At 71.7% G+C, this 224578-nt stretch carries 212 protein-coding genes, 5 pseudogenes and 1 riboswitch (2 of these 218 cut by a window edge); of the genes and pseudogenes, 108 read left to right on the top strand and 109 right to left on the bottom strand.

From position 1 onward, the window contains the following. Positions 1-794, bottom strand: the 5' portion of a protein-coding gene (locus tag ACIPPS_RS06985; RefSeq protein ID WP_401427824.1) for an ABC transporter ATP-binding protein. The gene continues 1210 nt to the left of window position 1, outside the view; the window shows 794 of its 2004 coding nt (coding positions 1-794); the start codon lies at positions 792-794; the stop codon falls past the left edge of the window. A gap of 443 nt (positions 795-1237) precedes the next feature. Here ACIPPS_RS06985 and ACIPPS_RS06980 point away from each other — a divergent pair, with 443 nt between their 5' ends. Together ACIPPS_RS06980 and ACIPPS_RS06975 are read left to right on the top strand one after the other, a co-directional pair. Beyond that, a complete protein-coding gene (locus ACIPPS_RS06980; RefSeq protein WP_401427822.1) occupies positions 1238-2446 on the top strand; it encodes a 4-hydroxybenzoate 3-monooxygenase in 1209 nt (402 codons plus the stop codon). Positions 2447-2673: 227 nt separating this feature from the next. After that, positions 2674-4416, top strand: coding sequence for a methyltransferase (locus ACIPPS_RS06975; protein ID WP_401429500.1), 1743 nt, complete (start codon positions 2674-2676; stop codon positions 4414-4416). Between the two features lie 111 nt (positions 4417-4527). Here ACIPPS_RS06975 and mmsB read toward each other — a convergent pair whose 3' ends face one another. Genes mmsB through chvE form a run of 3 tightly spaced genes read right to left on the bottom strand, consistent with a single transcriptional unit; the run spans position 4528 to position 8503 of the window. Next, positions 4528-5769, bottom strand: a complete 1242-nt coding sequence (gene mmsB, locus ACIPPS_RS06970; RefSeq protein WP_401427820.1) for a multiple monosaccharide ABC transporter permease — start codon at positions 5767-5769, stop codon at positions 4528-4530. Then, positions 5766-7397 carry a multiple monosaccharide ABC transporter ATP-binding protein gene (gene mmsA / locus ACIPPS_RS06965; RefSeq protein WP_401427818.1) on the bottom strand — a complete coding sequence of 544 codons (1632 nt, stop codon included), beginning with the start codon at positions 7395-7397 and terminating at the stop codon, positions 5766-5768. The genes mmsB and mmsA overlap by 4 nt, the downstream gene beginning before the upstream one ends. Next, positions 7394-8503 (bottom strand): multiple monosaccharide ABC transporter substrate-binding protein, encoded by a 1110-nt coding sequence (chvE, locus tag ACIPPS_RS06960; protein WP_401427816.1) that lies wholly within the window; start codon positions 8501-8503, stop codon positions 7394-7396. The genes mmsA and chvE overlap by 4 nt, the downstream gene beginning before the upstream one ends. Before the next feature lie 776 nt (positions 8504-9279). Here chvE and araB point away from each other — a divergent pair. The 3 genes from araB to araD all read left to right on the top strand — a co-directional run bounded on the left by araB (position 9280) and on the right by araD (position 13329). Next, positions 9280-10986 (top strand): ribulokinase, encoded by a 1707-nt coding sequence (gene araB / locus ACIPPS_RS06955; RefSeq protein WP_401427814.1) that lies wholly within the window; start codon positions 9280-9282, stop codon positions 10984-10986. A gap of 91 nt (positions 10987-11077) precedes the next feature. Beyond that, positions 11078-12583, top strand: coding sequence for an L-arabinose isomerase (gene araA, locus ACIPPS_RS06950; protein WP_401427812.1), 1506 nt, complete (start codon positions 11078-11080; stop codon positions 12581-12583). A 32-nt stretch (positions 12584-12615) separates the two neighbouring features. Next, positions 12616-13329: an L-ribulose-5-phosphate 4-epimerase AraD gene (araD, locus tag ACIPPS_RS06945; RefSeq protein WP_401427809.1), complete on the top strand. Its 714-nt coding sequence runs from the start codon at positions 12616-12618 to the stop codon at positions 13327-13329. A 143-nt stretch (positions 13330-13472) separates the two neighbouring features. Here araD and ACIPPS_RS06940 read toward each other — a convergent pair whose 3' ends face one another. Together ACIPPS_RS06940 and ACIPPS_RS06935 are read right to left on the bottom strand one after the other, a co-directional pair. Continuing rightward, on the bottom strand, positions 13473-14867 hold the full coding sequence (locus tag ACIPPS_RS06940) for an AbfB domain-containing protein (RefSeq protein ID WP_401427807.1): 1395 nt from the start codon (positions 14865-14867) through the stop codon (positions 13473-13475). Positions 14868-15157: 290 nt separating this feature from the next. After that, on the bottom strand, positions 15158-16198 hold the full coding sequence (locus ACIPPS_RS06935; RefSeq protein WP_401427805.1) for a LacI family DNA-binding transcriptional regulator: 1041 nt from the start codon (positions 16196-16198) through the stop codon (positions 15158-15160). A 317-nt stretch (positions 16199-16515) separates the two neighbouring features. Between ACIPPS_RS06935 and ACIPPS_RS06930 the strand changes: the two genes are divergently transcribed. The 7 genes from ACIPPS_RS06930 to ACIPPS_RS06900 all read left to right on the top strand — a co-directional run bounded on the left by ACIPPS_RS06930 (position 16516) and on the right by ACIPPS_RS06900 (position 26016). Next, positions 16516-17463: an ABC transporter substrate-binding protein gene (locus ACIPPS_RS06930; RefSeq protein ID WP_401429498.1), complete on the top strand. Its 948-nt coding sequence runs from the start codon at positions 16516-16518 to the stop codon at positions 17461-17463. Between the two features lie 79 nt (positions 17464-17542). Then, positions 17543-19090 (top strand): sugar ABC transporter ATP-binding protein, encoded by a 1548-nt coding sequence (locus ACIPPS_RS06925; protein WP_401427803.1) that lies wholly within the window; start codon positions 17543-17545, stop codon positions 19088-19090. Next, positions 19087-20094 (top strand): ABC transporter permease, encoded by a 1008-nt coding sequence (locus ACIPPS_RS06920; RefSeq protein WP_401427801.1) that lies wholly within the window; start codon positions 19087-19089, stop codon positions 20092-20094. Before ACIPPS_RS06925 ends, ACIPPS_RS06920 begins: the two co-directional genes overlap by 4 nt. Continuing rightward, a complete protein-coding gene (yjfF, locus tag ACIPPS_RS06915; protein WP_401427799.1) occupies positions 20091-21074 on the top strand; it encodes a galactofuranose ABC transporter, permease protein YjfF in 984 nt (327 codons plus the stop codon). The genes ACIPPS_RS06920 and yjfF overlap by 4 nt, the downstream gene beginning before the upstream one ends. 83 nt (positions 21075-21157) lie before the next feature. After that, complete coding sequence (locus ACIPPS_RS06910; protein WP_401429496.1) at positions 21158-22573, top strand: family 43 glycosylhydrolase; 1416 nt, start codon at positions 21158-21160, stop codon at positions 22571-22573. 81 nt (positions 22574-22654) lie between these two features. After that, on the top strand, positions 22655-24097 hold the full coding sequence (locus tag ACIPPS_RS06905; RefSeq protein WP_401427797.1) for a family 43 glycosylhydrolase: 1443 nt from the start codon (positions 22655-22657) through the stop codon (positions 24095-24097). Between the two features lie 227 nt (positions 24098-24324). After that, the gene (locus ACIPPS_RS06900) at positions 24325-26016 is read left to right on the top strand and encodes a right-handed parallel beta-helix repeat-containing protein (RefSeq protein ID WP_401427795.1); all 1692 of its coding nucleotides are present in this window, start codon (positions 24325-24327) and stop codon (positions 26014-26016) included. 152 nt (positions 26017-26168) lie between these two features. Here ACIPPS_RS06900 and ACIPPS_RS06895 read toward each other — a convergent pair whose 3' ends face one another. The 7 genes from ACIPPS_RS06895 to ACIPPS_RS06865 form a co-directional block, all read right to left on the bottom strand. After that, positions 26169-27605: a UDP-glucose dehydrogenase family protein gene (locus ACIPPS_RS06895; protein WP_401427793.1), complete on the bottom strand. Its 1437-nt coding sequence runs from the start codon at positions 27603-27605 to the stop codon at positions 26169-26171. A gap of 42 nt (positions 27606-27647) precedes the next feature. Then, positions 27648-28670 (bottom strand): UDP-glucose 4-epimerase GalE, encoded by a 1023-nt coding sequence (gene galE / locus ACIPPS_RS06890; RefSeq protein WP_401427790.1) that lies wholly within the window; start codon positions 28668-28670, stop codon positions 27648-27650. Positions 28671-28704: 34 nt separating this feature from the next. After that, a complete protein-coding gene (locus ACIPPS_RS06885; RefSeq protein WP_401427787.1) occupies positions 28705-30594 on the bottom strand; it encodes a glycosyltransferase family 2 protein in 1890 nt (629 codons plus the stop codon). 108 nt (positions 30595-30702) lie between these two features. Continuing rightward, positions 30703-31797 (bottom strand): UDP-glucuronic acid decarboxylase family protein, encoded by a 1095-nt coding sequence (locus ACIPPS_RS06880; RefSeq protein WP_401427785.1) that lies wholly within the window; start codon positions 31795-31797, stop codon positions 30703-30705. A gap of 571 nt (positions 31798-32368) precedes the next feature. Beyond that, positions 32369-33682 carry a flavin monoamine oxidase family protein gene (locus ACIPPS_RS06875; protein ID WP_401427782.1) on the bottom strand — a complete coding sequence of 438 codons (1314 nt, stop codon included), beginning with the start codon at positions 33680-33682 and terminating at the stop codon, positions 32369-32371. Positions 33683-33860: 178 nt separating this feature from the next. Next, positions 33861-34004 (bottom strand): DUF6126 family protein, encoded by a 144-nt coding sequence (locus ACIPPS_RS06870; RefSeq protein WP_401427780.1) that lies wholly within the window; start codon positions 34002-34004, stop codon positions 33861-33863. 25 nt (positions 34005-34029) lie between these two features. Continuing rightward, complete coding sequence (locus tag ACIPPS_RS06865; RefSeq protein WP_401427778.1) at positions 34030-34170, bottom strand: hypothetical protein; 141 nt, start codon at positions 34168-34170, stop codon at positions 34030-34032. A gap of 257 nt (positions 34171-34427) precedes the next feature. On the opposite strand from ACIPPS_RS06865, the gene ACIPPS_RS06860 reads away from it, so the two are divergent. Beyond that, positions 34428-34988, top strand: coding sequence for a TetR/AcrR family transcriptional regulator (locus tag ACIPPS_RS06860; RefSeq protein ID WP_401427776.1), 561 nt, complete (start codon positions 34428-34430; stop codon positions 34986-34988). A gap of 60 nt (positions 34989-35048) precedes the next feature. Here the strand turns inward: ACIPPS_RS06860 and ACIPPS_RS06855 are convergent, their stop codons facing one another. From ACIPPS_RS06855 to ACIPPS_RS06825, 7 genes are all read right to left on the bottom strand, one after another. Continuing rightward, positions 35049-37223, bottom strand: a complete 2175-nt coding sequence (locus tag ACIPPS_RS06855; RefSeq protein WP_401427773.1) for a SpoIIE family protein phosphatase — start codon at positions 37221-37223, stop codon at positions 35049-35051. Positions 37224-37296: 73 nt separating this feature from the next. After that, positions 37297-38643 (bottom strand): NAD(P)/FAD-dependent oxidoreductase, encoded by a 1347-nt coding sequence (locus ACIPPS_RS06850; protein WP_401427771.1) that lies wholly within the window; start codon positions 38641-38643, stop codon positions 37297-37299. 141 nt (positions 38644-38784) lie between these two features. Beyond that, positions 38785-40332, bottom strand: a complete 1548-nt coding sequence (locus ACIPPS_RS06845) for a long-chain fatty acid--CoA ligase (RefSeq protein ID WP_401427768.1) — start codon at positions 40330-40332, stop codon at positions 38785-38787. Positions 40333-40450: 118 nt separating this feature from the next. Beyond that, positions 40451-41914 (bottom strand): aldehyde dehydrogenase family protein, encoded by a 1464-nt coding sequence (locus tag ACIPPS_RS06840; protein WP_401427766.1) that lies wholly within the window; start codon positions 41912-41914, stop codon positions 40451-40453. Between the two features lie 27 nt (positions 41915-41941). Next, positions 41942-43039 carry a Zn-dependent alcohol dehydrogenase gene (locus ACIPPS_RS06835; RefSeq protein WP_401427764.1) on the bottom strand — a complete coding sequence of 366 codons (1098 nt, stop codon included), beginning with the start codon at positions 43037-43039 and terminating at the stop codon, positions 41942-41944. 55 nt (positions 43040-43094) lie between these two features. After that, on the bottom strand, positions 43095-45425 hold the full coding sequence (locus ACIPPS_RS06830) for an AMP-binding protein (protein WP_401427761.1): 2331 nt from the start codon (positions 45423-45425) through the stop codon (positions 43095-43097). Between the two features lie 140 nt (positions 45426-45565). After that, positions 45566-46264 carry a transporter gene (locus ACIPPS_RS06825; RefSeq protein WP_401427758.1) on the bottom strand — a complete coding sequence of 233 codons (699 nt, stop codon included), beginning with the start codon at positions 46262-46264 and terminating at the stop codon, positions 45566-45568. Positions 46265-46452: 188 nt separating this feature from the next. On the opposite strand from ACIPPS_RS06825, the gene ACIPPS_RS06820 reads away from it, so the two are divergent. Next, positions 46453-47187 (top strand): TetR/AcrR family transcriptional regulator, encoded by a 735-nt coding sequence (locus ACIPPS_RS06820; protein ID WP_401427756.1) that lies wholly within the window; start codon positions 46453-46455, stop codon positions 47185-47187. A gap of 83 nt (positions 47188-47270) precedes the next feature. Here the strand turns inward: ACIPPS_RS06820 and ACIPPS_RS06815 are convergent, their stop codons facing one another. Genes ACIPPS_RS06815 through ACIPPS_RS06805 form a run of 3 tightly spaced genes read right to left on the bottom strand, consistent with a single transcriptional unit; the run spans position 47271 to position 50069 of the window. Continuing rightward, complete coding sequence (locus ACIPPS_RS06815; protein WP_401427753.1) at positions 47271-48044, bottom strand: gamma-glutamyl-gamma-aminobutyrate hydrolase family protein; 774 nt, start codon at positions 48042-48044, stop codon at positions 47271-47273. Further along, on the bottom strand, positions 48041-49411 hold the full coding sequence (locus ACIPPS_RS06810; RefSeq protein WP_401427751.1) for a glutamine synthetase family protein: 1371 nt from the start codon (positions 49409-49411) through the stop codon (positions 48041-48043). Before ACIPPS_RS06810 ends, ACIPPS_RS06815 begins: the two co-directional genes overlap by 4 nt. After that, positions 49404-50069 carry a hypothetical protein gene (locus ACIPPS_RS06805; RefSeq protein ID WP_401427749.1) on the bottom strand — a complete coding sequence of 222 codons (666 nt, stop codon included), beginning with the start codon at positions 50067-50069 and terminating at the stop codon, positions 49404-49406. The genes ACIPPS_RS06810 and ACIPPS_RS06805 overlap by 8 nt, the downstream gene beginning before the upstream one ends. 166 nt (positions 50070-50235) lie before the next feature. Here ACIPPS_RS06805 and ACIPPS_RS06800 point away from each other — a divergent pair, with 166 nt between their 5' ends. From ACIPPS_RS06800 to ACIPPS_RS06780, 5 genes are all read left to right on the top strand, one after another. Beyond that, positions 50236-51198 carry an alpha/beta hydrolase gene (locus tag ACIPPS_RS06800; RefSeq protein WP_401427747.1) on the top strand — a complete coding sequence of 321 codons (963 nt, stop codon included), beginning with the start codon at positions 50236-50238 and terminating at the stop codon, positions 51196-51198. A gap of 196 nt (positions 51199-51394) precedes the next feature. Beyond that, positions 51395-53059 (top strand): flavin-containing monooxygenase, encoded by a 1665-nt coding sequence (locus ACIPPS_RS06795; RefSeq protein WP_401427744.1) that lies wholly within the window; start codon positions 51395-51397, stop codon positions 53057-53059. Further along, complete coding sequence (locus tag ACIPPS_RS06790; RefSeq protein WP_401427741.1) at positions 53056-53436, top strand: hotdog domain-containing protein; 381 nt, start codon at positions 53056-53058, stop codon at positions 53434-53436. Before ACIPPS_RS06795 ends, ACIPPS_RS06790 begins: the two co-directional genes overlap by 4 nt. 72 nt (positions 53437-53508) lie before the next feature. Further along, positions 53509-53614, top strand: a riboswitch (ZMP/ZTP riboswitch). Between the two features lie 29 nt (positions 53615-53643). Then, positions 53644-54498 (top strand): bifunctional 5,10-methylenetetrahydrofolate dehydrogenase/5,10-methenyltetrahydrofolate cyclohydrolase, encoded by an 855-nt coding sequence (locus tag ACIPPS_RS06785; RefSeq protein WP_401427738.1) that lies wholly within the window; start codon positions 53644-53646, stop codon positions 54496-54498. 142 nt (positions 54499-54640) lie between these two features. After that, the gene (locus tag ACIPPS_RS06780) at positions 54641-55189 is read left to right on the top strand and encodes a hypothetical protein (RefSeq protein WP_401427736.1); all 549 of its coding nucleotides are present in this window, start codon (positions 54641-54643) and stop codon (positions 55187-55189) included. A gap of 26 nt (positions 55190-55215) precedes the next feature. Here ACIPPS_RS06780 and ACIPPS_RS06775 read toward each other — a convergent pair whose 3' ends face one another. Next, a complete protein-coding gene (locus ACIPPS_RS06775; RefSeq protein ID WP_401427734.1) occupies positions 55216-56571 on the bottom strand; it encodes an SWF or SNF family helicase in 1356 nt (451 codons plus the stop codon). A gap of 143 nt (positions 56572-56714) precedes the next feature. Further along, a pseudogene (locus ACIPPS_RS06770) lies at positions 56715-59861 on the bottom strand (DEAD/DEAH box helicase); the annotation flags it as partial. Between the two features lie 339 nt (positions 59862-60200). Between ACIPPS_RS06770 and ACIPPS_RS06765 the strand changes: the two are divergent. The 3 genes from ACIPPS_RS06765 to ACIPPS_RS06755 all read left to right on the top strand — a co-directional run bounded on the left by ACIPPS_RS06765 (position 60201) and on the right by ACIPPS_RS06755 (position 62255). After that, on the top strand, positions 60201-61403 hold the full coding sequence (locus ACIPPS_RS06765; protein ID WP_401427731.1) for a fatty acid desaturase family protein: 1203 nt from the start codon (positions 60201-60203) through the stop codon (positions 61401-61403). A 16-nt stretch (positions 61404-61419) separates the two neighbouring features. Next, positions 61420-61602 carry a hypothetical protein gene (locus tag ACIPPS_RS06760; RefSeq protein ID WP_401427729.1) on the top strand — a complete coding sequence of 61 codons (183 nt, stop codon included), beginning with the start codon at positions 61420-61422 and terminating at the stop codon, positions 61600-61602. Positions 61603-61709: 107 nt separating this feature from the next. Then, entirely contained in the window at positions 61710-62255 is a 546-nt protein-coding gene (locus ACIPPS_RS06755) for an MOSC domain-containing protein (RefSeq protein WP_401427726.1), read from the top strand. 10 nt (positions 62256-62265) lie between these two features. Here the strand turns inward: ACIPPS_RS06755 and ACIPPS_RS06750 are convergent, their stop codons facing one another. The 3 genes from ACIPPS_RS06750 to ACIPPS_RS06740 form a co-directional block, all read right to left on the bottom strand. Continuing rightward, positions 62266-63411 (bottom strand): hypothetical protein, encoded by a 1146-nt coding sequence (locus tag ACIPPS_RS06750; RefSeq protein WP_401427724.1) that lies wholly within the window; start codon positions 63409-63411, stop codon positions 62266-62268. Positions 63412-63511: 100 nt separating this feature from the next. Then, the gene (locus tag ACIPPS_RS06745) at positions 63512-63817 is read right to left on the bottom strand and encodes a hypothetical protein (RefSeq protein WP_401427722.1); all 306 of its coding nucleotides are present in this window, start codon (positions 63815-63817) and stop codon (positions 63512-63514) included. A 116-nt stretch (positions 63818-63933) separates the two neighbouring features. Next, entirely contained in the window at positions 63934-64536 is a 603-nt protein-coding gene (locus ACIPPS_RS06740) for a class I SAM-dependent methyltransferase (RefSeq protein ID WP_401427720.1), read from the bottom strand. Between the two features lie 151 nt (positions 64537-64687). Here ACIPPS_RS06740 and ACIPPS_RS06735 point away from each other — a divergent pair, with 151 nt between their 5' ends. The 5 genes from ACIPPS_RS06735 to ACIPPS_RS06715 all read left to right on the top strand — a co-directional run bounded on the left by ACIPPS_RS06735 (position 64688) and on the right by ACIPPS_RS06715 (position 70269). Further along, positions 64688-65623, top strand: a complete 936-nt coding sequence (locus ACIPPS_RS06735) for an MHYT domain-containing protein (protein WP_401427717.1) — start codon at positions 64688-64690, stop codon at positions 65621-65623. A gap of 311 nt (positions 65624-65934) precedes the next feature. After that, positions 65935-68811: a nitrate- and nitrite sensing domain-containing protein gene (locus ACIPPS_RS06730; RefSeq protein WP_401427714.1), complete on the top strand. Its 2877-nt coding sequence runs from the start codon at positions 65935-65937 to the stop codon at positions 68809-68811. Then, complete coding sequence (locus tag ACIPPS_RS06725; protein ID WP_401427711.1) at positions 68808-69242, top strand: roadblock/LC7 domain-containing protein; 435 nt, start codon at positions 68808-68810, stop codon at positions 69240-69242. Before ACIPPS_RS06730 ends, ACIPPS_RS06725 begins: the two co-directional genes overlap by 4 nt. A 12-nt stretch (positions 69243-69254) precedes the next feature. Further along, the gene (locus ACIPPS_RS06720) at positions 69255-69671 is read left to right on the top strand and encodes a DUF742 domain-containing protein (protein ID WP_401427709.1); all 417 of its coding nucleotides are present in this window, start codon (positions 69255-69257) and stop codon (positions 69669-69671) included. Then, the gene (locus tag ACIPPS_RS06715; RefSeq protein ID WP_315889912.1) at positions 69652-70269 is read left to right on the top strand and encodes an ATP/GTP-binding protein; all 618 of its coding nucleotides are present in this window, start codon (positions 69652-69654) and stop codon (positions 70267-70269) included. The genes ACIPPS_RS06720 and ACIPPS_RS06715 overlap by 20 nt, the downstream gene beginning before the upstream one ends. 77 nt (positions 70270-70346) lie before the next feature. Here ACIPPS_RS06715 and ACIPPS_RS06710 read toward each other — a convergent pair whose 3' ends face one another. Beyond that, positions 70347-70772: a PPOX class F420-dependent oxidoreductase gene (locus tag ACIPPS_RS06710; RefSeq protein ID WP_401427707.1), complete on the bottom strand. Its 426-nt coding sequence runs from the start codon at positions 70770-70772 to the stop codon at positions 70347-70349. Positions 70773-70928: 156 nt separating this feature from the next. Between ACIPPS_RS06710 and ACIPPS_RS06705 the strand changes: the two genes are divergently transcribed. From ACIPPS_RS06705 to ACIPPS_RS06695, 3 genes are all read left to right on the top strand, one after another. Next, positions 70929-71333 carry a roadblock/LC7 domain-containing protein gene (locus ACIPPS_RS06705; protein ID WP_401427705.1) on the top strand — a complete coding sequence of 135 codons (405 nt, stop codon included), beginning with the start codon at positions 70929-70931 and terminating at the stop codon, positions 71331-71333. 84 nt (positions 71334-71417) lie between these two features. After that, complete coding sequence (locus tag ACIPPS_RS06700) at positions 71418-72551, top strand: DUF6397 family protein (protein WP_401427702.1); 1134 nt, start codon at positions 71418-71420, stop codon at positions 72549-72551. A 188-nt stretch (positions 72552-72739) separates the two neighbouring features. Next, the gene (locus tag ACIPPS_RS06695; protein WP_401427699.1) at positions 72740-74287 is read left to right on the top strand and encodes an ATP-dependent DNA ligase; all 1548 of its coding nucleotides are present in this window, start codon (positions 72740-72742) and stop codon (positions 74285-74287) included. A gap of 9 nt (positions 74288-74296) precedes the next feature. Here the strand turns inward: ACIPPS_RS06695 and ACIPPS_RS06690 are convergent, their stop codons facing one another. After that, entirely contained in the window at positions 74297-74815 is a 519-nt protein-coding gene (locus ACIPPS_RS06690) for a DUF6328 family protein (RefSeq protein WP_401427696.1), read from the bottom strand. A gap of 139 nt (positions 74816-74954) precedes the next feature. Between ACIPPS_RS06690 and ACIPPS_RS06685 the strand changes: the two genes are divergently transcribed. From ACIPPS_RS06685 to ACIPPS_RS06660, 6 genes are all read left to right on the top strand, one after another. Next, entirely contained in the window at positions 74955-75332 is a 378-nt protein-coding gene (locus ACIPPS_RS06685; protein ID WP_401427694.1) for a hypothetical protein, read from the top strand. A 229-nt stretch (positions 75333-75561) separates the two neighbouring features. Further along, the gene (locus ACIPPS_RS06680) at positions 75562-76338 is read left to right on the top strand and encodes a polysaccharide deacetylase family protein (protein ID WP_401427692.1); all 777 of its coding nucleotides are present in this window, start codon (positions 75562-75564) and stop codon (positions 76336-76338) included. A 394-nt stretch (positions 76339-76732) separates the two neighbouring features. Next, positions 76733-77443, top strand: a complete 711-nt coding sequence (locus ACIPPS_RS06675; protein ID WP_401427690.1) for a hypothetical protein — start codon at positions 76733-76735, stop codon at positions 77441-77443. Next, on the top strand, positions 77440-77808 hold the full coding sequence (locus ACIPPS_RS06670; RefSeq protein ID WP_401427687.1) for a peptidase inhibitor family I36 protein: 369 nt from the start codon (positions 77440-77442) through the stop codon (positions 77806-77808). The genes ACIPPS_RS06675 and ACIPPS_RS06670 overlap by 4 nt, the downstream gene beginning before the upstream one ends. 95 nt (positions 77809-77903) lie before the next feature. Continuing rightward, positions 77904-79535: a helix-turn-helix domain-containing protein gene (locus ACIPPS_RS06665; protein WP_401427685.1), complete on the top strand. Its 1632-nt coding sequence runs from the start codon at positions 77904-77906 to the stop codon at positions 79533-79535. Further along, complete coding sequence (locus tag ACIPPS_RS06660) at positions 79536-80105, top strand: transcriptional regulator (protein ID WP_401427683.1); 570 nt, start codon at positions 79536-79538, stop codon at positions 80103-80105. 41 nt (positions 80106-80146) lie between these two features. On the opposite strand, the gene ACIPPS_RS06655 is transcribed toward ACIPPS_RS06660, so the two are convergent. Further along, positions 80147-80548, bottom strand: coding sequence for an SHOCT domain-containing protein (locus ACIPPS_RS06655; RefSeq protein ID WP_401427681.1), 402 nt, complete (start codon positions 80546-80548; stop codon positions 80147-80149). A gap of 168 nt (positions 80549-80716) precedes the next feature. Here ACIPPS_RS06655 and ACIPPS_RS06650 point away from each other — a divergent pair, with 168 nt between their 5' ends. Together ACIPPS_RS06650 and ACIPPS_RS06645 are read left to right on the top strand one after the other, a co-directional pair. Further along, positions 80717-81151: a DUF6325 family protein gene (locus ACIPPS_RS06650; RefSeq protein ID WP_401427679.1), complete on the top strand. Its 435-nt coding sequence runs from the start codon at positions 80717-80719 to the stop codon at positions 81149-81151. Between the two features lie 4 nt (positions 81152-81155). After that, positions 81156-81527, top strand: a complete 372-nt coding sequence (locus ACIPPS_RS06645) for an SHOCT domain-containing protein (RefSeq protein WP_401427677.1) — start codon at positions 81156-81158, stop codon at positions 81525-81527. Between the two features lie 128 nt (positions 81528-81655). On the opposite strand, the gene ACIPPS_RS06640 is transcribed toward ACIPPS_RS06645, so the two are convergent. Together ACIPPS_RS06640 and ACIPPS_RS06635 are read right to left on the bottom strand one after the other, a co-directional pair. Beyond that, positions 81656-82111: a peroxiredoxin gene (locus ACIPPS_RS06640; RefSeq protein ID WP_401427675.1), complete on the bottom strand. Its 456-nt coding sequence runs from the start codon at positions 82109-82111 to the stop codon at positions 81656-81658. 74 nt (positions 82112-82185) lie between these two features. Then, on the bottom strand, positions 82186-82773 hold the full coding sequence (locus tag ACIPPS_RS06635; RefSeq protein ID WP_401427672.1) for a PadR family transcriptional regulator: 588 nt from the start codon (positions 82771-82773) through the stop codon (positions 82186-82188). Positions 82774-82966: 193 nt separating this feature from the next. On the opposite strand from ACIPPS_RS06635, the gene ACIPPS_RS06630 reads away from it, so the two are divergent. Together ACIPPS_RS06630 and ACIPPS_RS06625 are read left to right on the top strand one after the other, a co-directional pair. Continuing rightward, positions 82967-83761, top strand: a complete 795-nt coding sequence (locus ACIPPS_RS06630; RefSeq protein WP_401427670.1) for an ArsR/SmtB family transcription factor — start codon at positions 82967-82969, stop codon at positions 83759-83761. 318 nt (positions 83762-84079) lie between these two features. Next, positions 84080-84403: a CU044_2847 family protein gene (locus tag ACIPPS_RS06625; RefSeq protein ID WP_401427668.1), complete on the top strand. Its 324-nt coding sequence runs from the start codon at positions 84080-84082 to the stop codon at positions 84401-84403. A 161-nt stretch (positions 84404-84564) separates the two neighbouring features. Here the strand turns inward: ACIPPS_RS06625 and ACIPPS_RS06620 are convergent, their stop codons facing one another. Next, positions 84565-87063: an ATP-dependent Clp protease ATP-binding subunit gene (locus ACIPPS_RS06620; protein WP_401427665.1), complete on the bottom strand. Its 2499-nt coding sequence runs from the start codon at positions 87061-87063 to the stop codon at positions 84565-84567. Between the two features lie 284 nt (positions 87064-87347). Next, positions 87348-88910, bottom strand: a complete 1563-nt coding sequence (locus ACIPPS_RS06615) for a poly(3-hydroxybutyrate) depolymerase (RefSeq protein ID WP_401427662.1) — start codon at positions 88908-88910, stop codon at positions 87348-87350. Between the two features lie 368 nt (positions 88911-89278). Here ACIPPS_RS06615 and ACIPPS_RS06610 point away from each other — a divergent pair, with 368 nt between their 5' ends. Further along, entirely contained in the window at positions 89279-89845 is a 567-nt protein-coding gene (locus tag ACIPPS_RS06610; protein ID WP_401429493.1) for a tetratricopeptide repeat protein, read from the top strand. 29 nt (positions 89846-89874) lie between these two features. Here the strand turns inward: ACIPPS_RS06610 and ACIPPS_RS06605 are convergent, their stop codons facing one another. Both ACIPPS_RS06605 and ACIPPS_RS06600 read right to left on the bottom strand, forming a co-directional pair. Continuing rightward, positions 89875-90192, bottom strand: coding sequence for a cupin (locus ACIPPS_RS06605; RefSeq protein ID WP_401427660.1), 318 nt, complete (start codon positions 90190-90192; stop codon positions 89875-89877). A gap of 101 nt (positions 90193-90293) precedes the next feature. Continuing rightward, on the bottom strand, positions 90294-91580 hold the full coding sequence (locus tag ACIPPS_RS06600; protein WP_401427657.1) for a M20 family metallopeptidase: 1287 nt from the start codon (positions 91578-91580) through the stop codon (positions 90294-90296). 164 nt (positions 91581-91744) lie between these two features. Here ACIPPS_RS06600 and ACIPPS_RS06595 point away from each other — a divergent pair, with 164 nt between their 5' ends. Both ACIPPS_RS06595 and ACIPPS_RS06590 read left to right on the top strand, forming a co-directional pair. Then, on the top strand, positions 91745-92086 hold the full coding sequence (locus ACIPPS_RS06595; protein WP_401427655.1) for a DUF5713 family protein: 342 nt from the start codon (positions 91745-91747) through the stop codon (positions 92084-92086). Positions 92087-92133: 47 nt separating this feature from the next. Beyond that, positions 92134-92865 carry an SDR family NAD(P)-dependent oxidoreductase gene (locus ACIPPS_RS06590; RefSeq protein ID WP_401427653.1) on the top strand — a complete coding sequence of 244 codons (732 nt, stop codon included), beginning with the start codon at positions 92134-92136 and terminating at the stop codon, positions 92863-92865. Positions 92866-92930: 65 nt separating this feature from the next. On the opposite strand, the gene ACIPPS_RS06585 is transcribed toward ACIPPS_RS06590, so the two are convergent. The 3 genes from ACIPPS_RS06585 to ACIPPS_RS06575 all read right to left on the bottom strand — a co-directional run bounded on the left by ACIPPS_RS06585 (position 92931) and on the right by ACIPPS_RS06575 (position 95921). After that, the gene (locus tag ACIPPS_RS06585) at positions 92931-94589 is read right to left on the bottom strand and encodes an acyl-CoA dehydrogenase family protein (RefSeq protein ID WP_401427651.1); all 1659 of its coding nucleotides are present in this window, start codon (positions 94587-94589) and stop codon (positions 92931-92933) included. Next, entirely contained in the window at positions 94573-95190 is a 618-nt protein-coding gene (locus ACIPPS_RS06580) for a TetR/AcrR family transcriptional regulator (protein WP_401427648.1), read from the bottom strand. The genes ACIPPS_RS06585 and ACIPPS_RS06580 overlap by 17 nt, the downstream gene beginning before the upstream one ends. Positions 95191-95336: 146 nt before the next feature. Beyond that, positions 95337-95921 (bottom strand): TMEM165/GDT1 family protein, encoded by a 585-nt coding sequence (locus ACIPPS_RS06575; protein WP_401427645.1) that lies wholly within the window; start codon positions 95919-95921, stop codon positions 95337-95339. 454 nt (positions 95922-96375) lie between these two features. Here ACIPPS_RS06575 and ACIPPS_RS06570 point away from each other — a divergent pair, with 454 nt between their 5' ends. After that, a complete protein-coding gene (locus tag ACIPPS_RS06570) occupies positions 96376-97479 on the top strand; it encodes a PP2C family protein-serine/threonine phosphatase (protein ID WP_401427643.1) in 1104 nt (367 codons plus the stop codon). 143 nt (positions 97480-97622) lie between these two features. Here the strand turns inward: ACIPPS_RS06570 and ACIPPS_RS06565 are convergent, their stop codons facing one another. Next, complete coding sequence (locus ACIPPS_RS06565) at positions 97623-98411, bottom strand: hypothetical protein (RefSeq protein WP_401427640.1); 789 nt, start codon at positions 98409-98411, stop codon at positions 97623-97625. Positions 98412-98648: 237 nt separating this feature from the next. After that, entirely contained in the window at positions 98649-99071 is a 423-nt protein-coding gene (locus ACIPPS_RS06560; protein WP_401427638.1) for a cupin domain-containing protein, read from the bottom strand. A 52-nt stretch (positions 99072-99123) separates the two neighbouring features. Between ACIPPS_RS06560 and ACIPPS_RS06555 the strand changes: the two genes are divergently transcribed. After that, positions 99124-100122 carry a GlxA family transcriptional regulator gene (locus tag ACIPPS_RS06555; RefSeq protein WP_401427635.1) on the top strand — a complete coding sequence of 333 codons (999 nt, stop codon included), beginning with the start codon at positions 99124-99126 and terminating at the stop codon, positions 100120-100122. Positions 100123-100238: 116 nt separating this feature from the next. Here the strand turns inward: ACIPPS_RS06555 and ACIPPS_RS06550 are convergent, their stop codons facing one another. Beyond that, positions 100239-100823 carry a nucleosidase gene (locus ACIPPS_RS06550; protein ID WP_401427633.1) on the bottom strand — a complete coding sequence of 195 codons (585 nt, stop codon included), beginning with the start codon at positions 100821-100823 and terminating at the stop codon, positions 100239-100241. A gap of 80 nt (positions 100824-100903) precedes the next feature. On the opposite strand from ACIPPS_RS06550, the gene ACIPPS_RS06545 reads away from it, so the two are divergent. Further along, a complete protein-coding gene (locus ACIPPS_RS06545; RefSeq protein ID WP_361956000.1) occupies positions 100904-101107 on the top strand; it encodes a cold-shock protein in 204 nt (67 codons plus the stop codon). Positions 101108-101179: 72 nt separating this feature from the next. Here the strand turns inward: ACIPPS_RS06545 and ACIPPS_RS06540 are convergent, their stop codons facing one another. The 3 genes from ACIPPS_RS06540 to ACIPPS_RS06530 form a co-directional block, all read right to left on the bottom strand. Then, positions 101180-101548 carry a hypothetical protein gene (locus ACIPPS_RS06540; protein ID WP_401427631.1) on the bottom strand — a complete coding sequence of 123 codons (369 nt, stop codon included), beginning with the start codon at positions 101546-101548 and terminating at the stop codon, positions 101180-101182. Between the two features lie 83 nt (positions 101549-101631). Continuing rightward, positions 101632-101841 carry a DNA-binding protein gene (locus tag ACIPPS_RS06535; protein WP_401427629.1) on the bottom strand — a complete coding sequence of 70 codons (210 nt, stop codon included), beginning with the start codon at positions 101839-101841 and terminating at the stop codon, positions 101632-101634. A 28-nt stretch (positions 101842-101869) separates the two neighbouring features. After that, the gene (locus ACIPPS_RS06530; RefSeq protein ID WP_401429491.1) at positions 101870-102175 is read right to left on the bottom strand and encodes a VWA domain-containing protein; all 306 of its coding nucleotides are present in this window, start codon (positions 102173-102175) and stop codon (positions 101870-101872) included. Between ACIPPS_RS06530 and ACIPPS_RS06525 the strand changes: the two are divergent. Further along, positions 102129-102383: pseudogene (locus tag ACIPPS_RS06525) on the top strand (VWA domain-containing protein); the annotation flags it as partial. The gene ACIPPS_RS06530 and the pseudogene ACIPPS_RS06525 sit on opposite strands and share 47 nt — an antisense overlap. Here ACIPPS_RS06525 and ACIPPS_RS06520 read toward each other — a convergent pair. Together ACIPPS_RS06520 and ACIPPS_RS06515 are read right to left on the bottom strand one after the other, a co-directional pair. Continuing rightward, positions 102379-103288: pseudogene (locus tag ACIPPS_RS06520) on the bottom strand (VWA domain-containing protein); the annotation flags it as partial. The pseudogenes ACIPPS_RS06525 and ACIPPS_RS06520 overlap by 5 nt on opposite strands. Further along, complete coding sequence (locus ACIPPS_RS06515; protein ID WP_401427626.1) at positions 103285-104163, bottom strand: AAA family ATPase; 879 nt, start codon at positions 104161-104163, stop codon at positions 103285-103287. The pseudogene ACIPPS_RS06520 and the gene ACIPPS_RS06515, both read right to left, overlap by 4 nt. 296 nt (positions 104164-104459) lie before the next feature. Here ACIPPS_RS06515 and ACIPPS_RS06510 point away from each other — a divergent pair, with 296 nt between their 5' ends. From ACIPPS_RS06510 to ACIPPS_RS06485, 6 genes are all read left to right on the top strand, one after another. Next, positions 104460-105659, top strand: a complete 1200-nt coding sequence (locus ACIPPS_RS06510; RefSeq protein ID WP_401427624.1) for a PP2C family protein-serine/threonine phosphatase — start codon at positions 104460-104462, stop codon at positions 105657-105659. 293 nt (positions 105660-105952) lie between these two features. Continuing rightward, positions 105953-106321: a luciferase family protein gene (locus tag ACIPPS_RS06505; RefSeq protein WP_401427622.1), complete on the top strand. Its 369-nt coding sequence runs from the start codon at positions 105953-105955 to the stop codon at positions 106319-106321. Between the two features lie 201 nt (positions 106322-106522). Then, positions 106523-107407, top strand: a complete 885-nt coding sequence (locus ACIPPS_RS06500; protein WP_401427619.1) for a YhjD/YihY/BrkB family envelope integrity protein — start codon at positions 106523-106525, stop codon at positions 107405-107407. 133 nt (positions 107408-107540) lie between these two features. After that, a complete protein-coding gene (locus ACIPPS_RS06495) occupies positions 107541-108041 on the top strand; it encodes an NUDIX domain-containing protein (protein ID WP_401427617.1) in 501 nt (166 codons plus the stop codon). A gap of 182 nt (positions 108042-108223) precedes the next feature. Beyond that, positions 108224-108442, top strand: coding sequence for a hypothetical protein (locus ACIPPS_RS06490; RefSeq protein WP_401427615.1), 219 nt, complete (start codon positions 108224-108226; stop codon positions 108440-108442). A 57-nt stretch (positions 108443-108499) separates the two neighbouring features. Then, the gene (locus ACIPPS_RS06485) at positions 108500-108997 is read left to right on the top strand and encodes a peptidylprolyl isomerase (protein ID WP_401427613.1); all 498 of its coding nucleotides are present in this window, start codon (positions 108500-108502) and stop codon (positions 108995-108997) included. 69 nt (positions 108998-109066) lie between these two features. Here the strand turns inward: ACIPPS_RS06485 and ACIPPS_RS06480 are convergent, their stop codons facing one another. Then, a complete protein-coding gene (locus ACIPPS_RS06480; RefSeq protein ID WP_401427610.1) occupies positions 109067-109321 on the bottom strand; it encodes a type B 50S ribosomal protein L31 in 255 nt (84 codons plus the stop codon). 145 nt (positions 109322-109466) lie between these two features. After that, positions 109467-111998 carry a SpoIIE family protein phosphatase gene (locus ACIPPS_RS06475; protein WP_401427608.1) on the bottom strand — a complete coding sequence of 844 codons (2532 nt, stop codon included), beginning with the start codon at positions 111996-111998 and terminating at the stop codon, positions 109467-109469. 75 nt (positions 111999-112073) lie between these two features. On the opposite strand from ACIPPS_RS06475, the gene ACIPPS_RS06470 reads away from it, so the two are divergent. From ACIPPS_RS06470 to ACIPPS_RS06460, 3 genes are all read left to right on the top strand, one after another. After that, positions 112074-112370 (top strand): hypothetical protein, encoded by a 297-nt coding sequence (locus ACIPPS_RS06470; RefSeq protein ID WP_401427606.1) that lies wholly within the window; start codon positions 112074-112076, stop codon positions 112368-112370. Positions 112371-112541: 171 nt separating this feature from the next. Continuing rightward, positions 112542-113051 (top strand): DinB family protein, encoded by a 510-nt coding sequence (locus ACIPPS_RS06465; RefSeq protein ID WP_401427604.1) that lies wholly within the window; start codon positions 112542-112544, stop codon positions 113049-113051. 58 nt (positions 113052-113109) lie between these two features. After that, positions 113110-113376: a hypothetical protein gene (locus ACIPPS_RS06460; protein ID WP_401427602.1), complete on the top strand. Its 267-nt coding sequence runs from the start codon at positions 113110-113112 to the stop codon at positions 113374-113376. Positions 113377-113462: 86 nt separating this feature from the next. Here ACIPPS_RS06460 and ACIPPS_RS06455 read toward each other — a convergent pair whose 3' ends face one another. Further along, positions 113463-113675, bottom strand: coding sequence for a DUF4287 domain-containing protein (locus ACIPPS_RS06455; protein WP_401427600.1), 213 nt, complete (start codon positions 113673-113675; stop codon positions 113463-113465). 267 nt (positions 113676-113942) lie between these two features. Next, positions 113943-115145 (bottom strand): xylose isomerase, encoded by a 1203-nt coding sequence (xylA, locus tag ACIPPS_RS06450; protein ID WP_401427598.1) that lies wholly within the window; start codon positions 115143-115145, stop codon positions 113943-113945. Between the two features lie 147 nt (positions 115146-115292). Between xylA and xylB the strand changes: the two genes are divergently transcribed. Beyond that, complete coding sequence (xylB, locus tag ACIPPS_RS06445; RefSeq protein WP_401427596.1) at positions 115293-116786, top strand: xylulokinase; 1494 nt, start codon at positions 115293-115295, stop codon at positions 116784-116786. A 70-nt stretch (positions 116787-116856) separates the two neighbouring features. On the opposite strand, the gene ACIPPS_RS06440 is transcribed toward xylB, so the two are convergent. Further along, positions 116857-117780 (bottom strand): universal stress protein, encoded by a 924-nt coding sequence (locus ACIPPS_RS06440; protein ID WP_401427594.1) that lies wholly within the window; start codon positions 117778-117780, stop codon positions 116857-116859. A 164-nt stretch (positions 117781-117944) separates the two neighbouring features. Between ACIPPS_RS06440 and ACIPPS_RS06435 the strand changes: the two genes are divergently transcribed. After that, positions 117945-118856 (top strand): carbohydrate kinase family protein, encoded by a 912-nt coding sequence (locus tag ACIPPS_RS06435; protein WP_401427591.1) that lies wholly within the window; start codon positions 117945-117947, stop codon positions 118854-118856. 74 nt (positions 118857-118930) lie between these two features. Then, on the top strand, positions 118931-119887 hold the full coding sequence (locus ACIPPS_RS06430; RefSeq protein ID WP_401427589.1) for a tellurite resistance/C4-dicarboxylate transporter family protein: 957 nt from the start codon (positions 118931-118933) through the stop codon (positions 119885-119887). 41 nt (positions 119888-119928) lie between these two features. Here the strand turns inward: ACIPPS_RS06430 and ACIPPS_RS06425 are convergent, their stop codons facing one another. Further along, positions 119929-121305, bottom strand: a complete 1377-nt coding sequence (locus tag ACIPPS_RS06425; RefSeq protein ID WP_401427587.1) for a serine hydrolase domain-containing protein — start codon at positions 121303-121305, stop codon at positions 119929-119931. A gap of 180 nt (positions 121306-121485) precedes the next feature. Here ACIPPS_RS06425 and corA point away from each other — a divergent pair, with 180 nt between their 5' ends. Beyond that, a complete protein-coding gene (corA, locus tag ACIPPS_RS06420; protein ID WP_401429488.1) occupies positions 121486-122571 on the top strand; it encodes a magnesium/cobalt transporter CorA in 1086 nt (361 codons plus the stop codon). Between the two features lie 39 nt (positions 122572-122610). Here the strand turns inward: corA and ACIPPS_RS06415 are convergent, their stop codons facing one another. Further along, positions 122611-123987, bottom strand: coding sequence for an NAD(P)/FAD-dependent oxidoreductase (locus tag ACIPPS_RS06415; protein WP_401427584.1), 1377 nt, complete (start codon positions 123985-123987; stop codon positions 122611-122613). A 178-nt stretch (positions 123988-124165) separates the two neighbouring features. Here ACIPPS_RS06415 and ACIPPS_RS06410 point away from each other — a divergent pair, with 178 nt between their 5' ends. From ACIPPS_RS06410 to ACIPPS_RS06380, 7 genes are all read left to right on the top strand, one after another. Then, the gene (locus ACIPPS_RS06410) at positions 124166-126631 is read left to right on the top strand and encodes a SpoIIE family protein phosphatase (RefSeq protein WP_401427581.1); all 2466 of its coding nucleotides are present in this window, start codon (positions 124166-124168) and stop codon (positions 126629-126631) included. 118 nt (positions 126632-126749) lie between these two features. Beyond that, positions 126750-128306, top strand: a complete 1557-nt coding sequence (locus ACIPPS_RS06405; RefSeq protein WP_401427578.1) for a carboxylesterase/lipase family protein — start codon at positions 126750-126752, stop codon at positions 128304-128306. A 7-nt stretch (positions 128307-128313) separates the two neighbouring features. Beyond that, the gene (locus ACIPPS_RS06400) at positions 128314-128658 is read left to right on the top strand and encodes a hypothetical protein (protein WP_401427576.1); all 345 of its coding nucleotides are present in this window, start codon (positions 128314-128316) and stop codon (positions 128656-128658) included. Between the two features lie 267 nt (positions 128659-128925). Further along, the gene (locus ACIPPS_RS06395; RefSeq protein WP_401427574.1) at positions 128926-129714 is read left to right on the top strand and encodes a L,D-transpeptidase family protein; all 789 of its coding nucleotides are present in this window, start codon (positions 128926-128928) and stop codon (positions 129712-129714) included. Next, a complete protein-coding gene (locus ACIPPS_RS06390) occupies positions 129711-129869 on the top strand; it encodes a hypothetical protein (protein WP_401427572.1) in 159 nt (52 codons plus the stop codon). Before ACIPPS_RS06395 ends, ACIPPS_RS06390 begins: the two co-directional genes overlap by 4 nt. 273 nt (positions 129870-130142) lie before the next feature. Then, complete coding sequence (locus ACIPPS_RS06385) at positions 130143-130853, top strand: tRNA-dependent cyclodipeptide synthase (RefSeq protein WP_401427569.1); 711 nt, start codon at positions 130143-130145, stop codon at positions 130851-130853. Further along, positions 130843-132027 (top strand): cytochrome P450, encoded by a 1185-nt coding sequence (locus ACIPPS_RS06380; protein WP_401427567.1) that lies wholly within the window; start codon positions 130843-130845, stop codon positions 132025-132027. The genes ACIPPS_RS06385 and ACIPPS_RS06380 overlap by 11 nt, the downstream gene beginning before the upstream one ends. A 167-nt stretch (positions 132028-132194) precedes the next feature. Here the strand turns inward: ACIPPS_RS06380 and ACIPPS_RS06375 are convergent, their stop codons facing one another. Next, entirely contained in the window at positions 132195-133181 is a 987-nt protein-coding gene (locus ACIPPS_RS06375) for an MBL fold metallo-hydrolase (RefSeq protein ID WP_401427565.1), read from the bottom strand. 76 nt (positions 133182-133257) lie between these two features. Further along, positions 133258-134058, bottom strand: a complete 801-nt coding sequence (locus ACIPPS_RS06370; protein ID WP_401427563.1) for a LysR substrate-binding domain-containing protein — start codon at positions 134056-134058, stop codon at positions 133258-133260. 58 nt (positions 134059-134116) lie between these two features. On the opposite strand from ACIPPS_RS06370, the gene ACIPPS_RS06365 reads away from it, so the two are divergent. Beyond that, entirely contained in the window at positions 134117-134521 is a 405-nt protein-coding gene (locus ACIPPS_RS06365; RefSeq protein ID WP_401427560.1) for a DUF5997 family protein, read from the top strand. Here ACIPPS_RS06365 and ACIPPS_RS06360 read toward each other — a convergent pair. From ACIPPS_RS06360 to ACIPPS_RS06345, 4 genes are all read right to left on the bottom strand, one after another. After that, on the bottom strand, positions 134469-135308 hold the full coding sequence (locus ACIPPS_RS06360) for an SGNH/GDSL hydrolase family protein (RefSeq protein ID WP_401427558.1): 840 nt from the start codon (positions 135306-135308) through the stop codon (positions 134469-134471). The genes ACIPPS_RS06365 and ACIPPS_RS06360 overlap by 53 nt on opposite strands. A 68-nt stretch (positions 135309-135376) precedes the next feature. Further along, complete coding sequence (locus ACIPPS_RS06355; RefSeq protein ID WP_401427556.1) at positions 135377-135964, bottom strand: NUDIX hydrolase; 588 nt, start codon at positions 135962-135964, stop codon at positions 135377-135379. Positions 135965-136022: 58 nt separating this feature from the next. After that, positions 136023-136280, bottom strand: a complete 258-nt coding sequence (locus ACIPPS_RS06350) for a DUF3817 domain-containing protein (RefSeq protein ID WP_401427554.1) — start codon at positions 136278-136280, stop codon at positions 136023-136025. 4 nt (positions 136281-136284) lie between these two features. Next, the gene (locus tag ACIPPS_RS06345) at positions 136285-136755 is read right to left on the bottom strand and encodes a hypothetical protein (RefSeq protein WP_401427552.1); all 471 of its coding nucleotides are present in this window, start codon (positions 136753-136755) and stop codon (positions 136285-136287) included. A gap of 83 nt (positions 136756-136838) precedes the next feature. Between ACIPPS_RS06345 and ACIPPS_RS06340 the strand changes: the two genes are divergently transcribed. After that, complete coding sequence (locus tag ACIPPS_RS06340) at positions 136839-137180, top strand: PadR family transcriptional regulator (RefSeq protein ID WP_401427550.1); 342 nt, start codon at positions 136839-136841, stop codon at positions 137178-137180. Then, positions 137177-137869, top strand: a complete 693-nt coding sequence (locus ACIPPS_RS06335; RefSeq protein WP_401427548.1) for a permease prefix domain 1-containing protein — start codon at positions 137177-137179, stop codon at positions 137867-137869. The genes ACIPPS_RS06340 and ACIPPS_RS06335 overlap by 4 nt, the downstream gene beginning before the upstream one ends. A gap of 3 nt (positions 137870-137872) precedes the next feature. On the opposite strand, the gene ACIPPS_RS06330 is transcribed toward ACIPPS_RS06335, so the two are convergent. Then, positions 137873-139210: a cytochrome P450 gene (locus tag ACIPPS_RS06330; RefSeq protein ID WP_401427546.1), complete on the bottom strand. Its 1338-nt coding sequence runs from the start codon at positions 139208-139210 to the stop codon at positions 137873-137875. Between the two features lie 175 nt (positions 139211-139385). Between ACIPPS_RS06330 and ACIPPS_RS06325 the strand changes: the two genes are divergently transcribed. The 5 genes from ACIPPS_RS06325 (at position 139386) to ACIPPS_RS06305 (ending at position 142197) form a co-directional block, all read left to right on the top strand. Continuing rightward, the gene (locus tag ACIPPS_RS06325; RefSeq protein ID WP_401427544.1) at positions 139386-139706 is read left to right on the top strand and encodes an isochorismatase family protein; all 321 of its coding nucleotides are present in this window, start codon (positions 139386-139388) and stop codon (positions 139704-139706) included. Positions 139707-139806: 100 nt separating this feature from the next. Next, positions 139807-140136: an ArsR/SmtB family transcription factor gene (locus ACIPPS_RS06320; RefSeq protein ID WP_401427542.1), complete on the top strand. Its 330-nt coding sequence runs from the start codon at positions 139807-139809 to the stop codon at positions 140134-140136. Continuing rightward, a complete protein-coding gene (locus tag ACIPPS_RS06315) occupies positions 140133-140585 on the top strand; it encodes a DUF5990 family protein (RefSeq protein ID WP_401427540.1) in 453 nt (150 codons plus the stop codon). Before ACIPPS_RS06320 ends, ACIPPS_RS06315 begins: the two co-directional genes overlap by 4 nt. Before the next feature lie 93 nt (positions 140586-140678). Then, positions 140679-141125: an SRPBCC family protein gene (locus ACIPPS_RS06310; RefSeq protein ID WP_401427537.1), complete on the top strand. Its 447-nt coding sequence runs from the start codon at positions 140679-140681 to the stop codon at positions 141123-141125. A 196-nt stretch (positions 141126-141321) separates the two neighbouring features. Further along, positions 141322-142197 carry an endo alpha-1,4 polygalactosaminidase gene (locus ACIPPS_RS06305; RefSeq protein ID WP_401427535.1) on the top strand — a complete coding sequence of 292 codons (876 nt, stop codon included), beginning with the start codon at positions 141322-141324 and terminating at the stop codon, positions 142195-142197. A 42-nt stretch (positions 142198-142239) separates the two neighbouring features. Here ACIPPS_RS06305 and ACIPPS_RS06300 read toward each other — a convergent pair whose 3' ends face one another. Further along, complete coding sequence (locus tag ACIPPS_RS06300) at positions 142240-142890, bottom strand: flavodoxin family protein (protein WP_401427533.1); 651 nt, start codon at positions 142888-142890, stop codon at positions 142240-142242. Positions 142891-142987: 97 nt separating this feature from the next. On the opposite strand from ACIPPS_RS06300, the gene ACIPPS_RS06295 reads away from it, so the two are divergent. Further along, positions 142988-143332: a MerR family transcriptional regulator gene (locus ACIPPS_RS06295; RefSeq protein ID WP_401427530.1), complete on the top strand. Its 345-nt coding sequence runs from the start codon at positions 142988-142990 to the stop codon at positions 143330-143332. Positions 143333-143387: 55 nt separating this feature from the next. On the opposite strand, the gene ACIPPS_RS06290 is transcribed toward ACIPPS_RS06295, so the two are convergent. Continuing rightward, positions 143388-144302: an AraC family transcriptional regulator gene (locus tag ACIPPS_RS06290; protein ID WP_401427527.1), complete on the bottom strand. Its 915-nt coding sequence runs from the start codon at positions 144300-144302 to the stop codon at positions 143388-143390. A 101-nt stretch (positions 144303-144403) separates the two neighbouring features. Between ACIPPS_RS06290 and ACIPPS_RS06285 the strand changes: the two are divergent. Further along, a pseudogene (locus ACIPPS_RS06285) lies at positions 144404-145317 on the top strand (MBL fold metallo-hydrolase). A 123-nt stretch (positions 145318-145440) separates the two neighbouring features. Here ACIPPS_RS06285 and ACIPPS_RS06280 read toward each other — a convergent pair. The 10 genes from ACIPPS_RS06280 to ACIPPS_RS06235 all read right to left on the bottom strand — a co-directional run bounded on the left by ACIPPS_RS06280 (position 145441) and on the right by ACIPPS_RS06235 (position 151979). Continuing rightward, a complete protein-coding gene (locus ACIPPS_RS06280) occupies positions 145441-146145 on the bottom strand; it encodes a transcriptional regulator (RefSeq protein WP_401427524.1) in 705 nt (234 codons plus the stop codon). Between the two features lie 61 nt (positions 146146-146206). Further along, entirely contained in the window at positions 146207-147631 is a 1425-nt protein-coding gene (locus tag ACIPPS_RS06275; protein WP_401427522.1) for a nucleobase:cation symporter-2 family protein, read from the bottom strand. Positions 147632-147943: 312 nt separating this feature from the next. Then, positions 147944-148282, bottom strand: coding sequence for a gas vesicle protein K (locus ACIPPS_RS06270; RefSeq protein WP_401427519.1), 339 nt, complete (start codon positions 148280-148282; stop codon positions 147944-147946). A 68-nt stretch (positions 148283-148350) separates the two neighbouring features. Further along, complete coding sequence (locus ACIPPS_RS06265) at positions 148351-148629, bottom strand: gas vesicle protein (protein ID WP_401427517.1); 279 nt, start codon at positions 148627-148629, stop codon at positions 148351-148353. Next, positions 148626-149582, bottom strand: a complete 957-nt coding sequence (locus tag ACIPPS_RS06260; protein WP_401427515.1) for a GvpL/GvpF family gas vesicle protein — start codon at positions 149580-149582, stop codon at positions 148626-148628. Before ACIPPS_RS06260 ends, ACIPPS_RS06265 begins: the two co-directional genes overlap by 4 nt. Continuing rightward, positions 149579-149992, bottom strand: coding sequence for a gas vesicle protein (locus ACIPPS_RS06255; RefSeq protein WP_401427513.1), 414 nt, complete (start codon positions 149990-149992; stop codon positions 149579-149581). The genes ACIPPS_RS06260 and ACIPPS_RS06255 overlap by 4 nt, the downstream gene beginning before the upstream one ends. A gap of 75 nt (positions 149993-150067) precedes the next feature. Further along, complete coding sequence (locus ACIPPS_RS06250; RefSeq protein ID WP_401427511.1) at positions 150068-150316, bottom strand: gas vesicle protein GvpG; 249 nt, start codon at positions 150314-150316, stop codon at positions 150068-150070. 62 nt (positions 150317-150378) lie between these two features. Further along, the gene (locus ACIPPS_RS06245; protein ID WP_401427509.1) at positions 150379-151095 is read right to left on the bottom strand and encodes a GvpL/GvpF family gas vesicle protein; all 717 of its coding nucleotides are present in this window, start codon (positions 151093-151095) and stop codon (positions 150379-150381) included. Positions 151096-151098: 3 nt separating this feature from the next. Further along, the gene (locus ACIPPS_RS06240) at positions 151099-151581 is read right to left on the bottom strand and encodes a gas vesicle structural protein GvpA (protein WP_401427507.1); all 483 of its coding nucleotides are present in this window, start codon (positions 151579-151581) and stop codon (positions 151099-151101) included. 26 nt (positions 151582-151607) lie between these two features. Further along, entirely contained in the window at positions 151608-151979 is a 372-nt protein-coding gene (locus ACIPPS_RS06235; RefSeq protein WP_401427505.1) for a gas vesicle protein, read from the bottom strand. 205 nt (positions 151980-152184) lie between these two features. Between ACIPPS_RS06235 and ACIPPS_RS06230 the strand changes: the two genes are divergently transcribed. Further along, positions 152185-153231, top strand: coding sequence for a histone H1-like repetitive region-containing protein (locus ACIPPS_RS06230; RefSeq protein WP_401427503.1), 1047 nt, complete (start codon positions 152185-152187; stop codon positions 153229-153231). Between the two features lie 3 nt (positions 153232-153234). Then, complete coding sequence (locus tag ACIPPS_RS06225; RefSeq protein WP_401427501.1) at positions 153235-154323, top strand: SRPBCC family protein; 1089 nt, start codon at positions 153235-153237, stop codon at positions 154321-154323. Between the two features lie 125 nt (positions 154324-154448). Here ACIPPS_RS06225 and ACIPPS_RS06220 read toward each other — a convergent pair whose 3' ends face one another. The 3 genes from ACIPPS_RS06220 to ACIPPS_RS06210 form a co-directional block, all read right to left on the bottom strand. Further along, a complete protein-coding gene (locus ACIPPS_RS06220; protein ID WP_401427499.1) occupies positions 154449-154622 on the bottom strand; it encodes a hypothetical protein in 174 nt (57 codons plus the stop codon). 145 nt (positions 154623-154767) lie between these two features. Continuing rightward, positions 154768-157848 carry a glycoside hydrolase family 3 protein gene (locus ACIPPS_RS06215; RefSeq protein WP_401427496.1) on the bottom strand — a complete coding sequence of 1027 codons (3081 nt, stop codon included), beginning with the start codon at positions 157846-157848 and terminating at the stop codon, positions 154768-154770. A gap of 207 nt (positions 157849-158055) precedes the next feature. After that, on the bottom strand, positions 158056-159039 hold the full coding sequence (locus ACIPPS_RS06210; RefSeq protein WP_401427494.1) for a LacI family DNA-binding transcriptional regulator: 984 nt from the start codon (positions 159037-159039) through the stop codon (positions 158056-158058). Positions 159040-159337: 298 nt separating this feature from the next. On the opposite strand from ACIPPS_RS06210, the gene ACIPPS_RS06205 reads away from it, so the two are divergent. Then, positions 159338-161263, top strand: a complete 1926-nt coding sequence (locus tag ACIPPS_RS06205; protein ID WP_401427492.1) for a ricin-type beta-trefoil lectin domain protein — start codon at positions 159338-159340, stop codon at positions 161261-161263. A gap of 129 nt (positions 161264-161392) precedes the next feature. Here the strand turns inward: ACIPPS_RS06205 and ACIPPS_RS06200 are convergent, their stop codons facing one another. Further along, positions 161393-162046 (bottom strand): Tat pathway signal sequence domain protein, encoded by a 654-nt coding sequence (locus ACIPPS_RS06200; protein WP_401427489.1) that lies wholly within the window; start codon positions 162044-162046, stop codon positions 161393-161395. A gap of 404 nt (positions 162047-162450) precedes the next feature. Here ACIPPS_RS06200 and ACIPPS_RS06195 point away from each other — a divergent pair, with 404 nt between their 5' ends. The 3 genes from ACIPPS_RS06195 to ACIPPS_RS06185 all read left to right on the top strand — a co-directional run bounded on the left by ACIPPS_RS06195 (position 162451) and on the right by ACIPPS_RS06185 (position 164417). Further along, positions 162451-163125: a TetR/AcrR family transcriptional regulator gene (locus ACIPPS_RS06195; RefSeq protein ID WP_401427487.1), complete on the top strand. Its 675-nt coding sequence runs from the start codon at positions 162451-162453 to the stop codon at positions 163123-163125. A 216-nt stretch (positions 163126-163341) separates the two neighbouring features. Beyond that, on the top strand, positions 163342-163995 hold the full coding sequence (locus ACIPPS_RS06190; RefSeq protein ID WP_401427485.1) for a DUF6230 family protein: 654 nt from the start codon (positions 163342-163344) through the stop codon (positions 163993-163995). 2 nt (positions 163996-163997) lie between these two features. Beyond that, a complete protein-coding gene (locus tag ACIPPS_RS06185) occupies positions 163998-164417 on the top strand; it encodes a DUF6114 domain-containing protein (protein ID WP_401427482.1) in 420 nt (139 codons plus the stop codon). A 71-nt stretch (positions 164418-164488) separates the two neighbouring features. Here the strand turns inward: ACIPPS_RS06185 and argG are convergent, their stop codons facing one another. From argG to ACIPPS_RS06170, 3 genes are all read right to left on the bottom strand, one after another. Then, complete coding sequence (argG, locus tag ACIPPS_RS06180) at positions 164489-165934, bottom strand: argininosuccinate synthase (RefSeq protein ID WP_401427480.1); 1446 nt, start codon at positions 165932-165934, stop codon at positions 164489-164491. 81 nt (positions 165935-166015) lie between these two features. Continuing rightward, entirely contained in the window at positions 166016-166594 is a 579-nt protein-coding gene (locus tag ACIPPS_RS06175) for a phosphatase PAP2 family protein (RefSeq protein WP_401427478.1), read from the bottom strand. After that, positions 166587-167918 carry a diacylglycerol/lipid kinase family protein gene (locus ACIPPS_RS06170; RefSeq protein ID WP_401427476.1) on the bottom strand — a complete coding sequence of 444 codons (1332 nt, stop codon included), beginning with the start codon at positions 167916-167918 and terminating at the stop codon, positions 166587-166589. The genes ACIPPS_RS06175 and ACIPPS_RS06170 overlap by 8 nt, the downstream gene beginning before the upstream one ends. A 193-nt stretch (positions 167919-168111) precedes the next feature. Between ACIPPS_RS06170 and ACIPPS_RS06165 the strand changes: the two genes are divergently transcribed. Beyond that, positions 168112-168603, top strand: coding sequence for a MarR family winged helix-turn-helix transcriptional regulator (locus tag ACIPPS_RS06165; RefSeq protein WP_401427473.1), 492 nt, complete (start codon positions 168112-168114; stop codon positions 168601-168603). After that, positions 168600-169055 (top strand): MarR family transcriptional regulator, encoded by a 456-nt coding sequence (locus tag ACIPPS_RS06160; RefSeq protein ID WP_401427471.1) that lies wholly within the window; start codon positions 168600-168602, stop codon positions 169053-169055. Before ACIPPS_RS06165 ends, ACIPPS_RS06160 begins: the two co-directional genes overlap by 4 nt. A gap of 102 nt (positions 169056-169157) precedes the next feature. Here ACIPPS_RS06160 and ACIPPS_RS06155 read toward each other — a convergent pair whose 3' ends face one another. Beyond that, positions 169158-170582 carry a glycerophosphodiester phosphodiesterase gene (locus ACIPPS_RS06155; RefSeq protein ID WP_401427469.1) on the bottom strand — a complete coding sequence of 475 codons (1425 nt, stop codon included), beginning with the start codon at positions 170580-170582 and terminating at the stop codon, positions 169158-169160. 304 nt (positions 170583-170886) lie between these two features. Here ACIPPS_RS06155 and ACIPPS_RS06150 point away from each other — a divergent pair, with 304 nt between their 5' ends. After that, on the top strand, positions 170887-171840 hold the full coding sequence (locus ACIPPS_RS06150) for an immunity 49 family protein (protein WP_401427467.1): 954 nt from the start codon (positions 170887-170889) through the stop codon (positions 171838-171840). Positions 171841-171914: 74 nt separating this feature from the next. On the opposite strand, the gene ACIPPS_RS06145 is transcribed toward ACIPPS_RS06150, so the two are convergent. From ACIPPS_RS06145 to ACIPPS_RS06135, 3 genes are all read right to left on the bottom strand, one after another. Then, positions 171915-172418, bottom strand: a complete 504-nt coding sequence (locus ACIPPS_RS06145) for an Lrp/AsnC family transcriptional regulator (protein ID WP_401427465.1) — start codon at positions 172416-172418, stop codon at positions 171915-171917. 82 nt (positions 172419-172500) lie between these two features. Continuing rightward, positions 172501-173910 (bottom strand): NAD(P)/FAD-dependent oxidoreductase, encoded by a 1410-nt coding sequence (locus tag ACIPPS_RS06140; RefSeq protein ID WP_401427463.1) that lies wholly within the window; start codon positions 173908-173910, stop codon positions 172501-172503. A 107-nt stretch (positions 173911-174017) separates the two neighbouring features. Beyond that, positions 174018-175463, bottom strand: coding sequence for an aldehyde dehydrogenase family protein (locus ACIPPS_RS06135; protein ID WP_401427460.1), 1446 nt, complete (start codon positions 175461-175463; stop codon positions 174018-174020). A 153-nt stretch (positions 175464-175616) separates the two neighbouring features. On the opposite strand from ACIPPS_RS06135, the gene ACIPPS_RS06130 reads away from it, so the two are divergent. After that, entirely contained in the window at positions 175617-177143 is a 1527-nt protein-coding gene (locus tag ACIPPS_RS06130) for an APC family permease (protein WP_401427458.1), read from the top strand. 41 nt (positions 177144-177184) lie between these two features. Here the strand turns inward: ACIPPS_RS06130 and ACIPPS_RS06125 are convergent. Beyond that, a pseudogene (locus tag ACIPPS_RS06125) lies at positions 177185-177364 on the bottom strand (hypothetical protein); the annotation flags it as partial. A 36-nt stretch (positions 177365-177400) separates the two neighbouring features. Further along, positions 177401-178678 (bottom strand): alpha-L-fucosidase, encoded by a 1278-nt coding sequence (locus ACIPPS_RS06120; protein WP_401427456.1) that lies wholly within the window; start codon positions 178676-178678, stop codon positions 177401-177403. 271 nt (positions 178679-178949) lie between these two features. Here ACIPPS_RS06120 and ACIPPS_RS06115 point away from each other — a divergent pair, with 271 nt between their 5' ends. After that, positions 178950-180005, top strand: a complete 1056-nt coding sequence (locus tag ACIPPS_RS06115) for a substrate-binding domain-containing protein (protein WP_401427454.1) — start codon at positions 178950-178952, stop codon at positions 180003-180005. Positions 180006-180277: 272 nt separating this feature from the next. Further along, complete coding sequence (locus ACIPPS_RS06110; RefSeq protein WP_401427452.1) at positions 180278-181555, top strand: extracellular solute-binding protein; 1278 nt, start codon at positions 180278-180280, stop codon at positions 181553-181555. Positions 181556-181695: 140 nt separating this feature from the next. Here the strand turns inward: ACIPPS_RS06110 and ACIPPS_RS06105 are convergent, their stop codons facing one another. Beyond that, positions 181696-182208 (bottom strand): EF-hand domain-containing protein, encoded by a 513-nt coding sequence (locus ACIPPS_RS06105; RefSeq protein WP_401427450.1) that lies wholly within the window; start codon positions 182206-182208, stop codon positions 181696-181698. A gap of 181 nt (positions 182209-182389) precedes the next feature. Beyond that, positions 182390-183043 carry a CatB-related O-acetyltransferase gene (locus ACIPPS_RS06100; protein WP_401427447.1) on the bottom strand — a complete coding sequence of 218 codons (654 nt, stop codon included), beginning with the start codon at positions 183041-183043 and terminating at the stop codon, positions 182390-182392. Between the two features lie 111 nt (positions 183044-183154). Here ACIPPS_RS06100 and ACIPPS_RS06095 point away from each other — a divergent pair, with 111 nt between their 5' ends. Both ACIPPS_RS06095 and ACIPPS_RS06090 read left to right on the top strand, forming a co-directional pair. After that, the gene (locus ACIPPS_RS06095) at positions 183155-183781 is read left to right on the top strand and encodes a TetR/AcrR family transcriptional regulator (RefSeq protein WP_401427445.1); all 627 of its coding nucleotides are present in this window, start codon (positions 183155-183157) and stop codon (positions 183779-183781) included. Positions 183782-184064: 283 nt separating this feature from the next. Next, positions 184065-185594 (top strand): adenosine deaminase, encoded by a 1530-nt coding sequence (locus ACIPPS_RS06090; protein ID WP_401427443.1) that lies wholly within the window; start codon positions 184065-184067, stop codon positions 185592-185594. 4 nt (positions 185595-185598) lie between these two features. Here the strand turns inward: ACIPPS_RS06090 and ectA are convergent, their stop codons facing one another. The 4 genes from ectA to ACIPPS_RS06070 form a co-directional block, all read right to left on the bottom strand. Further along, positions 185599-186168 carry a diaminobutyrate acetyltransferase gene (ectA, locus tag ACIPPS_RS06085; RefSeq protein WP_401427441.1) on the bottom strand — a complete coding sequence of 190 codons (570 nt, stop codon included), beginning with the start codon at positions 186166-186168 and terminating at the stop codon, positions 185599-185601. 104 nt (positions 186169-186272) lie between these two features. Then, complete coding sequence (ectB, locus tag ACIPPS_RS06080) at positions 186273-187520, bottom strand: diaminobutyrate--2-oxoglutarate transaminase (protein WP_401427439.1); 1248 nt, start codon at positions 187518-187520, stop codon at positions 186273-186275. Between the two features lie 70 nt (positions 187521-187590). Further along, positions 187591-188520 carry an ectoine hydroxylase gene (gene thpD, locus ACIPPS_RS06075; RefSeq protein ID WP_401427437.1) on the bottom strand — a complete coding sequence of 310 codons (930 nt, stop codon included), beginning with the start codon at positions 188518-188520 and terminating at the stop codon, positions 187591-187593. A gap of 2 nt (positions 188521-188522) precedes the next feature. After that, the gene (locus ACIPPS_RS06070; RefSeq protein ID WP_401427435.1) at positions 188523-188921 is read right to left on the bottom strand and encodes an ectoine synthase; all 399 of its coding nucleotides are present in this window, start codon (positions 188919-188921) and stop codon (positions 188523-188525) included. Positions 188922-189713: 792 nt separating this feature from the next. On the opposite strand from ACIPPS_RS06070, the gene ACIPPS_RS06065 reads away from it, so the two are divergent. Beyond that, entirely contained in the window at positions 189714-191117 is a 1404-nt protein-coding gene (locus ACIPPS_RS06065) for a sulfatase (RefSeq protein WP_401427433.1), read from the top strand. 88 nt (positions 191118-191205) lie between these two features. Further along, a complete protein-coding gene (locus ACIPPS_RS06060; RefSeq protein WP_401427431.1) occupies positions 191206-192105 on the top strand; it encodes a formylglycine-generating enzyme family protein in 900 nt (299 codons plus the stop codon). 99 nt (positions 192106-192204) lie between these two features. Here the strand turns inward: ACIPPS_RS06060 and ACIPPS_RS06055 are convergent, their stop codons facing one another. Next, complete coding sequence (locus tag ACIPPS_RS06055; protein ID WP_401427429.1) at positions 192205-194436, bottom strand: sulfatase-like hydrolase/transferase; 2232 nt, start codon at positions 194434-194436, stop codon at positions 192205-192207. 327 nt (positions 194437-194763) lie between these two features. On the opposite strand from ACIPPS_RS06055, the gene ACIPPS_RS06050 reads away from it, so the two are divergent. Then, positions 194764-194964, top strand: a complete 201-nt coding sequence (locus ACIPPS_RS06050) for a hypothetical protein (RefSeq protein WP_401427427.1) — start codon at positions 194764-194766, stop codon at positions 194962-194964. A 118-nt stretch (positions 194965-195082) separates the two neighbouring features. Here the strand turns inward: ACIPPS_RS06050 and ACIPPS_RS06045 are convergent, their stop codons facing one another. Beyond that, positions 195083-195736: a Type 1 glutamine amidotransferase-like domain-containing protein gene (locus ACIPPS_RS06045; protein ID WP_401427425.1), complete on the bottom strand. Its 654-nt coding sequence runs from the start codon at positions 195734-195736 to the stop codon at positions 195083-195085. A gap of 135 nt (positions 195737-195871) precedes the next feature. Here ACIPPS_RS06045 and ACIPPS_RS06040 point away from each other — a divergent pair, with 135 nt between their 5' ends. The 3 genes from ACIPPS_RS06040 (at position 195872) to ACIPPS_RS06030 (ending at position 198565) form a co-directional block, all read left to right on the top strand. Beyond that, a complete protein-coding gene (locus tag ACIPPS_RS06040; RefSeq protein ID WP_401427423.1) occupies positions 195872-196606 on the top strand; it encodes a translation initiation factor IF-2 in 735 nt (244 codons plus the stop codon). A 205-nt stretch (positions 196607-196811) separates the two neighbouring features. Further along, positions 196812-197681 (top strand): GyrI-like domain-containing protein, encoded by an 870-nt coding sequence (locus ACIPPS_RS06035; RefSeq protein WP_401427420.1) that lies wholly within the window; start codon positions 196812-196814, stop codon positions 197679-197681. Positions 197682-197830: 149 nt separating this feature from the next. Next, positions 197831-198565, top strand: coding sequence for a PepSY domain-containing protein (locus ACIPPS_RS06030; RefSeq protein ID WP_401427417.1), 735 nt, complete (start codon positions 197831-197833; stop codon positions 198563-198565). A 142-nt stretch (positions 198566-198707) separates the two neighbouring features. On the opposite strand, the gene ACIPPS_RS06025 is transcribed toward ACIPPS_RS06030, so the two are convergent. The 8 genes from ACIPPS_RS06025 to ACIPPS_RS05990 all read right to left on the bottom strand — a co-directional run bounded on the left by ACIPPS_RS06025 (position 198708) and on the right by ACIPPS_RS05990 (position 204859). Further along, on the bottom strand, positions 198708-199241 hold the full coding sequence (locus tag ACIPPS_RS06025; protein WP_401427414.1) for a transglycosylase SLT domain-containing protein: 534 nt from the start codon (positions 199239-199241) through the stop codon (positions 198708-198710). A gap of 492 nt (positions 199242-199733) precedes the next feature. Beyond that, positions 199734-200024 (bottom strand): cupin domain-containing protein, encoded by a 291-nt coding sequence (locus tag ACIPPS_RS06020; protein ID WP_401427411.1) that lies wholly within the window; start codon positions 200022-200024, stop codon positions 199734-199736. A gap of 302 nt (positions 200025-200326) precedes the next feature. Then, the gene (locus tag ACIPPS_RS06015; RefSeq protein ID WP_401427409.1) at positions 200327-200779 is read right to left on the bottom strand and encodes a hypothetical protein; all 453 of its coding nucleotides are present in this window, start codon (positions 200777-200779) and stop codon (positions 200327-200329) included. Beyond that, positions 200776-201249: an RNA polymerase sigma factor gene (locus tag ACIPPS_RS06010; protein WP_401427406.1), complete on the bottom strand. Its 474-nt coding sequence runs from the start codon at positions 201247-201249 to the stop codon at positions 200776-200778. The genes ACIPPS_RS06015 and ACIPPS_RS06010 overlap by 4 nt, the downstream gene beginning before the upstream one ends. Before the next feature lie 76 nt (positions 201250-201325). After that, the gene (locus tag ACIPPS_RS06005) at positions 201326-201778 is read right to left on the bottom strand and encodes a DUF3995 domain-containing protein (RefSeq protein ID WP_401427404.1); all 453 of its coding nucleotides are present in this window, start codon (positions 201776-201778) and stop codon (positions 201326-201328) included. A 162-nt stretch (positions 201779-201940) separates the two neighbouring features. Continuing rightward, positions 201941-202558, bottom strand: a complete 618-nt coding sequence (locus ACIPPS_RS06000; protein WP_401429486.1) for a restriction endonuclease — start codon at positions 202556-202558, stop codon at positions 201941-201943. A gap of 146 nt (positions 202559-202704) precedes the next feature. After that, positions 202705-202914, bottom strand: a complete 210-nt coding sequence (locus tag ACIPPS_RS05995) for a hypothetical protein (protein ID WP_401427402.1) — start codon at positions 202912-202914, stop codon at positions 202705-202707. A 196-nt stretch (positions 202915-203110) separates the two neighbouring features. Beyond that, entirely contained in the window at positions 203111-204859 is a 1749-nt protein-coding gene (locus tag ACIPPS_RS05990; RefSeq protein WP_401427400.1) for a lysyl oxidase family protein, read from the bottom strand. 452 nt (positions 204860-205311) lie between these two features. Here ACIPPS_RS05990 and ACIPPS_RS05985 point away from each other — a divergent pair, with 452 nt between their 5' ends. The 3 genes from ACIPPS_RS05985 (at position 205312) to ACIPPS_RS05975 (ending at position 208226) form a co-directional block, all read left to right on the top strand. Continuing rightward, the gene (locus tag ACIPPS_RS05985; RefSeq protein WP_401427397.1) at positions 205312-205878 is read left to right on the top strand and encodes a GNAT family N-acetyltransferase; all 567 of its coding nucleotides are present in this window, start codon (positions 205312-205314) and stop codon (positions 205876-205878) included. 846 nt (positions 205879-206724) lie between these two features. Continuing rightward, on the top strand, positions 206725-207270 hold the full coding sequence (locus ACIPPS_RS05980; protein ID WP_401427394.1) for a pyridoxamine 5'-phosphate oxidase family protein: 546 nt from the start codon (positions 206725-206727) through the stop codon (positions 207268-207270). Positions 207271-207584: 314 nt separating this feature from the next. Beyond that, a complete protein-coding gene (locus ACIPPS_RS05975) occupies positions 207585-208226 on the top strand; it encodes a TMEM175 family protein (RefSeq protein WP_401427391.1) in 642 nt (213 codons plus the stop codon). A 728-nt stretch (positions 208227-208954) separates the two neighbouring features. Here ACIPPS_RS05975 and ACIPPS_RS05970 read toward each other — a convergent pair. Beyond that, the gene (locus ACIPPS_RS05970) at positions 208955-209176 is read right to left on the bottom strand and encodes a hypothetical protein (RefSeq protein WP_401427388.1); all 222 of its coding nucleotides are present in this window, start codon (positions 209174-209176) and stop codon (positions 208955-208957) included. A 187-nt stretch (positions 209177-209363) separates the two neighbouring features. On the opposite strand from ACIPPS_RS05970, the gene ACIPPS_RS05965 reads away from it, so the two are divergent. From ACIPPS_RS05965 to ACIPPS_RS05955, 3 genes are all read left to right on the top strand, one after another. Next, positions 209364-209753 (top strand): hypothetical protein, encoded by a 390-nt coding sequence (locus ACIPPS_RS05965; RefSeq protein ID WP_401427385.1) that lies wholly within the window; start codon positions 209364-209366, stop codon positions 209751-209753. Positions 209754-209960: 207 nt separating this feature from the next. Further along, on the top strand, positions 209961-210434 hold the full coding sequence (locus ACIPPS_RS05960) for a hemerythrin domain-containing protein (RefSeq protein WP_401427383.1): 474 nt from the start codon (positions 209961-209963) through the stop codon (positions 210432-210434). A 120-nt stretch (positions 210435-210554) separates the two neighbouring features. Next, positions 210555-211115: an isochorismatase family cysteine hydrolase gene (locus tag ACIPPS_RS05955; RefSeq protein ID WP_401427381.1), complete on the top strand. Its 561-nt coding sequence runs from the start codon at positions 210555-210557 to the stop codon at positions 211113-211115. Positions 211116-211440: 325 nt separating this feature from the next. Here the strand turns inward: ACIPPS_RS05955 and ACIPPS_RS05950 are convergent, their stop codons facing one another. Further along, positions 211441-211716, bottom strand: coding sequence for a hypothetical protein (locus ACIPPS_RS05950; RefSeq protein ID WP_401427378.1), 276 nt, complete (start codon positions 211714-211716; stop codon positions 211441-211443). 309 nt (positions 211717-212025) lie between these two features. On the opposite strand from ACIPPS_RS05950, the gene ACIPPS_RS05945 reads away from it, so the two are divergent. Further along, positions 212026-213066 carry a YihY/virulence factor BrkB family protein gene (locus ACIPPS_RS05945; RefSeq protein WP_401427375.1) on the top strand — a complete coding sequence of 347 codons (1041 nt, stop codon included), beginning with the start codon at positions 212026-212028 and terminating at the stop codon, positions 213064-213066. A gap of 67 nt (positions 213067-213133) precedes the next feature. On the opposite strand, the gene ACIPPS_RS05940 is transcribed toward ACIPPS_RS05945, so the two are convergent. The 3 genes from ACIPPS_RS05940 to ACIPPS_RS05930 form a co-directional block, all read right to left on the bottom strand. Further along, complete coding sequence (locus ACIPPS_RS05940; RefSeq protein ID WP_401427372.1) at positions 213134-214012, bottom strand: NAD-dependent epimerase/dehydratase family protein; 879 nt, start codon at positions 214010-214012, stop codon at positions 213134-213136. Positions 214013-214225: 213 nt separating this feature from the next. Then, positions 214226-215557, bottom strand: coding sequence for a hypothetical protein (locus ACIPPS_RS05935; protein WP_401427369.1), 1332 nt, complete (start codon positions 215555-215557; stop codon positions 214226-214228). A gap of 159 nt (positions 215558-215716) precedes the next feature. Further along, complete coding sequence (locus ACIPPS_RS05930) at positions 215717-216097, bottom strand: FKBP-type peptidyl-prolyl cis-trans isomerase (RefSeq protein WP_401427367.1); 381 nt, start codon at positions 216095-216097, stop codon at positions 215717-215719. A gap of 250 nt (positions 216098-216347) precedes the next feature. Here ACIPPS_RS05930 and ACIPPS_RS05925 point away from each other — a divergent pair, with 250 nt between their 5' ends. The 4 genes from ACIPPS_RS05925 to ACIPPS_RS05910 all read left to right on the top strand — a co-directional run bounded on the left by ACIPPS_RS05925 (position 216348) and on the right by ACIPPS_RS05910 (position 223733). Next, entirely contained in the window at positions 216348-217460 is a 1113-nt protein-coding gene (locus tag ACIPPS_RS05925) for a hypothetical protein (protein ID WP_401427365.1), read from the top strand. A gap of 174 nt (positions 217461-217634) precedes the next feature. Next, positions 217635-218606, top strand: a complete 972-nt coding sequence (locus ACIPPS_RS05920) for a hypothetical protein (protein WP_401427363.1) — start codon at positions 217635-217637, stop codon at positions 218604-218606. Positions 218607-218963: 357 nt separating this feature from the next. Next, the gene (locus ACIPPS_RS05915; RefSeq protein WP_401429484.1) at positions 218964-220778 is read left to right on the top strand and encodes an HSP90 family protein; all 1815 of its coding nucleotides are present in this window, start codon (positions 218964-218966) and stop codon (positions 220776-220778) included. After that, entirely contained in the window at positions 220779-223733 is a 2955-nt protein-coding gene (locus tag ACIPPS_RS05910) for a hypothetical protein (protein WP_401427360.1), read from the top strand. It begins immediately after the preceding gene. 607 nt (positions 223734-224340) lie between these two features. Here ACIPPS_RS05910 and ACIPPS_RS05905 read toward each other — a convergent pair. Further along, on the bottom strand, positions 224341-224578 hold the final stretch of the coding sequence (locus ACIPPS_RS05905) for a response regulator (protein ID WP_401427357.1). It continues 431 nt past the right edge of the window; 238 of the gene's 669 nt are visible here — the last part of the coding sequence; its start codon lies off the right edge, out of view — the gene reads right to left on this strand; its stop codon occupies positions 224341-224343.

Below are 224578 nucleotides of genomic sequence, written 5' to 3'. Positions count from 1 at the left end.
GCTGCCTGCTGGTCGATGAGGAGTCTGCTGATCAGCTGCGCGGCGCGCGCGTGCTGGACGAACCGGTGCCAGCTCACGTACCGGGCCCGGGCCATCGTCAGCGCACTCCACGCGCTGGGCAGGGCCATGGCGATCAGCAGCGGCAGCAGCAGGGGATGCAGCACGGTCAGCACACCCGCCGCCGCGACCAGTGAGATCACCGAGGCGACGACCGCCGTGCAGTAGCCGACCATCCGGCGGGCGGAGTCCGCGCCGTACTGCGCGGAGTCCATCAGCTTGTGGAAGCCGTCGTCCTCGATCGCGGACAGCTCCACCCGGGCCACCAGCCCCAGGTAGCGCTCGGTGGCCACGCGCTGGACCTTCGGCTCCAGGATCCCCGTCGCCGCCGACGAGGCGGACTTCAGGGCCGCCCCGACCACGGCCAGGACACCGACCACCACGAGCGAGGGCAGGGCGGAGCGCAGCCGCTCCGCGGTGCTCCCCTGGGCGAGGAGTTGGACCAGGATCGCGTTCACCGCGACCAGGCCGACCGCCTGGGTGACGCCGCGGCCGAACTCGGAGGCGGCGACCGTCCGGAGGGCCCGGCGGTCGGCCGCGTGGGCGAGCCGCACCGCGATCCCCACGTGCCGGGGGAGTGAGGTGGCCATGGACCGCAGGCTCAACTTCAGCCAGGCACCGTGGTGCTGGCTCCAGCCCATGTCGTAGGCGAGCTCTCCGCCGAAGAGCAGCCGCTCGGAAGCGGAGGGACCGGCTTCGCCGGCTTCCCGCCGGTCGTTCCCGGCGCTCCCGGTCATACCCCCCACCTCCTGCCCAGGTGTGTCGAGCCACGCTCCTCGGCGTGTCCGGGAAGGCGGATCGGGTCGACGCGGGAGACGCCGGTCACAGGGGTGGGCGAGGGGTGCATCGCGTCCTCCGTCAGGAGCGGTCGAGGGTGTTGCCGAACTCAACGACGAGGCAACGCCTTCGAACACACGTATTTCGGACGCACCATGAACCGCATGACGGAGCGGCGCGGCGATGGTGTGGGGTACACCGACCCGTGCCGGGCGTGGGGGCGGTCCGAGGGAGCGATGGCCGAATCGCCGACCCATGTGACGGGAGTGCCCCAAGTGACCCGGCGCACCCGCGAAGCGGCGAGCGGAGCCCTGACGTAGCGGCAGAATCCTTTTCGCATCATGCGGCGCATTCGGGTGATATTTGCCTGTCCACGTTTTTCCAATGCTTATGATCCACTGTTGTGACAGAGAGTCAGTACGCCCGAGTCGCCCCGGACTCGGCCGACGTGGTCGTCATCGGGGCGGGCCCGGCAGGCCTGGTCCTTGCCAACCTCCTACTGCGCGGGGGCATCGCCTGCGTCGTGCTGGAACGAGCCGATCGTGACCGCGTCCAGAACCGCGCACGGGCGGGCTTCCTCGCCGCGAACACCGTGCGGATCCTGGAGCGCAACGGACTGGACGGGGGGCTGCGCCGGCGCGGCCGGGAGCACAGCGTCTGCGAGTTCCGTGCCGAGGACGGACGCTTCCGCCTGGACTACCGACGGCTCGGCCGGGGTGAGCCGCACACCGTCTATCCGCAGCACGAGCTGGTCGCCGACCTGCTGGCGCAGTTCATCGACGGCGGGGGGCGGATCCGCTTCGGCACCGAGGCGGTCGCCGTGTCCGACGCGGACGGCCCCGCGCCCACGGTGACCGTACGGGACGAGGACGGGCGACCCGGACGGTGGCGGGCGCGGTACGTCGCCGCCTGCGACGGCCGCCACGGCGCGGGGCGGCGCTCGCTTCCGCCCGGCGTGGTCCACCGCCACCACCGCGACCACGGCGTGTCCTGGCTGGGCCTGCTCGCCGAGGCGCCGCCGAGCCTGGACGCCGTCGGCTACGCGATCCACCCGCGCGGATTCGCCGGGCACATGGCCCGCTCCGCCGAGATCACCCGCTACTACCTGCAGTGCGCACGAGGGACCCAGGCGGGCTCCTGGAGCGAGGACCGCGTCTGGGACGAACTCGACCTGCGCATGCGCGCGACCGAGTACGGACAGCTGGTGCGAGGCCGGATCGTCGAGCGCGCCGTGGTCGACCTCGAGTCCGACGTGCTCGAACCGCTGCGCCACGGCTCCCTGTTCCTGGTGGGCGACGCCGCCGCCCTGATCAGCCCCTCCGCCGCGAAGGGCGCGAACCTCGCGGTGCTGGAGGCGGAGATCCTGGCCCAGGCCCTGACCGAGGCTCTCGCGCACGGCGACCCCGAGCCCCTCGCGGCCTACTCGGAGCGGTGCCTGGCCCACATCTGGCGTGCCCAGGAGTTCTCGCACTGGATGATCCGGCTCCTGCACCCCACAGGCCCCGAGAGCTCCTCCCTCTTCCAGGAGCGCCTGCGCCACTCCCGGATCGCCTCGCTGCGGACCTCACGCACCCAACAGGACTGGTTCGCCGAGAACTACGTCGGCATCTGACCACCCCCTCACTCCCTCACTTCCCCTTTCCCGCCTTCTCCCCGTCCCGTTCCGGGCCAGGCCCTGGACTGCCCGTGCCCGTGCACGGCACGCCCCGGTGGTCGGCGCCCGGGCTTCCTCCCTCACCCACGGACAGCGAATTGCCTCCCGAACCTGCCTTCACCCTGCCCACGACCACGACCACGACCACGACCACGACGACGGCGACGGCGACCGCCGACAGTGACGTGGAGCGGCTCGGCGCGACCGCCGGATTCGTCCGGGAGCAGGACACGTCCGTCCTGCTCTCACGCGTGCTGCCACACCTCGACGGTCCCGAACTGCGGGCGCTGACCGACCGGTGTGTCTTCGCGCACGCCGCCGTGCTCGTGTTCCCGCCCGACGAGCACACGCTGCGGAGGGACCTGGCGGCGTGCGGGCTGTCCGCAGACGCGTCGGCGCAACCCAGTGTCGTCGTGCGCGAGCGCCTCGCCGCACGCCACGGCCGCGATCCCGTCGATCTTGACGTAAGGATTCTCCGTCCCGTGGTCCGCGGCCCCGCGGGCGAACACCGGGCCGTCGAGGTGTTCGCGCTGACCCTGCCACCGGGGTCCGGGTCGTCCGGGATCGCCGCCGAGGAACGCCGCCTGGACCACGAGGCGCACCTCGCCTTCGACGTCGCGCGGCCCGACCCTCTCGTCCTGCGCGGGCTGTTGGCGAGCTTCGCCCGGCACGGCGCGGCCGCCGACGGAGGCGGCTACAACCCCCACGAGGACGGCACGGTCTTCTACTTCACCGCCCCGGCCGACACGAAGACGCCGTACCGGCGCGTCGAGCTGTACGCGAGTGGCGACCACCATGACGTCCTGACCGAGCACCTCGGCGGGCCCCACACTCCCGGGGGACACACGGGCCGGTCCCACATCCCCGCGGGGCACGCGCGACAGCCCTGCCGACCGCGGCCGGGCGAACCGCAGCCGGCGGAATCGCTCCTGTGGCTGCTGACCGGCGCCTGGACCACCCAGGCCCTGACGGCGTGCGCGCGGCTTAGGCTGCCGGAGGCCATGAACCGGCACACCGGGCTCGACAGTGCGGAGCTGGCCCGGACCGTCGGCGCCGACCCGCAGAGCCTGGCGACCCTGCTGCGGTACCTCGCCATGCTGGGCGTGGTCTCCGAAGGCCCCGACGGATTCCGCCTCACCGACGTCGGCGCGCTCCTGGACGCGGAGGCACCCGGCTCGATGCGGCCCCTGGCGCTGATGTACGGCGGCCCCTTCTACCAGTCCTTCGGCCACCTGACCCACACCGTACGCAGCGGCGAGCCGGGCTTCGAGCACCTCTACGGCGAGAACCACTTCGACCACTTCGCCCGCGACCCCGAACTCGCCACCCTGTTCGACCAGTCCATGGCGTCGAGCGCCGCCATGTTCGATCCCCTCCCCACGCACCCGGTCCTCACCGCCGCCGCCACCGCTCCCGGTGGCCCGCGCACCGTGGTCGACATCGCGGGCGGCACCGGCGAACTCCTCGGCCGCATCCTGACCGCCCACCCCGCCCTGCGCGGCGTCCTCCTCGAACGCCCTCAGGTCCTCGCGGCGGCGCGCACGTACCTCGACGACACCGGGGTCGGCGGGCGGTGCGACTACCGGGCGGGCGACTTCGCGGACGTACCCCCCGGCGGCGACGTCTACATCCTCTCCCGCGTCCTGCACGACTGGGACGACGACCGCTGCCGGACCATCCTGCGGCACTGTGCCGAGGCCATGCCCCGGCACGCGGACCTCCTCATCGTCGAACGCCTGCTGCCGGCCGACGCGGCCCCCTCGCTCGCCACCGCGTGGGACCTCCACATGATGTGCAACACCGGAGGCCGCGAGCGTACGGCCGACCACTACGCCCGGCTGCTCGAAGCCCACGGCCTCGAACTCGTCGGCCGGACCCCGCTGGCCCTGGGCGCCCACGTCCTCCACGCCCGCGGACTCCGCGACTGACTCGACGCGGACGCCCCTTCCCCGAACGGGAAGGGGCGTCCGCGCCCCCCGAGGCCGCCCGCCTCCACACGGCGGGGAGGAGCGGATCAGGACACCCGGGAACGTGCGAGGTCAGGCGCCCGCCCTGCGCTTGTTCCAGACGTCGAACCCGACCGCCGCCAGCAGCACGAGGCCCTTGATGACCTGCTGCCAGTCGGTCCCCACCCCGACCAGGTTCATGCCGTTGTTGAGCACACCGAGCACCAGGCCGCCGATGATGGCGCCCAGTACGGTGCCCACGCCACCGCTCATCGACGCTCCGCCGATGAACGCGGCGGCGATGGCCTCCAGCTCGAAGTTCACACCCGCCTTCGGCGAGGCCGCGTTGAAGCGGGCCGCGAAGACGAGCCCGGCGAGCGCCGCGAGCATCCCCATGTTGAGGAAGACCGCGAAGGTCACCTTCCTGTCCTTGACCCCGGACAGCTTCGCGGCGGGCAGGTTCCCCCCGATCGCGTACACATGACGCCCGATCACCGCGTTGCGCATCACGTAGCCGAAGCCGACCAGCAGCACGGCCAGGATCAGGAGCACCACGGGCGCCCCCTTGTAGCTGGCCAGCAGCAGGGTCGTGACCAGGACCGCGGCGACCAGCGCCGTCACCTTCAGCGCGAAAAGGCCGGTGGGGACCGGCTCCAGGGAGAACTCGCGACGGCGGCGGCGGTCCCGTACCTCCTGGAACACCACGTAGGCGGCCAGGCCCAGGCCCAGGAACAGGGTGATGTTGTGATAGTTGGTCTCCGGCCCCACCTCCGGGAGGAAGCCGTTCGCGACCTTCTGCAGCCCGTCCGGGAACGGGCCGAGCGTCTGCCCCTTGAGGAAGATCTCCGTCAGCCCGCGGAACAGCAGCATGCCGGCGAGGGTCACGATGAACGACGGTATGCCGACGTACGCGATGAAGAAGCCCTGCAGCGCGCCGGCGACGGCTCCCAGCAGCAGGGTGAGCACCACCGCGACGGGCCAGGAGACCTGGTGCTCGACCATGAGCACCGCTCCGATGCCACCCACCAGGGCCATCAGCGAGCCCACCGACAGGTCGATGTGCCCGGAGATGATGACGATCATCATGCCGATGGCCAGGATGAGGATGTAGCTGTTCTGCAGCACCAGGTTGGAGACGTTGCGCGGCAGCAGGAGGTCGCCTCCCGTCCAGACCTGGAACAGGAGCACGATCAGGCCGAGTGCGAAGAGCATCCCGTACTGGCGCATGTTGCGCCGGACGCCGTCCAGCAGCAACCGGCCCACCGGTGTCCCCTTCGTCGGGGTGCCGCCCGGGGGTGCCGGGGCGCTCGTGTCGATGCTGATGTCGGTGCTCATGCCTGGTGTCCTTCGCTGGGAGTGGCACCCGCGGTGACTGCCGGTGGTGCGGGGGTCTCGCGGGTCATGTGCCGCATCAGAACTTCCTGGGTGGCGTTCTCACGGGTGACTTCGCCGGTCAGTCCCCCGGCGGCCATCGTGTAGATGCGGTCGCACATGCCGAGCAGTTCGGGCAGCTCGGAGGAGATGAACAGGATCGCCTTGCCCTCGGCGGCGAGCCGGTCGACCACGGTGTAGATCTCGAACTTGGCCCCGACGTCGACCCCGCGCGTGGGCTCGTCGAGAATCAGGACGTCCGGTCCCGCGTGGATCCATTTGCTGAGGACGACCTTCTGCTGGTTGCCCCCGGAGAGGCGGCCGACCGGTTCGAGGACGTTCGGCGCCTTGATGTTCATGGTGCGCCGGTACTGTTCGGCCACCTTGCGCTCCTCGTGGCTGTCGACGATGCCGCGCCGGGCGAGGGAGCCGAGGGAGGCGAGCGAGATGTTCCGGCTCACCGAGTCCCCGAGGTCGAGACCGTAGTGCTTGCGGTCCTCGGTGACGTACGCGATGCCGTGGGCGACCGCCTCGGGAACCGTGCGGGTACGGACCTCGCGGCCGTCCCTGAGGACCGAGCCCTGCTCGTAGCGGCCGTAGGAGCGCCCGAAGACGCTCATCGCCAACTCGGTCCGGCCGGCGCCCATGAGGCCGGCGACGCCGACGATCTCCCCGCGGCGGACCTGGAGCGAGACCCCGTCGACGACCTTGCGGTCGCGGTCGAGGGGGTGGCGTACGGTCCAGTCCCGGATCTCCAGGGCGGACTCGGTGTCGGCCTCGCCCGTGTAGGGCGTGCGGTCCGGGAAACGGCTGTCGAGGTCCCGTCCCACCATGCCGCGGATGATGCGCTCCTCGGTGGTGGCCGGGTCTTTGACGTCGAGGGTCTCGATACAGCGCCCGTCGCGCAGGATCGTGACGGAGTCGGCGATCCGGGCGATCTCGTTCAACTTGTGCGAGATGATGATCGAGGTGATGCCCTGGCCCTTGAGCTCCCGCATCAGCCGCAACAGCTTCGCGCTGTCCTCGTCGTTGAGCGCGGCGGTGGGTTCGTCCAGGATCAGCAGCCGGACGTTCTTCGCCAGGGCCTTCGCGATCTCCACGAGCTGCTGCTTGCCGACACCGATGTCGGCGACGCGGGTCTCGGGGTGTTCGTCGAGCCCCACCCGCTTGAGCAGTTCGGCGGCGCGGCGCAGCGCTTCGCGCCAGTCGATGACCCCGCGTCGGGACGGCTCGTTGCCGAGGAAGATGTTCTCCGTGATCGACAGGTAGGGCACCAGCGCGAGCTCTTGGTGGATGATGACGATGCCACGCTGTTCACTGGCCCTGATGTCCTTGAACCGGCACGGCTCGCCGTCGAAGAGGATCTCGCCCTCGTAGCTCCCGTGCGGGTGGACGCCGGACAGGACCTTCATGAGCGTCGACTTGCCGGCACCGTTCTCTCCGCACAGGGCGTGCACCTCGCCGCGCTCCACGGACAGCGCCACGTCCGACAGGGCCCTGACTCCGGGGAACGTCTTGACGATCGACCGCATTTCGAGAACGGGGTCGGCCGGGGAGGTGACCCCGGGGGAGCGTGGGGCGACGGGGGTCATCCCAGCTCCCCGGCGTTGATGTAGCCGGAGTCGACCAGGACCTTCCGGTAGTTCGACTTGTCGACGCTCACCGGGTCGAGCAGGTAGGCCGGAACCACCTTCTTGCCGTTGTCGTAGGTGGTGTCGTCGTTGATCTCGGGCTTCTTGCCGTCGAGGACGGCACGCACCATGTCCGCCGCGACCTGGGCGAGCGCCCGGGTGTCCTTGTAGACGGTCTGGGTCTGCTGGCCCGCGATGATCGACTTCACGGAGGCGACCTCGGCGTCCTGGCCGGTGACGATCGGCAGCGGCTTGGCGGCGCTGCCGTAGTCGTCGGACTTCAGGGCGGACAGGATCCCGATGGAGATGCCGTCGTACGGGGAGAGCACGGCGTCGACCCGGGTGGTGGAGTAGGCCGAGGTCAGCAGGTCGTCCATGCGTTTCTGCGCCGTCCCACCGTCCCAGCGCAGTGTGGTGACCTGGTTGAGCTGGGTCTGCCGGGAGCGCACGACCAGTTGCTTCTTGTCGAGGTAGGGCTTCAGCACCTTCATGGCGCCGTCGAAGAAGTACTTGGTGTTGTTGTCGTCGTTGGATCCGGCGAACAGCTCGATGCTGAAGGGGCCCTTCTTCGAGCCGCTCCTCAGACCCAGTTTCTCGACGATGTACGTGGCCTGGAGCTCGCCGACCTTCTCGTTGTCGAAGGAGGCGTAGTAGTCGACGTGCGGAGAGCCCAGGATGAGCCGGTCGTAGGAGATCACCGGGATGTGGGCGTCCGCCGCCTGCTGCAGGACGTTGGAGAGGGCTTCGCCGTTGATGGCGGCCACGACCAGGGCGTCGACGCCCTGAGTGATCATGTTCTCGATCTGGGCGACCTGCTGGTCCGGGTCGTCCTCCCCGTACTGCAGAGTCGTGGAGAAACCGGCCTTCTTCAGGCTCGCGGTCATGTTCTGACCGTCGGCGATCCACCTCTCGGAGGACTTGGTGGGCATGGCGATGCCGATGGTCAGGTCCTTCTTGTCCTTCTCCTCACGGCTCCCTCCCTCGCTGTTCTGCCCGCAGGCGGTCAGGAGCAGGGCGCAGCCGGTGGTCACGGCCAGGAGGGCGGACGCGGCTCGGAAGTTCTTCATGGGCGTTACCTGGCAATCCCGTTGTCGATGGCGGCTCTGTCCGCAACGGGGCCGGGGGCGACACGGGTCCTCGCACCGCCGGAAGGCGCCGTTCCGGTCTGGGGTGGCCGGGGTGCGGCAGCCTCGGTCGAGCTAGATTGTTAGCGCTCGCATCGGGGTGGCACAAGGGGCGTCGGGCTTTTTCTCGGATCAGCGCACCGGCGCAAGCGGAGAAAAGGGAGGCAAACGTGGCGCAATCCGCGAGGGGTGCGATGCCCTTCGGTAGGTCCAGCCGCAGCCGCAGCCGCAGCCGCAGCCGCAGCGGCAGTTGCAGACGCAGACGCAGACGCAGACGCGGTCGCGGTCGCAGCCAATGGCGGATGGCGGATAGCCACCTGACGGCCCCGCGCGCAGGGCGCACGCTCGCCACGCTGGGGAACCACGCGGCGGAACCAGGCCACGGAACCACGAGGCGGAACCACGAGGCGGAGCCGCACGCCCCGGTGAAGCGTCGCACGGCGGCGTCGACTGTCGCTGCCTCGCTGACCGCGAGAGCCCCCGGCGGAACCGGCGCCCCGACTCGCCGGAGCGACACGGACCCAACTCCCAGGCGAGCTGCCGGCCTTTCGTGCGAGCGGACAGCGCGTTGTAGAGCGCGGCGCCGTCCGCTCGCAAGCGCCCGTCGAGGGCCTCGGGGGAGCGACAAAAGTGTCCACGGCCCTTGCCGAATCGATTGTGAGCGCTAACAATCAGCGAGGGCGTACCGCAGCCCCTTCCCATGACGAGAGAGACCCATCGTGACCTCACACGCCCTGTCCGGCCCCGCCGACCGTCACCATCCCGATGCCTGCACGGTCGGTGTGGACTTCGGCACCCTGTCCGGTCGTGCCGTCGTGGTCAGGGTCCGGGACGGCGCCGAACTCGGTTCGGCGGTCCACGACTACCGCCACGCCGTCATCGAGGACCGCCTTCCCTCCACCGGCGCCCCCCTGCGCCCCGACTGGGCCCTGCAGCACCCCGAGGACTGGCGCGCCGTGCTGCGCACCGCCGTCCCGGCAGCCCTCGCCGACGCCGGTGTCCACCCTTCCCGCGTCATCGGCATCGCCACCGACTTCACCGCCTGTACGGTCCTGCCGACCACCCCGGACGGTGTCCCGCTCGCCCTGACACCCGAGTGGGCCGACCGTCCGCACGCCTGGCCCAAGCTCTGGAAGCACCACGCCGCGCAGGACCAGGCCGACCGCATCAACGTCCTCGCACACGCCCGGGGCGAGAAGTGGATCGCGCGGTACGGCGGCAAGATCTCCGCCGAATGGCAGTACGCCAAGGCCCTGCAGGTCCTGGAGGAGGATCCTGCCGTCTACGCCGCCTGCGCCCGCTGGATCGAGGCGGCCGACTGGATCGTCTGGCAGCTGACCGGCACCGAGTCGCGTAACACCTGCACCGCCGGCTACAAGGGGATCCACCAGGACGGCGCCTACCCCGCGCAGGACTTCCTCGCCCAACTCCATCCGGACTTCGCCGACTTCCCGGCCACGCGCCTGGAACACCCGCTGTCGCCCCTGGGCTCCCGCGTCGGCACCCTGAGCGGCCGGGCCGCGCACTGGACGGGCCTGCCCGAGGGCATCGCCGTCGCCGCCGGCAACGTCGACGCCCACGTGGCCGCGCCCGCCGCGGGCGCGGTGGAGAACGGCCGGATGCTCGCCATCATGGGCACCTCCACCTGCCACGTCCTCAACGGCGCCACCCTCGCCGATGTCCCCGGCATCTGCGGAGTCGTCGACGGCGGCATCGTCGAAGGCGCCTACGGCTACGAGGCCGGCCAGAGCGCGGTCGGCGACATCTTCGCCTGGTGGCTCCGCCAGGGCGTCCCGGACCACTACCGCACCGAGGCCGCGGAAGCGGGTGAGGACCTGCACCAGCTCCTCACCCGCAAGGCCACCGATCAGCCCGTCGGCGCGCACGGTCTGGTCGCCCTGGACTGGATGAACGGCAACCGTTCCACCCTGGTCGACCACCACCTCTCCGGAGTCGTCGCGGGACTCACCCTGGACACCCGGCCCGAAGACATCTACCGGGCCCTGCTCGAATCCACCGCCTACGGCACCCGGGTGATCGTCGAGGCCTTCGAGGACGGCGGGGTCCCCGTCGAGGAGTTCATCGTGACCGGGGGCCTGAAGAAGAACGTCCTGCTCATGCAGATCTACGCCGACGTGCTCCGCCGCCCCGTCTCCCTCGGCACCTCCGAGCAGGGGCCGGCACTCGGCTCGGCGATCCACGCCGCCGTCGCCGCGGGCGCCTACCCCGATGTCCGCTCGGCGGCCTCCGCCATGGGCAGCGTCCAGCGGGAGGCCTACCTCCCCGACCCCGCGCGCGCGGACGCCTACGACGCGCTGTTCGAGGAGTACCGCGCCCTGCACGACCACTTCGGCACCGGCACCGACCTTCTCCTGCACCGCCTGCGGCGGATCCGCAACGCCGCCCGCACCGCGGCCACCGACTGACCGGCCCGGCTCACCACCCCGGCCTCCGGTCTTCACCGGGCCCATCGGGCCCGACCTCTCCCGTTCCGGCATCTCCGAGGAGCACACCGACATGACCTCCGTCCCCGACCGCGAGATCTGGTTTCTCACCGGCAGCCAGGGCCTCTACGGTGAAGAGACCCTGGCCCAGGTCGCCGAACAGTCGCGAACCATCCACCAGACCCTGGCCGACCAGCCGCAGATGACCGTCCGTCTCGTCTGGAAGCCGGTGCTCACCGACGCGGCCGCCATCCGCAGGGTGTGTCTGGAGGCCAACGCCGACGACCGCTGCATCGGCCTGATCGCGTGGATGCACACCTTCTCCCCGGCGAAGATGTGGATCGCCGGCCTCGACGCCTTGAGCAAGCCCCTGCTGCACCTGCACACCCAGGCCAACCGCCGGCTTCCCTGGTCCACCATCGACATGGACTTCATGAACCTGAACCAGGCCGCCCACGGCGACCGCGAGTTCGGCTTCATCCAGACCCGCCTCGGCGTCCCCCGCAAGACGGTGGCCGGCCACGTCACCACCCCCGAGGTCGTCGACCGCATCGCCGGATGGGCCCGCGCCGCCGTGGGCCGCTCCGAGCTGACCACCCTCAAGCTCGCGCGCTTCGGCGACAACATGCGCGATGTCGCCGTCACCGAAGGCGACAAGGTCGAGGCCCAGCTGCGGTTCGGAGTGTCGGTCAACACCTACGGCGTCAACGACCTCGTCGACGTCGTCGACGCCGCCGACGAGGACACCGTCACGGCACTCGTCAAGGAGTACCAGGAGCTCTACGCCCTCGCGCCCGAGCTGCGGCCCGGAGGCGAGCGCCACGACTCCCTGCGCTACGCCGCCCGTATCGAGGCCGGCCTGCGGGCCTTCCTCACCGAAGGGGGCTTCCGCGCCTTCACCACCAACTTCGAGGACCTCGGCGGCCTGCGCCAGCTGCCCGGTCTCGCCGTACAGCGCCTGATGGCCGACGGCTACGGCTTCGGCGGCGAAGGGGACTGGAAGACCTCCGTCCTGCTGCGCACTCTCAAGGCGATGGCCCACGGCCTGCCCGGCGGCACCTCCTTCATGGAGGACTACACCTACGACCTGACGCCCGGCCAGGAGCTCATCCTCGGCGCCCACATGCTGGAGGTCTGTCCCTCCCTCACGACGGCGTCCCCCGCCTGCGAGATCCACCCGCTCGGCATCGGCGGGCGCGAGGACCCGGTCCGCCTCGTCTTCGACGCGGACCCCGGCCCGGCGGTCGTCGTCGGCCTCGCCGACATGGGTGACCGGTTCCGTCTCGTCGCCAACCACATCGACGTCGTCGCCCCACCCGAGCCGCTGCCCCGGCTGCCCGTCGCCCGGGCCGTCTGGCGTCCCCGCCCCGACCTGCGTACCTCCACCGAGGCATGGCTCACGGCCGGGGCCCCGCACCACACCGTCCTGACCACCGCCCTCGGCGGCGAAGAGCTCGACGACCTCGCCGAGATGCTGCGGACCGAACTCGCCGTCATCGACCAGGACACCACGATCTGCCGCTTCACCCGGGAGCTGCGCTGGAACCAGGCCTACCACCGCCTCGCCCAGAGCCTGTGACCGTGCCCACCCCCATCAGGACGGAGCCCTCCGTGAGCACGACCGTTTCCAAGGAGCTGCGCCGAGAGGTGCTGGCGGCCAACCTCCGTATCCCCCGGGCCGGGCTCGCCACCTTGACCTGGGGGAACGTGAGCGGCGTGGACCGCCAGGCCGGCGTGTTCGTCATCAAGCCCTCGGGAGTGTCCTACGACGCGCTGCGCGAGGAGGACCTCGTCGTCGTCTCCCTGTCCGACGGGAAGGTCGTGGGCGGCCGTCTGCGCCCGTCCACCGACACCGAGACGCACCGCAGCCTCTACCTCGCCTTTCCCTCCATCGGCGGGGTGACCCACACGCACTCCACCCACGCCGTCGCCTTCGCCCAGGCACGGCGTCCGATACCCGTGCTCGGGACGACCCACGCCGACACCTTCAACGGGCCCGTCCCCGTCACCGAGGCCCTCACCCCGCAGCAGTGCGCCACGGACTACGAGTACAACACCGGCCAGGTCATCGTGGACCTCCTGGGCGGTGACGACACCCGGGCGAGCGAGGTCCCCGGCGCCCTGGTCGCCCACCACGGCCCCTTCACCTGGGGGGTCGACGCCACCACGTCCCTGGAACACGCGATCATCTGCGAGGCGGTGGCCGAGATGGCGCTCCACACCATCGCCCTGGGCCCGGTCGAACCCCCGCGGCACCTGCTGGACCGTCACTTCACCCGCAAGCACGGCCCGGACGCGTACTACGGCAATCCAGGAGCCGCCTGACCGCACCGGCGCGGCCACCCGCCCGTGCGGGTGGCCCGGAGGGCGACCGGCGGTGGCGAACGAGCGCCGGCCACCGTGCTCCCGGGCCCGGCATCCCACTCCGGGCCCGGCACCCCGCTCCGGGCCCGGCAGACGGGGTCACCTCACCGAACGACGTCGAACGTGGCGTCGCCGCGCTCCGTCGCGGTCGTGACCTCGTCGATGCGCAGCGAGAAGGACGAGTGGCGCAGATAGCGCGTCGGATACCGCACCGACCGGAACGACGACCAGGTCGCGTCGGCGAGGCCGGCCACACGCCGGAACGAGGCGTCCGCCGCGAAGTCCGACGTCCCGTCGTCGCGGACCAACCTGACCGTGTAGCCCTGCTGCCGAAGGTAGTGCCCCGGGTAGTTCACGGATTCGAAGGAGACGGTGCCGCCGCCCGCCAGACCGGTCCGCAGCCGCCACTGGGCGTCCTGATACGGGTCGAAGGGCAGCTCACCGATCCGGCCCTCGAAGTGGGCGTGCCGCACATGGTGACCGGGAAAGTTGAAGGACTTCAGAAGGTTCCAGCTCGTGGTGCCGTACCGCGCGACCAGCCGTTCGCGGTCCGCCGCGGTGATCGGATGGACGGTGTTGTGCTTCGCGTTGAGCGGCGCGGTGTACGCCTGCCGGCCGACCTTGCTCCACCGGCCGGACAGCAGGTCGCCCTGCCACAGGTCGAACCTCGCGTTGGGGCAGAAGGTGTCACCCCACAGCATCCAGGTCGAGGACGTCAGCGACTTCACCAGCGTCGGCGCCTCGGTGCACGGGTTCTCGGCGACGCCGTCGGTGTACGTGACGAAGCTGCCGGGCTCCACCGAAGCCGAACGGGCCCCGGTCAGTCGGCCCGACGCGTTGTCCTTGTAGTACAGGTAGTTCGCCCCGTCGCTTCCCGTGACCACATGGGAGTCGATGATGCCCGAGCCCGTGTCGTGGAAGATCGCGGGATCCGTGGCGCCGACGAAGTCGGTCGTGTACGAGACGGCGATCACCGAGTGCGAGAAGCCGGGCGGGACGGTGCTGAACGTGATGCCGTACGCCGCGCGCACGGCATCCCAGTGCAGCGCCGGCGCCCAGCTGTACGAACTCTTGTTGGTGCCGTTGACCTTCAGGAGCCGGTCCTGCGACCAGGTCACGAGGTCCGGGGAGGTCCAGACGTGGATGTACTGGTTCGGCTTCGTGAAGCTGCCCCCGACGGGGATGTCGGTCGCCAGCACGACCCAGCCGCCGTCACGGAGCCGGTACAGGAACGGATCCCGGATGCCTTTCGTACCGGCCGTGGGTGTCAGGACGGCGTTGTTGTCGTTCAGGGGCGTCCACTCCCGTCCGTCGTCGCTCACGGCCAGGTGCAGGGCGTTGACGTTGCCTGCCCCGCTGATCGACTCCTTGAAGTACCCCATCGCGTAGGCGGCATCGGCTTCTGCCGCCTCGGCCCGCTGGGTGGGCGTGGCCGTCCCCACGACGATCGCCACCAGGGCGGCGAGCAGGGCGGACCTTCTGATCCATCGTGTCACCATGACGTTCCTGTCTGTGTGCAGGTGCGCTGCTCCAGCGTGTTTCCCGCCCCCGCTTGTTAGCGATAACAAGACTGCTTCGAGGTGACGGTCGTGCCCGAGACGGGTCGGCTTCGGTGAGCGAGGTTTCTCTGCTGCGCGGCGGAAAAGGGCAATGTGAGAGAGGCGACGGCGTCTTCGACCGCCGCTGGGCGCGAGTGCGCCACCGGTCCCGGAGCCCCGTCAGTATGGAGTGTTGTGTGCGCTCACATCAATACTTCGGCACGGGTCATCCGCCCGCCGCCCCTGCAGGGTCAGTCGCGCCGGGGTGCCCGCACGCTCTCCCGCAGGACGAGTTCGGGCTGGATGACGGGCTGGGAGCCGCCGGTCTCGCCCTCGTTCATGAGGCGGAACAGCAACTGGAGCGTCGCGGTGGCCACCGCACCGAAGTCCTGGCGCACGGTGGTCAGCGGAGGGGAGTAGTAGGGAGCCTCGGGCACGTCGTCGAACCCGACGATGCTGACCTCCTCCGGAACGGACCGGCCCCTCTCGGTCATGGCCCGAAGGGTGCCGAGGGCCTGGTGGTCGTTGGCCGCGAACACCGCGGTGACCTCGGGCATGCGCGCCAGCATCTGACCGGCGCGGTATCCGGAGGCCGCGGACCAGTCGCCCGTACTGATCGGTGGGATCTCCGCGCCGGCCTCCTGCAGCGCTCTGCGCCAGCCGCGGATACGACCCGCGGCGTCGAACCAGTCCGGCGGGCCGGAGATGTGCCACACCGTCTCGTGGCCCGCCTCCAACAGGTGCCGGGTCGCCTGGTACGCGCCCTCCTCCTGGTCGACGGCCACCATCGGCGCGCCGCCCTCGGGATCACCGTCGACGGTCACCAGGGGGACCTCGGCGGGCACCCCGGCCAGCGCCTCGTTCGCCGAGGCCGTGGGCGCGATGGCGACGATCCCGGCGACGCGCTCGTCGCGGTGCCGCTCGACAGCGGCGGTGATCGAGGACCGTCCCAGCTCGTGCACCCGGTGCACGCTGACCGCGAACCCCTGGAGGGCGGCGGCGATCTCGAACGCGGCCAGAAGCGAGGACGGACCGTACAGCGTGGAGTTCTGCGCGATGACGCCGATCAGCTGCGAGCGCCCGGTCACCAGGGCGCGAGCCGCGCGGTTGGGCCGGTAGCCCAGCTCCTTGACCGCCGCCAGCACCCTCAGCCGGGTCTGCTCCCGTACGTTGGGGTGGCTGTTGAGCACACGGGACACCGTCTGATGGGACACACCGGCAAGCCTGGCGACGTCGGTCATCGCAGGCTCTCGCACCACCGCGCTCGCAACCGTGGTGTCCTCCACGCCCATCTCCTCCTGAACAGTGACCGCCCCGCCCCGCCCCGACCGTCCGCCGGGGCCGCGGGAGATTCGCAGTGAACGTTCAATCTACGCCCCGGCAGCCGTAAGGCCCCTTTGCCGACGGCGCCGGGGCCAGTGTAGTGAGCGCTAACACTAGCGACCGTCCCCAGTCTGCCGCGATGCCGATTTGTGTTTTCCCGAGGGGTTGACTCGAGAAATGTTAGCGCTCACTGTTGTCGCCCGTGACCCCGATCACATCTGGTCGGCTGGGCAGCACCGCACGGTTCACGATGGAGGACGACGCTGTGTTCAAGAAGATAGCCACGATGGGTTGCGCCCTCGCGCTGGCCACGCTGACGGCCTGCGGGGCCGGCGACGGAGGCGGCTCCAAGGGGGCCGCCGGCGACCGGATCGTCATGGGCTTCGCCCAGGTGGGCGCCGAGAGCGGCTGGCGCACCGCCAACACCAAGTCGGTGCGCGAGTCCGCCGAGGCCGCCGGCGTCGAGCTGAAGTTCTCCGACGCGCAGCAGAAGCAGGAGAACCAGATCAAGGCCATCCGCTCGTACATCCAGCAGAAGGTCGACGTGATCGCCTTCAGCCCCGTCGTGGAGACGGGCTGGGACGCGGTCCTGCTGGAAGCCAAGCGCGCCAAGATCCCGGTGATCCTCACCGACCGCGCCATCGACTCGACGGACACCTCCCTGTACAAGACGTTCCTCGGCTCGGACTTCGTCGAAGAGGGGCGCAAGGCGGGCACGTGGCTGACCCAGACGGCGAGCGGCCCGGTCGACGTGGCGGAGATCCAGGGCACCACCGGGGCCGCGCCGGCCATCGACCGGCAGAAGGGCTTCAAGGACGCCGTCGCCCAGAGGTCCGACATCAGAATCGTGGCCACGCAGAGCGGCGACTTCACGCGGGCGGGCGGCAAGCAGGTCATGGAGGCCCTGCTGCGCTCCCACCCCGACATCGACGTGGTGTACGCCCACAACGACGACATGGGCCTGGGTGCCATCGAGGCGATCAAGGCGGCCGGCAAGAAGCCCGGCACCGACATCAAGATCATCACGGTGGACGCGGTCAAGGCCGGCATGCAGGCCCTGGCCGACGGCGAGATCAACTACATCGTCGAGTGCAATCCGCTGCTCGGTGACCAGCTGATGGACCTCGCGAAGAAGGTCGTGAAGGGCGAGAGCGTCCCCGAGCGCGTCGTCACGGAGGAGTCCGCCTTCACGACGGAGCAGGCCAAGAAGGTCCTCAAGGACCGGAAGTACTGACACGAGCCGCGTCCCCGCCCCTTCGGGCCGACCACGCCGCGGTGGCGGGGCCGCTCTTCTCTCGACGAAAGCACGGGTCATGACCGATTCCCCAACGACCGGCGACAGCCCGGTCGTCGACATGCGCGGTATCACCGTAGAGTTCTCCGGCCTCAAGGCGCTCGCGGACGTCGACTTCCGCCTGTTCCCCGGCGAAGTGCACGCGCTCATGGGCGAGAACGGAGCCGGCAAGTCCACGCTGATCAAGGCCCTCACCGGGGTTCACCGACCGGCGGCCGGGACCGTCCTCCTGGAGGGCGAGCCGGTCGAGTTCACCACTCCCGGCCAGGCACAGGACGCCGGGATCAGCACCGTCTACCAGGAGGTCAACCTCTGTCCCAACCTGTCGGTGGCCGAGAACATCCTGCTCGGGCGGGAGCCGCGCCGACGGGGCGCCATCGACGGAAGGGCCATGCGGGCCCGCGCCACGGAACTCATGGCGCGCATCGGCCTGTCCATCGACCCGGCCTCAGTACTGAGCAGCCACTCCATCGCCCTGCAGCAACTGGTGGCGATCACCCGGGCCCTGGTGGTGGACGCCCGCGTGCTGGTGCTGGACGAACCGACGTCCAGCCTCGACCGCGACGAGGTCGAGGAACTGTTCCGCATCGTGCGGGTCCTCCGGGACGAGGGCGTGGCGATCCTGTTCGTCTCCCACTTCCTGGACCAGGTCTACGAGATCGCCGACCGGATGACGGTGCTGCGCAACGGCACCCTGGTGGGGGAGTACCTGCCCCACGACCTCGACCGCATGGCTCTGGTGTCGGCCATGCTGGGCCGCGAGGTCGGCGTCCTCGACGAGGTCGAGCGCCGCTCCGAGGAGCGCGGCCCGGGGAGCGCGCCCGTCCTGGTCGCCCGAGGAGTCGGGCGGGCCGGCGCGATCGAGCCCTTCGACCTGGAGATACACGAGGGAGAAGTCGTCGGCCTCGCGGGCCTGCTGGGCTCCGGACGCACGGAACTCGCCCGGCTGCTGTCCGGCGCCGACCGGGCGGACACGGGCACGCTCATGGTCGACGGCGAGACGATCCGGCCCCACGGGCCGCGTTCCCTCATCGCCAAGGGCGTCGCCTTCTGCTCGGAGGACCGTAAGGCCGAGGGCGTCGTCGAGGACTTGAGCGTCCGCGACAACCTGATCCTCGCCACCCAGGCGGCACGGGGCTGGGCGCGACCGGTGGCCCGCCGCACCGCCGAGGCGATGGTGGCCGAATCCATCGAGAGGCTGGACATCCGCCCCGCCGATCCGAACGCCGTGATGGGCAACCTGTCGGGCGGCAACCAGCAGAAGGTCCTGCTGGCCCGATGGCTCGTGACCCGGCCCCGGCTCCTCATCCTCGACGAGCCCACGCGCGGCATCGACGTCGGCGCCAAGGCACAGATCCAGAAGGTGGTCGCCGAACTGGCGGCCGAGGGCATGGCGGTGCTGTTCATCTCCGCCGAACTGGAGGAGGTGGTACGCGTGTCCGACCGGGTCGTCGTGCTGCGTGTCCGGCACAAGGTGGCCGAACTGTCCGGTGTCGACATCTCCGTGGACTCCGTGATGCAGGCCATCGCCGCGGACGCCCGCACCGGTGTGGCGGTCGCCTCGTGAGCCGCGGACGCCTGCTCTGGCCCCTGATCGCGTTGGCCGGCCTCATCGTGCTCAACGTCGTCTTCACCCCGTCGTTCCTGGAACTGCGCGTCCAGGACGGACACCTGTACGGCAGCCTCGTCGACATCCTCCGCAACGGCGCACCGACGTTGCTGATCGCGGTGGGCATGACCCTGGTGATCGCCACCCGGGGCATCGACCTGTCCGTCGGCGCGGTCGCCGCGATCGCCGGCGCGATCGGCTGTACGTGGATCGCCGACGGCGGGGACGCCCCGACAGCGGTCCTGCTGGCCCTCAGCGTGTGCGTCCTGCTCGGACTGTGGAACGGCTTCCTCGTCTCCGTCCTGGGCATCCAGCCGATCATCGCGACGCTCGTCCTGATGACGGCCGGACGCGGAGTCGCGATGCTGCTCACCGAAGGACAGATCGTCACCATCCGCAATCCGGCCTTCCGGCAGATCGGCGCGGGTTTCCTCGTCCTGCCGATCGCGATCCTGATCAGCCTCGCGGTCCTCCTCGCGGTCGCCCTGCTGACCCGCCGTACCGCCCTCGGGATGCTGATCGAAGCCGTCGGCGTCAACCCCGAGGCCAGCAGACTCGCCGGGGTCCGCTCACGCACCATCACCTGGACCGTCTACGTCTTCGCCGCGCTCTGCGCGGGCGTGGCCGGACTGATGATCAGCTCCAACGTCAGCGCCGCCGACGCGAACAACGCGGGTCTGTGGATCGAGATGGACGCCATCCTGGCGGTGGTGATCGGCGGCACCTCGCTCGCCGGCGGCCGCTACTCCCTCACCGGCACCCTCGTCGGCGCGCTCGTCATCCAGACCCTGACCACGACCGTCTACACCATCGGCGTGCCGACCAACACGACCCTGCTGTTCAAGGCCGTGGTGGTGATCACCGTATGCCTGCTGCAGTCGCCGCGGGTGGCGCGGGCCGTCAGCGGCCGGCGCACGGCACCCGCTCCCACCCCCCGATCCCAGAAGGTGGCCGCCGGATGAGTACGTCGACCCTGGCCCCCACGCGCCCGCGTCTTCCTCAGCGCTTCCTGCCCGTCGTCGCGACTCTCGTGGTCTTCGTGGCGACCTTCGGCATCGGATCGGTCCGCTACCAGGACTTCGCCTCCGGCCAGGTCGTGGCGAACCTCTTCATCGACAACGCCTTCCTCATCGTGCTTGCCGTGGGAATGACCTTCGTCATCCTCACCGGAGGCATCGACCTCTCCGTGGGCGCCGTCGCGGCACTGTCGACCATGATCGCCGCCGCCACCCTCAAGGCGGGCTGGCCACCGCCGCTGTCCATCCTCGCCGTCCTGGTGGTCGGCACCGGCCTCGGCCTGCTGATGGGCCTGGTCATCCATCACTTCGACGTCCAGCCGTTCATCGTCACGCTGGCAGGGATGTTCCTGGCCCGGGGCCTGTGCTTCCTCATCAGCGTGGAGTCGGTGTCCATCACCGACACGTCCTTCCGCGACTTCGCCACCGGCACCCTCGTGCTGCCCGGCGGCGTAACCCTGACCTACAGCGTGCTCATCGCCCTGGCCGTGGTCGCCGCCGCCCTGTACGTACTCCACCTCACGCGCTTCGGCCGGACCGTCTACGCGGTGGGCGGCAGCGAGTCCTCTGCGCGGCTGATGGGACTGGCCACCGCACGGGCGAAGGTGGGCGTCTACGCGGTGAGCGGATTCTACTCGGCGCTGGGCGGCCTGCTGTTCGCCCTCTACATGCTCTCCGGATACGGGCTGCACGCCGTCGGCATGGAACTCGACGTCATCGCCGCGGTCGTGATCGGCGGGACCCTGCTCTCCGGCGGCGTCGGCTATGTGGCGGGATCGACGGCCGGCGTCCTGGTCCTCGGCACCGTCCAGGCCCTGATCTCCTTCGAAGGCACCCTCAGCTCCTGGTGGACCAGGATCGTCATCGGCGTTCTCCTGCTGGCCTTCATCGCCCTGCAGCGCCTCATCGTGCGGCAGCGGCACTGAGAAACCCGCTGCTCCGCGTCCGAGTCGGCCCACCACCCCACGAGGAGAACACCGTGCGACTGCGAAGAATCCGCCGCGCCCTCATGGCCGGAGTGGCCCTGGTGGCAGCTCTGCTGCCGCCCTCTCCCGCCCATGCCGCCGCACCCGACTCACCGGCCCTCTCGTACTCCAACCCCCTCGCGAACCAGAGAGCCGATCCGCACATCTTCAAGCACACGGACGGCTTCTACTACTTCACGGCGACCGTCCCCGAGTACGACCGCATCATCCTGCGCAGAGCCACCACCGTCCAAGGGCTCTCCACCGCCCCCGAGACGGTGATCTGGACGAAGCACGCGACCGGGGACATGGGCGCCCACATCTGGGCGCCGGAGATCCACTTCATCGACGGCAAGTGGTACGTCTACTTCGCCGCCGGACGCGCCGACGACGTGTGGAAGATCCGGATGTACGTCCTGGAGAGCTCCGCCGCGAACCCGCTGACCGGCGGCTGGACCGAGAAGGGCCGCATCGGCACACCGATGGACAGCTTCGCGCTGGACGCGACCACGTTCGTGGTGAACGGCGCCCGATACCTCAGCTGGGCGCAGCAGGACCCGAACATCAGCAACAACTCCAACATCTACCTCGCCAGGCTGGCCAACCCGTGGACCATCAGCGGGACGCCCGTGCGACTGAGCATGCCCACGTACGGCTGGGAGACCGCCGGCCACAAGGTGAACGAAGGGCCGGCCGTGATCCAGCGCGGCGGCAAGGTGTTCATGACGTATTCCGCGTCGGCGACGGACAGCAACTACTGCCTCGGCATGCTCACCGCGCCGGCCGCCGGGAACCTGCTCGATCCCGCGGCCTGGTCGAAGAGCCCCACGCCCGTCTTCGCGAGCAACGCGGCGACCGGGCAGTACGGTCCGGGCCACAACTCCTTCACCACCTCGGAGGACGACAGGAGCGACGTCCTCGTCTACCACGACCGCAACTACAAGGACATCAGCGGCGATCCGCTCAAGGACCCCCACCGCAGGACGCGCGTCCAGAAGATCTACTGGAACGCCGACGGCACACCCCACTTCGGCATTCCGGTCGCCGACGGCGGTACTCCGCAACGCCTGTCGTCCTCCAACTACCCGGACCACTACATCCGGCACTGGGACCACCGGGCCAAGCTGGAGCCGAACGTCACCAACCTCGCCGACTCGCAGTTCCGCACGGTGAGCGGTCTCGCCGGCAGCGGCACGGTCGCCCTGGAATCCGCCAACTTCCCCGGCTATTACCTGCGTGCCAGGAACGGCGAGGTGTGGGTGGACAGGAACGACGGCAGCGCGGCCTTCGCGGACAGCGCGAGCTTCTACCGGCGCCCCGGGTTGGCCGATCCGGCAGGCGTCTCCTACGAGGCCTACCGCCTCCCGGGGCGGTACCTCCGGCACTACGGCTTCCTGCTGCACGTGCAGCCCGTCGCCGGCACGCTCGCCCACCAGGACGCCACCTTCCACCAGCAGTGACCTCCGTACCTCTCCGACCGGCTCGCAGCAGCTGACGGCCCCCAAGGAGCAGACGTGCACGTCATCCACGGCAGAGGAACGGTGAGACGAGGGATTCTCCTCGTCCTCGCGTTCGTCACCGCGATCGGCATGAGCCTGACCGGCGCGGAACGCGCCGAAGCCGCACCCGGCCCCAGTTTCACCAACCCCGTCGTCGACGTGCCCAACAGCGCCGACCCGACGCTGGTCCACCACGGCGGCTTCTATCACTACGTCGCGACGACGTGGTCGTCCGACATCGTCATGCGCCGCTCGCCCACCATCGCCGGCCTGCGCGACGCACCGGAGCGGCTGGTCTTCCGTACGGCCGGGACAGGAATGTGGGCGCCGCATCTGGAGATGGTCGGTGACCGCTGGTACCTGTACTACTCGGTCGAGCAGTCCGGCGGGCCGCGTCGCACGCATGTCCTGCAGAGCTCCGGTACCGATCCTCTCGGGCCGTACACCCATCGCGGCATCATCGATCTCATGCAGAACAACGGGTGGGCGATCGACGCGAGCCTGCTGCGGCTGAACGGTTCTCTCTACATGACGTTCTCCGCCTTCTCCCCGGCGGACAACCTGCAGTCGCTGTACATCGCCCCTCTGTCCAACCCCTGGACCGCCGGCGCGCACGGGACGCGGATCTCCGCCCCGACGCTGGCCTGGGAGCGGCAGGACGGGGCGGTCAACGAAGGCTCCTTCGCGCTGCAGCGGGGCGGCCGTACCTTCCTCACGTACTCGGCCAGCCACTGCGACGGACCCCACTACAAGCTGGGGATGCTGGAGTACACCGGGGGCGACCCCCTCGCCGCCGCGTCGTGGGCCAAGGCCCCCCAGCCGATCTTCCAACGCAACGACGCCGCCGGGGTGTTCGGGCCCGGACACCACTCCTTCTTCACCTCGCCCGACGGCACCGAGACCTGGATCGCATACCACGCGAACTCCTCGGCGTCGCAGGGATGCGGGACCACGCGCACCACGCGGGTGCAGAAGATCTCCTGGAACGCCGACGGCACCCCGAACCTCGGCACCCCGGTCTCCACCTCGACCGTGCTCCAGGGACCGTCGGGGGAGTCGCCCGTCCCGGCGGCACCGGCCGCTCTGCGCAACCGGCACAGCGGTCTGTGCCTGGACGACTACAACTGGGCGACGGCGCCGGGAGCGGAGGTACGCCAGTGGACGTGCGGCGGCGCCGCGGTCCAGAACTGGACCCTGACCCCCGCGGCGGGCGGGTACCACCAGATCCGTAACGGCCACAGCGGCCTGTGCCTGGACGACAGGGACTTCGCCACCACGCCGGGATCACCCGTCCAGCAGTGGACGTGCAACGGCGCGACCGTGCAGCAGTGGAGACTGGTGCCGACCACGGGCGGCTACTCCACCCTCGTCAACCGGCACAGCGGTCTGTGCCTCGACAACTACAACTGGGGCACGGCGCCGGGCTCCGAGGTCCGCCAGTGGACCTGCAACGGCAACAACGCCCAGCAGTGGAACATCGTCTGATCCTCGAACGGCGGGGCGGGAGAGGCGCCTGACGGGCAGAAGCCCAGGCCAGGCGCCTCTTTTCGTGCCATGGCCTGCCCGCCTTCAGGGCGCGACCGTGCTGAAGGCGTGACGCGCCACACGTGACTCGGATGCCGCGCGTGGGTCAGCGCCTCGTATGTTCCTTTTCTGGCAGTCTGCTGCTTCATGTGTCGGAAATGGCACCAGAACGTCCCCAGGGGGTGCGCGTGAACGCGGTGAAGCGGAGCCGGACGGCGAGGGCCGCGGCAGGAGTCTCGGCCGGGGTGCTCCTGCTGCTCACGGGGTGTGATGTGCCGGGGGTCTACCGGCCCGCCCGCCCCGTGAGCGGCGGTCCGTTCACCTTCTACGTGAGTCCGGACGGCGACGACGAGAACGACGGCATGTCGCCGGAGAAGCCCTGGCGGACCCTGGACCACGCCGACACCGCCACGTTCCGGCCCGGTGACAGGCTTCGGCTCAAGGGCGGCGAACGGTTCCGCGGCGCCGTCACCCTGGAGGAGGGCGAGGCGGGCAGCGCGGCGCGGCCCGTGGTGATCGAGTCGTACGGCACCGGCCGGGCCACGATCGTGCCCCGCGGCACCTCCGGCATCACCGTGCACGACACCGCGGGCGTCGAGATCAGGAACATCGCACTGGTCGGCGACCGCAAGGCGCTCCGCGAGGGGGTCGGGATCGCCTTCCGCGCCACCCGCCCCGGGGAGCGGAGGCTCGCCCACGTCAGGATCGCGAACGTGGAGGCGCAGGGCTTCCAGAACGGGATCAGCGTCGGCGCGGAGGAGGACGCCGTCACGGGCTACAGCGACGTGCGCATCAGCGATGTCTCCGTGCACCACAACCTGGAGGCCGGACTCGCCTTCTACGGCCCGGAGTTCGAGGCGGACAGCCCGGTCTACGCGCACACCGGGCTGCGGATCGAACGGGTCACGGCGGCCTCCAACACCGGCGACCCGGGCAACGACAGGCGCAACACCGGAAGCGGCATCGCCCTCGGCAGCGTCCGGGACGCGAAGGTGCTGCGCTCGGTGGCCCACGACAACGGCGCGCGCTCCGCGGCCGACGCCGAAGAGGGCCCCGAGGGCATCTGGGTGTACGACTCCACCGGCGTGGTCCTGGAGAACAACCGCTCCTACCGAAACCGGACCGGATCCCGGGTGGACGGCGGCGGCTTCGGCCTCGACAACAACGTGTCCCACTCGGTCATGCAGTACAACCTCGCCTACGGCAACGACGGGCCGGGGTTCCTCGTCTACTCCGGACAGGCAACCGGCGCCCACCGGGACAACGTCGTCCGCTTCAACATGAGCTGGGACGACGCGCGGAAGCTCCCCGAGTACGGTGGCATCGTCGCCTACGGCTCCCGCATGACGAACGTGGACATCTACAACAACACGGTCGTGATGCGGACGCGGAACCTCGCCTCGGCCAAGGCGGCGGGAAACGGGCCCCCGGCTCTGCGGCTGCGAGACGGCATGAGCGACGTGAGTGTCCACGACAACATCCTCGCCACCGACGGGGGCCCCCTGATCGAGGCGGAGTCGTCGTACCTCCCCGGCACGCACCAGCTCCAGGGCAACGTCTACTACAGCATGGGCCCCTGGTCGCTGACCTGGGGGAGTCGGCGCTTCACCGACCTCGCCGACTGGCGTATCGCCTCCGGCCAGGAGCTCCTCGGCGGTGAGCCGGCCGGCACCGGCGACGACCCGTGCCTGCGCGCTCTGACCGTACCCGTCACCGACCCGGCCGGAGCGGAGAACCTGGTGCCGCGCTGCGGCGACGAGGTGTCCGTGAGTATGGGCCCGCAGGCCTCGGGCGTCGACGCGGGGCCCGTCGACTATTTCGGCAACCGGCTTCCGGAGGCCCTGCGGCCCGGCGCCGCGCAGCAGCGCACCGCCCCTTGAGCCGGACAGCGATGGCTCCGGAGCCGGCGTACACCGGCTCCCTGGAGCATTCCCCCTGACGTCCTCGGCGACCGGACGTGTCATGACGTCGCCCCGCCCGGCCGAGGACCGGTCGGGCGGGGCGGGGCGGCGTCGGCGGGCAGGGGGTCGGTCTAAGCCCCGCCGGTCGGCAGGGCCGGGGACAGCAGGTGGGTGGGGTCCGCCTCGACGGCCGGCGAGGTGATCGTGGCCCGCAGCGGCTTCCCCGCCCGCGCGGCCGGCGGCCGGTCCGCCGGCGCGGGACGGCCGAGCGCCTTGACGGTCCAGCCCGCGGCCCGCCACTCGTCGTGCGGGAGCGCGTTGCGGGCGTCGACGAGGACGGACGTGCGGACGACCCGGGCGAGCTTCACCGGGTCCAGCTCGCGGTACTGCCCCCACTCGGTGAGGTGCAGCACGAGCTCCGCCCCCTGGCAGGCCGTCAGGAGGTCGGCCTCGCAGCGCAGTTCCGGATGGGCGCGGTGCGCGTTCGCGGTGCCCTCCGGGTCGTGCACCCGGACATCGGCGCCCTGCCGGTGCAGCGCCGCCGCCACCGCCAGCGCCGGCGAGTCACGCACGTCGTCGCTGTTCGGCTTGAAGGTGGCGCCCAGGACGGTCACCCGGCGGTTGGTCAGGTCGCCCCCGGCCAGCTGACGGGCGAGTTCGACGGTCCGCGTCCGCTGCCGTTCGTTGATCTCGTCGACCTCGTTCAGGAAGGCCACCGCAGGGCCGACCCCGAGCTCCTTGGCCCGGGCGCTGAACGCCCGGATGTCCTTGGGCAGGCAGCCGCCGCCGAAGCCGAGACCGGCGTTGAGGAACCGCCGGCCGATCCGCGTGTCGTGGCCGAGGGCGTCGGCGAGGGTTACCACGTCCGCGCCCGTGGCGTCGCACACCTCGGCCATCGCGTTGATGAAGGAGATCTTCGTGGCGAGGAAGGAGTTGGCGGCGACCTTGACGAGCTCGGCCGTGCTCGGGTCGGTGGCGATGTACGGTACGCCCGCGTCCAGCATCGGGGCGTACAGCCGGCGCAGCGTCTCGTCCGACTCTCGGCCGGCCGTGCCGACGACGATCCGGTCCGGCCGCAAGGTGTCCTCGACCGCGAATCCCTCACGCAGGAACTCGGGGTTCCACGCCACGTCGGCCCGTACGCCCGGCGGGACGAGCCCCGCGACGCGGGCGGTCAGGCGCGCGGTGGTGCCCACCGGCACGGTCGACTTGCCGACCAACAGACACGAGGCCGGCAGGTGTGGCACGAGCCCGTCGACGACCGCGTCGACGTACCGCAGGTCGGCCGCGTGCGAGCCGGCCTGTTGCGGCGTGCCCACGCAGATGAAGTGGACCTCGCCGTGTACCGCCGCTTCGCGCAGGTCGGTGCCGAAGCGCAGTCGCCCGGAGTCGAGGGCCCGGGTGAGGACTTCGTCGAAACCCGGTTCGTAGAAGGGGGGCCGGCCTTCGGCGAGGGCCGCGATCTTCTCGACGTCGACGTCGACGCCGAGGACGTCGTGTCCGATGTCGGCCATGCACGCGGCGTGCACAGCTCCGAGGTAGCCCGTTCCGATGACGGTCAACCGCATGCGGTGTTCTCCTGTCTGAACGCGGGGGCGGTACGCGACGGGTCAGGTCGCGTAGCCGTACGGGTTCTGCTGCTGGAAGGCCCACGCGTCACGGCACATGGCGGCCAGGTCGCGCCGTGCGGTCCAGTTCCAGGCCGAGGCGACCTTCGTGGGGTCGGCGACGAGTTCGGCGACGTCACCGGGGCGGCGCTCGGTGACACGGTGCGGGATCGGCCGCCCCGACACCTGCTCGAAGGTACGCACGAGCTCGAGGACGGAGGCGCCGCGCCCGGTGCCGAGGTTGAAGACCCGCATGCCCGGCTCGTCGTCGATGTGGTCCAGGGCGGTGCGGTGCCCCTCGGCGACGTCCACCACGTGGACGTAGTCGCGGATCCCGGTGCCGTCCGGGGTGGGGAAGTCGTCGCCGAAGACGCTGAGTTCGTCGCGGCGGCCGACGGCGATCTGGGTGAGGAACGGCATGATGTTGTTCGGCACGCCGCTCGGGTCCTCGCCGAGGAGTCCGGTGGGGTGGGCGCCGGCCGGGTTGAAGTACCGCAGGGCCAGGACCCGGAGCTCGGGCACGTGCCGGCAGACGTCCGCGAGGATCCGCTCGCAGGTCCATTTGGTGGTGGCGTACGGGTTGGTCGGCGCCGCCGGAGACTCCTCGGTCAGCGGGACGGCCGTGACGTCGCCGTAGATCGAGCAGGAGGACGAGAACACCAGTCGGTGCACGCCGTGGTCGTGCATGGCCGAGACCAGGGACGTCGTGCCGCCGACGTTGATGTCGTAGTACGCGAGCGGGATCCGCACCGACTCGCCGACGGCCTTCTTCGCGGCGAAGTGGATCACCGCGTCGATCGGGTGGCTCGTGAAGACGGTGTCGAGGGCCCGCCGGTCGCGTACGTCCGCGACATGGATCGCCGCGAGGGGGCGGCCCGCGATCTTCGCGACCCGCTCGAGGACCTCGGGCGAGCTGTTGGAGTGGTCGTCGAGGACGACGACCTCGTGGCCGGCGCGGAGGAGCTCGACACAGGTGTGGCTGCCGATGAAACCGGCGCCGCCGGTGACCAGGACGGCCTGGGGCACGGGAACCTCATTTCTCGATCGGTCGCAGGGGCCGTCACCAGGCGTAGAAGCCGGTGAGGTAGGTGGGGAAGACGACGGCCGCGAGCCCCAGCGGGAACAGCGACAGCAGGCCCGCGATGAGCGGCAGTGCGGCCGTGCGCAGCGCTCGGACGGCGGGGACTCCGGTGGCTCGCGCCGTCTCCTTGACGTGCAGCGTGCCGATCGCCAGCGTCACCGCGGTGTACGAGGCGGAGCCGAGGAGGCAGAGGAAGACGTAGCCGACGGCAGGGCCGGTGAACTGGCCGACGAGGGCTGAGCCCGACAGGAAGACCGTGATGAGCAGGTACGGGGCGACGGCGCGCAGCGGAAGGGGCTCCAGGCCGTCGCGCCTCTTCGGGGTGACCTTGAAGGTGATCGGGCGGGGCCGCAGCTTCTGGGTCACCGCTGCAAGGACGCCCCAGGCTACGTACGGCCACCGGGAGAGCCCGAAGAGCCAGATCTCCCAGCTGAAGATCGGGGCGTCCTTGGGGCGCAGCATCCCCCGGCGGCGGCAGAGCAGCGTCAGCAGGATCAGCCAGACGGACATGCTCCAGAAGTGCCCCAGGAAGGCGAGGTAGTTGACGTCGATCCAGGGCGCGCCGGTGATCGCGGCGATCGGCGGCAGCAGGATGCCCATGACCGTGGCGCCGGCGAGCAGCGGGTAGTACATCAGCGCCGCGGCGAAGCGCACGCGGAGCGGCAGGGGCATGCGGCCCAGATGGCGCGGCAGCATGCCCAGCAACATGACGGCCAGGCTGCGGGACCACTGGAACTCCTGGGTGATCATCGCGCCGAAGGTGAGGGGACCTTCGCCGTGCGCCTCCGCGTCGATGGCGAACGCGCCCTGCCAGCCGGCCGAGGTCAGCAGGAACGAGGTGGAGAAGTCCTCGGCGAGCTCGGGGCCCAGACCCCCGATGTCCCGCAGCGCCTTCGTCCGGACGGCGTAGTGCGAGCCGATGCAGACCGGGGCGAGGCCGTCGGAGTGGCCCAGCTGTACGGGTCCGTGGAACATGGCCTCGCGGTGCAGCCGGCCGCGGGCCGCCCAGGACTCGTCGGCGTTGGAGTCGCAGACGCTGGGGGCCGCGACGTAGCCGACGGCACGGTCGGCGAAGGGGCGGACGACCTCGGCGAGGTACGTGGGCCCGGGGACGTGGTCGCAGTCGAGTTGGGCGACCACGTCGTACAGCTCGTAGCCCCAGTGGTCGTAGAAGAAGGCGAGGTTGCCCTCCTTGCACCGCGTGCGCCGGGGCCAGTCGGCCCGGTGGTAGTCGGCGCGGCCACGCCGGCAGGAGACGTTCACGTCATGGGTGTGGCACCAGTGAAGGATCTCCTCGCTGGGGTCCTCGTCGCAGAGCCAGACGTCGTAGGTGTGCGGGAAGTCCTGGTCGAGCATCGCCTCCAGGGTGCGGCAGGCGATGTCCCAGCCCTCGGACGGGGCGCGGGTGACGACGAACGCGGTGCGGACCAGGGGCACCCGGACGGCGGGGTCGAATCGACGCATCCGCAGCAGCGCGACGAGGAAGTGCACCGGCAGATAGGTCAGGTACAGCAGGAGGGCGCTGTTGACGATCAGCCCCGTCCAGCCGATGCGGTGGGACGGTTCGAGCCACCAGACCCAGAACCAGACCAGGCAGGCCGCCCAGGCGAGGGACAGCAGCGCGACCAGGAAGCGGTCGAAGCGCGAGAACGCCCGGACGAAGCTGGACGGGCGCGCGGTGAGTCCGCGTGCCGGGCGCGCGAGGACCGGGCCGTCCGGGCCGATGGAGGCCACTGCGCCGTTCGACAGGGCGTGGATCTCCGCGCCCAGCGCCTCCCACTCCGCCGGCGAGCCGGGAGCCGGTGAGGAGAGCGGGGGTACCTGGACGGTGTCGGTCCCGTGGACGGGACCTTGCTCCAACGACGTCATGGCAGCGGGTTCTCCAGGCGGTGCGACGGGGTGAGGGGCCCGGGAGAGGAGGCCCGACGGACTCGAGGCCGCGGCGGGACCGGCGGGAGGCCCGCCGCGGCGCGTGGATCAGCCACCCGCGACGGGGGCGCCGGGCGCCGGGGACGCCACGCCCGTGGCGGCGCCTGCCGGGCCGGGGATCGTCTGCGGCTTGAAGGGCGCAGGCGTCGCCGCGGCCGGCGGGACCGTCGCGTCCTGGCCGCCGCGGATCGCCGAGGCCGAGGCGGCCAGGCGATCCGCGTGCGCGCCGAAGTACGCGACGGTGCGCCGCAGGCCCTCGGTGATGTCGATCTCCGGCTCCCAGCCCAGTACCTCGCGGGCACGGGTGATGACCGGGCGGCGACGGACCGGGTCGTCGACCGGCAGGGGGTGGTGCTGCACCTCGGAGGACGAGCCGGTCATCTCCAGCACGAGGGAGGCGAGTTCGGACACCGTGCGCTCGACCGGGTTCCCGAGGTTGAAGGGGCCCATGTCGGAGGCGTCGAGGAGAGCGACCAGGCCGCGGACCAGGTCGTCGACGTAGCAGAAACTGCGGGTCTGCCCGCCGTCGCCGTAGATGGTGAGCGGTTCGCCGGTCAGGGCCTGGGTGATGAAGCTGGACACCACACGACCGTCGTGCGGGCGCATGCGGGGGCCGTAGGTGTTGAAGATCCTCGCAATGCCGACGTCGACTCCGTGCGTGCGGTGGTACGCGGCGGAGACCGCCTCGGCGTAACGTTTCGCCTCGTCGTAGACGCTGCGCGGACCGATGGAGTTGACGTTGCCCCAGTACGTCTCCTCCTGGGGGTGGACCAGCGGATCGCCGTAGATCTCGCTCGTCGAGGCGAGGACGAAGCGCGCGCTGTGACGCAGGGCCAGGCGTAGGGCGTTCTCGGTGCCGCGGCTCCCGACCGCGAGCGTCTCCAGCGGGTGGCGCAGATAGTCGGGCGGGGAGGCCGGGGACGCCAGGTGTGCGACGGCGTCGACGCGGCCGGCGACCTGCACGGACACGCTCACGTCCACGTGCTGGAACTCGAAGGCCGGGTGGGCCAGGAGAGGGGCGATGTTCTCGGGATCGCCCGTCGAGAAATTGTCGAGGCACACCACGGAGTCGCCGCGCCGCAGCAGCGCCTCGCACAGGTGCGACCCAAGGAATCCACCGCCACCGGTCACGGCAACGCGCATGTGTTCTCCAGGAATGAGAAGCGGAAGGACGTCGAGATCCGCTCGCACGGGACGTCGAATGACGGAATGACCTGACGGTCCGAAAAGCAGAGTCATCCCGGAAGACGCAGAACGAGAGTATGGGCATACGTAGTCATTTCCGCGGAGGCAAATCGGAGGCTGGGCTGATCGGCGGGCGCCCGGCGGGGGGTGTGCAGGCCCTCCGCCCAGTTCGTGGTTGTGTCGCGCGTCGAACGGCGCAATCGGACGGTGTCACCCGCACGTGTTCCCGTCGGCGTGCGAGGCAGCGACGGACGGCATCGGAGAGGCAAGCGCGCGGGGTGGCTTTCCGGACCGAGCTCGGACCGGAAAGAGAACGGAAAGAGAACGGAAAGCGTGTCAAGAGCCGGACACCGGTGGGAGGGAAGAGGGGAGGAGGTGCCGTGGTGGTCCGGTGGGCGGCGTCCGCCGGCGGGGCGAGCACGCGGGAGGCCGGCGGGGCGATCCCCGGCGATCTTCCCTCCCCGAGGGGCCCCTCAGGCGGGTGTGGTGCCCCGCTTCGGTGGCGTTCTTCCTGCCTCGGCGTGGAGGGTCAGCGGCCCAGGTCCGACAGAACCGCCTTCGCCGCACTCTCACCCGACGTGGCCGCGTCCGCGAGCGACGGCATGTGGAGCTGGTAGTCGCCGGCGAGATGGATCGGCCCGAGAGGGTGGCGAAGCGTCGGCAACGACTCACGTCCCCGGGGTGCCCAGAACGGAACCACACGGCGGTGGCGTCGCACGATACCGTCGCCGAGTTTCCCTTCGAGCTGGGGGTAGACCGAGAGCAGATCTCTGGAGAACCGGGCGACGATCTCCTCGTCGGAGAGGGCGAACAGAGCGTCGGCCGAGGCGCCGCCGGCGAAACACGCCAGCGCACCACCCGGCCGCCGCGGACCGTTCTGACGCAGGGCGGCGGCGTGATTGAACATCGCCTGGAAGGACAGTTGCGGCGTGGAGACAGCGAGGAGCCCGTCCCAGGGCTGAGGCCCCTCCTCCTCGGTGAAGAAACCGACGATCACGTAACGGCCGTAGCGGATGTCGTCGAACGCGTGGCGATGTGTCTCCGGAAGGTCGGGAAGGATCTGCGGCGCGATGTCGCTGGGCACCGAGACGATGGCGCGCTTCGCGCGTATCCGTGTCGGGCGACCGGCGACGACGTGGTCCACGACGACGCCGTCCCCGCTCTTCTCCACCGTCCGGACGGTGGCTCCGAGCCGAAGACGCTCGCCGAGGTCGGCGGCCAGGATGTCGGTCAGCGTCTGGTTGCCACCGGCCGGCAGGGCGAAGTTCGGCACCTTCGCCGGGTCCGTCAGAGCGAGTCCGATCGACACCACAAGCTGGGTCGCCGCCGTCTCCTCGGGCTCGCATCCCATCCATTGCCCCGACCACGAGCGGACCATGGTCCGGGCCAACTCGGAGCTGACACCGCGCAGGAGGTCCGACGCGGGACGCGTGTCGAGCCTGGAGCGCACCCTTTTCGCGAGACGGCTGTCCGATTCCAGGAACGGCGCCGCGGCAAGGATGCGAGCGCCAATCATGGCCATGCCGACGCGGTCCATGAAGCCCATGCGGGTGCGGAACATGAGGGCGAGCAGGTCGGACGTGTCGACCACGGCGCCGTTGAGAACAAGCGCCACGCTGGACTCGGCCAGGGATCCCATCTCGATGTCGTGCCGATGGAGAGCGTCGATCAACGGGCCGGTCCCCTCGGTGAACTGGGTGCCGACGTTGATCCAGTACTCGCCCTTCCGGACCGTCTCGACGCGTCCCCCCGGCCGGTCCGCCGCTTCGAGTACCACGACGTCGGCTCTGTCCGCGAGCGTCGTGGCCGCCATCAGGCCCGCCATTCCCGCCCCGACGACCACGACGTCGCAGGTCTCCTCGTCACTGTCCTTCACTGCGGTCATGGCTCGCGACTCCTCGTACCGTCACTGCTCGACAAGTGGAACTCGAATCGCTTTCGAGAATACCCGCGCTGCCGTCTCCCGTACACCCGGACGACCCCGGTCGGTGGTGAGCGGCCTTGCGGAGGGGCCGAGGGTGCTACCTCTGCGCGTGCGCGCCGAGGAGGCCCACCGCGGTGAGGAACAGGTAGGTGCCGACGACGTAGAAGAGCACGCGCAAGGCGACGCCTTTGGCCTTCCCTCTCTCGTCGGCCCGGTCTGGATGCTGGTCCTCGCTGCTCACGACGGTTCTCCTCCCAGGAGTGATGTCAGCCGACGGGGTCGCCCGTGGCGACCTGCGCCAGGGCGTAGAAGCTCGACCGGCCCAGTCCCGCGGCCTCGGCCGCCTCGAGGTCGTTGCCGATCACCGCGACGTCCCGCTCGGTGTGCATGGCCATGCGTGTGTTCATCTCATTTCCGGACCGGCCTCGTGACGGGTGCGGTCGTCTGTCGGCGATAGGAATCGAACTCGATTCGACTTTAGGTTTGAGGCCCGCGCGCGGTCAAGCCGAGAGTGTCGTCGCGGCGAAAGGGGTGGTCCGCTCCGGTGTCTCGTCGCCCTCCTTGAGGGAGTGATCGACAGGGGCGGCTGATACGATCTCGAATTGTGTTCGAGAAAAAGTCGACAGCCCAGGCGCCGGCTCGTCCGGCGGTGCAACGTCGCGGCATGGAGCGGAGGCGGGCCATCCTGGACGCCGCCGAGGAGCTGCTCGGCGAGCAGGGCTATGAGGCGGCCACCCTGAAGGCGGTCGGCGAGCGGGCGGGCATCCCGATCGCCTCGATGTACCACTACTTCTCCGACCGGCATCAGGTCGACGCCGAGCTCCTGCGTCGGCATCTGCAGGCGGTCGAGGAGCTCGTCACCACCGCCTTGGAACACTCCGAGCTGACCACGCTGAAAGCCGCCGCTGACGTCGTCATCGACCCGATGCGGGACTATTTCCGCACGCATCGCAGCTGTGTCGAGCTGTGGTTCGCGGGGCGCAGCGAGATCGTCAGCGACCTGGTGCGAGAATTCGACGCGGCGCAGGCCGACCGGCTCTGGCGCCTTCTCGTGGAGCGTGGACTGCTGCCGGCCGACACTCCCCGGCTCGTCCTGCAGCTCGCCTTCGAGGTGGGAAACCGTCTCTTCGACATCGCGTATCGGCAGTCGCCGACCGGTGACGACGTCACGATCGACGAAGCGCGCCGCATGGTGACCGCGTACCTGGAGACCTACGCCGTCTGATCGGGCGACCCGCGTCACGCGAGCGAGCGCCGGCCCCGGGGGGATCGTGCGTGGACGGCGTCACCTCGCGGCACTACCGAGAAGATCGTCCACCAGCAGGGCCTGTTCCGCCCAGATCACTTTCCCCTCGCGGCCGTGCCGTGTGCCCCAGCGCTTGGCGAGCTGGGCGACGAGGAGCAGCCCGCGGCCGCCCTCGTCGTAGGTGCGGGCACGCCGCAGGTGCGGGGCGGTGCTGTTGGCGTCGAAGACCTCGCAGGTCAGCGTGGACTGCAGGATCATCCGCAGTCGGATCGGGCTCTTGCCGTACCGGATCGCGTTCGTCACCAGTTCGCTGACGATGAGCTCGGTGGTGAAGGAGAGCCCGTCGAGGCCCCAGGCGTTCAGTGTGTCGGCGGCGAAGCGGCGCGCCCCGGCCACGGCAGCCGGGTCGGAGGGGAGGTCGAGGGTCGCCACGTGGTCCGCGTCCAGCGACATGGTGCGGGCCACCAGGAGGGCGATGTCGTCGACGGGGCGCTGCGGCAACAGTGCGGCGATCACTCGGTCACAGACCTCGTCCGGTGACGCGGACTCCTGGGCCAGTGCGTCGCGCAGCACCTCGCGAGCGGTGTCGACGTCGCGGGTACGGCTCTGGATGAGCCCGTCGGTGAACAGGACCAGCAGGCTCCCCTCTGCCAGTTCGAACTGCACGGTCTCGAAGGGGAGTCCCCCCAGGCCCAGCGGAGGGCCGATCGGCATCTCCGGGAACTCGACCGACCGGAAGCCAGAGGCGCCGTCCTCGCCGTCCGGGGGAGTGGCCACGGCCGGCAGGACGTGCCCGGCGCTGGCCAGCGAACACACCCGGGAGACCGGGTCGTAGACCGCGTAGAGGCAGGTGGCACTGGTCTCGCCCGCATCCTCCCCTTCCTCCTCCTGGAGCCGGATGACCACGTCGTCCAGGTGCGTGAGCAGTTCGTCGGGCATCAGGTCGATGTCGGCGAAGGCGCGCACCGCCATCCGGAGGCGGCCCATCGTGGCGGCGGCGCGCAGTCCGCGTCCGACGACATCGCCCACGACGAGGGCCACCCGGGCTCCGGACAGAGGGATCACGTCGTACCAGTCGCCGCCCACGCCGGCGTGGGATCCGCTGGGCAGGTAGCGGGAGGCCGCGACGACGGCGGACTGTTCCACCGCGTGCCGCGGCAGCAGGCTCCGCTGGAGGGTGAGCGCGGTGGAACGCTCGTTGGTGTACCGGCGGGCGTTGTCGATGGACACCGCCGCCCTGGCCGCGATCTCCTGAGCGAGGAGGAGATCGTCCTCGTCGAAGGGCGTGCTGCTCCCCGTACCGAAGAACTGGACGAGGCCCAGTGTCTCCCCACGGGCCACCAGGGGAAGCAGCATGGCCGAGTGGAACTCGCCGCGCGGGGTGCCTCCGCCTGCGACGTGCGGGGCCTCGGATGCCTCTTCGCGGCGTAGAACGGGCGTGCCGGTCGCCAGCGCACGAGACGGTTCCGATTCCGCCGGGTAGCTGTGTGTCCGTCCGGTCGGTACGGGGAAGTCCGTGGCGCCGTCGTCGGGGACGGACCGCTGGGCGACGCGGCGGAGCGGTGTCGGGTCCGACGGCGGCGACGCGTCGTCGTCGAGGACGGCGGCGAGGAGGTCTACGGTGACGAGTCCGGCGAAGCCGTCGGTGCCGACGTCCACCAGTTCGTGGCAGGTACGGCCGATGTCGAGCGTGGTTCCGATGCGTCGGCCCGCCTCGTTGGTCAGGAGGAGCCGCCGCTGCAGTCGACGGTCGCGTTCCTCCTGGTAGGCCGCGACGATGTGCGCGGAACTGCGGTCCACGTACGCGAAACCTGCCTCCATCAGCCGTAGTGCCGCGGCGTTGACCAGCTCCGGGTCGTCGGTGAGCGCGGGGACCTCGGCCTGGATCAGCTGGAGCAGGGCGACATGGCCGAGCCGGTAGCCACGCAGGAGCGTGCTGATCGGCACCCCGCCGCGGGCGAACCGCCGGGCGAGCTCCACGGACTGGGATGACGCCGGGACCTCTGCTGCGTCGAGGCCGTGTTCGAGCACGTCCAGAAACGTGACGACGTGACCGGCCGTCTCCTCGGCGACGAGGGTCGTGATCTCCCCGTACCTCCAGGGCTCGGGAAGCTTGCTGCGGGTGTACCGCAACATGGCGTCGACCGACTCGTCCGTCCGCGGCCTGAGCTCCTGAGCCAGACGGCAGAGGAGCGCGTCCACATCGGTCCTCATAACGGCATTGTCCAGAATGGTGCGGCTGCCTGCCACCGGGTGAGGCGGTGGCCGGCTCTGCCCATGGGCACCGTCACTTCACCGGAGCCGAGCCGCGTCGGGCGTTCCGCCGGCTGCCGTTGAACAGATCGTTGAAACGGTCCACCGTCCAGATGGTGCGCAGTCCCGCGGCGCTCATCATCACAGGACGAGGGAAGGCGGACTTCTTCGCCCAGAGTGCCTTCAGGTCCTCGTGCTGTTCGCCGTCCACGATGAGGTCGGCGAGGAGCGAGCCCACGTACGGCGCCTGGGCCAGGCCGTGGCCATTGCAGGCGACCGAGTAGTAGACGCCGTCGCGGGTCCTGCCGGCGACCGGGAGCCAGGACGGGGTGATCGCGACCCACCCGCCCCAGGCCCGCGCGGCCGCGACGTCGGCGAGCGCGGGGAAGCGCGTCTCGAAGGCGCGTGCGAGGTCGGCGACGACAGTTTCGTCCGGCTTCCTCGGAGGAAGGGGATGGTTCTTGCCCCGCTGGAGCCGACGGACACCGAACACGATGGTGTTGCGTGAGGTCAGCCGGTAGTTCTCCATGATGTTGTGCTGGGTCACCACCCCCGACCGGCTGGTCCACCCCAGTGCGGCCAGGCGCCCGGGGTCGATCGGCTCGGTCTCCACCTCACTGACCCAGATCGGGACGGAGAGCCGCTTCGGGGCGATGGCCAGCTCGCCGCCGAAGGCGTTCGTCGCGAGCACGACCCTTTTCGCGCGCACCTCGCCCCCGGGTGTCCTGATCACCACGTGATCGCCGTTCGGGGTGACCTCGGTGACGTGCGTCCGCTCGAAAACCCTGGCGCCGGACGTGAGGACGGCGCGGCGGACGCCCAGGCTGAACGTGCCGGGGTTCATCATCCCGCCGACGGACTCGCGCATGCCGCCGAGGAATCCGCGTGGGATGCCGAGCTCCGCGCTCGTGCCGAGTTCGACGTCCGCGCCGGCCTTCCGCAGGAGCTTCGTCACACGGCGCACACGGCCCATCTGCCCACGGGAGACAGCGGCGCAGACGTTGCCCGTGGCCTCGTAGTCGCAGTCGATGTCCAGGCGCTCGATCAGCCGCTCCAGGAAGTGCGCGGAGTTCTCGGCGAACCGGACGATGCCGGGAAACCTCCTGGGGTAGAGCAGGCTGAGGAGCTGGATGTCGCCCCCCGGAGCGCCTGCCACCTGCCCGGCGCTGCGCGAGGCGGAGCCGTGCCCGCAGAACTCGGCCTCCAGCACCACCACGTCCCGGCCGCGCTCCGCCAACCGCAGCGCCGTCGACATTCCCGCCAGGCCGCCGCCGATGACCGCGACCTCGCAGGTGACGTCCTCGACGAGGGGGAACCGGACATTGCCGGGCGGGTCGACCCACCCGCTGAAGGTGGTGTACTCGACGCTGTCCGTCTTCATCTCGCGCTCCTCCTGGGCGGTCGGTGTCACGGCGGTGGACGATGGCCGGCACTTCGCCGTGTGGTGTGCTTCGTGGTCCGTCTTCGGTGATCCCTGCGGAACAGTGCGCTCCGCACTCCGTGGATCCCGCTCCGCTCGGCCTCAGGTCAGCCGGCGCTTGAGGATCTTCCCGGTGGAGGTCATCGGCAGGCTCGACACGAGCTCGACGACGCGGGGGTACTTGTAGGAGGCCATCTGCTCCCTGCCCCATGTGACGAGCTCGTCGGCGGTGAGGTCGGCGTCTCTCTCGAGGATCACGAAAGCCTTGATCTCCTCGCCGTGGCTGTCGTGCGGGACACCGATGACCGCCGCCAGGCTCACCGCGGGATGGGTGAGCAGTACCTCCTCGATCTCGCGGGGGTAGACGTTGTAACCCCCGCGGATGATGAGGTCCTTCGCGCGGTCGACGACGGAGTAGAAGCCGTCCTCGTCGCGTCGTGCGAGGTCTCCGGTGCGGAACCAGCCGTCGCGGATCACCTCGGCCGTCGCCTCCGGGCGGTTGTAATAGCCCTTCATGACGTTGTGGCCCCTGATCGCGATCTCGCCGACCTCCCCGGCCTGGGTGACCTCCGTCCAGTCCGACCGGATCAGTTTCAGCTCCACACCCCAGATCGGGACGCCGATCGAGCCAGGCCGGGGTTCGAGCCGGGGATCGCTGAACGTGGCGACGGGCGACGTCTCGGACAGTCCGTACCCCTCGAGCACGGTGATGCCGAGGCGCTGCTCGACCTGGCTGATGATCTCGACCGGCAGGGCCGCCCCACCGGAGATACCGATCCGCAGGTTGTCGGCGATCCGGTGGACGTCGATGTCGTCGGTGAGGGCGTTCAGCAGTCCCCACCACATGGTCGGCACACCGGCGAAGAAGGTGATGGCCTCCCGACCCATCAGCTCGACGACCTCACGAGCGGCGAAGCGCGGCACGAGGTGCAGGGTCGCGGCGACCGAGAACCCCGCGTGCATCTGCACCGTCGCGCCGAAGGTGTGGAACAGGGGAAGGCACACCACGTGGCTGTCGGTGGCCGGTTCGTTGCGGAACAGCCGGTTGTTGGCCACCACGTTCATCATCGTGTTCGCGTGGGAGAGTTCGGCCCCCTTGGGCCGGCCCGTCGTTCCCGAGGTGTACAGGATGACCGCCGTGTCGTTCGGCTCCGTGACGACCGACTCGAACACGGTGCTCATGCCGGCGAGTGCCCGGCCGAGCGTCTCGGTACCGGAGATCGGGCCGGGAGCCTCCGGATCGGCGGTGATGACGAAGAAGTGCTCCACCGTTCCGGCCTCTTGGTGTCCGGCATGGCCCTCCGCGGCCATGGGCAGCTCCGGAGTCCCTTCGAAGCAGAAGTACGCCGTGACGTCCGCGTCGGCCAGGTGGTAGGCGATCTCGCGGCCCTTGAGCAGGACGTTGAGGGGGACCACGACCGCACCCGCCTTGAGCACGCCGTAGTAGACGATGGGGAAGTAAGGCAGATTGGGGCAGCTGAGGGCGACCTTGTCACCGGGGCGGACGCCCCGGGACACCAGAAGGTTGGCGACCTGGTTCGCCGCCACGTCGACCTGACGGTAGGTCAACCGGGTCGTACCGAGCACGAGTGCGTCGCGGTCCGGAAACGCGCGGGCGGAGTCTTCGAGGAGGATCGAGAGGTTGAGCATGATGGTTCTCCAGCGGCTCTGGTTTTTTCATCGGGCGATCTCAACGGCTGAGTCCAAGGACGTCACCCCCCAGTCGCCGCGTCCTTCACCCGCGTCCCGGACACGACAACGACATGTTTCACAGCGGAAGGTCCGGCGAGTCGACTCCGACCACCCGGTCGCCGCAGAACACGCGCACCGACTCGGCGGGGCCGTGACCGCCGATGCCGGCCGGCCCCCAGAAGCTCTGCGCGGAATCGTCGCCCAGGTCGGCGAGCTTCGCGCCGTTGACCCGCACTTCGCCCGACAGCACCCGGGAGCCCACCTCGATGGCGCGTTCGGTGTCCCCGCCGAACACGTAGGCGTCGAGTCCCGAGGGGTGGGCGTTCGCGATACGCAGCGCCTCCTCGTCGGAATCGACGGCGTGCAGGGACACCACGGGGCCGAACAACTCAGCGGTGGCCTTCGCCGGGTCGGCCCCTGCGGCGACAGTCGGTGAGAGGAAGAACCCGTCGAGCTCGGGCAGCCGGGCCGGCTGATGGACGCTGGCTCCCAGGGCGCGCAGTCCCTCGATCCGGCTCCGCAGGGTCGCGAAGTGAGGCGCGTTCGAGATCGGGCCGAGCTCGACGCCCTCGTCGAGCGAGTGACCGACCACGACCTTGGAGAGGCGCTCGGTCAGCGCTTCGAGCAGCGGCGCCACCAGGCTCCTGTGGGCGAGTACCTTGCCCGGCCCCTCACACCACTGGCCGTTCAGCTTGGTCATGCCCTCGAAGATCCCGTCGGCGGCGACCTCGACATCGGCGTCGTCCAGTACGAGCGCGGGGTTGTTGCCGCCGAGCTCCAGCTGAAGGACCTTGAAGTCCTCCGCGGCCGCCCGGGCGATCGCGCGGCCGGCCACCGGACCACCGGTGAACGACACGGCCTTGACGCGCGGGTCACCGGTCAGCGCGGCGCCCACGTCGCCGCGGCCGTGCACGAGCTGCAGCGCGCCGTGGGGAAGTCCCGCCTCGACGAAGCATTCGACGATGATCTGCGCGCTGCCCGGGGCGTGTTCCGACGGTTTCAGGATCACCGGGCAGCCCGCCGCGACCGCGCTCACGACCTTCGCCGCGGGGATGAAACTCGGCCCGTTCCACGGGGTGAGGATCGCAGCCGGCCCCCACGGGACCTTGTACTGGCGGACATCGCGGCCGCCCGCCGCCAGGGCCCGTACCCGGGGGACGGCCAGCAGGTCCGCTGCCGTCGCCCGGATCCTGGCGGGCAGGAACGCCGCCACCTTCCGGGTGACGCCGATCGGCACACCGCTGGTCAGGGAGTCGGTGCGGGCGATGTCCCCGACCCGGGTCTCGACGAGCGCGGCCACGCGCTCGAGCATGGCCGCACGCTCCTGGCGGGCCTCGTCGTCCCACCGGCCGACGCTGTACACGCGCGCGGCGTGCTTCAGAGCCCGTTCGACGTCGTCGGAGCCGGTCGTGACCATACGGTGCACCGGTTCCCGGGTATTGGGGTCGATGTTCCATTCGCCCCGGACCGTCTCGCAGTCGCTCCAGGCGTCCGCGATGTAGTTCACCGGCTGGGGAATCGCCGTCTCGGTACTCGACATGGCAGTCACCTCTGCATCCGTTGTTGATCAGGCCTGGAGGTCGACGACGATGCGTGTCACGTCGCCGCCGCGCATCGCCTTGAAGCCCTCGTTGATCTCGCCGAACGGGATCACCCGCGTGACCATCTCGTCGAGCAGCAGCCGCCCCTGCTGGTAGAGGCGCGCGAGCTGGACGATGTCCTGACGCACCTGACCCGATCCCATGTACGAGCCGATGAGGCGCTTCTCGCCGAAGAAGAAGTCCGACGCCGGCACCTTGAGCTCGGTGCCTTCCGGGGCGATGCCCACCAGGCACGCGGTGCCGGCCGCCCGCAGCACCGAGAGCGCCGTGGCCGCGGTGCGTGCTGAGCCGACAGCCTCGAACGAGTAGTCGACCCCGTCGCCCAGCAGGTTCCGCACCTCTGCGGCGACGTCCTCGACACCCCCGTTCACGACGTGGGTCGCGCCGTAGCCGCGCGCTGCCTCGAGTCGTGCCTCGTCGAGGTCGATCGCGACGACGGCCGAGGCCCCCGCCAGTCTGGCCCCCTGGACGATGGCCGATCCGACCCCGCCGCAGCCGATCACCGCGACCGTGCTTCCCGGACGCACCCGGGCGCCGCGGAAGACGGCGCCGACCCCGGTGATGACACAGCACGCCAGGAGGCATCCGACGTACAGCGGCACCGCGTCGTCCAGCTTCACCAGCGCGTTCTCCCGCATGAGGGTGTGCCGCGAGAACGCGCCGATGTCGCCGAGCCGCTCGACCGGCTCGCCGTTCGTCAGCCGGAAGGCGGGACGCGGGCGACGACGGACCTCCGCCACGCGCTGACACTGCGTCGACCGGCCGACCTCGCAGTCGACGCACCGTCCGCACGACGGCGTCAGTGCCCCCACCACGCGGTCGCCGACACGCAGACCGGTCACCGCCGAGCCGGTCGCCTCCACCACACCAGCCACCTCGTGACCCACCACGACCGGCAGATCGGTAGGCACCGTGCCCGTCATGTAGTGCAGGTCGCTGTGGCACAGGCCCACGTGCGAGACCGCGACGCGCACCTCGTCCGGCTCCGGACCGTCCACCTGGATCGCGGTCATCTCGAGCGGCTCGTTCACCGCGGTGAGCACCGCGGCCTCTGTGTCGATCACGTCTTCTCCTCTGTCGTTCCTTACCGAAAGGGCCATGCGGACCCCTGTCGCGGAGCTATTCGCGCGCGTCCTTGGCGGTCCAGAAGCCGTCGATGCCGGCGCTGAACACCCCGCTCTCCCAGCTCTTCCGCGCTGCCTCGTCCTCGCGGGCGAACGCCTGCTCGATCTCGTCGGGCCCCGGCCGCAGCAGCGCGAGGTGAAGCGCCGTCGTGTTGTGCTCCGGCGTCCACTCGATGACCAGGTCGACGGCGCGGTCGACGAGCTCGTCGGACGCGACGATCTCGTCCAGGAGACCGATCCGCAGAGCCTCCTCGGCGCCGATCCGCGGCGAGCCGAGGATCATGCGCGTCGCGTGGTTCCGCACGAGCCGGGGGAGCAGCAGGCTCGACGCGTTCGAGATCGTGATGCCCCGGCCGTTCTCCGGCTGGTAGTACTCCGTCGCCGGCGTGCCGATCCGTGCGTCGCAGCAGAGGGTGATCTCCGAGGCGCCGCCCACCGCCAGGCCGTTCACCGCCGCGATGACGGGGACCCGTGTCCGAACGATCGCCCGGGTGATGTCGTGGAAACTCTCGAAGGCCGTGCGGAGCTGCGCGTACGAGGTCGGCACGGACCGCAGGTCCTCGCCCGCGGAGAAGGCCCGGCCTTCGCCGGTGAGCACGATTCCGCGCACGTTCTCGCCGGTGCCCGCCTCCCGGACGGCGCTTGCCAGCCGCAGCCGCGTGGCGACGTCCAGGGCGTTCAGCTTCTCCGGACGGCGCAGGGTGAGTACCGCCACGTCCCTGACGACGTCGACGCCGAGGAAGTCCGCAGGGGTGGGGGGTACGCCGTCGGCCCTGCGTCGGCTGCCCAGGTCGAAGGTGACGCCGGGTTCGGTCGCGGCGCGGGCCTTGAGCGCCGGTTTGGACACGCGCTCCGACGGCGTCCGTGGGAAGTCGGCGACGAACTCGACGTAGCGCGGCACCTTGAAACGGGCGAGCTGCCGGCCGGCCCGGTCGACGAGCCGCGCGGCGGTCGTACGGTTCGCCGACACACCGGCGGCCAGTTGAACGAAGGCCTTGACCTCTTCACCGAAGATCTCGTCGGGTTCGGCGACGACGGCGGCGGCCATGACCTCCGCGTCGCGTTCGAGAGCGGCCTCGACCTCGGCGCTCGCTATGTTCTCGCCACCCCGGCGCACCATGTCCTTGATGCGACCGACCAGGTGGATGCCGCCGTCCGGCCTGCGGGCGGCGACATCGCCGGTGTGCAGCCAGCCGTCCCGCAGCACGCGGGCTGTGTCCTCCGGACGGTTCCAATAGCCGCGCATCATCGGCCTGCCGGAGACGATCAGCTCACCGGGCTCGCCGTCGGGCAGATCGACTCCTCGCGGATCGATCACCCGGACCCGTTTCGTCGGCACCGGACGTCCCAGGTTGCCGCTCCCCACGGAGTCGGTGTCCTCCACGGGACCGAACAGGTCGACGCCCGACTCGGTCATGCCGTAGATCTCTCGCCACGGCGCGCCCCAGCGTGCTTCCAGCTGCGCGTGGATTCCGACCGGGATGCCCGAACAGAGCACCAGGCGCAGCTGGTTGTCCAGGTCGTCGGGGTTCGGCGGTTGCTTGAAGAGCAGCGTCGGCATGGATCCGAGAACGTAGAAGAAGGTCGCTCGATGGCGACGTACGTCGGCGAAGAACCCCGACGCGGAGAATCGGGGGAGTACGACCAGCGGGGCCCCGACCGTCAGGGCGAGCGCGGTGTTCCACTGCGGATCCATGTAGGAGAACGGCTGGGCGGTGAGCAGGACGTCGTCGGCCCCGAGGCCGGTCATCGCGGCGCAGTTCCAGCCCAGCCGCACCCAGTAGTCGTGGGTGAGCATGCACGCCTTGGGGAAGCCGGTGGTGCCCGACGTGTACTGCAGGTTCGCCAAGGTCTCGGCGGTGGGGCGGGCCGTCGGAGCGGTCGCGGGGAAGGGCGCGGAGCCGTCCGCGGCGACATCGACGATGCGCAGGTCCGCCAGGTCGGGCTCGGCGTCGCTGATTTCCTTCAGGAGACCTGCACGCTCGTGATCGGTGAACACGACCCGGGCACCCGAATCGCGCAGGAGAAAGGTGAGATCCGCCTGCCTGTACGAGGAGTTGACCGGTACCGCCACAGCGCCGGCCTTCAGCGCGGAGAGCCACACCACCGGCCAGTGCACGATGTTCGGGAGCATGAGGGCGACGCGGTCACCGGCCTGGATGCCGTCTGTCTCGATCATCCGATGAGCCAGCCGGGAGGTCCATGCTTCGATGTCGGCGAACGTCCAGGACTCTTCCCCGAAACGGAGGAACTCCCGATCGGGTGATCGCCGCGCACGCTCGGCCAGCAACGCGGTCAACGTCGCGGTGGACGGGTCCTCTCCCATCTGCTCGGGCCCGACGGCCGGCTGCGGACGGCGAGGGGCCGCGTTTTCCTCTCGCTGCGGTGCTTCTTTCACGACCACGACTGCTTCCTCTGCATGGGACGTTGTCCGTCGGTTCGCTTCGCTGCTGTGCATGCGGGTCGTCAGGCGTCGGCACGGCTCTGTTCGTGCGGGACCGGCCTCACTTCGGCCGACTCGTTGTGGTGGTGCAGGGCGCGGTAGGCGAAGTAGTACGTGAACATCTGGAGCCCCCAGGTGCTCAGCGCGCCGATGTAGAAGAGGGTGTGCGCCTCGTCGTCGCCCGGGATGTGGACGAAGTCGTACGTCCAGGCGATGACGCATCCGGCAGCGGTCGCCACCCCCGCGCCGATGGCCCACCCCTTGGCCCCGATCGCCCAGAGCCGCTTCGAGAAGTGGATCAGGAACAGGGTGGTCAGAACGTTGACGACGATGAGGAAGACCGCGACCCCCACGCCGAGCCGCTCGCCGAAGAGCAGCAGGGAGACCCCGACGACCGTGGCGAACGCGAACACCCCGACGTCCGTCCTTACGGACGGCTTGTACAGATGCGTCACGCGCATCAGGCCCATGACGAGAATCAGCGTGATGCCGACCGAACGGGAGAACTGGTCGAAGAAGAACGCGGCGGTGTACATGGGGCTTTCCTCGGTCGCCCCGACGGCCGCGTAGACGAGGAAGTTCGACCCGGAGGTGGCGACGATGATCCATTCGAGGCCGAGGAGATAGTTCCCGTAGTTCCGGATGAACTTCCACCCGAAGGTGAATCCGACGATGATCATCCAGATGTCGGCGAGCAGGAAAAGCAAGTCTCTGAGTGCCATTCTTCCTCCGTTCCTTGAGGTCTCGTCGGCCTCTGGATTTCTTCCGAGAGGCCACGATTCGAGGTGTCGCCTTTTCGGGCGGGCGCCGGGCGCATCGGACACTCGGACGGCTGCTTCCGGGCGATGCCGGCAGCGTCATGTCCTCCCGACGAGATCCTCGCGATCAGGCCTCGCGAGGGGTGAGAGTCATGCTGCTGTATCTCGGTCATCCGATCAAGTCATCTGACCAAGTATTTCGGGCGAGAGTGAGGGTGTCCGTCGATATGGACAAACCGGCTGGTAGCCTGGACGCTGACTTGATCGATCGTCCAACTTTGCAGGGGGTAGATGTGGCACGCGTACCGGCGGCCGAGCGGCGCAACGACCTGGTGAACGCCGCCATCCAAGTGATCGCGAGCCACGGTGTCGACGGCGCGACGACCCGCCGGATCGCCGAGCAGGCGAACGCCCCGCTGGCGACGCTGCACTACTGCTTCCAGACCAAGGAGCTGCTGTTCGCGGCCGTTTTCGAGCGGTTGACGGAGCGGTACCGCGAGGTTCTGATCGAGAACGATGTGCACGGCGACCTTGTCCCGACCGCGCGGGCGATCCTCCGCGGACTCCTGAACTGGTATCTCGAGTCCGATTCGGAATTCGCGTCCGCGAGCTTCGAGCTGATCAGCTGGGCGCAACGCCAGGAAGAGCATCCGGCGGTGACCGTGTACAACGAGGCGTTCAACGTCGTGCGATCGATCCTCGCGAGAGCGGCCACCGGACAGGACGTCGCGCCCGAGATGATCGACCGGATCAGCTACGTCATCAGCACCCTCTCGGATGGCTTCGTGGTGAACTGGCTGACGTATGCCGACCGTTCCCGAGCCGCCGACCAGGCAGAGGTCGTCATGGATGTGCTCGATGCCTGGCTGGCCGCGAAGCTCGCCTGATCACCGGCCGGGGACGTCGCCTGCGACCGGACCCGAGTGCGTCCGACCGCCGGCGGCACGCCGGCGCGCCCGGGTCGGCGTCGTCACAGGCGTTTGACGGATTCCTCGACGATCCACGTCATCGTCGGATCGTCGCTCTCCATCCACTCCGGGTGCCACTGCACTCCCAGTACCGGTGCGTCCGTACGCTCCACCGCCTCGACCACCCCGTCAGCCGTCCGGCCCGTGACGAGAAGCCCCGTGCCGCAGCGGTCGACGGCCTGGTGGTGCCACGAGTTGGTGACAGCCCGCCCTCCGAACAGTCCCGCCACGATCGAGCCGGCCTCGAAGGTCACGACGTGATCGTCCGTGCCGTCAGTGAGCGCGGCCTCCTGCGACAGATGCCGCACCTCGCCGGGCGGAAGGTCGGCGATGAGCGTGCCGCCGAGCGCGACGTTGAGGACCTGCATGCCCCGGCACACCGCGAGCACCGGTATGCGCCGTTCGAGCGCGGCACGTACGAGCGCGAGCTCGTACGCGTCCCGCTCGGCATCGTGGGCCATCGGGTCCGCACGCGGGTCGATGTCGCGGACCACGGACGGGTCCCCTCCCCAGGACGCCGGGTGCAGGTCCTGCCCGCCGGTGATGACGACGCCGGCCAGCCAGTGGCAGACCGCCTCCGGATCCGTCTCGTACGAGAGGTTCACGGGGAGACCGCCGGCCCGCGCGATCCGGATCGCGTAGTCGGACATGTAGGTGTCGGCGCAGCGATCGCCGTACCGGCGGTCCGCTCCTTTGACGAGATCCAGTCGCAGCCGCCGACCGGTGATGCCGATGAGAGGGCGCACCGCGGACGGCGTGTCGCCCTTCGTGCTCACGGCAGCTCGAAGTATCGGACGGACTCCCACGCGGAGAGTTCGGCGAACGGATCACCGCCTGTGGTGTGGAACTGCATCCACTCCCACCGGCGTGATCCGACCCAGTAGTCCACGAAGTCGGAGCCGAGGAGTTCACGGAGGATCGGATCCGCTTCGAGCGCGGCGGCGGCCTTGGTGATGGTGTCCGGCAGCCGGGTGACCTCCCCGGGCGGCATGCACCACGCCATCTCGGCGACCGGCGCCGGCGGTTCGGTCTTGCGTTCCAGTCCCGCGATCACACCGGCCAGCACGCCGGCCAGGGCGAGGTACAGGTTCGCGTCCGCACCCGGTACCCGGTACTCGAGGCGGGAGTACGACAGATGTCCGCAGACGGCACGGACCGCGGTGGTCTTGTTGCTGATGCCCCAGGTCGCGGTGACCGGCGGGCCGCTGAGATCCACCAGGCGCCGGTACGAGGTGATCTGCGGGAGCACGATCGAGGTGTTGCCCTCGATCGTCGCGAGCAGACCGCCGATGGCGTGGCGCATCGTCTCCGACGGTCCTTCCTCCGCGTAGAACGCGTTGGCACCGTCTCGCTGGAGGGAGAGGTTGATGTGCGAAGCCTGCCCGTAGCCCGCGGTCGGCTTGGCCATGAAGGTGACCGTGTGGCCGAGGTCGAAGGCCACCTCGCGCATGATCTGGCGGGTCCGTGCCCAGGCATCACAGACCGTGATCGGATCGCCGGGAGACAAGTTGATCTCGATCTGGCCGGCGGCGTCCTCGTCGCTCCAGGCCTCCCACTCGATGCCGACCGCGTCGAGCCGGTCGGCGACGGCCTTCATGTAGCCGGTCCAGTCCTTCGACTTCGCCAGGTGATAGGCCGTGCCCGCGCTCCCGCCGAGGGGGGTCAGGCCGCGGTATCCGCGTGCGCGCGCCTCGTGGACGGACTCCTCGAAGACGGTCGCCTCGATCTCGACGGCGACGGTCGCGGTGAAGCCGAGCGAGGCGAGTCGGCCGGTCATCCTCTTCGTCAGGTTCCGTGGACAGATCGGGACCGGCGAGCCGTCCTTCAGCCAGTAGTCGCCGATCACGGCGTCGAGACCCGGCTCCCACTCGACCAGGGTCGACATGTCGGGGCGGAAGTAGACGTCGTCCAGATGGCCGCGCCAGTCGGGAAAGGCGAAACCGAAGGCCGGTGCGTTGCCCAGGTCGAGCCCGAACAGGAGGTCGGCGAAGGCGAACCCCGAGTTCAGGCCCGAGGCGAACTTCTTCGGCGCCAGGGTCTTGCCGAGGAACGAGCCGTCGTGGTTCGTCGCCTCGATCCGGACGGCTCGAGTCCGGGAGTCGCGGGCGTCAACTCCCGCGACGAGCTGAGTGAGTTCAGACATCGTAACGAACCTTCCAGGACGCGCCGACCATGACCGACAGCTGAGAGAGAGTGCCCTGGATACCGAGCGCACCCGTGGAGAGAACGGCGAGCAGGTCGTCGGCTCCGGAGAACACGCCGGCGAGGGCCTCGGGGGCTCCGGCGATCAGGTAGTGCGTCGTGCCCTCGCCGAGAACAACCTGTTCCAGGCCCTCGGGTCCTTCGGTGACCGCGATGAGCACGTCCGGAATCCCCGGTACGGAGCGCGCGGCGGTCCAGAAGTGCTCGGCGGCCGACTGCCAGTCCGGCACCGGCGGCGACAGCGCGAGCAGCGCGTCCGCCGCGAGCTCGGCGTTGCCCGAGGGAGCGTCGGCGGGTGCGAACCTGGCGTTCAGGTCGACGGTGATCGTGGCATCGGGTGCGACGCGGACTCCGCTCGCGACCTCGACAACGCCGCCGCCGAAGGTGATCGTCGCCGCCTGTGGCGTCTCGTGGGACCGGATCGCCACTGTGGCGGCCGACTTCCGCAACGCCGGGAGCGCGTGGCCCGCGCGGACGGAGTCCCGCAAGGTGCGGCCGATCAGCCGCACGAGGGGAGTCGCATCCTCCTCGATCCTTACGTCGACCTCGGTGGCCGCCGCTGTGCCGGACACCGCAGGGGCCGTCGTGGTTTCGGTCATCCTCAGTCCTTTCGACTTCGGGAGATCACACGCGCCGCGAATCGGTCGCTTCGGATCTCGGATGGACCGTGATCATCATGGTCAAGTGACTAGATCAGGTGACTAGGATGGTGGGGTACAGGTCGCGACCTGTCAATGACTTCGGGGAGGCCCCACAGTGAATGAAGTGAAGCCCTCGTACTGGGATCAGCTGGACGCCGATGCGCGGAACGCGGCAGGATTCATCGCCGAAACCCTGACGAAGCCGCTCCGCGAGCTGGGTGCGGCGGCCGCACGACAGCTCCTGACGACCCCGCCGTCGGAGCGGCCGATCACCCCCCTCGACCGGGTCGAACGCCTGACCCTTCCCGCCCGCTCCGGCGAGCTCCGCGCACGCCTCTACCACCCGGACGGCCCGCCGCCCTCCGCCGGACCGCGCCCGGCGCTGGTCTATCTGCACGGTGGCGGCTTCGTCCTCGGCACCCTCGACGGAGTGGACGAGGTCTGCCGGGTGATCGCCGCCCGCTCCGGGTGGGCGGTGTTCTCCCTGGAGTACCGACTCGCGCCGGAGAACCCCTACCCGGCGGCCCTCGACGACTGTTTCGACGCGTTCGCCTGGCTTCGCCGCTCGGCTCCGGGGCTCGGTATCGATCCGCACATGATCGCCGTCGGGGGAGACTCCGCCGGGGGCAACCTGGCTGCGGCCCTGTGCCTCGAGCTCCGGGACCTGGGGCTCGCTCCGCCGGTGTCCCAAGTGCTGGTCTACCCCGCCGTGGACGACGCGTTCGCCACCCCGTCGTGGACGGACTACGCCCACGCGCCGGGGTTGACCAGCGCGGATGCGCGCTGGTGTTGGGAGCAGTACCTAGGGCGTGACCATGCGGGAACGGTCGATCACTACGCGGCCCCGATGCGCGCCGCATCCTTGCGGGATCTTCCGCCGGCGCTGGTTCTCACCGCCGAGGTCGACCCGCTTCGCGACGACGCCGAGGCGTACGCCGAAAGGCTGCGCAGTGACGGAGTGGAGGTCACCGTGACCCGCTGCGCCGGTGTGTTCCACGGCTTCTTCACCGAAGTGGGCGTGTTCGCCAGGACGGACGAGGCGATCGCGCAGGTCGCGCGGCACCTGCGGGACCTCGTCGACGCCTGAGTCACCAAGGCCGACGCGAATCGAATCGCATTCGACTATTGACGGCGCTCGGGCTCGTGGCTAGATTCCGTTGATCAAACGACTAAGTCAAATGACTGAGATGCGTATCCCGGTGCGCCGAGGGGCGACGGCCCCGCCCAGGCGAAGCCCTGACGGCCAGATGCCACCCGCATGTCGACTACCCGAAGGCACACGCATGACTGAGACCACCCCATCCACCGCACCCGTCGTCGACCTCCTCTGTGTCGGTGCGGGATTCTCAGGCCTCTACGCGGCGTACAAGGCCGTCGAGAAGGACTGGACGTTCGCAGGATTCGACGTGGCGCCCGACGTCGGCGGCACGTGGTTCTGGAACACGTATCCCGGTGCTCGGTGCGACGTCGAGAGCATCTACTACTCCTACTCGTTCAGCCAGGAGCTTCTGCAGGAGTGGACGTGGAGCGAGCGCTTCGCACCGCAGGCCGAGATCCTCAGCTATATCCGTCACGTCGCGGACCGCTTCGACCTGCGCCGGCACTTCACCTTCGGCACCCGTGTGACGTCCGCGACCTGGCTCCCGGAGGAGCGGCTCTGGGAGGTGGCCCTCGACTCCGGTGAGACCCGGCGGGGCCGCCACCTGCTCGCCGCCTCGGGCGGCCTGTCGACACCCAAGGACTTCGACGTGCCGGGCCTGGAGAATTTCACCGGGACCACGGTCTCGACGAGCCGGTGGAACATTCCGCTGAGCGATCTCGCGGGCAAGCGAGTCGCCGTGATCGGCACCGGGTCGTCCGCGGTCCAGTGCATTCCGCTCATCGCCGAGGTCGCCGAGCATCTCACCGTGTTCCAGCGCACGCCCAACTATGTCTTTCCGGCCCGCAACGCCCCGCTGTCGGCGGAGTACGTCGATGAGATCAAGAGGAGCTACGCGGCGATCCGCGAGGAGTGCCGGCACTCGCTCGGCGGCATCCCGGACCGCATCCCGGACGCCGCCGCGTTCGACGTCTCCGACGAGGAGCGGCGCGAGCGCTACGAGCGGGCCTATGTGCGCAGCGGATTCAACGGTGTCGGCGGCGAGTTCTCCGATCTGCTGACCGATGCGAGGGCCAACGAGACCGCGGCGGAGTTCGTGCGCGGGAAGATCCGCCAGATGGTCCAGGACCCCAAGACCGCCGCAGTCCTCGAGCCCCGCTTTCACCCGCTCGGCGCCAAGCGCAGCTGTTTCGGCACCGACTACTACGAGACCTTCAACCGTCCCAACGTCTCGGTGGTCTCCCTGCGTGACGAACCGATCGACACCATGACGAGCGACAGCATCGTCACGAGGGCCGGCTCCTACGAGATTGACGCCGTCGTGCTGGCGATCGGGTTCGACGCCTTCACCGGTCCGCTGTTCGCGCTGAACGTCTCCGCCCCGGAGGCGGGCAGGCTGCAGGACGCGTGGAGCGACGGAGTACGGACGTACCTGGGCATCATGACCGCTCGGTTCCCGAACTTCTTCATGATCGCCGGACCGCAGAGTCCCGCGCTCGCGAGCAATGTGGTGGTCACGATCGAGCAGGCCGTCGACTGGATCACCGATCTGATCGGGCACGCGAAGGCCGGGGGCGCCGAGGTCATCGAGCCGACGGCCGAGGCTCAGGACGACTGGGTGAAGATCACCGAGGACACGGTCGACCAGACTCTCTACGCGACCGCCGACTCCTGGTACCGGGGGTCGAACGTGGCCGGCAAGCCGACGACCTTCCTCGGTTACGTGGGTGGAGTCGGCAAGTACCGCCGGATGTGTACCGAACTCGCCAAGCGCGGCTACCCGGGCATCGAGCTGGACGGCGAGACCGTCGCCCGCCGCCTGGGCCGTATCCACGAGGAGATCGCGTGAAGGTCGTGCACCAGCGCTACGTCGCCCACTCCGAGGCGCACTACGCGGGGAACCTGGTCGATGGGGCCTTCGGGCTGAAGCTCTTCGGAGACGCCGGGACCCACTTGGCGATCACCCTCGACGGCCACGAGAGCCTCTTCGCCGGGTATGCGTCGGTCGAGTTCCTGGCCCCGGTCCGTGGCGGCGACGTCGTCGAAGTGGAGGCGCGCCTGGCGTCGAAGGGACGTCGCAGCCGGACCGTCGACTTCGAGCTGCGGATCATCTGCAGGTCCGTCGACGACAGCGGTCGGGCCGAGGTGCTGGCGGAGCCCGTGGTGGCCACTCGGGCGCGAGGGACAGCTGTCCTGCCGGTCGACGCCGCAGCGACGCACCCGTGACCGTCGGGGGCGGTGTCGGTCGGCGCGGGCGGTCCGAGGCGCACCACGACAAGGAGGGCTCACGTAGAGTAGGGCTCGGGCCGTGACTGGCGCTTGAGGTGGATCACCACCGGGGAGCGGCCCACGGAGCCGGCGCACCCGCGCGGTCTCCGAGCTGCCGTGCGCCTGGGCGATCACCCTGTCATCGACGACGCCCAGGAGTGGCCCATGTCCACCAGCACCGCATCTCTCATGGACGGCACCGCCCTCGCCCGCCGTACGGTCGAGGAGACCGCCGCCCGCGCCGCCGAGATCACCCGGCGCACCGGCGTCACGCCCTGCCTCGCCACCGTCCTCGTCGGCGCGGACCCCGCCTCCGTGACGTACGTGAAGATGAAGCAGAACCGCTGCGCGAAGGCCGGAATCAGCTCCCGACACGTCGAGCTGCCCGCCGAGACGACGACCGAGGAACTCGTCGCCGCGATCACCGCGCTCTCCCAGGACCCCGACGTTCACGGCATCCTGCTCCAGCACCCCGTCGGCCCGCACATCGACGAGCGGGCCGCGTTCGAGGCGATCGCTCCGGAGAAGGACGTCGACGGCGTCACCATGGCCTCGTTCGCCGCCATGGGCTTCGGACTGCCCGGCTTCGTCTCCTGCACCCCCGGCGGCATCATGCGGCTGCTCGACGCGTACGACGTCGATCCGCGCGGCAAGCGCGCCGTCGTCGTTGGCCGCTCCGCGATCCTCGGCAAGCCCGCCGGGCTGCTGCTGCTCGGCCGCGACGCCACCGTCACGTACTGCCACTCGCGTACGGCCGAGCTGTCGTCCGTCGTCCGCGAGGCCGACATCCTCGTCGCGGCGGTGGGCAAGCCCCAGTTCATCAAGGGCGAGGACATCAAGCCGGGTGCCGTCGTGATCGACGCCGGTTACAACCCGGGCAACGTCGGCGACGTCGACTTCGAGACCGCCGCCGAGCGTGCCTCCCTCATCACCCCCGTACCGGGAGGTGTCGGCCCGATGACGATCGCCGTGCTCCTCGCGCAGACCGTCGAAGGGGCGGAGCGGCAGCTCGGCCTGTAGCCCCGGAGCCGGTCGCCCCTGGCGCCACGGAGGGTCCGAACGACCCGTACAGGCTGGGCAACTGTCACAGTTCTGTACGGGCCGTGCTTCAACTCGGCCGCGAATCGGTGTCCTTGGGTGATCCCGGGCGACCCTGGTCGCCATGTACCCGCTCTCCGGCAAGAGTTCGCCGCCGTTCGCCCGGTACGTCCTCGTGCCGCTCCTCGCCCTGGTCGCGGCCGGCGCGTTCGTGAGCCGTCAGGAGGCCGACCGCCGGTGGGACGCGACCGTCGACGTCGCACCCGCGGTCGGCGAGCAGCTCACGGCCCACGGGGGAGCGGGTGGCGCCGTCGCCGGTGTTCCGTACCACCGCCTCACGCCGGGGGAGTGCTTCGACATCGACCGCGCCGCACCCGGCACCGTCGTACGGCGCGCCTGCGACCGCCCGCACGACGCCCAGCTCGTCGCCGTGGTCCACCTGACCGGCGAGCACCGTACGGACCTGCGGATACGGGACGCGGCGGCGGCCCTGTGCCGCGAGCCGCTCCGCCGCAAGGCCTCCGCGCAGCCGCGCGGCACGCGCTGGACCACCTTCGTCCAGTACCCGTACCGCTCCGGCTACCTCCTCGGCTCCGACGCCGTCGCCTGCAGCCTCACCGCGCACGCGACCCCCGGCGCTGCCCCGCGCCGGCTGACCACGCCCCTGCGCTGACCGCACCTCCGGCGCCGGCCCGCCTGTCAGCCCTCCTGCACCCGCGCCGACAGGAGCGCCGGACCCGACAGGCCCGCCAGCGCGGCGGCGGGGCCCTGGTCGGCGGGGCCGGCCGGAGCCCAGCAACCGCGCTCCTTACGGAAGGGCCACCAGCGCCCGTCCTCACCGAGCCGCAGCTGCGCCTCCGCGCCGACCACCGTCCAACGAGCCGCCCCGGCCTGCCGCAGCACGGGCCGCTCGGCCTCCTCCCAGGCCTCCGTGAGCACCGCCTTCGCACGGGCCAGAGCCTGGGGACCGGGTGACCATTCCTCCTCCAGTACGCGGAGGGCGGCAGCGCCCCCGAGCCGCCACGCGCGCGTGGCCAGGTCCCAATCCGCCCGGCGCCGCCCCGAGCCCTCCGCGAGCCGCGCGGCGACCCACGGCGGGGCGCTCCCCGTGGCCGCCATCCGCACCGCGTCCTGAGCGGGTGTCAACGGTGACGAAGTCCCTTCCGGCCAGGGGCGTTCATGGCCGGATGTCAGCGCCTCGGAGAGGATTCGGTGCGCACGGCCGGCGGCGTCCGCCGCGAGGAACTCCAGCGCCGCCGGGTCGACGCCCGGCGCCGGCTCGGTCTCGGTGTCCAGGGAGGGCGGCTCGCCGGGCGTGGAGGGAAGCGCCGGGGGAGCCGGCAGCGGCGGCAGGATGTCCCTCGCGGCGAACGCCTCCTCGGCCCGTACGCCCTCCGCGACCGTCTGCCCGGAGGGCTCCCGACCGCCCGGTGTGATGGCCGTCGCCGCCCGTGCCGCGCTGCGCTCCTGCAGCGCGTCGAGCAGCGCCCGCTCGCCACGCCCGCGCATCAGCAGCAGCACGAACGGGTCCTCGTCGAGCAGCCGCGCGACCTGGTAGCAGAGCGCCGTCGTGTGCGGGCAGTGATCCCACGCCTCACAACCGCACTCGGGTTCCAGATCGCCGATGCCCGGCAGGAGTTCGAGCCCGGCCGCCGCGGCGTCCTCCACCAGATGCGGCGGCATCTCGTGGTCGAGCAGCGCCGCGATGTGCCCGGCGCTCTCCACCGCCAGGTCGAGCAGCCGGTCCCAGTCGTCCTCCGACAGCTCCTGGAGGAGCACGTCGCTGCGGTACGAGGAGCCGTCACGGTCCTTGACGACCGCCGTGATCCGGCCAGGCCGCACCGACACCGCGCCCACCGCGCCCGCGCGCGCCTGTCGCCGCCCCTGCTTCAGCTGCCGGCCGTCGAGCGCCGTGTCCTCCAGCGCCTTGAGCCACGCGCGGCCCCACCAGGTCCGGGCGAAGGCGGAGCCCCCGGCGGGTGGCAGCGCGGCGAACGTCCGCTCCTCCTCGCGGCCGTGACCGTTGCCGATGCCGTCGTCACCGTGGTCGCTCATCGTCGGTCCTCCCGGTCGCCGTACCCGTTGCCGTTGCCGTCGCCGTCGCCGTGGCTGCCGTTTCCGCCGCCGCCTCCGCCGCTGCCGTTTCCGCCGCCGCCTCCGCCGCTGCCTTTTCCGCCGTCGTGGGGGCTGCTGCCGTCCCCGCGCAGCCGGACCAGGTCCGCCAGTTCGGCATCGGTCAGTTCCGTCAGCGCCGCCTCGCCCGAGCCGAGTACCGCGTCGGCGAGCGCCCGCTTGCGCAGCAGCATGTCCGCGATCCGGTCCTCGATGGTGCCCTCGGCGATCAACCGGTGGACCTGCACGGGCTGGGTCTGGCCGATCCGGTACGCCCGGTCGGTGGCCTGGGCCTCGACGGCCGGGTTCCACCAGCGGTCGTAGTGCACGACGTGCTCGGCCCGGGTGAGGTTGAGTCCCGTACCCGCCGCCTTCAGCGACAGCAGGAAGACCGGCACCTCGCCGTCCTGGAAACGGGCGACCATCGCCTCGCGCTGGGCGACCGGCGTGCCGCCGTGCAGGAACTGCGTGCGTACGCCCCGCGCCGCCAGATGGCTCTCCAGCAGCCGCGCCATCTGCACGTACTGGGTGAAGACCAGCACGCTCGCGTCCTCGGCGAGGATCGTGTCGAGCAGTTCGTCGAGCAGCTCCACCTTGCCGGAGCGGCCCTCGATCCGGGGACGCTCCTCCTTGAGGTACTGGGCCGGGTGGTTGCAGATCTGCTTGAGCCCCGTCAGCAGTTTCACCACCAGACCGCGCCGCTCCATGCCGTCCGCCTCGGCGATCGCCGCGAGGGTCTCGCGTACCACCGCTTCGTAGAGCCCTGCCTGCTCCCTGGTCAGGGAGACGGCGCGGTCGGTCTCGGTCTTCGGCGGCAGTTCGGGCGCGATGCCCGGATCGGACTTGTGGCGGCGCAGCAGGAACGGCCGGACCAGCGCGGCCAGTCGCTCGGCAGCCGCCGGATCCTCGCCACCCTCGACGGCGGAGGCGTAGCGCGACCGGAAGGTCCCGAGCCTGCCGAGGAGACCCGGGGTCGTCCAGTCGAGGATGGCCCACAGTTCGGAGAGGTTGTTCTCGACCGGGGTGCCCGAGAGGGCCACGCGAGCCTTGGCCCGGAGGGTGCGGAGCTGCTTGGCGGTGGCGGAGTACGGGTTCTTGACATGCTGGGCCTCGTCCGCGACGACCATGCCCCACGTACGGGCGGCCAACTGGTCGGTGTCGAGGCGCATCGTGCCGTACGTCGTCAGGACGAACTCGCCGTCGGCGAGCTCCTCCAGGCGGCGCGACGGGCCGTGGAAGCGACGCACGGGCGTGCCCGGCGCGAACTTCTCGATCTCCCGTTGCCAGTTGCCCATGAGCGAGGTCGGGCAGACGACGAGCGTGGGACCGACGGTCGACGGTTCGGTCTGTCGGTGCAGATGGAGGGCGATGAGGGTGATGGTCTTGCCCAGGCCCATGTCGTCGGCGAGACAGCCGCCGAGTCCGAGCGAGGTCATCCGGTGCAGCCAGTTGAGGCCGCGCAGCTGGTAGTCGCGGAGCTTCGCGGCGAGCGCTGCGGGCTGGAGGACCTCCTGCGGGCCGCCCTCCGGATCGGCGAGGCGGGCGCGCACCTGCTCCAGCCAGCCGGTCGCCTGGACCTCGACCCGCCGGCCGTCCACCTCGTGGCTCCCGGTGAGTACGGCTCCGAGCGCGTCGACCGGGGTGACCTCGCGGTCCTGCGACGCGTGGGCCCGGCGGACCTCGTCGGGATCGACGAGCACCCACCGGTCACGCAGCCTGACGACCGGCCGCCCGGCCTCGGCGAGCTGGTCCAGCTCGGCCCGGGTGAGCTCCTGGTCGCCGATGGCGAAGCGCCAGTTGAAGGCGAGGAGGGCGTCCGCGGAGAGGAGGGAGGGGAGCCCGGAGGAGCGCCCGGACGGGGCGTCAGGGTGGTCCGGGTCGGGATGGGTGCCGGAGTCGCGGCCTTCGTCCGACGCGGCGGACTGGGCGGACTCGAGGGACTGGGCGGGCTCGGCGGAGGCGCCGTCCGCCGGGCCGATCACGGCGCGGGCGGTGAGCCGGTGGGCCAGCTCGCGCGGCCAGTGGATCTGGACGCCGGTCGCGGCGAGCGCCCGGGCCGCGGGACCGAACAGCTCCGCGACCTCTTCGTCCGCCAGCTCGACGGAGTCGGGAACGGCCGCCGACAGCAGCGGCGTCAGCGGTGCCCAGGCGCGGGCGGCGCGGCGAAGGGCGAGCAGGGCGTCCATCCGGGCCCGAGGCCCGAACGCCGACCCGGCCGCGCCCCCGGGGCCTGCGGAACCCCCGGTCCCGGCGGCGGCCCCGAGGCCGCGAGACACCGCCGAGCCTCCCGATCCAGCACCGTTCCCCGTACCCGCCAGGCCCCGCGGGCCCGTCGGTCCGGCTGCTCCGGCCGCACCGGCCGCACCGGCGCCCGCCCAGACCTCCGCCGCGTCCGCGACCACGGTCGGGTCGGCGACGCTGTGCATCTGGAGCACGGCGCGGAAGGCCGGGGCCTCGCGCTCGCTGAGCCCCGGCAGTTCCAGGCGCAGGGAGAGCCGTACCCCCGCGTCGTGGCCGGCCGCCACGTCCGCCGCCCAGGCCCGCTGCGCGGGCAGTTCCTGAGGTTCGTCGGCCGCGAAGGCGGGCCCGCCCGCGGCCAGGGGAGCGGCCGGAGTGCGCGGCAGTCCGTCCACGACCGCGTCCACGAAGGCGCGCAGCAGGCGCTCCGGCTCGGGCAGGAGCAACGGCCCGTCTTCCGCGGGCGCCACCCCGCCGTCGGGCAGTGACTCGGCACCCGCCGACGGAACGGCACCTGCCAGCGGTACGGCATGGGCGGCCGGCGGCATTGACGCGGCGAGGACCCGGAGATCGGCCAGCTCCTCGGGGCCCAGCGGGCCCGCCCGCCAGGCGTCACGATCGGTGGCCGTGAGGCCTGGCAGCAGGAGACCCCTCGCCGCCAGGTGCAGGGCGAAGAGGGAGGCGGCGCCCCAGAACGCGGCGGCGGGCGAGGCCTCTTCGGAGAACCGGGCACGGGTGAGGAGCGGCAAGGCGTCCCGTACGGAGAGGAATACGGCCGGGACCGTGCGGGGAAGCACGTCGTCGCCCACCACGGTGAGCCGGGTGTCGGTCACCGAGGGCGCCACGGCCGGCCGGTCGGTCGTCGCCGGAAGGACGTCGAGGGGTGGCGTCCCCTCGGCGGTCCAGAAGGCGATGCGGCCGGCGCGGGGCGGATCGGACGGCAGGAAGACGGCGGAACAGTGGGCGAGTTCATCGAGTCTCTGGGACGGCGACAACACATTCCTCAAACTTGACTACCGGCGGAGCGGCCGAGGGTACAGGATCCGCCCCCCACCCCGTGAGCGGAACCGGCGTGACCTGGCTCACCTTCCGGACCCGGCCGGGGGACGACCCGACATTCGCTCGCGCGCCGGGGCTCTGCCCGCCAGGCTGCTGCCCCTAGGGGCAGCCCTGGCTCCGACCTCAGGGTGATGCCACCCCTACCCCCGGCCCCTGGGAAGCCCCCCGGGATCTCGGGGGATGACGCCATGGTTGCGGAGGAGCACCGATCCGTAGGTTCGAGGGAGTCCGGGCGACCCGCGCCGGGACCCCGCCCACGGACCCCGGAGACCGCCATGCCCCAGGCCACCGCAACGCTCACGGCGCCGGACGGGAGCACCCCCACCCCTCCGGGCGCCGGCCCTGCGAACGCCGCCCGCCCGGACGCCGCACCTCCGGACGCCGCACCTCCGGACGCCGTACCTCCGGACGTCGCACCTCCGGACGCCGCACCTCCGGGCGCCGCGTCCCGGCGCGGGGGCGGCAGTGAGTTCGCGCCGCTGCTGCGCACCATCAAGGACCAGGGACTCCTGGAGCGCAGGACCGGCTGGTACGCGCGCGGCATGGTGGTCAACCTTCTCGGACTCGCCGGCGTGGCCACCGGCCTGGTCCTGCTCGGCCCTTCCTGGTGGGCCCTCCTCCTCGCCGTGCCGCTCGCCCTGCTCTCCGCGCGCGTGGCCTTCGTGGGCCATGACGCGGGCCACGCGCAGATCAGCGCGGACCGGCGCCGGAACCGGACCATCCAGCTCGTCCACGCCAACCTGCTGCTCGGCATGAGCCAGGAGTGGTGGAACGACAAGCACAACCGCCACCACGCCAACCCCAACCACCTCGACAAGGACCCGGACGTCGCCGCCGACATCCTCGTCTTCGCCCCGCACCAGACAGCCGGCCGCGCGGGATTCCGCGGCTGGCTCACCCGACATCAGGCCTGGCTCTTCTTTCCGCTGACCACCCTGGAAGGCATCGCGCTGAAGGTGTACGGCTTCCAGGCCCTGTTCTCCACGGACGGGCCCTTCCGCACCCGGCGCGAACGGCTCGTCGAAGGCGCTCTCCTCCTCGCCCACGTCGTCGGCTACGCGGCCCTTCTGCTGACCACCCTCACGCCCGGCCAGGCGCTCCTCTTCGCCCTCGTCCACCAGATGCTCCTCGGCCTCCACCTGGGCATGGCCTTCGCGCCCAACCACAAGGGCATGGAGATGCCCGACGCCCGCCCCGACGGCGACAGCTGGGGCCACCTGCGCCGCCAGGTGCTCACCTCGCGCAACATCAAGGGCGGCCTCCTGACCGACTGGTTCCTCGGCGGACTGAACTACCAGATCGAGCACCACCTCTTCCCGAGCATGCCGCGCCCGCATCTGCGACTCGCCCAGCCCGCCGTGCGTGCGCACTGCCGTACGGTGGGTATCCCCTACACAGAGACCGGTTTCGTCGAGTCCTACCGACAGGCGCTCGGACATCTGCACGAGGTCGGCGAGCCGCTGCGCTCGGCAGCGTGACAAGGAGGCGTCGCCCATGTCGACACGGACCAAGATAGTGATCGGGGGAGTGGCCGTCGGCCTGATCCTGATCCCCTTCATCGGGTTCTGGCTGTCCCTGCTCGTGGTGCTCGGCGTACCGGCCGTCGCCTACCTCGCCCTGGACCCCAGCCAGCGTCGCCGGCTGCGTCGGGTCTCCCGCAAGGAGCTCCACCGCTGACCGCACCAGGTCGAGGCACCCGGCTGACCTCGCGGAACGCCTGGCGTACGCTCAAAGGTGATCACGTATTGCGTGATCATCACATCGGAGAAGGGGAGCTCCCGCTCATGAGCAGCGCCACCGTCACGACGGTCAGCAGCAACGGTGTCTACTCGTTCACCAAGCCGAACCGCGACACCATCACCCTCCTCGCCGGACTCGGCGTCGAGGGTGACGTCCACGCGGGCGTGACGGTCAAGCACCGGTCCCGCGTGGCCAAGGACCCCACCGCGCCGAACCTGCGCCAGGTGCACCTGATCCACGCGGAGCTCTTCGACGAGGTCGCCGCGGCCGGGTTCGAGGTCGCCCCCGGCGCCCTCGGCGAGAACGTGACCACCCGGGGTCTCGACCTCCTCGGCCTGCCGACCGGCACCCGGCTGCACCTCGGCGCCGACGCCGTCGTCGAGGTCACCGGACTGCGCAACCCGTGCGTCCAGATCGACGCCTACCGGCACGGACTGCTGAAGCAGCTGCTCGGCCGCGACGAGGCCGGACAGCTCGTCCGCAAGGCCGGGATCATGGGCGTCGTACTCAACGGTGGCGAGGTGCGCCCCGGCGACGCGATCAGGGTCGAGCTGCCCGCCGAGCCGCACCGCCCCCTCGAGAAGGTCTGAGCGAGCCGGATCAGGTGGGCCGTACCGCCATCGCGTCCAGGGCCTCCAGCAGAGCGGGCAGCTTGGGGCCCCGGGCGATGGGAAGGACCTCACGCGGCTCGTCGTCCAGGAGGACGAAGGCCATGTCGTCGGTCCGGGCCACCAGCGACCAGCCGGGTCCGTCGGCGCGGAGCATCCGCGCCTCGCCGGCCGCGAAACTCGACCGCACGCGGCCCACCGGAGGCGCGTCCTCCAGATAGCCGCGCAGCTCGGCGAGCGCGCGACGGACCCCGTCGTAGGGGTCGCGCGCCGGAACGGACCTCTCTGCACCGACGGCACCGGACGCAGTGGCACCGGCCCCAGCGACACCGGACGCAGTGGCACCGGCCCCAGCGGCACCGGATGCAGTGGCACCGGCCCCAGCGGCACCGGACGCAGTGGCACCGGCCCCAGCGGCACCGGGCCCACCGCCACCGGGCCCAGCGGCACCGGACGCGGCGCCATCGGACCCGGCGCCACCGGACCCGGCTCCGGCGGTCGCTTCCGCTCCTGCGGCCGGCCCTGCGGAGGGCGCGTCCGACCCGGCCTCCCCGTCAGCCTCCATGCCCGTGCCCGTGACCGTGTCCGTGCCTGTGCCCGTGCCCGTGACCGTGTCCGTGCCTGTGCCCGTGACCGTGCCGTCGCCGGCGCTCGCGTCCCCGTTCCCGTCCATCTGCGCCCGCCAGGCCGCCCACTGCAACGCCACCTCGTCGGCGCCGAGCCTCCGCTGCGCCGGGCCCCAGCCGTCGTCGTCCGGCGGGGACAGCGGCGCGAGGTCGCCCTCCTCGGGCTCCGGATCGTGCGGTGCCGGCAGGCCGGCCGCGGCCGTGGCGACGGCGAGCGGCCAGCCGGGAAGCGCCGCCACGACCGTACGTTCGTCGGGGGAGAGGTCGTACTCCATCCCGCAGTCCCAGGAGGAGATGGCCACGGCGACCAGCGACACGTCGTCGATGATCACCGTCCACCGGGCGCCCGCGCCGTCCTGGCCGAGGACGAGGCCGTACCCCTCGGCGTACGGTTCGAGGCCCAGTGCCGCGCACGCCGCCGGGTAGTCGTCGCCCAGGACGCTCGGAAACTGCGCGGGCGTCAGCAGCACGGCGGTCAGCACATACAGCGCGTCGTCGTCGGCGGTAGCCACGGCAGCCTCCCCATCTGGTCGTCGGCGCACCTTAACCAGTGGGTAACCCGCGCGTCGAGGGTCTTCGGAAGGAAACTGGCGCGGTCCGTTCCGTACGCCGTCAGACGGGCGGCAGCCCGAGCAGGGACCGGGCCACGGTCTCCGGCGGCTCGTCCCGCTCGCGGGCGAGCGCGATCACCGCCCGGCAGGCGAGTTCGTTGAGGCCGAACGAGAGGGCCTCCGGCGACACCCAGGTGACGGCCTCGTCGATCCGGTCCTGGTCGTCCTCCACGCATCCCGTGACGTACGTCGCCGCGGCCTCGAAGATGTTGTGCTGCCGTCGCACCTCGACGGGCTTGCGTGGTCCACCCGGCGCCCGTCGCGCGGTGGGAAAGAGGGAGTTCAGTAGCGCTCGCACACGGGCCATGGCCTGCCGCCTCTCCCGGACAGGGCTGCCCGGCACTTCCACCGTAGACAGGGAAGTGCCGGGACAGAAGGGCGCGGAGCACGCCCGGCGCGCGAGCCGGGCCGGTGACGCGGTGCTCAGTGGCCCTGGCGAACGGACATCACCAGATAACGGTCGTCCTCGTCCACATAACTGACCATCTGCCAGCCGGCAGCGGACAGAAGAGGGCGCAGATTGTGCTCGGCGCGCAGATCGTCCTCGGTGATCAGGCGCCCGTGGCGGGCGGCGAGCGCGACACGGCCCACCGGGTGGAAGAGCGCGAGTCGGCCGCCGGGGCGCACGACCCGGGCCAGTTCCCGCAGGCCCGCGGCCGGATCCGCCAGGTGGGAGACGAGCCCGGCGCCGAAGACCGCGTCGAGCGTGCCGCCGCGCAGCGGCAGCCGGGCGACGTCGGTGCGGAGCAGCGCGCCCGTCCCGTCGCGCCCGGCGCGCACCGCCTCGGCGAGCATCTCGGGGGTCAGGTCCACGCCGACGACGGTTCCCGCCGGTCCGACGGCCGCGCGCAGCGCGGGCAGCGCCCGACCGGTTCCGCACCCCGCGTCGAGCACGGAGGCTCCGGGGCGCAGACCGAGTTCGGCGACGGCCGCGGCGTAGGCGGGGCCGTCGTCCGGGAAGCGGCTGTCCCAGCCGGCGGCTCGCGGGCCGAAGAACTCCTGGACGTGGGTGGGGTCATCGCTCATGCGTGCATGATGCCTCAGCCCCACGGGTGAACGTCCTGTGTGCACGTTCGAGCTCGGCACGATCGTTCTGGAACATCTCTACGTCATATTCCATCAGGTTTCGAAATGCGCCCCTGGTGCGCCCCCTTGTCCGGACTAGCGTCCCTGAGTCATGGGACACCTGGACCACGCCGCCTTCGGCTGGCTGACACCTGTGCTGTCGTACGCGATGGCCTGCATAGGCGCCGCCCTCGCGCTGCGCTGCACCGTACGAGCGCTCGACGCGACCGGGCGCTCGCGCCGCAATTGGCTCCTCACCGCCGCGTCCGCCCTCGGCACCGGCATCTGGACGATGCACTTCGCGGCGATGCTGGGCTTCGGCGTCACCGGGACGGACATCCGCTTCAACGTTCCGCTGACCATCCTCAGTCTGCTCGTCGCCGTGGCCGTCGTCGGAGTGGGCGTCTTCGCGGTCGGCTACGGCCGCGTCCGGGGCCGCTCGCTGATGATCGGCGGTCTCACCACCGGCATCGGCGTCGCGAGCATGCACTACATGGGCATGGCCGCGCTGCGCCTGCACGGCGAGGTGACGTACGACCCGGTGCTCGTCGCGCTCTCCGTCGTCATCGCCGTCGTCGCCGCGACCGCCGCGCTGTGGGCCGGCCTCAACATCCACACGCCGGCCGCCGTGGTGGTCGCCTCCCTGGTCATGGGGGTGGCCGTGACCAGCATGCACTACACCGGCATGTTCGCCGTCGACGTGGAGGTGGTGCCCTCGTCGGCGGAGCTCCCCGGAGCCACCGCCATGCAGTTCATCTTCCCGCTCGCCGTGGGCCTCGGCTCCTACCTCTTCATCACCTCGGCCTTCGTGGCGCTCTCGCCGACGGCCAAGGAACGCGCCGCGTACGCCTCCGCCGAGCAGCTCACCGAACCGGACGAGCGCGCGGTGGACGTGGCGCCGCCCGGCTTCCGCGCCGCGGAGCGCGGGGCGCACGCCGGCGGACGGGAGAGGGCGACCGCGGGAGCCTCGTACGGCTCGTCCTCCCGCGCAGCTCCGTCGTACGCCTACCCGGCAGGGCCCGTGGACAGCGGCCCGCCAGGACCCTAGGTCGTGTCCGGGGCGGCCTGTCGCGCAACCTCCCGCACCCGGGGACGGCCCCGCGCCCCTCGCGGCCTCCCGAGCTGCTCGCACGGCCTTCCCGAGCGGCCGCCCGACGCACACGAGCAGGCAGCACGGCGCACACGAGAGGCCGCCCGTCGCACACAGGCGTCCCGCCCTCAGCTGCTCGCACGGCGCGCACAGGCGGCCCTCGCGCCGCGCACGAGCGGCCCGTACGGCGCACACCGCGCTCACCGGCCATCAGGTGAACGCGGCCACGCACATCGCACCAGGACAGACGCAGCCGGAACGAGGAGGCCATGCGAACTCCCCGCAAGACCCAGGACGCCGGGACCAGAACGGCGCCGCAGCAGGCGGCGCGCGGACGGCGGGCGCACGCGGGGCCGCCCGCCGACGAGCCGCCCGAGCGCGCCCCTGAAGTCCCGCCCGGCGCGCCCGACGCGTCCGCCCCGCCGGTCGGCCCTGCCTTCGCTCCCGCCGGCTCCCCGGCTCCGGCCCGGCGCATCGGACTGCGCCCCCGTACGGTCCGCGCGAAGATCGTCTCGCTCCTGATGGTCCCCGTCATCTCCCTGCTCGCCCTGTGGGGATTCGCCACCGTCACCACCGCCCAGGACATCGCCCGGCTGCGCCAGCTCCAGCGGGTCGACGCCGAGATCCGCGAACCCGTGGCCGCCGCCGTCGCCGCCCTCCAGGCCGAACGCCGGGCGGCCGTACGTCAGGTCGCCTCGCCCGGCACCGGGCGTGCCACGGAACTCAAGGACCAGACACGGCGCACCGACGCGGCCGTAGCCCGGCTCCGTCTCGACGACCGGCACACCGTCGGCGCCACGGGCGACCTCCCTCGCGAGGTCGCCGACCGGGTCGGACGGTTCGTCGCCAAGGCCGAGGGGCTGGGGCCGCTGCGCACCGCCGCCGCGGCGGGCGAGGCCGACTGGAACGAGGTGTACACGCGGTACACGGCCACGATCACCGCCGCCTTCGCGGTCGGCGGCGCCCTGGCCGGAATCCAGGACGCCGCAGTCGGTGCCCACGCGCGCGTGCTCCTCGAATTCGGCCGTGTCGGCGAGATGCTCGCCCGCGAGGACGCCCTCCTCGGCTCCGCCTACCTCGGAGGCGACCTGAGCGCGGAACGGCTCCGGCTGTTCTCCGGCGCCGTCGAGACCCGTCGTACGCTGACCGAATCCGCCACCGCGGACCTGCGCGGCCCCGAACGCGCCGCCTGGGAGAACCTCGCCGACCAGCGTGGCTACCGGCAACTCACCGCCGCCGAGGACCGTATCGGCGCCGCCGAGCCAGGTCGCACGGCGCTCCAGTCCGTGCCCGCCGCCACCTGGGACGATGCGATGGCCGTCGTACGGGGCGGTCTGACGACCATCGAGACCGACGCCCGGCAGGCCGCAGCCGACCGCGCGGCGCCCTTCGGCGGAGGCCTCTTCACCGCCGGCGGAGCCGCCGTCCTGCTGGGCCTCGCCGCCGTCGCCGCCTCCCTCGTGATCTCCGTACGCATCGGCCGCGGCCTGGTCATCGAACTGATCAGCCTCCGCAACACCGCCCTCGGCATCGCCCGGCGCAAGCTGCCTGCCGCCATGCGGCGCCTGCGCGCAGGCGAGGAGATCGACGTACAGACCGAGGCGCTCCCCGGTCCCGTCCCGCAGGACGAGATCGGCCAGGTCGGCGAGGCGCTCACCACCGTCCACCGGGCGGCCCTCTCCGCCGCCGTGGAACGCGCCGAGCTCGCGAGCGGCATCTCCGGTGTCTTCGTCAACCTCGCCCGCCGCAGCCAGGTCCTGGTTCACCGTCAGCTCAACCTGCTCGACAGCATGGAGCGCCGCGCGGACGACCCCTCCGAACTCAGCGACCTCTTCCGGCTCGACCACCTCACCACCCGGATGCGACGCCACGCCGAGAGTCTGATCATCCTGTCCGGCGCCGCTCCGGGCCGGGCCTGGCGCATGCCCGTCCCGCTGACCAACGTCGTACGGGCCGCCGTCTCCGAGATCGAGGACTACGCGCGTGTGGAGGTGCGCCAGCTCGCCGAGACGTCCGTCGTCGGTGGCGCGGTCGCCGACCTCACCCACCTGCTCGCGGAACTCATCGAGAACGCCGCCCAGTTCTCCCCGCCCCACACCAAGGTGCGGATCAGCGGCGAACCCGTCGGCAACGGCTACGCGCTGGAGATCGAGGACCGGGGCCTGGGCATGGGCAAGGAGAGCCTCGCCGAGGCCAACACGAGGATCGCGCAGTCCGAGGCTCTCGACCTGTTCGACAGCGACCGGCTCGGCCTGTTCGTCGTCAGCAGGCTCTCCTCACGGCACGAGATCAAGGTCCATCTGCGAACCTCGCCCTACGGCGGTACGACGGCGGTCGTCCTGCTCCCCATGGACGTGCTGCAGGGCGCGCTCCCGCCCGGGAAGGGCGTCCCCCACGCCCGGACGGCCGAGCCGGCCTTCGGGGACGGCCCGTACGGGCACGCGGTGCACCGCGAGCGCCCGGGCGTCGCGGACGCCGCCTTCCCGCGCCCCCCGCACCCCCGGCAGCCCCACCAGCCCGTCCCCCCGGGCTCCGCACCGCCCCAGTCCCTCCCCCAGCCCCTCCCCCTGTCCCGTCCCGAGTCTCCGACCGCGCCCCAGCCTGTGTCCCAGCCGCACCCCCTGCCCCGCCCACCCCGCAGACCGGCTCTCGCGGGGCAGCCCGACAGGGCGGACGAGGGTGCGGACCAGCGCGCGGACCTGGGTGCTCCCGAACAGACGCCTGCCGGAGTGACCAGCCTCCACCGGCGAGGCCGCCCCTCTCCGCAGAGCCGGCCGGCCCCTCAGCCCCCGCAGGCGCCGCGGACTCCGCCCGTCCCCGCCCAGGGGGGCGTCGCCGCCGACGACTCCGGGGACCTGCCCCGGCGGGTCCGGCAGGCGAGCCTCGTACCGCAGCTGCGCGAGGCACCGGCCGATCTTCCGCCCGCCCCGGCCGTCCAGGGCGCGGAGGAACGCACCCCCGAACAGGTCAGGGACCGGATGACCGCCTACCGCGACGGCTGGACGCGCGGCGGCGGCACGGCCCCCGGCCCCCGACGAACCCTCGGCACCGGCTCCGGCCGCGACCACGGCAACCACCCCGACCACGGACGCGACCTCGGCCCCGACCACGGACGCGACCCCGGCAGCGAAGGAGACCACGCATGATCGACCACGAGAGGATGTCCCACCACCGCTCCGGTGAACTCGACTGGCTCCTCGACGACCTCGTCCTGAGGGTCCGTGAAGTCCGGCACACCGTCGTCCTGTCCAACGACGGCCTCGCTGTCGGCTCCTCCAGCGGACTCAGCCGTGAGGACGCCGAACACCTGGCTGCCATCGCCTCCGGTTTCCACAGCCTGGCCAAGGGGGCGGGCCGCCACTTCCACACCGGTGGAGTCCGCCAGACGATGGTCGAGATGGACGACGGATTCCTGTTCGTCGCCGCCGCCGGAGACGGATCCTGCCTCGCCGTCCTCAGCTCCGCCGCCGCCGACATCGGACTGATCGCCTACGAGATGGCCCGCCTGGTGAAGCGGGTCGGCGAGCACCTGCACACCCCGCCGCGGCTCACCGCGACCCCGCCGGCCGCCGGCTGACCGGAGACACCCATGAACGTGGACAGCACCGGCGACCCTCCGGCCGTGCCGGGAAGCCAGTGGTACGACGCGGACGCCGGGCCGATCGTCCGGCCGTACGCCGTGACCGGTGGGCGTACGAAACCGGGACCCAGCAACGTACGGTTCGACCTCATCGCCCTCGTCGTCGTCGACGACGACCCGCCCGGCCGGGCCGAGGAGTCGCTCCTCGGCCCGGAACACCGGGCCCTGCTCACCCTGTGCCGGGCGGAGACGCAGTCGGTGGCCGAACTCGCGGCCGACGCGGACCTGCCCGTCGGAGTCGTCCGGGTCCTCCTCGGCGACCTCCTCGAAGCGGGCTTCGTCAAGGTCAGCCGACCCGTACCGCCCGCACAGCTGCCCGACGAACGGATCCTGAGGGAAGTCATCGATGGCCTACGAGCGCTCTGAGAGCACGGGTGCGGGCGGTGGCGTGGACTCCACGGCCCTCGCGTTGAAGATCCTGGTCGCCGGCGGATTCGGCGTCGGCAAGACCACACTGGTGGGCGCGGTCAGTGAGATCCGCCCGCTGCGTACGGAGGAACAGCTCAGCCGGGCCGGGGAGTCGGTCGACGACACCGGGGGAGTCGACCAGAAGACCACCACGACCGTCGCCATGGACTTCGGCCGCATCACCATCCGGTCCGGGCTCTCGCTGTACCTCTTCGGTACGCCGGGACAGGACCGGTTCTGGTTCCTCTGGGACGAGCTGTCCCAGGGGGCGCTCGGCGCCGTCGTCCTCGCCGACACCCGACGCCTCGAGGACTGCTTTCCGGCGGTCGACTACTTCGAGCACCGCAAGATCCCGTTCGTCGTCGCGGTCAACTGCTTCGCGGGCGCGCGGAACTACGGGGCGCACGAGGTCTCGCGTGCGCTGGACCTGGACCGGGGCACGCCGGTGGTGCTGTGCGACGCGCGGGACCGGGACTCGGGCAAGGAGGTCCTGATCAGGCTGGTCGAGTACGCGGGCCGCATGCACACGGCCCGGCTCCTGGACTCCGTCGGGTGACGGGAGTGCCGGCTGATGCGGGCGCCGGGGCGGTCCCGTGGACCGGCCCCGGCGCCGGCTCCCCGCGGTGTGCGGGCTCAGTCGGCGACGCCCGCCTCGGCGGTCACCCTCTCGATCCGTACCCGGACGACGAGTTCGCCCGGGACCCCGTTGCGCGCACCGAACTCCTCGGCACGCTCCTCGCCCATGTACCGCCCCGCGATGCGCGTGGCCCAGCGAAGGAGCTCGCCCGGGTCCTCGCTGATCTCGGCGCGGCCCCCGAGCGAGACGAACGCGAACGGCGGTCGGTCGTCGTCGACACAGAGGGCCACGCGCGCGTCGCGGGCAAGATTGCGGCCCTTGACGGTGTCCTTGCCGGTGTTGAAGACGATGTCGTCGCCGTCGAGCACGAACCAGATGGGCACCACGTGCGGACTGCCGTCGTCGCGGACGGTCGCCAGCTTTCCGGTGCGGGTCCCCGCGGACACGAAGGCCCGCCACTCTTCCTCGGTCATCTTTGCCATGTCCCCATGCTCCGCTACCGGCGGTACTCCGTGGCGCACCACGCGCCCAGAGGTGCTTGCCCTGTTCACGACAGTGCGTAAGGCTTGCTTGCGACACGCGGACCGCGGGGACTTCGGGTCGACGGGGACGCCACACTCAGGGGGAAGGACCGACGCATGGCGCTGGACACGGAACTGGACTGGCTCCTGGACGACTTGACCCGCCGGGTCGAGTACATACAGCACGCGCTGGTGCTGTCCAACGACGGACTGGTCACGGGAGCGAGCAGCGGACTGGCCCGGGAGGACGCCGAGCACCTGGCCGCCGTCTCCTCCGGACTGCACAGCCTCGCGCGCGGCTCGGGCCGGCACTTCCACGCCGGGCGCGCACGGCAGACGATGGTCGAGTTCGACGAGGCCCTGCTCTTCGTCACCGCGGCGGGCGAGGGCAGTTGCCTGTGCGTCCTGAGCGGAGCGGAGGCCGATGTCGGCCAGGTGGCGTACGAGATGACGCTGCTGGTCAACCGGGTCGGCGAACACCTCGGGGTGGCGGCGCGCCAGCCGGGCATCGCCGATCTCTGAGTTGTCCACAGGCCGAGCGGGGCGTGGCCTCCCCGCGCTACGGTCGTCACCGAGAGTAGTCATCACTCACGGGGGGAGATCGTCATGGCAGGGGAAGAGGACACCCACACGCTGGCACCGACGCGAGCGGCGCGGGAACTGGAACTGAGGCGCGACGAATTCCAGTTCGCCGTGCAGCTGGGTCTGGTGAGGACCGTGCCGGGCGCCGCGCAGCCGCCGGCGAGGCGCCCCGGCACCCAGAGGGCCCCGGGCGCGGAGCCCGCCGCCCCTGACAGCCGGAGCACACGGCGCAGGGTCGCGCAGGGCGAGATCGACCGGCTCCGCGCCGCACCTGACTTCCCGTCCGGACTGCGCGAGCGGGTCAGGACGGTCGGGACGACCGAGGCGGCCGAGCTGCTCTCCGTACGGGCGGAGCGGTTCACCAAGCTCGCCAGGACGGGGCACCTGAGCCCGGTGCGCTTCTACCTCAACCGGTACCGCGCGGTGGTCTGGCTCTATCTCGCCGCCGAGCTGGGCGAATTCGCCCTGACGCACCCGGGGCTGCTCACCGGCAGGCTGCCGGGCGAGATCAGGGAGCGTGTCGAGGGCGGCGAGGACCGCCGGCCGCGCAACTGGCGAGCCCGGCGCCTCGGCCTCCTCCTGCGGGCCACCGGGGACCCCTGGGCCCGGGCGGCGGCCATCGCCGCGCTGCTCGACCCGGGGCAGCTGGCCGAGGTGGTCGACGACCCGTACGAACGGACCCATCTCGACCGGCTCCGCCCGGAACCGCCCTCGGGGCTGCCCGAGTCGGCGGCATCGCGCGAGATCGCCGAGCGCCTGATGGTGGCGGACGATCCGGACGAGGTCCTCTGGCACCGCATGAGCCTCGCTCTCGCCTTGAACGAGGCCCGGGCCGACCGCCCGGCCCCGCGCCCGGAGTCCGCGCCGGACGCGACCGCCGGGCAGGTGCGCGTCGACTCCTCGGGGAGGGCGGTCGAAGGGGCGCTGCCGGTCGGCGGGGCCCGCACGGGCGTGGCACGGCAACCACGTGGAGCAACGCTCGCCCGTCCGCCCGCGCGGCACACCGGGCGAAGCCTCCTCGACCGCTTGTGGCGCCGCAAGGTGGTGTCCGGGGGAGAGTGGGAGGAGGCCGCGCGAGGTCAGGGAGGCGGCGGGCGGCGCGGGGTCGGGGACGCGGCGCGGACCCGGCCTGCCGGGGAGCGGGCGGTGCCCCCGTAGGGCGGCTCGCGGGGAGCGGACGGGGGCGTGTTGCGGCTCGCGGGGAGCGGACGGGGGCGTGTTGCGGCTCGCGGGGAGCGGACGGGGGGCTGTGCGGGGGTTCGTGGGGAGCGGACTGCGGCCATGCGGCGTTCGACGGATGGAGGTTCGACGTGCGGCTCCGCTCCCGGCGGGGAGAGGATGGTCGCATGTTGCTGGCCCGACTCGCGGACGCGTCCTCTCAGGTCGCCGCCACCGCCTCCCGCTCGCGGAAGATCGCTGTCCTGGCCGAGCTCTTCGCGGAGGCCGCCCCCGAGGAGAGCCCGCTCGTCATCGCCTACCTCTCGGGCAGGCTGCCGCAGGGGCGTATCGGCGTCGGCTGGAGCGTTCTCAAGAAGGCGGTCCCGCCGGCCGTGCCACCGGCCGGGCGACCGACCCTCACCCTCGCCGGCACCGACGCGACCATGACGGAGCTCGCCGCCGTCTCCGGGGCCGGATCGCAGGCCGAGCGCGCCCGGCTCGTCCAGGAGCTGATGACCGCCGCGACCCTGGTGGAGCAGGAGTTCCTGATCCGGCTGCTCTCCGGTGAGGTGCGTCAGGGCGCCCTCGACGCCATCGCCCTCGAAGGCGTCGCCCGGGCGGCGACCGTGCCCTCCGTCGAGCTGCGGCGGGCCGTGATGCTCGAAGGGTCCCTGCCCCGCGTCGCGCGGGCCGTGCTCGCCGACGGGCCTGCCGCCCTCGACACGTTCGCGCTGCGCGTAGGCAGCCCCGTCCTGCCCATGCTCGCCCACACCGCCGGCTCGGTCACCGATGCCGTCGTCGGCCTCGGTGCCTGCGTCGTCGAGGAGAAGCTCGACGGCATCCGCATCCAGGTGCACCGACGCGGCGAGGAGGTGTGGGTGTTCACCCGCTCCCTGGACGAGATCACGGGCCGGCTGCCCGAAGTCGTCGCGGTGGCACGGGAGACTGCCGGTGAGCCGTTCATCCTCGATGGCGAGGTCATCGCGCTCGATCCCGCCACCGGTCGGCCGATGGCGTTCCAGGACATCGCCTCCCGGGTCGGCTCCCGCGTCGACGTCCCGAGTGCCAGCGCCGCGTTTCCCCTGTCACCCGTCTTCTTCGACGTGCTCGCGGCGGAGGGAGAGGTCCTGATCGACCGGCCGGGACAGGAGCGCCACGCCGCGCTGGCGCGGCTGCTGCCCGAGAACCGCCGGGTCCGTCGGTTCGTCGTCGAGGACCCCGACGGCTCCGAACAGGTCCGCCAGGCGGAGGCGTTCTTCACCGACACCCTGGCCCGGGGGCACGAAGGAGTCCTCGTCAAAGCCCTCGACGCGCCCTATGTGGCGGGCCGCCGGGGCCGCAGCTGGCTCAAGGTCAAGCCGGTGCACACCCTCGACCTCGTCGTCCTCGCCGCCGAATGGGGCCACGGCCGCCGCACCGGGTTGCTCTCCAACCTCCACCTCGGCGCGCGGGCCGCGGACGGCACGTTCGTGATGCTCGGCAAGACCTTCAAGGGCCTCACCGACGACATGCTGCGCTGGCAGACCGAGAAGCTCCGTGAACTGTCCGTGGACGACGACGGGTTCACCGTACGGGTCAGACCCGAACTCGTCGTCGAGATCGCCTACGACGGTCTGCAGCGCTCCACCCGATACCCGGCCGGCGTCACTCTCCGTTTCGCCCGCGTCGTGCGGCACCGGTCGGACAAGTCCGCGTCCGAGGCGGACACCGTCGAACGGGTCGTCGCCGGAGCGTGACCACGGGGCTCAGGACTCGTCGCGATCGGTGTACCGGTGGCGAACCCAGAGGGGCAGCGCGTACCAGCACAGCAGGTACCAGACGACCAGGCCGGTCACCAGCCACGGTACGAACGTGTCGTCCGTCGCGACCCGCAGGACGAGCAGCAGCGCGGAGGTCAGCGTGGCGAGCAGCAGGACGAGTCCGATGAAGGTCAGCCGGGAGGCCCAGACCACGGTCTGGGGTTTGATCCGCCGCCCCGCCACGAGCCGGTGGAAGGAGACCGGCCCGATGAGGGCCCCGGTGGCCGCCGCGCCCAGCGAGACCGTGACCACGTAGATGGCCCGGTCCGTGTCCGACAGATCGGCGAACCGGGGTGCGAAGACGACCGTGAGCAGGAAGCCGAAGAGGATCTGTACACCCGTCTGGGCCACCCTTATCTCCTGCATCAGGTCGACCCACTGGCGGTCCGCGCGCTCCTCGGGTGTCTCCTGACGTCCTCGGACGCGCCCTGTGCCCTGCGCCTGGTCCTTAGCCGGTCGAGTCACGAAAACCTCCCATGCTCGCCCCACTTCGCGGGTAACCGCCCAGGGCGACTTCAATCCCCGAACGTCGCGAGACGCATCCCCGCGAGGGATGCTGGAAGCGCGGCGGGACCACAGGAACGCGCCGCCCGGCAGCGAGGAGATGAGCTACGTGTACGACAGGCACATCGACACCGACGTCACCGTGCAGCTGAGCGATTGCGACCGGGCGGACGCCCAGGCCGTCTTCGACGTGCTCGACCACGTCTACAAGGTCGAGGACATGAGCACTCCCGGCGCGCAGGCGACCGGCAAACCCGCCCCCACCGTCTGGATGGCGACGTTCGACACGGCCGAGGGGCGCAGGGAGGAGACCGGGCCTGTGCGTCTGACGGGCCAGGTCGGAGCGCTGCTGACCGGTGGCTACCAGGCGGTCGACGAGGTCGAGAAGACCCTGGCCGCCACCTTCGACATCCAGTCGCTGCAGTCCGTGTCGGGGGACCAGGAGACCGAGGCGCGGCTGCTGCTCTCCTCCCGCTGACGGCGGCCGTGCCGGACTGCTGACTCGCTGACCTGCCGGCTTCCGCCGGCCTACCGACGCCCCGGGCGGAGCGGACGAGGGCCGCCCGGGGCGCAAGTCTGCCCCGACCCCCCTATGCATCGTGTGTATACACCGTGTGTAGAGTGCTCGACGGGCCACGCGCAGACGCCCCTGACCAGGCGCGCGTGCCCTTTCGAAGCCACCTCCGGGGAAAGCGGGTCTGTGCAGCATGTTCCGAAACGAAACGGGGAAGCGCCGTGGACCGGCCGTCGCCGTTCTGGCGGCGGCCTCTCTCGTGCTCGCGCTCAGCGGCTGCGGCGCCGACACGATCAGCCCCGGCGACGCCAGGGGCAAGGCCGCGTCGTCGGACGACAAGGCGGGCGGGGCGGCGGCGGTCGACTGCGCCAAGGCGAAGTGCATCGCCCTCACCTTCGACGCCGGCCCCGGCAAGGACACCCCCCACCTTCTCGACGTGCTCAAGGAGAAGGAGGTGCCGGCCACGTTCTTCCTGCTGGGCAGGAAGCACGTCGATCGCTACCCCGACGTCGTCAAGCGCATCGCCGACGAGGGGCACGAGGTCGCCAACCACACGTGGACCCACCGGATCCTGACCGACCTGGCGGCCGACGAGGTGCGCCAGGAGCTGTCCCGTACCCAGGACGCGATAGAGAAGATCACCGGAGAGCGGCCCACCTTGATGCGTCCGCCGCAGGGCCGCACCGACGACACCGTCTCGGAGGTGAGCCGCGACCTCGGTCTCGCGCAGGTTCTGTGGAGCGTCACGGCCAAGGACTACGCCACGACCGACTCCGAACTCATACGCAAGCGGGTGCTCGACGATGCCGAGGGTGACGGCATCATCCTGCTGCACGACATCTACGACGGCACCGTCCCCGCGGTCCCCGGCATCGTCGACGAACTGAAGAGGCGGGGGTTCACCTTCGTGACGGTTCCTCAGCTCCTCGCCCCGGGCAAGGCCGAGCCCGGAGCCGTCTACCGTCCGTAATGTGAGACGCACGAACGGTGAAAATGGGGTGATGTCTCTCACATCGGTCAGCCTCGGCGCGTCGGAACACGCGCTGAAGGTTTATCGTTCATCAATGTGTGGCGGTGAAGGGGCCTGGTCCCCAGGTCCCCCCCTTGAGGTGACCGCTCTTCGTCGCCGCGGCAATCGGCCCCGGTTGGAATCCCCCGTCCAACCGGGGCTCTGTCGTTCCCGGACGTCGCCGGTCAGGGCTCAGTCCCAGGCGCGTACCGCCCGCGCGCGGCGCACACTCCGGCGCGTTCGACCCCTTCGGGTGACCTGGCGCATGCCCCCTCGCCGCCCGGGCAGTGATCGTCACGGGCTGTGACGGTCATGTCGTCGGCCCGCCGACCGGGGACGTCACGAGGGGGCCGCCATGCAGGACCTGACCGCGCGCATCCGCCGCGCCCTCGGCGCACTGGCCACCGGGCTCCTGCTCACGGGCTGTGTCACCACGGCCCCCGGACCCACGGTCCCGCCGACACCTCAGGCCCAGGACGCCCTGCTCAGAACCGTCGAGCGGGCCCTCGTCGACCGCTGCCTGGACGCCCGCGGCCTCACCCTCACCCGCAAACCGGCCACCTCCGAGCAGGACCGACGCCTTCAGGCGGCGCTCTTCGGCGCCGGCCCCCGAGAGCTGTCGCTCACCCTCGCCACCGGTCACACCGTCACCGCCCACTCCGACGGCTGCCTCGCCGCCGCCCGGCAGACCCTCTACGGCGACCAGACGCGCTGGTTCCGTGCCCAGGTGACCGTGCAGAACCTGCGCGCGGAGGCCCAGGACCGGATGCGGGACAACCCCGCCCACCGGGCCGCCCTCGCCCGCTGGAACCGCTGCGCGACCCCGCCCGGCACCCCCCGCCCCGCCCGCTCCGCACCCCCCACCCCCGCCGTCGTCGCCCGCTGCGACAAGGAGAGCGGCCTCGCCGAGGTGCGGACGCGGCTGGAGCCCGCCGAGCTGGCGAAGGTGCGCGTCCTGCGCGGCGACCAGCTCACCACCTACGAGCAGCTGCGCACCCGCGCACTGCGGCGGGCAGCCGAACTGTCCGCATCCGTCACCCGACAGGAAGGCACTCACGCCTCATGAAGCGCATCCTCACCACCGCCGCCGCGCTGCTCGCCCTCACCGGCGGCCTCGCCCTGACCGCCCCCGCCGAGGCGGCCGAGTGTCCGAGCGGCCACTTCTGCGCCTGGCAGGAAGCCAACTTCGGCGGGCAGCGGGCCAACTGGAGCGGCGACGACGGCTGGTGGGAGAGCTGGATCGCGGACACCGACTCCTCCTGGGCCAACCACGGCATCTCCGGTCCGGGCGTCAAGGACCACGTCCGCGTCTACGCGAGCGCCCATCAGGGCGGCTCCATGACGATCTGCCTGGCCCCCGGCCAGGAGGTCGGCTACAACGGAGCGGCCAACGACCGCGGCGACTCCCACACCTGGGCGATCGGCTGCTGACCCGCACCTCCCCACGACGCGCTCCCGCACCCCACCGGGTGCGGGGCCGCCGGGTAGGGTGGCGCCGTGCAGAGGGTTGTGGAGGCAGGGCGCCAGTGACGGACTTCGAAGCGGTGGACGCGCTGCTCGCGGCCGTCGGCCCCGAGGCGGAGCTGCCCGACCCCCAGGAGCGGGTACGGCTGCGGGAGGCGGCCCGGTTGTCCAAGGCGCAGGTCGCCAGAGCGCTGGGCGTGAGCCCGACCACCCTCGGCGGCTGGGAGAGCGGCCGCGAACCGACGGGCGAGCCCCGAACCCGGTACGCGTACCTCCTTGACGGCCTCCGCGCGAAGCTGGCCCCCGAGGCGGAGGAGCAGCCCGAGCCCCGGACCGAGACCGCGGAGGAGCCCGCCGCTCCCGCGCCCGCCCCCTCGGCGGGCGACGACGACGTGACCGAGCTGGCCGCCCCCGAGCCCTGTGTCCTGTGCGGCCTCCCCGCGCGCCACCAGGTCGCCGGCTTCACCCAGCACCTCACCCCCGAGGACTGCACCCGCGCAGTGGCGCCCGCCGTCCCGCCCGGACCTGCCGTCCCGCCCGGACCCGCCGTCCCGCCCACACCTGCCGTCCCGCCCACACCTGCCGTCTCGCACGCACCTGCCGTCCAGCCCGCGCCTGTCGATACGCCCGCACCTGCCGTTACGCGCCCACCCGCCCGCTCGTCCGCGCCCGGGGCCGCCGCACCGCGGCCCGCGTCCGGCGCGGGCGGCCAGCGGCCCAAGGCTCCCACGCGCCGCGCCTTCCAGGACCCCGAGCCCACGCCGGTCGACCTCATCGAGGACGCGGTGCACCGGGCCCTCGCCCAGCACGAGGGCGACGCCGACGCGGCGACCGCCGAGTTGATCCGTACGGCCATCCCCGACGCCATGGCCCTGCTCGACGCCTGCCGCAAGGGCGCCCGCTACGAGATCGTCGGGCACCCGCCGCTCCCCGCCATCCTCCGTAAGAAGACCGCACGCGGCGCCGACGAGATCTGGGAGGCCCGCCCCAAGTGGACCCGGGCGGTCCTCCCCCCGGGCGCCCACGAGATCACCGCGCTCGACATCAACGGCGCCTATCTCAGCGCCCTGAAGACGCATCTCCCGCTCGGGGCCCTGGAACACCACACCGGCGGCCCCCACGACCGCCGTCGCGCCGGCGTCCACCTCATCACCCCACCGGACTGGGAGCACGAGGACCACCTGCCCAACCCCATCGGCGCGCGGGACGAACCCGGCCCGCTCTGGGTCACCGAGCCGACCATGCGCCTGCTGCTGCGCCTGTCGTCACCCTCGTACGGGCTGTGCGCGGCTCCCGTGGTCCACGAGTCGTTCACCTCGGGGGCGACCGAGAATCTGCTGGAGAAGTTCCGCAACGCGCTGCGCGAAGCCCGTGCCGCGGCGGTCGAGGCCGAGGACGACGTGACGCTGGAGTACGTGAAGGCGATGTACTCCAAGTTCGTCGCCACGATGGGGGAGTCGAACTACAACCGGGAGCTGTACCGCCCCGACTGGATGCACATCATCCGCTCCCAGGCCTTCGCCAACCTCTGGCTGAAGGCCTACAAGGCGCACGACGAAGGCCTGGCCGTCGTCCGCGCGATGGGCACCGACGAGCTGCACGTGATCGGCGACTGGCGGCGGGTCTTCCCCGAGGGCCGAGGCGTCACCGAAGTGAAGGTCAAGGACGTCTACACCGCGCGGGAGGTGAGCTGAGTGCCCGAGCACACCCGAGAATTCGGTCACTACGGCGCCCGAGGCATCAAGAGCAGCGAGGCGGCGGGCCGCCGGCTCGACCAACTCGTCGAGACGATCGCCTCGCCCGTCACCACCCGCCGTGGACTCCAGGCCCGGCTGCACTATCTGACGAGGTCCGCGCAGGCCCTTCGGCAGGCACGGGAGGCCGGACTCACCGCGACCGACCGCACCGTCAAGGCCTGGCTGGCCGGCAAGCGGCAGCCGAACCGCGCCAACCTGGAGCGGATCGACCGCGCCTACCGGTCGGTCCGCCGTCTGAACGTCGCCCGCTACCTGCTCGCCCGGCTGAACGCACGGGGCGGGACACGCGTCGAGCTGCACCCGCTCAACCAGTCCCAGGTGGCCCGCCCCCACCAGCGGGTCCTCGGCTTCCGTTCGCTCAACATCCGTCGGTGGGACAGGATCGTCGCGGCCTGGGCGGCCGGTGACGAGCGTGCGCTGGACGACGCCTGGATCGACCAGATCGCCGATCTCGGCTCCGACTGGGGCAAGTACGAGTACGTCACCAACCTCGGCTTCGCCGCGTAACCCGGCGCACCGGCCGGGTCACGCCGGGCCCGCACGTGCCGTCAGGAGAGGATCTTGGCCTTCGCCCTCTCGAACTCCTCGTTCGTGATGGCGCCCTTGTCCTTGAGGTCGGCCAGTCTCGCGAGTTCGTCGACGCTGCTGCCCTTGCCGTCGCCGCCCGTACCCGCCGTCTTGCGGATGTACGACTGGAACGCGGCCTCGGTCTCCTTCGCCTGCTTGACGTCCCGTTGGCTCATGCCCTTGCCGCGCGCGATCACGTAGATCAACACGCCGATGTAGGGAAGCAGGATGCAGAGGACCAGCCAGCCCGCCTTGGCCCAGCCGTGCAGTTCGTGGTCCCGGAAGATGTCGGTGATGACCTTGAACAGCAGGAACAGCCACATGATCCAGAGGAAGAACCAGAGCATGGTCCAGAAGAGGTTGAGGAGAGGGTAGTCGTCCATTCCTGCACTCCGTTCCGGCCACGGCCACCGGGGGACCGGCCATACGAGCGAGTGTTGCCCAACCCCCGTCCGCCCGCATGTCGGGCGGAGCGGGACGGCTTTCCACGTGCGGGCCGCGCACGGGCGTGTTCGGATGGGCAGGCGCGTACCCGTACGAAAGGGGCCTTCATGGGGCCGGTGGAATGTCTCGTTCTCGCCTTTCCGGGAGAGCGCCTGAAGCTCGCCGCGGTGACCGCCCTCGCCGACCTGCGACGAGCCGGCCAGGTCCGGCTGATCGACTCCCTCGTCGTCGTGAAGTCCGCCTCCGGTGAAGTCACCACCTCCGAACTCGTCGAGTACGAGGAGTACGAGGACGTCGTCTCCGAGATCGGACCCGAGGCCAACCTGCTCGGACCCGAGGACGCCGCCGAAGCGGCCGAGACCCTGGAGCCGGGCTCGTGCGCGCTGATGCTGCTCGTCGAGCACCTCTGGGCGGAGCGGGCCGCGGACGCGATCCGCGAGGCCGGCGGCCGGGTCGCGGCATCCGTGCGCATCCCGCCCGAGCACGTCGACGAGGCCGCCGAGGCTTACCGCGCGGCGCTCGCCACCGCCGGAAGGAGCTGACCCGATGTTCCTGCGCCGTCGTCCCCTGGCCAGGCCCGTCATCCGGCCCGCCGGTGCCCCGCTGCTGCGCGGCGCTCTGGTGGGCGGTGCCGCCTACGCCGCCGGGCGCAACCGCGCCCGCTCGGCCCAGCGCGAACAGGACCAGGAGGAGGCCATCACCGACCTCCAGGCCCAGCAGCAGGCGGCCGCCCGGCCGCCGGCACCGGCCGCGCAGCCCGCTCCGGCGGCCCCGCCCGCTCCGGCGGCCCCGCCCGCTCCGTCGGGCGCGGCACCTTCGGTGGCCGACCAGCTGACCCGCCTCGGCGAGCTGGCCCAGCAGGGTCTGCTGACTCCGGAGGAGTTCGCGGCCGCCAAGGCGAAGCTCCTGGGCATGTGACCGCTCGCCGACGACGGATACCGGATATCGGATCCTGGATCGTGGATATTGGATCCATGATCCGACGTCCCGGATCCAATATCCCGGAGGATCCAATATCCCGGATCCAATATCCGGCCGGGCGCGGATCAGGCCGTGCGTGCCTTCAGCGCCGCGAGCGCCCGGTCCGCGTGGACGCTCATCCGCAGCTCGCTGCGGACGACCTCCAGGATCCGGCGCTCCTCGTCGATGACGAACGTGACCCGCTTGGTCGGCGCGAGCGTGAAGCCCCGCGTGACGCCGAAGCGGCTGCGGACCGCGCCTTCCGGGTCGGAGAGCAGCGGGTAGCCGAGCGAGTGGCGGTCGGCGAACTCCTGCTGTCGCGCGACGCTGTCGGAGCTGATGCCGACGGGGTGCGCGCCCGCCGCCCGGAACTCGGCGGCCAGGTCGCGGAAGTGGCAGGCCTCGGCCGTGCATCCGGCGGTCATGGCCGCCGGATAGAAGAAGAGAACGACCGGCCCGTCCGTGAGGAGGTCGACCAGTGAACGCGAGGTCCCCGTCTCGTCCGGAAGAGTGAAGTCCTCGACGATGTCACCGACGTTCATCCGGCCCGCCCTCTGTCTCCGACCGGCTCCTCCGGTCATCGACGGGTGACGCTACCGCAGGGTAGGGAAGACCGTCACCGGGGGCGCAGGGCCTCGGAACGCTGCCGCGCCGCCTGTCGCCGGTCGAGGATCGCGAGGACCTCCTCGCCCCAGCGCAGGTTCTCCTCCTCCAGGGACCGGCCGCGCATGAGCGTGAGGTACGGGCCGATGCGTTCGGCCTCTCGGAGGTACGTCTCCTCGTCGCGCCCGGCGAGCATCCACTCCCGCAGCCGTTCCCACCGCGCGAGCTTGCCCCGCGCCCACTCCATGCGTTCCTGCACGAAGCCCCGTACGGCGTCGGTGTCGCCCTCGTCGCAGGCCTGCACCTGGACCATCAACTCGTCGCGGATCGCGGTCGGGCGCGGCGGCTGGGCGGTGTACGCGGTGAGGTCGCGCCGGCCCGCGTCGGTGAGGGAGAACATCCGCTTGTTGGGGCGCCGTTCCTGTTCCACGACACGGGCGGCGATCAGCCCGGCCTCGGAGAGCCGGTCGAGCTCTCGGTAGAGCTGCTGCGGCGTGGCGGCCCAGAAGTTGGCCACGGACACGTCGAAGATCTTGGCCAGGTCGTATCCGGATGCCTCGCCCTCCAGGAGGGCCGCGAGGACAGCGTGCTTCAGGGACATCCGAACACGCTAGCAGCAGTGTTGATCAGGTGGTTTGGCACCTATTCAACGTGTTGCGCCGACGAGCGCGTGCGCGACCCGGCACTCCGCGAAATCCTGGTTCCAGGAGGAGGGGGAAGGGCGGTCGTTGACATGCAGCCGATCGGCTGCCTATCTTGGAGACAGCTAAAAGGCTGCATGGTGAGGTGGGGCGATGGATGAGGTGTTCAAGGCGCTGGCCGATGCCAGTCGGCGACGGCTGCTCGACAGCCTGAACGCCCGCAACGGCCAGACTCTGCGCGAACTCTGCGCGGAGCTGGACATGGCACGGCAGTCCGTCAGCAAGCACCTGGCGCTCCTGGAGGCGGCGGGGCTGGTGGTCACGGTGCGGCGGGGACGGGAGAAGCTGCACTACCTGAACGCCGCTCCGATCCACGCCATCGGGGACCGCTGGATCAGCCGGTACGCCCGCGAGCGCGTCAGCGCGCTCGCCGACCTGAAGTCAGCATTGGAGCAGAGCCCGATGGACAGCAACGCGTTCGTCTACACCACCTACATCCGCACCACCCCCGAGGAGCTCTGGCAGGCCCTCACCGACCCGGCCTTCACCCGGCGCTACTGGGGCGTGGCCTTCGAGACGACCTGGACCGCCGGATCGCCGATGGTCTGGGACGAGGGCGGTCGCCGGACGAGCGACCCCGAGCAGGTCGTCCTCGTCGCGGAGCCCGGCCGCCGGCTCTCCTACACCTGGCACACCTTCACGCCGGAATGGGCCGAGGCGGTCGGCATCGGGGACGAGGTGTACGCGCAGCTCGCCAAGGAGCGCCGCTCCAAGGTCACCTTCGAGATCGAACCGGCCGGAGACACGGTCAAGCTCACCGTCGTGCACGACGACCTGGAGTCCGACGGCACCATGCTCGGCATGATCGGAGAAGGTTGGCCGGCCATCCTCGCCAGCCTCAAGTCCCTGCTGGAGACCGGCGAGGAGCTGCCGGAGCCGGCGCGCTGAACCGACGCGACCCGACGGCCCACGGCCGACCGGAGCCGTGGCTGAACGGTGCCCGAGACCCGCTCGCGACGCGCTCGGACCTGCCGGTCGGTTCCCGGCCGGGATCACCCTCAGGACATCTGGCCGGCTGACCGACATCGCCGCGTCCCGCGCGTCCGCCGCGTCCCGCGCGTCCGCCGCGTCCCGCGCGTCCGCCGCGTCCCGCGCGTCCGGCGCGGGCCGAGGCCGCCACGCCTCGGGAGGTCTGCTGCCCGCCCTCTGGCGCTTGCTCGGTGATACTGGCGCTCTGCTCGCCAGCCACCCCCGGAGGGATCCGTGATGCGGGACATCACCAGGGTCGAGGTCCAAGACGCCGTGCTGTACGTGGAGGCGGAGCGATTCGGCTCCGGCTCGGACCTGGAGGGCATGGACGACCTGGAGGGCCTGGGCGGCCACGTACCGGACCTTTCCGGGGTCACGCGCGCCCTGTCCACGTTCGCCGGCCAGCTCGGCCAGGCGCTGCGCCAGGCGGCCCCGGACCGGGCGACCGTGGAGTTCGGGTGCGAACTCGGGCTGGACGCCGGCGGACTGACCGCGCTCATCGTCAAGGGAAGCTCCCGCGCGAACCTGCGGGTCACCCTCGAATGGACCAGGTCCAGCTGACCCGTGGATGGCCGCAGGGCCTGAAGCGGGGGACAACACCCTTCAGGCCCCGCGGCGTTCGAGTGCCGCAAGCAGCAGCAGCAGCAGCGGTGGTGGTCGGGCGGCCGGACGGTCGGGCGGTCGGCGATCGGCGATCGGCGGCCGAGCGGAGCGGCCGCGGGTCAGGTCGAAGCGGTCTGCGGAGACCTCACCCGGCACACCAGCGCGTCGTTCTGGACGTCCGCGACGATCGTGTCGCCGGGGTTCGCCTCACCGCCCAGGAGCAGGTCCGCGATCCGGTTGTCCAGCTCCGTCTGGATCGTGCGGCGCAGCGGCCGGGCACCGAACTCCGGCTGGTGGCCGTGGGCGACCAGCAGCTTCTTCGCCGCCTCGGTCACCTCCAGCTTCAGATTCTGGGCGTGCACCCGGCGTTCGCTCTGGCGCAGGAGCAGGTCGAGGATGGAGCCGAGATCGTCCTCGCCGAGACCGTGGAAGATGATCGTCTCGTCGATGCGGTTGAGGAACTCGGGCGTGAAGTAGCCGCGCAGATCCTGCTTCAGGTCGTCCCGGATCTCCGAGACGTCACCGTGGTGGGCCAGGATCCGCTGGGCGCCGATGTTCGACGTCATGATGACCACGCAGTGGCGGAAGTCGACCGTCCGGCCCTGGGCGTCCGTCAGCCGCCCGTCGTCCAGGACCTGGAGCAGGGCGTTGAAGACGTCCGGGTGCGCCTTCTCCACCTCGTCGAAGAGCAGCACGCTGTACGGCTGGCGGCGCACCTTCTCGGTGAGCTGACCGGCCTCCTCGTGACCGACGTATCCCGGTGGGGCGCCGACCAGCCGGGAGACCGTGTGCTTCTCCTGGAACTCGCCCATGTCGAAGCGGATCATCCGCGACTCGTCGCCGAACAGCAGCGCCGCGAGCGCCTTCGCCAGCTCCGTCTTGCCGACGCCCGTCGGGCCGAGGAAGAGGAAGGAGCCGACGGGACGGTTCGGATCGCCCATCCCGGCCCGGTTGCGGCGCACCGCCTGGGCGATGGCCGTGACGGCCTCGTCCTGGCCCACGACCCGGCTGTGCAGGGCGTCCTCCAGCTTGAGGAGCTTCTCCTTCTCGCTCTGCGTCATCTGCGCCACGGGAATGCCGGTACGGCGCGACAGCACGTCCGCGATGTCGTCGGCCGTCACCTCCATCACGCCCTCGCGCCGCTCCGCGAGACCCGCGAGCTCGCCCTCCAGGCGGGCGATGTCCTTCTTGTACTCGTTGGCCTTCTCGAAGTCCTCGGCGGCGACCGCCTCGTCCTTCTCGCGGCGCAGCTTCGCCAGCCGGTCCTCGCGGTCGACGACCTCGGTCGACTTGCCCAGCGAACGCAGCCGCACCCGGGCCCCGGTCTGGTCCACAAGGTCGATGGCCTTGTCGGGCAGGAAGCGGTCGGAGACGTAACGGTCGGAGAGCTCGGCGGCGGCCACGAGCGCGGCATCGGTGTAACGGACCTGGTGGTGGGCCTCGTAGGAGTCCCGCAGCCCCTCCAGGATCTGGACGGTCTCCGCCACCGACGGCTCGGGGATGAGCACGGGCTGGAAGCGCCGTTCCAGGGCGGCGTCCTTCTCCACGTACCGCCGGTACTCGTCGATGGTGGTCGCGCCGACCACATGCAGCTCGCCGCGGGCGAGCGCGGGCTTGAGCATGTTGCCGGCGTCCATCGCGCCCTCGCCCGTCGCGCCCGCGCCGACCACGGTGTGCAGCTCGTCGATGAAGAGCACGGTCGACTCCGCGTCGGCCTTCACCTCGTCGATGACGTTCTTCAGCCGTTCCTCGAACTGGCCGCGGTACTGGGCGCCGGCGACGAGTCCGGACAGGTCGAGGGCGATCACCCGCTTGCCCTCCAGGGTCTTCGGGACCTCGCCCGCCACGATCCGCTGGGCGAGCCCCTCCACGATCGCGGTCTTCCCCACGCCCGGCTCGCCGATGAGCACCGGGTTGTTCTTCGAGCGGCGGGAGAGGATCTCGACCGTCTGCTCGATCTCCTCGGCCCGTCCCACCACAGGGTCGAGCCTCCCCGCCTTCGCCTCCTCGGTCAGGTCCCGGCCGTACTCGTCGAGCGTGGGCGTCCTGCTCTCCGGCTTGGCCGTCGGCGTCCCGTCCGCCCGCGCCGCCCGGTCGGAGGTGGACCGCAGGCCGCCGACGTCCGTCCCGTCCGCCGTCAGCAGCTTGGCCGCCGCCGCGTTCGGGTCGTCGAGGAGGGCACCGAGGATGTGCTCGGGACCGATGTACGAGACCCCCGACTCCTGGGAGCGCTCGAACGCCCGCAGCAGGACCCGCTTGGCCGCCGGGGTGAGCCCGGGCTCCGCCGCCGGAACGCCGCTCTCACCGGGCAGCACCTCGGCGACCGAGGCGGCCAGTTCGTCGGGGTCGGCGCCCGCCTGGGCGAGCAGCGTGCGGGACGGGTCGACCTGGGTGGAGGCCCACAGGAGGTGCTCGGTGTCCAGATCGGCACTGCCGTCGTCGGCGGCGCGGGCGGTGGCCTGGCCGATCAGCTCCCGTGCCGAGTCCGTCAGGAGCCGGCCGATCGGCACCCGCTGGACGGCCGGGGGAGAGGCGGCGGGCGACATGCCGAAGAAGCGGTTGAGCAGCTCGTTGAACGGGTCCGGTCCACCGAAGGAGCCGAAGGGAGACAGAGTCATGTGGTGCCGTCCAGGTGCGTCGACTTCCGGGCAGTGCTCCTTCACTGGACCAGACGTCGGCGTCCCCCACCCGGCGAGAAGCGGCTACGCAGCGTTGCCCCGGCGGGGGCCGCCGCCCCCGCGGACGGCTGCGGCCGCGCCCGCCCGCCGGGACGCGCCCGCCGCCCGGCCCGCCGAACGGGTGAGGGTCGCCGCCGCTCCTGCCGCTCCTGCCGCTACGGGGCACGTGGCCGGAGACGGACAGCGGGGTCCCACCGGCGTTCCGACGGCACGCGCGCGTGGCGCTAGCGGTACTCGACCGTCAGCGTCACCGGAGTGTCCTTGTTCACGAAGAGGTACGCGGTCGCGGTCTGCGCCGACTCGAAGCGCAACCGCACCTGCGTCGTCCCGCTGCGGTCGAGCGCCGCGAGCGCGGGCGCCGACAGGTCCGTCGAGGTCGCCGAGCCGGAGGAGAACGCGGCGATCGCCGCCCCGCCCGACACCGTCGCCGGCGCCGACCAGTCCGACGGCTCGACGGCGCACCCACCGAAGCAGCCCGTCCGCACGTCCGCCAGCAGCCGGTTGCCCCCCGGGGACGCCCACGGATCGCCCGCACCGCTGCTGCGCGCCACCGTCAGATACGCCCGCGTGATCTCCTTGCCCGCCGGGATCCTGGACGTGTCGAAGGAGAGCAGCGTCCGGTTCACCTTGGCGTCGGTGCCCCGGCCGAGCGCGAGCCCGTAGGTGTCCTCCAGCGGGCCCACCGCCGGCCCCGCGCCGTCGGTCGCCGCCTTCACGTAGCCGTCCTGCGCGTCCACGCTCGACAGCGTCACCTTGTCGGCCACGGGTGGGGGAGTGGAGCCGCGCAGCGCCCGCACCATGCCCATGATCGCCTCGATCTGCTTGCCGCCGTGCCGTGCGTACGCGGTGTCACCGAGGTAACCCCACCAGTTCCAGCAGCCGTTGGGGTTCTCCAGCGTGCCCGTCGCCGCCGCCTGCGGGTACAGCACGATCATGTGGTTGGTGTCGGCGTACTCGTTGAGGTAGGCCCGGTCCACGAACTGCGTCCCGAAGCCCTGGTAGCCGTACCCCTGCTTGCAGCCGTGCAGCGCCACCATCAGGGAGCAGGTCGCTCCCTCGGAGCAGGACTTCGGCACGTAGACGAAACCCTCCGCACCCAGCGACAGGGCCGCCGCGCCGCCCGGCGCGTAGGTGTTCTGGTCGAAGCGGATCAGCGCCCCGCCCGGGGAGGCGCTCGGCGCCGCGACGGGCGCGCCCCGCAGATGCGTGAGGAGATCGCGCTCGGCGTCGATGCCGCAGTTGTTGATGAACGGAGTCTGGGTGACCGTGCAGGAGTTGGGGCCGAGCGGGCTGATCCAGCCGTGGCCGGCCGCCGTGCTCCGGTTGTACGTCACCCGTGAGCCGAACCGCCCGTAGTAGTCGGCGAGCGCGTCCGCCACGGGCCGCTTGACGGTCGAGTCGTTCGAGCCGCTGAAGACGTACACCGGATCGCCCGCGAGGTTCGCGACCGGGTCGACGAGTCCCTGCGCCGACCAGGTCCGCGTCGTCTGCTCCAACTGGGAGAGCTGGAGGTCCTGGACGGTGTTCATACAGGCGTTGAGGGCGGTGGCGAGGGTGTTCTGGGCGCAGTTGTACGGCCCCGAGGCGAACGCCGCCGAACCGCTGAACGTGCCCGAGTACGCGACGTGCAGCTGGGTGGCCATGTAGCCGCCGGAGGAGATGCCGGAGCTGTAGACGGCGTCGATGGCGTACGGCTGGAGCTGCCCCGGTACGGGAACGGGCGCGGCGGCGACCGCTCCGGGGGCGGCTTCGGCGGGAGAGCCTTGGGTCGAGGTGGCTTCGGCCAAAAAGCCTTGGGTCGAGGTGGCTTCGACGGGAGCGACTGCCCTGGAGGCGGCGGACCCGGCGGCGGCCGCCGGTGCGGCGAGGGGGAACAGAGCAGCGGCGGCGAACAGCGCCAGGGCTGCCAGCCTGCGTGGCCCGCGTGGCGCACGCGGGCGGAGGGGACGGGGCGGACGCATGGGATCTCCCGGCGGCTCGAGCCAGCCCGAGGGCGTGGCGGGTGGTTGCCGGGAGATTAGGTGCGGGCCACGCGCGCGACCTATGGGCCCGGCAGCCACAACCGGACGCCTGGAGTATGGCGTTCGGTCATCTGGTAGCCGCCGCACCGTGCTCCACGGCCACCTGCGACGATGCCGCAATGGACACGAACCCGATGAGTGACGACGAGCGGGACGGCCTGCTGGCCGCGGCGATCGGACTGCGCGAGCTGGGGCGGCAGGAGGAGGCGCGGGAGCGTCTGCTGGAACTCGCCGCGCGCCTTCCTGAGGACGCCGAGATCGCCTACCAGACGGCCTGGGCGCACGACGTGCTCGGCCTGGAGGCCGAAGCCGTTCCCCACTACGAGCGGGCCCTGAAGGCGACCGGCCCGACGGGCACCGGCACGGCCGGCCCCGGTACGACCAGCGGGACCGTCCCGACCGGCGCGAAGGGCCTGTCCGAGAAGGACCGCAAGGGCGCGCTGCTCGGCCTCGGCAGCACCTTCCGCGTTCTCGGCCGGTACGAGGAGGCCGTCGCCGTCCTGCGCGGCGCGGTCGAGGAGTTCCCGGACGACGGCGCCCTGCGCACCTTCCTGGCGATGGCGCTGTTCAACACGGGCGACCACCACGAGTCGGCACGGCTGCTCCTGCGCCTGCTCGCGGCGACCAGCGACGACCCGTCCGTACGGCGATACCGGCCTGCCATCGAGCACTACGCGGAGGACCTCGACGAGACCGTCTGAGCCCTTCGGGCGGAGCCGAGCGCGTCGGCTCAGTCGTTGACGGCCGTCAGCAGGACGACCGCGTCCTCCAGCGCGGCGAGCCCGTGCCGCTCCTTGGGGAGCATCTTCAGCTCGCCCGTCGACAGCTCCTCGGACCACCCCGCCGCCGTCAGCTTCACCCGTCCCCGCAGCACCATCAGACTCGCCGCCGGGGGAGCGTTGTGCTCGTCGAGCGCCGTGCCGGCGAGCAGGGCGATCACACTCTGCCGGAGCACCCCGTCGTGGACCACCACCTGGGCGCTCCGGTGGTGCGGGGCGGTGCGTGCGGCGGCCAGGTGCTCGTCGGCGAGGGCTGCGAGGTCCGTCATCGTCTCTCCCTGCGGGGGTACGCGCGTGTGGGTCCCAGCCTCGCGCCTGTGACGCCGCCCGCAACTCGGGCGCGGGCGCGTCGGCCCGGCGGTACCGGGTCCTAGACGGTCAGGGCGCCCAACAGATGGTCGTACGCCACGTGCGCGTGCAGGCGGACACCGGTGACCAGGGTGTCGTCGTCCGCGTAGAAGTGCGGATTGTGGTTGGTGACCAGGCCCCGGCCTCCCGGCACGGGGACCGGCCTGCCCTCCGCGTCCAGCGTGGCGTCCTGGACGCCCAGCATCACGTACAGGCCGCCGAAGCGGGAGATGAACTCGGACACGTCGTCGTACCCGAGCGTCGCCCCGGACTCCACCGTCCGCTCCTCGCCGACCACCCGCCGGATCGTCGGCAGGCCCGCCGCGACCCACTCGGCGCTGTTGTGCACGGGCGGAACGGCCTGGAGGTACTCGACCGTCGCCGAGGCGTTGTACGCCGCCGCGGAGTGCTCGGCCAGCGTGGTCAGCCGGCGCTGGACCTCCGCCATGTCCGACTCCACCGCGCAGCGGACCGTGCCCCACAGGGTGACGGTCTGGCCGATGATGTTGAAGCGGCCGACGTCCTCGACGTGCCCGATGGAGACCGTGACCGGGTCGAACGCGGAGACCTGACGGTACAACTGCCCCACGCCGGTCAGGACCGCGCCGACGGCCGGCATCGGGTCGACCCCCTGCCACGGCGTGGACCCGTGCGTCTGCTTGCCGGTGACCACGATCCTCACCAGGGTGGAGGCGCCGTACTGGTTGCCCACCCGGTAGCCCACGTACCCCTTGGGATACGGCGTGACATGCATCCCGAACGTCATCGTCGGCACCGGATCGGCGCACGCGCCCTCGTCGAGCATCGCCCGCGCCCCACCGCGCTCGGTGACCGGAGGGCCCTCCTCCGCGGGCTGGAAGACGAAGAGCACGGTTCCCGGCAGCCGTTCGCGCACCCCCACGAGCACGGCCGCGGCGCCCAGGAGCATCGCGGTGTGGCAGTCGTGCCCGCACGCGTGCGAGACGGGGAACGGTCCGCCGGGATAGTCGGCGTCCACCACATGCGAGGCGAAGTCCTCCCCGCACAGGTCCTGGACGGGCAGCGCGTCGGTGTCGGCCCGCAGCGCCACGACGCGCCCGCCGCCGGGCGCGCCGCCGCGCAGCACACCCACCACACCGTGTCCCGCGATGCCGGTCCGGACCTCGTCCAGGCCGAGGGCCCGCAGCCGGTCGGCGATCATCCGGGCCGTCCCGGCCTCGCGGTTGGACAGCTCGGGGTGCTGATGCAGATGGCGCCGCCAGGCGACGACCTGAGCGGCCGTCTTCTCGGCGAGCCGGTCCAGTTCACGGTGGATCGGATCGGTGCTCAAGGGCCACCCCTCGTCGTCGTCGGGCCGTCCCTCCAGAGTGGCACTCCCGCCCGGCCGCGCTCGCCGAAACGCCCGGAACCGCGTCCGCCGTCTGCTTGCGGGGCGTTGTCAGTGGCGTGGTGCACGATGGTCACGTCCGGTGATCATCAGGGGAAGGGGCCAGCATGCCGATCACGAACGAGCAGGTGACGGGGTACGCGTTTCTCAAGGCACTGTACGAGGACGGGTACTACCCGGACCACGTGGTCGACAAGGGGCGGGCGATCCTGCTGAGACTCTGCGAGCGGATCGAGGCGGAGCAGCCGGCCGACCTGACCGCGCTGTACGCGCTCACCGAGACCGCCACGGAGGAGTTCAACGCGCTGGAGGCGGACTTCGACGAGGCCGGCAGCGAGATCGAGACCGTCGCCCGGGAGGAGATCGCCGAGAACTTCTGGTTCGTCGCCACGGCGTACGGCTTCGCGGACGCGGACGTCGAGGAGCTGATCGCCGCTCGGGAGTGGTGAGGCCGCGCCGGGCGGGCACGCGGAGCCCGAACGAAGGAGGAAATGCCGTGCTGCTGGAGAACAGGACCGCCATCGTCCACGGCGGCGCCGGAGCGATCGGCTCCGCGGTCGCCCGCGTCTTCGCCGGCGAAGGCGCCACGGTCCACCTGGTCGGGCGCACCCGCGCCCCTCTGGAGGAGCTGGCCGGCTCCATCGCCGAATCCGGAGGCCGGGTCGAGGTCGCCACGCTCGACGCGACGGACCGGGCCGCGGTCGAGGAGCACGCCGACACCGTCGCCCGGCACTCGGCGGGGATCGACATCGCCTTCAACGCCACGTCCAACGACGACCTGCACGGCACCCCGCTGGTCGAGATGGCCGGGGAGGACGTGCTGCGCTCCGTCACCAAGGCGGTGACCACCCACCTGAACCTGGCGACCGCCGTCGCCCGCCATATGATCCCCCGCGGCACCGGGGTGATCCTGGCCATGGGCGGCGGTCGAGAAGCCATCCCCGGCCTCGGCGGCTCCCATGTCGCCTGGTCCGCCCTCTCCGGTCTGTGCCGCCAGCTCGCCGCCGAACTCGGCCCCCACGGCATCCGGGTGGCCTGGCTGCTCTCTCCCGGCTCGCCCGATCCGTCCACCCCGCCCGAGGACGATCCCGAGGCGACCGCGACCCTGCTCCACCGCCGGCCCCGCCTCGAGGACGTCGCCCACGCCGCGGCCTTCCTCGCCTCCGACCGCGCCCCGACCATGACCGCCACCGAGGTCAACCTCACCGGCGGCGCCGTCGTCGACTGAACGCACGCGTCGAGCTGTCGCCGCCCGGGCACGCCGCGCGGGCGAGGCACCCGGCGTGCGTGACCTCAGTTCGCCGAGGGCGCCGGCTGCGGGGTGGCCCGGTCGATGATCGACGCCGTGTCCAGGCCGGGCGGGAGCGTGCCGAACGCGATGCCCCAGTCGCTGTCCAGACGCGAGGCGCAGAACGCGTCGGCCACCGCCGCGTGACCGTGCCGGACGAGCAGCGAGCCCTGGAGGACCAGCGCCATGCGCTCGACGAGGCGTCGCGCGCGGTACTGCAGGGCGGCGAGGTCGTCGCCGAGATCGCCGAGGTCCTTCCGCAGCCGGGCCGTCGCCGCGTCCAGCCGGTGGTCGGCTCCCGCGGCGCGTTCGACCTCCGCGAAGAACGCCTCGACCGCCTGCGGCTGCCGCCCGATCGCGCGCAGCACGTCCAGCGCGGCCACGTTCCCCGAGCCCTCCCAGATCGAAGGCAGCGGGGACTCGCGATAGAGCCGGGGGAGGCCCGAGTCCTCGACGTATCCGTTGCCGCCCAGGCACTCCAGCGCCTCCGCCGCGTGCGCGGGGGCACGCTTGCACACCCAGTACTTGGTCACCGCGAGACCGATCCGGCGCAGCAGCTCCTCGTCCGCGTCACCCGCCGCCGCCCGGTCCACCGCCCCGGCGAGCCGCAGGCCCGCGACCGTCGCCGCCTCCGCCTCCACCGCCAGGTCGGCGAGGACGTTGGTCATCAGCGGCTGGTCGATCAGCCGCGCACCGAACGCGCTGCGGTGCGTGGCGTGGTGCACGGCCTGCACGAGGCCCTGGCGCATCCCGGACGCCGAACTGACCGCGCAGTCGAGCCGGGTCATGTTCACCATCCGGATGATGGTCGCCACGCCCCGGCCCTCCTCGCCGACGAGACGGCCGAGCGCACCCTCGTACTCGATCTCGGACGAGGCGTTGGAACGGTTGCCGAGCTTGTCCTTCAGCCGCTGCAGGCGGATCGCGTTGCGCGAGCCGTCGGGCAGCACCCGGGGCACGAGGAAGCAGGAAAGGCCTCCCGGCGCCTGCGCCAGGGTGAGGAAGACGTCGGACATCGGCGCCGACGTGAACCACTTGTGGCCGGTGAGCGCGTAGAAGCCCTCGCCCGTCGGCACGGCCCGCGTCGTGTTCGCCCGGACGTCCGAGCCGCCCTGCTTCTCGGTCATCGACATCCCGGCGATGATGCCGCGCTTCGAGGTCGGTTCGCGCAGCCCGAAGTCGTAGACGGGGGAGGAGAGCAGCGGTTCGTACACCTCGGCGAGCCCGGGCTCCGCGCGCAGGGCGGGCACCGCCGCGTACGTCATCGAGATCGGGCACAGGTGCCCGGGATCGGCCTGCCCCCACACGAACACCTTCGCCGCCCGGGCCACGTGCGCGCCCGGTCGTTCGTCGCGCCACGGAGCCCCGTGCAGTCCGTGCCGTACGGCGACGGTCATCAGTTCGTGCCAGTACGGGTGGAACTCCACCTCGTCGACGCGGTGACCGTACCGGTCGTGCGTGTGCAGCACCGGGGAGTGCCGCTCGGCCAGCCGTCCCCACTCCTGGGCCTCGTGGCCGCCGGCCCGCACGCCGAGCTCGCGCACCTCGTCCTCGGCCCAGCCCGCGCCCTCGCGGCGCAGCCCCTCCAGGAGAGCCGGGTCGGCCGACACGTCGTAACCGCTCAGCGGCGGGACTTGGTTGGTGACCTCATGCGTGTGCGGCATCGGGTACTCCCAGGGCTCTCAGGGTGAAGGTGACCAGGGCGGGTACGGTCTCGGGCCCCACCGTCCCCTCCGCCAGCGGTCCGACGAGCGCCTCGGCGCCCGCCCCGACCAGGGCGGAGGCCGTCAGCAGGGCGTCCTGTGGCGGAAGCCGGCCGGAGCGCACGCCCTCGGCGATCCGCTCGGCGAACACGTCGCGGAAGGCCCGGCGGAAGACCAGCCGTTCGGCGTCCACCGCCGGATCGACGGGCTCGGCCAGCAGGGCGTAGGCGAGCCGAGGGGACTTCAGGGCGCGCAGCGCGAACGTCTCGATGACCGCGACGACCCGCTCGGCCGCCCCCGCGTGCTCCGGGCGGCCCGCCGCCTCGGCCACGGCGGCGACCTCGCGCGAGACCACCGTGCGGAAGAGCTCCACGGCCAGCTCGGCCTTGCTGGGGAAGTGTTGGTAGACGCTGCCGGTCGCGATCCCGGCGCGGGCGGCGACGGCGGCCATCGTGCAGCCGGCGTACCCCTGCTCGGCGAGCAGCTCGAGCGCCGCGTCGACGACGGTGGCACGCCGGTCGTCGAGCCGGGCCTGGACCGCAGGGGTGCGTCGGTAGGGCATGGAAAGAAGTGAAGCAGCGATTCACTGCTTCAACAAGAGTCCGGTCGTGACAGGTGCGCCCTCGGACCGGATGATCCGAGGGCGCACCTGTGTCGTTCGGGAGCGGGCAGTCAGGGGGGGCGACAGTGAGCGGGAGCGGCGGCGGGTCAGCCGATGAAGATCTCGCTGAGCGACCAGATGGCCAGCGCCGCCATGCACAGACCGCCGATGCGCTGCACGGTCTTCAGGGGGACGCGCTTGGCGATGAAGCGGCCCGCGATCAGCGCGAGGGCCGAGACGCTCATCAGGGCGGCGGCGGCGCCGATCGCCGTGGACCAGGTGCCGTTGGTGGCGGCGAGGTTGGCCGTGGTGATCTGCGTCAGGTCGCCCCACTCGCTGATGAACACGGCCATGAAGGCGGTCGAGTAGACGGGCCAGAAGCCGGTCACCGTCTTGCCGCCCGCCTCGTCCGCGTCCTCGTCGTCCCCGCCGCGCAGCAGCATGAACGCGCCGAAGCCGAACAACAGGGCCGAGACGAGCTTGACGATCCAGTCGGGCAGCAGGCCGATGAGGCTGCCGGCCCCCACGGCGATGGCCACATGCACGAGGAACGCGGTCGAGGTGCCGAACCAGACGTACAGCGGACGCATGCGCGTACCCATGGCAAGGGACGCGAACATCGTCTTGTCGGGAAGCTCGGCGAGGAAGATCAGCCCGAAGGCGGTGAGGATCGCCAAGGGATCGAGATGCATGTAGCGGGGGCTCTCTGCTCGTTCCGGGCCCGGGATCCGCACGGCACCGCGGTGGGCGACGGGAAGAACCACTCGGCCCGGCATGGTGGACCACGGCCGCAGGATGCGGACATGGTGAATGCCTGGCCGAAGGTCTCGCCCGTCCACGTCGTACGTGTGGACCCGGTCACCGGGAACCCGAGGGCTCCAGTGTGTCGACGACCGGTTCGCAGGGCTACTCCCCTTCGCTTCGAACAGAGTAACGGAGCGCCTCGTCGGTCGAGGCGGACACGGAGGGAGCGGGAGGGGGAGGGCGCGAGGGCTTCGCGGAGCTCGCATCCCGGGGGGCGGTCGCCGTGGAGGAGGAGGCGGAGGACCGCGACGCCGCGGGCGGCTCGACGGCCCGGCAGGGTCTGACACGCCACAGGCGCGGGGGCGCCGGGGTCGGGCCGCTCCCGCCTCGTACGATCACGCAATGCCCTCCGGTGATCCCCGCGGCCGCTCCTGGACGCGCCCTCGCGCGCAGATCATCATCGGCCGCGCGCTGCCGGTCCTCGTCATGGTCGTGACGGTGTTCGCCGACCGCCTGTCCGCCAACGAGGAGCGCTACGACCGGCTCCTCGCGGCCGCGCCCGCCCTCGCCGCCGTCACGTGGAGCGTCCGGGGCACCGTCGTCATCGGTCTGGTCGCCGTCGCACTGGGCCTGCTGCTCGGGACGACCAGCGGGGATCCCTTCGTCCCCGACATCGCCGCCAACGAGGTGGCGCTCGTGGTGGTGACCGCGGCCGCCGCCTGGGTCAGCCGGGCCAGGCTCCGCTACGAGCGCGACCTGCGCGAGGTCACCGCCGTCGCCGAGGTCGTCCAGCGCGTCGTGCTCCGCCCGCTGTCTCCCCGGCTCGGACCCGTCGACCTCCATCTGCTGTACGTCGCGGCCGCCGCGAAGGCCCGGATCGGCGGCGACTTCTACGAGGCCGTGCACGTTCCCGGCGCCGTGCGGCTGATGCTCGGTGACGTCCAGGGCAAGGGTCTCGGCGCCGTCGAGACCGCGTCCGTCCTGCTCGGCTCCTTCCGCGCCGCCGTCGACGACGCCCCCGACCTGCCCGCCCTGGCCGACCGCCTGGAGGAGGGCCTCAGCCGGTACGGCGCCTGGGACCCCGACACGGATGCGGCCGAACGTTTCGCCACCGTCGTCCTCGTCGAGATTCCCGAGGACGGGGCCGTCGCCAGCCTCCTCAGCTGCGGTCACCCTGGGCCCCTTCTGGAGCACGCCGGCCAGGTGCGGCCGGTCGTCTTCTCCGACCCGTCCCTGCCGATCAACCTGTCCGGCCTCCTCGACGCCCGTCACCACGTCGAGGAGGTCCCCTTCGTGCCGGGGGACCGGCTGCTCCTGTACACCGACGGCGTGAGCGAGACCCGTGACCGGGCGGGCACCTTCTACCCGCTGGAGGAGCGGATGAGCCGGTGGGCGGAGGAGCCGGGTGAGCGCGTCCCCGCCCTGCTCCACCGCGAACTGGAGGCCTACGGCGCCCGCGGCCTCGACGACGACGTCGCCGCCATGCTCGTCGTACGCCGGTTCTAGCCCTCCGCCGGCCCCGGCACCGGCCCTCGCGGACCCTGCTCCTCCGCCGTCCCCGGCCCTGTCCCTCCGGCGTCCCTGTCCCTCAGGCGTCCCTGGCCCTCCTCCGGCCCTGCCCCTCCGGCGTCCCTGGCCCTCCGGCATCCCTAGCCCTCCGGGACCGACTCGTACAGCACCGTGTGGAACCGGCCCGCCGCCTCCCGCCCCGTCGGATCCGTCCCCAGCGCCCGTACCGCCTCGACCGCGAAGCGCTGCTCGCCCGCGTCGGTGAAGAGCCGCTGAGGATAGGTCCGCGAGGGGTCGGAGGCGGTCCGCAGACCGTGGCTGGCGAGACAGTCGGCGATCGGCCGGTACGAGACCGTCCGCAGGACGAACGCGCTCACCCGCACGGGGCGCCCGGCCCAGCCGAGGAGCGCGTCGAAGGTGCGCCGGGTGAGGTAGCTGCCGCCGCCGGTGAGCGTGATCAGCCCGACGTCGGACATCGCCCCGCGCAGCCGAGGGCTCGGCAGGGCGCCCTCCTCCAGGTTCTCCGCGAACGCGTCGTCCAGGAGCCCGACCGCGCGGGCGTACCGCACGGCGTTGTCCGCGACGTCGAGACCGATGACGGGCGCCGCGTCCGGGCGCCGCCGTGACGCGTAGAACTCCTTGTCCCGTACGGCGAGTTCGGCCGCGGTCAGACCGCTCACCGCCGGGTCGGTGTAGCGCGCGTACAGCTCGGCCAGGGTGACGTCGTGGTTGAGCAGGGCCGCGTTGATCCCGTACGAGCAGCACAGATCGAGCACCGTACCGCCGTCCCGCTCGGCGGCCGCGCGCCGGAACGCGGCCTGGGCCCGCTGCGGGATCTCGTACTCCAGCGGTGCGAGGCGACGGAAGTACGCCCGCGGGTCGGGCCGGTCGTAGATGTCCTCGAACCGCGTCTTGCCGGACTCGCTCATGCGTCCCGCCTCCCTCGAAGGCCCCAGGTGGGCATCGTGTGCGGAAGGCGACCCGGCGCTCACGTCCTCATCGGGGGCGCACGGGCGCACCCACCGCACCGACGTGCGGCTTCCGGGTGGTGCCCATGCCTCCAGGATGGTCCTCGCGTCGGCCACGCGCGAGGAACGGCGACCGCCACGCGCGCGTGGCCCCGGGAGCCGCCCGTCCGAAACGTGGAAATCCGGGCAGGCGGGGGCTCAGAGCTCCAGCGCGTGGCCCGTCGTCGCGTCGACATGGTCGGGGACGTCGTCGTGGCGGTCGCCGACGGTGAGGGTGCCCGTCGGCTCGAACAGCAGGATGGACGCGCCGGAGGGGGCGTACGGGCGGTGCTCCACGCCCCGGGGGACGGTGAAAGCCGAGCCGCGGGGGAGGGACACCGTCCGTTCCGTACCGTTCTCGCGCAGCGAGATGCGCAGCTCGCCGTCGATCACCAGGAAGAACTCGTCCGTGTCGTCATGGGCGTGCCACACGTGCTCGCCCGCCACCTTCGCCACGCGCACGTCGTAGTCGTTCACCCGCGTCAGGATGCGCGGGCTCCACAGGTCCTCGAAGGACGCGAACGCGGAGGCGAGAGCGATAGGGGATGAAGAAGCGCTGGTCACAGCGGTGTTCTGGGTCATGCGGTCATCCTGCTCCCCGTCCGCCGCCGCGCGTGAGTGCTAGAAATGGCGTATGTCGCAAGGATCCTCGCAGCAGGGCGCGCACCGCGTCGTCGTCATCGTCGACGCGAACTCCAACCCCTTCGAACTGGGCTGTGCCACCGAGGTCTTCGGTCTGCGTCGCCCCGAACTCGGACGCGACCTGTACGACTTCCGGCTCTGCTCGCCCGAGCCCCGCACGCTCATGCGCGACGGCTTCTTCACTCTCACCGGCGTCGCCGGGCTCGACGCGGCGGACAGCGCCGACACGCTCATCGTCCCCAACCGCCCGGACGTCCAGGTCCCCCGCCGCCCCGCCGTGCTCGACGCCGTCCGCCGCGCCCACGCGCGCGGTGCCCGGCTGATCGGCTTCTGCAGCGGTGCCTTCACCCTCGCCGAGGCCGGGGTCCTCGACGGCCGGCGCGCCACCGCCCACTGGCAGTGGGCCGACGCCTTCCGTGCCCGCTTCCCCGCCGTACATCTCGAACCGGACGTCCTGTTCGTCGACGACGGTGACATCCTCACCGCCGCCGGCAGTGCCGCCGCCCTCGATCTCGGGCTGCACGTCGTCCGCCGTGACCACGGCGCCGAAGCCGCCAACGCGGTCAGCCGCCGTCTCGTCTTCGCCGCCCACCGGAGCGGCGGACAACGGCAGTTCGTCGAGCGGCCGGTCCCCGAGATCCCCGACGAGTCCCTCGCCCCGCTGCTCGCCTGGGCCCAGGCACACCTCGGCTCGCCGCTCACCGTCACCGACCTCGCGGCCCGGGCGGCGGTCAGCCCGGCGACCCTGCACCGCCGCTTCCGCGCGCAGCTCGGGACCACCCCGCTCGCCTGGCTCACCGGGGAGCGGGTGACCCTCGCCTGCCGGCTGATCGAACGCGGCGAGACCCGCTTCGACGTGGTCGCCCGCGCCAGCGGCCTCGGCACGGCCGCCCATCTGCGCGCCCTGATGAACCGCGAGACAGGGCTCTCCCCGTCCGCCTACCGCCGGCGCTTCGGCCCGACGGCGGCGACCGCCACGCCGACCCCGTGAAGCCGTCCAGGGCCGTCAGCAGCAGTGCGACAGCTGCCGGCAGCCGTGCCACAGCCGCCGGCAGCAGTCCAACACCGGTACCCGCGTCAGGAGCTGCCAGGAGCGCCAGCAGTGGGTCAGGAACGGTACGGAGTGTTCTCCTCCGCCCACCTGGCGAGCGCCCGCGCGCAGTCCGCGACCGACTCGCGCCAGCTCTTCGCCGCGCCGTCACCGGCCTCGTCGCTCACGTGCTTGACGATCCGGATCGGCACCCCGGCAAGCCCGGCCGCGGTCGCGAGGGCGTAGCCCTCCATGTCGACCAGCGGGGCGCGGGCGGCCAGCCGGACCCGGGCCACCTCGTCGGAGATGAAGGCGTCACCGGTGGCCAGGGTCACCTCTCCGCCGTCCGGCAGGGCGACCGGCGCCCCGTACGTCTCGCCCGTCAGCGTCGCCAGCAGCTCACCGTCCAGATCGTGCTGGATCACCGTGCCCACCACATGCGTCCCCGACCACCCCGGACGGAGCGCCCCGGCGGTCCCCAGGTTCACGACGCCGGACGGGCGCGGACCGCGGCCCAGGACGGTCGCCAGCGCGCTCGCCGCGTTCACCTTGCCCATGCCGGTCAGCAGCACCGGCAGATCCGTCTCCAGGAACTGTGCTTCTTCCTTGACGGCAAGGACGAGCAGGGGCCGGTCGGCCGTGATGTCTCCGATGAGTTCCATGCCGCAACGCTACCCGCCGGGACTTCCCGCCCGAGCCGAGAGACCATGGAGGTGTAGTCGAGAGAGCCGAGGAGCTCGTCATGGCAACCGGAACAGTGAAGTGGTTCAACGCCGAGAAGGGCTTCGGCTTCATCGAGCAGGACGGCGGAGGCCCGGACGTGTTCGTCCACTACTCCGCCATCGCCAGTACCGGGTACCGCGAACTCGCCGAGGGGCAGAAGGTCGCCTTCGACGTCGTGCAGGGCCCGAAGGGCCCGCAGGCCGAGAACGTGTCCCCCACCTGAGGCCACAGGTCCGAGGCCTCAGCCTTCGCTGGGCACGCGACCGCGCACAGCTGATCAGCCCCCCGCTCGGGTTCAGCCCAGCAGGTCCGTCGGGACGTACGGGCGCAGCTCCCGTACGGCCCGCTCCGGATCGGGGTCGGAGACGGCCAGCCGTCCGAAGGGCACCTCGCCGCGGAGGTCGACGCAGACCACCGGTCTGCCCGCCTTCACCACGGCGAACTCGCGCCCGCCCGGCAGGACGCGGACACCCACGGACAGCCGGTCGGGGATCCACAGTCCCCGCCCTCGCTGTCCGCGCAGCGCGCGCCACCAGTCCGGCTCGACACGGACCGCGCGCAGGGAGCTCAACGGCACGCGGACGTTTCCGCGCCGCGCGGCGAGCCGCTCCCGCAGGGACAGCCGGACCACGAGGTCGGTACCGTCCACCGTCACCTGTGCCATCGCGGCCCACCGCCCGTCCTGTACGTCCCGGCCCCTCCGTCCCCTCCATGGTCGGACCGTGGAGGGGGAGGTGCCAGACGGGGTCAGCCGAGGGTGAGGCCGCGTTCCTCCAGCGCCTCCTGGAGCACGCGCAGTGCCTTCGGGCCCACGCCGTGCAGGGCCGCCAGCTCCGCGCGGGGCACCCCGGCGAGCGCTTCGAGGGTGGTGTGTCCGGCGGCGGTCAGCGCCCGTGTGGCGGGCGCGCCGATCCCGCGCGGCAGCTCCGTGGCAGAGGAGGGATCGCGCTCGGTCATACCCGCGATGGTGACACGACGGCCCCCCTCACACCGGCAGGAGGCGGCCGATCAGGTCCGCCAGCTGCCGCGCGTTGCGGCAGGGACGCATGTCGACCAGGTCGGCGTAGGCGAGCGCGACGGAGTCGCCCGTCGACCACAGCGCGGGCTGTTCGGGGTTGAGCCAGTGGACCCGCCGGGCCCGCTCGGCGATCTGCTTCAGCGCCGGCAGGTTCGGGTCGCTCATGTTCGTCCGGGCGTCCCCGAGGACGAAGACCGCGGTGCGCGGGCCGACGGCGTCGGCGTACCTGCTGTGCGATGTGTCGGGCTCGGTCGCGGGCTTCGCCGACTTCACGATGCTGCTGGTCCAGGCGCTGCACGACCAGTTCGGCAAGGTGCGGGTGTTCGCCTTCGTCAACCGGGTCGACGAGGTGACCGACCTGGTCGCGCGCGGCGCCGCCGACCCGGCGGGCCTCGCGGCGCGCATCCTCGACGAGGCGGTGCTGACCGGCTGGCACGGGCAGAGCGACTACGGGACGGCGCTGGGCGAGTTCGTGGAGCGGACGAGTTCGGGACGTACGGGGCGACGGCGCCGCAGTACCGGTCGCATCGGGACACCGCCGGTCGACAGCGACCCGCGCAGTGTGCGCCGCAGATCGATCCGCCCGCGCGCGGCCCGCCGCCGCCGGGCCGCCAGCCGGGTCGCGAGCTTGCGCGCGAGCGGCCGTACCGTCGTGCGCAGCGCGTCCAGCTGGGCCCGCCCGGCGAGCAGGAAGTCGACGCTGTCCGGTGTGCCCGCCACGGCCCTCCGCGCCACCCGGTCCCGGCCCTGCCGCTCGGCGACCCGCCGCCGGGCCTCCGTCCGTACCCGTTCGCGGAACGCCTCGATGCGCCGCCGGATCTCGTCGTCCGTCAGCCGGTCGGTGAAAGCCGGCTCCTCCCCGCCGCCGGCCGCGTCGCGGAGCAGCGCCCGTACCCGGGCGAGCAGCGTCTCGGGTCGGAGCCGGGCGAGGGTCTGGTACGACGACCAGCCGTCCGAGCCCGGCGTGGCACCGTAGCCGCCCAGGCCCCCGACCGCCTCGCCCGCGAGCCGCGTCAGCGCCGAGTCGTCGCCCGCGGCCAGCGCGGCGGCCAGCCGCTCCCGCAGCGCCGCCGTGTCGACGTCGCCTGCGGCCTCGCCTGCGGAGTCGCGGGCCTGCGCCCCGGCCGCGGGGTCGACGTCCGGACCGGCGGCGGCCAGCGGGAAGTACAGGTCGAAGACCCGGTCGAAGAGCGGGCGGTGCGCCGCCCCGTGGAGCAGCGTCGCCGCGAGTGCCTCCCGCGTCCGCTCCCGGTCGGCGAACCCCACCGCCTCCAGGGCGCGCCCGGCGTCCACGCTCTCGCCCGTCCCGATCGACAGACCGTGCGCCCGCAGCGCCTGCACCAGACCGGTGAGCCGCTCCGTCACCCCGGCCGGCGGCGTCGTCACACCGCACCCAGGTCGAGCTTGGCGGCCGCCTTCTGGATGTCGTCCCGATGCTTCAGGATCACGCCCAGGCTCTCGCGCACCACGGCCTCGTCCAAGGCGTCGGCGCCCAGGGCGAGGAGCGTCCGGGCCCAGTCGACGGTCTCCGCGACCGAGGGCGCCTTGCGCAGGTCCATCGCGCGCAGCGCGTTGACCACCCGTACGACAGAGGCCGTCAGGGCCGCGTCGAGCCCCGGGACCTTCGCCGTGACGATCCGGCGCTCCAACTCCTCCTCGGGGAATCCGATGTGGAGGAAGAGGCAGCGGCGGCGCAGGGCCTCGGACAGCTCGCGTCCCGCGTTGGAGGTGAGGACGACGAAGGGGCGCCGGGTCGCGGTGATGGTGCCCAGCTCGGGGACGGTGATCTGGAAGTCGCCGAGCACCTCCAGGAGCAGCCCCTCCACCTCGACGTCGGCCTTGTCCACCTCGTCGACGAGCAGCACGGCCGGCTCCTCGGAGCGGATGGCGGTGAGAAGGGGGCGGGGGAGCAGGAACTCCTCGCTGAAGATGTCCGTGCGCGTCTCGTCCCAGGACTCGTCCCGGCCCGCCGTGATCCGCAGCAGCTGCTTGGCGTGGTTCCACTCGTACAGGGCCCGCGACTCGTCGACGCCTTCGTAGCACTGGAGCCGTACGAGCCGGGCGCCCGCGACCTCCGCGACGGCCTTCGCCAGCTCGGTCTTGCCGACACCGGCCGGGCCCTCCACGAGGAGCGGCCTGCCCAGCCGGTCGGCCAGGAAGACGGTGGTCGCGACGGCGGGGGAGGGGAGGTAGCCGGTCGCGGAGAGCCGCTCCGTCACGTCGTCGACGGAGCTGAAGTACCCGGTGTGCCCGTGCGTCATCGCTGTTTCCCCCGGAGCCGCGACATCCTGTACTGGCTGGTAGCCATGCCCGTACTCGATCAGCTCCCGCCCCGCTCCACAACCGCCCGGACCATGAGTGCGGCCAAGCTCACGGGGGATGTGATGAAGATCGGACGAGATCGCGGTCACGGCGTAGCGTGAGGGCGAAAGATCTGGCTAAGGGGTCACGGAATGTGATGGACTCCTGGTCCGGCCGGTGCGGCGCGCGGGCGTCCCGCCCCGCTGGTCCAATGGATGTGTGCGCTGCTCGGGGCCGTAGCGGCGGTGGAGGTGTCTTGTCGGAGCGAGCGGGGGAACAGGCCTCCCTGGTCGAGGAGCACGCGGCGGTCCTGGCCCGGCTGAGAGCCGCGACGGACGCGATCGAGGAGATCGGTTCGCACCCCGACGAGCAGGGCGTCTGTGAGGACCTGGCCAGGTTCCTCTGCCGGCACGGGTACGAGGCCGCGGCCGTGGACGTCCGACCCGAGGACGGGCCCGGCTGGGTACGTGTCGCGGTGGCAGGCGACCCCAAGCTGGTCGACCGGGTCGAGCCGTCCGACGAGAGCGGACCGCCCCGGGCGTACGGCGACCTCGCCCCGGGCGGTGTCCACGTCCAGGTCGTGTCCGTGCCCATGGAGTCGCAGGGCCGGACCATCGGGTACGCGAACGCCGTCAGCGCCCGCACCGACGTCCTCGGCGAGCACGCGAAGGCCACGGTCCACGACGCGGCGCGGCTCGCCGCCGTCCACCTCGGCCACGCCCGCCGGCTCGCCGCCACCGAAAGGACCGCCTTCCACCTCCAGCAGGCCCTCGTCGCGGAGCCGGGACGGCCGCACCCCAACCTGGAGGTCGCTGGGCGCTACCTTCCGGTCGGCGCCAGGACGTTGGTGGGCGGCGACTGGTTCGAGAGCGTACGGCTCCACTTCGGCCGCAGCCTGCTGGTCGTCGGCGACGTGATGGGACACGGCCTCGACGCGGCCGTCGACATGAACGCGTACCGTTCCGCGCTGCGCGACGTGGCCTCCACGGACCTGCCGCCGCACCGGGTGCTCCGCCAGCTCGACTCGGTCGTCGCGGACGACGGCGGGCTGCGGCCCGCGACCTGCCTGCTCGTCCAGGTCGACCCGGCGCGTGGCTCGGCCACCTTCGCCGGCGCCGGCCACCTCCCGCCGGTGGTCTTCGCGGCGGACGGCTCCGCCGACCTCGTCGAACTCCCCGTCGGGCCGCCGCTGGGCACCGGCGTCGGCGGCTACGAATCCGTCACCCGCACCCTCGCCCCCGGTGACACGCTCGTCCTCTTCACCGACGGCCTGGTCGAGCGGCGCGGCGAGGACATCGACGTCTCGCTCGGCCGGCTCTCCTCGCTGCGCGTGCGTCCCGGCTCCAGCCCCGAGGAGCTGGTGGACGAGGTCCTCATGCACCTCGACGCCCACCACGCCGAGGACGACGTCGCCGTCCTGGCCGCCCGGATCCGCGAGCGCCCGACCTCGTCGTGACCGCCCGACCTCGTCGTGACCGCCCGATCTCGTCGTGACCGCCCCGCCCTGCCGTCCTCCCGCCCTGTCCGTCCCACCTGCTCGCCCTGCCGTCCTCCCGCCGTATCCGTCCCACCTGCTCGCCCTGCCCGTCCCGCTCGCCCTGCCCGTCCCTCCCGCGCCCCCTCCCGCAAGGTGCTTTTGGGGCGTCGTACGCGCCCTGCGTCACCGCGGGTGGGCCAGTTTCACGCCTGGGCGCGATTAATTCCGCAGGACGCTTGTGCAAGCCCCCTCGTCCCGGCACGCTCCTGGGTATGAACACCGCCCGGCACGCCAGTGAACGTCTGATGAGCTGGCCCTCGCTGGTCCCCAGCCGCGCCCAGTGCGGCGCCGAGCTCGGTCTGAGCACCGCGACGCACGACATCGTGCACTTCCACACCGAGCACGAGGCCGACGTCCACCTCACCCGCGCCATGATCGCGAAGCTCCGCCCGGCGCTCCTCGGGTCGAGCGCCGTACGCCTGCGCGCCGGTTCGGGGTGGGTGACGGTCCGGCTGGACATGGGCTCCGACATCGACCTGCTGGCGACCCTGGTCAGCGCCGCACTGCAGGCCTCCGGCGGCCGGCCGGACTCCGCGCCGGACGGCTGCACCCGGACCTGCCGCATCTACGCACGGACCTGAGCCCTTCGCTCCGTCGGCGACAGATCGGGTGGTCGTGGCCCGAGCCTGCACCTAGACCTGAACTCGACGCTGACCCTGACCCTGAAGTGGAGCCTGAGGTTCGCCCGGCCCCGGGCACCCTCCCTCTCCTCACGCCCCCGCCTGACCCGTTCGGCCGCATGACGGAGGTGTCCCCCCGCCCGGGCGGGTACCTCCCGTGGCATGCCCCCCACTTCCGGTGCGCCCCACGACGGTGCCCCCGCCGAGCACGGCCACTGGTTCCAACGGTTCCATCAGTCCGTCCTCACCTCCGTCGTCGGGCTCGCCTGGAACCGGGGCCGCGACGTGGAGCTCATGCACCGCGCGATGGGCTTCGCGGCGCTGAGCCTGCTCACCCTCGTCCCGCTGCTCATCGTCGTCTCCGCCGCCGACCTCGCCAGCGGCCAGGGATTCGCCCGATGGCTGATCCAGGGGCTCGGCGTCTCCGAGGTGTCGCAGGAAGAGGTCGAGATGCTCTTCGGCAAGCCCGGGGCGGCCCTGCAGCGCACCACCGCCTTCGGCCTCGCCGCCGTCGCCGCGTTCGGTGTGACCTTCGGATCGGCCGTCCAGACCGGCTACGAACGGGTCTGGGACCTGCCCACCGCCCGCTGGCACACCATGTGGCGCCACGTCGTCTGGCTCGCCGTCCTCGTCGCCGCCCTCCTCCTCTTCGTCGCGGCCCCCGTCCCGGCCGAGTCCTCGACGGCCGTGACCTTCCTGGTCGCGGTCACCGACGTCTTCGGCACCTTTCTCTTCTTCTGGTGGTCGCAGCGCTTCCTGCTCTGCGGACGCATCCGCTGGCGGGCGCTCGCCCCGGGGGCGCTGTGCACGGCCCTGGGGCTGTTCGGGCTGCGGATCTTCTCCCAGTTCGTGTTCTCCCCGCTGATCGCCTCCAACGCGGTCACCTACGGCCCCTTCGGCACCGTCCTGGTCCTGCAGTCCTGGCTCGTCGGCGTCGGGTTCGTCGTCTACGGCGCGGCCCTCGTCGGCCGCCTGATCCACGAGCACCTGGTCCTGCGACGGATCGACCGGCTCCCGGCCGAACTGCCCGGCGACGACCTGCCGTGAACCACGGGCGCGGCTCCTCGACCGGCGCCCGCACTCACACGATCCGGTGGACGTGATCGTTCCGTGCCGGGACGGAGGGGCGGGAGCTATTGGATGGAGGCATCACCCGGCCCCGTCGAAAGAGAGCTGACCCATGGTGAACACCTGGTTGCCGCCCGCCGAGTACGTCGCGACGCTGCCGAGGGCGACGGCGTACGCCTGCCTGTACTTCACCGACACCGACGGACGGCCCTTCCAGCTGCGCGCCACCTACACCACCGACCTCTGGCAGTGGCCCGGCGGCAACATGGACCCGGGGGAGACCCCGTGGCAGACAGCCGTCCGCGAGTGCCACGAGGAGACCGGGATCGTCTTCCAGGGCGAACCGAGGCTCCTCGGCACCCACTTCGTCTCCCACCGGGAAGACGACTGGCCGGCCAACCACATCGGCTTCATCTTCGACGGCGGTGTCCTGACGGAGGAGCAGCTCGCGGGTGTCGTCCTCGACCCCGGCGAGCACAGCGAGTTCCGTCTGCGGACCCTGGCCGAGTGGGAGCGGGAGATGACCCCGAGGAACTTCGCCCGGCTCGCGGAGATCGACCGCGCCCGGCGCTCCGGCACGACCGTGTACGTGGAGACGCACACCGACCTCTGACGGCGCCGCCCGAGCAACCACGAGCGGGGGCCGTCACCGGAACGCCACCAGGACGGCCCCCGCTCGCGGCTGCCACGCCGAAGCGCCGGGGCTTCGGCGTCGCGCCACGCCGAAGCCCTGACGAATCCGTTCACCTCACCCCGAGGCCGTAACCCCGAGGCGTCTCGACAGTTGACCCGGGCATGAAGAAGCGCAGCATGCTCGCCATCGCCTCCCTCGCCGCCGGTGTCGTCACGGCCCTCGTGACCCCGCCGCCGCACGCCTCCGCCGCCGACCACGCCGGGTCCGGCCCCACCGGGCTCCTGCAGAACGACAACCCGCTCGCCCCGGTCCTCGACGGGGCGGCCCCCCTGGTGACCGACAGCCTTCCCCAGTCCCCCGACCTCGGCGGGCTGGCGTGATCTTCCGACGGGTGGCCCGTGCGCGCGCCGCGTGAGTGGGAATGACAGGATGTCCCCATGAGCAACAACGTGTACTTCGACATCACCATCGACGGCGACGCCGCAGGCCGGATCGTCTTCAAGCTGTACGACGACGTCGTCCCCAAGACGGCCCAGAACTTCCGTGAGCTCGCCATCGGCCAGCACGGCTTCGGCTACGCCGGCTCCCCGTTCCACCGCGTCATCCCGGACTTCATGCTCCAGGGTGGCGACTTCACCCGGGGCGACGGCACCGGTGGCAAGAGCATCTACGGCGAGAAGTTCGCGGACGAGAACTTCAAGCTGAAGCACGACCGGCCGTTCCTGCTGTCCATGGCGAACGCGGGCCCCAACTCCAACGGCTCGCAGTTCTTCATCACCACCATCGTGACCTCCTGGCTGGACGGCAAGCACGTCGTCTTCGGCGAGGTCGTCGAGGGTCAGGACCTGGTCAGGAAGATCGAGGCTCTCGGCTCCGCGTCCGGCCGGACCAAGGCCAAGATCGCCGTCGCCGAATCCGGCGTCATCGAGGGCTGATCAGCACCTCTCCCCTCGACCGCCCCCGCCGAGCACGACGCGGGGGCGGTCGGCCGTTCCCGGGAGCTGTCAGGACGGGGACTCCTCCCCGTACCGGCGCTCGAACCTCGCGACCCGGCCCTCGGAATCCACCGTCCGCGCCTTGCCCGTGTAGAACGGGTGACTCTCGGACGAGATCTCGACGTCGACCACGGGATAGGTCTCGCCGTCGTCCCACTCGATGGTCTGCTCGCTCCTCGCCGTCGACCGGGTCAGGAAGGCGAACCCGGCGGAACGGTCACGGAAGACCACGGGACCGTACTCCGGCTGCTTGTCCTGCTGCACACGTCCTCCTCGGGCTGCCTGTTCGATGGCCCCAGCCTCCCCGGACCCGGGGCCGCCGACCAGCGCCACGCGGCCGACCGGGTGAGCGTGCGGAAGGGGACGGCGACGGGGACGGGGGCCCGGACGAGGGCTCGGGCGAGGGCGGTCAGTCCGTCCAGCGGGCGGCGAGCAGCAGGGCGATGTCGTCGGGCCGGTCACTGGTCTGCCGGGCGTCCCGGATCAGCCGGTCCGCCGTCTCCGGGAGAGGGACCGACCCCGTGGCCGAGAACGTACGGCGCAACCACTCGACGCCCTCGTCGATGTCCCGGCCCGGCCGCTCCACCAGGCCGTCCGTGTACAGGGCCAGTACCGCCCCGGGGTCCAGGTGCAGTTCGGTGACCGGATACGTGGCGTCCGCGTCGATCCCCAGGACCAGACCGCCCGCCAGCTCCAGGACCTCCGTCGTCCCGTCCGGGCGCCGCAGCAGCGGCTGGGGGTGCCCGGCGCGTACGGCCTCGGCCACGCCCGTCGCAGGGTCGAGCACCACGTAACAGCAGCTCGCGAACTGCCCGGGGTCGAGATCGATCAGGAGCCGGTTGGTGCCCTTCAGGACCTCCTCCGGCGGAAGGCCGCTCAGCGCGAAGGCCCGCAGCGCGCTGCGCAGCTGCCCCATGGTCGCCGCCGCGGCGACACCGTGGCCCTGGACGTCGCCGCACACCAGGGCCAGCAGCCCCCCTTCCGTCTCGACCACGTCGTACCAGTCGCCGCCGACATCCATGCCCTGGGTACCGGGCAGGTAGCGCGCCACCGTGTCGACGTGGTCGCGGACCGGCAGCCGGGAGGGCAGCAGCGCGTCCTGGAGACCGCGGGCGAGCGCGGACTCGCTGTCGTAGCGGCGGGCCCGCTCCAGGGCCTGGGCGATCAGTCCCGCGAGCGCGGTCAGGACCGTACGCTCCTCGGGGCTGAAGCCGCGCGGCCGGTCGAAGCCGAGGATGCACGAGCCGACCGGCCGGCCCGACGCGATCAGCGGCAGGAAGGCCCGCGCCCCGGACACCGCGTCCAGGGGGAGCCCCGGATAGGCCCGGCTCATCTGCTGCATCGACTCGAAGAAGAGCGGCCGGCCGGTGGTGAGCGTGTCCACGCCCGGCAGCCGGGCGTCGAGCCCCACCCCTTCGAACGGCTCCAGGAACCCGGGAGGGAAGCCGGTCTCCCACGCCAGGTAGAGATGCCGGTCGCTCAGCAGGTAGATCGCCAGCTGCCGGCCGCCGAACGCGGGCAGCAGCTCGTCGGTCACCACCGCCGAGACCTGGCGGGCCGTGATCGCCTCGGTCAGCGCGATGGCGAGCGCGACCGGCCGGTACAACGCCGACGCGTTGTCCGCCGGGGAACCGAGACCGACGTCCGGCAGCGAGACCGAGGCGGGCTCGTAGGCGGGGTCCCCCTCCGGCACGAGCACCAGGGTCACGCCGTCATGGCCGGGGTAGAGCGAGACCGACAGCCACTCCCGCTCGTCCGCGTGCACCAGGAAGTGCACCGGCTCGTCGGAGAGCAGTACGGCCCTCAGATGCTCCTCGTGCGCCGGTTGGCTGAACCAGGGCAGCACCTCCCACAGGCTGCGCCCGGCCAGGGAGGCGCGCGGGGCGCCGAGGAGCGCCTCGGTCAGATGGTTCACGTAGGTGACCCGGCCCAGCCGGTCGATCGCCAGGATCGCCCGGGGCAGCCGGTCGACGGCGTCGGACCCGACGAGACCGGTGCCGAGGTCGACCAGCGAGCCCGTCAGCCGTCCCGACCGGCCGCCGGGCGTGACGCGTGCGGAGACCTCCAGGAGGTGCAGCCCGCCGTCGGGGCCCTTCAGACGGATCCGGCGCGCGACCCGGGAGCCGGACTCGGCCGCCCGGCGGGCCATGGTCCACAGCGCGAAGGAGTCCTCGGGCGCCAGCCGCGCCGTCAGCGCCTCGATCGTGCCGGGGACGGTGTCGTCGTCGCCGAGGATCGCCCGCAGTCCGTCGTCGGCGCGGACCTCGCCGCTGTCCAGGTCCCAGTCGAAGGTGCCGATCCGCACCGGCCGGGTGCCCGCGGACGGCAGCTGGACGCAGACCGGCTCGTCGGGCCACTCCACGGCCGTACCGGCCTCCGCGAGGCCCTTCAGGGCCCGCGCGAGCCGCTGGGCCTCCCGTGCCATCCGGGACCGGTCCCGGGAGTTCACCGGCACACCGGGGCTCGGCGTACGCAGCACCATGAGGACCCCGAACCGCTCCCGTCCGCTGACGATCGGCGCGTACAGGGAGGCGAAGGGGAAGGGCAGACTGGCCACGAGCTGCGGGAACTGGCGCATGGCCTCCTCGACGTCGGCCAGGTGCACCGGCTGGCCGGAGCGGTGGACCTCCGCGACGGGGAACGGCCGGTTCACATGCATGCGCCACCAGGGGCGGAACAGGGAGCCGGGCAACCCGGCGAGCACCGTCATCCGCAGCAGCCCCGGGGTCCCGGACCGCAGATACACACAGCCCGCGTAGCCACCGACGGCCTCGATCGTCCGTAGGGTGGCCTCGGCGACGACCAGAGGCAGCGCGTCGAGCGGCGTCCCGTCGACGTCCGCGCTCCCGGGCGCGTCGTCGTTCTCTGCCGACGGGTCCTGTCCGGCCACGCCGTGCGGGATCACACTGTCAGCATGCTCCCGGGCCGTGGGGCCCCGCATCTCGGGCGGGCCGGGGGTGTTCGATCCGCGCGAGCCCGGCGGCTCCGCGCGACCATGGTCGGAGAGGGAGAGCGCATGGACCCGTCCGTGATGACCGCGGTGCTCGCCGCCCTGGCGCTGGTGTGCCGCGCCGCGGTGCTGGAGATACGCACCCCCGGCGCCGGCCGGCGCGCCTGGGCGTTCGTCGGCGACCGCCGGGCGCTGGGCACCGGCCTGGGGGTCGCGTGCGTGCTCGGCGCCGTGGGCTGGTCGACCGTCGGCGGCGGGGCGGTCGTGGTGTGGGCGGGCCTCGCCGGAGTGCTGGCCGCCTCCCTCGTGGCGGAGCGGGGGCGCGGGGACGGCGCGGACGAGGAGGGTCCACGGGGAGGCTGAGCGCCGAGCGGGTGCGGGGCGGCGACTGCGCCCCGGGGCGGTACGCCCCTCCCCGTACGCCCTCGGCCTCGCGGGCCGGTGGCCCCCGGAGGTCTCGTCAGGCGCTTGTCTGCCGGCCGCGCCCCTGGGGTACCTTCGGTTGCCCTGACGGACCGTGACAGGAGCAGTGCCGTGACCACCGACCCGCGCGTCTCGCCGCCCCCCGTCGGAGGGGAACGCGAGACCCTGCGCGCCTTTCTCGAATACCACCGGACGACGCTCGCGATGAAGTGCGAGGGGCTCGACGACGAGCAGCTGAGGGAGCGTTCGATGCCCCCGTCCACGCTGACGTTGCTCGGCCTGGTCCGGCACATGGCGGAGGTGGAGCGGGCCTGGTTCCGTCGGGTCTTCGAGGACGGCGAGGCGCCGATGGTCTGGTCGGACGAGATCGACTTCCAGGCCGCGTACGACGCGAGCCGGTCGACCCGGGCCGAGGCGTTCGGTGCCTGGGAGGCGGAGGTGGAGAACTCCCGGCGGATCGAACGGGAGGCGGCCACCCTCGACCTGGCAGGCCACCAGCCCCGGTGGGGCCACGAGGTCTCGCTGCGGATGGTCATGGTGCACGTGCTGCTGGAGTACGGCCGCCACAACGGTCACGCGGACTTCCTGCGCGAGGGCGTGGACGGGACCGTCGGCGCCTGAACCTGAACGGACCTCGGCGACCGGGCGGGTGTCAGTGCCGGGTGCGATGCTGCGGGGTATGGACGAGCTGATGCGAGGCCGCGTGTACGGCGCCGACCATGACGACCCCTATCCCGGCCCCCGACCCGGCCACGACTACCGCGAACTGGTGGCCGGGCCCCTGGACGGGCTGCTCCTCGACGTCACCGGCTGGACGCGCAGCCAGCTGGACGAGGGCGCCGACCTGGCCACCGAGATAGGCGCCTACGGCCCCGGGGGCCACGCCCGCTACGGCCCCCGGGAGGGCGACGCGCTGCACTGGGACTGGGAGGGCGACACCCGCTAGCTCCCGGCCCGTGGCGCGGACTCCCGTCTCCCCGTGGCGCGCCGGCTCCCGGTCCGAGGCGCGAGCGCCACGTCCATGGCGCGCGGTCACCGCCCGGCGGACTCGGCGAGCGTGTGGGCGACGAGAGCGTTGGCGTGGCCGTGTCCCAGGCCGTGCTCGGTCTTCAGCCAAGCGACGAGCTCCATGTGCTTGGTGAGGGGCGAGGTGTGGATGAGTTCCTTCCACTCGGCGATGGGGCGGCCGTACTTCTTCTCGATCGAGGGGAAGTAGCTCGCGGGTCCCTTGACGGTCTCGGTCATGGGGGTGGTGTCCCTTCCGGTGCGGTGTGATTGTGTGAAGAAGACCGCAGCGAGGCCGCGCACTCATCGGCTCCACGGGGTGATGTGGATCACCCCGTGGAGGATGGTCGGTCGCGTGGGCGCCTGAGGGGCCCACCGGGCGAGCGAGCGGGTGGCCGGCCGGCCCGGGTGGTCCGGCCGGACCTTCCGGGCCCGGTGGTCCGGGCCGGGCGTTCCGGGCCGGTTGGTCCAGCCGGTCCTTCCGGGCCCGCTGGCCCGGGCCGACGGTCAGCGGCGGACGCCGAGCAGGTGCTCCAGGGCGAGTTGGTCCAGCCGCTCGAAGGCCATCGACCGCTCGGCCGCCGCCGTGACGTCGAACTCCTCGTAGGCGCCGGTGTCCGCGAGCAGACCCGCGAGGCCGTCGGCGGCCGTGGGCAGGGCGAGTTCGGGCAGCCGGGACGCGGCCAGCGCCTCCTGGACCTCTGCGTCCGCGCGGAAGCCGGCGGCGCGCTCCTTCAGGATGAGGTAGTTCCGCATGCAGTTCTTCGCGGACTCCCAGACGCCGTCGAAGCCGTCCGTGCGCACCGGCTTGAAGTCGAAGTGGCGAGGACCCTCGTACCCCGCCGTCTCCAACAGGTCCACCAGCCAGAACGCCTGACGCAGATCCCCGGCCCCGAAGCGGAAGTCCTGGTCGTACTTGATCCCCGACTGGCCGTTGAGGTCGAGGTGGAAGAGCTTGCCCGCCCACAGCGCCTGGGCGATGCCGTGCGGGAAGTTGAGCCCGGCCATCTGCTCGTGCCCCGTCTCCGGGTTCACCCCCACCAGTTCGGGCCGCTCCAGGCGCTCGATGAACGCCAGCGCGTGGCCGATCGTCGGCAGCAGGATGTCCCCCCGCGGCTCGTTCGGCTTCGGCTCGATCGCGAACCGCAGGGCGTAACCCTGCTCGGTGACGTACTGGCCGAGGAGGTCGAAGGCCTCCTTCATCCGGTCCAGGGCCACCCGGACGTCCTTGGCGGCGCCCGACTCGGCGCCCTCGCGTCCGCCCCAGGCGACATAGGTGGTGGCGCCGAGTTCGACGGCGAGGTCGATGTTGCGGATCGTCTTGCGCAGGGCGTAGCGCCGCACGTCACGGTCGTTGGCCGTGAAGGCGCCGTCCTTGAAGACCGGGTGGGTGAAGAGGTTGGTCGTGGCCATCGGCACGGTCAGGCCGGTGCGCTCCAGGGCGGCGCGGAAGCGCTTGACCACCGCCTCGCGCTCTCCCTCCGAGGCGCCGAAGGGGATCAGGTCGTCGTCGTGGAAGGTGACGCCGTACGCCCCCAGCTCGGCGAGCCGCTCCACCGACTCGACGGGGTCGAGCGCCGGTCGGGTGGCCTCGCCGAAGGGGTCACGGCCCTGCCAGCCGACGGTCCACAGGCCGAAGGTGAACCGGTCGCCGGGGGTGGGGGAGAACGGTGCGGAGGAGAGCGGTGCGGGGGAGGAGTGTTCCGTCATGGTCTGTCTGTCCCTCTTCTGCGCGTCCACGGGGAGAAGAGAGGCGCGGCGAGGCCTGGCCCCTCTATTTGTTTTCTGAGATAACTAATACGGCACGGGGCGGTCCCGCGCCAGAGTGGTCACGCGGTTCGACGAAAGGTGAGACCCATGGCGGCGACACGCACCGCACCCCCGGTCGTGATCGGCGTGGACAGCTCGACGCAGTCCACGAAGGCGGTCGTCGTGGACGCGGCCACCGGCGCCGTGCGCGCCGTCGGGCGGGCCGCGCACACGGTGACGGGGGAGGGCGGAGCCCGCGAGAGCGACCCCGAGCAGTGGTGGTCCGCCCTGGGTGAGGCGGTCGCGAGCGCGCTGGCCGCCGCGGACGTACCCGCCCACACCGTCACCGGCATCGCCGTGGCCGGCCAGCAGCACGGCCTGGTGGTCCTCGACGCGGCCGGCCGTCCGCTGCGCCCCGCCGTGCTCTGGAACGACACCCGCTCCGCGCCCCAGGCGGCCGAGCTCACCGCCGCGCTCGGCGGCCCGGAGGGCTGGCTCGCCCGCACCGGGTCGGTGCCGGTCGCCTCCATGACCGCCACCACCTGGCAGTGGCTGAGGGCCCACGAGCCCGCCGTCACGGCCGCCACGGCGGCCGTGAGGCTCCCCCACGACTATCTGACCGAACGCCTCTCCGGCGCCGCCGCGACCGACCCCGGAGACGCCTCGGGCACCTGCTGGTACGACACGGCGGCCCATGCCTACGACCAGGAGATCCTGGACCTCCTGGGCCTCGACCCGGCCCTGCTGCCCGCCGTCGCCGCGAGCGGCGCCACCCGTGTCGGCACGCTCACCCCCGATGCCGCCCATGCCCTCGGACTGCCGTCAGGCGTCGCCGTCGCCGCCGGTACGGGGGACAACATGGCCGCCGCCGTCGGCCTGGGGCTCGGCGGCGCCGGCCTCCTCGACCATCCGGTCGTCAGCCTCGGCACCTCGGGCACGGTCTTCGCCGCCACCCGTACGCGCCCCGCCGCCGGATTCGCGGGCCTCGCCGGGTTCGCCGCCGCCGACGGCACGTACCTGCCGCTCGGCTGCACCCTCAACTGCTCGCTGGCCGTCGACCGCTTCGCCGGCCTGCTCGGCCTGGACCGCGAGGACACCGCACCCGGCGACGGGCTGGTCGTCCTGCCGTATCTCGACGGCGAACGCACCCCCGACCTGCCGCACGCCACCGGGCTCGTGACCGGACTGCGCCACACCACCACCCCACGAGCGATCCTCGGCGCCGCCTACGAGGGCGCCTCGTTCACCGTCCTGCGCGCCCTCGACGACCTGTTCTCCGCCTGCGGGCTCGACCCCTCCGACGCGGCGGTACGGGACCGGCCGCTGCGCCTGATCGGCGGCGGCGCCCAGGGCGCCGCGTGGCGGGACACGATCCGGCGCCTCTCCGGCCGGCCCCTGGTCGTCCCCGCCGCGACCGAACTCGTCGCCCTCGGCGCCGCCGCCCTCGCCGCCTCCGCCGTGACCGGCGAGGACCCGGTCGCGCTCGCCACGGCCTGGGGCACCGGTCACGGCGAGACCCTGCCGCCGGTCGCCCGCGACGAGGAGACCTGGAACCGGATCGCCTCGGTCCTCGACCGCGCGACCCCGAGCCTCCTCACCTGAGTCCGCCACGCCCCTGAGTCCGCCACGCCCCTGGGCCCGGTCGCCCGTCGTGGGCGTGGGCGTGGGCGGCTCAAGGAGCGGTGGGCGGCGGAACCACGGCGACCGGGCAGTGGGCGTGATGCAGGACGGCGTGGGCCACCGAGCCCATGAGGAGTGACGCGACCTGGTACCTGCGGTGGCGGCCCACGACCACCAGGTCCGCCTCGCGGGACCGCTCGACGAGACGTCCCGCCGCGTCCGCCGGTACGACCGTCGGGGCGACCGGCACATCCGGGTACCGCTCGGTGAAGGGCCGTAGCCGCTCCTCCTGCAGGCGCGCGGTGTCCCGGACCAGCTCGGGGGTGTCGTCGTCCAGGGGGACCGGCGGCGGCATCTGAAGGGCGGGCGCGGGCGGTCCCACGAGCATGACCGGCGACGGCGGCAGCCGGTAGGCCGTGACCACCTCCAGCGTCACGTCGCGTTGCTGGGCCGCGTGGAACGCGAAGTCGAGGACCTCGTCGGCGGACTCCTCCGGGTGCAGCCCCACGAGGACCCGGCCCGCCTCGGCGCCGCCCTCCGCCGGCAGGGTCCGTTCCTCGTGCGGCACCACGACGACCGGGCACGCCGCGGACGCCGCGAGGGAGCGGCTGACGGAACCGAGCAGCAGGCTCGCGAAGCCGCCGCGGCCACGGGATCCGGTCACCACCAGGCGCGCCGTCCGGGCCATGTCGAGGAGCGCGTCCGGCACCGAGCCGTCGAGCGACTCGTACCGTACCGGCACCCGCCTGTCCTGGCCCTCGACCCAGGCGGCGACGGCGTTGAGGACCGGGTCGGGGATGCTGGGGTTCTCGCCGAGCGAGGCGATCCGGGCGCTCCCCAGCTGGAGCGCCTCGGAGCGGACATGGGCGACGACAAGGGGAACGTCGAGCCGCTGCGCCGCACGCAGGGCCCAGGCGAGGGCCAGCCGGCTGTGCTCCGACCCGTCCACACCGACGACAACCGGCATTTCATCCATAAAGGAATGATTACCCCTCTGCCGGATCTCTGCCGGATCTCTGCCGGGCCTCTGCCGGATCGCCGTCGGATCGCCGTCGGATCTCCGCCCCCTGACGACCCCTTGCCCGCCGCCCCGTACGGCGGGCCCATACTGGGCGCGGCGGGACCCGAGAGGCGGCAGAGTTGAGTCAGCACAACGATCGGTACGACGTCGTGGTGGTCGGCGGCAGCGGAGTGGACACGGTGATCCGCGTCGACGCCCTGCCCGTCCCGCTCGCCGACTCGGTCCACGTGGGGCCGATCGAGGAGTGGCCCGGGCACACCGGCGGGAACGTCGCCCTCGGCACACGGGCCCTCGGCCTGCGCGTCGCCCTGCTCGACTGCGTCGGAGACGACTGGATCGGCACGCTCGTACGGCAGCGGATGGCCGAGGGGGACGTCGAGTTCCATCCGGTGATCTCGCCGGCCGGCACCCGCCGCGCGGTGAACCTCGTCGACGCGGCCGGACGCCGGATGTCCTTCTACGACGGCCGGGACCCGGCGGAGCTGCGCATGCCCCGGGAGCACTACCTGCCCCGGCTGCGCCGCGCACGCCACGCGCACGTCTCGATCATGAACTTCGCGCGTTTCCTGTACGACGACATCGAGGAGCTCGGCGTCCCCGTCTCCACGGATCTGCACGACTGGGACGGCCTGGCGGACCACCACCGGGAGTTCGCCCTCCGCTCCGACCTCGTCTTCCTCAGCGCGGCGGGCGCGGGCGACGGCACGACGGCGTTGATGCGGGAGATCCTGCGCGAGGGCCGCGCCGGGACCGTGGTCGCCACGGCGGGCGCGGACGGCTCCTACGTCCTCACCCGGGACGGCAGTCCGACGCCCCGTCACATCCCGGCGGTCGCCCCGCCCACCCCGGTCGTGGACACCAACGGCGCCGGTGACGCGTTCGTCAGCGGCTTCCTCCACGGCCGTCTCGCCGGAAGGCCCGTCCTGGACTGCGCGCGCCTGGGAGCGATCTCCGGCGCCCACGCCTGTACGGCTCCGGGCTCCACGGCCCTCATCACCCGCGACGAGCTCCGGGCGGCCGCGGCAGGCTGAGCGCGCGGCTCGTCCGACGGCCGCCCGCCCGTGCCCGAGTGGCGGGGCGGGCGGTCGGCCGGTGCGATGGGGGGATGAAGCAGCGCGTCGCCCGGTGGTGGGCCGAGTTGCCGCCCGCCGCGGGCTCCGCCGTGATGGCCACGGGCATCCTGTCCGTCGGCTTCCACCTGACGGGCCGTGAAACGCTCTCACGCGCCCTGCTCTGCCTGGCGACCCTCGTGTGGCTGCTGCTCGCGTGCGACTCCGCCGTGCGGCTGCTGAGCAGCCGTCGTCGCTGGGTCGCCGAGGCGGACACCCCGCCCGCGCAGTCCGCCGTCGCCGCCACGACCGTCCTCGGTGTGCGCGTGGCCGCCCTCGGCTGGACCGCGCCGGCCGCCGCTCTCCTGGCGCTGTCCGCCGTGCTGTGGGCGCCGCTGCTCGCGGCGGTGCTGACGCACCTGTGGCGCCGTATGCCCGGCGGTGTCTTCCTGATCTGCGTCGCCACCCAGGGCCTGGCGGTCCTCGGAGCCACGCTCGCGACCTCGGCGGGGGACTGGCTCGCCCGGACGGCCCTGGTCTTCTTCGTCCTCGGGCTGCTGCTCTATCCCGCCGCCCTGCTCCGGTTCGACTTCCGCCAGGTCACCGAGGGCGCCGGCGACCAATGGGTGGCCGGCGGCGCCCTCGCCATCTCGGCGCTCGCCGGATCCAAGCTCCTCGCCGCCGGTGTCTGGGCGGGCACGGCCGACGCCCACAGCGTCTTGAGGACGCTCACCCTGGTCCTGCTGGCCGCCGATCTCCTCTGGTACGTCGTCCTCCTCGGCGCCGAGCTCGTGCGGCGCCGAGGGGGCTACGACGTACGACGCTGGGCCACCGTCTTTCCGATGGGGATGACCGCGGTCGCCTGCCTGTCGACCTCGGCGGCGACGGACATCGGGTGGCTGGACGGCCTCGGGCAGGCCCTCCTGTGGATCGCCACGGCGGCCTGGCTCGTCGTCCTCGTCGGGACGATCCGGTCGATCCCCGGGCGGACGGTCGCCCCACCCGGACCCTGACGGGGATCGCGGGGGCGAGGGCGCCCTCCGGGCGGACGCCGCTATTTTCGAAACACGCCCTGGCGGAGGGACGCCTGGTGGAGCGCGTCCGGGCCGATCGGCAGGTCCGGCAGCGTCCGCGCACCCTGCCGACCCTGTTCACGCTGCGGCGGCGTGCCGCGCGGGGGAGCGGTGGTGCCGGTGAGGGCGCCCTCGACGTGGGCGGACAGCGCCGGGGTGACGGGGTCCGGCAGTGGGTTGCCCTCCGCGTCGAAGCGCTGGTATTTCATGAGGTTGTAGCCGACGGCGACCTGACGACGGCCGTCCTCGGTCGACAGAGCCCAGGTACCGGCTCCGAAGACGGCGCCGTCGTGGCCCCAGTACCAGCCGCCGCTGGGCATCTTCAGGGTGTAGATGCCCAGGCCGTAGCGCATCAACGGCTCCTCGCCCGGCGGGGTCTCGTAGGCCGGGACGGTGGTCTTCATCTCGCGCAGCTGCGCGGCGCCCAGCAGCCGGCCGTCGAGCAGCCGGCGGTAGAAGTCGTTCAGGTCGCTCGTCGTCGACACCAGGGCACCGGCCGTGCCGGCCCACGACATGTCGGCGACGCTGTAGTCGCGGGCCGGGTCGATCAGCCCGAAGAACGACTCGTACATCTTCGCGTGCGGGCCCCTGAGGGCCGGCGAGGTCGGGAAGTAGGTGTGGCGCAGGCCGGCCCTGCGGATGACGTTCCGGGTGATGTACGCCTCCGCCTTCTGCCCGGTCACCCGTTCCAGGATCAGCCCGGCGAGGATGTAGTTGGTGTTGGAGTACGCGTGCGTCCCGCGCTCCGCGGCCGGCGGGGCGGCGAGGCCGAGCCGGACGAGCTCCTCGGGCGCGATGCGGCGCAGACGGTTCTCGTCGAGCGCCTTGCCGGGGTTCTCCAGGATGCCGGGGAAGGCCGGCAGGACATAGTCGCCTATGCCACTGGTGTGGTTGAGCAGCATCCGGACGGTCACCTGCCGCCCGCGTTCCCCGGACACGAGGTCGGGGACGTAGCGGCCGACCGGAGCGTCGAGGTCGACGCGCCCGGCGCCGACCTGCTGGAGGACGGCGACGGCCGTGAAGCTCTTGGTGATGCTGCCGACCCGGTGCTCGAGGTCCGGCCGGGTGGGCCGGTGGGTGTCGATGTCGGCGAACCCGGCGGCTCCCCGCCACTGCGCCGAGCCGTCGCGGACGGCCGAATAGGCGCCGTACATCCCGGCCTTGTGGAAGGCGTCGAGCGAGCGGCGCAGCGCCGCGCGGTCGAGGCGATGGCCGGAGGCGGCCGCCGAGACGGCGGACACGGCCGCGGGGGAGCCCCGCTCGGCGGTGGTGGCCTGCGCGGGTAACGCCGTCGCGGAGAGCGCGACCAGTGTGGCGGCGGCGATGACCGACAGGGGGGCCCTGCGGGGCGTCGTCATGAACGGGACCTTCTTCCCTCGTGGCGGGCGGTCGTCCCATCCTCACCGCGCCCGGTCGGCCCGCCCTCCGCCCTCGGGAGGATCTTGCCCACAGGAACCTGTGACATTTGTCAGGAGTCCCGTCCTCGGTGCGTCGGTGGCACACTGGCCGCTGATCGTTCCAAGGAGTTCCGCGTGCCGATAATCCGCAACCTGAGGCGCACCGTCCGCCGTGCATACCGCAGGACCGTCGACCTGAGCCACCCCGCCCGCTCACCGCTGGGCACCTCGGTGGTCAACTGCGTGCTGTACGAGGACGGGGCGCGGCAGCGCGGGTCCTGCCCCGCGGAGGAGGCGGTGCGACGGGTCCGCAAGTCGGGCGACGGCTTCGTCTGGATCGGTCTGCACGAGCCGTCCGTCGAGGAGTTCGCCGGTCTCGCCGAGCTGTTCGGACTCCATCCGCTGGCCGTCGAGGACGCCGTCCACGCCCACCAGCGGCCCAAGCTCGAGCGGTACGACGACACGCTCTTCGCCGTCTTCAAGACGGTCCGCTACGTGGAGCACGAGGAACTCACGGCCACCAGCGAGGTCGTCGACACCGGTGAGCTCATGGTCTTCACCGGGCCGGACTTCGTCATCACCGTCCGGCACGGCAACCACGGTTCGCTCGGTCCGCTGCGGGAGGCCCTGGAGGCCGACGCCGACCAGCTCGCCAAGGGCCCGGCGGCCGTGCTGCACGCCATCGCCGACCACGTCGTGGACGACTACCTCGCCGTCGCCGATGCCGTGCAGAACGACATAGACGCCGTCGAGACGGCCGTCTTCAGCGAGCAGGTCTCCCGCGGGGACGCCGGCCGCGTCTACCAGCTCAAGCGCGAACTGCTGGAACTCAAGCGGGCGGTGGCCCCCCTCGACCGACCGCTGCAGGCCCTGGCGTCCTCGGGCCCGCTGTCACTGGTCTCGGGGGAGATCCAGCCGTACTTCCGCGACGTCGCCGACCACCTGTCGCGGATCACGGAACAGATCACCTCGTTCGACGCCCTGCTCGACTCGATCCTCCAGGCCCACCTGGCCCAGGTGACCGTCGCCCAGAACGAGGACATGCGGAAGATCACCGCCTGGGCCGCGATCATCGCCGTCCCGACGATGGTCTGCGGCGTCTACGGCATGAACTTCGATCACATGCCCGAGCTCCGCTGGACCTACGGCTACCCGCTCGTCCTGGGCGTGATGGCCGTGGCCTGCTTCCTCCTCCACCGCAGCTTCCGCCGCAACGGCTGGCTCTGAGACGCCACCGCCCCCGGCCGACGCCACCGCCCCGGCCGCTCACTTCCCCGGTGCGACCCGGGTGCGCAGAGAGGCGGTGTGGGCCCGTACCTGATCGGGTGTGAGGTACGCGTCCGTGTACTCGAAGTCGGCGAGCGTCCCGGACCGGGACGCCAGGAATCCCGTACGGACGAAGTCGTCCCCGGCCAGCGCGTTGAGCAGCCAGTTCGTCATCACCCGCGTCTTGGCGACGTTGGTCCGCAGCGCCGCCCAGTGGTACGCGCGGGCCACCGCCTGGGCGGGCATGCCGTGCAGCTCGATCCCGAGCGGCTTCGACACGGCGTCCCGGCCGCCCAGGTCCACGACCAGGCCGAGATCCCGGTGGTGGTACGGGTAGGTCTGCTCGCCGCGCAGCGTGGCGACGAGGTTGTCGGCGACCTGCTTGCCCTGGCGCATGGCGTGCTGCGCGGTGGGCGGGCAGACCGCGTCCTTCTCGTTCTTGGCGAGGTCCGGCACGGCGGCGGCGTCGCCGAGGGCGTGCACCCCGTCCAGCCCGGGGACCACCAGGTCGGCCCCGACCACCAGGCGGCCCCGGTTGGTCTCCGCGTCCAGCGTGCCGATCAGGGGGCTGGCGGCGACGCCCGCCGTCCAGATCAGGGTGCGACTGGGCAGCACCCGACCGTCGGTGAGCGTGACGGTCTCCTCGTCCACGGAGGCCACCGAGACACCGAGCGAGACCTCGATCCCGCGCCGTCGCAGGATGTCCAGCGCCGCGGCGCCCAGCTTGTCGCCCAGTTCGGGCATGAGCTTGGGAGCGAGGTCCACCAGGTGCCACTTGATGAGTGCCGGGTCCAGGCGCGGATAGCGCTGGACCGCGTGGTGGGTCAGCCGCTGCAGACAGGCCGCCGTCTCGGTCCCCGCGTAGCCTCCGCCGACCACCACGAAGCACAGCCGCGCCGCGCGCTCCGCGTCGTCCTGGGCCGCGTCCGCCAGATCGAGCTGCGCGATGACGTGGTCGCGGATGTAGACCGCCTCGGCGAGCGTCTTCATGCCGCGCGCGTGCTCGCTCAGGCCCGGGATGTCGAACGTGCGGGTGACACTGCCGGGCGCGAGCACCAGATGGTCGTACGGCTCGTTCACGAGTTCACCCGAGATGGTCCGTACGACGCAGACCTTCGCCTTGGTGTCCACGCCGACCGCACCGCCGGGGATGATGCGCGTACGGTGCCGCTTGCTGCGCCGCAGCGACAGCGCGACCGACTGCGGGGTCAGCACGCCGGCCGCGACCTGCGGGAGGAGCGGCAGGTAGAGCTGGTACGAGAAGGGCGACAGCAGCGAGATCTGCGCCTCGCGCTCGGTCAGCCGCCGCTCAAGGCGCTGTACACAGCCGACCCCGGCGAAGCCGGCGCCCACCACCAGAATTTTCGGTCGAGTCACGATGCCCGCCTTCCGGGTCGTCGGTGCTTGAGGCGTCTCCTAACCCCTCCGGCCGATCCGGAACCTGAATTGTGCGCCGAAGGGGTGACGGGATGGGCGGACATAACGGGAGGTACCAGATCATGGTGTGATAGAAGGGACAGGCAGGGGTGGGGGTGTGAGAACGGAGCCGACGGCCGTGGGGAGACCCGAGGACACAGACACCACCGCGCACGAGGCCGTGTTCGGTGTCGCCGATTCCGTCGTTCTCCTCTTCGACGAGGCGGGGACGGTGATGGGCCGCCCCTACGCCGCCGAGCGCCTGCTCGGCTATCCCGCGGCAGAGCTCGGCGGCCGCCACGTCGGCTCCCTCCTGGCAGGCGACGAGACCGACCGGCTCCCCGGGATCCTCGAGACCTCCGAACGGGACGGCGGGTGGTCGGGGGTGCTGCTCGCGCGGCACCGGGACGGCCGTACCGTCGCCGTCGACGTCACCGTGCTGCCCCTGCCGGGCGAAGCGGGCCCGGCCCGCTGGCTCGTCGTCGCCGTCGGCGCGGCGCCGTCCCGGCAGTGGACCATGGGCCCCGCCCTCCTGGAACGCATGGTCACCGCGATGCCTGTCGGGCTCTGCTTCGTCGACTCCGAACTGCGATGTGTCTGGTCGAACACCGCGCTGGAACACTTCGGAGGCGGCACGGTCGAGCAGCGGCGCGGCAAGCGCCTGTCGGAGATCCAGCCCGGAGTCAACGCCGACGTCGTCGAGTGGAAGATGCGCCAGGTGCTGGCGACCGGCGAACCGGTCGTCGGGTACGAACACGTGGGCCGCACCCGTGCGCACCCCGACCGGGACCACGCGCACGCCATGTCCTTCGTCCGCCTCGACGACGACAACGGCCGGGCGCTCGGCGTCTGTTACGCCGTGGTCGACATCACCGACCGCTACCGGGCCCGGCTGCGCCTCCGCCTCATGGCCCTGGCCAGCGAGCGCATCGGTCGCAGCCTGGACGTCATGGACACCGCCCAGGACCTCGCCGACGTTGCGGTCCCCGGCCTCGCCGACTTCGTCGCCGTCGACCTCCTGGACACCGTCCTCAGAGGCGCGGAACCGTCCCCCGGGCCGACCGCCGCCGGCGCCGCCCTGCGCCTGGTCCGCGGTGGCGCGCAGAACGTACATCCCGGCGGGGTGAGGGAGGTTCTCGACCCCGGGGAGCCGTGCGGGTACCGGCCGTCCTCACCCCAGATGGACGCCCTGGCCCGCGGCCGCTCCTGGCGGGCCGCCCACCTGGACGCCACGACCCGAGTGGCGTCCCTCCCGCTCTCCCTCATCGAGACCGCCGGGCCCCCCGCGGCGGGCGAATCCCTCCCGCACACGGCGATCGTGGTGCCGATCCTCGCCCGCGGCATCACCCTCGGCGTCGCCACCTTCCTGCGCACCCGGCGGGACGAGCCGTTCGACGAGGAAGACCTGCGGCTCGCCGAGGAACTGGTCGCCCGCGCCGCCGTCTGCCTCGACAACGCCCGCCGCTACGCCCGCGAGCGTGCCGCCGCCCTCGTGCTCCAGCGCAGCCTCCTGCCGCACGGCGTCCCCGCGCAGGAAGCCGTCGAGGCGGCCTCCTTCTACCGGCCCGCCGACGAACTGTCCGGACTCGGCGGCGACTGGTTCGACGTCATCCCGCTCTCCGGAGCCAGGGTCGCGCTCGTCGTCGGCGAGGTCCTCGGCCACGGCATCGACGCGGCCGCCACCATGGGCCAGCTCCGTACCGCCGTACGGACCCTCGCGGACCTCGACCTCTCGCCCGAGGAGCTCCTCGCGCACCTCGACGACCTCGTCGTCCAGGTCACCCGCGACGGCACGGCGACCGACCTCGGCGGCACGCCCAACCCCGCGGGCGTGGGAGCCAGCTGCCTCTACGCGGTCTACGACCCGGTCAGCCTCCGCTGCGACCTGGCGAGCGCGGGCCACCTCGCGCCCGCCGTCCGCGCGCCCGACGGCACGGTCACCTTCCCGGACCTCCCGCCCGGACCGGCCCTCGGCATCGGCGGACTCCCCTTCGAGTCCGTCGAGCTGCCCCTCGCGGAGGGCAGCGTCCTCGCCTTCTACACCGACGGGCTGATCGAGGCGCCGGGCGCGGGCAGGGACGGGTTGCTGCGGGTCCTGGAGTCCCGGGACCTGCCGCTGGACGAGCTCTGCCGCAGCATCGCCGACGAACTGGCGCCCACCAGGCCGTACACCGACGACGCCGCCCTCCTCCTGGTCAGGACCCGCGGTCTCGCGGCCGGCCGGGTCGCCGTGTGGGACCTGCCGGCCGACCCGGCCGTCGTCGCCCGCGCACGGGTGATGGCGGCCCGCCAACTCGCCGACTGGGGGCTGGAGGAACTCGCCTTCACCACCGAACTCGTCGTCAGCGAACTCGTCACCAACGCCATCCGGCACGCCTCCGGCCCCATCCGGCTCCGCCTCATCCTCGAGCGCACCCTGATCTGCGAGGTCTTCGACGCCAGCAGCACCTCGCCGCACCTCCGGCACGCGCGCACCACCGACGAGGGCGGCCGGGGCCTCTTCCTGATCTCGCAGTTCACCCGGCGCTGGGGGACCCGCTACACCGCCGAGGGGAAGATCATCTGGGCCGAACAGCCCCTGGACGGCGACGCGTCGGACGCATAGACCGTGCCGCCCTCCGGCCCCGTTCAAGATCGTTAATCGATTGTCCGGCCGGCGCCGCCCGTGCGAGGGTGTGGCTGCCGCGCGGACGGGCCGACGGCGTCGAGAAGGAGTCCCACCTGTGCGGAGGCGCGCTGCCGAGGCCATCGTCGTGACCGAGCGCGGACCCGTTCGCGGCACGGTCGGTGACGGACTGCGGATCACCCGGGGCATCCCCTACGCCGCGCCGCCCTTCGGCGCCGCACGCTTCCGGGCGCCGAGGCCGCCGGAGGCCTGGGGCGACGTACGGGACTGCACGCGCTACGGCCCGGTCGCCCCGCAGTCGGCGGAGCTGCCCGGCTCCCCGGTCTGGAACCCGGCCGACGAGGACGTCCTCACGCTCAACGTCTGGGCGCCGACAGCACGTTCCGGGCCGCTCCCCGTCCTCTTCTGGATCCACGGCGGCGCCTACACCTTCGGCTCCTCCGCCCAGCCCGACCACGACGGCGCTGCCCTGGCCCGGGCCGGCACGGTCGTGGTGACCTGCAACTACCGGCTCGGCTTCGAAGGCTTCGGCCATGTGCCCGGCTTCCCCGACAACCGGGGGCTGCTCGACCAGATCGCCGCCCTCGCATGGGTGCGCGACAACATCGCGGCCTTCGGCGGCGATCCCGACAACGTCACCGTGGCAGGGCAGTCCGCGGGCGGCGGTTCGGTCGCCTCGCTCCTGAGCAGCGCGCGGGCCGACGGCCTCTTCCGCCGCGCCATCGCGCACAGCGTCCCCGACGCGTTCTTCCGGCCGGAGTTCGCCCGGCGCATGGCAGGCGAGGTGGCGGAGGCGGCGGGGGTGGCGCCGACCGCTCAGGGCCTGCTCTCCGCGAGCCCGCGGGAACTCGTCGACGCCTCGGACCGGGTGGTCGCACGGTACGCCGGCGATCCGTCGTCCGGGTTCCTCCACTACGACACCGTCCTCTACGGCCCGGTCCTCGACGGGGCCCTGCTGGACCGGGACCCTCTCGACGCCACGGGCACCGGCCATCCCGTCGACCTCCTCGTCTGTCACACCACCGAGGAGTACTGGCTCATGCACCGGGTGGGCGCCATGCCGCCGGTCACCACGGACGACGGCCTCGTCCGCTTCGCCGCCGCCTACGGCCTTCCCCCGGACCTCGTCACCGCCTACCGGGATCTGATGCCCGGGGCACCGGTCCTCGACGTCTTCCTCGCCCTCGCGAGCGACGCGGTCTTCACGGCCCCCACCGTCCGCCTCGCGCGGGCACACGCCCGGGCGGGAACCGGGCGCACCTACCTGTCCCGCTTCGACCGGCGCCGTACGCGCCCCGACGGCGAGCCGGTGCGTGCCTGGCACGCCGCCGACGTGCCCTTCGCGTTCGGCACCCTGGACGCCGCCGAGGTCGCGTTCCTTACCGGCGGTCCCGCCGACGCCGACGACCGCGCCCTGTCCCGCCGTATGGTCGACGCCTGGGCCGCGTTCGCCGCCACCGGCGACCCCGGCTGGGCCCCGGTCACCGACCCGGCCGACCCCACCGTCCACGTCTGGGGCGTCCCCCGGGACCGCACCGAGGGCCCGAGCCCCGCGCACGCGCTCTGGCGCGACATACGGATGGCCCCGCCGTCGCTCCGGTGCGGCGCACGGGATAATGGCCGCGCAGAGACGACCGACCCGACGCAGAGATGAGACCCCGATGGACGTGCAGCACTTCGAGCGGATCACCGCCTTCGTCGAGGACCGTCTGCGGCCGCTGTTCGACCCCGCCAACGGCAGCGACCACGGCTTCGGGATGGACGCCACCTCCCGCGCCCTGCGCGCCCTCCTCGGCACGGTGAAGGCCGCCGCGGCCGTCAAGGGCCTCGTCGAACAGCGCGCGGCGGCCGACCCGGCGCTCCGCCACATCATCGACCAGGCCCTGGAGCACAACTGGGACGTCCTGCGCGGCGTCGCGCGCAACTGGGAGGACCACCCCGACTTCGCGCGCGACTTCAAGCGCCACTCCTGGGAACTCGACGAGACGCCTGCCCCGGCGGCCTGACACCGCCTCCACGGCCTGACGCCTCCACGGCCTGACAACCGCCTCTATGGTCTGACAGCGCTCACCGGCCTCGCGATTCGGCCCGAGGCCGGTGATTCCCCAGGCCCTCCACCCTCTCTGACGGCCGCTCAGGTCTCCTGGGCGGCCGAGTGTGATCCCTTCGCTCTGCCCCGGTCGGGTGAGTGGCGGGCTCTGCCGACAGGCCACGGCGCGGATCGGGTACGTATGGCGGCATTGCCGTCCGCCAGCGTCGGAGGATGCTGCCCCATGCCTGTCAGGAACGTCCGCCCCGGCCCCCGCGTGCTGGCCGCCGCGCTCTGCGCGACCCTCGCGCTCATCGGCTACGTGAAGGTGTCGCACGACGAACCCGCGCCCACAGCGGCGCCCGCGCCCGGTGCCCGTGCCGCCGCCAAGAACGCCGGTCCACTGGCCCCGCCCTCCGTGTCCGCCGCACCGGCGGTCCCCTCCGCGCCGCCGGGGGTCGGGCCCGCGACCCGGATGCGGATCCCGGACGGCACGAGCCAGGTGTTCGTCGTGACCGGTCGCACCAAGGACACCAACGTGGCCACCGCCACCCTCTACGAACGGGACCCGGCGGGCCGCTGGCTTCGCACGGCCGGACCGTGGTCGGCGCACAACGCCCTGCGCGGCTGGACCGACGACCACTGGGCCGGCGATCTGCGCACCCCGACCGGCGTGTTCCGGCTCGGGGACGCGGGCGGACGGCTGGCCGACCCCGGCACGAAGCTGCCCTACGACCAGGACGAGGAGTTCGTCTCCCCGGGCGTCGGCTTCCTCGGCGAGCCCCTGGAGGGCTCGTTCGACTACGTCGTCGCCATCGACTACAACCGGGTCCCCGGCACCACCCCCCTGAACAAGGAGCGCCCGCTCGGCCTGGAGCGCGGCGGAGGTGTCTGGATCCACGTCGACCACGCGGGGCCCACCCAGGCGTGTGTCTCCCTCACCCCCGAGGCCATGCGGCAGCTGCTGCGCGCGCTCGACCCCGCCAAGGAACCGGTCATCGTGATGGGGCCGGCCGCCCAGATCGGGCGGTGACCCTCTGGCACGCGGCGACGCCGCCGACAGCCGCGACCGTCCGCCGACAGGCGCCGGCCGCCCACCCCGGCCGCCTGCGCGATGCGAGCGGGACCGTCGTCGGCATCGACCTCGGCGGCCGGGTCTTCCACCGGGCCCCCGCCGCCACCGCGTGACGCACCCCTGAGCGCGCCGCCCGGCCTCCTGCCCGCCCGGGCGGAGGCCGGCGTTCGGCTGTCCGGTCAGCGGGGACACGTGTCCGGAGTGACCGGAACTCGTCCCTCCCGGCGCGGACGATGCATCAATTCTCGTCACGTACCGAAGGTATCCGGCCACCTCGTTGGCAGAATCGTCACTCTGTGGAGATCGCCGGTAACTTCATGCCGTCGCCGCCACACCAGGGGCACAAGGCCCCGACGGGACTAGCGGCCCGAAGGACATTTCTTCACTTGACGACGACAGCGACCGACAGCTTCAAGGTCCAGCCGTACACGCAGCATTGCCAAGTGATCCACACCGAAGGCGCCCACGCGGTCATCGGAATCTCCCCGGGCAACGGCTACTTCTCCGCCCAACGGGTGGCCGACCTCGCCGCCTGGGGACTCCGGGGCTTCGACCAGGTCGACCTCATCTACACCGACCTGCACGTCGCCGACATGTACGAGGCTCTCGGCTACCCGCCGGACGAAGCCCGCCGCAAAGCGGTCAAGAACCTCCGCGGCGTCCGCGCCAAGGTCAACAACGCCGTCGCCGCCATCGACCCCGGTGGCGAACGGCTCCGAGGGCGCCCCATGTCCGCGCTCCTCGACATCCCGGCCTACCGGCACCTGCGCAGCCACCTGGACGACCTGCTCGCCACCGACGCCGAGTTCCTCGCCACCTGCGAGCGGCTGGTCGCGGCCTTCCTCTCCTCCAAGGTCCTCGACGGACAGATCCCCACCGCCCGCCAGCGGGAGGTCTGCCTCCAGTACATCTGCGCCGAGGCACCGCTCTTTCTGGACACCCCCGCGATCCTCGGTGTCCCCTCCTCCCTGAACTGCTACCACCAGCTCCTGCCGATGGCCGAACTCCTCTACTCCCGGGGCTCCGGACTGCGTGCCTCCCGCAACCAGGGCCACGCCATCGTCACCCCGATGCTCGGAGACCACGATGACCACTGACACGCTGCTCGACTTCCCCTTCTCCGCCCGCGGCGACCGCCTGCCGGCCGAGATCGAGTCCCTGCGCGCCGAACCGGTCAGGCGGGTCCGTACGATCGCCGGCGACGAGGCATGGCTCGTCTCGTCCCACGAGCTCTGCAAGCAGGTCCTCGAAGACCCGAGGTTCTCGCTCAAGGACACCTCGGCGCCCGGCGTGCCGCGGCAGTACGCGCTGACCATCCCGCCCGAGGTGGTCAACAACATGGGCAACATCACCGGCGCCGGACTGCGCAAGGCCGTCCTCAAGGCCATCAACCCCAAGACGGACGGCCTCACCGACTGGATGCGCGACCACGCCGGCGCGCTGGTCGACGGGCTCCTCGCCTACGGACCTCCGGTCGACCTGCGCGGCCGGTTCACCAACCCGTACGCGGAGAACCTGCACTGCCGGATCCTCGGCATCCCCGAGTCCGACGCGCCGCGCCTGGCCGCCAGCCTGGACATCGCGTTCATGAACTCGGCCTGCCCCGTCACCGGCGCCCGGCTCAACTGGGACCGGGACATCGCGTACATGGTCGAGCGCCTGGACGACCCGGCGACCACCGGCCTGATGGCCGAACTCGCAGCCTTGCGGCGGAATCCCGACTACGCCCATCTGACGGACGAGATGCTCGCCACGGTCGGCGTCACCTTCTTCGGCGCGGGCGTGATCTCCACCATGGGCTTCCTCACCATGGCCGTCTTCTCCCTGCTCCAGAACCCGGACGTCTGGGAGCGGCTGCGCGAGGAGCCGGACCGGATCCCCGCCGCCGTCGACGAACTGCTGCGGGTCAACCTGTCCATCGCCGACGGGCTGCCGCGCCTCGCTCTCGAGGACGTCACGCTCGGGGACGTCGAGGTACGCAAGGGCGAGCTGCTCCTGGTCCTTGTCGAGGCGGCCAACACCGACCCGGCCGTCTTCCCCGACCCGCACACCGTGGACATCGACCGGCCGAACGCCGGCGCCCATCTCTCCTTCGGCGGCGGCGGCCACTACTGCCCGGCCACGGCCCTCGGGAAGAGGCACACCGAGATCGCCCTGGAGGTCCTGCTCGACCGGATGCCGGACCTGCACCTCGCTGTCCCGGTCGACCAACTCGTCTGGCGCACCCGCTTCATGAAGCGCATCCCGGAACGGCTGCCGGTCGCCTGGTGACCACCGTCCCACCCCGGTCCGGCCGCGGGCCGCACCACGGCCCGGCCACCGACTGATCCGCCGTGCACGCCGACCGCCGTCGCCCCCGGCCACCCGCCGGGGGCGACGGCGTTCCCGTGCGGGTCGGGTGTCTCCGGGCCGCGCCGCGGGACCGCCTCCGCCTTCGGTCAGCGGCGGGGGCGCAGGTCCGCGCCGTAGACCGTGCGGTAGTCCGGGACGACGACGCGCGTCGCGGGCGACTCCTGATGGACCTGGCCGATCAGCCCGGCCAGGTCCATCGACGGGTCGGGCCGCACGGGGTCGCGCAGGGGCGTCTCGAAGTTGTCCCAGTGGACGGGGACGACGATCTTCGGGTGCCCGAGGGCCCGCAGCAGCCGGGGCACGTAGCGGTGGGTCGAGGAGCTGGAGGGGACCGCGACCATCGCCACGTCGGGGCGGAGCCCGTCGGCGGACCGGTCGGCGATGTCGCTGGCGCCCATGAGGAACAGCGTCGGCCCACCGGCGCCCGCCGTCACCTGGAAGGCGAGGGTGTCGCCCTCCGGCAGGTCGGAGATGGTCGCGGGAACAGTGGCCGGCGGTCCTGTCAGCGTGCCCGGTGCGAAATAGGAGTGGTCCTTGTTACGGCTGTGCAGGCTCGCCACGACCTCGACCACCAGCCCCTGGCCGAAGTCCAACACCTCGCCGCCCTTCACCACCGAGATCTGCCCCGGATCCACCCCGAGGGCGACCAGCAGATGGAAGGTCGTCTCGGTCCCCAGCACCCGTGCGCCGGTCGTCTTCGCGAGGTACGGGACGTCGGCGATGTGGTCCCAGTGCGAGTGGCTGACCAGGATCAGTTCGGGGTCCCCCGCGTACTCCCGTACCAGCGAGGCGTCGGTCTCCGCGATCGGCGTGGTCGGGTTGAAGGGCTTCTCGAAGAGCCCGGTCCTGAACCGGGTCAGATACGGGTCGAAGAGCACCGTCCGCCCGCCGGTGTCGATCCGCCAGCCCGCCGTCCCCAGCCAGCGCAGCGACGCCGCGCCGGGAGCGGGGGAAGGGATGCGGGCGTCCGCGGCGGCGACCCCGGCAGCGGTCGGCAGGAGCGGTAAGGCGGCACCGAGGGCGGCGCCGCGCAGCATGGTCCGCCGGGCATAGGTATGCGTGTCGTCGTTCATGGCGCCAGAAGATCAGCCGGCCCGCCGGCCTGTCCAGAGCCGGGTCGGGACCCGTGCCGCGCACGGCCGCGCGCGGCTACGACGTGCGGCGAGGCTTCCCGGGCTTGCCGCCGCTGCCGCGCTTGACGCTCTTCGCACCCTTCGTGCCCTGGCCGCCCCTGCCTCCGCCGGAACCGGCCCGCGCGCTCTTCTCGCCCGGCCGGCCGCCCTTCTCGGGCCGCTTGGCCTTGGCCTTCGCCTTGTCCTTGGGCTGCGGGGGCGTCGGGGGGCGACCTCGGGTGCTGTTCACCGTCCGGCCCCGGACGATCCCGATGAACTGCTCCACCAGGTCCGTCGTCCGGTCCTGCGGCCAGGACAGGGCGACCCGTGACTCCGGCGTGTCCGACAGCGTCCGGTAGGTGAGGTCCTTGCGGTGGTGCAGCCGCGCCAACGACTGCGGGACCACGAGCAGCCCCACGCCCGCCGCCACGAGCTCGATCGCGTCGGCCGTCGTGGCCGGGCGTTCGAGCGCCGGCAGCCCCGGCGGGCGCTCCCAGCCGAGGGTGTCGTCGAGCGGGTGCAGCACGATCTCGTCGGCCAGGTCCTCCGGAGAGATCTCCTCGACCGCGGCGACCACATGGTCCTTCGGCACGACGACGACCGTGGTCTCGTTGTACAGGGGGATCGCGCTGAGATCCTCGCCGTCGACCGGCAGACGGACGAAACCGGCGTCCACGCCACCGTCCCGCAGCAGCGCGAAGGCGTCGGCGGCCTCCACCTGGACGAGGGTCAGCGGGACGTCCGGGAGCCGCTCGTGCCAGATCCGCACCCACTTCGTGGGCGTCACTCCCGGTACGTACGCGAGCCGGAACGAGGAGGGTTCTTCCTGGCCAGTCACCCCGCCAGGTTACCCGTCGTGGTCAGAGGTAGCTCACACGCTCGATACCCTTGACACCATGACGTCGCACCAGACCGCCCAGACGATGAAGCCCGCGACCGCGGCGAAGAAGCTGGGTGTGTACCTCGAGGCCACCCCCGCCGAGTTCCGGGAGGGTGTCGTCTCGCGCACCGAACTGAACGCCCTGCAGACCGATCCGCCCGAGTGGCTCCGCGAGCTCCGGCGCACCGGCCCCCACCCGCGCCCGGTCATCGCGGCGAAGCTCGGCATCTCCATCTCGGGCCTCGCCCGGGGTGGCATCACCGAGGCCCTCACCACCGACCAGATCGAGGCCCTGAAGCAGGACGCCCCCGAGTGGCTCCAGAAGGAGCGTGCCACCCAGGCCGACGTCCGTAAGGAAGCGGCCCGCATCAAGGAGATGCAGGCGGAGAAGGCCGCGAAGGCCGACCGCTCGCAGTCCTGACCTCCCCCGTCCCGACCGGTACCGCCATCAGGTCGGGACGCTTCGCCGCGCGGCCGTCCCCCGAGGAGCGGCCGCGCAGCCGCCTGCCGATCCACGGCCCCAGGAAGGCCGCGATCCACCGCGCCTCGTCGAGCGCCCTGCGCGGGCCCGACGGCGGTGGGCCCGCCGGCAGCGGATGCGTCCAGGAGTCGTCGCTGCCGGGCAGCCCGAGGGCGTCGGCCACGGCGGCGGCGATCCGCGCGTGCCCGAGCGGGCTGGCGTGCAGCCGGTCCGGACTCCACAGCCGGGCGTCGGTCACCACCGGATGGCGGTCCGTCTCGGCGACCGCCACCCCGTGCCGCGCGGCCGCCTCCCGGATCCGGGTGTTGAGCGCGACGATCCGGGAGCCGAGCGGCCGCGCCAGCGGGATGATCCGCCCCGCGTCCGGGAACGTCACCGTCGCCACCCGCGCGCCCCGCGCGGTCAGCTCGGCGAACATCGCCTCCAGGTGACCGGCCACCTCGTCCACGTCGAAGCGGGGCCTGAGCAGGTCGTTCATCCCCGCGACGACGGTGGCCACGTCCGGCCGCAACGCGAGCGCGGGCCCGAGCTGCTCCGCCCGCACCTGCCCGGCCTGCCTGCCCCGTACGGCCAGGTTGGCGTAGGTCAGGCCCGGACTGCCGACCGCCATCAGCTCCGCGAGCCGGTCGGCACAGCCGCGCAGGCCCGTGCTGTCGTCACCGTCCCCGAGGCCTTCGGTCTGGCTGTCGCCCAGGGCGACATAACGCTCGTACGGGCCGGTGTGCATACGCCTGTTGCTCCTCCGTGCGGCGGCGTGCCCCGTGCGGCACGCCTCGACGGTATTCAACACCGTACCTATTCAATTACGCGACTATGGGCCTCCGGGGTCCGGGATTCCCTCCGCCCGCCCACGCTCCGTCGGCGCGCGGCCGGGGTCACCGGGTAGCGGTGGAACGGGGCTTCCTCGACGGGCAGTTCCGGACGCCACGTCCGGAGCACCTGGGCGGAGGGCGCGAACAGCTCCCGGGGGAAGCGGTCGAGCGCGGTCCACTCCCAGCGCTCGATCTTGTCCGGCTCCGCGACCACCGGGGCGCCGCTGAAGGCCCGTACGACGACCACCGCCGTCACGCGGGTGAGCCGCGTCGAGGTCAGCGAGTCCAGCAGGATCCCGATGACGTCGACGTCGGAGGCGTCGGCCACGAGGGCGGTCTCCTCGGCGAGTTCACGCACCGCCGCCTGCTCGATGGACTCGCCCGGATCGACCTTCCCGCCCGGCAGCTCCCACGTACCGCTCGGATGCAGCCCGAGCAGCACCCGTCCGGCCGCGTCGGTCACCACGGCGCCGGCCCCGAGCGAGGCCTGCGCGGACGGCGGCCGGGCGTTGCGGTGGGGCGGGTGCGGGGGCGCGTCTGGGGGCGGGGGCGGCTGGTCGGCCGGGCGCATGTCGACTCCTCGTGCGAACCATGGGCGCGTGTCTCCCCCCAGCCAACACCATGCAACGCTAGGCGGCTTGGCGGCCGCCCGGGAGCCGGCGCAGGGCGAGCAGGCCCCCGACGCCGGGGACGATCGCCAGCCATCGCGCGCCGGACGCCGCGGCCCCGGGTGCGGGCCAGGCGGCCGCGATCGTGACGAGATACGCCGTGCCGTGCAGCGGCCCGACGAGTGTCGAGACCGCGGGCGTGTGCGTGGTGAGCAGGTTGACCAGGAGGGCCAGGAGGGAGGCCGCCTCGACGCCGGCCGCGATACGGAGAACGCGCACGTCCTCACGCCCCCGTCGTGGAGCCGGGGCGGACGATCATGAGGACCACGACGACCGCCCAGAGGATGTTGAAGGCCCCGGTGAGCATGGCGAGTCGTGCGGCGGCCGCACGCGAGGCGCCGCCGCGGTCGCTCCCGTCCTCGCCGCCGGCGCCCCGGTCGTCACCGCCGGCGTCGAGCAGCAGCCGCTGGCGGGGCAGGATCGCCAGGGCCAGGACGCCCGCGGCGACGGCGGTGAGCGCCAGCGACGTGAGCAGCCAGGCGTCGGTGAGGACGCCCAGCTCGGCCGCCGTCGCGAGCCCGAAGACCGGGACGGCGACACCCGCGACGGCGTACCCCCGGCAGATGCGGTGCAGCAGCGCGGTGACCGGTGAGGCCTGGCGTGCGTAGCGGGGAAAGAGTGACGCGGCCACGGTGATCGGTCCGACCACCAGGATCGCCGCGAGGACGTGTATCGACAGCAGCACCTTGGTCACTGCGGGCCCCTCCAGTCGATAGGTTATATGTTGGCTGCCAATAGATAGCATGTCTACGCTTCTGCTGTGTAGGCTGCCTACTCATGAGGGCGGATGCGGTGCGAGGGCACCTCGACGGACTGCTGCTGGCCGTGCTGGAGCAGGGACCGCTGCACGGATACGCGATCATCACCGCGGTCCAGCAGCGCAGCGGAGGCGTGCTCGACCTGCGCACGGGCACGATCTACCCGGCGCTCAACCGGCTGGAGCGGATCGGCCTGCTGAGCAGCAGCTGGGAATCGGTCGGCGAGCGCCGACGCCGCCGCTACGAACTGACCGACGAGGGCCGCAAGGGCCTCGCGGGGGAGCGGGCGGCCTGGAGCGAGTTCACGACGGCGATCGGCTCGGTCCTGAACCCGGCCGTGCGGCCCGGACCCGCCACATGACCGCCCGCGCGCAGGCGAACGGCGCCACGCGCCTCGTGGAGGCGACGGGCCCGACCGACCCCGTCGACGCGTACGTCGCGGAACTGCGAGGCGCCCTGCACGGGCCGCCCCGGGCCACGGCGCGCCTCGTCGAGGAGGTGCGGGGCGGGCTCACCGACACCGCGGAGGCGCACACGCACGCAGGGGCCTCCTACGAGGACGCGGTCCGGCGCGCGGTACGGGAGTTCGGCACCCCCGCCGAACTCGCGCCCGCCTGCCAGCGCGAACTCACCATCGCCCAGGCCCGGCACACCGCCCGCTCCGTCGTCCTCGCCGCCCCGCTGCTCCTCGCCTGCTGGTACGCGCTCCTCACCACGGGAACCGGCCAGGACGGGCTACTGCCCCGCACGGCCCAGTCGCTGGCCGCCGTCGCGGGCGGCGCCGCCCTCCTCGCCGCGACCGCGCTGGCGGCCACGGGCCCCCTCGCCCGCCACGTACCCACCCCGCGGCGGCTGCCGCTCCTGGTCGCCTGGACGGGCACCACCGCCAGCGTGTCGATGGCCCTGGCCTCCGTCTCGCTGGCCGTCGCGGCCTTCATGACGGCCGCGTGGCCCCTGATCGCCCTGGCCTGCGCCCTCGCCGCCGCCTCGCACGCGCTCACGGCCCCCTCGGCGCGCGCCTGCCGGCGCTGCGCCCGCCTGCCCGTCTGACGTTCAGCGGGAGCTGTCGCTCACCCGTACTTCGAGCGGCGCCCGGAACGAGAGCAGGTCCAGGACCGGCGGCGGCGCATCCGGAGCCAGTCGCAGACCGGGGAGCCGGCGAGCCGCCTCGCGCAGCGCGACAGCGGCCTCCGTACGGGCCAGCGACGCGCCCGGGCAGCGGTGGCGCCCCGCACCGAACGACAGATGGTGGCGGACGTTCGCGCGGTCGGGCCGCATCCGCTCCGGCGCGTCGAAGACCTCCCGGTCCGAGCCGCTGCCCAGGAGCATCAGCAGCAGCTCGGCTCCCGCGGGGAGCCGTACACCGCCCAGCTCCACCGCCTCAGCCGCCACCCGGCGCCAGGTCGTCACCGGCGGCTCACGGCGCAGCACCTCCTCGACCCACGCCTCCGCCAGGCCCTCCTCGTGCGCCGCGCGCCGCCACAGACCGGGCTCGGCCAGCGCGCCCCGCAGGACCGTGGCGATGAGCTGGCCGGTCGTGGACTGTCCCGCGATGAAGACGAAGAAGCACGCGCCGACCGCCGTCGCCACGTCCACCGGTTCGCCGTCCGGCAGCCGGTGACGGACCAGGGCACCGACGAAACTGTCCGGCGGGGCCGCCCGGTCGGTCACCACCGACGTCAACCACTGGTGGAACTCGCCGACCAGCACGGCGAGTTCGAGCTGCCGCTCCGGCGTCGGGCGTCCGTAGAAGAGCTCCAGCGAGGCGTCGCTCCACCGCACCAGCGTCGCGGGGTCCAGCCCGTCGATCCCCAGCAGCTCCATCATGATCCGGCACGGGAGCGTGTGCGCGAACGTGCCGAACAGGTCGCTGCCACCATGCCCGTCGAGCTCCGCGCGTACGGTGTCGAGCAGTTCGCCCGCGATCCGCTCGACGACGGGGACGGCCGCCGCGACCCGCTGGGCGTTGAAGAAGCGGGTGACCACACGGCGCAGCCCCGCGTGGCTCTCGGTCGCGTTGTTGGCCAGCGCCGGTCGCAGCCGGAAGCCCGCGCGGGCGAGCACCCGGAGCGCCGGAACGCTCAGCGCGGTGATCGCGTGCTGGGCGTTGTCCGGCCGGAACGCCGCCGGGTCGAGCAGCACCCGCCGCACGTCCTCGTACCGGCTGACCAGCCAGAGCCCGGTGGAGACGTCACGATGGACGGGAGCCCGCGCCCGCAGCACGTCGAGCCAGGGGTACGGGTCACGGACGAAGTCCTCCCCGAACACGTCCAGCTGATCGAGCGCCAGGACCGGGAAGACCTCGGTGCCGGCTGTCCCGTCACCGTACGGGCAGGAGCCGACGGGAACCGTGGCGGAAGCGGGCCCCGGCCCGCCGGGGGCGGCTGTCACGGTCGCGGACGCTAGCACGCGGCCGTCCGCCTACCGGCCGGTCTGTGGGCCGGATCACCTCCGTACGGAACCCTCCGCACGGCTCTGATCTGCGCCTTACGGGGTCGCCCGAGGACGGACCCCGGCCCATGAAAACAGCTGGAGGCGCCGCCCCGAGGCCGGACAGGATGACACCGTGACCCTTCGCGAGAACCCGGCGGAAGCCCTGCTCGTCGTCGACGTCCAGACGGCCTTCGTCACCGGCCCCGGCGCCGTACCGGACGCCGACCGCCTCCTGGACCGTACGGCCGCCCTGATCGCCCGGGCCCGCGCGAGCGGAGCGCTCGTCGTTCACGCCACGCACGACGTCCCGGCGGCCCCCGGCATCGCCGAACGGGTCCCCGGCGCCACGGTCTCCCGCGTCGCTGCCTGGGCCCTCAGCCGCGAGGCCGACACCACCACCCCCACCTCCACCGTCACCTTCACGGCCACGCGCCCCACCGCCGTGGCCTCCTGAGAGGCGGGCCCGGTCCCCGTTCCGTACCCCGGCCGCCCCGTCGGCCTCGCCGGGGCCTCGACGGGTGTGGCCTACGATGAGCGCGGGAGGTCGACAGTCGATGGTGACACCACAACGCAGCGGACAGGACCGCGTTCCGCCCCACCCGGACATCCGCACGATCAGCCTCCAGCAGGTCCTGGAAGCCCTCGTCGACCCCGTCCGGCGCCACATCGTCGGCGTGCTGCACGCCTCGGACCACGACCTCAACTGCGGGGCCATCGACCTCCCGGTCAGCAAGTCCACCGCCACGCACCACTTCCACGTCCTGCGCGAGGCCGGCCTCATCCGCCAGCACTACGTCGGCACCTCCCGGATGAACGGGCTGCGCCGCGAGGAGTTCGAGGAGGCCTTCCCCGGACTCCTCCAGGCCGTGGTCGGCAGGGAATGAGCGCCGACCGGACGCCGCTCGCCCTGCGCATCGTCGGCGACGAACTGCCCGGACGCGCCTGCGGCGGGTACGAGGACGTCCATGTCGCCGTGCAGCGCGGGCGCGAGCCCGACGGCGCGGTGCCCGGGGACGCGGCGCAGGCGGTGTGGGAGTTCACCGTGGACACGCTGCGCGCACCGGACGGCACCCGCGACTTCCGAGGAGCACACGTCCACGGCCGGCGCGGCGCCCGGTTCCTCTACCTCACCTGGGGTGAGTGGCCCGCGGGCGGCGCGTTCGCCATGTTCCGCCGGGCGAAGCTCTTCCTCGACGACCTTCCCGCGTCCGCGCTCGACGGGGGCGCCGCCGTGGGGCGGCTCGGCCTGACCGACCCCTGCGGCCTGCCGCTCTGCGCCGCCGTCCGCCCACCCCGCATCCGGTGGACGCCGAGCGACCCCGTGAACCGCTGATCCCCGTCACCCGAACGGCTTCCTCGGAGCGCGGTGCGCGATTCCCCTCCCGTACGATCGCCGTCTCGGCGCGAAGATCCAGGGAGTGGGCTCATGTCCGGACAGTTCGAGGCGACGACGGACGTCGCCCGCCCCATCGACGAGGTCTTCGCCTTCCTCGGGGACGGGCGCAACGACCCGAAGTTCAGCCCGCGGGTGCAGAAGATCGAACGCGTCCCGGACGCCCCGACCTCCGTCGGCACCGTCTTCCGCAGCACGGTGAAGGACGCCGGGATGACGACCTCCCGCGAGTTCCGCATCACCGAGTACGACGCCCCGCACCGGATCCGCTGGGCCGAGATCTCGAAGAACGTCGTCGTGGCCCGCGAGGGCGGCTACGACCTCGAACCCCTGCAGGACGGCGGCACCAGGGTCCGCATCTTCAACGTCCTGGAGGGCCACGGACTCGGCAAGCTCCTCGTCGGCTTCGCCCTCGGCGCCGCCCGCAAGGACGCCGACGCGTTCGGCCGCCGCATCAAGGCAGCGGTCGAAGCGTCGTAGCTCTCCCGTCAGGTCCGGTCCGGTGGGTGTCGCGGCGGCCGCTGTGGCGGCGATCCGGTCGTCACCGACACGTCCGGTGGGCCGTCGTACCGTAGGCCTCCGCACGTGCCGTGCACCGCGGTCCCGCGCCGCAGCCAAGCCTCGCCTCGCCCGCACCGCCGCACGCCGAACGTCCTCGACGCCTGGAGCCCGCACAGTGATCGCCGCCCGCCCCCGCCGCCCCCTCCGTCGCGCGCTGTCGGTCCTGGCCCTGGTCGGCGCGCTCGCCGTCACGGCGGCCGGATGCGGGACGCCGGGTGACGGCGAGGGCGGCGGCGACTCGGCCCCCTCGCCGCGGACCCCCTCTCCCCGTGCCGTCGTCCCGCCGGAGCCCCACGTCGGCTTCGACTACCAGATCGGTGGTCCGTACCCGCCGCCCCCCGGCGTCGGCGCCGTCTCCCGCGACCGTACGGCCGAGCCGGCGGAGGGCCTGTACAACATCTGCTACGTCAACGCCTTCCAGGCCCAGCCGGACGCGACCGCCTGGTGGGAGGAGAACCACCCCGACCTCCTCCTGCGGAAGGCGGACGGATCTCCGGTCGTCGACCAGGACTGGGACGAAGCCCTCTTCGACATCTCCACTCCGGCCAAGCGCGAGCGGCTCGCCGCGATCGTCGGCGGCTGGATCGACGGCTGCGCCGCCTCCGGCTACCAGGCCGTCGAGGCTGACAACCTCGACTCGTACGATCGCTCGGAAGGCCTCCTCACACCCGAGCACGACCTCGCCTTCGCGCGGTTGCTCGTCGACCGCGCGCACGCGGCCGGACTCGCGATCGGGCAGAAGAACGCCGTCGATCTCGCCCCGCGCGGCCGGGCCCTCGGCTTCGACTTCGCCGTCGCCGAGGAGTGCGGCCAGTACGACGAGTGCGGCGCGTACGCGACCGCCTTCGACAACCGCGTCCTCGTCATCGAGTACGAGCAGGCCGGTCTCGCGCGGGCCTGCGAGCGTTGGGGCCGTACCCTCTCCGTCGTCCTGCGCGACACCGACGTCCGGCCCGCCGGCGAGACCGGATACGTCCGCGCGACCTGCTGACCACCCCGACAAGCGCCCGCACGGGCGCCGACCTCATCCTGCTCAGGCCTGCTCGGTCCCGCTCAGTCCCCGCGCGTGCGGAAACCGCGCGAGCGGGGCCTCCCGTTGGAAGAACGTCTTGGCCCGGACGAGCGCCGCCGCGTCGTCGCGTACCTGCCCCGGCCGTGAAGCGCTTCCGCACAGCAGCCCTCCGAACCGCATCCCGAGGTAGGCGGCCGAGTGGTGGAGCGTGGTCTCGAGCCCCGCGGCGACGGCATCGTCGCGGCTCGCCATCGCCGTCACGCCCCACAGCGTTCGGCCCGCCATCCGCTCCTGGAAGTCCGAACCGGGCGCGGCCATCCAGCCCGACCAGTAGTCGAGGTAGCGCTTGGTCTGGGCGGAGAGGGTGTACCAGTACAGCGGCGAGGCCAGGACGATGTCGGTCGCCGCGAGGGTCGCCCTCCGCAACGCCTCCTCGTTCTCCCCGACCGGCCAGCCCTCGCCCTCGTGCCGTCCGTCCTGGAAGTCGGGCAACGGCAGCCGGGCCAGGTCCACCCAGTGACGGGGGACGTCGGCCGGCAGCTGCTCGGCGGCGGCGCGCGCCAGTATCTCCGTGTTGCCGTCGGGCCGGGAACTGCCGAGGACGAAGAGGAACGAGCGGTCGCCCGCGGTCCGGCCGTCATGTGTCTCGGCGGCAAGGGCTCCAATGGTCATGGGTTCTCTCCCGTGGTGCGGAATGTCGTGCTGTGGAAGGACGTTAAGCCTTCACACCGATGCGAAGGTCAAGCGGGCACACGAACGGGCAGGTCACATGCTGATCGGAGAGTTGGCACGCCGTACGGGCGTCAGCGCGCGGCTGTTGCGGTACTACGAGGAGCAAGGCCTGCTCGCCGCCGACCGGGGCCCCAACGGCTACCGCGACTACCGCGAAGAGGCCGTGACCACCGTCCGCCAGGTCCGCGCCCTGCTGCGCGCGGGACTGACCACGGAGGTGATCCGGGCGGTGCTGCCCTGTGCCCGGGGCGAGCTGCCCGAGTTCGACTGGTGCGTCGACGTACGCGCGATCCTCGACCGCGAACTGGCCGCCGCGGACGCCCGTATCGACGACCTCCGCCGAGGCCGCGACACCCTCGCGGGCTACCTGACCGTCCCCTGACCGCGCGCGCCGCCCCCTTGCCGGGCCATCGAGGCACGGGCCATCGAGGCACGCGCTACCGAGGCACGGCCGCGCGCGCCGTCCGGTACCGCCCCGGTGTCGTACCGAACTCGCGGCTGAAGGCGTGCGACAGCGCGTACGGCGTCCCGTACCCGACACGGCGGGCGATCGCCGCCAAGGAGTCCTCGGTGTCGCGCAGCCGCGCCGCGGCCAAGGTCAGCCGCCACCAGGTGAGGTACGCCATCGGAGGTCGCCCGACCAGCGACGTGAACCGGCGCGCGAGCGTGGGCCGGGACACGCCCGCCTCCGCGGCCAGCCGCTCGTTGCTCCACGCGGCCGCCGGGTCGGCGTGCAGCGCCCGCAGGGCCGCCGCCGTCACCGGGTCCCCGAGGACGGCCGACCACGCACCGCCGTCGTCCTGGGCCATCCAGGCCCGGATCATGTACACGAACAGGAGGTCGACGAGGCCGGGAACGGCGATTCCCGAGCCGGGCCTGTCCGCGCCCAGCTCGCCGCCCAGCAGGTCGATGGCGGCCCGTAGTTCGGTGTGGCCGCCCACCCGGTTCGGCAGATGGACGACTGTCGGCAGCTCCGCCAGCAGCGGGTGGACGCGGCGGTGATCGAGCCGGTACTTCCCGCACAGCAGCTCCGCGGCCCCTGCCCGGGTCGACTGACCCGTCCCGCCGGACCACCGCTCGAACGGCACCGCGCGCGCCACGGTCTCCGCGTCGGCGGGGGAGTCGGCGATCACATGTCCCGTCCCGTGCGGCAGGAGCACCGCGTCCCCGGCCCCGAGCGCCACCGCCGAGCCGTCGTCCGGCAGCAGCCAGCAGCCGCCCTCCAGCACCACGTGGAACCCGGCGCCGTCGTACGGGGCGAACCGGGCGCACCAACGCCCGCCCGCCCGCACACGGTTGGACGAGGCCCGTCCCAGGCGTACGGTCGCGATCGCGTCGCTCACCACATCCATACCGGCAGGGTATCCCTGGCATCATCCGTGAGACGCACACGTATGCAGCGGAGCATCTCAGGCATTGGGAAGCTCGACGTCCTCTCCCTAGGGTCGACTCCATGACCACCACACCGCACCCCTCGCCCGCGCAGCCCATGATGCTGGGAGACGTCGAGATCATCCGTGTCGTCGAGTGGCAGGGCGCGTTCGCCCCCGCCCGGGCCCTCGTCCCGGACGCCGATCCCGGCCTGTGGCGCGACAACCAGCAGTGGCTGGCCCCCGACCACTGGGAGCCTCGCACGGACAACGCCGTGATGGCGCTCCAGAGCTGGGTCCTGCGCAGCGCCGGACGGACCGTCCTGGTCGACACCGGTGTCGGCAACGGCCGCGAGCGGCCCGGCTCCCCGCGGTTCCACCACTGGCAGGGCGACTTCCTCGGAGCCTGGCCCGCGCCGGGGTCCGCCCCGAGGACGTCGACGTCGTCGTCAACACCCACATCCACGCCGACCACGTCGGCTGGAACACCACCCGTGTCGACGATGCCTGGGTCCCGACCTTCCCGCACGCCCAGTACCTCGTCCCCGCCGCGGACGACGACTTCTTCGGCCCCGGGAACTCGGGGGGACGCGGCAGGCAGGAACACGACCGGTTCGTCCACGAGGACAGCATCGCGCCCGTGCACCGAGCCGGCCAGGCCGTGCTCTGGGAGGGCACGCACACCATCGACGAGCACCTCACCCTGGAATCCGCACCCGGCCACACCCCCGGTTCCGCCGTCCTGAGGCTGGCGTCGGGCGGCGAGCGCGCGGTCTTCGTCGGAGACGTGCTGCACAGTCCGGTGCAGATCCTCCAGCCCCGGTGCAACAGCTGCTTCTGCCTGGACCCGGCGGCGGCCGTCGCCAGTCGCCGCCGCATCCTCGAACGGGCCGCCACGGAACGCGAACTGCTCGTCCCCGCCCACTTCGGAGGCTCCGGCATCGTGGAGGTCCGACGCGAGGGCCGCGGCGCCCTCACCCTCGGCACGTGGCACTAACAGCCCGCCATCCACGGACACGGGGCAGCGTCGGGTGCCAGTCCTCGGGTGTCAGGTCTCAGGCCTCGGGTCTCAGGTGTCAGGTGTCAGGCGTCGGGCGTCGACGGCGCGGGCCGTACCCGCTTACGGCGAGGGCGAGGCGCCCGGGCCGACGAGGTCGAGGAAGCGGTCCGAGAGGGCGCGCAGCCACTCGGCCCGCTCGGTGGCGATCTCCTTCAGCCGCGCGGTGTCGCTGCGGGCGACGAGGTGGCCCATGTAGCGCTCGTTGAAGGCGGCGTACTCCTGGTGCAGGGTGCGCAGCGCCTGCGCCACGGTGCGCTCCGGTGCGCCGACGAGCCGGGCGAGCGGGGTGGTGTACTGCTTCCAACGGCCTTCGACGGCCTGACGGAGCAGGTCGTCGAGTTCGCCGGCCCGGCCGATGACGCCCAGCAGGTCGGCCGGTTCGAGGCCGAGGGCGTCCGCGAGGAACAGCGTCTGCCGGTCGGAGCCGGTCCAGCGGTGCTCGCTCTCGGCGCGGGCGTACGCGTGGCCGTCCATGCCGATGCGCTGGGCGAGCCGGTCCGCGCTGAAGCCGCGGGCCAGCCGATGCTCCCGCAGGGATCGCGGCTGCAGGGCCATGAGCTCCGGCACGGGGCACCACAGGGCGTCGGCCAGTGCGAAGAGTTCGACCTCCGAGGGCGCCACCACCCCCGCCTCCCACGACATGACGGCCTGCGCCGCCCGGCGCACGCCCAACTGGGCCATGGCCGCGACGACCTGTTCGGGGGTCAGGCCGATGCGGAGCCGGGCGGCACGGGCATGGGCGGGAGAGAACGGTGGGTGGGACACGTGCGGATCACCTCGGTGGGCTGCTCCGCGGAGCGGCGGGCTCCGCGGAGCGGAAACGGGGTCAGCGGGCCGTGGCGGTCTGCGGACCCGCCCCGTCGTCGTACGCGGCGAGGCCGTCCCAGTCGATGTCCTGCCGCTTGCGACGGCTCTCGAACACGTGGAAGAACAGGTTGAGCAGGACCGCGCTGAGCGTGCCGAGAGTGATCCCGCTGCCCAGGACGGCCCGCACCTCGGTGGGCATCCGCTCGAAGAACGGGGCGACGGCGGTCGGCAGCATCGCGGCGCCGAGACTGACGGCGAGGATGACGGAGTTGCGCTCCTCCCGCAGGTCGACCTTCCCGAGGATCTGGATGCCGACGGTGGCGACCATGCCGAACATCACGACGGCCGCCGCGCCGAGCACCGGGTGGGGCACGGAGGCGACGACAGCGCCGGCCTTCGGCACCAGTCCGAGAAGGATCATGAGGACACCGGCCGCGACGACGACGAACCGGCTGGTGACGCGGGAGATCCGGACCAGACCGATGTTCTCGGCGAACGCCACGTACGGGAAGGAGTTGAACACGCCGCCGAGCACGGTGGCGACCCCGTCGGCGCGCAGCGCACGGCTGACCGTCTCACCGTCGACCTTCCGGCCGGTGATCTCGCCCATCGCGTACACGTCACCGGTGGTCTCCACCATGGTGATGAGCATGACGACGACCATCGCCAGCATCGGGAAGACCGAGAAGTGCGGCATGCCGTAGTGGAAGGGCGTGCTGACACCGAGCCAGTCGGCCTGGTCGACCGCCCCGAGGTCCGCGTCGCCGAGCAGCCAGGCGACCGTGGTGCCGCCCACAAGACCCAGCAGCACCGCGACACTGCGCAGGAAAGGGCCGCCGAACCGGATCACCAGCAGGATGAAGAGCAGAGTCCCGCCCGCGTAGGCGAGGTTGGCGGGGTCTCCGTAGCCGGGCCCGCCGAGCAGGGCCGAGCCGCCCGCGACATCCTGCAGCGCCACCGGGATGAGGACGATGCCGATGACCGTGAGGAGGGTGCCGGTGACGATCGGGGGGAAGTACGCGGTCAGCCGCCCGGCGAACGGGGCGAAGAGGAAGGCCGCGACCCCGCCGGTGATCACGGCGCCGTACACCACCAGCAGGCCGGCGGTGCCGCCGCCCGCGCCCTGACCGATGGCGATCATGGGGGAGACGGCCGTGAAGGTCGCGCCCTGGACGAGCGGCAGCCGGGCTCCGATCCGCCAGAAGCCCCACGCCTGGATGATGGTCGCGATGCCGGCGGTGACCAGGTCGGCGTTGATGAGGTAGACGAGCTCCTGGCGCGAGAGCCCGAGGCTGTTGCCGAGGATCACCGGCACGAGCACGGCACCGGCGTAGAACGCCAGGACGTGCTGGAATCCGTAGAGCGCGAGGGTGGGGACGGGGAGGACCTCGTCCACCGGGTGGGGGGTGGTGCGGGGTCGTCGGCGGGACGCCAGTGGTGCCATCTCTGCCTTGCCTTGAGGGTAGGTGAATGAGAGGGGTGCGCGACGCGGTCGCGCAGCAAGCCTCGACGGGTCGTCCGGGCGGCCGCGCGGATCAGGCGGTTCACCGGCTGGCGGCACGGGGTTTCCGGTGCGCGGCCAGGCGTCCAGACATGGAGGCGTGGGGGTGCCAGGGCGAAACGGCCCGGGCCGAAGACTGATCCTCGCGGACAGGTACGGCCTCACGCAAGACAAGAAGCCATGCTTCTTTAAGTAAAACCCCTCGGTAACTTACGAATCGATGGCATCGGGTCGCGTTAAGTGCGGATTTCGTCGTCAATCTCGTGGCGGCAGCAGCGGGCCGAGCGGACCGAGATCGAGGTTGAGGTCGTCGAGCGTGTAGCCGTGCTCGACACACAGGTCGGACAGCGCGTCGTGCAGCGCCATCAGCGTGGCCCCCAGCTCCTCCTCCTGCTCGTCGGAGAGGTCGCCGGCGTCGACGCGGCGCAGAGCCTGTCTCTCCATGAGCTGGCGCACCAGTTCCACCAGGGTGAGAACCAGCTTGAGCAGGTCCTCCTCCACCGTCTCGCGGTCCGCACGGATCCGGCGTGCCGGACGCGCGGGTTCGTCGGCCCGGGCGGGCGGTGCCCGCAGGAGCCGGAACGCGTCCCCCATGGTCTCCCCGACCTCGCGCAGAGGCGGGGGAGCCTTCTTCTGCCCCCTGCGCGCCCTGTCCCCGCCGCTCACGACCGACCCCGGCTCGTCGCGTCCGGCGGGCCGGCAGCGTCCCCGGCGTCCAGCGGGTCGGCAGCGTCCGGCGCGTCCGCGGCGTCCAGAGGGTCCGCCTCGGAGCCGACGGACACGATCAGGGCGCGCAGCGAGATCCGGACGAGATCGATGTCGGCGATCGACAGCACGATGTCACCGGAGAGGACCACCCCTCCGCTGAGCAGCCGGTCGAGCAGATCCACCAGGGCGACCTGGCGGCCCGGAAGTGCCTCGGTGGGCCGGGCGGCGGTCACGGTGCCGGTCCGTCCAGGGAGGCGGAAGTCCCGGGGGACGGCGAGGGATCGGCGGGCGCCGAGGGGTCGGCGGCCGGCGAGGTGTGGGCGTCGGGTGGAGACGGATCGGCGGGCGGCGCCGGCATCGCGAAGGAGTACGGAGCCCATGGCCCGGTCACCTCGATGCGTACGCCGTCGACGTCGTCGATCGCCTCCGCGAGCGCGGCGCGGAACTCTTCGGTGCGCTCGTCCGGAACGAGGTACGCGTCGTTGAGGACGTTCTCCTCCGGACCGGCCAGGGCGCCGCTCTGCGCGGGATGCCGTACGCGATGGGTGCTGAACCGGGACGCCAGGGCCTCGACCCGCTCGGCGGCCTGCTGGGCGTTCCCGTAACGGACCTCCTGCGCGCTGTGCTGCGCACGGCGCCGGCGGAGATAGGCCTTGCCGGGGCTGAGGGCTGCCGCGTCCTCGGACCCGGAGGCGGCGTCCTCGGTGGCGGTGTCGCCGCCGGACCGCGAACCCCGCGTCGGGCTGATGTAGAGCTTGATGCCGAGCTCGCTCTGGCCGCTGAGCAGGGTGAGCCGCTCGGTGAAGGCCCGGCGCTGGGCGGACAGGGCCCCCCGCGCTCGGGCGTCGTTCTGGTACACGGTCGCCAGGCGGAGCGGGAGGACGGTGCCGTGGCGCGCGACGAGCTGGACCACCTCGTGATGGGTGCGCGCGACGCCCTCCAGCCACTCCAGGTCCTCGAAGCGGTCCTTCAGCGTCGGTTCGTCGAACTCCCGCTTCGGGACGCGGCCGGCGACGAAGGCCACCGCCTGCGCACTGCCGTGGCCCGGGCCGGGATCCTCTTCCTCGTCGCGGAGGAGAAAGGGCGCGGATCCCGAGATCCCCCGGATGTCCCCGAGCGCGGCGCGGAGCCGTGGCGTGTCGCGGACCACGGCGTAGACGTACGTCAGTTCCTCGTGATCGTTCATCTCCTGCGGCCTCGTTGCCCTCGGCGGCCCGGCGCGGCGCCGTCGTCCGGTTCCTCCTCCAGCTCCTCCTCCGCCTCCTCGTCCCACTCTTCGTCCGGCTGTTCGGCCTGGACGGCCTCCGTAGCGAGCGAGTCCCGGCGCAGCGCCTCCAGCTCCGCGCGGAGCCGCCGGTTCTCCCGCTCCAGCGGGCTGCCGCTGTGCTTGGAGGAGAGCGAGGGATCGTGCTCCCACCAGTCGATGCCCATCTCCTTCGCCTTGTCCACCGAGGCGACGATGAGGCGGAGTTTGATGGTCAGAAGCTCGATGTCGAGAAGGTTGATGCGGATGTCACCCGCGATCACGATGCCCTTGTCCAGGACTCGCTCCAGGATGTCCGCGAGGTTGGCGGACGAGCCTTGCCCGTACGGCATCGGCGCCGCCCGAGGGGGAACGGATCCGAAGCGGTCGGGTAGGGGGTCAGACACGACATCGCCCTCGATTCCCGGTCATGGCATCTGCTGCCGATAGGCGTTGATCTCCGTCAGCCGGTCGATCAGCTCGTCCTCCCGCCGGTCGAACTCCTCCTGATCGATCTCTCCTCGCAGGAGCATCTCTTCCAGCTCACCGAGTTCGCGCCAGATGGGCGCGGGGTCGTAGTAGTCCTCCTCCGCCTTCTCCTTGACCCGCTCGGCGACCCAGACGACGCCGCGCACGGGAGCGAGCGGAAGGGTGAGCAGTTGGGTCAGCAGTCCCATCGTCTCGGTCTCCTTTCACGGAGCTTCCTCAGGTGGCGCGCGACGTCAGGTGGCGCGCGACGTCACTGGACGAAGCTGTACGGCGGCAGCGGGCCGCTGAGCCGGCAGTCGATGCCTCCCTCGAGCTGCTGCGCGAGGCTCGCCTGAGCGGTGAGGAAGTCCTCCTCCCGGCCCTGGGGGACCAGCAGGGAGACGTTGAGGAAGTCGTCGCCGGTCGCCGGATGGACGCTGTGCTCCCGGGCGAACGGGACCAGCGCCTCGACCAGCCCGGACGCCAGGGCTTCCTGTCGCTGCCGCACCTGCGCGGCGACGATCTGGCCGAGGGCCATCGGAAGCTGGGGGTCCTGGTCGCCGGCGCGGATCCGCTCGTTGAGCTCGTGCGCCTCGGGAGTCTCCCGCAGGATCTGACTCAGCAGGACGTCCTCGTCCTGGGAGGCCCGCAGGGCGTACTCGGAGCACCCGTCGAGCCGCTTCAGGGAGGCGAGGTGGATGTCCGCGTCCCGTTCGAGCACCTGCTGGACCGTCGCGTCGTCGGTGGCGGTGTAGCCGAACTGCAGCGGCAGCACGGTGCCGTCCCGCATGAGACGCTCCTGCACGTCCTGGTGGGTCAGGAGATCGCGCCGCTTGGGCCGGATCTCCTCGGAGATGTCGCTGACCACCGCGCACAGCGGTCCGGCGGTGACGCTGCGCACGGGCGAGGAGCGGGAACCGACGCCGGACATTCCCTCCAGGTCGAGAGGGTGGTCGCTCGCGGTGATCGCGTAGACGTAGAGAGCCATCGCTCACTCCTCCCTGCTGCGCGTCGCCCGCCGGGCGGGGCGCCGTCGCTTGGGCGAGGGCTTCTCCTCCAGCTCCTCCTCGGGCTCCTCGTCGGATTCGTCCTCGTCGGACTCCTCGTCCCGGCCCGACTTTCCGGAGAGGGAGTCGGTCACCGCTTCGACGGCTCCGCTCAGCGCGCCCTTGGACTTGCCGTGTGCCCCGTCCTCCACCATGTTCCCGACCACCTCGGGGAGTTGGGCGGGCGCCTTTCGGCCGGCTTCGAGGTCGAGCCTGTTGCACGCCTCGGCGAACCGCAGGTAGGTGTCCACGCTGGCCACCACGATGCGGGCGTCGATCTTGATGATCTCGATCCCCACCAGGGAGACGCGGACGAAGATATCGATCACCAGACCACGGTCGAGGATGAGCTCCAGGACGTCGTAGAGACTGCCTGTGGAGCCCCCGCCCCTGCTGACTGCGCTGCCGCTCTGCGGCACCATGGTCATGGCGCCTCCCTTCACGGCCGTCCGTCTCAGGTCGGCCGATCGATCATTCCGCGGTTGTAGCGGCGGGTCCGTTCGAACGAGAGCAGTTCGCCGTCCTCGTCCAGGGCGACCTTGTAACTGGCCAGCACGCTGGTCGTGTCCGGGATGCGTTCGAGTTCCACCACCTCGACCTGGGCTTCCCAACCGGACTCGGTGGGCTTCAGGGAGGAGACGGACTCGGGCGGTCTGCCCAGGAGCTTTCCCAGCTGAACAGCCGCCGAACTCATCGCCGAGGCCGCGTTCACTCCCTGGGACCGGCTCTGCGTCGACTTACGACGGGCCGGTCTGCGCTCCTGGCGGCTGTCGCCTTCGGCGCGTGAGGCTGCCCGTCGAGGGCGAGCCGGATCAGCTGCGGCCATGTGTCACTTCCAGAGGACATTTCGGCAGTAGTGACTAGAATTTCATGGTATGCGGGCAAACGCCATGTCTGAGCGGCGGGCTCGCTCCGTACCCCGTATCGCCCGAGCGGGATGTTCTCCGCGGGCCCGCACAGCGGCCCGGCTCAGGAGCCCCGAGCGAGACGACGGTGATGCCGCAGGAAATCCCGGTGAAGGGACCAAGGCCATGCAGGACACGAACAAGATCGCCCTGGCAGCCGCCGTCGCGGGCGGCTATCTGCTCGGACGTACGAAAAAGGGTCGCCTCGCCATCACTGTGGCGACCTATCTGGCAGGCCGGCGCTTCTCCCTCGAACCCGGTCAGCTCGTGTCCCAGGGCCTGACGAAACTCAAGGACCTTCCTCAATTCGCCGAGATGACCGATCAGTTGAAGGGCGAGGCGCTCGACGCCGGCCGTCAGGCGCTCAGCGCGGCGGCCAACCGCAAGCTCGCCGACTTCGCCGACTCGCTCCACGAGCGGACGCTGGCGCTGTCGAGAGGCGAGAAGGAGGACGGGGAGGGGCGCGACGAGGACGAGGACGAGGGCGACTTCGAGGACGAGGACGAGGAAGGGGAGGAGTACGAGGACGAAGAGCCGCGGGGCGCCCGGGAGGACGAGGAGGACGAGCAGGAGGACTGGGAGGAGGAGCCGGAGGAGGAAGAAGAGCCGGAGGAAGAAGAGCCGGAGGAAGAAGAGCCGGAGGAAGAAGAGGCCGAGGAGGAGCCGGAGGAGGAAGAGGCCGAGGAGGAGCCGGAGGAGGAAGAGGCCGAGGAGGAGCCGGAGGAGGAAGAGGCCGAGGAGGAGCCGGAGGAGGAAGAGGCCGAAGAGCCCGAACCTGAGCCGAAGAAGCCGCGTGCGCGCCCCCGCAAGGCGCCTGCCAAGAAGTCGGCACCGGCGAAGAAGACCGCGGCGAAGAAGACGGCGGCGAAGAAGACGGCCGCGGGCGGTTCGACGGCCCGCAGGAGCCCGGCGAAGAAGGCATCCCCGGCCAAGAAGGCACCGGCGAAGAAGGCGCCGGCCAAGAAGGCCGCACCCGCGAAGAAGGCATCCCCCGCCAAGAAGTCGTCGCCCGCCAAGAAGGCGGCTCCGTCCAGGAAGACCGGCAAGTCCGCGCCGGCCAAGAAGGCGACCGCGCGCAAGACGACGGCGAAGAAGGCCACGGCGAGCAAGAGCTCGGCACGCAAGCCGGCGGCGAAGAAGACGGCGGCCCGCAAGTCGTCGGCGCGGAGGTAGGTCATGGCACCGGAAGACCGCAACAACGAGAAGAAGTCCGGATCCGGGATGGACCGGTTGCTCGGTGAGCTCGGCGAGTACCTCTCGGCCCAGACCGGCCAACTGGCCGACAAGGCCACGGACAAACTCGGCGATGTCACCGACCAGTTGTACGACGTGGCCGACAACGGAGGGAAACTCGCGGACATCGGCGGGCGCATGCTCAAGGGGGACTCGCCGGTCAAGGCGATGGTGGGCCAGAAGCTCGGCGGCCTGAAGGACAAGGTCACCGATGCCGCGTCGAACCTGATGGGCGGCGGCAAGGGCAAGCGGAAGAGCGGAAGTCAGAAGATCACGTCCATCGTCGAGACCATGGACGTGGGTGCGCCCCTGCGCAGGGTCTACGACCACTGGACCCAGTACGAGGACTTCAGCGGCTTCACGAAGGGGGTGCGCGACGTCTCGCAGGGCGATGAGACCACCAGCGACTGGAAGGTCAAGGTCGGTCCCTCGACGCGTAGTTGGAAGGCGACCGTCCAGGAACAGGTGCCCGACGAGCACATCATCTGGACCTCCGAGGGAGCCAAGGGCTCGACCCGGGGCTGCGTCAGTTTCCACGAGCTGGAACCGTCGCTCACCCGCGTTCTGCTCACCGTCGAGTACTACCCCTCGGGCTTCTTCGAGAAGACGGGCAACCTCTGGCGTGCCCAGGGCCGTCGGCTCCGGCTGGACATGAAGCACTTCCGTCGGCACGTCACGCTCACCGACGACGAGCCGGAAGGCTGGCGCGGGGAGATCCGTGACGGCGAGGTGGTCCGCACGCACGAGGAAGCCGTCGAAGAGGAGGAGGCCGAGGGTTCGCCCGAGGAAGAGGACGGCGCATACGACGACGAGGACGAGCCTGAAGGCGCGTACGACGACGAGGACGAAGACGCGGCCGAGGACGAGGGAGAGACCGAGGACGCCTACGACGAGGACGAGGAGGAGGGCGAAGGCGAGGACGGCGGCTACGAGGACGCGGAGGACGACGAGGAAGAGGCGGAGGAGGAAGAGGAGGACGAGGACGAGGAGCCGGAGCCCGAACCGGCCGGTCGCCGACGCCGCAGGCGCTGAGCCCGCCTACCGCTCGAGCCCGCCTACCGCTCGACATCCGGCTGGGCACGGAGTCGCCCCGGCCGCCATGACGGCGGCCGGGGCGACGGGTGTACAGAGGCGCGGGCCGGCGGACGCGGTGAGCGTCAACGCTTGAAGTGGTCCTTGCCCTTCTCCTTGGCTTCGCGGGCCTTGCCGCGACCCTCGAGCGCGCTTCCCTTGGCGGCCAGCTTCTTGTCGCCCTTGACGCCGGCCGCCTTGCGTACGGCCTTGCCGGCCATCTGCTCGGCCTTGGCCTTGGCCTTCTCGCTGGCACTCATGTCAGCCCCTTTCGTACGCTCCTTTTCCTCCTCCTACCCCCCGACCCGCCCCGGAATCAGGGCTTCCCGAGCGCGCCCCGGCCGACCGGCGGCCCCGGGCCGCGCCTCGAACACCATCCCCATCGGACCGCGCCCGGGCCCCACCTCAGGCCGTACCGGCGGCCCCGTACGCCACCCTCAGCTTCGCCACCGCGCCCGTCAGGTCCCCCGTGAGCAGCAGGTGGTCGGCCTCGGCGAACGGCTTCGCCGTCGCCTCCGTGATGTGCCGGCCGATCTTCTGCTGGACGATCACCCGGGCCCGCGCGACCAGCTCCCGGCCCTCCTCGGACGTGCCACGGCCGAGCGACTGCAGGACCTTCGCCGCGACGCCGATGGCCTTCAGGGCGTGGTCGCCGCCGGCCGGAGCGGGGGAGAGCGTGGTCAGACCCCACCCGTACGGGAACTGCGGGTCGTACGCCGCGTCACCGACGTTGACCGGCAGCTGAGCCTCCGACTTCGGCCACGTCACCGGGAGCTGCCCGGTGAACGGGCGGGTCCCGTAGAGAACGTCGGCGACACCGTCGCCCTCCGTGCCCGGCAGCCACGACGCGACGAGCGCGTCGATCGTGCCCAGCCGGTCACCGACGAGCTGCGGACGCCCGGACACCACCAGGACCGCGCACGGCATCGCGGCGCAGACCGTGTCGACAGCCGCCTTGTCGGCGGCGGAGAGTTCCAGGTCGTGTCCGTTGCCCACGTCCCCGACGCCCTCCGCGTACGGCGTCTCACCGACGACGACCACGCCGACGTCGTATCCGCCCATGGCGGCCGAGGCGTCCTTGGAGTACGCGATCTCCGTGTCGGGCGCCGCCTTCCGCATGCCCTCCAGGATCGTCGTGCCGGTGGTCGTCCGGCCGGACGCGCCCTGCCAGCTGACCGTCCAGCCGCCCGCCTGGTTGCCGAGGTCGTCGGCGTTGGACCCGGCGACGTACACCTTCCGGTCCTTCTTCAGCGGCAGCAGCCCACCGTCGTTCCTGAGCAGGACCTGGGACGCGGCGACGGCCTCGCGTGCCACCGCGCGGTGCGCGGGTGAGCCGATCGCGTCCAGGTGGGTGGTGTCCGCGTACGGCTGCTCGAAGAGCCCCAGCCGGAACTTCTGCGTCAGGATCCGCGCCACGGCGTCGTCGATCCGGGCCTGTCCGATCCGGCCGGCCGTCACCTCGTCCTTCAGGGTCCTGGTGAAGTCCTGGTAGTTCGTCGGCACCATGATCATGTCGAGCCCGGCGTTGACCGACGTGCGCACGTCGCTCGGGTAGTCGCCCGGGATCTGGTCGATCGCCTGCCAGTCGCTGATCACGAAGCCCGCGAAGCCCATGCGGTCCTTCAGCACACCGTTGATCATCTCGGCGTTGGCGTGCATCTTCACCGGCCCCTGGTCGTCCCCCAGGACGTCCAGCGAGGAGTAGGAGGGCATGACCGTGCCCGCCCCGCGCTTCACCGCCTCGGCGAACGGCGCGAGGTGCACCGCCTCCAGCTCCTCCCGGCTGACCTTCGTGACGCCCTGGTCGATGGTGTACGAGCCGGTGGTCGACGAGCCGAACTCCGTCCCGCCGTCGCCCACGAAGTGCTTGGCGCTGGTGAGCACCTTGTCGTCGCGGTCCAGGTCCCTGCCGTCCCGGGCGCCCTGCATCCCGTTGATCACGGTCTCCATGGCGGTCACCAGGGCGGGGTCCTCGCCGAACGCCTCGTAGGAGCGGCCCCAGCGCTCGTCGCGCGTGACGCACACGCACGGCGCGAAGTCCCACGGGATGCCCGTGGCCCGCACCTCCTTCGCCGTCACGGCGCCGGTCCGCTCGGCGAGCTTCGGATCACGCCCCGCACCGATCCCGATGTTGTGCGGCATGATCGTCGAACCGACGACGTTGTTGTGGCCGTGCACCGCGTCCACGCCGTAGATCAGCGGGATCTGGTGGCGGGTGGCCTGCGCGCGCAGCTGGTAGCCGTCGATCATCTTCGCCCAGGCGGCGGGGGTGTTGGGGGAGGGGACCGACCCACCGCCGGAGAGCAGCGAGCCGAGGTCGTACGCGGCGATGTCACCCGGCGACCGCAGCGCGTTGCGCTCCGCCTGCGTCATCTGGCCGACCTTCTCCGCGAGCGACATCCGCCCGAGTAGATCCTCGACGCGCCGGGCCACCGGAAGTTTCGCGTTCAGGTACGGCAGACCGTGGGCGTTCACGACGACCGTCGGGTTCTCCGTCGGCGCCTTGGCGCCCGTGACGCCCAGGGTGAGCGGGATCGTCTCGGCCGCCTCGGCGGAACGGTCCTTCTTCGTGGCCACCACGATCGACCGGCTCGTCCCGGAGGCCGTACCGGCCGGGAACGTGACGGATCCGCCGACCGGCGTGTAGTCCGCGCCGGACTCCGCGCTGCCGCCCGCGGTCGTGTACGTGACGGTGACGGGCCCGGCGAGCGGAGCGGAGCCCGTCGTGGCGACGGACACCTTCACCTCGGCGGCGCCGCCCTCGTCGACCGGGTGGACGGCGGCGTCGGTGACGACCTTGGTGGTCAGGGCCGGCTCGGCCGTGCCGTACAGCTCCACGCCGTCCATCGCGAAGGCGCCGGGTGAGCCGGGCGGCAGCGTGAGGGCGTACCCCCACATCTCGTTCAGTCCCAGCTCCTGGTCGATACCGCCCACCGGCTGGTAGTCGGCGCGGTACTGGAAGTCCGAGAAGGGGATCTCGACGAGGTGCCAGCCCTCCCAGTCGTCCGTGAACGACGTGGTCCACAGCTCGGACGCCTCGCCGTTCGCCCCGCCGTCCTTGATCTCGAAGTGGAGGCGCTTGCCGGACCCGGGCGGCAGGGGAGCGGTGTTCTGCCCGTACCACCAGAAGCGGATGCCCTGGTACGCGGTCCAGTCGTGTGCGGGCTTGTCGAAGGCGAAGTCGTGGCTGAACCCGCCCCAGCCACTGATGCCGTAGTCACCTTCGAGGACCCTGTCGCCCTCGGGCGCGTCGACCCGTTCGGCGATCCGTAGCTTCGGCTGGTCGTCGGCGTCACTGCCCCACGTGAAGATGCCTTCGGCGGGCGGGCCGGCGAAGGGGACCTCCCCCTCGAAACGGTCGACGGTCACCGGCGCGGGCGCGTCCGCGCGGGCGGGCGCGTCCGCTGCGGCGCTCGGCAGCGACGCTCCGGCGAGCAGAGTGCCGAGCAGAGCGGTGACGGCGATCACCGCCGTTGTTCGTGGCATTGCGGCTCCTTGTACGGGACGAGGACGGAGACGGAGGTGGAGGCGGAGAGGAAGTGGAGGCGGAGACGGAGGTGGGGGCGGAGGCGGAGACGGAGACGGAGGTGGAGGTGGAGGTGGAGAGGAAGTGGAGGCGGAGACGGAGGTGGGGGTGGAGGCGGAGACGGAGGTGGAGGTGGGGGTGGAGACGAAGTGGCAGGCCCCGGGGAGTCATGCGCGGCCCGGCGCGGAGCGCCGGACGACGAGCTCGGTGGGCAGGACCACCGGTTCACGGGGAAACTGCTCGCCCGCGAGCCCGGCGAGAAGCATGCGCGCGGCCGTCTCGCCCATCCGGCGCATGGGCTGGCGGACGGTGGTCAGCGGCGGTTCGGTGTGCCGGGCCATGGGAATGTCGTCGAAGCCGACGACGGCCACGTCGTCCGGGACGCGCCGTCCGGCCTCGCGCAGCGCGCGCAACACGCCCGCCGCGATGAGGTCGTTGTGCGCGAAGACCCCGTCGAAGTCCCACCCCTCGGCGAGCGCCCGCCGCACGGCGGAGCGGCCGGTGCCTTCGGTGAACTCGCCCTCGACGACCCGGTCGGTCGGCAGCACCTCACGGAATCCGTCCAGCCGTTCGCGGACACAGCCGAAGTCCCGGCGCCCGGTGACGACCAGCGGCCTGCCGCGGCCCGAGGCGAGGAGATGCCCCGCGGCCGCCGCGCCCCCGGCGCGGTTGGTGGTGGCGACCGAGGGGAACGCCGGGTGGCGGCCCCGGTCGTCGATGAGCACGACGGGCAGGCCGCGCCGGTGCATCGCCTCGATCGTGTCGAGGGTGTTCTCCGGCTCGACGACGAGGAGCCCGTCGAACGCCCGGGCGGAGACCTGACCGGCGAAGTGCTGGACGGAGTCGGCCCCCCGGTTGCACGTGAAGAGGAGCAGCCCGTACCCGGCCGCTTCGACGGTGTCGACGACGCCCTGGAGGACCTCGCCCATCCACGGCCAGGTCAGCGACGGCGTCAGCATGCCGATGGTCCGGCTGGAGCCGCGCGCCAGACCCACGGCCCCTGAGCTGGGGACATAGCCCAGCACATCGATCACTTCACGAACGCGGGCGGCGGTCGCCGAGTCGACCTCGGCCCGGGTGTTCAGGACCCGGGACACCGTGGTCTTGCTGACACCTGCCTGACGTGCGACATCGGCGATCGTGACACGCATCGGAGGCCTCCGCGTCCGGGGACTGACATCGCTGTCGGAACCGCTCCCGGAACCGGTTCCGGCAGGGTGCGGTGAGTCAACCGCCCCATCGCACCGCCGTCAAGAGTTCACGCCGTCAGGGGCTCGAATCCCGCTCCGTCCTCTCCAACACCCTTCGTGTGTTCAGGATATGAATGCGCGACACCTTGACGGCCGTCCCGATGCCCAGTTCACTCTCGACGCGAGTCGGCCCTGCATGTCCACGCCACGTCACGCCGGACCGCCCCGCCCCCCACACCCTGCCGAGAAGGGCACCCACATGCTCCGTTCGACGCACCGTCACACCCGCACCCGCACCCGCCCCGGGCCGCCCCGCGGCCGGCTGATGCGCTCCCTCCTGGCCGGCGCGCTCGCCGCATCGGGCCTCACGGGCCTCGCCGGAATCACCGGCCTCTCCGCCGGCACCGCGCACGCGGCAGGGGAGCAGGTGAACGTCTGGCTGACCACCACCGACGACACCGGTGGCCGTCACGTCACGCGTGGGCTCCAGCAGCAGACCCCGATCGCCTTCCAGAGCGGCAACGGTGGCGCGGGCACCCCCCTGACCGTCGACGAGAACACCCGCTACCAGACCTTCACCGGCGGCGGCGCCTCCTTCACCGACACCGCCGCCTGGCTGATGAAGGGCTCCGGAGCGCTCTCCCAGGCGACCCGGGACGCCACGATGCGCAAACTGTTCTCCCCGACCGACGGCATCGGTCTCTCCTTCGTCCGCAACCCCATGGGCGGCTCGGACCTCGCCCGCTTCGGCTACACCTACAACGACCTGCCGGCCGGTCAGACCGACCCCACCCTCGCGCGCTTCTCCCTCGCCCACGACCTCCAGGACGTCCTGCCGCTGACCAAACAGGCCAAGCAGCTCAACCCCGCCCTCACCCTCGTCGCCTCCCCCTGGACCGCCCCCGCCTGGATGAAGGACAGCGGGCAGCTGAACGGCGGCTGGCTGAAGGCCGAGAACTACGGCACGTACGCCGACTACTTCGTCAAGTACCTCCAGGGCTGGCGCGACCAGGGCGTCCCCGTCGACTACGTCACCGCCCAGAACGAACCGACCTGCTGCTCCGGTTACCCGTCGATGAGCTGGAACGGGTCGGGGCTCGCCTACTTCACCAAGAGCGAGCTGCTGCCGGGGCTCCAGTCCGCCGGCCTGTCCACCAAGGTCCTCGCCCACGACTGGAACTGGGACACCTACGACGCGTACGCCGCACCGACCGTCGACGACGCCGCGGTGCGCAGCCACCCGAACTTCGGCGGCGTCGCCTGGCACGGTTACGGCGGCGACATCGCCAAGCAGACCCAGATCCACGACCGCTACCCGCAGTTGGACGCCTTCCAGACCGAGCACTCCGGCGGCACCTGGATCGCCAACCAGCAGCGCGAAGACATGATGAACATCATCGACTACACCCGGAACTGGGCGAAGTCGGTCACCAAGTGGTCCCTGGCCGTCGACCAGAACCGAGGCCCGCACAACGGCGGCTGCGGCGTCTGCGACGGCCTGATCACCGTCCACAACGGCGACTCCCGGCACGGCCAGGTCGACTACACGATCGAGTACTACACCATGGGCCACCTCACGAAGTTCGTCCGCCCGGGTGCCCACCGCGTCGCCTCCACCGGCAGTTCGGAGGTCCCCAACGTGGCCTGGCGCAACCCCGACGGCTCGAAGGCGCTCATCGCGTACAACGACGCGTCGACCGCGCGCCAGATGACCGTCAACTGGGGCACGAGCCACTACACGTACACGCTCCCCGGCAAGACCTCCGCCACCTTCACCTGGGCCGGCGGCCAGTCCGCCACCCAGTCCTTGGTGGGCCTCGGCGGAGCCTGCCTCGACGTCGCGGGCGGCTCCTCCGCGGACGGTACGCCGGTCCAGCTCTACCAGTGCAACGGTTCGGCGGCCCAGAACTGGGCCTTCCAGGCCGACGGCACCGTCCGCGCCCTGGGCAAGTGCCTGGACGTGGCGGCGGGATCGACGGCGGACGGGGCCAAGGTCCAGCTCTACACCTGCAACGGAACCGGGGCCCAGCGATGGCGCCACGAGACGGCCTCCGGCCAACTCGTGAACGTGGCCGCCACCAAGTGCCTGGACGCCAGCGACCACTCCTCCGCGAACGGGACGCGGGCCCAGATCTGGTCCTGCACGGGAGCGGCCAACCAGAAGTGGCGCACGACCGTCCTCTAGGTTCGTCCGCGTGACCGACCGCGACCGTCCGGGAGCGCCCGACGGGCGCTCCCGGACGGCCTTGCGTGCGACACGCGGCCGCACTCAGGGCCGAGGCCTGTCAGACAGTCAGACCTCGTCGCTCCGGCCTCAGTTGACGAAGACGGACGCGCCCCCTTGCGTGGTGTCCTTCACCGGGCCGTACTTCGCGCTGAAGAACCCGTTCGCGGGGCAGGTGCCCGGCCCGCTGAACTTGGTGAACTGCTGGTTGGCGAAGGCGAGCGAGTTGTCCGTGTTCGACGGGGTCGCCGTCAGGGTCGTGGCCCGGTAGACGCAGGTCGTCACACCCAGAATGGTGTTGATCTTCAGGGTGGTCTGGATCGGCCCCGCGCTGCCGGCGGTGACGGTCAGCGAGCCGCCGGACGTGACGGCCGTCGTGTACGGAAGGTTGTTGACGGTGATGCTCTGAACGCCGGTCGTTCCCAGGATGTTGGTCGTGCAGGTGCTCAGCGTGTGCGCGTTGAGCGTCTCGGTCGCGGTGCCGGGTGCGGCCGGGTTGCTCGTGACGGTCGCGTTGAACGCCGACGAGGTGCAGGTGATGCCGGTGCTGCCGCCGGAGGTGGTGGCGATCTTCGCGGTGCCGCCCGCGGCGAGCGAGGCGGTGAGCACGTCGCCGACCGCGACGGCCGGACCGCTCGGGCTGCCGGTCGTCAGGACGCTGCCGGCCGCGGTGGCCGGGTGCGTGACGGCCAGGACCGCGGCGAGGGCCGCTCCGGCGGAGGCTAAGAAGGCGCGCTTGTTCATGGTGGGGGTTCCTTTCGTTCCAAGGTGAGGGAGAGCGAGCGGTGCCAGGGGGTGTGGGGACACCACCCCGGCGAGGACGTGCGCGGGTGGGCCGCCGGCGGCGGCCGGTGGCGGGGGAAGACTGCGGCTCGACCGTGCGGGGTGATCGAAGGCGAGCGAAGGCGAGCGAGGCCGGGCGAGAAGCGGGCGAAGGAGCGAGCAAGGGCGAGCCGGGGCGCCCCTGGCCGGGCCGATCCGGCGCCACGGATCGGCCCAGCGCTGTCGCGGGACGCGACAAGGGCGTGATACTCGGTGCGGTGCGTGTGCGGTGTCGCTCGGTGCTGTGCGCCGCACGAGAGGAAAACCCATCAGGGTTGTAAACCTGTCGAGTATGTGACGTCAACAGCCCCGGGGGGATGTGGCCGGTGAAGGGTGCTCGTCCGACCGAGGAATGGCAGGCGCTGCCCGGCGCCCGTACGGGCCGCGACCCGGAGCGCTCCCTGCGCCCCGGCCCGCGCCGGCTGACGCCGGAACAGGTGGCCTCGCGGCAGCGCGAGCGGCTGCTCGACGGGGTGGCCCGGATGGTGGCGGCGCACGGCTACGGCGGTGCGCGGATCAGCGACATCTGCCGGGCCGCGGGAGTGACCCGCCCGGTGTTCTACGCCCTGTTCACGGGCAAGGAGGACGCGGTCCTGGCCGCGTACCGGAGCGGGACGGAGATGGTCGTACGGGCGATGGGGCGGGCGTACGAGGAGGCGGGCGGTGCGGCGTCCTGGCCGGCGGCCGTGCGGGCCGGGCTGCGGACCATGCTGGCGCTCCTCTCGGAGACGCCCGCGTTCGCCCGGATGGTCGTCGAGATCGAGTCCGCGGGGCCCGCGGGCCGCCGTGCGCGCGCGGAACTTCTGGCCAGTTTCCGACGGTTCTTCGTGGACGCGCCGCCGGGGCCGCAGTCGGTGGCACGGCAGGAGTTGGTGGACACCGTCGTCGGAGCCGTCCACGCGGCGGTCCATCGCGCGGTGGACGAGGACCGGACGGCCCGGCTCCCGCACCTTCTCGACACCCTCGTGCACGTGGTGGTCTCCCCGTTCACGCACCCCTGAGACCTGCGGGAACGATCGATCAACTGCCGTGTCTCGCACACTAGTTGACTGGGCGGTAACGACGGGTTTACGGTCCAGGCGGTTCCCTGCCACGCGGCCGCCTCCGTACGCCACGCGAGGAAAACCCGGGCGGGCACGGGAACCGACCGGAACCACCGTCCGCGCCAGGACATCGCCGCCACAGGTCTGTTTCCTCATCACTGTCAGGAGCGCCTCATGGCTCTGTCCGAAGACCCCACCCCCACCGCGTCCTTACCCGAGACCGCGGAAGCCCGCCGCAGAGGCCGCGTCCGCTTCCGGCGCGCCGGCCTCATGGCGGTACCGGCCTGCGCGATCGCCGGAACCCTCGTCGTCCTGACCGCCCAGGGCGCACTCGCCGCCCAGTTCGCCATCTCCGGCATGCCGTTCGTCGTCAAGGCCGACACCCTCAAGGGCACCGGCTTCGGCCAGTTCGGGGCCCTGGACACCATGCCCGAGGGCAGCCCCAACGCGGGTGACACCGGCGGCCAGGTCCTGGTCATCGTCACCGCCATCCGTCAGGCGGAGCTCACCAATCTCTGCCAGAGCGTGGAACTCGGCGGCACCCACCTGCTCATCCGGGCAGGGGGCAAGGGCACTCCGGTCAAGGCCTCCGGCCTCACCACGGACTCCACCGAGATCTCCGGCAAGGTCGCGGCCTTCGACAACATCGAGATCGGCGGGGACGCCAGCACCTTCGACAAACCCCCGGTCAAGGGCCCGCTCGGCAGCTTCGGGCAGCAGGCCGACACCGTCAACATCACCGACGTGTACCAGAAGAACTACGCCACCACGGCCACCCGCTTCACCCTGCCCGACCTGCACATGAGCTTCTCCTCCGAGGGCTGCTGACGATGACGCCGCCGGCCACCGGCGGCCGCCACCCCTGGCGAACCTTCGCCGGATGGCGTCACCGCCGCCCGTTCGCCCCGGGCCTCATGATCATGCTCGGGGGTGCCGAGATCCTCCTCACCCAACGGGCGAGCATCTCCGTCATCCTCACGGCGGGGGCGGACAGCCTGGCCGGCTACGTCCTCCCGGTGATCATGATCGTCTGTGGGGCGCTGATCGTCCTCAACCCGCGCCAGCGCCTCTTCTACTCGATCGTCGCCGTCCTGGCCACGCTCGCGACCTGGGTGACCTCGAACCTCGGAGGGTTCTTCATCGGCATGCTGCTCGGGCTCGTGGGCAGCTCACTGGCGTTCGGCTGGCTTCCGGACCAGCCGCCGCGCCGCTGGCGTCCGCCTCGCGCGCGCCGCGAGAAACGGGCGTAGACACGCCGAGGGCGCTGCCCGCCGACACCGACCGGTGCCGGCGGACAGCGCCCCGAGCGGAGGCGGAACGATCAGTCGGTGCCGGACTCCATGGCCGCGCGGTCGAGCAGCTCGTCGTTGGCGGAGACCTCGCCACGCGAGGCGATCGCCTCGGCGCCGCCCTGCGGCATCGTGCCGATCAGCCCGGTCGCGGCCGCCTGCGCGGCGCCGATCGCCGGGTTCGCGGTACCGATCAGACCAAGACCCGCGTACTGCTCCAGCTTGGCGCGGGAGTCGGCGATGTCGAGGTTACGCATCGTCAGCTGACCGATCCGGTCCACCGGCCCGAACGCGGAGTCCTCGGTCCGCTCCATCGACAGCTTGTCCGGGTGGTAGCTGAACGCCGGCCCGGTCGTGTCGAGGATCGAGTAGTCCTCGCCACGCCGCAGCCGCAGGGTCACCTCGCCCGTGACGGCCGTTCCGACCCAGCGCTGCAGCGACTCGCGGATCATCAGCGCCTGCGGGTCGAGCCATCGACCCTCGTACATCAGCCGGCCGAGCCGCCGGCCCTCGTTGTGGTACTGCGCGAGGGTGTCCTCGTTGTGGATCGCGTTCACGAGACGCTCGTACGCCGCGTGCAGCAGGGCCATGCCCGGAGCCTCGTAGATCCCGCGGCTCTTCGCCTCGATGATCCGGTTCTCGATCTGGTCGGACATGCCCATGCCGTGGCGTCCGCCGATCTCGTTCGCCTCCATGACGAGGCCGACGGGCGAGGAGAACTCCTTGCCGTTGATCGTCACCGGCCGGCCCTGGTCGAAGCCGATGGTCACGTCCTCGGGGGAGATCTCGACCGAGGGGTCCCAGAACCGCACGCCCATGATCGGCTCCACGGTCTCCACGCCCGTGTCGAGGTGCTCGAGGATCTTCGCCTCGTGGGTGGCGCCCCAGATGTTGGCGTCGGTGGAGTACGCCTTCTCCGTGCTGTCCCGGTAGGGCAGCCCGTGGGTGAGCAGCCACTCGGACATCTCGGTACGGCCGCCGAGCTCGGTCACGAAGTCCGCGTCGAGCCAGGGCTTGTAGATCCGCAGGTGCGGGTTGGCGAGCAGCCCGTACCGGTAGAACCGCTCGATGTCATTGCCCTTGAACGTCGACCCGTCGCCCCAGATCTGTACGTCGTCCTCGAGCATCGCCCGCACCAGGAGGGTGCCGGTGACCGCGCGCCCCAGCGGCGTGGTGTTGAAGTAGGCGCGCCCACCGGAGCGGATGTGGAACGCCCCGCAGGTGAGCGCGGCCAGACCCTCCTCGACCAGCGCGGCACGGCAGTCGACCAGCCGGGCGATCTCGGCGCCGTAGGTCTTGGCGCGACCGGGCACGGAGGCGATGTCGGGCTCGTCGTACTGGCCGATGTCGGCGGTGTAGGTGCACGGGACGGCGCCCTTGTCGCGCATCCACGCGACCGCGACCGAGGTGTCGAGCCCGCCGGAGAAGGCGATTCCGACCCGCTCGCCGGAAGGGAGGGAGGTGAGGACCTTAGACATAGAAAGAGTATGCATCAGAACGCATGACCATGCAAAGCGAGCGGGCCACGTCGTGTGCGTACAAGGGGGAGAGGGGCCAGGTCACGTCGCCCGCACCCGGGCGAGCGTGAGGACGGCCGTGGCGGACGAAGCCCCCAGCAGGGCCCCGGCCAGCACGTCCCCCGGGTAGTGCACCCCGGTATGCACGCGGGAGTACCCGACGGCGCAGGCCAGTGCGGTCAGGGGCAGCGCCGCAGGAGGCAGCACGGCGCCCACCGCGGTGGCGAAGGCGACGGCGGAGGCGGTGTGCCCGGAGGGGAAGGACGCGGAGGTGGGCATGCGCACATGGCGGTCCACGATCACCCGCGCCGCTTCACGGTCCGGCCGCGCACGCCGTACGAGACGCTTGCCGAGGAGGTTCGCGCAGGCCGATGCCACCGCGACCGCGCCGACGCCCAGGACGGCGGCGCGCCGCGAGCGGCCGGGGACGAGGGCGAGCGCGGCGGCGACGGTGAACGAGATCTTGGAGTGGTCGGCCGCGCTGGACAGCCTCCGCAGCCCCTTGTCCAGGGTGGGCGTGGGCGTCGCGGCGACGGCGGCGTACAGCGCCCCGTCGACGGCCCGGAGATCGGTGAGGACGGCGGCGATGCCACCGGGCTTCTCCTCGTGCGGACTAGTCATGACTCCTCCCACGGAGAGCGAGTTCGAGGATGCGCCGCCAGTCGACGGCAGGGGCCACGACCGGAGCTCCCGGCCGGTCGCGCGGCACGCGCACGCGCAGCGTGCGATGCCTGAGGGTGCAGGTGACGGGCGTCGCGAGGGTGAGCGCTTCGCCGTCGACGGCGACCGGCATGGTGTCGCCGTCGCCACCGACGACATCGACCCGGCGGGCGGTCAGGACGTTGAGGCTGTCGGACATCGACCCCCGCAACGCGATGTCGGCGGCTCCGGCGGCGCTGTCGACGCGTACGCCGATGACGCCGAGCTCACCCTTGTCCAGCCGGGCCCGGCGCCCGGTGAAGGGGTCGGGCCGGATGTAGGGGTTGTTGCTGACGAGAAGGGCCTGCTGCGAGGGCAGCAGGGCCCCGTCGACGGTGGCGTCGAGGCGCGGCCCGCTCTCGTGGAGAAGATCGGGCATGACGTCGAGCGCGGTCTCCGCCTTGGCGTCGCGGTACTCGGGACGCTGCACGACCTGCGCGTACACCCCGAACGACACGGTGTTCACGAACGCCCGACCGTTGACGTCACCGAGATCGACCCGCACCTCCTCCCCGTGGGTGAGGGCTGCCAGGCTGAGCGACGGATCCCCGCGATCCAGCCCGAGGTCCATGGCGAAGTGGTTCCGCGTGCCGGCCGGGACGACGAGGAACGGCAGGTCGTGCTCGGCGGCGATCCCGGCGACCTGCGCCTGCGTACCGTCACCGCCCGCCACTCCGAGCAGGTCGGCCCCGTCCGACACCGCCTGCCGCGCCAGCCCGAGCACCTGCGTGTCGTCGTCGCAGGGCTCGAGCAGGATCACCCGGGCCCCGAGCCGCTCGGCGTGCTCGACGAGCCCGAACCGCTCGACCTTGCCGCCACCGGAGGCGGGGTTCATGAGAATGACGGGGCGCCGGGGAGCCCGACGAGTCTCGCCCCGCATGACGTGGCGTCGATGCGACGGCCGAAGAGCGGCCCGCCCGCACCCCAGCGCCACGACCCACAAGGCGACGGCGGCGAGCGCCGTCACCCACAGCCCGCTGCGCACGTACAGCACGAGCAGTCCGACGGGCGCGCCGACCATGAGCAGCGCTCCGAGCCACCGCAGCGTCCCTCGCCTGGCGACGGTCCACCACACGCCGGTGGCGGAGACGACGAGCCCGGCAAGTCCGCTGAGGACTATGACCACCCCGCCGCCACCGACCGCGACCAGCAACACGACGACGGCGGCCACCACCGCGAGCACGGCCGCGCGCGCCCACCACCGGGAGCGCGTATCGCCGCTGCCGCCGTTCACCCCTGCCGCCATGCGCCCCGCCTCATCGGCCGTCGTGTCCCTACGTCCCACATCATCCAGCCACCCTTCCCGCAAGAACGGATTCGAGTCGCGCGGGACGGGCCTGTTCGGGTGAATCGCCTCACGCGGGAAGGCCCGTGCGTCGGCGGAGGGGGCGGTGCTCAGATAGTAGCCATGGCGATAATAGCTATGTACCCTATCCAGTATGAGTGACAGCACACGGGGCCCCACGCCCGGCTTCCTGGTGTGGCGGCTGGCCAACAAATGGCGCGTCGCCGTCGATCGCGCCCTGGCTCCCGCGGGTCTGACGCACGCGCAGTACGCACTGGTGGCTTCGCTGTACGGCATGCAGCACACCGGCGAACGTCCCAGCCAGCGCAGACTCGCCGACCACACCGGCCTGGAGCCGCTGTACGTGTCGAAGTTGGCGCGTGCGCTGGAGGCGTCGGGCCTGCTGGCCCGCGCCCGTGACCCCCGTGACCCCCGGGCCGTCCAACTGGCCCTCACCGAGCAGGGGCTCACGGCCGCACGGCAGGCCGTCGTCATCGTGCAGGACCTGCTGCACCAACTCCTGGCCCCGCTGGGGGGCCTCGACGCCCCGCGTACGCACGCGTTCACGGCCGAGCTGACGACGCTGCTCGACGTACCTCTGGCCGACCCCGTTCCGCACGACGAGACCTCCGAGGGGACACCATGACCACCACCGCATCCGCATCCGTACCCGCAGCCGACGCCCGCGTCCTGGGCCTGGCCCACTACGCCGCCCGCGGCGTCCTGGAGCACGTGCTCGCCCAGCACGGCGCGACGTTCCCGCAGCAGATCGCCCTACGCGCCGCCGTCACCGCCGAGGCTCCCCAGACCCCGGACGGCCTCGTCGTCCTCGTCCGCGCCTCCCTCAAGGCGGCCCCGGCCGACATCCGGACGACGCTGGACGAACTGCTGGCGCGGGGCCTGCTCGTCATGAACGGCGAGCACATCCTCCCCACCGACGCCGGCCGATCCCTGCTCGCCGCCGTCGGCGCGCAGACCGCCCCGATCTCGGCCCGCATCTGGGGAGGGCTGCCGACGGAGGACCTGGCCGCGGCGGGCCGTGTCCTGGCCCTGGTCACCGAGCGGGCGAACGCGGAACTCGCGGCACTGACGGCGTGACACGGCGTCCCGACACGTACGGTGGCCCCGGCACCCTACGGCCGCACCTTCCGCCGCCCCGGCGCGCCGGTGCAGGTCAGGGGGGCGGGTCGGGCTGGGCGGTCAGGGGGAGGTCCGAGGGGCGGGGGCGCCGCTGGTACTGCCCTCGCCGCTGGGTGTGTTGTTCCAGTTGACGAGTTCGGCGGGGCGGTTGCTGATGATGCCGTCGACGCCGTACCCGTCGTACCGGTTCCAGCGTTCGGGGGTGTCGACGGTCCATACCCAGACGCCGATTCCGGCCTGGTGGAGGTCGTCGACCACCTGGGGCCGGGCTTCGAGCGCTGTGCCGTTCGGGAGGTAGAGCGCGAGACCCAGGTCCTCGGAGACGGCGACGGGGTCGGCGTCGAGGGTGTCGCGGAGCAGCCCGAGGGGCAGCTCGGGAGCCAGGGTTCGTGCCCAGCGCAGGTGTTGGGGGTCGAAGCTCTGGACGAGGACACGACCGGTCATCTTCTCCGCCCGTACGACGTCGATCATGGTCTTGACGTCCTCGATGCCGGCGGCCTGCTTGATCTCCAGGAGCAGGCTCCCGCCCCGCGTCCGCAGATCGGCCAGTTGCTGGGCGAGAGTCGGCACGCGCTCGCCGACGAACGCGGGCGCGAACCAGGACCCGGCGTCCAGCGCGCCGATCTGTGCCGCGCTGAGCGCGCCGATGTTCCCGGTCCCGTCGGTGGTCCGGTCGACGGTGGCGTCGTGCATCAGATAGGGCACGCGATCCCGGCTGAGGCGGACGTCGTTCTCGATGAACTCCGCTCCCGAACGCCGCCCGACCTCCTGGGCGGCCATGGTGTTCTCGGGCGCCAGGGAGGACGCTCCGCGGTGGGCCACGACCGTCACGCGTGGGGTGTCGGCCCGCTGGAACGCCGACGAGGCCACGCGCGTGACGCGCACGTCGTCGAACGACACGGTCGCCCCGCCCACCACCAACGCCAGACCGTCCACGGCCTCGGCCGACGAGCGATGGGTCATCAGGACCTGCCGGTCGTCGAGGAACCACACGGCCCGCTGCCCCCGGACCTCGACCCGCAGTCGCACGTCGCCCCGCGCGGCGACCCCGACGGGAACCGGCGCGGCCGCGCTGGTTCCGTCCCCGAACGAGACGGGACGCCCCGCGCCGTCCGTGTGCACGACCCCGGCGGTCCACCGCCCGGCGCCGGTCGGGGGCACGTCGACCCCCAGCCCGAACCACGCTCCCGAACCGGCCCGTCGTTCGACACGCGCGCGAGCCTCGAACCGGAAGTCCGCGAGCCCGGCCCCGAAGGTCACCACCCCCTTGCCTCCCCCGGCGCCCCCCACCAGCCGCCCGCCGTCCACCTGCCACGCCCCGCCGACGACCCGCCACTGCCGGGGCAGCCCGCTGCCGGAGAAGTCCTCCCGGACCACGACGGCGCCGCCCGCGGGCCGGGCCTCGGCGGCGACCCCGCGGGCCGGTGAGCACAGCACGCCACAGGTGGCCAGGACGAACGCGGAACGAAGAAGATCACGACGCATGCGGGGAGGCTAATACCCCCCGCGCCACCCACCGGCGACCACCACGCCCACGACCGCGAACAGACGGAACCGGCTCGGCCCCCGCGTCACGGGCTCGGCCCCCGCGTCACGGGCTCGGTCCCCGCGTCACGGGCTCGGTCCCCGCGTCACCGGCTCGCCCCCCGCGTCACCGGCCCGCCCCCCCCCGCGTCACCGGCGCGTGCCCGCCGTCGGCCTCGGCACGGGCCGCCGTGCGGGCAGCGGTGTCCGAGGCCGCTGATAGCGTTCCCGTCGCTGGTGGATCGATCGTGGAAGGACGGGGCTCGTGCAGGAAGTGGCACACCACGACGTGAGCGACGGGCGCATGGCGCAGGCGCTCGACGACATCGACGGGCGGGCTTTCGGGCGGTGGCACAGCATGCGGTACGACAGCTTCCGCCTCGACCGCTTGCGGGAGATGGCCGACGAGCTGCTCGATCACGTCGCCGCTCGCGCGCTGACGGAGCCCGGGCTCGACGACACCTCACGGCTCGCGCTGGTGACGGCCGCGGAGTGCTGGTTGGGCGTGATCAGCCTCGGCTGCTACCCCAACGGCGACCAGGAGATCAAGTTCCCCCTCGTCCGCGAGGAACTGACCAGCGACGAGATGGCCTTCCAGCACGTCGACGACGAGGCCCCCACGGCCCGTACCTGGCTCGACACGTTCGCGGCCGTCGTGGTCAGCGGACTGGTCTGGGAGTGGCAGCGGGTCTCCGGACTGCTGCTGCGCGGTGACCTCGCCCCCGCGATCCGCGCCGGAGTGCCGTACTCGAAGCTGACGCCGGTGTCGCAACCGGCCGACGTCGCCGCGATGGAGGCGCTCTGCCCCTACCTGACCGAGGAGCGGGGGCACCTGCCCCGCGACTGGCCGACCGTGCCGCTGCGCAAGCCGGACCCGAAGGAGCTCGCCGACGCCGCCGAGCGGCTTGACGCGGCGGGTCCGCTGACGGCGGATCAGCGACTGCTGCGCGTCCTGCTCGACGACGACCGCCACGCCTTCGAGCAGGCCTTGGTCTCCCGGCTCGTCGCCCACCGCGAGAACGTCGGCACGGACCCGGCCCCGCGCACACTGCTCCCGCTCGACGCCCTCACCCTGGCGGCGCTCGCCGTCCAGGTGCACGGATGGGAGCTGGACATCCGCTCCGTCTACCTCCCGCACGGCATCGTGGGCCGCCCGGACGCCCTCCAGCGCGCCGCGGACGAGGGCGAGAACAACCTCGGTTCCTGGTACGCCAAGTAGCCCCGGCCACACCGCCCCCGGGGCCGACGACCGCCTCCCGGCCGAGGTCGCCGCCCCGGGGCCCGGCGGACGGCTCAGTCGCCTTCCGGCCCGGGCGCGGCCAGCGAGTCGACCTGGCCGACACCCCAGCCGTAGGCGAGCTTGTGGACTTCGAGGACGAAGAAGGACTCCGTGGTGAGGACCCCGTCGATGTGGTGCATGCGCTCGTTGACGAGGTCGGTGAAGTGGTCGGTGCCGCGGCAGATGACCTCGGCCATCACGTCGTACTGCCCGGCGGTCATGATGACGTAGGACGTCTCCGGCAGCTCGCCGAGTTGGCGGCAGACCTCGCGCGCCGTGCCGGGCCGCACCTTCAGGCCGATCATGGCGAAGCGGTCGAAGCCGATGGTCAGCGGATTGGCGATGCCGACGATCTGGAGCGTCCCGTTCTCCTCCAGGCGCTGGACCCGGTAGCGCACCGAGGACGCCGGGATGCCGAGGTCCTCCGCGAGCTGGCTGTAGGGGCGGCGCCCGTCGGCCTGCAGCAGGGCGATGATCCTGCGGTCGATGTCGTCGAGCGGGTTCCCCGGCTGCGTCATGGCGCTGTTCAGGCTCTCTCTTCTCGCGCCCCCGGTGGGGCAGCTGCTTCCCACGAGGCGGGTCCGAACCTCGTGCCCCCGGTCAGGAGTCGAATCCAAGGCCGAGTCGGTCGAGTGTACGCAGCCACAGATCGCGCCGGCCGGTCGTGTCCTCCCGGGCGAGGGAACGCCGCGTCGCCTGAACGCCGAGATAGCGGACCGGTTCCGGGGGAAAGGGGACGGGCGCTCTGCGGATCATCGAGGGCACCAGGCGCTCGGTGCGCTCGCCGGAGAGCAGGTCGAGCATGACCTCGGCGCCGTAGCGGGTCGCGCCGACCCCGAGGCCGGTGAAGCCGAGGGCGTAGGCGACGCGGCCGTGTGCGGCGGTCCCCGCGAACATGCAGAACCGCGTGGTGGAGTCGATGACCCCGCCCCAGGCGTGCGAGAACGGCACGTCGGCCAGGGAAGGGAAGGTCTCGGCGAACTGCGCGGCGAGGACGTCGAAGGTCTCGGGCCGTTGGGTGAGGTGCTCGTCGGTGCGGCTTCCGTAGTGGTAGATGGCGTCGTACCCGCCCCACAGAATGCGCCCGTCGTCGGTCTTGCGCAGGTAGTGGAACTGGTTGCCCGCGTCGGTGATGCCGTGGTCACCGCCCCAGCCCACGGACGCGAGCTGATCCGCCGTCAGCGGTTCGGTGACCACGGCGTAGTCATAGACGGGGATCATCGTCAGGGACAGCCGGCGCAGCAGGGGGCGGTAGACGTTGGTGGCCAGGGCGACGTGCCGCGCGGTGACCTCCGCGTACGGCGTGGTCAGACGAGCCGCCTGCCGGTCGGCGGTCAGCGCGGTGACCTCGGTGTGCTCGGCGATCCGCACGCCCTGGTCCAGGCAGGCGCGCCGAAGCCCCCACACGAGGCGGGCCGGATCCAGGAGCGCGTAGTCGGGGCTGAACATGCCGGACCGCCAGAGGGGCGAGTCGACGTAGTCGCGCAGGGCCGCGGTGTCCAGGAGGCGGGCGTCCTCGCCATGGCGCCGGGCCAGGGCGACGGACTCCGGGAGACCTGCGGCCTGCCACGGCGTGGCCGCCACGGTGACCTTGCCGGAGCGGGTGAAGCCGCAGTCGATCCCGTACGTGTCGAGGTCCTGCCGGAAGGCGTCGAAGTTCGCGGCGCCCAGGCGCTGGAGCAGTCCGATCTCCGCGGGCCAGCGGTCCATGCCGTTGGCGATGCCGTGCGTGAGACTGGGCGAGCAGAACCCGCCGTTGCGGCCGCTGGCGGCGTGTCCGCAGGTGCCCTGCTCCAACAGCAGCACGTCACGGCCGGGGTGGCGGCGCTTGGCGAGCAGGGCGGTCCACAGACCGGTGTAGCCGCCGCCGACCACCGCCAGATCGCACGTGGTGTCCTCGGTGAGGCGCGGCAGGGGATCCGGCCGGTCGGGCCGGTCGAGCCAGTAGGCGGTGGGCGCCGCCTCCCCGAGGCGGGAGCGGTGGGCGGGCGGCTGGACGGTGGCGGTCATGGGCACCTCGCGCGGATCGATGGCGGGAGCAGGGTGCGGCGACGGCCCGGCCCCGGGCGCTGTGAGCCGGGGCCGGGCCGCTTGGCGCTGCGTGGGAGGAGAGGGGGTCAGAGGCTGATGACACCGGTACGGGTGTCGGTCATGTCCATCAGCGTCCACTTGCCGCCGATGCGGCCCCAGCCGGTGCCGCGTGCGCCGGCGCCGCCGAACGGCATGTTGATGTCCCACCAGTTGTTGGACTCGTTGACGATGACCTGGCCGACCTCCATCTCCTCGATGAAGCGGAACGCGGAGGTCATGCTGCGGGTGAAGACAGCGCCCTGGAGGCCGAGTGCGTCGTCGTTGGCGAGGCGGAGGAGCTCGTCCTCGCCGTCGCCGGTGATGATCGGGACGACCGGGCCGAAGGACTCCTCCCGGGAGAGCAGACTGTCGACGGGGACGTCGTCGACGACCGTGAACTCGTAGTACAGGTCCGTCGCCATCCCGGCACGCCGCCGGCCACCGGTCAGGATGCGTGCGCCGCGGGCGCGTGCGTCCTCCATGTGCCGGTCCATCTTGGCGGCGACGCCCTCGTTGTTGACCGGGCCGAGGACGGTCTTCTCGTCGAAGGGGTCGCCGAGGACGATCCGCTCGGACTCGCGCAGGACCGCCTCCACGAAGGCGTCGTGGACGCTCCGGTCGACGAGGACGCGCTCGGTCGCGCAGCACACCTGGCCCGCGCAGGGGTACGCGCCGTCGACGGCGGCCTTGGCGGCGGCGGCCACGTCCGCGTCGGCGAGGACCACGAGGGGGCCGTTTCCGGAGCACTCCATGAGGGACCGCTTCAGGCCCGCCGCGGCCTGGATGCGGGCGCCGGTGGCCGAGGAGCCGATGAAGCCGATGGCGTGGATGCCGGGGTGGCGCACGAGCGCGTCACCGAACTCGCCGTCGCCGGGCACGATGTTGACAAGACCGGCCGGTACTCCGGCCGCCACCAGGGCTTCCATGGCCTTGAGCACGGTGAGCGGGGTGTTGGCCGGCGGCTTGACGACCAGGGCGTTGCCGGTGGCCAGGCCCGGGGCGGCGAACTCGGCGAACATCAGCAGGGGGAAGTTCCAGGGCGTGATGACACCCCACGTCCCCACCGGCCGGTGGAAGGTGAACATCCGCTTGCTGTTGTCCCGGGAGAGCAGCGTCTCACCGCCCAGGCGTACCGCGTCCTCGGCGTGCAGCCGGAAGAGCAGCGCCGTCTCGGTGACGTCGGCGATCGACTCCGACAGGGGCTTGCCCTGCTCCAGCGTCTGCAGTCGGGCGAGCTCCTCGCGGCGTGCGTCGATCTCGTCCGCCACGCGGTGACAGAGCGCGGCCCGCTCCCAGACGTTCACCCGGGCCCACTCGGCCTGTGCGGCATGGGCCGCGGTGACCGCGGCGTCGAGATCGGCCCGTACCGGCAGGGGGAAGGAGCCGACCGGCTCACCCGTCGCGGGGCTGGTCACCCGGAAGGTCTCCTGGCCCGCGACGGAGGTGAAGGCACCGTTGATGAACAGCTGGTGCGTAGGGGACGTGGTCGACATGAGGCGTTCTCCTTCGAACGGGGTGTCCTATGCCAGGATCCAACATCGACAATGTTTCCGCGTCAAGATGCACGAACCAGCAATCTCAGCTAAGAAAAGTTGTTGATCCGTGGATCTTGACGCGATGTTTTCGCTCGCTCTATAAGTGCTCGCATGTCACTTCCCCCCGACGCATCCGCTCCGTCACACGACGGTTCCGTTCCGTCCCATGGCGCCTCCGTTCCGTCCCACGGCGCCTCCGCCGCCTCCCCGGACGGTTCCCAGCAGCCCGGACTGGCCAAGAAGATCCGTTGGTACGACGGCTTCGCCATGTCGCTGACCATGCCCGCGGCGCTCATCGCCTCCCTCGGTGCCTCCATCGGCGGCCTCGGAGCCTGGGGCGCGATCGCCCTCTGGGCGGCGTCCATGGTCCTGGCCACGGCCACCAACTGGATCTACACCGAACTCGCCGCGATGTTCCCCGACTCCTCCGGCGGCATCGCCGCCTACGCCGCCCGGGCGTGGCGCACCCGAGCGCCCGCCGTCGGCCCGATCGCCAGCATCGGCTACTGGTTCCCCTGGACCACCGCACTGGCGGTGTACGCCGGAATCATCGGCTCCTTCGTCCAGGCCCAGTGGTTCCCCGGCCAGGACTGGTCGGTGCACCTCGGCCCGGCCGAGATCAACTTCCCCATAGCCGTCGGGCTCGCCGTGATCCTGCTGCTCTTCGCCGCGGCGATGGCCGGCCTGCACGTGGCCATGTGGCTGGTCTACCTCACCGGCGGTGCGCTGCTCGTGCCGCTCGCCGTCTTCATCGTCGGACCGTTCCTCAGCGGCGACTGGAGCGCCTCCGGCCTGCACTGGAACCTGCACGGCGCCGAAGGGCTGCGCGAAGTCCTCGTCTGGTTGTACGTCATGGCCTGGACCTCGTTCGGCGTGGAGGTCTGCGCCACGTTCGCACCGGAGTACAAGGACACCGTCAAGGACACCTCACGTGCCCTGCGCGCCGGCGTGCTGTTCTGCCTCGGCGTCTTCATCCTGCTGCCCCTCGCCCTGTCCGGCTACGTGGGCGAGCAGGCCATCACCGACGACCCGACCACGTTCTACGTCCAGGCCTTCCAGGACCTCGTCGGCGGCGCGGCCGACCTGATGGTCGTCTTCCTCATCGCCTCCCTGCTCCTGATCATGATCACCGGACTGGCCGACGGCTCCCGCGTCCTCTACGACATGGGCCGCCAGGGCCTCACGCTGCGCCAGGTCGGCCACCTCAACCGCCGTGGCGTCCCCGCCCGCGCCCTGGGAGTGGCCCTGGTCCTCAACATCGTCGTGCTCACCGTGCTGAAGACGCCGCTGGCCATCATCGTCACCGGCAACCTCGGCTACATCCTGACCCACCTGCTGGCCATCTCCGGCTTCGCGCTGCTCCGCCGTGACAGGCCGGACGCCCCGCGCCCGATCCGCCTGCCGGGCTTCTTCGTCCCCTTGGCCTGGGTCCTCACCGTCGTCCTCTCTCTCATCCTCGTGGTCGGCGCGACCGGCTTCTCCATCACCGGGTACGGCGGCTACAAGGAACTCGGCATCGCGCTCACGGTGCTGGCGCTCGCGGTCCTGCTCTGGCTCTACCGCACCAAGGTCCAGGACCGGCGTCAGGACGAACGGGACGGACAGCGGGCGCCGGCCCGGAAGACACCGGCGGCCTGAGGCACGTGCACGCGTGGCGCGGCGGATCGGACCGGCCGGCCTCACCCCGACGTCCGGCCGACCGCCACGCCACGCGCCCCCTCGACGGCAGCCGTCAGCTCGTGGGGGGCGGAGCCGGGCGGTAGGTGCACCGTCATGATCAGGTGGCAGGTCCCGGTCCCGGCGCCGTGGTAGGCGGGGTCGGCGTCACCGTCGAAGATGGCGGTCTCCTCCGCCGTCACGCCGGCCGCGGCCGGAATCACGCGCCGTCGGCCACGTCAGTCGCCGTCCCGCCGCTCCTCGCCGAACTTCTCGTCCATCACCGGCGGTTGGTCCTCGAGGCCGGGAACCCGGCTGCCGGTGCGGAAGCCACTGACCCCCAGCAGACCGGCCTCGTCACCCGTGATGAGAATCGTCAGCTCGGCCGCCGCCACCGGCTCGAAGGAGTGGACACGCCGCACGCCGACGGAGCTGCCCGTGGCGAGCACACGACCACCGGCGAGAAGCGTGTGGCCGGTGATGCGCTGCCCGCCGGACAGGTCCTCGCGGAGCTCCACATGATCGATGAGGACCGGCTCGTCGAAGCGCGCGATCACGCCGGTTCCCGGAAGGGGCGCGAGTGCGGCCGGGTAGGGCTGACCGAATCGGCGGGCGAGCTCGGTGGAGAGCTCCAGCAGGCGCTCCCGGTCGGCGTCGTCGATCAGCCCCCGCCGATCCGGCGGCACATTCAGCAGCAGGCCCGCGCCCAGGCCCACCGAGCGGTACCAGATGGCCAGCAGGTGGTCCAGGCTCTTGAGGGTGTGGGCGTCGTCGGGTTGCCAGAACCAGTTCCGCCGGATGGGGACGTCGCACTCCGGCGGCAGGTACCGCAAGGTGTCCAGGGCGGAGCGGCCCGCGTCGTAGATGCTGACGCCGGTGCAATCGGTGACGTACACGCAGGGGTCGGCGGCGAGACCGTCCTCGTTTCCCACCCAACGGATCGTCGGACGGCCCATGTTGAACACCATCGCGTCCGGCTGGTGCCGTTCGACGACCGCCGCGATCGCTTCCCAGTCGTACGTGCGGCCCTCTGAGCCGGCGCCGTCGAACCACAGCTCGTACAGCGGTCCGTACCGTGTGCACAGCTCGACCAGCTGTCGCCGATAGAAGGCGTCGTACGCCTCGGGATCGTCGTAGCACGCGGCGTTGCGGTCCCAGGGCGACAGGTACAGCCCGAGTCCGATGCCCGCCTCCTGGCAGGCCTCGGCGAGCTCGCCGACCACATCGCCCGCACCACCCCGCCAGGGTGACGAGGCCACCGAGTACTCCGTCGTCTCCGTCGGCCACAGACAGAAGCCGTCATGATGCTTGGCCGTGAAGACGACGTACCGCGCCCCGGCGGCCACCGCTGTGGCGACCCATTGCCGGGCGTCCAGCTCCGACGGGTCGAACGACGCCGGATCGAGGGTGCCGTCGCTCCACTCCCTGCCGTTGAACGTGTTGACGCCGAAGTGCAGGAAGAGCCCGAATCCGGCCTCCTGCCACCGGAGTTGCGCAGGCGTGGGTGCGATCGTCACTGGGGTCCTAGGGCTGGGCGGGGGCCGGTCTCGGGCGGGGGAGCGGGCGCGCGTGCCCGGCGGCGTCACGGATGGACACGTCGGCTTCCCGGAGCGTCCCGACTCCGTTTCCCGATGCTCCTCGACCACCATTGGCCGGTCAACCACCGACCGACCAATCGAACAAAAGTGAACATCGCCGCTCTCTCGATCCCGCCGGATCCTGCCGACCGACCGGCCTGTCCTATCGTGATCGATCGAACACACCGGTCCGGCGGACGGAGAACCACACGTGACGTCCACGCTGCGCCAGGAAGCGATCCTGCGCGAGGTGCGCAGGAACGGCTCCGTCAAGGTCACGGACATCGCCGTCCACCTCGGGGTGTCGACGATGACGGTGCGCCGGGACATCGCCGCTCTCGCGGACCGGGGAGCCGTCACCCGTGTCCACGGCGGCGCGATGCTGCCCCGCAGCCGGCCCGAACGCAGGACCGAGGCCCTCGCCACCCACGACCGCGGGCGCGTCCTCTCGATCGGCATGGCCGTACCCAGCAGGGGCCCCTACTACCGCGACGTGATCGACGGAGCGCAGGCCGCCGCCCAGGCCGTGGGGGCCCGGCTCACCCTCGGCGTCTCCGCCTACGGCGATGACGTCCCGCAGGTCGCGAGCATGCTCGACAGCAAAGTCGACGGCCTGCTCCTGACGCCGTCGGCGGAGTCGCTGCGGTCCGCCGCGGGAGCCGCGTGGATCCGTGAACTGCCCGTACCCGTCGTCATCGTGGAACGGCGTCCGGACCCGGCCGCCGGACTCGACCACCTGGACCGCGTCGCCTCGGACCACCTGCGCGGCACGATGCAGGCGCTGCGTCATCTGACCGACCTCGGCCACCTCCACGTCGGCCTGCTCACCTGCCCCACCCCCACGGCGCCGTGGCTCGCCCAGGGGTTCGACCTCGCCGAAGGGGTACTCCCGCTCACCTCCGCCGCACCCCGGGTCACCGACCACCGCTACGGCGACGTGGAGGCCGTCGACGCCTTTCTGGACCGGATGGCCGAGGTGGGAGCCACCGCCGCGGTCGCCCACCCCGACGAACAGGCCGCGCTCCTCGTGGAACGCGCCCGCAGGCGCGGCTGGGTGGTGCCCGACGACATGGCCGTGGTGGCCTACGACGACGAACTGGCGGCGCTGGCCGAGATCCCGTTGAGCGCCGTGGCCCCGGCCCGACACGCCCTGGGCCGGACAGCGGTGAGCCGACTCGTGCGGCGTCTACGGGAGGGCGGCAACCACGTGGTCCAGGAGAGCCTGCTCCTGCCTCGCCTCATCGTCCGCGCCTCGACGGCCGGATAGCGCTGCCTGGACACTCCGCGTACGGGGCGTGGCCCGTTCACAGGGTCCCGCGCGGCCTCCCCTTCCTTCCGTCAATGCTCCATCCAGGAGTCGCATGGGACATCGTGGAAGGTTCTACGCGCGTCAGAATTGGTTTTTCCATAGGGGAAAACACCAGTCCTAACCGGCTTAGTTGGAGCAACGGCCACAACCTGTGAGTAGGGGGCGAAATACGTCCCGTGCCAGGAGAGAATTCCGGACGCACTGTCCAGAAAAAATCAAGGATCGATACCGTGCGAGCAAGACTCTTCGGCGCGACCGCCTCCGTGGCCGCACTCGGACTCCTGGGCTCCCTCGTCAGCGCCTGCGGCTCGTCCGCGAGCGGCGACGGGACGACGCTGCGCCTGGTGGCCCCCGAGTACGGCAACAGCCCGGCGACCAGCTCCCAGGCGTACTGGGACAAACTGACCACCGCCTTCACCACCGCCCACCCCGGCACGAAGATCGAGGTCACGCTCTACCCGTGGGCCGACATCGACCGCGAGGTCACCCGCATGGTCGAGGAGGGCGACGCCCCCGACGTGGCCCTGATGGGCGCGTACTCCGACTTCGCCGCGGAGGGCCGCCTCTACGCCGCGAGTGACCTGCTGTCGATCAAGGCGGAGGCGAACTTCCTGCCGCCGCTCGCGGAGGCCGGTTCGGTCGGCAACACCCTCTACGGCCTGCCCTTCGTCGCCAGCAGCCGGCTGCTCTTCTACAACAAGACCCTGTTCGACGAGGCCGGGGCCACGCCGCCGAAAACCTGGTCGGACCTGGAGGGCGCGGCCAAGGAGCTGAAGAAGGAGGGCGTGCTCTACCCGTACGCCCTCCCCCTAGGCCCCGAGGAGGCGCACGCAGAAGCGTTGATCTGGGAACTGAGCAACGGCGGGGGATACGCCAGCAACACCGGGGGCTACAGCATCGCCTCCGATCAGAACACGCAGACGTTCCGCTGGATCAAGGACCACCTTGTCGCGCCCGGTCTGACAGGCCCGGTCCCGCCGGCCCAGCTCAACCGCCAGGACGCCTTCGACGCCTTCCTGCGCGGCGAGGTCGGCATGCTCAACGGCTACCCCTCGCTCCTCCACGAGGCGCGGGCGAAGGGCATGCAGGTCGGCACCCTGAGCATGCCGGTGTCGGACACGATGAAGGACGGGCGGACGCTGCCGTCGGCGGGCGTGGCCGACTGGATGATGGCCTTCAAGCGCGACGACAACCGTGAACTGGCGGGCTCCTTCCTGGAGTTCGTCTACGAGGACAAGAACCTCACCGAGTTCGCCGGGCGCTACCACCTGCTGCCCTCGACGGTCTCCGCGAGCCTGGCCTCCGGGGACGCGGCGGCGGACCCCAGCAGCGAACAGTTCCTTGCCGCCCTTCGGGGCGCCGAGCTGTACCCGGTCAACGAACCGTCCTGGCTGCAGGTCAGCGACACCATCAAGCGGAACATCGGCAAGGCCGTCGCCCCGTCCGCCGACCCGAAGGCCGTACTGGAGAGCATCGACCACCAGGTCCAGGAGATAACGGAGCAGTAGGGTGCACCGCCACGATGAGCACCACCCACACGGCCGAAGACATCGCCCTTGCCGACGAACGGGAGCGGAGCCTCTACGGCGCCGTCAAGGGCTTCCCTCTCGCGGCCCGCAGCGTCGTCGGCAGAGCCACCTGGCCACCGTCAGCTGAGGGCCTGCGCGTGGAGAGCCCGCGCCATGGGCGAGGACCCGTCGGTGACGAAGGAACGGATCTGCGCGAGGTAGGCGTCGCGGTCGATCCGGCCGTCACCGTCCTCGTCCAGCGCGTCGAAGGCCGCACGGGCGTTGTCGGCCGGGTTGCCCAGCGCGTGGCGCAGCCGTGTGAACTCCGCCCGGTCCAGGTGTCCGTCGCTGTCGGTGTCGGCCAGGTCGAACAGCGATCCGAGGGCCGGCCTGCACACCTCGTCGAAAGCTTCTCCGCCCGCCCACGCCTCGTACTCCGCGAAGGTCACCTGCCCGTCCCGGTTCGCGTCCATCGACGCGAACACCCGCTCGTGCGCGGTGCGCGCCAGGGCCAGGAGGGGGTCGTCGCCGGCGCGGCCCAGGGCCTCCGCCGCGCGTTCGGGCCGGGCGAGGTACTCCTGGCGGGAGATGACCCCGTCGCCGTCGACGTCCAGCATCGAGAAGATGTGCCGCTTGGCCGTGATGGTGTCCATCAGACCCTCATTCCTGCGCGAAGCCGAAGAAGCGGCGGCCGCCGCTCCCACGCTGGAAACGATCACTCCAGCACCAGGTCACTGCCCTTCCGCGGTGTCGATGCGACGGGCACGCCCACGCGTTCACTCGCCTCCGGCGCGGGACGGGGGCGGTGGCGGGCGGGGCGAGGAAGAGGCCGGGTCAGGTCCGGTCGCTCCGCGGGGCAGCCGCCTCCAGGTCGGCGACGGTCCCGGACATGATGGTCCGTACGTGCGCGGTGATGTGCTGCACGGGCCAGTCCCACCACGCGACGGCGAGGAGCCGGGCGACGTCCGCGGCGTCGTATCGGGTCCGGATGAGCCGGGCCGGGTTGCCGCCGACGATCCCGTAGTCGGGGACGTCGCCGGTGACCACGGCGCCGGCGGCGATGATCGCGCCGTGCCCGATGCGTACGCCGGGCATGATCGTGGCCCCGTGCCCGAACCAGACGTCGTTGCCGACGACCGTGTCCCCCCGCCCCGGCAGGCCCGTGATCAGGTCGAAGTGCTCGGCCCAGGAGCCGCCCATGGTGGGGAAGGGGAACGTGGACGGGCCGTCCATGCGGTGGTTGGCGCCGTTCATGAGGAACCGCGTGCCCGTGCCCAGGGCGCAGTACCTGCCGATGACGAGCCGCTCGGGCCCGTAGTGGTACAGGACGTTGCGCGTCTCGAACGCCGTCGGATCGTCCGGATCGTCGTAGTACGAGTAGTCACCGACCTCGATCAGCGGCGACTTCACCAGCGGCTTGAGCAGGACGACCCGCGGGTGCTCGGGCATCGGGTGGAGCACGGTGGGGTCGGCGGGGAGGGGTTGCATCGGGGAGGCGGTTCCTTCCGGGGGGTGGAGCACTAGTGCGACAGCTGTAGCTTTAAGAGGGTGTCACGTCCAGGCATCGTGCTCAACCGGATACCGGAGAGGGGATTCCCGATGACAGACCCGACGGCCACGACGCCGGACCGCCGTCCGGGCGGCCGCACCGCCCGCGTCCGCGCCCAGGTCCTCGACGCGGTGCGCGCCGAACTCACCGAAAGCGGCCACGAAGGTCTCACGATGGAGGGTGTCGCGACCCGCGCGGGAGTGCACCGCACCACCGTCTACCGGCGCTGGCGCGACGTCGGCGGACTGCTCGTCGACGTCATCGACGCCGCAGGCGAGGTCGACTGGCAGCCTCCGGACACCGGCTCCCTGCGCGGCGATCTGACGGCCCTCAACCAGGAGATCCAGGAATCCCTGGTCGTACAGCCGTCGTTCGCCCTCGCCCTGATGGCCGCCTCCTTCCACTCCGAGCAGGCCGCCCGGGCGCAGAGGAAGCTGTGGGCGGACCGGTACGCCCAGTGCGAGATCCTCGTCGACCGTGCCGGCGGGCGCGGCGAACTCCCCTCACGGGACACGGACGCGCGGGCCCTGCTGATCACCGCCACCGCGCCGCTCTACCACCAGCTCGTCCTCCTGCGCACCGACCCCGACCCGCGGCTCCCCGAACGGGCCGCGGCGGCCGCGGTGGTGGCGGCTGTCGCGGGGGCCTTCGCCGTCCGTCCGGAAGAGGGCGACTGAGCGAGCCCTCCCCGCCCTGTCGCTCTCGCGGGCGATCGGCCCCGGGTGTCGGCTGGACGGCTGTGGGTCTGATCGCTTCTGCGTGCGGGTACCCAGGGTTCCGGTTCCCCGAGGAGAGGGGGCCAGGGCCGGGCGTGGGCGGGGGCGGGGTCCGACGTGGGTGGCGGCCGGGTCCGCGCGGCGGTCGGTGGAACGATCCTTCAGCCGCCTTGCGAGTGACACCCGCCGGTTCCCGGCCTCGCATGCCTCGCTGTCGCGGTCCGCCTCACCAGCATGGTGTTCCGTGACTCCAACCCACCTGATCGGCGCCCTCAGCGCCCTCGCCCTCCTCGTCCCCACCACGGCGGCCGCGGCCACCGCGCCCCCGGCGCCCGCACCACCGGGCCGGCCCGTCGACTTCTTCGCCGCTCTCCCCAAGGGTGGTGACCTGCACAACCACCTGTCCGGCGCGGTCTCCACCGAGTTCCTGATCGAGCTCGCAGCCGACGACGGCCTGTGCGTCACCACCGACACCACCACCGCGGTCACTCCTCCGTGCGGCCCCGGCACCCGCCCTGCCGCCGACGCCCTCACCGACACGGCGTTCCGCCGGCAAGTGATCCGCGCCTGGTCGATGCAGGACTTCCCGGCCGACGGCAACGGCCACGACCACTTCTTCGCGACCTTCGGCAAGTTCGGTGAGGCCACCTGGCGCCACCCCGGCCGTATGCTCGCCGAGGTCGCCAACACCGCCGCCCGGCAGAACCAGTTCTACCTCGAGACCATGATCTCCCCGGCCTCCGGCCAGGCCCGCGACCTCGCCGACGAGGTCGGGTACGACGCCGACCTCGACCGCATGCACGACAAGCTTCTCGCCGACGGCGCCCTGGACACGGTCGTCCGCAAGGCCCGCGCCGACGCCGACGCCACCGACACCGAGTTCCGTACGGCCGCCCACTGCGACACCCCCCGGCCCGACGCGGCCTGCTCCCTGCCGTACCGGTGGATCTCGCAGGTCGGCCGCCTCGGCACCCCCGAGCGGGTCTTCACGCAGATGGCGCTGGGCATGCGGCTCGCCGAGCGCGACCCGCGCTTCGTCGCCGTCAACCTCGTCCAGCCCGAGGACGGCGAGGTCGCCCTGCGCGACTACCGCCTGCACATGCGGATGCTGAACTACCTCAAGACCCGGTACCCCAAGGCGCACATCACCCTGCACGCGGGCGAACTGGTGCCCGGTCTGGTCAAGCCGGAGGACCTCACCTTCCACATCAGGGAAGCCGCCCGGACCGGCCGCGCCGAGCGGATCGGGCATGGCGTGTCCGTCCTCCACGAGGACCGCTGGGAATCCCTCATGCGCGACATGGCCGACCGGCGCATCGCCGTCGAGGTCCCCTTCCACAGCAACGAGCAGATCCTCCGCGTCTCCGGAGACGCCCACCCCTTCGCCACCTACCGTCGCCACGGCGTACCCGTCGTCCTGGCCACCGACGACCCGGGCGTCTCCCGCATCGAGATCACCGACGAGTACCGCCGCGCCGGTGAGATGTACGGCCTGGGCTACCGCGAGCTGCGGGACCTGGCCCGGGCCTCCCTGGAACACTCCTTCCTGCCCGGCCGCGGCCTGTGGAGCCACGACGTACGGACCGGTTACCGGCCGGCCGGCCCCTGCGCCGGCGAACGCCAGGGCGACGGACGCCCGGGCGAGCGCTGCGCGGGCTTCCTGAACCGGAACCTGAAGGCACAGGTCCAGTGGCGCCAGGAGGCGGCGTTCCGTCGCTTCGAGGCCACCCACACCCACGCCACCCGCCCCGGCGCACGGCCCGGCACCCTCTGACCGCTCAGGGGCCGAGGGGGCCCGGCGAGCCGGGCGAGCCGGACGGGCCGAGGGGCCCGATGCGGTAGAGGATCTCCGGGGCGTGGGCGGCTCCGCCGAAGTGCTCGGGGCCCAGGAACGGTTCGCAGCGCACCGGGGCGCCTCGGCTGCGGGCGAAGGCCCGCACGTACCGGTCGGAGGCCGGGTTGTCGGCGGTGATACTGCACTCGACGTACCGATACCGGTCCGCGACGAGCAGGTCGAGCATGCGCCGGGCCAGGCCGACGCTCTGCCAGGCGGACGCGACCGCGGTCTGCCACACGAACAGGGTGTCCGGGCGGGCGGGACGTACGAACCCCGCGGTGTACGCGCACAGGTCGGCGCCGTCGCGGGCCACGGCCGAGGACGCGGCGAAGTCGCGGCACCACAGGAGGTAGAAGTAGGGGGTGTTGGCGTCGATGTGGGGGGAGCTGCGCGCCAGGCGCCACATCGGGTCTCCGTCGGTGAGCCGGGGCCGGTCGAAGCGGATGCCGCCGAGCTCGGGCGGGGTCGGGGCTCCTGAACCGGAGCGTTCGGGCGCGGGGATGGATTTCATGGCCGCCTCCTTCGCAAGGGGTGCGGTGGCGTGCCCGGAAGGCCGCGTTCGAGACTGCCTTCCGGGCCGCCTGGCCGGTCCGTGGGCTGGGCCGCCGAGGGGGGTCACCGAGTGTCGAGGGCGGAGCGCGCCAGGATGCGCAGGCCCTCGTCGAGGTCCTCGGACGTGGTGGTCAGGGGCGGCAGGAGCTTGACGACCTCGCCGTACGGCCCGGAGGTCTCCAGCAGCAGTCCGCGCTCGAACGCGCGCCTGCACGTCCTGGCGGCGTGCGCGGGCTCGGTGAACTCCACGCCCCACACCAGGCCGCGCCCGCGGTGGCCGGCGACGGCGTCGCCGAGTCGGCGGGCGAGAACGCACAACGCCTCCTCGACCTGCTCGCCACCGGCCAGCGTCTCCTTCTCGGTCTGCCGGTCCGCCCAGTAGGCGTCCAGGGCGGCGGTGGCCGTGACGAAGGCGGGGTTGTTGCCGCGGAAGGTGCCGTTGTGCTCACCGGGCTCCCACAGATCCAACTCGGGCCTGAACAGACAGAGGGCCATGGGAAGGCCGTACCCACTGATGGACTTCGACAGGGTCACGATGTCGGGGACGATGCCGGCTTCCTCGAAGGAGAAGAAGCCGCCGGTGCGTCCGCAGCCCATCTGGACGTCGTCGACGATCAGCAGCATGTCGTGGCGCACGCACAGCTCCGCGAGCGCGCGCAGCCACTCGGGGCGGGCGGTGTTGACGCCGCCCTCGCCCTGGACGGTCTCGACGATCACGGCCGCCGGGTGATCCAGGCCGGAGCCGGGGTCGCTCAGGAGCCGCTCGAACCACCGGTGCCCCGACGGCCCGGCGTCGAGGTAGCCCTCGTAGGGCATGACGGCGGCGTGGGCCAGGGGAAGGCCGGCGCCGCCGCGCTTACGGGCGTTGCCGGTGACGGCGAGCGCTCCGAGGGTCATGCCGTGGAAGGAGTGGGTGAAGGAGACGACCGTCGTCCGCCCCGTGGCCTTGCGGGCCAGTTTCAGCGCCGCTTCGACGGCGTTCGTGCCCGTCGGGCCCGGGAACATGACCTTGTACGACAGACCGCGGGGCGACAGGACCAGGTTCTGGAAGGTCTCCAGGAAGGCCCGTTTGGCGGTGGTGGCCATGTCCAGGCCGTGGGTGATCCCGTCGTCGTCGAGATAGCCGAGGAGCGCCCGCTTGAGCACGGGATTGTTGTGTCCGTAGTTGAGGGCTCCGGCTCCGGCGAAGAAGTCGAGGTAGGTGCGCCCTCCCTCGTCGGTCAGGCGGCTGCCCCGCGCGCGGTCGAAGACGGCGGGCCAGGCTCGGCAGTAGCTGCGGACCTCGGACTCGAGGGTGTCGAACACGCTCATCGCAACCTCTTCCTTCTCGTCGCCGCCCGGACGGGGCCCCCGTCGCCCCGACGCGCCACCGGAGCGATTCCTACCGTGCGGGGGCGGCGCGGGATGCCGTGCCGCGCACGGGTGTGAAGTCGCGTGCTGCGATGAACCCGGGCCTGCGTACGGGGGCGGCGAACGGGTCGCGCGGCGTGTTGTCCACGCTGTTGAAGACGATGAACACGTTGCTGCGCGGCCAGGGAGTGATGTTGTCGCCGGAGCCGTGCATGCAGTTGCTGTCGAACCAGGTCGCCGATCCCGCCGGGCCGGTGAACAGATGGATGCCGTGCCGTTCGGCGAGCCGGGCAAGGGCGTGGTCCGAGGGCGTGCCGGCCTCCTGCATGCGCAGGGAGGTCTTGTAGTTGTCCGCGGGGGTCGCACCCGCACAGCCCACGAACGTGAGGTGCGAGCCCGGCATGATCATGAGACTGCCGTTGGTGTCGCGGTTGTCGGTCAGGGCGATGGACACGGACACCGCCCGCATGCGGGGCAGACCGTCCTCGGCGTGCCAGGTCTCGAAGTCCGAGTGCCAGTAGAAGCCGCTGCCCCGGTAGCCGGGCTTGATGTTGATGCGGCTCTGGTGCACGTACACCTCGGAACCCAGCAGTGAGCGGGCGCGGTCGACCAGCCGTACGTCCTGGACGAGGCCGGCGAAGAGGTCGCTGATCTTGTGGATCTCGAAGATGGAGCGCACCTCGTCCGAAGCCGGTTCGATGACGGCGCGCTCGTCGTCGCGCAGCGCACGGTCGGCGGCCAGCCTGTCCATCTCGGTGCGGAAGGCGGTCACTTCGGCGGGGGTGAGGAGTTCCTCGACGGACCGGAAGCCGTGGCGTTCGTACGCCGCGAGCTCCTGCGCGCTCCACGGGCCTCCGCCCGCGGCGGCGTCCTGCGCCGAGGGCCACACCACCGGGTCGGTGCGGTCGATGACCCGCTCGGCGTTGCCGCGGGTGGGGTACCGGTCGGTGAGCGTGATCATGGTCAGCCCTCCTCGACGAGCAGCGGGTAGACGCCGTTCTCGTCGTGGTCCTCCCGGCCCACGACCGGCGGGTTGAAGACGCACAGGCACCGGAAGTCCGTCTTCGGCCGTACGGTGTGCCGCTCGTGGCCGTCGAGGAGGTACATGGTCCCGGGCGTGATCCAGTACCGCTCGCCCGTCTCGTCGTCGATGAGTTCCGCCTCGCCCTCCAGGCACACGACGGCCTCGATGTGGTGGGCGTACCACATGGAGGTCTCACTCCCCGCGAACATGACGGTCTCGTGCAGGGAGAACCCCACCCGCTCACGTGCGAGAACGATGCGCCTGCTGTGCCACGTGCCGGACGCCGACCGGACGTGACGGTCGGTGTCATCAAGATCGTTGAAGGATCGGACAATCACGGTGGTTCCCTTCCGTCGCCGGAGCGGTCCCGCTCACGATGGGGGCGTGCCATTCGCCGGATCACTCCACGGCGTGCACCCGAACCAGCCTGATTCCCCGCACTCTTGGCGGCCCGCTGGACTCGCCCGATCGGGTGAGTCGCGCGCCGCCCGGTGGCAGCTACGACGGGGGTGTGCTTCCTGAACGGCCGGGGCGCGGCAGGGCCGGGTCCTCGCGCACGCTCCGAGGCGCCGGAGCCGTACGGGAGGTCATAGAACTCCACCGGCCTGGTCGTGGAACCCCTCCGGCCAGTAGCGGTAGCCGTCGGGGCCGGCCGACGGACGGCGCGAGCGGGAGACTCCAGGGCCGGCCACTGACAACGAGAGTGGAGCCACCCGGGTGCGCGAGGTGCGATCGGGGGCGTCGGTCATTTCATCTGCCGTACATGGAACGGCGGTTCCGCCTCGCATACTGTCGTGGCCATGGCAGCAGGAATCCTCACTGCGCGCCGCCACGTCGACCACGGACGCACGGCGAGCGCCCTGTGTACGGTCGCCCCGGTGCGCTGAGCGCACCCTTCCCCCCGTTCGGTCGTCCCGGTGCGCCGAGCGCGCCCCTGCCCGTCCGGTGGCCCCTGGCAGGCTGAACGCGCCGCTCTCCAGCGGGATCTCCACCCGTGCCCCCACCCGTGCCCCCACCGGTCTCCTCACCCGACTCCCGCCGCTCTCCCCACGCCCCCATCGCAGCCCTCGGCCCCTAGCCGACCGTCTGCCGTGTCCCCGCACGTCGACGCACCCAGGAGGAACGGACCCATGCGCGAGAACCGACGACCCCCGGTGAGCCGTCGCGGCTTCCTCGGCGGAGCAGCCGCTGTGGCCGCCGCCACCGCCGTACCCGGCCTCGCACACGCTGCCACGGCCGGAGCCGGCGCTGCCGCCCGCCGCCCGAACATCCTGCTGATCGTCACCGACGACCAGCCCAAGCAGACCGAGTGGGCCCTGCCCAAGACCCTCGGCTGGCTCGCCGACCAGGGCGTGCGGTTCACCAACGGCCACGTCACCACCCCGCTCTGCTCGCCCTCGCGAGCCAGCGTGTTCTCCGGCCGGCACGCCCACAACCACGGTGTGCGCAACAACAAGGCCTCGTACTCGCTCGACCAGAGCACCACCGTGCAGAAGTACCTCAGGCAGGCCGGCTACCGCACCGGCCTGTTCGGCAAGTACCTCAACTCCTGGACCCTGGCGGAGAACCCGCCGCACTTCGAGGAGTTCGCCCTGCTCCAGCCGGGATTCGTCGACCGGCAGTGGAACGTCGACGGCACCGTCCGGACGATCAACGGCTACACCACCACCATCATCAAGAACCGCACGCTGAGCTTCCTCGACAAGGCCGCCACCGACCCCCGCCCGTGGTTCGCGTACGTCACTCCGTACGCCTCCCACGGCCCGCGCACCCCGGAGCCGAAGTACGCCGGAGTCCCCGTCCCCGAGTGGAACGGCCGGCCCTCCGTCCCCGAGGCCGACCGCAGCGACAAGCCGGCGTACATCAAGAACGCCACCGGCACGCTCGCCGACGGCCGGCGGATCCGCGCCGAGCAGCTGCGCACGCTGCTCTCCGTCGACGACGCGGTGCAGGCCTTCAAGGACAAGCTCCAGGCCCTCGGCCAACTGGAAGACACCCTGGTCATCTACGTCGGCGACAACGGCTTCGGCTGGGGCGACCACGGCTGGACCGCCAAGTCGGTGCCCTACCGGCAGGCCCACGAAGTGCCGTTCTACCTCTCCTGGCCGGCCGGCGGGCGGGGCGCGGGGACCGTGGACAACCGCATCGTCGCGAACATCGACATCGCGCCGACCATCCTCGACGCGGCGGGCATCACCCCGAGCGCCCCGCAGGACGGCACGTCCCTGCTCTCCTCGCACAGCCGCGACCACCTGCTGGTGGAGTGGTGGAAGCAGGGCGCCGGCACCGACGGAGCACCGACCTGGTCCTCGTACGTCGCCAAGGACAAGCAGTACACGGAGTACTACGACCTGACGACCGACGGCAACGGCACGGTGTCCGGCACCGGCCAGGTCACGTTCCGCGAGTACTACGACCTGGCGAACGACCCCCACCAGCTGACCAACAAGCTGTACCAGGCCACTCCCGCCCAGGAGCAGGCCCTCGGCATCCCCGCCCTCGCCGCCCGGCTCGCCGCCGACCGCGCGGCCTGACACCCCCTCCCCGCCACAGCCATGCCGGCCGGGTACCCGCGCCTCGACGCACCGGTGCCCGGCCGCCCCACGTCCCCACGGAGCCGCCATGTCCGGATGCTGCACCCCCGGCAACGCCCATGCCCACACGCCGACCCTCGCGCTGCTGCCGCCCGCGGCGCCGCCGTCCCGCGTGGCCCGGCAGCTGCTGGCCCTCCCCGGGGGCAGCTACCTCATGGGTACGGACGACCCGGAGGGCTTTCCCGCGGATGCCGAGGGCCCGGTCCGTGAGGTGACCGTGGCGCCCTTCCGTATCGCGGCGACGACCGTGACCAACGCGCAGTTCGCCACCTTCGTCAAGGCCACCGGCCACACCACCGAGGCCGAGCGCTTCGGCTTCTCCTTCGCCTTCGCGGCCTTCCTCAGCGACACGGTCGCCGACATCTCCCCGCCGGTGGAGGCGGTCCCCTGGTGGCGGGCGGTGGAGGGAGCCACCTGGCGTCACCCCGAGGGGCCCGGCTCACACGTCACCGACCGGCAGAACCACCCCGTCGTCCACGTGTCCTGGCACGACGCGCAGGCCTACTGCGCCTGGTCGGGCACCCGCCTGCCCACCGAGGCCGAGTGGGAGTACGCGGCACGCGGAGGTCTGGAGCAGCGCCGCTACCCGTGGGGTGACGAGCTGACGCCCGGCGGTCGCCACATGTGCAACATCTGGCAGGGCGAGTTCCCCACCCTCGACACCGCCGCCGACGGCCACGTGGGCACCGCCCCCGTGAAGTCCTACCGCCCCAACGGATTCGGGCTCCACAACGCTGTCGGCAACGTCTGGGAGTGGTGCGCGGACTGGTTCACCCCCGGTCAGGAGAGCTCCAGGGCGATGCGGGGCGGCTCGTACCTCTGCCACGACTCGTACTGCAACCGCTACCGGGTGGCCGCCCGGAGCTCGAACACGCCCGACAGTTCGACCGGCAACATCGGGTTCCGGGTGGCCGCCGACCCCGCGTAGCGTCGTCCGTCCGCTGCGGAAGGGGCCGTTCCGGAAGATCCCGGAACGGCCCCTTCGGCCTTCGGTGTCACGTCGATCTTCGGTGGACGCGCGCGGGGGTCAGCCCACGGTGACGTGGGCCAGGGCCCAGGAAGTGTGGTCGAAGGACGTTCGGTTGTCGGCGTCCTCGACCACAAGGCGCAGGACGCGGACGCCGCGCACGTCCAGGTCGACCTGGACCGGGCCGGTGGCCGCCGTGAGGGTGGGCGTGGTCAGCAACACGCGGTCGTCGCCGTAGACCTTGGCGCGGGTGGCTCCGACGGAGCTCTGCCGGGCGGAGAAGTCGTCGATGCCGACCAGGGAGGTGAACCGGACGGCGGCGCCGCCGAGGTGGTAGGCGATGTCGCTCGGAGCGTGCACGCCCAGGCCCTTGGCGTGGGTCGTCCCACCGAAGGAGATCAGCGGGCCGTCACCCGCGGCGTTCTTGCCGTTGGAGGCGTCGCGCTCCACCGGTCCCCAGCCGTTGGTGGCGCTGATCCAGGAGAGGTCGGAGAGGTAGGAGTCGCGGGTGGGAGCGGGTGGCGGGGTCGTGACGGTGCCCGTCGCCGGGTAGCGGACGGGACCGGCAGGCGTACGGGCGCTGCCCTCCACGGTGAGCGGCCAGGCGGTCGCGGCGGCGGTGTGCGCGGGCGGGGTGACCTTCCAGGAGGCGGTGAGCCTGCCGCCGGCGGCGAGCCGGTCCGCGGTGGTCGGGCCGGTGGCGGTGACGGTCCATCCGGCCGGGGCGCGAAGGCCGAGCCCGGCGACGGTCCAAGGCCGGGCGGAACCGTTGTCCAGGGTCGCGGTGACCGTGAACGCCTTCCCGGGGACGGCCAGCCGCGGCAGCGTCAGCCGGGCGCCGAACGGGGTGCGCGGGTAGGCGTCCTTCCAGGAGGAGCGCATCAGCGCCACCAGTTCCGCCGCCTTGGCCGGGTACCTGTCGACGACGTCGCGGGTCTCGCCGAGATCGGTGGCCAGGTCGTACAGCTCCACCTGCCACGTGTCGTCGGGGAGGCGGTGGTCCCGCTCGGGGGCGAAACGCACGGCCTTCCAGTTGTCCCGGCGGACCGCCTCCGCGAGCCAGGTGGCGCGCCTGCCGTCCTGGGCGTCGGCCCGGGCGGTGACGCCCCATTCGTCGCGGAACCAGTACAGGTGCCCGTGGCGCGCGGAGTCGGCGCGCCCGGCGAGCAGGGGAGCGGCGGACAGCCCGTCCAGGTCGGTGGGGGAGGGGGCGCCCCCGAGTTCGGCCAGGGTGGGGAGGACGTCGGTCAGTGGCGTGGGTCGGTCACTGGTGCCCTGTCTGACCCGGCCGGGGCCCCAGGCGATCAGGGGGACCCGTACCCCACCTTCGTAGAGGTTGCGCTTGTAGCCGCGCAGCGGACCGTTCGCGTCGAACAGGTCGGGGTTGACGCCGCCCTCCTCATGGGGGCCGTTGTCGCTGGTGACGAGGACGATGGTGTCCTGCTCGAGCCCGAGTTCGCGAAGCCGGTCGACCACCTTGCCGACGAGCGAGTCGAAGTACGTGACCTGGGCCGCGTGCCCCTTGTCGGCCGCGGACCAGCTCCGGTCGGCGTAGGCACGGGAGTCGGGGATGTCGCTGGGGGCGTGCGGAACGTTCGGCGTGAGCAGCAGGAGGAACGGCTCGGACGCGTGGGCGCGGATGAAATCGAGGGCGCGCTGTTCGAGCAGGTCCGGGGCGTACACGGCCTTCACGCCACCGGCGTTGGCGGGGATCGGTTCCTTGACGTCGTTGTGCCACAGGTACGCGGGGTAGTACTGGTGGGCGTGGCCGTGGTCGATGTAGCCGTAGAACTCCTCGAAGCCGCGGGCGGCCGGGTGGCTCTCCTGGCCGGCGGCCTCCGGCCCGAAGCCCCACTTGCCGATGACGGCGGTGCGGTAACCGCGGGCCCGCAGCACCTCCGCGAACGTGGTGTCGTCGGAGGTGAGTGAACCCTGCCCGCCGGACGAGGGGTTGGCGCGCACCCTGGAGTGGCCGGTGTGCAGCCCCGTCAGGAGTGAGCAGCGGGAGGGTGCGCAGACCGCGGCGGTCGAGTAGGCGTCGGTGAAGCGGAGCCCCTCGGCGGCCAGCCGGTCCAGGCGCGAGGTGGTGATCAGCTTCTGACCGTAGGCACCGAGCGAGCCGTAGCCCAGGTCGTCGGCGAGGACGACGACGAAGTTCGGCGGCCGTGTTCCCGAGGGCTCCGCCGTGTCCACCCCCTGCGCCGAGGGCGCCGCCTGCGCAGGCCCCGCGGGGACGGCGCTCAGACCGAGCGCTGCGGTCGAACCGGCCAGGAAGGTACGGCGGCTGGACATGGGACATGCTCCTCGGGTGCGGAGGCCTTGAGGGCGGGGGCGGGAGTGGGGCGGCGGTGGGGCTGTGCGCGTACCGCCGATCATGGGCGGAGGCCCCACGCCAGAACCATGCACGCGACATGAAGAACGTGTGACAGCGCCCGATGCCCTGCCCCCCTGCCCCCTGCTGCCCTGGCTCACGTCAGGGAGCCGGCTGCCCACGGGCATCGGAAGGGGAATGCGTCCGATCGGCTACGTGTCGGTGCGACGCGGGCCGCCACCGGGACACAGAGCTCCCCCAGACCTACGGTCAGGGCTGTTCCCCTTCCCCTTGCGAAAGGTGCAGTCATGCGCCCCGTACGCTCCGCCCTCACCGCGCTGGCCGCCGGTGCCCTCGTCCTCGTCGGCGCCGGCGCCGCGACCGCCGACGTGAACGTGGACTACCACCCGCAGCCCTCGTACACCGTGGTCTTCGGCGACTGGCTGCAGTTCGCCGCGGACGACGTCTTCAACGCCGGCCACGACAACACCGTCGGCTCGAACAACTGACACCGTCCGACGCCGTTCGGGTCCTGTGGATCCGAGCGGCGTCGCACGTTCACGGGCCGGTGAGCCGGCCGGCGCACGCCGTCCTGGTCGGAGCGCCGTCGTACAGAAGACGTGCCGGTCAGTGGACGCGTGTGTCCTGCCCGGTGATCACGATCGCCTGACCGTCGCGGAGGGTGCGGTGGGCGACGCCCCGCGCGCGGTAGTGGGCGGCGACGGTGCCGAGGATCTCGGTCTCGGGGTGGCCGGGTGAATCGATGTGCGGAACCACGACGTAGTCGAGGAGAGCCAGGCCGTCCCAGCGCGTCGAGGCGTGGTAGGCGGTGGCGACGGCGTCCGGGTCGTCGCACGGTTCCAGTCCGTGCAGCGCAGGGGCGAGCACGCAGGCGCCCGCGCTGTAACCGGCGTAGACGAGGGCGTCCCGCTGCACCAGCTCGACCAGGGCTCGGTCCGCACCGCTGCGAGCCAGCGCGTGACGCAGGACGAACACGTTGCCGCCGCGGACCCAGACCATCGGGAAGCGTTCCAGTACGGCGGCGACCTGGTCGGGGGACTGGTCGAAGAAGGTGCGCAGGTCGAGTTCGACCGGCTCCAGGCCGAGTGCGGTGAGGGCGTCGATCTCGCGCTCGACCGCGGCTTCGCGCTCGGCGGCGGGCAGGGCGTCGACGGCATTGGCGATCACGGCGACCCTGGCCGGCCGGCCGGAGCTGCCCAGCAGGGCGAGGAGCTGATCCGGGTGGTCACCGGTCCGCCAGGAGGAAAGGTACATGCGCATCCGCGCACCGTAGTCGGCGCCGCGGTGATCAGTCGGTTCATCGTCTGATCCCTGCGCGACATGAGTACGATCGCCCACGCCGGTCCGAGTACGCACACGGTCGCCCGCCGCGCGGGTCGCCAGAAAGGTGGGGGCATGCGCCGCATACTCCTGCTCGCCCCGCTGTTGCTGCTCACCGCCGGCTGCGCGCCGGCGCAGTCCTCCGAGGGCGAGGCGACGGACGCCGCACGCGAGGTCGCCAGGAAGGCGGGCGAACGGCTGCACAGCCAGCGCCCGCGCACGGCCGAGGAGGTCGGGCGCTCGGCTTCCGGCATCGACGGGGTGGAGGTGCTGCGGATGACGGGCACCTCGACACATGACGGGGACGGCGTCGACGTGATCGTCCGCACGTCCGGCTCGGCGTACAACAGTCGGTTCGACGTCGAACAGGTCACCGTGCTGCGCTGCTTCGCCGTGCGGGTCTCGCCCAAGGCGGAGTGGGGCGAGGACCCGCGCGACGTGGACTGCCCCGACGGCCCTGCGCTGATCTTCGCCCCAGCACCCGAACCGCCGAAGCTGCCGTACGAGGCCCTGCGGGCGAAGCTTCCCCGGGTACCCGTGGGCGGCCGGGTCGACGAGGCCGAGGTGCGCCGTACGCTCGCCGCCCTGGACCTGGACCCGGCGATCCGTACCGAGGTGAAGGCGGACGGCGGCCGGGTCGGCGTCCTCCTGTCGGTCAAGGGCAACGGCTTCGACGCGCAGGACTGCCTCCTGGCCCGCGTGGTCCCCGGCGACACCGAGGTATGGGTACCGACCCGGATCCAGCGCATGCCCGGAGAGGGCGGTTGCAGCATCAGCAACGCACTGGACCCGCAGCCGCCGCCACACTGAGCGGGACGACCTGGCCCCCTGGGGGCCGACGACCCGCGCGATCCGTCGGCCGCTGGCAGACCAGCCCTCACGTTGAGCAAGCGCTTACCAGACAGCGGGAGCGTAGTCAGCTCCGCGCCCGTCCAGGCGCATGATCGGATCGGATCGCAGCGGTCGGGTCCGGCCGGGGTCCTCCGCGGCAGAGTTGGCATCGAAAGGAGGCCTCGTGATCTCAGCACTCAACCAGCTTGTCGATCTCGTCGAGAAGCACCTCGCGGAGGAGCTCGACGTCCGCGAACTGGCCGGGAAGCTCGGCACGACCGAGTACCACCTGCGCCGCATGTTCTCGTCGTTGTCCGGCATGCCGCTGTCGGAATACCTGCGCCGGCGCCGCATGACCGTCGCCGCCGCCGACGTGGTCCGGGGTGCGGACGACCTGCTGAGCATCGCCGTCCGGCACGGATACAGCTCGACCGAGGCGTTCGGACGCGCGTTCCGCGCGGTCCACGGCGCCGGTCTCAGCGACGTACGCCGCGACGGAGGCCCCCTGCGTACACAACCGCAGCTCAGGTTCCACCTGACCGTCGAAGGGAGCGTCCCCATGGACACCCACATCATCGACCGCCCCGCGTTCCGGCTGGTCGGACACGCAGCCCGGGTTCCGCTCATCCATCAGGGCATCAACCCGCACATCCAGCGGCACATCACCTCACTGCCGCAGGACGAGCACCTCCGGCTGAAGACGCTCGGCGACACCGAACCGCGGGGCCTGCTGCAGGTCTGCGACGACCTCGACCCCGACGGCACGGAGGGGAGCGAACTGACCTACCTCCACGGGGTCGCTGCCTCCCGGGAGACGCCGGCCCCCGACGACCTCGACGCCATCGAGGTCCCGGCCGGCACGTGGGCGGTCTTCCGAACCGCCGGCCCGCACCCGCAGGCCCTGCAGACGACATGGGCCGCGACGGCGACCGAGTGGTTCCCGTCGAACCCGTGGCGTCTGCGGCCGGGCCCCTCGATCGTCGCGGTCCTCGACCGCGCGGACGACTTCAGCACCGCGACCTGCGAGCTGTGGCTACCCGTCGAACCGGCGTGACGGACGGCGGTCGCCTACGCTCGCCGTCCGAGCGGATGCCGGTCGGAGGGCGGGCCCGGCGCCCCGTCCGGATCGGAGGAAGCCTGCGATCGGGTGGATAGGTGTGCCGGTGCGTCGTGGTGCGGACGGTCCGGGTCAGGTATACGCGTATGAGCATTTCTCTGCGACACCGACTGCGCGGCCCGGCGGCTGTCTGCCTCGCCGCTTCCTGCGCCCTTCTGCTCGCCGCCTGCGGCTCCGACCAGAAGGAGACCACCAGCACCTCCGCCCGCATCGCACCGGCCCAGACCACCGCCAGCGCCAGCGCGAGCCCCACGGCGTCCGCCTCGCCGCGGCTCACCGATGACCAGGCCGAACGGGAGCGGCTCGTTCCGGCCACGAAGGTCACCTGGGACAAGGCGACGCAGACCGCGGTGGCCACCGTGCCCCAGGGCAAGCTGGTCGAGGCCGAACTCACCTGGGCGCCGCCTGGCGCCGGCGCCAGCGCGTCCGCGTCCGCGACCGCCTCCGGCAGTGCGAGCCCCGCGCAGAGCCCGGGTCAGCAGACACCGGCATGGCGCACGAGCGTGGCCGCGCAGGACGGCACCCTCCACGACGTCTGGGTCGACGGCGTCAGCGGCAAGGTCATCAGCGACAAGCCGGACGCGGATCAGGACTCCGAGGACAAGACCGAGCTGACCGACCGCCTGAAGCGGGCCACCGTGACGCCGCAGCAGGCGGTCCAGACGGCCACCCAGGACAACAAGGGCACCGTCACGGCCGTGGAGCTGGACGACGACTCCTGGTCCGTGGACGTCGTCGACACCAGCTCGTGGGACAAGACGACGTACCAGGTCTCCTCGACCGAGCCGCGGATCATCGCCCAGGAGGTCGACCGCGACTGACCCCGGGGCGGGGGCCGGGGCCGGGGCATCCGCGCCGGCGTCGGTCGCGTCGCCACAGCCGACGAGGGGCCCGGCATGGCCGGGCCCCTCGTCGTGTTTCGCCGCGGCCGCCTTGAGCGGGCAGCCGGCTGGTGGCGGTGGATCAGTAGGCGGAGTCGACGTTGTCGATCGAGCCGTACTTGTCGGCCGCGTAGTTGGCGGCGGCGGTGATGTTGGCGACCGGGTCGGTCAGGTCATGCGGGGTACCGGCGACGTGGTAGGCGTCGAACGTCGGCTGGATGACCTGGAGCAGGCCCTTCGACGGCGTGCCGTTCTGCGCGTTCACGTCCCAGTTGTTCTGGGCCTCCGGGTTGCCGGAGGACTCACGCATGATGTTGCGGTGCAGGCCCTCGTAGCTGCCGGGGATGTTCTTGGACTCCATGATGTCCAGGGCTTCCTTGATCCAGCCGTCGAGGTTGTCGGCGTACTGCTTCTTGGCCTTCTTCGCCGTCTGAGCGTCCACCGCCGACACCTGGGCCGCCGCGACGTTTGCCGATGCCGGGGCCGGGGCCGCCTGAGCGGGCGACTGGGCCAGCGTGAGCGCCGCCATGGCGGCACCAGCGGTGGCTACGCCTGCGACGGAGAGCTTGCGGAATCGGGCGATGCGGCTGGTGGTGTTCTGCGTGGGGGCGGTCATACGCGAGTAACTCTCCCTCTGGGGACGACGTGGGGATGCCGACGCATGTGGTGCGGCGGAAGCGGAGCAGTACTCCGCGAGGCGGCGGGGCGGTCGAGCGAAGTTGCTCTGCTGTCCGGCCCGCACCGGGATCCCCGGAACGACAGCCATGGTTAGGGGCGCTCCGAGCACGACGCAAGGGTGTGACGTACTACCCCACTCCATAGCAAATGGCTACGACGTCCCCGCCCTGGTCCACCCGGGTGCGGGATTGCGGGACCTCGCGCGTACTACCTCCGTTAGGACGTGACGTGGCTCCTGTGCGGGGCATCACAGCCACGGCCCCCGCCGCGGCGCCCGGATGACTCAACGGCCGCGCCTGATCACGCTCTGTCGGTAGGCGGAGCGGACGGCATTCCGCGGTGCTGCCGACGGCGCCTCGACCAGCGCCACGCGGGCGCGACCGACCTGGCCGGCAGCCGGCTGGGAGCCTCCGGGCCGCCTGCGGTGCGGCTACTGGCCCTTCATTTCGATCTCGACGAAGGCCAGCGGCGCGGTACCGGCGTTGACGACCTCGTGTTCGCCGCCGGCCGGGCGGGCGTAGGACTGCCCGGCCCGCAGGTGTGAGGCGCTGACCGTACCGTCAGGGGTGACCACGTGGGTGAGGCCGTCGGTCACGGGGACGACGACGTAGTCGTAGGCGTGCACGTGACGGCCGGTGCTCTGGCCGGGCTCGAAGTCCCAGCGGGTGACCCGCACCCGGTCGTCCTCGTGCTGCACGCTTGCGCGGGCCGTCGTCGTCATGGCCGGTCTCTCCTCGCTGTCGTTGACGCACCGGTGGCCCGGCGGTGGGCGGAATGTCCCCGGGTGGCACGCTAGCTGGCGGGTTTCGCGGCGGCGACAGGGGGATGTCACCAGGCCGTGGCCCGCGGGCGCGGCGGGGCGGGCCGTGGGCGTCGAGGCCTGGGCGGAGTCCGCACGCGCCACCGCGAAACCTCGCGCCCTCCGAGAGCAGGGGCCTGGTACCGGTGGGAGGCGAGGACCGCTCGCCGCGTTGGCCGCAGGGCCGCGGGACGGCACGGGCACCCCCGCCCGGGCCGCCCCGGTCACAGCAGTTCCGTCAGCCGCTGAACACTGCGGGCACCCTCCCGCCGCACGCCCAGGGGGACCAGGGCCGCACGCGTCGGCAGACGTACGCCCCCGGTGAACGCCACCCGCGTCGCAGGGCCCTGCGGCGCCGCCGCCACGCCGATCAGCAGGAACCGGCTCTGGAGCCAGCACCAGCCGGGCCGCTGCACCCCGCGCAGCCGCGCTCGCATGCCGTACGTGCTGCGCGCCACCGCTTCCACGAGTTCGCCCTGCCGACGCACCACGCGCAGCCGCTCCATGTCGGGCACAACCTGCCCGAAGGCACCTTCCAGGTCTCCCAGCAGGGCCCAGACCTGCTCGAATGGGGCGTCGACGTCCGCCTCGGTCACGTGGGCGCCGCGAATGCCGGCGGCCAGGGCGTGCAGGCGCCGTACGGGGTCGAGGTCGGTGACGGGCCAGGTCTCGTTCATGACGTCCACGCCTTCCGGAAGGTGCCGCGGGCCCGGTGCAGCCGCGACTTGACGGTGCCCGTGCGCACGCCGAGCAGGGCGGCGGCGGCGCGCTCGTCCAGGCCCTCGACGTCCCGCAGCATCAGTACCGCACGGTGCTCGGGGGAGAGCCGTTCCAGTACGTCCCTGATGTCGGCGGAGAGTTGCGGATCGCCCCGTGCGGGCAGCGCGCTGAGATCTGCCGGCACGGTGCGGGCGACACGATGCGCGATGCGGACCGCCTCCCGTACGGCGATGGCACGTACCCAACCGCGCAGTGCCGCCGGTTCCTTGAGGGTGCGCAAGGACTTGAAGACCGCCACCAGGGCTTCCTGCGCGGCGTCCGCGCCGTGGCCCAGGGCTATGGGCGCGCAGACGCGGGAGACGTAAGGAGCGAGGACGTCGAGGAGTTCGGCCATGGCGAGGGTGTCGCCGCGCTGGGCGGCTCGCACGAGCCGCACCGTCCGGCCGTCGGGTCCTTCATCGGGTCCTCCACCGGGTCCTTCGTCCGGTCGTTCATCCGGTCGTTCATCGGACACGTGCCGCGTCCTTCCACCACGCCACGCGCAGAGCGGCGACGGCCAGTACCACGCACAACGGGGTGTAGAGCAGGAGGTTGAGCCAGTGGAACGCGGCGCCGGTCTCCTTGGAGAACAGCCAGTAGATCCCCGCCGCGCCGCGCAGCGACAGCCCCGCGGCCACGACCAGGGTGCCCGCGCGCAGTAACCGGTCGCCAGGCCGGCGCGCGTGCGCGAGGACGACCGCAGCGGCGGTGAGGAGCAGCGCGGCAAGGGGAAGCAGGATCGGCGGCGTGAAAGGCACCTCCGTACCGAGAACGGCGAGCGACAGGCTCGTGTCGTCGGCAGCGGGCCAGGTGGCTCCCGTCGTCCAGTACAGGTGGAGCACAGCGTCCACGGTGAGCACCGAGGCGACCAACGCGGCGGCGCGGGTCGGGGCGGGGGTTTCGGGCCGGTACAGCATGGGTTCTCCTAGGCCGGCGGAGGATTCCGTCGCCCTGATGAGGAGCCGACCGCGCGAAACGTTCCCTCGGCGTACGTGAATTCTCCCGAGGCGGGCGCGAGCCCGGACAACCTCCTGCGATTTTGTCGCACGGACGGGCCCGCACCACGCCCTCGCCCGGACTCAGGAGCCGGCCGTGGGGCGGCGGGGGGAGGGGATCGCGCCCAGCAGTTCCCAGAGAGGTGTGGAGCCGGCGGCCCACTGGGCGAGCAGGTGCCGGTCGACCAGGTGGAGCTGTTGGGACTGGGCGAAGGCGACGGCCTTGCGGGTGAAACGGCCGTTGGTGACGAGGACGACGACGTCGCCGTGGTGGACGGGGCGTCCGGTGCCGTTGAGGACGTGCAGGTCTGGGGTGCCGACCGCGGCGCCGGCGAGTCCGGCCCTGCGATGTTTGCACTGGATGACCCACAGGCGGCCGGAAGGGTCGGTGGCCTTCACATCGGCGCCGTTGTCTCCGGCTCCGCCGACCCGGACCGCGTGGGAGCAGCCGTCGCGGCGCATCAGGTCCCGGACGGCTTCCTCGAACCGGGTGTGATGCAGGGCGTCGATCTGCGGAAGCGCGTACCGCAACCCCTGCTCCCGCACCCGGTTCCAGCGGGCGGCTTCCCGACGCCGGTACGCCCAGGCTCCGAAGGCCGCCGCCGCGCCCGACAACAGGACGACCGGCACCCAAGGGTGCGCGGCCAGCCACCGCAGCGCGCCGACGAGCAGGCTCCACACCACGACGAGCACCAGGAGCAGCAGACCGGCCCGCTCCGCACCGGACGCCCGCCTCAGGCGCCGGGACGCCGCACGACGCCTGGGCGCGGGCCGGCGGCGAGGGGTGGAAGCCGCGCGGGACCGGCGCGGGGCGGGGGAGCGGCGGCCGCCCGGCCGGGGCCGTGACCTCACGAGCCTGCCTGCGAGACGCCCTGCACCAACTGGCCGATCCCGTCGACAATCCCCTGGCCCAGCGGGGTGGGCGCGATCAGGATCCCGAGGGCCAGGACGAGGAGCGCGGTGTTCCGTTCCTCGACACGGCTCCTGGCCTGGGTCCTGCGGCGTAACCGCATCACCACGATGACCGCGAGCAGCACCGCCACGTTGATCGTCATCACGCCGATCCCATCCCCACCAGCCCTCGCGTCCAACACGCGCCCCCGTCCGCCCCGTGGCGGCCCAGGACCAGTGCAGCCGACGACGGACTCGGGTCGCAGCAGGTCGGCGAACGATGGCGAGAACCCCGCCGGACACTGTCCGGTTGCCGCCCGGACATCCGTTCTGCGGCCCCGCGAGGGGCGGGGCCGCACGGCGTCAGTTCGCGTCGACCAGCTCGTGCGCCGGCACGGTCACCGTCCGGGCGCCCGGCTTGCCGCCGAGCACGACCTTGCGCAGGGCGCTGTTGTTGGTGAGGTCGGTTTCCTTCAGCCGGTTCTCCGGGTTGGCCAGTACCTGGATGTAGTACGTGCCGTTGGGGAGGTCCGTGATGTCGAAGGACTGGCCGGGCAGGTCCTGCGTGTAGGTGTCACCGGAGCCGACGTCCAGGACCTCGCGGACGGAGATCGAGTTCTCCTGGCCGCACGCGGTGGACAGGTCGGTGTTGAACGGGTGCCAGTTGGCGTTCTTCACCGTGTAGTCGATCGCGTCCGTGTTGGCCAGGCAGAAGGCTTCCTTGCCGCTGCGTACGGTCTCCTTGCGGTCGGCCTTCAGCAGCCGGTAGCTGGCGAAGTCGGTGAAGTGCCAGTGCACATGGCCGGGCCGCGGGTCCCACTCCATCGTGCCGGTGGGGGTGTAGCCGACCTGCTTGCCCTGGGCGTCGTAGAAGTACTGGTACGCGTCCATCATGGCCTTGCCGGGGGAGCGGAACCCGTCCACCACGAGCTGCGCCGGGCCGGCGTTCCAGACGTTGGCGCTGAAGGCCAGGTAGTCCTTGCCGGGGACGTCCTGGGCGCCGTCGCTGATGGTGATGCCGTAGGCCGGCAGCGAGCGCAGGTCGGGCTTGGGCACGTTCGGGACGGACGGCTTGCCGGTGGGCCGCTTGGACATCGGTCCGAGAGCGGGCGCCTTGCGCGAGCCGTCGGTCTGGCCACGGGTGTCGCCGACCTCGGACGCACGCGCGGCCTGCTGCTTCTTGAGAGCCCACGGCAGGGCGGGCGGCGCGGCCTTCAGCGGACCGTGGCCCACGTTGTACGAGGGTCCCGCACCGCTCGTCGACGGTGCGCCGGCCTCGGCGACGGACGGGGCGTGCCCCGGCCCGTGACCGCTGTGCGCGGCCGGTGCGTGGTGCGCCGCGCCGGGGGAGGCGTGCTCACCGGCCTGGGCGGAACGGGGCGCGGCGGCACCCGATCCGTCCTCCCAGCTGCGCTCCTCCACCGTCACCTGCACCGTGGCGGGTTTGTCGGCGATGCCGAACAGGTCGCGGTACTTCTTGGCGACCCGGACCGTGGCGGTGTACGCACCGGCCGCGAGCTTGACCTGGTCGCCGTAGGAGCCCGCGTAGGTGTTGGCGGCCCACCCCTTCTCCACGCCCCACACCGACCCGAGCGTGAAGGGGTTGGTCGGGCAGCTCTCCGGGTACTTCGAGGTGGCCGGCGCGTCGGGCCGTACCCGGCCGCTGGCGTTGTTGGGGCAGAAGTTCTCGCTACGGCGGAGAACCTGCTTGCCCGTCTTGTCGGTGAGGGTGATCTCGGCGAAGCCCGGCAGCCCGGAGAAGTCCTTCACCGTCCCCGTGGGCAGCGGCTTGGCCTTCGACCTACCGCCCTCGTGCACCACCTGCGTGACGGTCACCGGATCCTTGTAGGACTTCCTCGCCACCCGCAGCTCCAGCGGCATGCCCTCCGCGGTGAGGTAGGTGCCGAGGTCGAGGAAGACGCCCGGCTCCTCCTTCCAGGAGGTGAGCGTGATGGAATTGCTTGCCGCGATGAGGCTCAGTGTGGGCCCCGCCGCGGCACTCGCCGACTTCGGCGTCGTGGCCACGAAGCCGGCCGTGACCGCCATGACGGCGATGGCCGTACTGCCGGCGAGCAACGGGCGCCGGAGGACGGAATTACGCGTTCTGGTCATCGTTCCCTCGTCCTTCGAATGCTGTGAGAAGGAAGCAGACAGCGGGTGACACGGCTCGACGCCGCACGAAGCCCGCCTGCCCGGAGGGAAAGAGGAACGGACTCGATGCCGGGTTGTCCGGAGGATCGACAATGCGGCGATACTGGCCGGATAGCACCGCTGCAAAGGGAATCAGGCCATTGTGCCCGGCACACGGCACCCTGCGACCCCCGACCTGCTAGAGCAGCCGCCGGGGCCCCCGCCCCCGTCGGCGCGGCGTGGCCCCACCATCGACGTCATGCTCTCACCACGGCACCTGGTCGCGTGGGGGATCGGCTCGGACCAGACCTCGAACAACTCACGATGGTCGGGCCGGGGTCTGAAGCGGCGGCAGCGCCGAGCGCCGATAGCATCTGGCGATCGACGACGTGCATGGTCGGCGGCATCTGCGGCCGACGAGAACGGTGGGCGCCATGAATGACATGTGGACCGGTGCGAAGATTCGTCTGAGAGGCGTGGAGCCGGAGGACTGGGAAGGCTTCCGCGATCTGGCTCAGCACACCGCCGATGTGCGCAATGCCGACCTGGTCGAGCCTCCCCGCTCGGACGAAGGCTTTCGTGCCTGGACCGCTGAGCGTGCTGGACGTCCGCCAGGTGGAGAAGCGTTCCGGTTGGTCGTCGAGGTGCTTGCCGACCGAGCGTTCGCAGGTTCTGTGACAGTGGGAGAGTCCGACAGCCGTGCGGGCCGGTTCAAGACGGGCATCGAGATCGCCCGTGGTCACCGGCTCAAGGGTTACGCGGTCGAGGCCACCGAGCTGATCCTCACCTACATGTTCGCCGAGCAGCGCTACAACAAGTGCGAAGTAGAGATCTACGCGTTCAACGAGGCGTCCCTCGCGTTGTACCGCAAGCTGGCTTTCATCGAGGAGGGCCGGCTTCGACAGCACGAGTTCATCGCCGGCGGCTACCACGACGTGGTGCTGCTGGGCATCACAGCCGCCGAGTACTGGGCTACACACCAGGCCCCCTCGGTGCGGTAACCAACACCGCCCGCCACCCACGCTCGTGGATCTGACGCCGATCCCTTCCGAACGCGTGTCCGCAGGGCGGCTGGCCCACGTGTGGACGACGGCGGACGGCGCGCGACGGCGGACGGCGCGCCGGTCGGGTCGGCGGGCCGTCCGCGTCACGTCAGGGTCAGCTCATCCGGGCGCCTGCCCCGCACTCGGAGGCGGTCACCCAGCGGTGGGAGCCGATGTGCTTGGCACGTACATGCTGCTTCCGTGGTCGGTCGGCCATGGAAGGTCTGTGATGGTCAGGTCCGGGGACCGACTGTCCTCGCGGCGCGGGCGAACGCCTCATGCTGCATCCGACGACTTGTGTCGATCGCCTCGCCGTAGCGGTCGCGCGGCTCGTCCACGTGGAAACGCTCCGCTCGGCGCCGATGGTCTTCAGGGAGGTGGCCCGCGCGCACGTCGCCTCGTCGGTGGCGATCTTCCGCTCGGCCTCGAACGCCTCGTCGGGCGAGGTCCCGGCCGTGGGCAGGGCGGCGTCGCGTCGGGCCGCGGCGGGGTCGGCGTACGGGTGCCCGGCCCGCTTCATGCGCTGGGCCCACGCGTGCAGTGCCGCCTTGAACGCGCCGGCTCCAGCGGCGGAGGTCGGCTGGACACTCGCTGTCCGGGCCCGCTGAGGCTGTTCCCAGGACGCGCGGCGGTGTCCGCGTCACCCGCGTGGACCGCTCAAGGAGCGTCAGCGACGCCGAGATGGGGAGCGTCGTGCGCGGCGAGTTCGCTGCCCTGTTCGTACGCGGCCGACAGCTCGTCGGCCGAGCGGCTTCAGGCCGGTCTGCATAGCCTTCGTCACACGAAGAGAGAAAGGAGTTCCGCATGACGCCGAAGCAGCCACGGACCGAGCTCGACCCCCGCTACAGCGCCGCGCTCAACCCCCGTCCGGGCGCGCGGAACGTCACCGCCACCGAATGGGCGGAGGCCGAGCGCCGGATGCGGGATGCCGAGGTGTTCTGGATCACCACGGTCCGGCCGGACGGTCGGCTGCACGTCACGCCACTGATCGCCGCCTGGCACGACGGGGCGCTGCACTTCAGCACCGGGCGGGGTGAGCAGAAGGCGAAGAACCTGGCCGGAAATCCGCACTGCGCGCTCACCACAGGTCGCAACTCACTCTCCGACGGCCTCGACATCGTGGTCGAGGGCACGGCGGAGCGGGTGGAGGATCCGGCGCGGCGGGATGCGGTCATCGCCGCGTTCGAGGCGCAGTACGGGGACCACATCACCTCACCGGAGGGGACCTTCTACGGCTTCGGCGACAACATCCGCGAGGGCGACGATCTGCTGTTCGCCGTGGCGCCCGGCACCGCGTACGGCTTCGGGCACGACGGTCAGGTGTTCAGCCATACGCGGTACACCTTCTAGCGGGCCGCCCGGACAGGCAGGGGCGCCCGCTGACCACGTATCTCGCCCCGGACCGCAACCGGACTGATCATGAGCGGTCGCCTCCACCCAGGAGCATCGACGAGGCCAGGTTCTGCCTTCGGCCCAGGGCACGCCTGGCCCTTCCCGTGCGGAGCCGGGAAGGGAGGCGCGGCGCAAGGGGCCGGCACGCTCTGCGGTGGCGGGAACAACGGCACGGGTCGGTGCGCAGGCTGCCTACCGGGGGACGGCCCGCGTGAGCGACGGCATGCCCGCTGTCGGAGCAATCCGGTCCCCGGGCCGGTGCGAGGCGCAGGGTGGGCGGGGTGAGTAACGGCAGCACGTCAGCGGCAGCACGGTCGGACCGACTGATCACCCTGTCCGACGGCATCTTCGCGATCGCCATGACCCTCCTCGCCCTCGACGTCCGGGTTCCGGGGAACCTGGACTCCGCGCAGTTCCGCGACGAGCTCGGGGATGTGGTGCCCGCGCTGGCGGCCTACGCGCTCAGTTTCCTCATCCTGTCCATCTTCTGGCGCGACCAGCGCCAGATCCTGCTGATGGCCGCCAGGACGGGCGGGCTTCCCCAGCACCTGGCCCTCGCCGTGCTCGGGGTCATCGCCCTGGTGCCGTTCCCCACCTCGATGCTCGCCGAGTACGGCGCCCGGGAACCTCTTGCCGTGGCCTCCTACGCCTTCACGATCTGCCTCATCGACCTGCTGCAACTCGGCATGTTCGCCACGTTGAGAGGGCGTCACAAGGTCCAGGAGGTGGGGGAGTGGGGCGACACCGCCGCAGACCTCGGAGCCACCGTCGTCGTGTTCGGCGCCTCCGTGCCCATCGCCTTCTTCGCCCCGCACGGGGCGATGTGGTTCTGGCTCGCCCTGTTCCCGGCGAAGGTCGCGCTCGGACGGCGGGAGCAACGCAGGGAGGCCCGGCGGTCGGCCCCGCCCGACTGAGGACGCGCACCGGTCCGACCCGCAGTTCTCCCGGCGCGCGCCCGGGCCTGGCGATCGGGGTCGGGCGATCGGGGTCGGGCGATCGGGGTCGGGCGATCGGGGTCGGGGTGAGCTTCTTCAGCAGGGCTCCATGGGCGTTCTCGTCGGCTGGGATCGCCCGGAGGCACGGCTTGCCCAGCACGCCCGTGTCGAGGGGTGCCTCGTGTCGGCGTCGCGGGCGCACCCCGAGGTCGCGGTAGGTACGTGCCCGCCGGGGCCGGCGACGAGCTGCCCATCGGCGTCGCCTGCGCCTGCTGGCTGCAAGGGCCCCACACCGGCTACCTGCCGGAAAGCTGCCGCGCCTCGCCAGGCACCTGGTCCGCCGTGCTGTCGGCATCGTCGAGGAAGTCGGTCCCACCGCTGAGGAAGGGTTCCAGGAAGAGCCCTTGATAGCTGGGGTGTGGGCCGGTGGGCGGTTGAGCTGCGGCGGCCGCAGCCTGCTGGGGGACCCCTCGGAACGGAACGGTGGTCATGAGTAACCCTTCACGATCTCGTGAACTGTGGTGGGACGTGGCCATCTTTGCCAACCCGCGGAATCAAGGAAGGCTGGGGCCCGTCGCCGTGATCATATGTGCGGGCACTGCGAATGACCTCCTCATAATCCAGCGATGCCTGACCGCGCCGCGTTCGCAGGGCCGAGGACATGACGAGTGGTGGTCCCGTCGCTTGATCGGGCGTTGTGTGTCCCGTTACCACTCGGGGTGGACGTCGTGGCTGTCGTAACGGGACCCGGTCGCGGTGACCCAGGGCCTGAAACGCCCGGGCCCGGAGGCCTTGTGCGCGTAGATCACAGGTTCCCCCGTCTCGTCGGTGACGATGACGGCTCCCGTCTTCTGGGCGCAACGCAGGGCGTGGGTCCAGTGTCGGCCACGATGGCCGGTGCGGTAGTCGGGGATCTTGCACTGGGTCATCAGCTCTCACCGCCGTGCGATGACGTCGCCTGCCCGGCCGTACGGAACGGGTGGGCGTCCGGCCGGCGCCGAACAGACAGGAATACCCTATTTGTGAGAGTTCTGAACATCTCGGTGCACGGGCCTTGCGCCTTGCGCCTTGCGCATGTCTGTGGCCCGCCGCCGATCACCGCAGCACGGAGAAGCGATGCCGTCGAGCGTCTCAGTCCTCCTCTACAGCAGCGACGCCAACACCCGGGCGCAGGTCCGCACGGCCACCGGGCGCATGCCTGCCGCCGACGTGCCGCCGGTCGCGTTCGTCGAGTGCGCGACCTTGCCCGCAGTCCTGCTGGCCTTGGACGCAGGCCACATCGACGCCTGCGTCCTGGACGGCGAGGCGGTCCCCATCGGCGGCATGGGCGTGTGCTGGCAGATCAAGAACGAGGTCTTCCAGTGCCCGCCGGTCCTCCTTCTGATCGGCCGACCGCAGGACGCCTGGCTGGCCACCTGGAGCCACGCCGACGCGACGACCACCCTGCCCGTGGAGCCGGTGGAGCTCGCCGCGTCCCTCGCCGGCTTGCTCCGCGCGCCCCACTGAACCGGTTCGCGCAGCGCTCCGCCCGCTGCTCGCCGAAGCGCGGCCTCGTCGCCGTTCGGCGGCGTATGGGTGTGTCGGCCGTGACCGCGCGCACCCGCAGGGGGTACACCAAGCCGGGAGCGGGCATCCGCAGCCCTGAAGGACCCCAAGAGCCTCAGGAAGCCCAAGACCCCCAAGACGCCGAGAAACCTGAAGGATGGAAGCACTGTGGACGGAATCGTCCTGCTCAAGGAAGACCACAAGACGGTGGAGAAGCTGTTCAAGCGTTTCGAGAAGGCGGGAGACAACGCGTTCGCGGAGAAACGGAAGATCGCCGACGAGGTGATCGAGGAACTCACCACCCATGCCTGGATCGAGGAGAAGATCTTCTATCCCGCCGCCCGCGAGGCCGCCCCTGGCACGAAGGACCACGTGCTGGAGAGCGTCGAGGAGCACCACGTGGTCCTCTGGATGCTCTCGGAACTCAAGGACCTCGACGCCCACGACGAGCGGTTCGACGCCAAGATGTCCGTCCTCATGGAGAACGTGCGCCACCACGTCGAGGAGGAGGAGAAGGAGTGGTTCCCCGAAGTGCGCAAGGCCATGGGACGTAACCGCCTGACCGAACTCGGCGAGCGCATGGAGGCGGCCAAACCCAAGGCCCCCGGCGACCCTCTCGCCGTACCCAGCGCGGATCTGTAGAAGAACACGCTGCCGGCGAGTCCGCCGACCGGCCGCCTCGTGGCGGGGCCCTGCCAAGGCGGCCACAGCGCTACGGCCCCACCGTCCCGATGCCCGGACGGTAGACGAAGGGTGAACGCCATGGCACAGACGGCGCTCGTCGTGATCGACATGCTGAACACCTACGAACACGAAGACGCCGACGCACTCGTACGCTCGGTCCGCGAGGCGCTGCCAGGAGTGGAAAAGCTGCTGAAGCGTGCCCGGGAATCCGATGCCCCGGTGATCTACGTCAACGACAACTTCGGCCGCTGGCGCTCCCACCACGGCGAAATCCTCCAGGAGGCGCTGGCAGGCCCCCACCCCGACCTGGTCGAGCCCATCGCTCCTGACGAGAAGTCGCTCTTCGTCGTCAAAGCCCGTCATTCGGCCTTCTTCGAAACCCCTCTGTCCTACCTGCTGGCCCAATTGGGGGTCCGCCGAGTGGTCCTGTGCGGACAGGTCACCGAGCAGTGCATCCTCTACTCCGCACTGGACGCGTACATCCGCCACTTCGACGTCAGCCTCGCCCCCGAAGCGGTCGCCCACATCGACGCCGGTCTCGCCGACGCCGCGCTACGCATGATGGAACGCAACATGTCCGCTCACGTCTGCTCGGTGGACGCGCTCAGCTTCGACGACACCGCCGAACAGTCCGGCTGAACGGCCCTGAGCCGTGGGCCAGCCCCGACTGCCGTCGTGATCATGGCGGCAGGTCTCTCCCTACGCGCTGCCACGTCGCCGAGGGGCGCATGGCCAGCCCTCCGCGTACGCCGTGATCGGCCTCTCTCGCGATGAACGCGCTCCGCAGCGGGGTCGGCCACGCGATGATCACGCCTTAGGCGTGCCCGTGGAGGGGCAGGCCGGCCGCCCTCGAAGCCGTTCCCGGCACCCCGCGAGTGCGGGCTGCGCCCGCTCGGTCAGCTCCTGGTCCGCGGAACGCTCACGCGGGGCGGTGTCACGCGGGGCGGTGTCATGCGGGGCGGTGTCATGCGGGCCAGGTCTGTGCCGATGGCGTGGCGGGGCCGAGGACGGCCAGGGGGATCGCCTCGCGCTCGCACAGGCGGCGGGCGCGTGCGAGGACGCTGAGGCAGGCGGGTGACGGTTCGGCTGTGGGCAGCTGGACCCTTACCCGGGTGTACGGACGGTGCGCGAACAAGAGCATCTCGATCTCCAGCGTTGCTGCTGCGCGGCTGGAGATGTCGAGGTTGCGCAGGATCTCAAGGTGCAGGACGCCGTCCCGCACTGCGTGCCTGATCAGCAAGTTTCCTCCCGCATTCACGGGCTGCCCCGCCGACGGGGCGGCTCATCGCGGTGGCGCGACAGAGGCCAGCCTGCTCATTGTGCCCCGAAAGGACGGAACGGGCCTGACGGGCGGCATTCGGGAGCGCGCCGCCGCCACGGAGGACCCCGTCCTGGCTTCGAAGCACGGATGAGGCGACGAGGCCGGGGGCGCGCCGCGCAGGCGGAGCCCGAGGGCGAGGGCGGGCACCGGCGGGGGCGCGCGGCCCGATCGGCGCTGGTCTGAGTCGAAGGGCGCATAGAACGGCGCCTTCGGGTAAGTCGCCGGGCCATGGAGCACACAACGAATCCAGAGCGGGGGGACGACCGCGATCCCGGCGCTGGAGAATCCGGAAGTGCGGGGCCGTCCGAGCAGGTCGAGGAGCGCGCGCCGGACCAACTCTCGCAGTTGCCGAAACAGTCCTGGAAGGCCGTGTTGCGCGGCACGCTGAAGGAATTCAAGGACGACGAGCTGACGGACCGCGCCGCGGCCCTGACCTACTACGGCATCCTCGCCATCTTCCCGGCGCTCCTGGCGCTCGTGAGCATCCTGGGTCTCGCGGGGGAGTCGGCCACCAGGCAGGTGCTGGACAACATCCAGAAGCTCGCGCCCGGCCCCGCACGCGACGTGATCACCGACGCGGTGCAACAGCTTCAGGGCAACAGCGGCCTCGGATCCCTCGCGGCCGTCGTCGGCCTGATCCTGGCCATCTGGTCCGCCTCCGGATACATCGCCGCGTTCATCCGGACCTCGAACGCCGTCTACGACATGCCCGAGGGCCGCCCGGTGTGGAAGATCCTCCCGCTGCGCTTCCTGTTGACGGTCACGCTCATGATCCTTCTCGTCGCCAGCGCGCTGATCGTGGTGTTCACCGGGGGTCTGGCCCAGCAGGCGGGCGACGCCCTCGGTGTGGGCGACACCGCGATGACGGTGTGGTCGATCGCGAAATGGCCGGTCCTGGTCGTTCTCGTCACGACCATGATCGCTCTCCTGTACTGGGCAGCTCCGAATGCGAAAGGCCGAGGCTTCAGGTGGATCACCCCCGGCAGCCTCCTGGCGCTCGTCCTCTGGATGATCGCCTCAGCCGGCTTCGCGTTCTACGTGGCGAACTTCGGCTCGTACAACAAGACGTACGGCACCCTGGCGGGTGTGATCATCTTCCTGGTGTGGCTGTGGATCACCAACCTCGCCATCCTCCTGGGCCTGGAGTTCGACGCCGAGATGACTCGCCAGCGCGCCATCAGCGGTGGCCATCCGAAGGACGAGGAGCCCTATGTCGAGCCCCGGGACACGCGGAAGTGGACGGAGGAGGATCGGCGCCGCCTTGAATAGGCCTCACCGTGGGCGACCCGCGGCCCGCACGACAGTGTGAGGGACCGGCGCCGCCGACGGGCAGGGCTTACGACATGTCGTGCTGGGCGGCGAATCCCGTCCGCCAGGTCGACCACTGAGGCTGCCAACCCCGGCCGCGAGCAAGCGCGTTGACAGCGCCACGCTCCCACTCCTGCCGACCTGCCACCCGGCCGGGTGCAGGTACGCCGAGGGCGCCGGCCAGGGACGGAAGCCACTCGTGGGCGGGAGCGGGCTCGTTGTCGACGATGTTGACCGGTCCGCCTGGCCAGTCGACCGCGGCCAGCGCGGCGCTTGCCGCGTCGGCGACATGGACGAAGGAACTCACCGCGTCGTTCGCCAGCGTGCTCCCGAGGAAGCGCGCCGATCGGTCGCCGGCCAGGGCCGCCGCGAAAGCGCCCCCCGGCGCGTACCAGGTGCCGGGCCCGTAGAGCAGGCCGTAGCGCAGCACGACCGCTGTCTCCACCTCGGCCGCCGTCTCCTCCAAGGCCCTGACGGCGGAGACCACCCCGGCTCGCGGTTGAGCGGCGGTGTCGTCGAGCGGTACCGCCTCCTCGGCCGGGCCCTCGCCCGGCGCGTACGCCCAGGCAATCGACTGTGCGACGATCCGTCCCACCTGAGCCGCCTTCGCGGCCTCGACCAGGTTCCAGGTGCCCTCCCGGCGTATCCGGCCGTTGGCGGCCCCATCCGCGCCGGACAGGTCGGTGAGCTGGTGGATCAACACCTCTGGCGCTGCCGCGCAGACCGCGTGCCGCAGCCTCTCCGCATCGAGCGCGTCCGCCTGGATTCCTGTCGCGCCGAGGCTTCTGATCCGCTCGACACCGGCCAGGGACCGTGAGGTTCCGGTGACCTCGTGGCCGGCCTCGACCAGCATCGGGACGAGGAGACCGCCGACTGCGCCGGTGGCGCCGGCGACGAAGACACGCATGAGAACTCCACTTCAAGGACCGGGCGGAGGGCCCGGTGATCGAGGACGCGCCGACCGGGGGTGCGGCCGGGGTGCGGCCGGGGCCGCACCCCGGACCGACACACCCCGGCAGGACGGCCTGGACCGACACACCCCGGCGCCGCCTCCTGACGACCCGCCACTTCCCGCCCCCATACCGAGACGGCCCCCGTACATCGTGGCGGGTCACCGGCGTCAGAGGATCGTGTTGTAGATGCCCCAGCCGTAGCCGATCTGCTTGCGGGTCGAGGCAGGGACGATGCCGGAGCCGCGGTAGACGGTGTCGTACGCCCAGAGCTTGCCGGACGTGTCACGGGCGAGAAGGTTGCCGCCCGAACCCGTCAGTGTCCCCGTCCAGGCGAGGGAGTTGTAGATGTTCCAGCCGCCGCCCACGCGAGTGCGCGGGGAGAAGCCCGGGAAGCGGGTGTCGTACGCCCACAGGACGCCGTCCTTGTCCCGCGCCACCGGGTTGTAGCCCTGCGCCTGCCCGGCGATGGCCGTGTAGATGTTCCAGCCGCCACCCATGTTCGTGCGGCCTTCGAGGGCGTACGCCGGGTCGTCGGCGCCGGTGAACGAGTACCGCCAGAGCGTGCCGGCCCTGTCCCGGGCCAGCAGGCCGGTGCCGTAGCCGGTGAGAGCGGTGTACTGGTTCCAGCCGCCGCCCACCCGCGCCCGCGGTTTGAAGGGGGCGGCCGTGTTGCCCGAGCCCTCGTAGTACCAGAGGACGCCGTCCTTGTCGCGGGCCATGAGGTCGCCCCGGCCCGCCGCGTTCCGGAACGTGACGGGCACGATCGCCGTGTAGGCGTTCCAGCCGCCGCCGATGCGGGTGCGTGCCTTCAGGGGCTTGTCGGGACGGCCCGAACTCTCGTACTGCCAGAGGACACCGGACGTGTCGCGGGCGAGGACCGTCGTCCGCAGGTGCGCTTCCGGGGTGCCCTTGACGAACTGGAAGGAGACAGGACCACGGTCGGTCACCCTCCCGGTGCCGTCAACCACTTCGAGGGTGGCCGTGACGGTCCCGAGAGAGGCCGCGTAGGTGCTGGCGTCGACACGGATGTCGTACGTCAGGGTGGTCGAGTACCCGGCCCGGGCGTCGACCTCGGGGAGCGGGGCCACGTGGTGCGGGCTGTCCCACGAGCAGGGCTGGAAGGCGCCGCCGTTGACGGCACAGGTGGAGTCGACGAAGGCGTACGGCGGCAGTTCGTTGCCGGCCTCGTGCGGTTGTGTCGGCAGGAGCAGGCGCGCCTTCATCCGGCCGCCGGTGTAATGCGAGAGCGCGACCTTGACCCGTGCGGTGACCGGACTCTCCTCGCCGGAGGGCACCACCAGCGGGCCGCCCTCCTGCACGACCGTCCCGGTCGCGGCGGTCGAGGCGGTGGTGCCCGGCGGAACCGGTGCGGCGGTCGCGGCGGTCGAGGCCGTTGCGCCCGGCGGAACCGGTGCAGCCGTCGCGGCCGTCGCGCCGACGGTGGCGACGACGCTCAGTGCCGTGGTCGCCACCAGGGCCATACGCGTACTTCGTCTCATGAACTCCCCAAACGATCTCGGTGCCTCCTTGGACCACCGAGGGACCCGCATGGTTGTACCGACACGCCGACTCCATGAGCCCCGCCTGGCATCCGTACCGGAAGCGGCCCCGCGCGCCCGGCCTCGGAGCCGGACGGACAGGGTCGGGTCGCAGAAGCCTCAGACTGCGACGGAGAGCAGGTCGACCACGAAGACGAGTGTCGAGCCCGCCGGGATCAACGGCGAGGGTGACTGGTCGCGGTAGCCGAGGCGCGGGGGAACGATGATCTCGCGCCTGCCGCCGACCTTCATCCCTCTGACCCCGCGGTCCCACCCCTTGATGACCTTGCCGCCGCCCACGGCGAACTTGAACGGCTGGCCCCGGTCCCAGGAGGCGTCGAATTCCTCTCCGGACGCGAAGGTGACCCCGACGTAGTGAACCTGGACAACCCTGCCCGGCTTCGCCTCGAGCCCGTCCCCGACGACGAGGTCGCGGATGGTCAGCTCGGTGGGAGCGTCACCCTCCGGAAGGTCGATCTCGGGCTTCGTCAGTTCGCTCATCGATGCAGCCTCACTCGCTCGCCGCCGGAAGCCCTCGTACAGGCCAGCCAGGCGCATGGTCACTCCATGCAGTAGATCATCGGCCCCTGCGCACAGTCACCCGCCGCATCCGTGCCGGGGGCTCGCTCGCCGACGGTGACATTCCCTCAGCCGGCCAAGGGGGCTAGAACCGGGGGACCCTCTCTGACCTCGCCGTATCCTTGGCCTGAACTATTGCGGTGAGTGATCGGTTCGGGGAAGATTCCGCGCCGTGACCATCTTCACCGCCGTCGTCCTGGGCGGGCTTCTCATCCTCCTCTACCGCCTCTTCGTCATCCCTCGCCGTGTCGACGGCTGGGTCGCAGAGCACTTCGTGGCATCCGCCTACGGACTTCCGCCCCGTGAGGTTCTCGACCCCCGGCGCGCCGGCCCGCCCCCGCCCGCTCACCGGACCGAGGAGCGGCAGGCCGTCGCCGACGCCGCGTGGGCAGGGGACTGGAAGTCCGCCGAGCGGTACGTCAGCGCGGCGGGCGAGGACTGGGACGAGCGCTGGGGCCGGCTGGAGCTTCTGCAGCACGTCGCCCAGGAAGACGACGCGTGGCTCGACGAATGGCGCGCCGCCGAGCCCGGGAACTGCGACGCGGCAACCCTCCACGCCAGCCTCATGGTCCACCGCGCCTGGGAGATCCGGGGCAGCGGCTACGCCCACGAGGTCCTGACCTCGGACATGGACCGCTTCCGCGCCATGCTCCCGGCCGCGATCGAAGAGGCCCACAAGGCCGCGCTGCTCGACCCCGCCAACCCGGGCCCCTGGGTCGTCATGATCACGGCGGCGCGCGGAGCGCAGTACGGCCGCGCGCAGTTCAAGCCGCTCTGGGACGGGCTCGTCGCCCGCGCGCCCCACCACTACGAGGGGCACTGGCAGGCCCTGCAGTACTGGTGCGCCAAGTGGTTCGGCAGCGACCGGCGGATGATGCGGTTCGCCGGCCAGGCGGTCCGCAAGGCCCCGGCCGGCAGCCCGCTCGCCGGGATCTACCTGCACGCGCTGAACGAGCTCACCGACAGGCCCGCCGCCGCCGGGCTGCCCGTCACACCCATGCGGAGGAGTCTGCTGAAGCAGGTCGCCGCCTCGTTCGATCTGGTCGAGCCCGACGACGAACGTCTGCCGGCACTGCGCCATCTCCTGGCGCACTACATGCTTCGGTCGATGATGTACGCGGCCGCCCTGGAGCAGTTCCGCCTGCTGGGACCGTGGTGCGGTGCCCAACCTTGGCGGAAGGAGGGGAGCCCGGTCGTGCCGTTCGAAGCTGCCCGTGGGGCGGCCGCGAAGCTGTCCCGGGCCCGGCCCGCCCCGGCGTCGCAGGTCTACGGGATGGGCCGCTAGCGCGAACGCGCCCCTGCCACTCACGCACCTCGCTGACGGCGTATGCCCCGGGGCCCCGTGGCGGGGAACCCGGGGATACCAGCTGTGCGATTGTCGGTCGAGCGTGATAGTCACTACCCCACCGGGCGGAGTGATCAATGACTCGCCCGTTCGAACATGGCAAGGGGTGGGGACATGGCGTTGCTCCGCGATCTGGGGCTCACGCTGGGGAGATGGACCGGTCGGCCCGCTGCGAAGGTGCAGCAGGACTCGGGCGATCCCGATGTGGCGCGCGTGCGCCAGGCCGCCGGCACGGGGGACTGGGGGACGGTGCGGACGGTGCTCGAGGCGCGGGCCGAGAGCGAGGACCGGACGGAACTGCTGTGGGCCGTCGGTGACACGGCGGGGGTGGAGCGGTGGATCGCCCCGATCCTCGAGGCGGAGACGGACGCGCTCCCGCGGCTCGTCGCCGGGATCCGGCACATCAGCTGGGGGTGGGAGGCCCGCACGGGCGCGTACGCGCAGGACGTCTCGCAGGAGCAGTTCGAGGTGTTCCACACGCGGCTGCGGACGGCGGAGCGTTGGCTCTACGAGGTCGCGGAACGCGAGCCCGGGTGGACGTCGCCCTGGTACGGCCTGCAGATGACAGGTCGCGGGCTGCAAGTCGGCCAGTCCACGGCGCGGCGCCGGTTCGAGGCGACCGTGCGGCGGGACCCGCACCACCTGGGAGCACATCAGCAGCAGTTGCAGCAGGTCTGCGAGAAGTGGAGCGGCTCGCACGAGGAGATGCACAGCTTCGCGCGCACGGCGGCTTTCGGCGCACCGGCCGGCACGCTGCTGGGACAGCTCGTCGCGATCGCGCACATCGAGCAGTGGCTCTCCCTCGACGCGGGGGCTGACGCCGCGTACATGGGGCGGCCCGAGGTGACGGCTTCCCTACGGGAGGCCGCCGACCACTCGTACCGGCATCCGGACTTCGTCCGCCGGGGCGGCTGGCTCCAGGTCTGCAACACCTTCGCCATGGCGTTCTCCCTGGCCGGTGAGCGTGACGCCGCACGTGAGTGCTTCGAAGCCACCGAGGGTCGGGTCACGGAGTTCCCGTGGTACTACATCGACGCCGACCCGGCCGCCGCCTACCGAGGGCAGCGTTCGTCGACCGGACGCTGAGCCGCCGCGCATCCGGACGCTGAGCCCAACCGCTGAGCCCCGCGCACCCAACCGCTGAGCTGCCGCGTGCCCGGACGCTGAGCCCGCGCGCGCCCAACCGCTGAGCCCCCCGAACACGAACGCTGAGCCGCCGCGTACCCAACCGCTGAGCCCCGCGCACCCTCAGACCGGCACCGCGCGCACCCCTCGTCCGCCCCTGCCCCGGCCCCCGCGCCAGCCCGCCCGTCCGTCTCCTCCCGTCCACACGCCGCCCACACCGATCACACTGCGGGCGCACCCACCGAAAGACGTCGCCAGGTGTCCTCTTCCGAGACCGAGACCGAGACCGCTCACACCTTCCAGGTAGACCTGCGAGGCATGGTCGACCTGCTGTCCCACCACCTCTACTCCAGCCCCCGCGTCTACCTTCGCGAGCTGCTGCAGAACGCCGTCGACGCCATCACCGCACGCCAGGCCGTCGCGCCCGGAGCACCCGCGTCCATCACGGTACGTACCGGTGACACCCTCACCGTCACGGACACCGGCATCGGCCTGACCGAGGCCGACGTGCACCGCTTCCTCGCCACCATCGGGCGCAGCTCCAAGCGCACTTCCGACGGCGCCCTCGACGGTGCCGGACTCGACGCCGCACGCGGGGAGTTCATCGGCCAGTTCGGCATCGGCCTGCTGGCCTGCTTCGTCGTGGCCGACGAGATCACCGTGCTCAGCAGGTCCGCGACCGATCCGTCGGCGCCCGCCGTCGAGTGGCGAGGCCACAGCGACGGGCGCTACACCATCCGCACCCTGCCGGCCTCCGCCGTGCCCGAGCCCGGCACCACCGTGCGGCTTGTCCCGCGGGCGGGGACCTCCGAGTGGACCAGACCGGAGCAGGTCGTCACCCTGGCCCGGCACTACGGCGGCCTGCTGCGACACGAGGTCACTGTCGTCGGACCGCGCGGCGAGAGCCACCGCGTCAACGAGACGCCGCCATGGGAGCGGACCCACCGTTCCCCGCTGGCCCGCCGCGAGTCGCTGACCGCCTACTGCCGCACCCTCTTCGACTTCACCCCGCTCGACTCCATCGAGCTCGACCTTCCCGCGGCCGGTCTGCGCGGCGTCGCCTACGTCCTGCCCACCGCCGTGAGCCCGGCCCAGCGGGCCGGGCACCGGGTGCACCTCAAGGGCATGCTGCTCACCGACCAGGCGCCGGAACTGCTCCCGGACTGGGCGTTCTTCGTACGCTGCGTGGTCGACACCACGAGCCTGCGGCCCACCGCGTCCCGGGAGTCGCTGTACGAGGACGGCACCCTGTCCGCCGTACGGGACGCCCTCGGCGACCGGATCCGTGACTGGCTCACCGGTCTCGCCGCCAGCGACCCGACCCTGTTGCACCGCTTCATCAGCACCCACCACCTCGCGGTCAAGGCCCTGGCGCGGTACGACGACGAGCTGCTGCGCATCGTGCTGCCGTGGCTGCCGTTCGAGACCACCGACGGCAACGTCACCCTGGAGGAGTTCGCCCGGACGCACTCCACCCTCCTGGTGACCCGGAGCGTCGAGGAGTTCCGACAGGTCGCCCCCATCGCCTCGGCCGCAGGACTCGGTGTCGTCAACGGCGGCTACACCTACGACCGTGACCTCGTGCACCGGCTGCCCGAGATCCGTCCCGGCACGACCGTCACCGACCTGGACCCGGCCACCGTCACCGCCCACCTCGACGCCGTGGACCCGACCGCCGAACTGCGCGCCGCCGGCTTCCTCTCCGTCGCGCGGGAGACCATCGGCGTCCACGACTGCGACGTCGTCCTGCGCGACTTCCAGCCCGTGACCGCCCCCGCCCTGCTCCTCGACAACCGGGAGGCGCGCCACGAGCGGACCAGGTCGAGCCTGGCCGCCGACAGCGACGGCCTGTGGGCCGACATCCTCGGCTCGCTGCGGCACGAGACCCCGCGCGCCCAGCTCGTCCTGAACCACCTCAACCCACTGGTCCGTCAGGCGATCACCATCGCCGAGCGCGGTCTGGCCGTCACCACCGCCGAGGCCCTCTACGGCCAGGCCCTGCTGCTCAGCCGCCGGCCCCTGAGAGCGAGTGAGAGCGCCCTGCTCAACAGGGCCTTCCTCGGCCTGCTCACCCACGCCATGCACCACCCCGGCACGGACGCCCCCGACACCGAGCCCCGGAAGGAACTGTAGATGCTGGACACCCCCGAGGCCGTGCTCGAGGCGATGCGGGAGAACCACGAACGCCCCCACGGCCTGCGGCGCACGGTCACCGCCGAGGAACTCGTCGAGGCGGCCGAGCCCTTCGACAAGCCCGACGTGCTCGTCACGGCCCTGCTGGAACTGATGTCGGCGTACGAGTCCACGGGCGAACACCGCAAGTCCCCCGTGGTCTTCGCCCGGCTGCTCAAGCTGTGGGACACCACGCCCGAATCCTTCAGCCAGTGGGAGGCCCACCAGGTCTTCTGGCGCTTCAAGTGGGTGACGACGTCGCTGCTGCAGGTGCCCGAGGTGCCACTGGACACCGTCAACAGCTGGATCGAGCGGACCCGCACCCGCTACGCGGAGGCCGATCACGACCTGCAGCCGGTGGCAGCGCTGCGTTACCACGTCGCCTGCCACACGGGCACCGGCGTCGCCGACGCGTACGACCTCTGGGCCACCCGGCCCCGTACCGATCTGAGCGACTGCGAGGCATGCGAAACCCGCCACCTCGCCTGGCACCACGTGACCGCGGGCGACGATGCCGAGGCCCTCGACACCTGGCGGCCGGTCCTGGAGGGCGGCATGGAGTGCAGCGAGGAGCCGCAGATGAGCCAGGCGCGCGCCCTGCTCCCCCTGCTGCGCACCGGCCGCACCGACGAGGCCCGCTCCCACCACCTCACCGGTTACCGCCGCGTCCGAGGCCACACCGGCATGCAGGACGAGGTCGGGCTCCACCTGGAGTTCTGTGCCCTCTCGCGCAACGAGGGCCGAGGCCTGGAGATCCTCGCCGAGAACCGCCCCCTGTTCGAGGCGACGGGCGCGCCGCTCGCCCGCCTGGGGTTCCTCACCGGTGTCGAGGTGCTGATCGCCCGTCTCGTCGACGACGGTCACGCCGACACCACCGTCGCCGGCCCGCCGGGACGGAGCTGGACCGCGGGCGAACTGCTCACCCACGTCCGCTCAGAGGCCGACCGGCTCGCCTCCGACTTCGACGGGCGCAACGCCACCACCGCCGTCGGTGACCTCCGCAGCCGGCGCCTCGCACGGGCGCCCTTGGTCGACACACCCCTGCCGCTCGGCCTGCGCATGTCCGCCACCGCCGCCACCGTGGCGGTGCCCGCACCGAGGGCCGCCGAGGTCGACCTTCCCGAGGACTTCGTCGCACTGGTACGCGAGGCACGCCGCCTGGAGAGTCAAGGACACCCCAGAGCGACCCGCCTGTGGACCCGCGTGGACGAGCGCCTCGCCGACGGCACCGCCACACACGACGACCGGCTCGGCCCGGAGAACCGGCTGCGGGCGGAACTCGCCGAGCACCGCTCGTCCAGACTGGGACAGAAGGAGCGCGTGGACGAGGGCGTCGCCGAACTGGAGCGCGCCGCCGAACTGTTCGACAGCGTCGGCATGCCCTGGCACAGCATGTCGGCCCGCACGCGCGCCCTCGCCTGGGCGGCCACCCCGGAGGAGGCCGGCAAGGACGCGGACACGGTCCGGGCACGCCTCGACGAGGCCCTGCGCGAGGCGGAGTGCTTGAAAACCACCGCCCCCTTCACGGACGAGGCCGCCGGACCGGGCGAGGCCGTGCCCGGAAGCGACGTCGGCAACGACCGCGTCCTCGCGTACCTCACCGCGCTCAACGCCTGCACATACGCTGCCTACCAGGACGTCGTACGGCAGCTTCCTGACCCCTCCGAAGCGGCTGTGGAGCGGTTCGAGGAGATCGCCCGTACGCTGCGGGCCCAGGCGGAGCACCACGGCGCCCCCCATCAGGTGGCGAGCGCTCGGAAGTACGTCGCGGATCTGTCCGGCCGACAGGGCGACCTCGTGCGTGCCGAAACGGAACTGCGGGCGGCGCTCGAGGACCTACAGGTCGCCGAACGGCCCTGGCGCGGCTCCCGCTCCCGAGCCCTGCTCGCCCAGCTCCTGATGGCCAAGCAGGAGCAGGCCGAAGCAGTGGAGTTGCTGCACCAGGCGATCGCCGACGCGGTCCGGTACGACGACGCGGACTTCCCCATGGCCCCGACGTACGCCATGCTCGGCCACGCCGTGTCGCACCTCGGCGACTTCGGCGGCGCCGTTCGCTTCCTCTCGGAGGCCGCCGCACGGTTCGATCAGGACGGGGCGCACGACGAGGCCACCGATGCCCGGCTCCAGCTCGCCGACGTGCTGGCGCGCAGCGGTCAGCAGGCCGACGCCGTCGCCGTACTGGAGTCCGTGCTGTCCGACGAGTCGACGTCGACCCTCGACGCCCGCATGGTCGCCCAGGCGCGGCTGACGCTGGCGCGCGGCCTGCGAGAGCTAGGGGAGTACCTGCCCGCGGCCGAGGAGTTCCTGCGCCTCGCGGACGTCGTGGCGTCGTGGGAGGACGACCGTCAGGTCCACACCCTCGTCGCCGCGGAGGCCGCGACCACCCTGGCGATGGCCGACCGCTGGGACGCGGCGGCCTCTGCGTACAGCCGCGCCGTCATCTCCCACGCGGAGGCCCCGAATCCGCCTGTGATCATCACCATGATGGGCGAGTTCGCCCGCCTCACCATGCTGGCGCGTCAAGCCGACGGCGTGGACGCGGCACTGGACCACCTGGCCCAGGCCGACAAGGTCCTGGCGGCTGTACCGCAGGACACCGAGGACTTCGCCCGCTGGTACGAGGACGGCTCCGTCCACTACCGCCGTGCCCGCGTCCTCGCGGAGGCCGAACGCTTCCCCGACGCCCTGGCCGAGGCGGAGGCGGCGATCGCCGCCCACGAACAGGGTGGGGAGCACGGCGAGATCCCGCGCGCCGAGGCCACCCGCATCGCCGCCCTGATCGAGGGCGACGGCCTGGGCCGCGTCAACGACGCCATCACCCGCCTCACCACGGCCGCGGCCCGCTGCCGCAAGGCGGGCCTCGACGAACCGGCCCACATCCTCGACACGTTGCGGCAGGACTACCTGGCCCGCTAGCCACCACACGACCGGGCCCCACAGCCGACGAGCCACGGGGCCCGGTCCGTACGGGGTGAAGTGTCGAAAGCGATGAGCGTGATTGCGGTACCGGGGTTGTCACGCTGATCGGATCGACGCGTCTCGATGCTGTCGTTGTAGCGGGGTGGAGGACGAGGCCAGGCCTCCGCGCGGCGACGCACGGCTGCTCGGGTGCACGGGAGTCAGCAGGACTCGTCCAGCTTGACCGAGTACACCGCCACGCGCAGCACGTCGGTGGTGCCGGGCTCCGGATCCTGGCGGCAGACCTTCCAGTTGCTGTGCAAGGCTTCGGCGCGCCAGTTCTCGGAGCAGTACGTCGCCGCACCTGATCGGCGAGAGTTCGTGGTCGGGGGACGAGTGATGCTCCCGCCTTCCGGGCCGCCGCCGCACGTAGCTCCCGTACGCGTAGGACGGCCCGCAGGAAGGGACGGTGTGCCGGGGCCGTGAGGCTGACCGTGGGCCGTGCCGCCTCAAGGGATGCGGTGGTGACGTCCGTCTGGTGCGTGACGAGGTCGGTGACGCGGCGCGCATGTGTCGTTCGTCCGCGCGAGCACGGGCGTGGCCTTGACCCAGCCGCCGCCGGTTGTCAGGAGTCGCGGGGCGTCACCAGGCCGGATTCGTAGGCGAGGACCACGAGCTGGGCGCGGTCGCGGGCCCGGAGTTTGGTCATGGCCCGGTTGATGTGGGTCTTCGCGGTCAGGGGGCTGATCACCATGCGTGCCGCGATCTCGTCGTTGGACAGGCCCTGCGCGACCAGGACGACGGCCTCGCGTTCGCGGCCGGTCAGCTCCTCCAGAGGCTTGTCGGTGCTGCGGGAGGCCGGG

It is taken from the genome of Streptomyces sp. NPDC090127 (assembly GCF_044746945.1).
Classification (GTDB): domain Bacteria; phylum Actinomycetota; class Actinomycetes; order Streptomycetales; family Streptomycetaceae; genus Streptomyces.
The sequence above is the reverse complement of the archived record's forward strand: the minus strand, read 5'-3'. Positions and strand labels throughout refer to the sequence as shown.

Bases quoted from the DNA above. Each gene is read 5' to 3' on its own strand.
- mmsB (WP_401427820.1), bottom strand. From the start codon at position 5,769: ATGAGCACCGACATCAGCATCGACACGAGCGCCCCGGCACCCCCGGGC.
- mmsA (WP_401427818.1), bottom strand. From the start codon at position 7,397: ATGACCCCCGTCGCCCCACGCTCCCCCGGGGTCACCTCCCCGGCCGAC.
- chvE (WP_401427816.1), bottom strand. From the start codon at position 8,503: ATGAAGAACTTCCGAGCCGCGTCCGCCCTCCTGGCCGTGACCACCGGC.
- araA (WP_401427812.1), top strand. From the start codon at position 11,078: ATGACCTCCGTCCCCGACCGCGAGATCTGGTTTCTCACCGGCAGCCAG.
- ACIPPS_RS06940 (WP_401427807.1), bottom strand. From the start codon at position 14,867: ATGGTGACACGATGGATCAGAAGGTCCGCCCTGCTCGCCGCCCTGGTG.
- ACIPPS_RS06935 (WP_401427805.1), bottom strand. From the start codon at position 16,198: ATGGGCGTGGAGGACACCACGGTTGCGAGCGCGGTGGTGCGAGAGCCT.
- ACIPPS_RS06930 (WP_401429498.1), top strand. From the start codon at position 16,516: ATGGGTTGCGCCCTCGCGCTGGCCACGCTGACGGCCTGCGGGGCCGGC.
- ACIPPS_RS06925 (WP_401427803.1), top strand. From the start codon at position 17,543: ATGACCGATTCCCCAACGACCGGCGACAGCCCGGTCGTCGACATGCGC.
- yjfF (WP_401427799.1), top strand. From the start codon at position 20,091: ATGAGTACGTCGACCCTGGCCCCCACGCGCCCGCGTCTTCCTCAGCGC.
- ACIPPS_RS06910 (WP_401429496.1), top strand. From the start codon at position 21,158: ATGGCCGGAGTGGCCCTGGTGGCAGCTCTGCTGCCGCCCTCTCCCGCC.
- ACIPPS_RS06895 (WP_401427793.1), bottom strand. From the start codon at position 27,605: ATGCGGTTGACCGTCATCGGAACGGGCTACCTCGGAGCTGTGCACGCC.
- ACIPPS_RS06885 (WP_401427787.1), bottom strand. From the start codon at position 30,594: ATGACGTCGTTGGAGCAAGGTCCCGTCCACGGGACCGACACCGTCCAG.
- ACIPPS_RS06880 (WP_401427785.1), bottom strand. From the start codon at position 31,797: ATGCGCGTTGCCGTGACCGGTGGCGGTGGATTCCTTGGGTCGCACCTG.
- ACIPPS_RS06865 (WP_401427778.1), bottom strand. From the start codon at position 34,170: ATGAACACACGCATGGCCATGCACACCGAGCGGGACGTCGCGGTGATC.
- ACIPPS_RS06860 (WP_401427776.1), top strand. From the start codon at position 34,428: ATGGAGCGGAGGCGGGCCATCCTGGACGCCGCCGAGGAGCTGCTCGGC.
- ACIPPS_RS06855 (WP_401427773.1), bottom strand. From the start codon at position 37,223: ATGAGGACCGATGTGGACGCGCTCCTCTGCCGTCTGGCTCAGGAGCTC.
- ACIPPS_RS06850 (WP_401427771.1), bottom strand. From the start codon at position 38,643: ATGAAGACGGACAGCGTCGAGTACACCACCTTCAGCGGGTGGGTCGAC.
- ACIPPS_RS06845 (WP_401427768.1), bottom strand. From the start codon at position 40,332: ATGCTCAACCTCTCGATCCTCCTCGAAGACTCCGCCCGCGCGTTTCCG.
- ACIPPS_RS06840 (WP_401427766.1), bottom strand. From the start codon at position 41,914: ATGTCGAGTACCGAGACGGCGATTCCCCAGCCGGTGAACTACATCGCG.
- ACIPPS_RS06830 (WP_401427761.1), bottom strand. From the start codon at position 45,425: ATGGGAGAGGACCCGTCCACCGCGACGTTGACCGCGTTGCTGGCCGAG.
- ACIPPS_RS06825 (WP_401427758.1), bottom strand. From the start codon at position 46,264: ATGGCACTCAGAGACTTGCTTTTCCTGCTCGCCGACATCTGGATGATC.
- ACIPPS_RS06820 (WP_401427756.1), top strand. From the start codon at position 46,453: ATGCTGCTGTATCTCGGTCATCCGATCAAGTCATCTGACCAAGTATTT.
- ACIPPS_RS06810 (WP_401427751.1), bottom strand. From the start codon at position 49,411: ATGTCTGAACTCACTCAGCTCGTCGCGGGAGTTGACGCCCGCGACTCC.
- ACIPPS_RS06805 (WP_401427749.1), bottom strand. From the start codon at position 50,069: ATGACCGAAACCACGACGGCCCCTGCGGTGTCCGGCACAGCGGCGGCC.
- ACIPPS_RS06795 (WP_401427744.1), top strand. From the start codon at position 51,395: ATGACTGAGACCACCCCATCCACCGCACCCGTCGTCGACCTCCTCTGT.
- ACIPPS_RS06785 (WP_401427738.1), top strand. From the start codon at position 53,644: ATGTCCACCAGCACCGCATCTCTCATGGACGGCACCGCCCTCGCCCGC.
- ACIPPS_RS06780 (WP_401427736.1), top strand. From the start codon at position 54,641: ATGTACCCGCTCTCCGGCAAGAGTTCGCCGCCGTTCGCCCGGTACGTC.
- ACIPPS_RS06775 (WP_401427734.1), bottom strand. From the start codon at position 56,571: ATGAGCGACCACGGTGACGACGGCATCGGCAACGGTCACGGCCGCGAG.
- ACIPPS_RS06765 (WP_401427731.1), top strand. From the start codon at position 60,201: ATGCCCCAGGCCACCGCAACGCTCACGGCGCCGGACGGGAGCACCCCC.
- ACIPPS_RS06760 (WP_401427729.1), top strand. From the start codon at position 61,420: ATGTCGACACGGACCAAGATAGTGATCGGGGGAGTGGCCGTCGGCCTG.
- ACIPPS_RS06755 (WP_401427726.1), top strand. From the start codon at position 61,710: ATGAGCAGCGCCACCGTCACGACGGTCAGCAGCAACGGTGTCTACTCG.
- ACIPPS_RS06745 (WP_401427722.1), bottom strand. From the start codon at position 63,817: ATGGCCCGTGTGCGAGCGCTACTGAACTCCCTCTTTCCCACCGCGCGA.
- ACIPPS_RS06740 (WP_401427720.1), bottom strand. From the start codon at position 64,536: ATGAGCGATGACCCCACCCACGTCCAGGAGTTCTTCGGCCCGCGAGCC.
- ACIPPS_RS06735 (WP_401427717.1), top strand. From the start codon at position 64,688: ATGGGACACCTGGACCACGCCGCCTTCGGCTGGCTGACACCTGTGCTG.
- ACIPPS_RS06730 (WP_401427714.1), top strand. From the start codon at position 65,935: ATGCGAACTCCCCGCAAGACCCAGGACGCCGGGACCAGAACGGCGCCG.
- ACIPPS_RS06725 (WP_401427711.1), top strand. From the start codon at position 68,808: ATGATCGACCACGAGAGGATGTCCCACCACCGCTCCGGTGAACTCGAC.
- ACIPPS_RS06720 (WP_401427709.1), top strand. From the start codon at position 69,255: ATGAACGTGGACAGCACCGGCGACCCTCCGGCCGTGCCGGGAAGCCAG.
- ACIPPS_RS06715 (WP_315889912.1), top strand. From the start codon at position 69,652: ATGGCCTACGAGCGCTCTGAGAGCACGGGTGCGGGCGGTGGCGTGGAC.
- ACIPPS_RS06710 (WP_401427707.1), bottom strand. From the start codon at position 70,772: ATGGCAAAGATGACCGAGGAAGAGTGGCGGGCCTTCGTGTCCGCGGGG.
- ACIPPS_RS06705 (WP_401427705.1), top strand. From the start codon at position 70,929: ATGGCGCTGGACACGGAACTGGACTGGCTCCTGGACGACTTGACCCGC.
- ACIPPS_RS06700 (WP_401427702.1), top strand. From the start codon at position 71,418: ATGGCAGGGGAAGAGGACACCCACACGCTGGCACCGACGCGAGCGGCG.
- ACIPPS_RS06695 (WP_401427699.1), top strand. From the start codon at position 72,740: ATGTTGCTGGCCCGACTCGCGGACGCGTCCTCTCAGGTCGCCGCCACC.
- ACIPPS_RS06685 (WP_401427694.1), top strand. From the start codon at position 74,955: ATGAGCTACGTGTACGACAGGCACATCGACACCGACGTCACCGTGCAG.
- ACIPPS_RS06680 (WP_401427692.1), top strand. From the start codon at position 75,562: ATGTTCCGAAACGAAACGGGGAAGCGCCGTGGACCGGCCGTCGCCGTT.
- ACIPPS_RS06675 (WP_401427690.1), top strand. From the start codon at position 76,733: ATGCAGGACCTGACCGCGCGCATCCGCCGCGCCCTCGGCGCACTGGCC.
- ACIPPS_RS06670 (WP_401427687.1), top strand. From the start codon at position 77,440: ATGAAGCGCATCCTCACCACCGCCGCCGCGCTGCTCGCCCTCACCGGC.
- ACIPPS_RS06655 (WP_401427681.1), bottom strand. From the start codon at position 80,548: ATGGACGACTACCCTCTCCTCAACCTCTTCTGGACCATGCTCTGGTTC.
- ACIPPS_RS06650 (WP_401427679.1), top strand. From the start codon at position 80,717: ATGGGGCCGGTGGAATGTCTCGTTCTCGCCTTTCCGGGAGAGCGCCTG.
- ACIPPS_RS06645 (WP_401427677.1), top strand. From the start codon at position 81,156: ATGTTCCTGCGCCGTCGTCCCCTGGCCAGGCCCGTCATCCGGCCCGCC.
- ACIPPS_RS06640 (WP_401427675.1), bottom strand. From the start codon at position 82,111: ATGAACGTCGGTGACATCGTCGAGGACTTCACTCTTCCGGACGAGACG.
- ACIPPS_RS06635 (WP_401427672.1), bottom strand. From the start codon at position 82,773: ATGTCCCTGAAGCACGCTGTCCTCGCGGCCCTCCTGGAGGGCGAGGCA.
- ACIPPS_RS06630 (WP_401427670.1), top strand. From the start codon at position 82,967: ATGGATGAGGTGTTCAAGGCGCTGGCCGATGCCAGTCGGCGACGGCTG.
- ACIPPS_RS06625 (WP_401427668.1), top strand. From the start codon at position 84,080: ATGCGGGACATCACCAGGGTCGAGGTCCAAGACGCCGTGCTGTACGTG.
- ACIPPS_RS06620 (WP_401427665.1), bottom strand. From the start codon at position 87,063: ATGACTCTGTCTCCCTTCGGCTCCTTCGGTGGACCGGACCCGTTCAAC.
- ACIPPS_RS06610 (WP_401429493.1), top strand. From the start codon at position 89,279: ATGAGTGACGACGAGCGGGACGGCCTGCTGGCCGCGGCGATCGGACTG.
- ACIPPS_RS06605 (WP_401427660.1), bottom strand. From the start codon at position 90,192: ATGACGGACCTCGCAGCCCTCGCCGACGAGCACCTGGCCGCCGCACGC.
- ACIPPS_RS06595 (WP_401427655.1), top strand. From the start codon at position 91,745: ATGCCGATCACGAACGAGCAGGTGACGGGGTACGCGTTTCTCAAGGCA.
- ACIPPS_RS06585 (WP_401427651.1), bottom strand. From the start codon at position 94,589: ATGCCGCACACGCATGAGGTCACCAACCAAGTCCCGCCGCTGAGCGGT.
- ACIPPS_RS06580 (WP_401427648.1), bottom strand. From the start codon at position 95,190: ATGCCCTACCGACGCACCCCTGCGGTCCAGGCCCGGCTCGACGACCGG.
- ACIPPS_RS06575 (WP_401427645.1), bottom strand. From the start codon at position 95,921: ATGCATCTCGATCCCTTGGCGATCCTCACCGCCTTCGGGCTGATCTTC.
- ACIPPS_RS06570 (WP_401427643.1), top strand. From the start codon at position 96,376: ATGCCCTCCGGTGATCCCCGCGGCCGCTCCTGGACGCGCCCTCGCGCG.
- ACIPPS_RS06565 (WP_401427640.1), bottom strand. From the start codon at position 98,411: ATGAGCGAGTCCGGCAAGACGCGGTTCGAGGACATCTACGACCGGCCC.
- ACIPPS_RS06560 (WP_401427638.1), bottom strand. From the start codon at position 99,071: ATGACCCAGAACACCGCTGTGACCAGCGCTTCTTCATCCCCTATCGCT.
- ACIPPS_RS06555 (WP_401427635.1), top strand. From the start codon at position 99,124: ATGTCGCAAGGATCCTCGCAGCAGGGCGCGCACCGCGTCGTCGTCATC.
- ACIPPS_RS06550 (WP_401427633.1), bottom strand. From the start codon at position 100,823: ATGGAACTCATCGGAGACATCACGGCCGACCGGCCCCTGCTCGTCCTT.
- ACIPPS_RS06545 (WP_361956000.1), top strand. From the start codon at position 100,904: ATGGCAACCGGAACAGTGAAGTGGTTCAACGCCGAGAAGGGCTTCGGC.
- ACIPPS_RS06540 (WP_401427631.1), bottom strand. From the start codon at position 101,548: ATGGCACAGGTGACGGTGGACGGTACCGACCTCGTGGTCCGGCTGTCC.
- ACIPPS_RS06535 (WP_401427629.1), bottom strand. From the start codon at position 101,841: ATGACCGAGCGCGATCCCTCCTCTGCCACGGAGCTGCCGCGCGGGATC.
- ACIPPS_RS06515 (WP_401427626.1), bottom strand. From the start codon at position 104,163: ATGACGCACGGGCACACCGGGTACTTCAGCTCCGTCGACGACGTGACG.
- ACIPPS_RS06505 (WP_401427622.1), top strand. From the start codon at position 105,953: ATGAACACCGCCCGGCACGCCAGTGAACGTCTGATGAGCTGGCCCTCG.
- ACIPPS_RS06500 (WP_401427619.1), top strand. From the start codon at position 106,523: ATGCCCCCCACTTCCGGTGCGCCCCACGACGGTGCCCCCGCCGAGCAC.
- ACIPPS_RS06495 (WP_401427617.1), top strand. From the start codon at position 107,541: ATGGTGAACACCTGGTTGCCGCCCGCCGAGTACGTCGCGACGCTGCCG.
- ACIPPS_RS06490 (WP_401427615.1), top strand. From the start codon at position 108,224: ATGAAGAAGCGCAGCATGCTCGCCATCGCCTCCCTCGCCGCCGGTGTC.
- ACIPPS_RS06485 (WP_401427613.1), top strand. From the start codon at position 108,500: ATGAGCAACAACGTGTACTTCGACATCACCATCGACGGCGACGCCGCA.
- ACIPPS_RS06475 (WP_401427608.1), bottom strand. From the start codon at position 111,998: ATGCGGGGCCCCACGGCCCGGGAGCATGCTGACAGTGTGATCCCGCAC.
- ACIPPS_RS06470 (WP_401427606.1), top strand. From the start codon at position 112,074: ATGGACCCGTCCGTGATGACCGCGGTGCTCGCCGCCCTGGCGCTGGTG.
- ACIPPS_RS06460 (WP_401427602.1), top strand. From the start codon at position 113,110: ATGGACGAGCTGATGCGAGGCCGCGTGTACGGCGCCGACCATGACGAC.
- ACIPPS_RS06455 (WP_401427600.1), bottom strand. From the start codon at position 113,675: ATGACCGAGACCGTCAAGGGACCCGCGAGCTACTTCCCCTCGATCGAG.
- xylA (WP_401427598.1), bottom strand. From the start codon at position 115,145: ATGACGGAACACTCCTCCCCCGCACCGCTCTCCTCCGCACCGTTCTCC.
- xylB (WP_401427596.1), top strand. From the start codon at position 115,293: ATGGCGGCGACACGCACCGCACCCCCGGTCGTGATCGGCGTGGACAGC.
- ACIPPS_RS06440 (WP_401427594.1), bottom strand. From the start codon at position 117,780: ATGGATGAAATGCCGGTTGTCGTCGGTGTGGACGGGTCGGAGCACAGC.
- ACIPPS_RS06430 (WP_401427589.1), top strand. From the start codon at position 118,931: ATGAAGCAGCGCGTCGCCCGGTGGTGGGCCGAGTTGCCGCCCGCCGCG.
- ACIPPS_RS06425 (WP_401427587.1), bottom strand. From the start codon at position 121,305: ATGACGACGCCCCGCAGGGCCCCCCTGTCGGTCATCGCCGCCGCCACA.
- ACIPPS_RS06400 (WP_401427576.1), top strand. From the start codon at position 128,314: ATGGACGTGCAGCACTTCGAGCGGATCACCGCCTTCGTCGAGGACCGT.
- ACIPPS_RS06395 (WP_401427574.1), top strand. From the start codon at position 128,926: ATGCCTGTCAGGAACGTCCGCCCCGGCCCCCGCGTGCTGGCCGCCGCG.
- ACIPPS_RS06380 (WP_401427567.1), top strand. From the start codon at position 130,843: ATGACCACTGACACGCTGCTCGACTTCCCCTTCTCCGCCCGCGGCGAC.
- ACIPPS_RS06375 (WP_401427565.1), bottom strand. From the start codon at position 133,181: ATGAACGACGACACGCATACCTATGCCCGGCGGACCATGCTGCGCGGC.
- ACIPPS_RS06365 (WP_401427560.1), top strand. From the start codon at position 134,117: ATGACGTCGCACCAGACCGCCCAGACGATGAAGCCCGCGACCGCGGCG.
- ACIPPS_RS06360 (WP_401427558.1), bottom strand. From the start codon at position 135,308: ATGCACACCGGCCCGTACGAGCGTTATGTCGCCCTGGGCGACAGCCAG.
- ACIPPS_RS06355 (WP_401427556.1), bottom strand. From the start codon at position 135,964: ATGCGCCCGGCCGACCAGCCGCCCCCGCCCCCAGACGCGCCCCCGCAC.
- ACIPPS_RS06340 (WP_401427550.1), top strand. From the start codon at position 136,839: ATGAGGGCGGATGCGGTGCGAGGGCACCTCGACGGACTGCTGCTGGCC.
- ACIPPS_RS06335 (WP_401427548.1), top strand. From the start codon at position 137,177: ATGACCGCCCGCGCGCAGGCGAACGGCGCCACGCGCCTCGTGGAGGCG.
- ACIPPS_RS06320 (WP_401427542.1), top strand. From the start codon at position 139,807: ATGGTGACACCACAACGCAGCGGACAGGACCGCGTTCCGCCCCACCCG.
- ACIPPS_RS06315 (WP_401427540.1), top strand. From the start codon at position 140,133: ATGAGCGCCGACCGGACGCCGCTCGCCCTGCGCATCGTCGGCGACGAA.
- ACIPPS_RS06310 (WP_401427537.1), top strand. From the start codon at position 140,679: ATGTCCGGACAGTTCGAGGCGACGACGGACGTCGCCCGCCCCATCGAC.
- ACIPPS_RS06300 (WP_401427533.1), bottom strand. From the start codon at position 142,890: ATGACCATTGGAGCCCTTGCCGCCGAGACACATGACGGCCGGACCGCG.
- ACIPPS_RS06295 (WP_401427530.1), top strand. From the start codon at position 142,988: ATGCTGATCGGAGAGTTGGCACGCCGTACGGGCGTCAGCGCGCGGCTG.
- ACIPPS_RS06290 (WP_401427527.1), bottom strand. From the start codon at position 144,302: ATGGATGTGGTGAGCGACGCGATCGCGACCGTACGCCTGGGACGGGCC.
- ACIPPS_RS06275 (WP_401427522.1), bottom strand. From the start codon at position 147,631: ATGGCACCACTGGCGTCCCGCCGACGACCCCGCACCACCCCCCACCCG.
- ACIPPS_RS06270 (WP_401427519.1), bottom strand. From the start codon at position 148,282: ATGGGGGACGCGTTCCGGCTCCTGCGGGCACCGCCCGCCCGGGCCGAC.
- ACIPPS_RS06260 (WP_401427515.1), bottom strand. From the start codon at position 149,582: ATGAACGATCACGAGGAACTGACGTACGTCTACGCCGTGGTCCGCGAC.
- ACIPPS_RS06255 (WP_401427513.1), bottom strand. From the start codon at position 149,992: ATGCCGTACGGGCAAGGCTCGTCCGCCAACCTCGCGGACATCCTGGAG.
- ACIPPS_RS06250 (WP_401427511.1), bottom strand. From the start codon at position 150,316: ATGGGACTGCTGACCCAACTGCTCACCCTTCCGCTCGCTCCCGTGCGC.
- ACIPPS_RS06245 (WP_401427509.1), bottom strand. From the start codon at position 151,095: ATGGCTCTCTACGTCTACGCGATCACCGCGAGCGACCACCCTCTCGAC.
- ACIPPS_RS06240 (WP_401427507.1), bottom strand. From the start codon at position 151,581: ATGACCATGGTGCCGCAGAGCGGCAGCGCAGTCAGCAGGGGCGGGGGC.
- ACIPPS_RS06235 (WP_401427505.1), bottom strand. From the start codon at position 151,979: ATGGCCGCAGCTGATCCGGCTCGCCCTCGACGGGCAGCCTCACGCGCC.
- ACIPPS_RS06230 (WP_401427503.1), top strand. From the start codon at position 152,185: ATGCAGGACACGAACAAGATCGCCCTGGCAGCCGCCGTCGCGGGCGGC.
- ACIPPS_RS06225 (WP_401427501.1), top strand. From the start codon at position 153,235: ATGGCACCGGAAGACCGCAACAACGAGAAGAAGTCCGGATCCGGGATG.
- ACIPPS_RS06220 (WP_401427499.1), bottom strand. From the start codon at position 154,622: ATGAGTGCCAGCGAGAAGGCCAAGGCCAAGGCCGAGCAGATGGCCGGC.
- ACIPPS_RS06215 (WP_401427496.1), bottom strand. From the start codon at position 157,848: ATGCCACGAACAACGGCGGTGATCGCCGTCACCGCTCTGCTCGGCACT.
- ACIPPS_RS06210 (WP_401427494.1), bottom strand. From the start codon at position 159,039: ATGCGTGTCACGATCGCCGATGTCGCACGTCAGGCAGGTGTCAGCAAG.
- ACIPPS_RS06205 (WP_401427492.1), top strand. From the start codon at position 159,338: ATGCTCCGTTCGACGCACCGTCACACCCGCACCCGCACCCGCCCCGGG.
- ACIPPS_RS06200 (WP_401427489.1), bottom strand. From the start codon at position 162,046: ATGAACAAGCGCGCCTTCTTAGCCTCCGCCGGAGCGGCCCTCGCCGCG.
- ACIPPS_RS06190 (WP_401427485.1), top strand. From the start codon at position 163,342: ATGGCTCTGTCCGAAGACCCCACCCCCACCGCGTCCTTACCCGAGACC.
- ACIPPS_RS06185 (WP_401427482.1), top strand. From the start codon at position 163,998: ATGACGCCGCCGGCCACCGGCGGCCGCCACCCCTGGCGAACCTTCGCC.
- argG (WP_401427480.1), bottom strand. From the start codon at position 165,934: ATGTCTAAGGTCCTCACCTCCCTCCCTTCCGGCGAGCGGGTCGGAATC.
- ACIPPS_RS06175 (WP_401427478.1), bottom strand. From the start codon at position 166,594: ATGACTAGTCCGCACGAGGAGAAGCCCGGTGGCATCGCCGCCGTCCTC.
- ACIPPS_RS06170 (WP_401427476.1), bottom strand. From the start codon at position 167,918: ATGGCGGCAGGGGTGAACGGCGGCAGCGGCGATACGCGCTCCCGGTGG.
- ACIPPS_RS06165 (WP_401427473.1), top strand. From the start codon at position 168,112: ATGAGTGACAGCACACGGGGCCCCACGCCCGGCTTCCTGGTGTGGCGG.
- ACIPPS_RS06160 (WP_401427471.1), top strand. From the start codon at position 168,600: ATGACCACCACCGCATCCGCATCCGTACCCGCAGCCGACGCCCGCGTC.
- ACIPPS_RS06155 (WP_401427469.1), bottom strand. From the start codon at position 170,582: ATGCGTCGTGATCTTCTTCGTTCCGCGTTCGTCCTGGCCACCTGTGGC.
- ACIPPS_RS06145 (WP_401427465.1), bottom strand. From the start codon at position 172,418: ATGACGCAGCCGGGGAACCCGCTCGACGACATCGACCGCAGGATCATC.
- ACIPPS_RS06140 (WP_401427463.1), bottom strand. From the start codon at position 173,910: ATGACCGCCACCGTCCAGCCGCCCGCCCACCGCTCCCGCCTCGGGGAG.
- ACIPPS_RS06135 (WP_401427460.1), bottom strand. From the start codon at position 175,463: ATGTCGACCACGTCCCCTACGCACCAGCTGTTCATCAACGGTGCCTTC.
- ACIPPS_RS06130 (WP_401427458.1), top strand. From the start codon at position 175,617: ATGTCACTTCCCCCCGACGCATCCGCTCCGTCACACGACGGTTCCGTT.
- ACIPPS_RS06105 (WP_401427450.1), bottom strand. From the start codon at position 182,208: ATGGACACCATCACGGCCAAGCGGCACATCTTCTCGATGCTGGACGTC.
- ACIPPS_RS06100 (WP_401427447.1), bottom strand. From the start codon at position 183,043: ATGCAACCCCTCCCCGCCGACCCCACCGTGCTCCACCCGATGCCCGAG.
- ACIPPS_RS06095 (WP_401427445.1), top strand. From the start codon at position 183,155: ATGACAGACCCGACGGCCACGACGCCGGACCGCCGTCCGGGCGGCCGC.
- ectA (WP_401427441.1), bottom strand. From the start codon at position 186,168: ATGAAATCCATCCCCGCGCCCGAACGCTCCGGTTCAGGAGCCCCGACC.
- ectB (WP_401427439.1), bottom strand. From the start codon at position 187,520: ATGAGCGTGTTCGACACCCTCGAGTCCGAGGTCCGCAGCTACTGCCGA.
- thpD (WP_401427437.1), bottom strand. From the start codon at position 188,520: ATGATCACGCTCACCGACCGGTACCCCACCCGCGGCAACGCCGAGCGG.
- ACIPPS_RS06065 (WP_401427433.1), top strand. From the start codon at position 189,714: ATGCGCGAGAACCGACGACCCCCGGTGAGCCGTCGCGGCTTCCTCGGC.
- ACIPPS_RS06060 (WP_401427431.1), top strand. From the start codon at position 191,206: ATGTCCGGATGCTGCACCCCCGGCAACGCCCATGCCCACACGCCGACC.
- ACIPPS_RS06055 (WP_401427429.1), bottom strand. From the start codon at position 194,436: ATGTCCAGCCGCCGTACCTTCCTGGCCGGTTCGACCGCAGCGCTCGGT.
- ACIPPS_RS06050 (WP_401427427.1), top strand. From the start codon at position 194,764: ATGCGCCCCGTACGCTCCGCCCTCACCGCGCTGGCCGCCGGTGCCCTC.
- ACIPPS_RS06045 (WP_401427425.1), bottom strand. From the start codon at position 195,736: ATGCGCATGTACCTTTCCTCCTGGCGGACCGGTGACCACCCGGATCAG.
- ACIPPS_RS06040 (WP_401427423.1), top strand. From the start codon at position 195,872: ATGCGCCGCATACTCCTGCTCGCCCCGCTGTTGCTGCTCACCGCCGGC.
- ACIPPS_RS06030 (WP_401427417.1), top strand. From the start codon at position 197,831: ATGAGCATTTCTCTGCGACACCGACTGCGCGGCCCGGCGGCTGTCTGC.
- ACIPPS_RS06025 (WP_401427414.1), bottom strand. From the start codon at position 199,241: ATGACCGCCCCCACGCAGAACACCACCAGCCGCATCGCCCGATTCCGC.
- ACIPPS_RS06020 (WP_401427411.1), bottom strand. From the start codon at position 200,024: ATGACGACGACGGCCCGCGCAAGCGTGCAGCACGAGGACGACCGGGTG.
- ACIPPS_RS06015 (WP_401427409.1), bottom strand. From the start codon at position 200,779: ATGAACGAGACCTGGCCCGTCACCGACCTCGACCCCGTACGGCGCCTG.
- ACIPPS_RS06005 (WP_401427404.1), bottom strand. From the start codon at position 201,778: ATGCTGTACCGGCCCGAAACCCCCGCCCCGACCCGCGCCGCCGCGTTG.
- ACIPPS_RS05990 (WP_401427400.1), bottom strand. From the start codon at position 204,859: ATGACCAGAACGCGTAATTCCGTCCTCCGGCGCCCGTTGCTCGCCGGC.
- ACIPPS_RS05985 (WP_401427397.1), top strand. From the start codon at position 205,312: ATGAATGACATGTGGACCGGTGCGAAGATTCGTCTGAGAGGCGTGGAG.
- ACIPPS_RS05980 (WP_401427394.1), top strand. From the start codon at position 206,725: ATGACGCCGAAGCAGCCACGGACCGAGCTCGACCCCCGCTACAGCGCC.
- ACIPPS_RS05970 (WP_401427388.1), bottom strand. From the start codon at position 209,176: ATGACCCAGTGCAAGATCCCCGACTACCGCACCGGCCATCGTGGCCGA.
- ACIPPS_RS05965 (WP_401427385.1), top strand. From the start codon at position 209,364: ATGCCGTCGAGCGTCTCAGTCCTCCTCTACAGCAGCGACGCCAACACC.
- ACIPPS_RS05955 (WP_401427381.1), top strand. From the start codon at position 210,555: ATGGCACAGACGGCGCTCGTCGTGATCGACATGCTGAACACCTACGAA.
- ACIPPS_RS05945 (WP_401427375.1), top strand. From the start codon at position 212,026: ATGGAGCACACAACGAATCCAGAGCGGGGGGACGACCGCGATCCCGGC.
- ACIPPS_RS05940 (WP_401427372.1), bottom strand. From the start codon at position 214,012: ATGCGTGTCTTCGTCGCCGGCGCCACCGGCGCAGTCGGCGGTCTCCTC.
- ACIPPS_RS05935 (WP_401427369.1), bottom strand. From the start codon at position 215,557: ATGAGACGAAGTACGCGTATGGCCCTGGTGGCGACCACGGCACTGAGC.
- ACIPPS_RS05930 (WP_401427367.1), bottom strand. From the start codon at position 216,097: ATGAGCGAACTGACGAAGCCCGAGATCGACCTTCCGGAGGGTGACGCT.
- ACIPPS_RS05920 (WP_401427363.1), top strand. From the start codon at position 217,635: ATGGCGTTGCTCCGCGATCTGGGGCTCACGCTGGGGAGATGGACCGGT.
- ACIPPS_RS05915 (WP_401429484.1), top strand. From the start codon at position 218,964: ATGGTCGACCTGCTGTCCCACCACCTCTACTCCAGCCCCCGCGTCTAC.
- ACIPPS_RS05910 (WP_401427360.1), top strand. From the start codon at position 220,779: ATGCTGGACACCCCCGAGGCCGTGCTCGAGGCGATGCGGGAGAACCAC.